Origin of the sequence: Escherichia sp. KTE31, from assembly GCF_000407925.1 — a bacterium.
GTDB classification, from domain to species: domain Bacteria; phylum Pseudomonadota; class Gammaproteobacteria; order Enterobacterales; family Enterobacteriaceae; genus Escherichia; species Escherichia ruysiae.
Map to the genome: position 1 here is coordinate 856,034 of NZ_KE136723.1, position 230,686 is coordinate 1,086,719.

General features: G+C 49.1%; 227 protein-coding genes, 12 tRNA genes, 1 other RNA gene, 5 pseudogenes, 1 riboswitch and 1 other annotated feature (2 of these 247 cut by a window edge). Of the genes and pseudogenes, 112 read left to right on the forward strand and 133 right to left on the reverse strand.

The window, feature by feature from the left end; translation table 11 throughout:
• The 6 genes from oppF to ychE all read right to left on the reverse strand — a co-directional run.
• Window positions 1-655, reverse strand: the 5' portion of a protein-coding gene (oppF, locus tag WES_RS09320; protein WP_000994883.1) for a murein tripeptide/oligopeptide ABC transporter ATP-binding protein OppF. Its footprint begins 350 nt before the window's first position; the window shows 655 of its 1,005 coding nt (coding positions 1-655); it begins with the start codon at window positions 653-655; its stop codon lies beyond the left edge, outside the window.
• Window positions 652-1,665: a murein tripeptide/oligopeptide ABC transporter ATP-binding protein OppD gene (oppD, locus tag WES_RS09315; RefSeq protein WP_000110935.1), complete on the reverse strand. Its 1,014-nt coding sequence runs from the start codon at window positions 1,663-1,665 to the stop codon at window positions 652-654. The genes oppF and oppD overlap by 4 nt, the downstream gene beginning before the upstream one ends.
• Window positions 1,666-1,676: 11 nt before the next feature.
• On the reverse strand, window positions 1,677-2,585 hold the full coding sequence (gene oppC / locus WES_RS09310) for an oligopeptide ABC transporter permease OppC (protein ID WP_000979659.1): 909 nt from the start codon (window positions 2,583-2,585) through the stop codon (window positions 1,677-1,679).
• 14 nt (window positions 2,586-2,599) lie between these two features.
• Window positions 2,600-3,520, reverse strand: coding sequence for an oligopeptide ABC transporter permease OppB (oppB, locus tag WES_RS09305; RefSeq protein WP_000911117.1), 921 nt, complete (start codon window positions 3,518-3,520; stop codon window positions 2,600-2,602).
• An 84-nt stretch (window positions 3,521-3,604) separates the two neighbouring features.
• Window positions 3,605-5,236, reverse strand: a complete 1,632-nt coding sequence (gene oppA / locus WES_RS09300; protein ID WP_024195133.1) for an oligopeptide ABC transporter substrate-binding protein OppA — start codon at window positions 5,234-5,236, stop codon at window positions 3,605-3,607.
• 737 nt (window positions 5,237-5,973) lie between these two features.
• Window positions 5,974-6,621 (reverse strand): NAAT family transporter YchE, encoded by a 648-nt coding sequence (gene ychE / locus WES_RS09295; protein WP_000616769.1) that lies wholly within the window; start codon window positions 6,619-6,621, stop codon window positions 5,974-5,976.
• 479 nt (window positions 6,622-7,100) lie between these two features.
• On the opposite strand from ychE, the gene adhE reads away from it, so the two are divergent.
• A complete protein-coding gene (adhE, locus tag WES_RS09290; protein ID WP_016158402.1) occupies window positions 7,101-9,776 on the forward strand; it encodes a bifunctional acetaldehyde-CoA/alcohol dehydrogenase in 2,676 nt (891 codons plus the stop codon).
• A 305-nt stretch (window positions 9,777-10,081) separates the two neighbouring features.
• Here adhE and tdk read toward each other — a convergent pair whose 3' ends face one another.
• Window positions 10,082-10,699 (reverse strand): thymidine kinase, encoded by a 618-nt coding sequence (tdk, locus tag WES_RS09285; protein ID WP_016158403.1) that lies wholly within the window; start codon window positions 10,697-10,699, stop codon window positions 10,082-10,084.
• 603 nt (window positions 10,700-11,302) lie between these two features.
• Here tdk and hns point away from each other — a divergent pair.
• On the forward strand, window positions 11,303-11,713 hold the full coding sequence (gene hns / locus WES_RS09280) for a histone-like nucleoid-structuring protein H-NS (RefSeq protein ID WP_001287384.1): 411 nt from the start codon (window positions 11,303-11,305) through the stop codon (window positions 11,711-11,713).
• Between the two features lie 146 nt (window positions 11,714-11,859).
• Here the strand turns inward: hns and galU are convergent, their stop codons facing one another.
• The 3 genes from galU to rssA all read right to left on the reverse strand — a co-directional run bounded on the left by galU (window position 11,860) and on the right by rssA (window position 14,981).
• Window positions 11,860-12,768 carry a UTP--glucose-1-phosphate uridylyltransferase GalU gene (gene galU, locus WES_RS09275; RefSeq protein ID WP_000718987.1) on the reverse strand — a complete coding sequence of 303 codons (909 nt, stop codon included), beginning with the start codon at window positions 12,766-12,768 and terminating at the stop codon, window positions 11,860-11,862.
• A gap of 201 nt (window positions 12,769-12,969) precedes the next feature.
• Window positions 12,970-13,983 carry a two-component system response regulator RssB gene (rssB, locus tag WES_RS09270; protein ID WP_000193438.1) on the reverse strand — a complete coding sequence of 338 codons (1,014 nt, stop codon included), beginning with the start codon at window positions 13,981-13,983 and terminating at the stop codon, window positions 12,970-12,972.
• Between the two features lie 86 nt (window positions 13,984-14,069).
• Complete coding sequence (rssA, locus tag WES_RS09265; RefSeq protein ID WP_010350469.1) at window positions 14,070-14,981, reverse strand: patatin-like phospholipase RssA; 912 nt, start codon at window positions 14,979-14,981, stop codon at window positions 14,070-14,072.
• A gap of 112 nt (window positions 14,982-15,093) precedes the next feature.
• Between rssA and WES_RS09260 the strand changes: the two genes are divergently transcribed.
• The 7 genes from WES_RS09260 (at window position 15,094) to WES_RS22750 (ending at window position 17,223) form a co-directional block, all read left to right on the forward strand.
• Window positions 15,094-15,552 (forward strand): YchJ family protein, encoded by a 459-nt coding sequence (locus tag WES_RS09260; RefSeq protein ID WP_016158404.1) that lies wholly within the window; start codon window positions 15,094-15,096, stop codon window positions 15,550-15,552.
• Between the two features lie 49 nt (window positions 15,553-15,601).
• Window positions 15,602-16,444 carry a formyltetrahydrofolate deformylase gene (gene purU, locus WES_RS09255; protein ID WP_000555850.1) on the forward strand — a complete coding sequence of 281 codons (843 nt, stop codon included), beginning with the start codon at window positions 15,602-15,604 and terminating at the stop codon, window positions 16,442-16,444.
• A gap of 159 nt (window positions 16,445-16,603) precedes the next feature.
• Window positions 16,604-16,688 (forward strand) — tRNA-Tyr (locus tag WES_RS09250).
• 33 nt (window positions 16,689-16,721) lie between these two features.
• Window positions 16,722-16,806 (forward strand) — tRNA-Tyr (locus WES_RS09245).
• Window positions 16,807-16,839: 33 nt separating this feature from the next.
• A tRNA-Tyr gene (locus WES_RS09240) sits at window positions 16,840-16,924 on the forward strand.
• Between the two features lie 33 nt (window positions 16,925-16,957).
• Window positions 16,958-17,042 (forward strand) — tRNA-Tyr (locus WES_RS09235).
• Between the two features lie 48 nt (window positions 17,043-17,090).
• Window positions 17,091-17,223, forward strand: a non-coding RNA gene (locus tag WES_RS22750) — RtT sRNA.
• A gap of 16 nt (window positions 17,224-17,239) precedes the next feature.
• On the opposite strand, the gene WES_RS09230 is transcribed toward WES_RS22750, so the two are convergent.
• The 8 genes and pseudogenes from WES_RS09230 to narK form a co-directional block, all read right to left on the reverse strand.
• Window positions 17,240-18,331: a fatty acid desaturase family protein gene (locus WES_RS09230; protein WP_016158405.1), complete on the reverse strand. Its 1,092-nt coding sequence runs from the start codon at window positions 18,329-18,331 to the stop codon at window positions 17,240-17,242.
• Window positions 18,318-19,197, reverse strand: a pseudogene (locus WES_RS24675) (sterol desaturase family protein); the annotation flags it as partial. The gene WES_RS09230 and the pseudogene WES_RS24675, both read right to left, overlap by 14 nt.
• Window positions 19,192-19,884, reverse strand: a pseudogene (locus WES_RS24545) (hypothetical protein); the annotation flags it as partial. The pseudogenes WES_RS24545 and WES_RS24675, both read right to left, overlap by 6 nt.
• 262 nt (window positions 19,885-20,146) lie before the next feature.
• A complete protein-coding gene (narI, locus tag WES_RS09220; protein ID WP_001160110.1) occupies window positions 20,147-20,824 on the reverse strand; it encodes a respiratory nitrate reductase subunit gamma in 678 nt (225 codons plus the stop codon).
• Complete coding sequence (narJ, locus tag WES_RS09215) at window positions 20,824-21,534, reverse strand: nitrate reductase molybdenum cofactor assembly chaperone (protein ID WP_000571678.1); 711 nt, start codon at window positions 21,532-21,534, stop codon at window positions 20,824-20,826. Before narJ ends, narI begins: the two co-directional genes overlap by 1 nt.
• On the reverse strand, window positions 21,531-23,069 hold the full coding sequence (narH, locus tag WES_RS09210) for a nitrate reductase subunit beta (protein WP_000702663.1): 1,539 nt from the start codon (window positions 23,067-23,069) through the stop codon (window positions 21,531-21,533). The genes narJ and narH overlap by 4 nt, the downstream gene beginning before the upstream one ends.
• Entirely contained in the window at window positions 23,066-26,809 is a 3,744-nt protein-coding gene (locus WES_RS09205; RefSeq protein ID WP_000032863.1) for a nitrate reductase subunit alpha, read from the reverse strand. The genes narH and WES_RS09205 overlap by 4 nt, the downstream gene beginning before the upstream one ends.
• A gap of 391 nt (window positions 26,810-27,200) precedes the next feature.
• On the reverse strand, window positions 27,201-28,592 hold the full coding sequence (narK, locus tag WES_RS09200) for a nitrate transporter NarK (protein ID WP_016158408.1): 1,392 nt from the start codon (window positions 28,590-28,592) through the stop codon (window positions 27,201-27,203).
• Between the two features lie 338 nt (window positions 28,593-28,930).
• On the opposite strand from narK, the gene narX reads away from it, so the two are divergent.
• Together narX and narL are read left to right on the forward strand one after the other, a co-directional pair.
• On the forward strand, window positions 28,931-30,727 hold the full coding sequence (gene narX, locus WES_RS09190) for a nitrate/nitrite two-component system sensor histidine kinase NarX (RefSeq protein WP_000918093.1): 1,797 nt from the start codon (window positions 28,931-28,933) through the stop codon (window positions 30,725-30,727).
• Window positions 30,720-31,370 carry a two-component system response regulator NarL gene (gene narL, locus WES_RS09185; protein ID WP_000070495.1) on the forward strand — a complete coding sequence of 217 codons (651 nt, stop codon included), beginning with the start codon at window positions 30,720-30,722 and terminating at the stop codon, window positions 31,368-31,370. The genes narX and narL overlap by 8 nt, the downstream gene beginning before the upstream one ends.
• Here narL and WES_RS09180 read toward each other — a convergent pair whose 3' ends face one another.
• The gene (locus tag WES_RS09180; RefSeq protein ID WP_024195134.1) at window positions 31,371-32,765 is read right to left on the reverse strand and encodes a YchO/YchP family invasin; all 1,395 of its coding nucleotides are present in this window, start codon (window positions 32,763-32,765) and stop codon (window positions 31,371-31,373) included.
• Between the two features lie 183 nt (window positions 32,766-32,948).
• On the opposite strand from WES_RS09180, the gene ychN reads away from it, so the two are divergent.
• The gene (ychN, locus tag WES_RS09175) at window positions 32,949-33,302 is read left to right on the forward strand and encodes a DsrE/F sulfur relay family protein YchN (protein WP_016158410.1); all 354 of its coding nucleotides are present in this window, start codon (window positions 32,949-32,951) and stop codon (window positions 33,300-33,302) included.
• Between the two features lie 55 nt (window positions 33,303-33,357).
• Here ychN and chaC read toward each other — a convergent pair whose 3' ends face one another.
• Both chaC and chaB read right to left on the reverse strand, forming a co-directional pair.
• The gene (gene chaC, locus WES_RS09170; RefSeq protein WP_010351803.1) at window positions 33,358-34,053 is read right to left on the reverse strand and encodes a glutathione-specific gamma-glutamylcyclotransferase; all 696 of its coding nucleotides are present in this window, start codon (window positions 34,051-34,053) and stop codon (window positions 33,358-33,360) included.
• 157 nt (window positions 34,054-34,210) lie between these two features.
• Complete coding sequence (gene chaB / locus WES_RS09165) at window positions 34,211-34,441, reverse strand: putative cation transport regulator ChaB (RefSeq protein WP_001146436.1); 231 nt, start codon at window positions 34,439-34,441, stop codon at window positions 34,211-34,213.
• A 268-nt stretch (window positions 34,442-34,709) separates the two neighbouring features.
• Between chaB and chaA the strand changes: the two genes are divergently transcribed.
• From chaA to WES_RS0121515, 3 genes are all read left to right on the forward strand, one after another.
• Window positions 34,710-35,810, forward strand: coding sequence for a sodium-potassium/proton antiporter ChaA (gene chaA, locus WES_RS09160; RefSeq protein ID WP_000180147.1), 1,101 nt, complete (start codon window positions 34,710-34,712; stop codon window positions 35,808-35,810).
• A 405-nt stretch (window positions 35,811-36,215) separates the two neighbouring features.
• On the forward strand, window positions 36,216-36,323 hold the full coding sequence (locus WES_RS0121510; protein ID WP_001441942.1) for a type I toxin-antitoxin system toxin Ldr family protein: 108 nt from the start codon (window positions 36,216-36,218) through the stop codon (window positions 36,321-36,323).
• Between the two features lie 427 nt (window positions 36,324-36,750).
• Window positions 36,751-36,858, forward strand: a complete 108-nt coding sequence (locus WES_RS0121515) for a type I toxin-antitoxin system toxin Ldr family protein (protein WP_001441942.1) — start codon at window positions 36,751-36,753, stop codon at window positions 36,856-36,858.
• Window positions 36,859-37,004: 146 nt separating this feature from the next.
• Here WES_RS0121515 and kdsA read toward each other — a convergent pair whose 3' ends face one another.
• From kdsA to hemA, 6 genes are read right to left on the reverse strand one after another with little or no spacing between them, the layout of a single operon-like run.
• A complete protein-coding gene (kdsA, locus tag WES_RS09155) occupies window positions 37,005-37,859 on the reverse strand; it encodes a 3-deoxy-8-phosphooctulonate synthase (RefSeq protein WP_000811058.1) in 855 nt (284 codons plus the stop codon).
• Window positions 37,860-37,894: 35 nt separating this feature from the next.
• On the reverse strand, window positions 37,895-38,704 hold the full coding sequence (gene sirB1 / locus WES_RS09150; RefSeq protein WP_001257033.1) for an invasion regulator SirB1: 810 nt from the start codon (window positions 38,702-38,704) through the stop codon (window positions 37,895-37,897).
• Between the two features lie 3 nt (window positions 38,705-38,707).
• Window positions 38,708-39,100 (reverse strand): invasion regulator SirB2, encoded by a 393-nt coding sequence (gene sirB2, locus WES_RS09145; RefSeq protein WP_016158414.1) that lies wholly within the window; start codon window positions 39,098-39,100, stop codon window positions 38,708-38,710.
• Window positions 39,097-39,930, reverse strand: coding sequence for a peptide chain release factor N(5)-glutamine methyltransferase (gene prmC / locus WES_RS09140; RefSeq protein WP_000456437.1), 834 nt, complete (start codon window positions 39,928-39,930; stop codon window positions 39,097-39,099). The genes sirB2 and prmC overlap by 4 nt, the downstream gene beginning before the upstream one ends.
• A complete protein-coding gene (gene prfA, locus WES_RS09135) occupies window positions 39,930-41,012 on the reverse strand; it encodes a peptide chain release factor 1 (protein ID WP_016158415.1) in 1,083 nt (360 codons plus the stop codon). The genes prmC and prfA overlap by 1 nt, the downstream gene beginning before the upstream one ends.
• A 40-nt stretch (window positions 41,013-41,052) precedes the next feature.
• Window positions 41,053-42,309, reverse strand: coding sequence for a glutamyl-tRNA reductase (gene hemA / locus WES_RS09130; protein WP_010352454.1), 1,257 nt, complete (start codon window positions 42,307-42,309; stop codon window positions 41,053-41,055).
• 213 nt (window positions 42,310-42,522) lie between these two features.
• Here hemA and lolB point away from each other — a divergent pair, with 213 nt between their 5' ends.
• The 4 genes from lolB to dauA all read left to right on the forward strand — a co-directional run bounded on the left by lolB (window position 42,523) and on the right by dauA (window position 46,899).
• Window positions 42,523-43,146: a lipoprotein insertase outer membrane protein LolB gene (lolB, locus tag WES_RS09125; RefSeq protein ID WP_001130678.1), complete on the forward strand. Its 624-nt coding sequence runs from the start codon at window positions 42,523-42,525 to the stop codon at window positions 43,144-43,146.
• The gene (gene ispE, locus WES_RS09120) at window positions 43,146-43,997 is read left to right on the forward strand and encodes a 4-(cytidine 5'-diphospho)-2-C-methyl-D-erythritol kinase (protein WP_001260349.1); all 852 of its coding nucleotides are present in this window, start codon (window positions 43,146-43,148) and stop codon (window positions 43,995-43,997) included. The genes lolB and ispE overlap by 1 nt, the downstream gene beginning before the upstream one ends.
• A gap of 150 nt (window positions 43,998-44,147) precedes the next feature.
• Window positions 44,148-45,095: a ribose-phosphate diphosphokinase gene (gene prs / locus WES_RS09115; RefSeq protein ID WP_001298109.1), complete on the forward strand. Its 948-nt coding sequence runs from the start codon at window positions 44,148-44,150 to the stop codon at window positions 45,093-45,095.
• A 124-nt stretch (window positions 45,096-45,219) separates the two neighbouring features.
• A complete protein-coding gene (gene dauA / locus WES_RS09110) occupies window positions 45,220-46,899 on the forward strand; it encodes a C4-dicarboxylic acid transporter DauA (RefSeq protein WP_001033163.1) in 1,680 nt (559 codons plus the stop codon).
• Window positions 46,900-46,958: 59 nt separating this feature from the next.
• Here dauA and ychH read toward each other — a convergent pair whose 3' ends face one another.
• Window positions 46,959-47,237: a stress-induced protein YchH gene (gene ychH, locus WES_RS09105; RefSeq protein ID WP_000823884.1), complete on the reverse strand. Its 279-nt coding sequence runs from the start codon at window positions 47,235-47,237 to the stop codon at window positions 46,959-46,961.
• Window positions 47,238-47,513: 276 nt separating this feature from the next.
• On the opposite strand from ychH, the gene pth reads away from it, so the two are divergent.
• The 3 genes from pth to WES_RS09090 all read left to right on the forward strand — a co-directional run bounded on the left by pth (window position 47,514) and on the right by WES_RS09090 (window position 49,672).
• Complete coding sequence (pth, locus tag WES_RS09100; RefSeq protein ID WP_000152950.1) at window positions 47,514-48,098, forward strand: aminoacyl-tRNA hydrolase; 585 nt, start codon at window positions 47,514-47,516, stop codon at window positions 48,096-48,098.
• 116 nt (window positions 48,099-48,214) lie between these two features.
• Complete coding sequence (ychF, locus tag WES_RS09095; protein ID WP_000505865.1) at window positions 48,215-49,306, forward strand: redox-regulated ATPase YchF; 1,092 nt, start codon at window positions 48,215-48,217, stop codon at window positions 49,304-49,306.
• A gap of 189 nt (window positions 49,307-49,495) precedes the next feature.
• Window positions 49,496-49,672, forward strand: a complete 177-nt coding sequence (locus WES_RS09090; RefSeq protein ID WP_016158417.1) for a hypothetical protein — start codon at window positions 49,496-49,498, stop codon at window positions 49,670-49,672.
• Window positions 49,673-49,707: 35 nt separating this feature from the next.
• Here WES_RS09090 and dhaR read toward each other — a convergent pair whose 3' ends face one another.
• Entirely contained in the window at window positions 49,708-51,627 is a 1,920-nt protein-coding gene (gene dhaR / locus WES_RS09085) for a dihydroxyacetone kinase operon transcriptional regulator DhaR (protein WP_016158418.1), read from the reverse strand.
• A gap of 226 nt (window positions 51,628-51,853) precedes the next feature.
• Between dhaR and dhaK the strand changes: the two genes are divergently transcribed.
• The 3 genes from dhaK to dhaM are packed head-to-tail and all read left to right on the forward strand — an operon-like array spanning window position 51,854 to window position 54,996.
• Window positions 51,854-52,924 (forward strand): dihydroxyacetone kinase subunit DhaK, encoded by a 1,071-nt coding sequence (gene dhaK, locus WES_RS09080; protein ID WP_016158419.1) that lies wholly within the window; start codon window positions 51,854-51,856, stop codon window positions 52,922-52,924.
• Between the two features lie 10 nt (window positions 52,925-52,934).
• The gene (dhaL, locus tag WES_RS09075) at window positions 52,935-53,567 is read left to right on the forward strand and encodes a dihydroxyacetone kinase subunit DhaL (protein ID WP_000059414.1); all 633 of its coding nucleotides are present in this window, start codon (window positions 52,935-52,937) and stop codon (window positions 53,565-53,567) included.
• A 10-nt stretch (window positions 53,568-53,577) separates the two neighbouring features.
• Entirely contained in the window at window positions 53,578-54,996 is a 1,419-nt protein-coding gene (gene dhaM, locus WES_RS09070; protein WP_016158420.1) for a dihydroxyacetone kinase phosphoryl donor subunit DhaM, read from the forward strand.
• Window positions 54,997-55,048: 52 nt separating this feature from the next.
• Here dhaM and WES_RS09065 read toward each other — a convergent pair whose 3' ends face one another.
• Window positions 55,049-56,404, reverse strand: a complete 1,356-nt coding sequence (locus WES_RS09065) for a glycoside-pentoside-hexuronide (GPH):cation symporter (RefSeq protein ID WP_000072948.1) — start codon at window positions 56,402-56,404, stop codon at window positions 55,049-55,051.
• A gap of 329 nt (window positions 56,405-56,733) precedes the next feature.
• On the opposite strand from WES_RS09065, the gene WES_RS09060 reads away from it, so the two are divergent.
• Window positions 56,734-58,425, forward strand: a complete 1,692-nt coding sequence (locus WES_RS09060; protein WP_000804566.1) for an alpha,alpha-trehalase — start codon at window positions 56,734-56,736, stop codon at window positions 58,423-58,425.
• A gap of 139 nt (window positions 58,426-58,564) precedes the next feature.
• Here WES_RS09060 and WES_RS09055 read toward each other — a convergent pair whose 3' ends face one another.
• On the reverse strand, window positions 58,565-58,819 hold the full coding sequence (locus WES_RS09055; protein ID WP_000511315.1) for a GlsB/YeaQ/YmgE family stress response membrane protein: 255 nt from the start codon (window positions 58,817-58,819) through the stop codon (window positions 58,565-58,567).
• 200 nt (window positions 58,820-59,019) lie between these two features.
• On the opposite strand from WES_RS09055, the gene WES_RS09050 reads away from it, so the two are divergent.
• Window positions 59,020-59,754 carry a flagellar brake protein YcgR gene (locus WES_RS09050; RefSeq protein ID WP_000020171.1) on the forward strand — a complete coding sequence of 245 codons (735 nt, stop codon included), beginning with the start codon at window positions 59,020-59,022 and terminating at the stop codon, window positions 59,752-59,754.
• Window position 59,755: 1 nt separating this feature from the next.
• Here the strand turns inward: WES_RS09050 and emtA are convergent, their stop codons facing one another.
• On the reverse strand, window positions 59,756-60,367 hold the full coding sequence (gene emtA / locus WES_RS09045; RefSeq protein WP_001295616.1) for a membrane-bound lytic murein transglycosylase EmtA: 612 nt from the start codon (window positions 60,365-60,367) through the stop codon (window positions 59,756-59,758).
• A 99-nt stretch (window positions 60,368-60,466) separates the two neighbouring features.
• Between emtA and ldcA the strand changes: the two genes are divergently transcribed.
• Window positions 60,467-61,381, forward strand: coding sequence for a muramoyltetrapeptide carboxypeptidase (gene ldcA, locus WES_RS09040; RefSeq protein ID WP_000051594.1), 915 nt, complete (start codon window positions 60,467-60,469; stop codon window positions 61,379-61,381).
• 94 nt (window positions 61,382-61,475) lie between these two features.
• Window positions 61,476-63,212 (forward strand): potassium/proton antiporter, encoded by a 1,737-nt coding sequence (locus tag WES_RS09035; protein WP_000338389.1) that lies wholly within the window; start codon window positions 61,476-61,478, stop codon window positions 63,210-63,212.
• Window positions 63,213-63,273: 61 nt separating this feature from the next.
• On the opposite strand, the gene dadX is transcribed toward WES_RS09035, so the two are convergent.
• Together dadX and dadA are read right to left on the reverse strand one after the other, a co-directional pair.
• Window positions 63,274-64,344, reverse strand: coding sequence for a catabolic alanine racemase DadX (dadX, locus tag WES_RS09030; protein WP_016158421.1), 1,071 nt, complete (start codon window positions 64,342-64,344; stop codon window positions 63,274-63,276).
• 9 nt (window positions 64,345-64,353) lie between these two features.
• A complete protein-coding gene (dadA, locus tag WES_RS09025) occupies window positions 64,354-65,652 on the reverse strand; it encodes a D-amino acid dehydrogenase (RefSeq protein ID WP_001266888.1) in 1,299 nt (432 codons plus the stop codon).
• Window positions 65,653-65,981: 329 nt separating this feature from the next.
• Between dadA and WES_RS09020 the strand changes: the two genes are divergently transcribed.
• Complete coding sequence (locus WES_RS09020; RefSeq protein WP_000190825.1) at window positions 65,982-67,514, forward strand: SpoVR family protein; 1,533 nt, start codon at window positions 65,982-65,984, stop codon at window positions 67,512-67,514.
• Window positions 67,515-67,663: 149 nt separating this feature from the next.
• Here the strand turns inward: WES_RS09020 and fadR are convergent, their stop codons facing one another.
• A complete protein-coding gene (gene fadR, locus WES_RS09015) occupies window positions 67,664-68,383 on the reverse strand; it encodes a fatty acid metabolism transcriptional regulator FadR (RefSeq protein ID WP_010350948.1) in 720 nt (239 codons plus the stop codon).
• Between the two features lie 221 nt (window positions 68,384-68,604).
• Between fadR and nhaB the strand changes: the two genes are divergently transcribed.
• Together nhaB and dsbB are read left to right on the forward strand one after the other, a co-directional pair.
• Window positions 68,605-70,146, forward strand: a complete 1,542-nt coding sequence (nhaB, locus tag WES_RS09010) for a Na(+)/H(+) antiporter NhaB (protein ID WP_000406399.1) — start codon at window positions 68,605-68,607, stop codon at window positions 70,144-70,146.
• A gap of 145 nt (window positions 70,147-70,291) precedes the next feature.
• Window positions 70,292-70,822: a disulfide bond formation protein DsbB gene (dsbB, locus tag WES_RS09005; protein ID WP_000943445.1), complete on the forward strand. Its 531-nt coding sequence runs from the start codon at window positions 70,292-70,294 to the stop codon at window positions 70,820-70,822.
• A gap of 87 nt (window positions 70,823-70,909) precedes the next feature.
• Here dsbB and ruvB read toward each other — a convergent pair whose 3' ends face one another.
• Both ruvB and ruvA read right to left on the reverse strand, forming a co-directional pair.
• Window positions 70,910-71,920 (reverse strand): Holliday junction branch migration DNA helicase RuvB, encoded by a 1,011-nt coding sequence (gene ruvB / locus WES_RS09000; protein ID WP_000568522.1) that lies wholly within the window; start codon window positions 71,918-71,920, stop codon window positions 70,910-70,912.
• Between the two features lie 8 nt (window positions 71,921-71,928).
• The gene (gene ruvA, locus WES_RS08995) at window positions 71,929-72,540 is read right to left on the reverse strand and encodes a Holliday junction branch migration protein RuvA (protein ID WP_000580341.1); all 612 of its coding nucleotides are present in this window, start codon (window positions 72,538-72,540) and stop codon (window positions 71,929-71,931) included.
• Window positions 72,541-72,788: 248 nt separating this feature from the next.
• Between ruvA and WES_RS08990 the strand changes: the two genes are divergently transcribed.
• Entirely contained in the window at window positions 72,789-73,391 is a 603-nt protein-coding gene (locus tag WES_RS08990; RefSeq protein WP_016158422.1) for a YebB family permuted papain-like enzyme, read from the forward strand.
• 1 nt (window position 73,392) lies between these two features.
• Here WES_RS08990 and ruvC read toward each other — a convergent pair whose 3' ends face one another.
• The 4 genes from ruvC to aspS are packed head-to-tail and all read right to left on the reverse strand — an operon-like array spanning window position 73,393 to window position 76,936.
• Entirely contained in the window at window positions 73,393-73,914 is a 522-nt protein-coding gene (gene ruvC, locus WES_RS08985) for a crossover junction endodeoxyribonuclease RuvC (RefSeq protein ID WP_010350951.1), read from the reverse strand.
• A 34-nt stretch (window positions 73,915-73,948) separates the two neighbouring features.
• Window positions 73,949-74,689 (reverse strand): YebC/PmpR family DNA-binding transcriptional regulator, encoded by a 741-nt coding sequence (locus WES_RS08980; RefSeq protein ID WP_000907234.1) that lies wholly within the window; start codon window positions 74,687-74,689, stop codon window positions 73,949-73,951.
• A 29-nt stretch (window positions 74,690-74,718) separates the two neighbouring features.
• A complete protein-coding gene (gene nudB, locus WES_RS08975) occupies window positions 74,719-75,171 on the reverse strand; it encodes a dihydroneopterin triphosphate diphosphatase (protein WP_077637336.1) in 453 nt (150 codons plus the stop codon).
• Entirely contained in the window at window positions 75,164-76,936 is a 1,773-nt protein-coding gene (gene aspS, locus WES_RS08970) for an aspartate--tRNA ligase (RefSeq protein WP_016158424.1), read from the reverse strand. Before aspS ends, nudB begins: the two co-directional genes overlap by 8 nt.
• Before the next feature lie 310 nt (window positions 76,937-77,246).
• On the opposite strand from aspS, the gene WES_RS08965 reads away from it, so the two are divergent.
• The 5 genes from WES_RS08965 to cmoB are packed head-to-tail and all read left to right on the forward strand — an operon-like array spanning window position 77,247 to window position 80,828.
• Entirely contained in the window at window positions 77,247-77,813 is a 567-nt protein-coding gene (locus WES_RS08965) for a hydrolase (RefSeq protein WP_000891643.1), read from the forward strand.
• Window positions 77,810-78,628: a DUF72 domain-containing protein gene (locus WES_RS08960; RefSeq protein WP_016158425.1), complete on the forward strand. Its 819-nt coding sequence runs from the start codon at window positions 77,810-77,812 to the stop codon at window positions 78,626-78,628. The genes WES_RS08965 and WES_RS08960 overlap by 4 nt, the downstream gene beginning before the upstream one ends.
• Before the next feature lie 52 nt (window positions 78,629-78,680).
• The gene (locus WES_RS08955; protein WP_002462319.1) at window positions 78,681-79,076 is read left to right on the forward strand and encodes an MAPEG family protein; all 396 of its coding nucleotides are present in this window, start codon (window positions 78,681-78,683) and stop codon (window positions 79,074-79,076) included.
• Between the two features lie 40 nt (window positions 79,077-79,116).
• Window positions 79,117-79,860 (forward strand): carboxy-S-adenosyl-L-methionine synthase CmoA, encoded by a 744-nt coding sequence (gene cmoA, locus WES_RS08950; protein ID WP_000019621.1) that lies wholly within the window; start codon window positions 79,117-79,119, stop codon window positions 79,858-79,860.
• Window positions 79,857-80,828 (forward strand): tRNA 5-methoxyuridine(34)/uridine 5-oxyacetic acid(34) synthase CmoB, encoded by a 972-nt coding sequence (cmoB, locus tag WES_RS08945; RefSeq protein WP_016158426.1) that lies wholly within the window; start codon window positions 79,857-79,859, stop codon window positions 80,826-80,828. The genes cmoA and cmoB overlap by 4 nt, the downstream gene beginning before the upstream one ends.
• A 35-nt stretch (window positions 80,829-80,863) precedes the next feature.
• Here the strand turns inward: cmoB and torZ are convergent, their stop codons facing one another.
• From torZ to WES_RS08925, 4 genes are all read right to left on the reverse strand, one after another.
• Window positions 80,864-83,293: a trimethylamine N-oxide reductase TorZ gene (gene torZ / locus WES_RS08940; protein WP_016158427.1), complete on the reverse strand. Its 2,430-nt coding sequence runs from the start codon at window positions 83,291-83,293 to the stop codon at window positions 80,864-80,866.
• A gap of 24 nt (window positions 83,294-83,317) precedes the next feature.
• A complete protein-coding gene (locus WES_RS08935) occupies window positions 83,318-84,418 on the reverse strand; it encodes a NapC/NirT family cytochrome c (RefSeq protein ID WP_016158428.1) in 1,101 nt (366 codons plus the stop codon).
• Window positions 84,419-84,791: 373 nt separating this feature from the next.
• Complete coding sequence (gene cutC, locus WES_RS08930) at window positions 84,792-85,538, reverse strand: copper homeostasis protein CutC (RefSeq protein ID WP_001185708.1); 747 nt, start codon at window positions 85,536-85,538, stop codon at window positions 84,792-84,794.
• A gap of 13 nt (window positions 85,539-85,551) precedes the next feature.
• The gene (locus tag WES_RS08925) at window positions 85,552-86,118 is read right to left on the reverse strand and encodes a VOC family protein (protein WP_016158429.1); all 567 of its coding nucleotides are present in this window, start codon (window positions 86,116-86,118) and stop codon (window positions 85,552-85,554) included.
• A 215-nt stretch (window positions 86,119-86,333) separates the two neighbouring features.
• On the opposite strand from WES_RS08925, the gene argS reads away from it, so the two are divergent.
• The gene (argS, locus tag WES_RS08920; RefSeq protein ID WP_016235222.1) at window positions 86,334-88,067 is read left to right on the forward strand and encodes an arginine--tRNA ligase; all 1,734 of its coding nucleotides are present in this window, start codon (window positions 86,334-86,336) and stop codon (window positions 88,065-88,067) included.
• A 41-nt stretch (window positions 88,068-88,108) separates the two neighbouring features.
• Here argS and yecV read toward each other — a convergent pair whose 3' ends face one another.
• A complete protein-coding gene (gene yecV / locus WES_RS24400) occupies window positions 88,109-88,153 on the reverse strand; it encodes a protein YecV (protein WP_211180499.1) in 45 nt (14 codons plus the stop codon).
• Between the two features lie 90 nt (window positions 88,154-88,243).
• Between yecV and WES_RS08915 the strand changes: the two genes are divergently transcribed.
• The gene (locus WES_RS08915) at window positions 88,244-88,732 is read left to right on the forward strand and encodes a lysozyme inhibitor LprI family protein (RefSeq protein ID WP_016158432.1); all 489 of its coding nucleotides are present in this window, start codon (window positions 88,244-88,246) and stop codon (window positions 88,730-88,732) included.
• Between the two features lie 121 nt (window positions 88,733-88,853).
• Here WES_RS08915 and flhe read toward each other — a convergent pair whose 3' ends face one another.
• From flhe to flhD, 14 genes are all read right to left on the reverse strand, one after another.
• Window positions 88,854-89,246, reverse strand: coding sequence for a flagellar protein FlhE (gene flhe / locus WES_RS08910; protein ID WP_001221460.1), 393 nt, complete (start codon window positions 89,244-89,246; stop codon window positions 88,854-88,856).
• Entirely contained in the window at window positions 89,246-91,324 is a 2,079-nt protein-coding gene (gene flhA / locus WES_RS08905) for a flagellar biosynthesis protein FlhA (RefSeq protein ID WP_016158433.1), read from the reverse strand. The genes flhe and flhA overlap by 1 nt, the downstream gene beginning before the upstream one ends.
• Window positions 91,317-92,465 (reverse strand): flagellar biosynthesis protein FlhB, encoded by a 1,149-nt coding sequence (gene flhB, locus WES_RS08900; RefSeq protein WP_001278915.1) that lies wholly within the window; start codon window positions 92,463-92,465, stop codon window positions 91,317-91,319. The genes flhA and flhB overlap by 8 nt, the downstream gene beginning before the upstream one ends.
• Before the next feature lie 201 nt (window positions 92,466-92,666).
• The gene (cheZ, locus tag WES_RS08895; protein ID WP_000983594.1) at window positions 92,667-93,311 is read right to left on the reverse strand and encodes a protein phosphatase CheZ; all 645 of its coding nucleotides are present in this window, start codon (window positions 93,309-93,311) and stop codon (window positions 92,667-92,669) included.
• A gap of 10 nt (window positions 93,312-93,321) precedes the next feature.
• The gene (gene cheY, locus WES_RS08890; RefSeq protein WP_000763857.1) at window positions 93,322-93,711 is read right to left on the reverse strand and encodes a chemotaxis response regulator CheY; all 390 of its coding nucleotides are present in this window, start codon (window positions 93,709-93,711) and stop codon (window positions 93,322-93,324) included.
• A gap of 14 nt (window positions 93,712-93,725) precedes the next feature.
• A complete protein-coding gene (gene cheB / locus WES_RS08885) occupies window positions 93,726-94,775 on the reverse strand; it encodes a protein-glutamate methylesterase/protein glutamine deamidase (RefSeq protein ID WP_000036400.1) in 1,050 nt (349 codons plus the stop codon).
• Window positions 94,776-94,777: 2 nt separating this feature from the next.
• Complete coding sequence (gene cheR / locus WES_RS08880; protein WP_000204527.1) at window positions 94,778-95,638, reverse strand: protein-glutamate O-methyltransferase CheR; 861 nt, start codon at window positions 95,636-95,638, stop codon at window positions 94,778-94,780.
• A 148-nt stretch (window positions 95,639-95,786) separates the two neighbouring features.
• Window positions 95,787-97,448 (reverse strand): methyl-accepting chemotaxis protein II, encoded by a 1,662-nt coding sequence (tar, locus tag WES_RS08875; protein ID WP_016158434.1) that lies wholly within the window; start codon window positions 97,446-97,448, stop codon window positions 95,787-95,789.
• Between the two features lie 140 nt (window positions 97,449-97,588).
• The gene (gene cheW / locus WES_RS08870; protein ID WP_000147309.1) at window positions 97,589-98,092 is read right to left on the reverse strand and encodes a chemotaxis protein CheW; all 504 of its coding nucleotides are present in this window, start codon (window positions 98,090-98,092) and stop codon (window positions 97,589-97,591) included.
• A 21-nt stretch (window positions 98,093-98,113) separates the two neighbouring features.
• Window positions 98,114-100,078 carry a chemotaxis protein CheA gene (gene cheA / locus WES_RS08865; RefSeq protein ID WP_016158435.1) on the reverse strand — a complete coding sequence of 655 codons (1,965 nt, stop codon included), beginning with the start codon at window positions 100,076-100,078 and terminating at the stop codon, window positions 98,114-98,116.
• Window positions 100,079-100,082: 4 nt separating this feature from the next.
• Window positions 100,083-101,009: a flagellar motor protein MotB gene (gene motB / locus WES_RS08860; protein ID WP_016158436.1), complete on the reverse strand. Its 927-nt coding sequence runs from the start codon at window positions 101,007-101,009 to the stop codon at window positions 100,083-100,085.
• A complete protein-coding gene (gene motA / locus WES_RS08855) occupies window positions 101,006-101,893 on the reverse strand; it encodes a flagellar motor stator protein MotA (protein WP_000906346.1) in 888 nt (295 codons plus the stop codon). The genes motB and motA overlap by 4 nt, the downstream gene beginning before the upstream one ends.
• A gap of 124 nt (window positions 101,894-102,017) precedes the next feature.
• Complete coding sequence (gene flhC, locus WES_RS08850; RefSeq protein ID WP_001291598.1) at window positions 102,018-102,596, reverse strand: flagellar transcriptional regulator FlhC; 579 nt, start codon at window positions 102,594-102,596, stop codon at window positions 102,018-102,020.
• A 2-nt stretch (window positions 102,597-102,598) separates the two neighbouring features.
• Window positions 102,599-102,949, reverse strand: a complete 351-nt coding sequence (gene flhD / locus WES_RS08845) for a flagellar transcriptional regulator FlhD (protein ID WP_001516558.1) — start codon at window positions 102,947-102,949, stop codon at window positions 102,599-102,601.
• A 776-nt stretch (window positions 102,950-103,725) separates the two neighbouring features.
• Between flhD and uspC the strand changes: the two genes are divergently transcribed.
• Complete coding sequence (uspC, locus tag WES_RS08840; protein WP_000122664.1) at window positions 103,726-104,154, forward strand: universal stress protein UspC; 429 nt, start codon at window positions 103,726-103,728, stop codon at window positions 104,152-104,154.
• 6 nt (window positions 104,155-104,160) lie between these two features.
• On the opposite strand, the gene otsA is transcribed toward uspC, so the two are convergent.
• The 5 genes from otsA to araF form a co-directional block, all read right to left on the reverse strand.
• Window positions 104,161-105,585, reverse strand: coding sequence for an alpha,alpha-trehalose-phosphate synthase (gene otsA / locus WES_RS08835; protein WP_016158439.1), 1,425 nt, complete (start codon window positions 105,583-105,585; stop codon window positions 104,161-104,163).
• Window positions 105,560-106,363, reverse strand: coding sequence for a trehalose-phosphatase (otsB, locus tag WES_RS08830; protein ID WP_000138761.1), 804 nt, complete (start codon window positions 106,361-106,363; stop codon window positions 105,560-105,562). Before otsB ends, otsA begins: the two co-directional genes overlap by 26 nt.
• 163 nt (window positions 106,364-106,526) lie before the next feature.
• A complete protein-coding gene (gene araH, locus WES_RS08825; RefSeq protein WP_010356944.1) occupies window positions 106,527-107,513 on the reverse strand; it encodes an arabinose ABC transporter permease AraH in 987 nt (328 codons plus the stop codon).
• 14 nt (window positions 107,514-107,527) lie between these two features.
• A complete protein-coding gene (gene araG / locus WES_RS08820; protein ID WP_016158440.1) occupies window positions 107,528-109,042 on the reverse strand; it encodes an arabinose ABC transporter ATP-binding protein AraG in 1,515 nt (504 codons plus the stop codon).
• A gap of 73 nt (window positions 109,043-109,115) precedes the next feature.
• Complete coding sequence (gene araF / locus WES_RS08815) at window positions 109,116-110,105, reverse strand: arabinose ABC transporter substrate-binding protein AraF (protein ID WP_000548667.1); 990 nt, start codon at window positions 110,103-110,105, stop codon at window positions 109,116-109,118.
• A 789-nt stretch (window positions 110,106-110,894) separates the two neighbouring features.
• On the opposite strand from araF, the gene WES_RS08810 reads away from it, so the two are divergent.
• On the forward strand, window positions 110,895-111,398 hold the full coding sequence (locus tag WES_RS08810; protein WP_000246122.1) for a non-heme ferritin-like protein: 504 nt from the start codon (window positions 110,895-110,897) through the stop codon (window positions 111,396-111,398).
• 83 nt (window positions 111,399-111,481) lie between these two features.
• On the opposite strand, the gene yecJ is transcribed toward WES_RS08810, so the two are convergent.
• Window positions 111,482-111,733 (reverse strand): DUF2766 family protein YecJ, encoded by a 252-nt coding sequence (gene yecJ / locus WES_RS08805; protein WP_000082114.1) that lies wholly within the window; start codon window positions 111,731-111,733, stop codon window positions 111,482-111,484.
• A gap of 114 nt (window positions 111,734-111,847) precedes the next feature.
• Window positions 111,848-111,934, reverse strand: coding sequence for a stress response protein AzuC (gene azuC / locus WES_RS23690; protein WP_077629254.1), 87 nt, complete (start codon window positions 111,932-111,934; stop codon window positions 111,848-111,850).
• Between the two features lie 264 nt (window positions 111,935-112,198).
• On the opposite strand from azuC, the gene yecR reads away from it, so the two are divergent.
• Both yecR and ftnA read left to right on the forward strand, forming a co-directional pair.
• Window positions 112,199-112,522, forward strand: coding sequence for a YecR family lipoprotein (yecR, locus tag WES_RS08800; RefSeq protein ID WP_000681530.1), 324 nt, complete (start codon window positions 112,199-112,201; stop codon window positions 112,520-112,522).
• 177 nt (window positions 112,523-112,699) lie between these two features.
• Window positions 112,700-113,197: a non-heme ferritin gene (gene ftnA / locus WES_RS08795; RefSeq protein ID WP_000917207.1), complete on the forward strand. Its 498-nt coding sequence runs from the start codon at window positions 112,700-112,702 to the stop codon at window positions 113,195-113,197.
• A gap of 37 nt (window positions 113,198-113,234) precedes the next feature.
• Here the strand turns inward: ftnA and WES_RS08790 are convergent, their stop codons facing one another.
• Window positions 113,235-113,474, reverse strand: a complete 240-nt coding sequence (locus tag WES_RS08790; protein ID WP_016158441.1) for a YecH family metal-binding protein — start codon at window positions 113,472-113,474, stop codon at window positions 113,235-113,237.
• Window positions 113,475-113,664: 190 nt separating this feature from the next.
• On the opposite strand from WES_RS08790, the gene tyrP reads away from it, so the two are divergent.
• Entirely contained in the window at window positions 113,665-114,876 is a 1,212-nt protein-coding gene (tyrP, locus tag WES_RS08785) for a tyrosine transporter TyrP (protein ID WP_000797589.1), read from the forward strand.
• 62 nt (window positions 114,877-114,938) lie between these two features.
• Here tyrP and yecA read toward each other — a convergent pair whose 3' ends face one another.
• The 7 genes from yecA to uvrY form a co-directional block, all read right to left on the reverse strand.
• Complete coding sequence (gene yecA, locus WES_RS08780; protein ID WP_000847897.1) at window positions 114,939-115,604, reverse strand: UPF0149 family protein YecA; 666 nt, start codon at window positions 115,602-115,604, stop codon at window positions 114,939-114,941.
• 194 nt (window positions 115,605-115,798) lie between these two features.
• A tRNA-Leu gene (locus tag WES_RS08775) sits at window positions 115,799-115,885 on the reverse strand.
• A 12-nt stretch (window positions 115,886-115,897) separates the two neighbouring features.
• A tRNA-Cys gene (locus tag WES_RS08770) sits at window positions 115,898-115,971 on the reverse strand.
• Window positions 115,972-116,023: 52 nt separating this feature from the next.
• Window positions 116,024-116,099: transfer RNA gene (locus WES_RS08765), tRNA-Gly, on the reverse strand.
• A 151-nt stretch (window positions 116,100-116,250) separates the two neighbouring features.
• Window positions 116,251-116,799: a CDP-diacylglycerol--glycerol-3-phosphate 3-phosphatidyltransferase gene (gene pgsA, locus WES_RS08760; protein WP_001160187.1), complete on the reverse strand. Its 549-nt coding sequence runs from the start codon at window positions 116,797-116,799 to the stop codon at window positions 116,251-116,253.
• Between the two features lie 56 nt (window positions 116,800-116,855).
• Window positions 116,856-118,688, reverse strand: coding sequence for an excinuclease ABC subunit UvrC (uvrC, locus tag WES_RS08755; protein ID WP_000116021.1), 1,833 nt, complete (start codon window positions 118,686-118,688; stop codon window positions 116,856-116,858).
• Entirely contained in the window at window positions 118,685-119,341 is a 657-nt protein-coding gene (gene uvrY / locus WES_RS08750) for a UvrY/SirA/GacA family response regulator transcription factor (RefSeq protein WP_000611331.1), read from the reverse strand. The genes uvrC and uvrY overlap by 4 nt, the downstream gene beginning before the upstream one ends.
• 296 nt (window positions 119,342-119,637) lie before the next feature.
• Here uvrY and WES_RS24095 point away from each other — a divergent pair, with 296 nt between their 5' ends.
• Window positions 119,638-119,814, forward strand: coding sequence for a hypothetical protein (locus tag WES_RS24095; RefSeq protein ID WP_032147866.1), 177 nt, complete (start codon window positions 119,638-119,640; stop codon window positions 119,812-119,814).
• Window positions 119,801-120,025 carry a DUF2594 family protein YecF gene (yecF, locus tag WES_RS08745; RefSeq protein WP_000106474.1) on the forward strand — a complete coding sequence of 75 codons (225 nt, stop codon included), beginning with the start codon at window positions 119,801-119,803 and terminating at the stop codon, window positions 120,023-120,025. The genes WES_RS24095 and yecF overlap by 14 nt, the downstream gene beginning before the upstream one ends.
• Before the next feature lie 66 nt (window positions 120,026-120,091).
• On the opposite strand, the gene sdiA is transcribed toward yecF, so the two are convergent.
• From sdiA to dcyD, 4 genes are all read right to left on the reverse strand, one after another.
• Window positions 120,092-120,814, reverse strand: coding sequence for a quorum-sensing transcriptional regulator SdiA (sdiA, locus tag WES_RS08740; RefSeq protein ID WP_001154263.1), 723 nt, complete (start codon window positions 120,812-120,814; stop codon window positions 120,092-120,094).
• Between the two features lie 230 nt (window positions 120,815-121,044).
• A complete protein-coding gene (gene tcyN, locus WES_RS08735) occupies window positions 121,045-121,797 on the reverse strand; it encodes an L-cystine ABC transporter ATP-binding protein TcyN (RefSeq protein ID WP_016158442.1) in 753 nt (250 codons plus the stop codon).
• Window positions 121,794-122,462, reverse strand: coding sequence for a cystine ABC transporter permease (gene tcyL / locus WES_RS08730; RefSeq protein WP_001158229.1), 669 nt, complete (start codon window positions 122,460-122,462; stop codon window positions 121,794-121,796). The genes tcyN and tcyL overlap by 4 nt, the downstream gene beginning before the upstream one ends.
• A 14-nt stretch (window positions 122,463-122,476) precedes the next feature.
• Window positions 122,477-123,463 (reverse strand): D-cysteine desulfhydrase, encoded by a 987-nt coding sequence (gene dcyD / locus WES_RS08725; RefSeq protein ID WP_016158443.1) that lies wholly within the window; start codon window positions 123,461-123,463, stop codon window positions 122,477-122,479.
• A gap of 239 nt (window positions 123,464-123,702) precedes the next feature.
• Between dcyD and WES_RS24550 the strand changes: the two are divergent.
• The 3 genes and pseudogenes from WES_RS24550 to WES_RS24100 form a co-directional block, all read left to right on the forward strand.
• Window positions 123,703-123,837: pseudogene (locus WES_RS24550) on the forward strand (integrase); the annotation flags it as partial.
• 436 nt (window positions 123,838-124,273) lie between these two features.
• The gene (locus WES_RS22790) at window positions 124,274-128,245 is read left to right on the forward strand and encodes an autotransporter outer membrane beta-barrel domain-containing protein (RefSeq protein WP_016158446.1); all 3,972 of its coding nucleotides are present in this window, start codon (window positions 124,274-124,276) and stop codon (window positions 128,243-128,245) included.
• 23 nt (window positions 128,246-128,268) lie between these two features.
• Window positions 128,269-128,510, forward strand: a pseudogene (locus WES_RS24100) (integrase core domain-containing protein); the annotation flags it as partial.
• 34 nt (window positions 128,511-128,544) lie between these two features.
• On the opposite strand, the gene tcyJ reads toward WES_RS24100, so the two are convergent.
• The 4 genes from tcyJ to WES_RS08705 form a co-directional block, all read right to left on the reverse strand.
• Window positions 128,545-129,345 (reverse strand): cystine ABC transporter substrate-binding protein, encoded by an 801-nt coding sequence (gene tcyJ, locus WES_RS08720; protein ID WP_000779810.1) that lies wholly within the window; start codon window positions 129,343-129,345, stop codon window positions 128,545-128,547.
• An 87-nt stretch (window positions 129,346-129,432) separates the two neighbouring features.
• Entirely contained in the window at window positions 129,433-129,984 is a 552-nt protein-coding gene (gene fliZ / locus WES_RS08715) for a flagella biosynthesis regulatory protein FliZ (RefSeq protein ID WP_024195136.1), read from the reverse strand.
• 45 nt (window positions 129,985-130,029) lie between these two features.
• Window positions 130,030-130,749 (reverse strand): RNA polymerase sigma factor FliA, encoded by a 720-nt coding sequence (gene fliA, locus WES_RS08710; RefSeq protein ID WP_000839543.1) that lies wholly within the window; start codon window positions 130,747-130,749, stop codon window positions 130,030-130,032.
• A 303-nt stretch (window positions 130,750-131,052) separates the two neighbouring features.
• Window positions 131,053-132,363 (reverse strand): FliC/FljB family flagellin, encoded by a 1,311-nt coding sequence (locus tag WES_RS08705; protein ID WP_016158449.1) that lies wholly within the window; start codon window positions 132,361-132,363, stop codon window positions 131,053-131,055.
• Between the two features lie 246 nt (window positions 132,364-132,609).
• On the opposite strand from WES_RS08705, the gene fliD reads away from it, so the two are divergent.
• From fliD to amyA, 4 genes are all read left to right on the forward strand, one after another.
• Window positions 132,610-134,025, forward strand: coding sequence for a flagellar filament capping protein FliD (gene fliD / locus WES_RS08700; RefSeq protein ID WP_016158450.1), 1,416 nt, complete (start codon window positions 132,610-132,612; stop codon window positions 134,023-134,025).
• A gap of 15 nt (window positions 134,026-134,040) precedes the next feature.
• The gene (fliS, locus tag WES_RS08695) at window positions 134,041-134,451 is read left to right on the forward strand and encodes a flagellar export chaperone FliS (protein WP_000286600.1); all 411 of its coding nucleotides are present in this window, start codon (window positions 134,041-134,043) and stop codon (window positions 134,449-134,451) included.
• Window positions 134,451-134,816: a flagella biosynthesis regulatory protein FliT gene (fliT, locus tag WES_RS08690; RefSeq protein WP_001015043.1), complete on the forward strand. Its 366-nt coding sequence runs from the start codon at window positions 134,451-134,453 to the stop codon at window positions 134,814-134,816. Before fliS ends, fliT begins: the two co-directional genes overlap by 1 nt.
• 87 nt (window positions 134,817-134,903) lie before the next feature.
• Complete coding sequence (amyA, locus tag WES_RS08685; protein WP_016158451.1) at window positions 134,904-136,391, forward strand: alpha-amylase; 1,488 nt, start codon at window positions 134,904-134,906, stop codon at window positions 136,389-136,391.
• A gap of 33 nt (window positions 136,392-136,424) precedes the next feature.
• On the opposite strand, the gene yedD is transcribed toward amyA, so the two are convergent.
• Window positions 136,425-136,838, reverse strand: coding sequence for a lipoprotein YedD (gene yedD / locus WES_RS08680; protein ID WP_016158452.1), 414 nt, complete (start codon window positions 136,836-136,838; stop codon window positions 136,425-136,427).
• A 185-nt stretch (window positions 136,839-137,023) separates the two neighbouring features.
• Between yedD and yedE the strand changes: the two genes are divergently transcribed.
• Together yedE and yedF are read left to right on the forward strand one after the other, a co-directional pair.
• Window positions 137,024-138,229 carry a selenium metabolism membrane protein YedE/FdhT gene (gene yedE, locus WES_RS08675; RefSeq protein WP_016158453.1) on the forward strand — a complete coding sequence of 402 codons (1,206 nt, stop codon included), beginning with the start codon at window positions 137,024-137,026 and terminating at the stop codon, window positions 138,227-138,229.
• Window positions 138,226-138,459, forward strand: coding sequence for a sulfurtransferase-like selenium metabolism protein YedF (gene yedF / locus WES_RS08670; protein WP_000790504.1), 234 nt, complete (start codon window positions 138,226-138,228; stop codon window positions 138,457-138,459). Before yedE ends, yedF begins: the two co-directional genes overlap by 4 nt.
• Window positions 138,460-138,553: 94 nt before the next feature.
• On the opposite strand, the gene zinT is transcribed toward yedF, so the two are convergent.
• On the reverse strand, window positions 138,554-139,201 hold the full coding sequence (gene zinT / locus WES_RS08665) for a metal-binding protein ZinT (protein ID WP_016158454.1): 648 nt from the start codon (window positions 139,199-139,201) through the stop codon (window positions 138,554-138,556).
• A gap of 223 nt (window positions 139,202-139,424) precedes the next feature.
• On the opposite strand from zinT, the gene WES_RS08660 reads away from it, so the two are divergent.
• Both WES_RS08660 and pliG read left to right on the forward strand, forming a co-directional pair.
• Window positions 139,425-139,829 carry a DUF1398 family protein gene (locus WES_RS08660; RefSeq protein WP_000373062.1) on the forward strand — a complete coding sequence of 135 codons (405 nt, stop codon included), beginning with the start codon at window positions 139,425-139,427 and terminating at the stop codon, window positions 139,827-139,829.
• Between the two features lie 184 nt (window positions 139,830-140,013).
• Window positions 140,014-140,415 (forward strand): g-type lysoyme inhibitor PliG, encoded by a 402-nt coding sequence (gene pliG, locus WES_RS08655; protein WP_000700155.1) that lies wholly within the window; start codon window positions 140,014-140,016, stop codon window positions 140,413-140,415.
• 591 nt (window positions 140,416-141,006) lie between these two features.
• On the opposite strand, the gene fliE is transcribed toward pliG, so the two are convergent.
• Window positions 141,007-141,321 carry a flagellar hook-basal body complex protein FliE gene (gene fliE / locus WES_RS08650; protein ID WP_016158456.1) on the reverse strand — a complete coding sequence of 105 codons (315 nt, stop codon included), beginning with the start codon at window positions 141,319-141,321 and terminating at the stop codon, window positions 141,007-141,009.
• Between the two features lie 214 nt (window positions 141,322-141,535).
• Here fliE and fliF point away from each other — a divergent pair, with 214 nt between their 5' ends.
• The 14 genes from fliF (at window position 141,536) to rcsA (ending at window position 152,893) form a co-directional block, all read left to right on the forward strand.
• Window positions 141,536-143,194, forward strand: coding sequence for a flagellar basal-body MS-ring/collar protein FliF (gene fliF / locus WES_RS08645; protein WP_016158457.1), 1,659 nt, complete (start codon window positions 141,536-141,538; stop codon window positions 143,192-143,194).
• Window positions 143,187-144,182, forward strand: coding sequence for a flagellar motor switch protein FliG (gene fliG / locus WES_RS08640; protein WP_000067965.1), 996 nt, complete (start codon window positions 143,187-143,189; stop codon window positions 144,180-144,182). Before fliF ends, fliG begins: the two co-directional genes overlap by 8 nt.
• A complete protein-coding gene (fliH, locus tag WES_RS08635) occupies window positions 144,175-144,861 on the forward strand; it encodes a flagellar assembly protein FliH (RefSeq protein WP_016158458.1) in 687 nt (228 codons plus the stop codon). Before fliG ends, fliH begins: the two co-directional genes overlap by 8 nt.
• Window positions 144,861-146,231, forward strand: a complete 1,371-nt coding sequence (gene fliI, locus WES_RS08630) for a flagellar protein export ATPase FliI (RefSeq protein ID WP_016158459.1) — start codon at window positions 144,861-144,863, stop codon at window positions 146,229-146,231. Before fliH ends, fliI begins: the two co-directional genes overlap by 1 nt.
• A gap of 21 nt (window positions 146,232-146,252) precedes the next feature.
• Window positions 146,253-146,696: a flagellar export protein FliJ gene (gene fliJ / locus WES_RS08625; RefSeq protein WP_016158460.1), complete on the forward strand. Its 444-nt coding sequence runs from the start codon at window positions 146,253-146,255 to the stop codon at window positions 146,694-146,696.
• Window positions 146,693-147,820 (forward strand): flagellar hook-length control protein FliK, encoded by a 1,128-nt coding sequence (locus WES_RS08620; protein ID WP_016158461.1) that lies wholly within the window; start codon window positions 146,693-146,695, stop codon window positions 147,818-147,820. The genes fliJ and WES_RS08620 overlap by 4 nt, the downstream gene beginning before the upstream one ends.
• A gap of 104 nt (window positions 147,821-147,924) precedes the next feature.
• Window positions 147,925-148,389 (forward strand): flagellar basal body-associated protein FliL, encoded by a 465-nt coding sequence (fliL, locus tag WES_RS08615; RefSeq protein ID WP_000133128.1) that lies wholly within the window; start codon window positions 147,925-147,927, stop codon window positions 148,387-148,389.
• Window positions 148,390-148,393: 4 nt separating this feature from the next.
• On the forward strand, window positions 148,394-149,398 hold the full coding sequence (gene fliM, locus WES_RS08610) for a flagellar motor switch protein FliM (protein WP_010346990.1): 1,005 nt from the start codon (window positions 148,394-148,396) through the stop codon (window positions 149,396-149,398).
• Window positions 149,395-149,808: a flagellar motor switch protein FliN gene (fliN, locus tag WES_RS08605; protein WP_001281689.1), complete on the forward strand. Its 414-nt coding sequence runs from the start codon at window positions 149,395-149,397 to the stop codon at window positions 149,806-149,808. Before fliM ends, fliN begins: the two co-directional genes overlap by 4 nt.
• A gap of 2 nt (window positions 149,809-149,810) precedes the next feature.
• Window positions 149,811-150,176: a flagellar biosynthetic protein FliO gene (gene fliO, locus WES_RS08600; RefSeq protein WP_016158462.1), complete on the forward strand. Its 366-nt coding sequence runs from the start codon at window positions 149,811-149,813 to the stop codon at window positions 150,174-150,176.
• A complete protein-coding gene (gene fliP, locus WES_RS08595) occupies window positions 150,176-150,913 on the forward strand; it encodes a flagellar type III secretion system pore protein FliP (RefSeq protein WP_016158463.1) in 738 nt (245 codons plus the stop codon). The genes fliO and fliP overlap by 1 nt, the downstream gene beginning before the upstream one ends.
• Window positions 150,914-150,922: 9 nt before the next feature.
• Window positions 150,923-151,192, forward strand: coding sequence for a flagellar biosynthesis protein FliQ (gene fliQ, locus WES_RS08590; protein ID WP_000187358.1), 270 nt, complete (start codon window positions 150,923-150,925; stop codon window positions 151,190-151,192).
• A gap of 7 nt (window positions 151,193-151,199) precedes the next feature.
• On the forward strand, window positions 151,200-151,985 hold the full coding sequence (fliR, locus tag WES_RS08585) for a flagellar biosynthetic protein FliR (protein ID WP_000942310.1): 786 nt from the start codon (window positions 151,200-151,202) through the stop codon (window positions 151,983-151,985).
• A 284-nt stretch (window positions 151,986-152,269) separates the two neighbouring features.
• Window positions 152,270-152,893: a transcriptional regulator RcsA gene (gene rcsA / locus WES_RS08580; protein WP_016158464.1), complete on the forward strand. Its 624-nt coding sequence runs from the start codon at window positions 152,270-152,272 to the stop codon at window positions 152,891-152,893.
• A gap of 43 nt (window positions 152,894-152,936) precedes the next feature.
• On the opposite strand, the gene dsrB is transcribed toward rcsA, so the two are convergent.
• A complete protein-coding gene (gene dsrB / locus WES_RS08575; RefSeq protein ID WP_000867217.1) occupies window positions 152,937-153,125 on the reverse strand; it encodes a protein DsrB in 189 nt (62 codons plus the stop codon).
• Between the two features lie 162 nt (window positions 153,126-153,287).
• On the opposite strand from dsrB, the gene yodD reads away from it, so the two are divergent.
• Entirely contained in the window at window positions 153,288-153,515 is a 228-nt protein-coding gene (yodD, locus tag WES_RS08570) for a peroxide/acid resistance protein YodD (RefSeq protein ID WP_010346997.1), read from the forward strand.
• Window positions 153,516-153,811: 296 nt separating this feature from the next.
• On the forward strand, window positions 153,812-154,627 hold the full coding sequence (locus WES_RS08565) for a mannosyl-3-phosphoglycerate phosphatase-related protein (protein ID WP_016158465.1): 816 nt from the start codon (window positions 153,812-153,814) through the stop codon (window positions 154,625-154,627).
• Here WES_RS08565 and dgcQ read toward each other — a convergent pair.
• The 3 genes from dgcQ to WES_RS08550 all read right to left on the reverse strand — a co-directional run bounded on the left by dgcQ (window position 154,624) and on the right by WES_RS08550 (window position 157,678).
• Window positions 154,624-156,318 (reverse strand): cellulose biosynthesis regulator diguanylate cyclase DgcQ, encoded by a 1,695-nt coding sequence (dgcQ, locus tag WES_RS08560; protein ID WP_010356097.1) that lies wholly within the window; start codon window positions 156,316-156,318, stop codon window positions 154,624-154,626. The two genes, WES_RS08565 and dgcQ, sit on opposite strands and share 4 nt — an antisense overlap.
• A gap of 181 nt (window positions 156,319-156,499) precedes the next feature.
• A complete protein-coding gene (locus WES_RS08555) occupies window positions 156,500-156,682 on the reverse strand; it encodes a YodC family protein (protein WP_000011631.1) in 183 nt (60 codons plus the stop codon).
• Window positions 156,683-156,760: 78 nt separating this feature from the next.
• Window positions 156,761-157,678 (reverse strand): DUF808 domain-containing protein, encoded by a 918-nt coding sequence (locus WES_RS08550; protein ID WP_000922669.1) that lies wholly within the window; start codon window positions 157,676-157,678, stop codon window positions 156,761-156,763.
• Between the two features lie 171 nt (window positions 157,679-157,849).
• Between WES_RS08550 and yedA the strand changes: the two genes are divergently transcribed.
• The gene (gene yedA / locus WES_RS08545; RefSeq protein WP_001212254.1) at window positions 157,850-158,770 is read left to right on the forward strand and encodes a drug/metabolite exporter YedA; all 921 of its coding nucleotides are present in this window, start codon (window positions 157,850-157,852) and stop codon (window positions 158,768-158,770) included.
• On the opposite strand, the gene WES_RS08540 is transcribed toward yedA, so the two are convergent.
• The 4 genes from WES_RS08540 to drpB all read right to left on the reverse strand — a co-directional run bounded on the left by WES_RS08540 (window position 158,759) and on the right by drpB (window position 161,711).
• On the reverse strand, window positions 158,759-159,229 hold the full coding sequence (locus WES_RS08540; RefSeq protein WP_000132886.1) for a very short patch repair endonuclease: 471 nt from the start codon (window positions 159,227-159,229) through the stop codon (window positions 158,759-158,761). The genes yedA and WES_RS08540 overlap by 12 nt on opposite strands.
• The gene (dcm, locus tag WES_RS08535) at window positions 159,210-160,628 is read right to left on the reverse strand and encodes a DNA-cytosine methyltransferase (protein ID WP_001157278.1); all 1,419 of its coding nucleotides are present in this window, start codon (window positions 160,626-160,628) and stop codon (window positions 159,210-159,212) included. Before dcm ends, WES_RS08540 begins: the two co-directional genes overlap by 20 nt.
• Window positions 160,629-160,694: 66 nt before the next feature.
• Window positions 160,695-161,390, reverse strand: a complete 696-nt coding sequence (locus tag WES_RS08530) for a phosphohydrolase (RefSeq protein WP_016158466.1) — start codon at window positions 161,388-161,390, stop codon at window positions 160,695-160,697.
• A gap of 39 nt (window positions 161,391-161,429) precedes the next feature.
• A complete protein-coding gene (gene drpB / locus WES_RS08525; RefSeq protein WP_016158467.1) occupies window positions 161,430-161,711 on the reverse strand; it encodes a cell division protein DrpB in 282 nt (93 codons plus the stop codon).
• Between the two features lie 650 nt (window positions 161,712-162,361).
• Between drpB and WES_RS08520 the strand changes: the two genes are divergently transcribed.
• Window positions 162,362-163,477 (forward strand): porin, encoded by a 1,116-nt coding sequence (locus tag WES_RS08520; protein WP_016158468.1) that lies wholly within the window; start codon window positions 162,362-162,364, stop codon window positions 163,475-163,477.
• 86 nt (window positions 163,478-163,563) lie between these two features.
• Here WES_RS08520 and WES_RS08515 read toward each other — a convergent pair whose 3' ends face one another.
• Window positions 163,564-163,968 carry a universal stress protein gene (locus tag WES_RS08515; RefSeq protein ID WP_016158469.1) on the reverse strand — a complete coding sequence of 135 codons (405 nt, stop codon included), beginning with the start codon at window positions 163,966-163,968 and terminating at the stop codon, window positions 163,564-163,566.
• A gap of 572 nt (window positions 163,969-164,540) precedes the next feature.
• On the opposite strand from WES_RS08515, the gene hchA reads away from it, so the two are divergent.
• Both hchA and WES_RS08505 read left to right on the forward strand, forming a co-directional pair.
• Window positions 164,541-165,392, forward strand: a complete 852-nt coding sequence (gene hchA, locus WES_RS08510) for a glyoxalase III HchA (protein ID WP_016158470.1) — start codon at window positions 164,541-164,543, stop codon at window positions 165,390-165,392.
• 298 nt (window positions 165,393-165,690) lie between these two features.
• Window positions 165,691-166,749, forward strand: a complete 1,059-nt coding sequence (locus tag WES_RS08505) for a glycosyltransferase family 9 protein (RefSeq protein WP_016158471.1) — start codon at window positions 165,691-165,693, stop codon at window positions 166,747-166,749.
• 95 nt (window positions 166,750-166,844) lie between these two features.
• On the opposite strand, the gene WES_RS08500 is transcribed toward WES_RS08505, so the two are convergent.
• Window positions 166,845-166,920: transfer RNA gene (locus WES_RS08500), tRNA-Asn, on the reverse strand.
• Between the two features lie 100 nt (window positions 166,921-167,020).
• On the reverse strand, window positions 167,021-167,818 hold the full coding sequence (gene mtfA / locus WES_RS08495; RefSeq protein ID WP_016158472.1) for a DgsA anti-repressor MtfA: 798 nt from the start codon (window positions 167,816-167,818) through the stop codon (window positions 167,021-167,023).
• 93 nt (window positions 167,819-167,911) lie between these two features.
• On the opposite strand from mtfA, the gene WES_RS08490 reads away from it, so the two are divergent.
• The 3 genes from WES_RS08490 to amn all read left to right on the forward strand — a co-directional run bounded on the left by WES_RS08490 (window position 167,912) and on the right by amn (window position 171,216).
• A tRNA-Ser gene (locus WES_RS08490) sits at window positions 167,912-168,001 on the forward strand.
• A 342-nt stretch (window positions 168,002-168,343) separates the two neighbouring features.
• Window positions 168,344-169,660 carry a shikimate transporter gene (gene shiA / locus WES_RS08485; protein WP_016158473.1) on the forward strand — a complete coding sequence of 439 codons (1,317 nt, stop codon included), beginning with the start codon at window positions 168,344-168,346 and terminating at the stop codon, window positions 169,658-169,660.
• 101 nt (window positions 169,661-169,761) lie between these two features.
• The gene (amn, locus tag WES_RS08480; RefSeq protein ID WP_001060211.1) at window positions 169,762-171,216 is read left to right on the forward strand and encodes an AMP nucleosidase; all 1,455 of its coding nucleotides are present in this window, start codon (window positions 169,762-169,764) and stop codon (window positions 171,214-171,216) included.
• Window positions 171,217-171,300: 84 nt separating this feature from the next.
• Here the strand turns inward: amn and WES_RS08475 are convergent.
• Both WES_RS08475 and yeeO read right to left on the reverse strand, forming a co-directional pair.
• Window positions 171,301-171,376: transfer RNA gene (locus tag WES_RS08475), tRNA-Asn, on the reverse strand.
• A gap of 100 nt (window positions 171,377-171,476) precedes the next feature.
• Window positions 171,477-172,964 carry a toxic metabolite efflux MATE transporter YeeO gene (yeeO, locus tag WES_RS08470; RefSeq protein WP_077630371.1) on the reverse strand — a complete coding sequence of 496 codons (1,488 nt, stop codon included), beginning with the start codon at window positions 172,962-172,964 and terminating at the stop codon, window positions 171,477-171,479.
• Window positions 172,965-173,124: 160 nt separating this feature from the next.
• On the opposite strand from yeeO, the gene WES_RS08465 reads away from it, so the two are divergent.
• Window positions 173,125-173,200: transfer RNA gene (locus WES_RS08465), tRNA-Asn, on the forward strand.
• A gap of 36 nt (window positions 173,201-173,236) precedes the next feature.
• Here the strand turns inward: WES_RS08465 and cbl are convergent.
• Window positions 173,237-174,187, reverse strand: coding sequence for an HTH-type transcriptional regulator Cbl (cbl, locus tag WES_RS08460; protein ID WP_016158475.1), 951 nt, complete (start codon window positions 174,185-174,187; stop codon window positions 173,237-173,239).
• 100 nt (window positions 174,188-174,287) lie between these two features.
• Window positions 174,288-175,205 carry a nitrogen assimilation transcriptional regulator NAC gene (gene nac / locus WES_RS08455; RefSeq protein WP_016158476.1) on the reverse strand — a complete coding sequence of 306 codons (918 nt, stop codon included), beginning with the start codon at window positions 175,203-175,205 and terminating at the stop codon, window positions 174,288-174,290.
• A 326-nt stretch (window positions 175,206-175,531) separates the two neighbouring features.
• Between nac and WES_RS08450 the strand changes: the two genes are divergently transcribed.
• A tRNA-Asn gene (locus WES_RS08450) sits at window positions 175,532-175,607 on the forward strand.
• Window positions 175,608-175,662: 55 nt separating this feature from the next.
• Here WES_RS08450 and ldtA read toward each other — a convergent pair.
• The 7 genes from ldtA to pduF form a co-directional block, all read right to left on the reverse strand.
• A complete protein-coding gene (gene ldtA, locus WES_RS08445; RefSeq protein WP_000986311.1) occupies window positions 175,663-176,598 on the reverse strand; it encodes a L,D-transpeptidase in 936 nt (311 codons plus the stop codon).
• A 61-nt stretch (window positions 176,599-176,659) separates the two neighbouring features.
• Window positions 176,660-177,739 carry a nicotinate-nucleotide--dimethylbenzimidazole phosphoribosyltransferase gene (gene cobT / locus WES_RS08440; protein ID WP_016158477.1) on the reverse strand — a complete coding sequence of 360 codons (1,080 nt, stop codon included), beginning with the start codon at window positions 177,737-177,739 and terminating at the stop codon, window positions 176,660-176,662.
• 11 nt (window positions 177,740-177,750) lie between these two features.
• The gene (gene cobS / locus WES_RS08435; RefSeq protein ID WP_016158478.1) at window positions 177,751-178,494 is read right to left on the reverse strand and encodes an adenosylcobinamide-GDP ribazoletransferase; all 744 of its coding nucleotides are present in this window, start codon (window positions 178,492-178,494) and stop codon (window positions 177,751-177,753) included.
• Window positions 178,491-179,036 (reverse strand): bifunctional adenosylcobinamide kinase/adenosylcobinamide-phosphate guanylyltransferase, encoded by a 546-nt coding sequence (gene cobU / locus WES_RS08430; protein ID WP_000973187.1) that lies wholly within the window; start codon window positions 179,034-179,036, stop codon window positions 178,491-178,493. The genes cobS and cobU overlap by 4 nt, the downstream gene beginning before the upstream one ends.
• A 134-nt stretch (window positions 179,037-179,170) precedes the next feature.
• A complete protein-coding gene (locus WES_RS08425; RefSeq protein WP_016235223.1) occupies window positions 179,171-179,605 on the reverse strand; it encodes a hypothetical protein in 435 nt (144 codons plus the stop codon).
• 217 nt (window positions 179,606-179,822) lie between these two features.
• A riboswitch (cobalamin riboswitch) is annotated at window positions 179,823-179,998 on the reverse strand.
• A gap of 88 nt (window positions 179,999-180,086) precedes the next feature.
• Window positions 180,087-181,001 (reverse strand): transcriptional regulator PocR, encoded by a 915-nt coding sequence (gene pocR, locus WES_RS08420; RefSeq protein WP_016158480.1) that lies wholly within the window; start codon window positions 180,999-181,001, stop codon window positions 180,087-180,089.
• 202 nt (window positions 181,002-181,203) lie between these two features.
• Window positions 181,204-182,013 carry a propanediol diffusion facilitator PduF gene (gene pduF / locus WES_RS08415; protein ID WP_016158481.1) on the reverse strand — a complete coding sequence of 270 codons (810 nt, stop codon included), beginning with the start codon at window positions 182,011-182,013 and terminating at the stop codon, window positions 181,204-181,206.
• 510 nt (window positions 182,014-182,523) lie between these two features.
• Here pduF and pduA point away from each other — a divergent pair.
• From pduA to WES_RS08320, 19 genes are read left to right on the forward strand one after another with little or no spacing between them, the layout of a single operon-like run.
• Window positions 182,524-182,808, forward strand: coding sequence for a propanediol utilization microcompartment protein PduA (pduA, locus tag WES_RS08410; protein WP_001183614.1), 285 nt, complete (start codon window positions 182,524-182,526; stop codon window positions 182,806-182,808).
• Window positions 182,805-183,617: a propanediol utilization microcompartment protein PduB gene (pduB, locus tag WES_RS08405; protein WP_016158482.1), complete on the forward strand. Its 813-nt coding sequence runs from the start codon at window positions 182,805-182,807 to the stop codon at window positions 183,615-183,617. The genes pduA and pduB overlap by 4 nt, the downstream gene beginning before the upstream one ends.
• Window positions 183,618-183,635: 18 nt before the next feature.
• Window positions 183,636-185,300 (forward strand): propanediol dehydratase large subunit PduC, encoded by a 1,665-nt coding sequence (gene pduC / locus WES_RS08400; protein ID WP_016158483.1) that lies wholly within the window; start codon window positions 183,636-183,638, stop codon window positions 185,298-185,300.
• Window positions 185,301-185,309: 9 nt separating this feature from the next.
• Window positions 185,310-185,966, forward strand: a complete 657-nt coding sequence (locus tag WES_RS08395) for a propanediol/glycerol family dehydratase medium subunit (RefSeq protein WP_000405043.1) — start codon at window positions 185,310-185,312, stop codon at window positions 185,964-185,966.
• A gap of 14 nt (window positions 185,967-185,980) precedes the next feature.
• On the forward strand, window positions 185,981-186,499 hold the full coding sequence (gene pduE / locus WES_RS08390; protein WP_001090589.1) for a propanediol dehydratase small subunit PduE: 519 nt from the start codon (window positions 185,981-185,983) through the stop codon (window positions 186,497-186,499).
• A 9-nt stretch (window positions 186,500-186,508) separates the two neighbouring features.
• The gene (locus WES_RS08385; protein ID WP_016158484.1) at window positions 186,509-188,341 is read left to right on the forward strand and encodes a diol dehydratase reactivase subunit alpha; all 1,833 of its coding nucleotides are present in this window, start codon (window positions 186,509-186,511) and stop codon (window positions 188,339-188,341) included.
• Complete coding sequence (locus tag WES_RS08380) at window positions 188,331-188,681, forward strand: glycerol dehydratase reactivase beta/small subunit family protein (protein WP_000444011.1); 351 nt, start codon at window positions 188,331-188,333, stop codon at window positions 188,679-188,681. Before WES_RS08385 ends, WES_RS08380 begins: the two co-directional genes overlap by 11 nt.
• 19 nt (window positions 188,682-188,700) lie before the next feature.
• Window positions 188,701-188,976 (forward strand): propanediol utilization microcompartment protein PduJ, encoded by a 276-nt coding sequence (gene pduJ / locus WES_RS08375; protein WP_001057752.1) that lies wholly within the window; start codon window positions 188,701-188,703, stop codon window positions 188,974-188,976.
• Complete coding sequence (locus WES_RS08370; protein WP_123058223.1) at window positions 188,973-189,422, forward strand: BMC domain-containing protein; 450 nt, start codon at window positions 188,973-188,975, stop codon at window positions 189,420-189,422. The genes pduJ and WES_RS08370 overlap by 4 nt, the downstream gene beginning before the upstream one ends.
• A gap of 2 nt (window positions 189,423-189,424) precedes the next feature.
• A complete protein-coding gene (locus tag WES_RS08365) occupies window positions 189,425-190,057 on the forward strand; it encodes a phosphate propanoyltransferase (RefSeq protein WP_000361048.1) in 633 nt (210 codons plus the stop codon).
• On the forward strand, window positions 190,054-190,545 hold the full coding sequence (gene pduM, locus WES_RS08360; protein WP_016158485.1) for a microcompartment protein PduM: 492 nt from the start codon (window positions 190,054-190,056) through the stop codon (window positions 190,543-190,545). The genes WES_RS08365 and pduM overlap by 4 nt, the downstream gene beginning before the upstream one ends.
• Before the next feature lie 3 nt (window positions 190,546-190,548).
• Window positions 190,549-190,824: a EutN/CcmL family microcompartment protein gene (locus WES_RS08355; protein WP_000549832.1), complete on the forward strand. Its 276-nt coding sequence runs from the start codon at window positions 190,549-190,551 to the stop codon at window positions 190,822-190,824.
• An 11-nt stretch (window positions 190,825-190,835) separates the two neighbouring features.
• Window positions 190,836-191,843: a two-domain cob(I)yrinic acid a,c-diamide adenosyltransferase PduO gene (pduO, locus tag WES_RS08350; protein ID WP_016158486.1), complete on the forward strand. Its 1,008-nt coding sequence runs from the start codon at window positions 190,836-190,838 to the stop codon at window positions 191,841-191,843.
• Window positions 191,840-193,225, forward strand: a complete 1,386-nt coding sequence (gene pduP, locus WES_RS08345) for a CoA-acylating propionaldehyde dehydrogenase PduP (RefSeq protein WP_001098299.1) — start codon at window positions 191,840-191,842, stop codon at window positions 193,223-193,225. Before pduO ends, pduP begins: the two co-directional genes overlap by 4 nt.
• A gap of 10 nt (window positions 193,226-193,235) precedes the next feature.
• The gene (locus WES_RS08340) at window positions 193,236-194,348 is read left to right on the forward strand and encodes a 1-propanol dehydrogenase PduQ (protein WP_016158487.1); all 1,113 of its coding nucleotides are present in this window, start codon (window positions 193,236-193,238) and stop codon (window positions 194,346-194,348) included.
• Window positions 194,345-195,688, forward strand: coding sequence for a 4Fe-4S dicluster domain-containing protein (locus WES_RS08335; protein WP_016158488.1), 1,344 nt, complete (start codon window positions 194,345-194,347; stop codon window positions 195,686-195,688). Before WES_RS08340 ends, WES_RS08335 begins: the two co-directional genes overlap by 4 nt.
• A 2-nt stretch (window positions 195,689-195,690) precedes the next feature.
• Window positions 195,691-196,245: a propanediol utilization microcompartment protein PduT gene (gene pduT / locus WES_RS08330; protein WP_016158489.1), complete on the forward strand. Its 555-nt coding sequence runs from the start codon at window positions 195,691-195,693 to the stop codon at window positions 196,243-196,245.
• Window positions 196,245-196,595, forward strand: a complete 351-nt coding sequence (gene pduU / locus WES_RS08325) for a propanediol utilization microcompartment protein PduU (RefSeq protein WP_000209216.1) — start codon at window positions 196,245-196,247, stop codon at window positions 196,593-196,595. Before pduT ends, pduU begins: the two co-directional genes overlap by 1 nt.
• Window positions 196,596-196,599: 4 nt before the next feature.
• Complete coding sequence (locus WES_RS08320) at window positions 196,600-197,043, forward strand: EutP/PduV family microcompartment system protein (protein WP_001189425.1); 444 nt, start codon at window positions 196,600-196,602, stop codon at window positions 197,041-197,043.
• 101 nt (window positions 197,044-197,144) lie between these two features.
• Here WES_RS08320 and WES_RS08315 read toward each other — a convergent pair whose 3' ends face one another.
• From WES_RS08315 to dacD, 4 genes are all read right to left on the reverse strand, one after another.
• Window positions 197,145-197,474: a DUF496 family protein gene (locus WES_RS08315; RefSeq protein WP_000450409.1), complete on the reverse strand. Its 330-nt coding sequence runs from the start codon at window positions 197,472-197,474 to the stop codon at window positions 197,145-197,147.
• A 171-nt stretch (window positions 197,475-197,645) separates the two neighbouring features.
• Window positions 197,646-198,704 (reverse strand): FUSC family protein, encoded by a 1,059-nt coding sequence (locus WES_RS08310; protein ID WP_016158490.1) that lies wholly within the window; start codon window positions 198,702-198,704, stop codon window positions 197,646-197,648.
• Window positions 198,705-198,911: 207 nt separating this feature from the next.
• Window positions 198,912-199,385, reverse strand: coding sequence for a DNA gyrase inhibitor SbmC (gene sbmC / locus WES_RS08305; protein ID WP_001105400.1), 474 nt, complete (start codon window positions 199,383-199,385; stop codon window positions 198,912-198,914).
• A gap of 119 nt (window positions 199,386-199,504) precedes the next feature.
• Window positions 199,505-200,671, reverse strand: a complete 1,167-nt coding sequence (gene dacD, locus WES_RS08300; RefSeq protein ID WP_016158491.1) for a serine-type D-Ala-D-Ala carboxypeptidase DacD — start codon at window positions 200,669-200,671, stop codon at window positions 199,505-199,507.
• Between the two features lie 209 nt (window positions 200,672-200,880).
• Between dacD and sbcB the strand changes: the two genes are divergently transcribed.
• Window positions 200,881-202,308, forward strand: coding sequence for an exodeoxyribonuclease I (gene sbcB / locus WES_RS08295; RefSeq protein WP_016158492.1), 1,428 nt, complete (start codon window positions 200,881-200,883; stop codon window positions 202,306-202,308).
• Window positions 202,309-202,382: 74 nt separating this feature from the next.
• On the opposite strand, the gene plaP is transcribed toward sbcB, so the two are convergent.
• The 6 genes from plaP to yefM form a co-directional block, all read right to left on the reverse strand.
• A complete protein-coding gene (plaP, locus tag WES_RS08290; protein WP_000019197.1) occupies window positions 202,383-203,741 on the reverse strand; it encodes a putrescine/proton symporter PlaP in 1,359 nt (452 codons plus the stop codon).
• Window positions 203,731-203,793 (reverse strand): membrane protein YoeI, encoded by a 63-nt coding sequence (gene yoeI / locus WES_RS24105; RefSeq protein WP_105279388.1) that lies wholly within the window; start codon window positions 203,791-203,793, stop codon window positions 203,731-203,733. Before yoeI ends, plaP begins: the two co-directional genes overlap by 11 nt.
• 214 nt (window positions 203,794-204,007) lie before the next feature.
• Window positions 204,008-204,937, reverse strand: a complete 930-nt coding sequence (locus WES_RS08285; RefSeq protein WP_016158493.1) for a LysR substrate-binding domain-containing protein — start codon at window positions 204,935-204,937, stop codon at window positions 204,008-204,010.
• Between the two features lie 45 nt (window positions 204,938-204,982).
• The gene (locus WES_RS08280) at window positions 204,983-205,807 is read right to left on the reverse strand and encodes an SDR family oxidoreductase (RefSeq protein WP_000754742.1); all 825 of its coding nucleotides are present in this window, start codon (window positions 205,805-205,807) and stop codon (window positions 204,983-204,985) included.
• 82 nt (window positions 205,808-205,889) lie between these two features.
• Window positions 205,890-206,144 (reverse strand): type II toxin-antitoxin system mRNA interferase toxin YoeB, encoded by a 255-nt coding sequence (yoeB, locus tag WES_RS08275; protein ID WP_016158494.1) that lies wholly within the window; start codon window positions 206,142-206,144, stop codon window positions 205,890-205,892.
• Complete coding sequence (yefM, locus tag WES_RS08270) at window positions 206,141-206,392, reverse strand: YoeB-YefM toxin-antitoxin system antitoxin YefM (protein ID WP_001259255.1); 252 nt, start codon at window positions 206,390-206,392, stop codon at window positions 206,141-206,143. The genes yoeB and yefM overlap by 4 nt, the downstream gene beginning before the upstream one ends.
• A gap of 285 nt (window positions 206,393-206,677) precedes the next feature.
• On the opposite strand from yefM, the gene hisL reads away from it, so the two are divergent.
• The 9 genes from hisL (at window position 206,678) to hisIE (ending at window position 213,907) form a co-directional block, all read left to right on the forward strand.
• Window positions 206,678-206,728 carry a his operon leader peptide gene (gene hisL / locus WES_RS22820; RefSeq protein WP_001364200.1) on the forward strand — a complete coding sequence of 17 codons (51 nt, stop codon included), beginning with the start codon at window positions 206,678-206,680 and terminating at the stop codon, window positions 206,726-206,728.
• Window positions 206,704-206,827 (forward strand) — a sequence feature (His leader region). It overlaps the preceding gene by 25 nt.
• 46 nt (window positions 206,828-206,873) lie before the next feature.
• On the forward strand, window positions 206,874-207,773 hold the full coding sequence (hisG, locus tag WES_RS08265; RefSeq protein ID WP_000131781.1) for an ATP phosphoribosyltransferase: 900 nt from the start codon (window positions 206,874-206,876) through the stop codon (window positions 207,771-207,773).
• Between the two features lie 5 nt (window positions 207,774-207,778).
• Window positions 207,779-209,083, forward strand: a complete 1,305-nt coding sequence (hisD, locus tag WES_RS08260; RefSeq protein ID WP_016158495.1) for a histidinol dehydrogenase — start codon at window positions 207,779-207,781, stop codon at window positions 209,081-209,083.
• Window positions 209,080-210,150: a histidinol-phosphate transaminase gene (gene hisC, locus WES_RS08255; protein WP_016158496.1), complete on the forward strand. Its 1,071-nt coding sequence runs from the start codon at window positions 209,080-209,082 to the stop codon at window positions 210,148-210,150. Before hisD ends, hisC begins: the two co-directional genes overlap by 4 nt.
• Complete coding sequence (hisB, locus tag WES_RS08250) at window positions 210,150-211,217, forward strand: bifunctional histidinol-phosphatase/imidazoleglycerol-phosphate dehydratase HisB (protein ID WP_000080096.1); 1,068 nt, start codon at window positions 210,150-210,152, stop codon at window positions 211,215-211,217. Before hisC ends, hisB begins: the two co-directional genes overlap by 1 nt.
• Window positions 211,217-211,807, forward strand: coding sequence for an imidazole glycerol phosphate synthase subunit HisH (gene hisH / locus WES_RS08245; protein ID WP_001103560.1), 591 nt, complete (start codon window positions 211,217-211,219; stop codon window positions 211,805-211,807). Before hisB ends, hisH begins: the two co-directional genes overlap by 1 nt.
• Window positions 211,807-212,544 (forward strand): 1-(5-phosphoribosyl)-5-[(5-phosphoribosylamino)methylideneamino]imidazole-4-carboxamide isomerase, encoded by a 738-nt coding sequence (gene hisA / locus WES_RS08240; RefSeq protein ID WP_000586434.1) that lies wholly within the window; start codon window positions 211,807-211,809, stop codon window positions 212,542-212,544. Before hisH ends, hisA begins: the two co-directional genes overlap by 1 nt.
• A complete protein-coding gene (gene hisF / locus WES_RS08235; RefSeq protein ID WP_016158497.1) occupies window positions 212,526-213,302 on the forward strand; it encodes an imidazole glycerol phosphate synthase subunit HisF in 777 nt (258 codons plus the stop codon). Before hisA ends, hisF begins: the two co-directional genes overlap by 19 nt.
• Window positions 213,296-213,907 (forward strand): bifunctional phosphoribosyl-AMP cyclohydrolase/phosphoribosyl-ATP diphosphatase HisIE, encoded by a 612-nt coding sequence (hisIE, locus tag WES_RS08230; protein WP_016158498.1) that lies wholly within the window; start codon window positions 213,296-213,298, stop codon window positions 213,905-213,907. The genes hisF and hisIE overlap by 7 nt, the downstream gene beginning before the upstream one ends.
• Before the next feature lie 96 nt (window positions 213,908-214,003).
• On the opposite strand, the gene wzzB is transcribed toward hisIE, so the two are convergent.
• From wzzB to wcaM, 15 genes and pseudogenes are all read right to left on the reverse strand, one after another.
• The gene (gene wzzB, locus WES_RS08225) at window positions 214,004-214,981 is read right to left on the reverse strand and encodes an LPS O-antigen chain length determinant protein WzzB (RefSeq protein ID WP_016158499.1); all 978 of its coding nucleotides are present in this window, start codon (window positions 214,979-214,981) and stop codon (window positions 214,004-214,006) included.
• A gap of 145 nt (window positions 214,982-215,126) precedes the next feature.
• Window positions 215,127-216,293 carry a UDP-glucose 6-dehydrogenase gene (gene ugd / locus WES_RS08220; RefSeq protein ID WP_000704899.1) on the reverse strand — a complete coding sequence of 389 codons (1,167 nt, stop codon included), beginning with the start codon at window positions 216,291-216,293 and terminating at the stop codon, window positions 215,127-215,129.
• A gap of 244 nt (window positions 216,294-216,537) precedes the next feature.
• Complete coding sequence (gndA, locus tag WES_RS08215; protein WP_000043468.1) at window positions 216,538-217,944, reverse strand: NADP-dependent phosphogluconate dehydrogenase; 1,407 nt, start codon at window positions 217,942-217,944, stop codon at window positions 216,538-216,540.
• 134 nt (window positions 217,945-218,078) lie between these two features.
• Complete coding sequence (locus tag WES_RS08210; protein ID WP_258286480.1) at window positions 218,079-219,698, reverse strand: LTA synthase family protein; 1,620 nt, start codon at window positions 219,696-219,698, stop codon at window positions 218,079-218,081.
• Between the two features lie 77 nt (window positions 219,699-219,775).
• A pseudogene (locus tag WES_RS23705) lies at window positions 219,776-220,908 on the reverse strand (ISAs1 family transposase).
• Between the two features lie 271 nt (window positions 220,909-221,179).
• Entirely contained in the window at window positions 221,180-222,328 is a 1,149-nt protein-coding gene (locus WES_RS08200) for an O-antigen polymerase (protein ID WP_016158504.1), read from the reverse strand.
• 19 nt (window positions 222,329-222,347) lie between these two features.
• A complete protein-coding gene (gene rfbG / locus WES_RS08195) occupies window positions 222,348-223,253 on the reverse strand; it encodes a dTDP-rhamnosyl transferase RfbG (RefSeq protein WP_064732603.1) in 906 nt (301 codons plus the stop codon).
• On the reverse strand, window positions 223,246-224,136 hold the full coding sequence (locus WES_RS08190; protein WP_016158506.1) for a rhamnosyltransferase: 891 nt from the start codon (window positions 224,134-224,136) through the stop codon (window positions 223,246-223,248). Before WES_RS08190 ends, rfbG begins: the two co-directional genes overlap by 8 nt.
• Before the next feature lie 29 nt (window positions 224,137-224,165).
• Window positions 224,166-225,422: an O13/O129/O135 family O-antigen flippase gene (gene wzx / locus WES_RS08185; protein ID WP_016158507.1), complete on the reverse strand. Its 1,257-nt coding sequence runs from the start codon at window positions 225,420-225,422 to the stop codon at window positions 224,166-224,168.
• Between the two features lie 15 nt (window positions 225,423-225,437).
• On the reverse strand, window positions 225,438-225,983 hold the full coding sequence (rfbC, locus tag WES_RS08180; protein ID WP_016158508.1) for a dTDP-4-dehydrorhamnose 3,5-epimerase: 546 nt from the start codon (window positions 225,981-225,983) through the stop codon (window positions 225,438-225,440).
• A gap of 4 nt (window positions 225,984-225,987) precedes the next feature.
• Window positions 225,988-226,866, reverse strand: coding sequence for a glucose-1-phosphate thymidylyltransferase RfbA (gene rfbA / locus WES_RS08175; RefSeq protein WP_016158509.1), 879 nt, complete (start codon window positions 226,864-226,866; stop codon window positions 225,988-225,990).
• A gap of 58 nt (window positions 226,867-226,924) precedes the next feature.
• Entirely contained in the window at window positions 226,925-227,824 is a 900-nt protein-coding gene (gene rfbD, locus WES_RS08170; protein WP_001023613.1) for a dTDP-4-dehydrorhamnose reductase, read from the reverse strand.
• Window positions 227,824-228,909, reverse strand: coding sequence for a dTDP-glucose 4,6-dehydratase (gene rfbB / locus WES_RS08165; RefSeq protein ID WP_016158510.1), 1,086 nt, complete (start codon window positions 228,907-228,909; stop codon window positions 227,824-227,826). Before rfbB ends, rfbD begins: the two co-directional genes overlap by 1 nt.
• A 371-nt stretch (window positions 228,910-229,280) precedes the next feature.
• Entirely contained in the window at window positions 229,281-230,174 is an 894-nt protein-coding gene (gene galF, locus WES_RS08160) for a UTP--glucose-1-phosphate uridylyltransferase GalF (RefSeq protein ID WP_000183032.1), read from the reverse strand.
• Window positions 230,175-230,348: 174 nt separating this feature from the next.
• A protein-coding gene (gene wcaM, locus WES_RS08155; protein WP_016158511.1) for a colanic acid biosynthesis protein WcaM crosses the window boundary here: on the reverse strand, window positions 230,349-230,686 show its end. It continues 1,057 nt past the right edge of the window; only the last 338 of its 1,395 coding nucleotides appear in the window; its start codon lies beyond the right edge, outside the window; it ends in the stop codon at window positions 230,349-230,351.

A 230,686-nucleotide genomic window follows, 5' to 3' on the forward strand; every position in this document is an offset into this window, starting at 1 on the left:
TTAATGACAATCCCATCTCACGTTGCAACTGCTGGAGCAGGTTGACTACCTGCGCCTGAATTGACACATCCAGCGCCGACACCGGCTCATCGCAGATAATCAGCTTCGGTTCAAGAATAAGTGCACGAGCAATCCCGATACGCTGACACTGCCCGCCGGAGAACTCATGCGGATAGCGGTTAATCAGATTGGGTAGCAAGCCAACTTTCATCATCATCGCCTTCACGCGCTCACGAACTTCCTGACGTGACATTTTCGGATGATAGGTGCGCAGCGGTTCTGCGATGATCTCGCCGATGGTCATACGTGGATTCAGCGACGCCAGCGGATCCTGAAAAATCATCTGGATATCACTACGAACGGCACGCCATTCATCGGGCTTCATCCCCAACAACTCTTTGCCTAACCAGGCAACACGACCGTCAGTAGCCTTGACCAAACCGATGATGGCACGAGCAAAGGTGGACTTACCGCATCCCGATTCCCCTACCACACCTAATGTTTCCCCTTCATACAGGCGAAGCGTGACACCATCGACCGCTTTCAGCGTTTTTGCCGGTTGCCAGAACCACTGTTTGCCATCTTTGATCTCAAAGTGCACTTTCAGGTCAGCGATTTCGAGGAGGACTTTTCTTCCTTCGGTTACAGCATTCATAACAGCTCCTCCACCGGTTTAAAGCAGGCACGCAGGCGACCAGGCGTAAACTCTTCCAGCGGCGGCGCACTACTACAAATCTCCATCGCATACGGACAACGTGGCTGGAACGGGCAACCTTTCGGTAAACGTAGCAGGTTTGGCGGATTACCCGGGATGGTCAACATGGTTTCACCTTCCGCATCAAGGCGCGGCACCGCATTCAGCAAACCGATAGAATAAGGATGAACGGGTTGATAAAAGACATCGCGCGCATTGCCATATTCCATCGTGCGCCCGGCGTACATCACCAGCACTTTGTCACAGATCCCCGCCACGACACCAAGATCGTGAGTGATCATAATGATGGCGGTATTAAATTCCCGCTTCAGTTCATTCAATAGCGTCATGATCTGCGCCTGTACGGTCACGTCCAGCGCGGTTGTCGGCTCATCGGCAATCAGCAGTTTAGGCCGACACAGCAACGCCATCGCAATCATGACGCGCTGACGCATCCCACCAGAAAATTCATGCGGGAACATCTTCATGCGCTTACGCGCTTCTGGCATTTTTACTGCATCAAGCATCCGCACCGACTCTTCAAACGCTTCAGCCTTGCTCATGCTTTTATGTAGCATCAGCACTTCCATCAACTGTTCACCGACGCGCATATAAGGATTTAATGAGGTCATCGGATCCTGAAAAATCATCGAGATTTGTTCAGCGCGCAGTTTGTTGAGTTCTCGCTCTGGAAGATTGAGGATTTCTCGCCCATTGAACGTTGCCGAGCCGCCAATATGTCCGTTGGCAGCCAGCAGCCCCATTAAGGCAAACGCAGTTTGCGATTTACCCGAGCCAGATTCACCAACGATACCCAGAGTTTCCCCGGCACGCAGGGAAAAATTCAAATCATTGACCGCCGTGACGTCGCCATCCGGGGTACTAAAGGTGACACGCAAATCTTTCACGTTCAGCAGTGCGTCAGCCTGTTGTTGTGCGAGCGGCACAGTTGCAGTTTCAATTACGCTCATGGCTGCACTCCTTAACGATCTTTCGGGTCGAGGGCATCACGCAAGCCATCGCCGATAAAGTTGAAACAAAACAGCGTCACCACGAGGAATCCCGCAGGGAACAGCAGTAACCACGGAGAGACTTCCATTGAGTTCGCGCCATCGCTCAGTAATGCGCCCCAGCTGCTTAACGGCTCTTGTGTACCCAGCCCCAGGAAGCTTAAAAAGGATTCAAAGAGGATCATGCTTGGCACCAGTAGCGATGCGTAGACCACCACCACGCCGAGCACGTTGGGCACAATATGGCGAATTACAATGCCGGGCGTAGATACACCGCCAACTTGTGCCGCCTCAATAAACTCTTTGCGCTTCAGACTCAGGGTTTGCCCACGCACAATACGCGCCATATCCAGCCAGGAAACCATGCCAATCGCTACAAAAATCAGCAGAATGTTTTGACCGAAAAAGGTCACCAGCAAAATGACGAAGAACATGAATGGGAAGGAGTTGAGGATTTCCAGCAGACGCATCATTACCGAATCCACTTTGCCGCCAAGATAACCGGAAAGGGAACCATAAAGTGTACCGACAACCACTGCCACCAGCGCCGCAGCGACACCGACCATGAGTGAGATTCGTCCGCCAATCGCGACGCGCACCAGCAGGTCGCGACCAGATGAGTCAGTACCAAAGTAATGACCAGATTCCATATCCGGGGCGCTGGACATCATTGCCCAGTCGGTATCATCATAGGCAAATTGCGAAAGCATCGGTGCCAGGATAACAAACAGCGCAATCAGCACCAGTACAATCAGACTGGCGACCGCCGCACGGTTATGCATAAAACGTCGGCGTGCGTCCTGCCACAAGCTGCGCCCTTCGACCTCCAGCTTTTCACTGAAATTTTCCAGCGTCTCGCTGTTTTTCTTACTTAACATCATCGCGAGCTCCAGTATCAGTAACGGATTTTCGGGTCGATAACCGCATATAGCACATCGACAATGGCATTAAACAAAATGGTTAATGCACCAACCAGAATGGTCAGGCTTAATACCAATGAATAGTCACGGTTCAACGCACCATTCACAAACAATTGCCCGATCCCAGGTAAACCATAAATGGTTTCGATAACCATAGAACCGGTAATAATGCCGACAAATGCGGGACCCATATATGAGAGTACGGGTAACAGAGCAGGTTTTAATGCGTGGCGAAGGATGATCCTGCGCATAGGTAAACCTTTCGCGCGGGCAGTACGAATAAAGTTGGAATGTAAAACTTCAATCATCGAACCACGGGTAATACGCGCAATACTGGCGATATAGGCAAGAGACAACGCCACCATCGGCAGTATCATGAATTTCAGCGCCCCGCCATTCCAGCCACCGCCTGGTAGCCAATGCAATATGATCGCAAATATCATGACTAATAACGGCGCAACCACAAAACTGGGGATAACTACCCCGGTCATTGCCAGCCCCATCACGGTATAGTCCCATTTGGTGTTTTGTTTTAATGCGGCAATAACGCCAGCACTAACACCCAGCACTACCGCAAGTATAAACGCGGCTGCCCCCAATTTTGCAGAAACAGGGAAGCTGGATGCGACCAGGTCATTGACCGAATAATCTTTATATTTAAAAGACGGACCGAAATCACCATGCGCCAGTTGTTTCAGGTAGCTGAAATACTGTGTCATGATCGGATCATTAAGATGATATTTCGCTTCGATATTGGCCATCACTTCTGGCGGTAATGTACGTTCGCCGGTAAAAGGACTTCCCGGCGCAAGGCGCATCATAAAGAACGAAATAGTAATAAGAATAAATAGCGTCGGAATCGCTTCCAGACAGCGACGTAGAATAAATTTTAACATTGCCCTACCTTCTGGCCAGTGCCTTCTGTAATGCGATAAAAATCAGACACCGTGGAGCAAGTTCCCCTGCCCCACGTATTGCCATTAGTGCTTCACAATGTACATATTTCTGGTGTAGGTATTATCCAGCGGATCTTTGCCGGTATAACCCCCAACCCACGGTTTCACCAGACGCGCGTTCACGTAGTAATAAACCGGAACAATGGCCGAATCTTTATCCAGCTGCTGTTCTGCTTTGGTGTACAGTGCAGTGCGTTGCGCCTCGTCAGTCGCTTTCAGCGTTTCCGCCATAATACTGTCAAAGGCCGGGCTCTTATAATGCGCGGTATTCATCGAGCTGTTCGACAGCATGGTGTTCAGGAAGGAAGTTGGTTCGTTGTAGTCAGCACACCAGCCTGCACGAGCCACATCAAAAGTTCCCTGGTGACGGGTATCGAGGAAGGTTTTCCACTCCTGGTTAACCAGTTTGACGTTTACACCAATGTTTTTCTTCCACAGTGAAGAGGCGGCAATCGCCAGCTTTTTATGCAGATCGGACGTGTTATATAGCAGGTTAATGGTCAACGGTTTGTCTGCGGTATAGCCCGCTTCAGCCAGCAATTTTTTCGCTTCTTCGTTACGTTTTTCCTGGCTCCAGCCAAACCATTCCGGCTGAGTTAATTTTGCACCATCTGTGTAAGGAGGAGTGTAACCATAGGCTGGCATATCGCCCTGTGCTTTCACTTTATTAACAATAATATCGCGATCCATACCCAGTTTCAGTGCGGTACGCACACGCACGTCGTTGAATGGCGGTTTCTGGTTGTTAATTTCGTAATAGTAGGTGCACAGATACGGATCGACGTGAACTTCGTTCGGGATCTCTTTCTTCAGCTTCTGGAACAGTTCGATCGGCATGTTGTTATAGGTCATATCAATTTCGCCGCTACGATAGCGGTTAACATCGGTGACTTCAGAAGCAATAGGCAAATAGGTGACCTGGTTAATGACGGTTTTCGCGTTGTTCCAGTAGGTCGGGCTGCGTTCAAGAACGATACGTTCGTTAACGACCCAATCTTTTAAGGTATAGGCACCATTAGTGACAATATTTCCTGGCTGGGTCCATTTCTCGCCGAATTTCTCAATAGCGGCTTTTGGCACCGGAGAAGTCGATGGGTGAACCAGTAATTTATAGAAATACGGAACAGGCTCACTTAATGTGACTTCTAAAGTGTGGTCATCGACGGCCTTCACGCCGAGATCGGTAATCGGTTTTTTTCCTTCGAGAATTTCATCAATACCGACGATATGCCCATATTGTAGATAACTGGCATAGGGAGAAGCGGTGTTCGGATCAACAGAACGTTGCCAGCTGTATACAAAGTCCTGCGCAGTGACTGGCGTGCCGTCGGACCATTTCGCATCTTTACGCAGATGGAATGTCCAGACTTTGGCATCTTTATTATCCCAGGACTCCGCAACGCCAGGCGCCGGATGACCATCGAGATCGCTGACCAGCAAGCCTTCAAACAGGTCGCGACTGATATTAGACTCCGGAACCCCTTCAATTTTGTGCGGATCTAATGACTGAACTTCAGAACCATTGTTACGCACCAGCGTTTGTTTTTCTGCAAGCTGAACACCAGCGGGTACATCAGCCGCCAGCGCAACATTCCCTGCCATAAGCGCAGCCAGAACGCCTGCTGCTACTAAACTTCTCTTGGTGATGTTGGTCATTGTTTTTTGGACTCCCTCATTATAATTACTGGCTTTAACCAGCATGTGTAATCCCGGGTTGGGACCCTGGACAGATTCGGAGACTTTCTGCTGCCAGGTTGATATATCGTTACGCTTTGCTATCACCGACTTTATTTATTCTGGTGATTCGAACGACCACCTTACGTCGGTTCCTACTGTGTCTCCCCTGTCGAGACACATTTATTCTTTAATGCAGCAATTTTTATTGTTAATTATTCTCATTACCAAAAAAAATCGCCTGACAGTTGGCCGGAAAGTATCAAATGCGCTTCTTGCCCGCCAATACATTTTGCAAAATTGTTAAGTAATTCTCTTTTGCTGACCGCGCCAATATCTAAAGACCTCATCAGACTGCCAATAAAATCATTTAAAAACAATGATATAAAACCGCAGAAAGCAAGTCTGTTTTTCCTTGTTGCCGTCACGACAGAGAAATACACAATAATTTAACAACAGACCATTATTTAGCACATTCCTCTGCCAAACGCAGTGGAATTACTAATATCATTTCAATTATTCTTCAGCAAGACCCAAGATTATGATGTCGCGAAAATAACATGATGAGGAGGATGGCGGGGTAAGGATATTCTTATAACTAGCTGTAATATGAGGAAAAATATTTATCTATTTCGTTTGCTTTTGATAACTGCGCTGGGCAAAAGTAAAAATAATGACGAAAAAACGGAGCACCATGGCTCCGTTTCGTATGAAAGGAATTAATTGAGCAGACCAGGGAAAATCCCTTTGATTCCATTAACGATAAATTCAATCCCTAATGCCATCAGCAGCAACCCCATAATACGAGTAATCACGTTTATACCGGTCTGGCGCAGAACTCGCACCAGCCAGGGCGCCATGCGGAATAAGCCCCAGCAACATAAAGCAAACAATGCAATTGCCACAAAAAAGCCGAACAGATAACCAATGCTGTGATAACGCGTTCCCCAAACGATAGTTGAACTGATCGCCCCTGGCCCCGCCATCAAAGGCAATGCTAGCGGTACAACGCCGATGCTTTCTCGAATTGCGGTTTCTGATTTCTCTTGTTTGTTCTGTTTATCCTCACCAAGCTTACCGCTGATCATCGACATCGCAATTGTAACCACCAGTATGCCGCCCGCGATGCGGAACGAATCAATCGATATTCCAAAAAGTTGCAGAATCGTGTCGCCGAGAAAAAGCGAGATCCACAAGATAATCGCTACCGACAGGTTGGCAGTCAGATTTGTTTTGTTTCTCGCTGCCGCAGTCTGATAGCTGGTCATACTGATAAACACGGGGATAATCCCAACCGGGTTAACCAGCGCAAATAACCCGATGAAAAATTTAAAGTAAACGGGAAAATCAAAGAGTGTCTGAATCACGGTTAGCTCCGAAGCAAAAGCCGGATAATGTTAGCCATAAACAAAGGTAAAAAAATACGCGCTGACAATACGCCTTTTGGCAGCATTTTTCACCTCCTAACCGCTTAAAATTACTATCATTCATTATTGTTATCTAGTCGTGCAAAACATGCTAATGTAGCCAACAATAAATACTACAATTTATTAACTATTAGCTTTTATAGCTAAAAGCGGAGCTGAAAGGTGTCAGCTTTGCGGAATTTTGATCTAGATCACGTAATCAGTACCCAGAAGTGAGTAATCTTGCTTACGCCACCTGGAAGTGACGCATTAGAGATTAGTCTCTCTAATGTTTAAACTCTTTTAGTAAATCACAGTGAGTGTGAGCGCGAGTAAGCTTTTGATTTTCATAGGTTAAGCAAATCATCACCACACTGACTATACTCTCGTATTCGAGCAGATGATTTACTAAAAAAGTTTAACATTATCAGGAGAGCATTATGGCTGTTACTAATGTCGCTGAACTTAACGCACTCGTAGAGCGTGTAAAAAAAGCCCAGCGTGAATATGCCAGTTTCACTCAAGAGCAAGTTGATAAAATCTTCCGCGCCGCCGCTCTGGCTGCCGCAGATGCTCGAATCCCACTCGCGAAAATGGCCGTTGCCGAATCCGGCATGGGTATCGTCGAAGATAAAGTAATTAAAAACCACTTTGCTTCTGAATATATCTACAACGCCTATAAAGATGAAAAAACCTGCGGTGTTCTGTCTGAAGACGACACTTTCGGTACTATCACTATCGCTGAACCAATCGGTATTATCTGCGGTATCGTTCCAACGACTAACCCGACTTCAACTGCAATCTTCAAATCGCTGATCAGCCTGAAGACCCGCAACGCCATCATCTTCTCTCCGCATCCGCGTGCAAAAGATGCAACCAACAAAGCTGCTGATATCGTTCTGCAGGCTGCTATCGCTGCTGGTGCACCGAAAGATCTGATTGGCTGGATCGATCAACCTTCTGTTGAACTGTCCAACGCGCTGATGCACCACCCTGACATTAACCTGATTCTCGCGACCGGTGGTCCGGGCATGGTTAAAGCAGCATACAGCTCCGGTAAACCGGCAATCGGTGTAGGTGCTGGTAACACTCCGGTTGTTATCGATGAAACCGCAGATATCAAACGTGCTGTTGCATCCGTACTGATGTCCAAAACCTTCGACAACGGCGTAATCTGTGCTTCTGAACAGTCTGTTGTTGTTGTTGACTCTGTTTATGACGCTGTACGTGAACGTTTCGCTACCCACGGCGGTTACATGCTGCAGGGTAAAGAGCTGAAAGCCGTTCAGGACGTTATCCTGAAAAACGGCGCACTGAACGCAGCTATCGTTGGTCAACCGGCTTATAAAATTGCTGAACTGGCGGGCTTCTCTGTACCAGAAAACACTAAGATTCTGATCGGTGAAGTGACCGTTGTTGATGAAAGCGAACCGTTCGCACATGAAAAACTGTCCCCGACTCTGGCAATGTACCGTGCAAAAGATTTCGAAGACGCGGTAGAGAAAGCAGAGAAACTGGTTGCCATGGGCGGTATCGGTCATACCTCTTGCCTGTACACCGACCAGGATAACCAACCGGCACGCGTTTCCTACTTCGGTCAGAAAATGAAAACTGCCCGTATCCTGATCAACACCCCGGCTTCTCAGGGTGGTATCGGTGACCTGTATAACTTCAAACTCGCACCTTCCCTGACTCTGGGTTGTGGTTCCTGGGGTGGTAACTCCATCTCTGAAAACGTTGGTCCAAAACACTTGATCAACAAGAAAACCGTTGCTAAGCGAGCTGAAAACATGTTGTGGCACAAACTTCCGAAATCTATCTACTTCCGCCGTGGCTCACTGCCAATCGCGCTGGATGAAGTGATTACTGATGGCCACAAACGTGCGCTCATCGTGACTGACCGCTTCCTGTTCAACAACGGTTATGCTGACCAGATTACTTCTGTACTGAAAGCTGCCGGCGTTGAAACTGAAGTCTTCTTTGAAGTTGAAGCTGACCCGACACTGAGCATCGTTCGTAAAGGTGCCGAACTGGCGAACTCCTTCAAGCCAGACGTGATCATCGCGCTGGGTGGTGGTTCCCCGATGGACGCCGCGAAAATCATGTGGGTTATGTACGAACATCCAGAAACTCACTTCGAAGAACTGGCGCTGCGCTTTATGGATATCCGTAAACGCATCTACAAGTTCCCGAAAATGGGCGTGAAAGCGAAAATGATCGCCGTCACCACCACTTCCGGTACAGGTTCTGAAGTGACTCCGTTTGCGGTTGTAACCGACGACGCAACAGGTCAGAAATATCCGCTGGCAGACTATGCACTGACCCCGGATATGGCGATTGTTGACGCCAACCTGGTTATGGATATGCCGAAGTCTCTGTGTGCTTTCGGTGGTCTGGACGCAGTCACTCACGCCATGGAAGCTTATGTTTCTGTACTGGCATCTGAGTTCTCTGACGGTCAGGCTCTGCAGGCACTGAAACTGCTGAAAGAATATCTGCCAGCGTCCTACCACGAAGGGTCTAAAAATCCGGTAGCGCGTGAACGTGTTCACAGTGCGGCAACTATAGCGGGTATCGCGTTTGCGAACGCCTTCCTGGGTGTATGTCACTCAATGGCGCACAAACTGGGTTCCCAGTTCCATATTCCGCACGGTCTGGCCAACGCCCTGCTGATTTGTAACGTTATCCGCTACAACGCGAATGACAACCCGACCAAGCAGACTGCATTCAGCCAGTACGATCGTCCGCAGGCTCGTCGTCGTTATGCTGAAATCGCAGACCATCTGGGTCTGAGCGCACCGGGTGACCGTACTGCTGCGAAGATCGAGAAACTGCTGGCATGGCTGGAAACGCTGAAAGCAGAACTGGGTATTCCGAAATCTATCCGTGAGGCTGGCGTTCAGGAAGCCGACTTCCTGGCGAACGTAGATAAACTGTCTGAAGACGCATTCGATGACCAGTGCACCGGCGCTAACCCGCGTTACCCGCTGATCTCCGAGCTGAAACAGATTCTGCTGGATACCTACTATGGTCGTGATTACGTAGAAGGAGCACCGGCGGCAGCAAAGGAAGCAGCTCCAGCTAAAGCAGAGAAAAAAGCGAAGAAATCCGCTTAATCAGTAACTCTGTACATCCTCATAAACGGTCCCTTTTGGGGCCGTTTTTTTGTTTTCGCCACACGCTATGCAAAGTCAAATAACCCAACAGCATTAGTATTCTCATATATATACTGTTATCTAATGCGCACAAACCGCGATAACCTGAAAATGACTCAACATCGTAGATGACGAAGCACTAAATCGTTCTGTTACGTTTTTAGCGATGGTTAGGAGTAGAGAAAGGATTATGACTCGGAAGAAGTTAGTAAAACGAACTGACAGGATAAAAGCCTCGATTCATCCTGTCAGTAAAGAAAATCTTATTAATCGTGTTGATGTCTTTCTTGAATAGCCGTCAAAGAACCGACTTCTAACGCTTCTTTATAGTGTTTACGACAAACCGAGACATAACGCTCATTACCACCAATAACTACCTGCTCGCCTTCGTTATAAGGCCTACCCTCTTGATCAAGACGTAGCACCATGCTTGCTTTACGACCACAAAAGCAGATAGTTTTTAATTCGACCAGTTTGTCTGACCATGCCAGTAAGTATTGACTGCCGGTAAATAATTCACCGCGAAAATCTGTACGTAAACCATAACAAAGAACGGGTATATCGAGTTGATCGACAACCTCCGATAATTCATATACTTGTTGTCTGGTTAAAAACTGGCATTCATCAACCAGTACACAATGAATTGCCTGTTGTTCATGTTCCGCACGAATCTCATCAAATAATGATGAATTTTGGTTAAATAATTTTGCCGGTGATGACAAACCTATACGCGAGCTGACTTTCCCTGCCCCGAAACGATCGTCAATTTCCGCCGTATATACGACGGTCCGCATACCGCGTTCCTGGTAATTGTATGAAGATTGCAACAATGCCGTAGACTTACCCGCGTTCATTGCGGAATAGTAGAAATATAGCTGTGCCATCAGCCACAGGCCCTCAATGATATGAAATAAAGTTGGCTGAAGTTTATCATAATTCGCCAGTTTTACAGCCCAACAGTACACGCAGAAGAGCGTATATACATCATTCCTTAAGAAGGATGACATAATCCTTCAGAGCTATCATTGCGTCTGTTTTTGCTTGTTATAACTGCGTAAATGACTCCTGGTAACTATTCACAATCTTTAACTTGTTGCACAAGTAATAACCCTCTGTTGACCTCCAGGATACGGCAATACGAAGTCCCTGCACTTATTGCGACTGTTCTTCTTTTCATCATTCTCTTAATAGAGGATTTTTCGTAAACATGACTAATACCGAAGAGTAAAAGACGTCAGCGCGTGTTAATCCCTACATAAAATGTGACATGAATCAGGAAGTTTTAACCTTAGGTGATGCGAAATCATCGGTGCAAATAGGGCTATATGCCGCATCTTTTCTGGCTAATTTTATGAAAAGATATTTATTGGCGGCACAAAATAAAGAACAATTTTGAATTCCTTACATTCCTGGCTATTGCACAACTGAATTTAAGGCTCTATTATTACCTCAACAAACCACCCCAATATAAGTTTGAGATTACTACAATGAGCGAAGCACTTAAAATTCTGAACAACATCCGTACTCTTCGTGCGCAAGCAAGAGAATGTACACTTGAAACGCTGGAAGAAATGCTGGAAAAATTAGAAGTAGTTGTTAACGAGCGTCGCGAAGAAGAAAGTGCGGCTGCTGCTGAAGTTGAAGAACGCACTCGTAAACTGCAACAATATCGTGAAATGCTGATCGCTGACGGTATTGACCCGAACGAACTGCTGAATAGCATGGCGGCAGTTAAATCCGGCACCAAAGCTAAACGCGCACAGCGTCCAGCTAAATATAGCTACGTTGACGAGAACGGCGAAACCAAAACCTGGACTGGCCAGGGTCGTACTCCGGCTGTAATCAAAAAAGCAATGGATGAGCAAGGTAAATCCCTCGACGATTTCCTGATCAAGTAATAATCTTTTTTAGATTACGCTCGCTTAAAATCCCGCCATTGGCGGGATTTTTTATTGTCCGTTTTAAGACTATCCAATAAGAATAAGCTATAAAAAAACGGCATTGATAACTCAATGCCGTTTCGTAGAAAACACCGCTATTGGTGTTACTTCTTAATGCCCATCTCTTCTTCAAGCCAGGCTTTAAATTCAGCACCCAGCGAGTTGTGACGAATACCGTATTCAACGAAAGCCTGCATGTAACCTAATTTATTACCGCAGTCATGGCTCTTCCCTTTCATGTGATAGGCTTCAACCGTTTCTTTTTCGATCAGCATATCAATAGCATCGGTAAGTTGAATTTCATCGCCTGCTCCCGGAGGAGTTTTTGCCAGCAGCGGCCAAATATCGGCGCTAAGTACGTAACGACCAACAATAGCGAGATTGGACGGTGCAACATCTGCTTTCGGTTTTTCTACTACACCGACCATAGGTACACTTTCACCCGGCGCTAAATCCACGCCTTTGCAATCCACAACACCATATGCAGTCACATCAGCAACAGGCTCAACCATGATCTGGCTATGGCCAGTTTCATCAAAGCGGCGGATCATCTCTGCGAGGTTATCCTGCGACAAATCAGATTCATATTCATCCAGAATAACGTCAGGCAGAATAACAGCCACAGGTTCATCACCAACTACCGGGTGAGCACACAATACTGCGTGCCCTAAACCTTTCGCCAGCCCCTGACGAACTTGCATAATAGTTACGTGCGGAGGGCAAATAGACTGCACTTCATCAAGCAGCTGGCGTTTTACACGTTTTTCCAGCATTGCTTCCAGTTCAAAACTGGTATCAAAGTGGTTTTCAATAGAGTTTTTCGATGAGTGAGTAACCAGCACAATTTCAGTAATACCAGCCGCAATACATTCATTCACGACGTATTGAATTAATGGCTTATCGACAAGCGGTAGCATCTCTTTCGGGATAGCTTTCGTCGCCGGCAACATCCTGGTTCCTAATCCCGCTACGGGGATAACGGCTTTTTTGACTTTCGTGTTAATGGCAGCCATTTAAATTCTCCTGGACTGTTCGTGTATTGAACGTGTTCATATTTCTGTATCACATCCCAGTATATCAGTACCCTGGCGACGCCTGGTTCCGAAAAGGAAGCGAGTTAACATAATTAAGACAATTACTTATACGAATGGCGACGATAGTACCACCAGCCGACATTAGCGGGTAATGCAATTTTATCCCAAATTATCGTTTGCTCAATTCGCAGACAACATCAAGCGTAGCCTTCCACCAGCGCCCCAAATTTGGCATTGCCAGGCATCACATCTCTGACTCAATTGATTCAAATAAGTGTTGCCTAATGTTCCTAACGGAACGCCATTACTGATTTGAATCTGGTGTTCACCCGCATTCAACGTCGCATTCAAGCCTGCGGATACCAGAATGAGATTTTTTAATTCACGATGATAATAGCCGACTAATAGAGGAAATTGACCGGGCAGATTGGCCTGGCGTAGTAAATGGTTTACCTGCTTCAATAACGCGCCTAACTCAGGCAAAGGTTGATTCTGGTGCGCAAGCTGTTCTTGTAATAAGCCATTAAACAACGCACGTAATAACAAGGCGGCAAGGACGCCATTATGTCCAGCACGGGTTACATCAAGGCAATAAAAAGCCAGATCGTTTTCCGAAAGTGCTGCAATATCAAGTACCAGACCAGGTTTATCAACAGCAACGAGTTGGCGATAATTAACCCGGCAATGGGAAATCTCCTGCTGAACCGGTGGTTGTAATTCTTGCAATAATTTCGCGGCAGCTGTCGGATTATCGACCATTGCATCCCAATCGCGAAAAAGCCTTTCTTCTTCCTCAACCCTGGAGTTAAACATGCTGGGATACAGGCAAGCAAAAACCATCTCACGTAAGCGATTAAGGTCTTTAACTGGTTTCAGCAAAACATCTTCCACACCCAGCCGTAATGCTTTCGCAATATCTGCCATATTTTCCGTAGCAGAAATCACCAGAACCGGGGTTTGGTCTCCCCGGTTGCGTATATGTTCCAGCAGTTTTAAGCCATTCATTCTTGGCATTGCAATATCACATATCATCAGATCGGGTGTAAAACCGCCCAGTAGCTCAAGGGCATCCACCCCATCAGCCGCCAGTACTGTCGTTGCTCCCAATGAGGAAAACCATGAATCCAGAAGCGAGCGAAAGACTGGCTCATCTTCAACTATGAGAATCTGTTTTCCGACCAATGGCTGCGTCATGTTCTCTCCCCTGACTGGCTTTATTCAATAGTGACATGCTATTGCCATCAGTGCCTGTCAGAATTAACTTAAGTGTAGATAAAAAATCAGGTCAAAACGTTGGTTCGAACCAGCGGTAAAAGTTCATCCATTTTCTTCTCTACCGCTAATTGTCCTGCCGCAATGGCAGCATTTGCACGATGAAAATCCAGAGTGGATATCTGCGGGCATAAAGGTTGAATCAGAATATCAGGCGGATCCCCAGCCATACGGTTTCGTTTAAGACGGTTTTCCAGCACCTGGATAGACGTGGTCATAATCTCTGTTGCGGTTGGCGCAGTCACTGCCCGACGTGCCGTTATACTGCTTAATCGTTCTTTCAAACGCGCATGCCACGGGAGAGGATCGTCGTTCTCGCCATTATCTTCACTGACATTAAATGAAAGGAGATCTTGTTGCATTAAATGAGCATCGTGCTGCAGATCGACCGCAATCACAATATCAGCGCCCATCGCACGCGTGAGGGAAATAGGAATCGGATTAACAACTGCGCCATCAACCAGCCAATAGCCGTTATGAGCGACCGGCGCCATTAGGCCGGGGATGCTGCATGATGCACGAATAGCAAGATGGAGGTCGCCTTCGGTAAACCAGAGTTCTCGCCCCGTGCTTAAATTAGTGGCAACCGCAGCGAAACGGCGTGAACAATTTTCGATCTCTGTTTCCGGCATTATTTCGCGGTACTGGTTGAACACACGCTCACCGCGCAACAATCCACCACGCTGCCAGGAAAGATCCATCAGCCGTAAAACATCCCAATAGCTAAAAGAGGTAACCCACTGTTCAAGCGCGGTCAGGCGATCGCATGCAAAAGCAGCGCCCACCAGCGAACCGATTGAACATCCAGCGACGATATCTATTTCAATGCCCATTTTTTTAAGCGCGTTAATGACGCCAATATGCGACCATCCTCGCGCCGCGCCAGATCCTAGCGCCAGCCCTATTTTTATCTTTCTCATTGTTCCTGAAGGCTTCCCCTGGAATGCAGCCGTAGCCACATCGCTACTGCTCGGTTAACATAGTGCTACGCAGGCGATTAATACGCCGTTATTGTTTCCAGGGAGATTATTTGTGTCTGAGCTTTGTCCCTGTGGTAGTGCTGTCGAGTATAGCCTATGTTGCCACCGTTATGTGTCTGGTGAAAAGGTCGCACCTGATCCAGAACATCTCATGCGTTCGCGTTACTGCGCTTTTGTGATGCAGGACGCAGATTATTTAATTAAGACCTGGCATCCGTCCTGTGGCGCAGCGGCGTTACGTGCCGAATTGATTGCCGGATTTGCGCATACCGAATGGTTAGGGCTGACCGTATTTGAACGTTCATATCACGAAGGAGATAACGTAGGTTATGTTAGCTTCGTCGCCCGATTTGCCGAACAGGGTAAAACAGGAGCGATAATTGAACGTTCGCGATTTTTGAAAGAAAACGGTCAGTGGTACTATATTGACGGTACACGTCCACAGTTTGGCCGCAACGATCCCTGCCCTTGTGGTTCAGGTAAAAAATTTAAAAAGTGCTGCGGCCAATAATGGTTGACGGTACGGTTTAGCAAACACTCTCAACAAGGTTTTTCCAGCAATGCACTCACTCCAACGAAAAGTTCTGCGTACTATTTGTCCGGATCAAAAAGGTCTGATCGCGCGCATTACTAATATTTGCTACAAGCACGAGTTAAATATCGTGCAGAACAATGAATTTGTTGATCATCGTACCGGACGCTTTTTTATGCGCACGGAACTGGAAGGCATTTTTAATGATTCGACCCTGCTGGCGGATCTCGATAGCGCATTGCCGGAAGGCTCTGTGCGCGAACTAAATCCCGCCGGTCGTCGCCGGATAGTCATTCTGGTCACTAAAGAAGCGCATTGCCTTGGCGATCTGCTGATGAAAGCCAATTACGGTGGACTGGATGTGGAAATCGCGGCAGTCATCGGCAACCACGATACCTTGCGTTCGCTGGTTGAACGTTTTGATATTCCATTTGAACTGGTCAGCCATGAAGGATTAAGTCGCAACGAGCACGATCAAAAGATGGCAGATGCCATTGATGCTTATCAGCCTGATTACGTTGTGCTGGCGAAGTATATGCGCGTATTAACGCCGGAATTTGTGGCGCGCTTCCCGAATAAAATTATCAATATTCACCACTCATTCCTGCCGGCGTTTATTGGGGCACGTCCGTATCATCAGGCCTATGAACGCGGCGTGAAGATAATTGGCGCAACGGCACACTATGTAAATGACAATCTGGATGAAGGTCCAATCATTATGCAGGACGTTATTCATGTGGATCACACTTATACAGCCGAAGATATGATGCGTGCAGGTCGTGACGTCGAGAAAAACGTATTAAGCCGCGCCCTTTACCAGGTTTTGGCGCAACGTGTGTTTGTTTACGGTAACCGGACGATTATTCTTTAATCGCCAGCAAAAAGAACTGGTTGCCTTTAATCCGTTACGGATGAAAATTACGCAACCAGTTCATTTTTCTCAACGTAACGCTTTACAGCGGCGTGTCATTTGGTATGATGCGCCCCGCTTCCCAATGAGGGAGCAGGCCAGTAAAAAGCATTACCCCGTGGTGGGGTTCCCGAGCGGCCAAAGGGAGCAGACTGTAAATCTGCCGTCATCGACTTCGAAGGTTCGAATCCTTCCCCCACCACCATCTTCAGCATTACCTACAATTTGATTTTCCCCTGGTGGGGTTCCCGAGCGGCCAAAGGGAGCAGACTGTAAATCTGCCGTCATCGACTTCGAAGGTTCGAATCCTTCCCCCACCACCATCTTCAGCATTACCTACAATTTGATTTTCCCGTGGTGGGGTTCCCGAGCGGCCAAAGGGAGCAGACTGTAAATCTGCCGTCATCGACTTCGAAGGTTCGAATCCTTCCCCCACCACCATCTTCAGCATTACCTACAATTTGATTTTCCCCTGGTGGGGTTCCCGAGCGGCCAAAGGGAGCAGACTGTAAATCTGCCGTCATCGACTTCGAAGGTTCGAATCCTTCCCCCACCACCATTACTTCCTGAATAACACCTGAATTACCTAACGACTCCGTCAGTAAATCATTCTGCCTATAGGGGAAGGATGAGAAGCTTCGACTAAGGTTCGACTCGAGCGTCAGCGAGAGAGCGTTGCCGCAGGCAACGACCCGAAGGGTGAGGAGCTTTAGCTCCGAATAATCCTTCCCCCACCACCATCTCTTAATTCGTTTCTCACTCTATCGGTTTCTCCCCCATTTTCCGCAAAAACTGCTGCTGTAGCCTCAACAAATCCGCTAACGTTAACAACTGATAATCCAGCCCTTGCTGTGTGGCGATTTGCGCAATAATGCGGCTTAACGCTGGATAATGACGATGGTGCCAGTGAGGAAACAAATGATGGGTAAGATGCAAATTAATCCCGCCCAGCCAGTAGCCCAGCCATGCAGGTTGTGGCGTCCAGTCAAAGGTGGTGGCGAAAGTATGCGCCAGCCTGCCTCTTACCATTTTGCCCTCTTCCGGCGGTAACTGCGTATGCCCCTTCGCCCAGTGCGTGCCGATAATCAACATCACAAAGATCAGTGACGCCAGAAACTGGCTAAGCAGATACGTTAGCAGGATGGTCATAAAACCAAATTCAGACAGAAGCCAGGGAAGTATCAGGCACAGCGCACAATGCGCCAGTTTTCCGGCTAAGAAATACCCCCAGCCAGCAAGGCCACGCTCAGCCAGATGACGCGTTACCGGCGTATACCCGGCGCGATCGAGCCAGTCTACCACCCAGATATACCAGGGAAAGGTGAGCGCAGCGACCAGCGGCCAGTAGCGATGTTGCTGGCGCATAAAAGGTCGCCACCGCTGCCACGGCGTCTGGCGAAGAATGCCATTTTCTGCGGTGTCAGGATCGTAAAATTCAATATTGGTAAAGCCGTGATGAAAGCGAACGTGGCGCCCCCGCCAGCAATCCGGATCAAGCCCCATCGGGAACGCAACCCACCGGTTAAGCCAGGCATTGGCCTTTTTACCGCGCATAAACGCATCGTGCGAAGCGTCATGCACCACATTGACCGCTAATAGCATGGCGCAAAACATCATCGCCAGATACCACAATAAGTACAGTCCCCACTGACTTTGAGACAACGCCAGCGAATAACAGGATAGACCAGCAAAAATCAACACCGCCATTTTGGTGAATGCCCATCCGTCGGCATACCGATGATCGCCTGATTTCGCCAGATAAACTTTCGTACCGTTTTGCAGTTGTTTCACCAGTTGCGGATCATCGGCAGGAAAAGTAATCAACCTGTCGGGATTAAACAGGTTCATAGTGTTTCCTGAGCGATTTACGTCCCACCCCGATTACGAATAACACGCAATGAGCCAGCAAAATGCCCGCTAATCCCTTCCAGAGCAAAGTGCTCCATGAACACATATAAAGAATAAAATAGAGCAGTGACAACGTCACAGAACACCAAAGAATCATTCCCCAAAGCTGCCCGTCGCTCATCCCCCCTAAGGCTACTGAACCTGCCACCAGCAACACAAATAATACAGCCTGCTCACTGGTAATAAACTCAATGCCATAGCCATATTGCTGGATGTAGCCAAGTACCAGCATAAACAGCAGGATCACCCCTGCCCCCACCGCCCACGGAGAACTGTTCAATCGCTTTGCCAAATGAGCGAAAGCCCATTAAGCGTAAAAACGGCAGGTTACTTTCACGCATCGGGTTGCAGGACAATCGACTATTTTTTACGCCATAGGCCACGTCATGATCCGGCCCTGCACTCCAGGAACCGAAAAGTTTATCCCATAACAAAAAGGTGCCGCCGTAATTGGTATCGGCATATTGCTTTTCATTCAGATGATGGACGCGATGATGCGAAGGCGTGATCAGCACTTTTTCCAGCCAGCCCAGTTTCGGCGTGAGCGCGTTATGGTTAAAAAACTGCCAACTGTAGTGAATAATAGAAACTGCCAAAAAGACCTGCAATGGCACACCAAGCATCGCCAGTAGCATAAAAAACGGGATTGAGGTTAACGAGGTGTACCACGAGTTCCGCACGCCTAATGACAGGTTGTAATGTTCCCCCTGATGATGCACCACATGTACCGCCCACAGCGGGCGCATCTCATGATGCCAGCGATGTAGCCAGTAAAAGCCGAAATCCCACGCCAGCAAAGTAAACAGCGGTTTCCCCTGCATATGAAAAAGGAAGTCGCTATCACTGATGCCTGAACGAGGATTACGCCGCGTGCCGCCAGCACGAATTTCACACAGCTCGTTACCTTCAGGATACATTTCGATCAGGCTGGCGATAATCCCGCTGCAACCATCGCCCCGCTCAACAATCGCGCACGCCGCGCCGTCACCAAAAATTAAAGACGACTCTTCATGATCCCAGTCAATACCGCGTGAAGCGATATCTGCCGAGACGATGGCAATCCGTCGGTATGCCCCACAGTTTAATAATCCGGCAGCGACTTCCAGAGCGGAAATAAAGCTGACGCAGCTGCTGTTGATATCAAACCCGGCAACGCCTGCGGGCATGGCAGCGGCTTTAAGAATATGAATTGCGCTACAGGGTAATGCCTGTACGGCAATGGCTGACGCACAAATTAGCAGATCGATATCAGAAGGTTTTAAGGCAGCCGCTGTTAACGCATTATGCAAAGCTTCTGCCGCCAGTTCGGCCTGGCTGGCGTCGTTGCTGGCAAAATAACGCCAGCAAATGCCGGAACGTCGCTCAACGTAGCCCGCAGGTTTATTTAACTGAACATCCAGTTGTTGAGAGGTGATTTTATCAGGGGGTAAGGCGATCCCCGTGGCGATTATTTTTAACGCCGCAGAGAGCGTCGGATGATTAGGTAGATCCACGGTCAGTGCTCCTTCACTGCTCCAGGGGGACCTATCATATAGATGAGCTATGTTTGCCTACAATCTGAAAAAATCGACAGAGTGTAACTGGCGATTTCAGCAGACTGACAACGTGCGTTACGTTATGCCGGATGCGGCGTGAACGACTTATCCGGCCTACAAAAATCTGCAAATTCAATACATTGCAGAATTTTCGCAGGCCTGATAAGCGCAGCGCATCAGGCATTTTGCCGTTTCGCGCCAGACGACTTATTTTCCTGACTTAGTGGCGAGCACGCACCAGCTGATATTTCCGTGTCAGATACTCCACCGGTACGCTCCAGATGTGCACCAGACGCGAGAACGGGAACAGCAGGAATAACGTCATCCCCAGCACCAGGTGCAAACGGAAGATAAACGCCACGCCATCAAGGTGCTGAGATGCGCCACCGTGGAAGGTCACCACCGACTGCGCCCAGCCAACCAGTTTCATCATCTCGCTACCGTCCATATGCTGAGCGGAGAACGGAATGGTCAGCAGGCCCAGCGCGCACTGGATAACGAGCAGCGACAGGATCAGGATATCCGCTCCGGTAGTCGTTGCACGCACGCGCGGGCTGAACAGGCGGCGTTTCAGCAACAGTACACCGCCAATCAGACACAGCACACCGCTGGCGCCACCAGCAAACATCGCCATTTTCTGTTTCACTTCAATTGGCAGCCAGGCTTCATACATCCAGTGCGGCGTCAGCATACCGAAGAAGTGACCGACAAAAATCCCCAGAATCCCGATATGGAACAGGTTAGACGCCAGGTTCATCCCTTTGCGATCCAGCATCTGGCTGGACGCCGCGCGCCAGGTGTACTGCCCGTAGTCATAGCGCAGCCAGCTACCAATCAGGAAGACCGCCCCGGCAATGTACGGGTAGATATCAAAGAAGAACATATTCAGGAATTGCATTAGTGCTGTCCTCCAGTGGTAATATTCAGATATTGCGGCGCGACGGCACCGGCAAAGCGACGCTGATGAGCAGTGATTGCCGAATCACCGCAGCCTTTGTCAGCAAAGAATTTAACCTGCTCTTCTTCCCAGACAGCATCCAGCGCCTGCGGCGTATCATCGCGCGCTTCATCGGCAATTTTTTCCGCCACTTTGTCGCTGTCTATAGCGGTATTCGCCAGTTTCAGCAGCAGATCAAACAGCACTGCATAACGGCTTTCACGCTGTTGCAGACGAGCACTTAGCAACGCCAGAATCGGCGCGATATCTTTCAAACCTTCTACGGCTTCGCTTTGCGGCAGCTGCGCCAGGTACTCCAGATACAGCGGCAGATGATCCGGCAGTTCACGACTGTTTAACTGCAAGCCGTGCTGTTCGTACTGCGCCAGCAAATCCACCATCGCCTGACCACGATCGCGGGATTCGCCGTGCACATGTTCAAACAGTAACAGCGACGTGGCGCGACCACGGTCGAACAGTTCGCTGTACTGTGCCTGAGCGTCCAGCGGATCCATCGCGGTTAAATCGCGCAGGAAAATGCCCAGCGCATGGGCATCCTCTTTTGACAGATTTTCCGACGCAGCAATCGCCTCAAACATCTCTTGTTGATGCTGCCATAAGGCAGCATCAGGATATTCAAGGAGACGCGATACAATCACGAGTTCGATCATGGATGCGGCTCCGTTTTGCTGGTCACATCGATGGCATCAATACGACGGCTGTTGAACAGATTGAATTTGGTATCTGAACCGTGGCAGCCGTCACCAAAGGTAAAGCCGCAACCATTTTTCTCCGGGAAGGCTTCCCGCGCCAGTTCACGATGGCTGCTCGGCACCACAAAGCGATCTTCGTAGTTTGCAATCGCCAGATAACGGTACATCTCCTGTGCCTGGGCTTCGGTCAGGCCGACCTCTTCCAGCGCACGGGTATCAACTTTACCGTCAACGGTTTCAGCTCGTTTGTAATGACGCATTGCCAGCATACGTTTCAACGCGAGCAGTACCGGTTGGGTATCACCGGCGGTCAGCAGATTCGCCAGGTACTGAACCGGGATACGCAGGCTTTCTACGTCTGGCAGAATGCCGTTGCTACCCAGCTCGCCCGCGTCTGCCGCAGACTGAATCGGTGACAGAGGCGGCACGTACCAGACCATCGGCAATGTGCGATATTCCGGGTGCAGCGGCAGCGCCAGTTTCCATTCCATCGCCATTTTATAAACCGGCGACTGTTGTGCGGCTTCAATAACGCTCAGCGGAATACCGTCTTTAATTGCCTGCTCGATGACTTTCGGATCGTTCGGATCGAGGAACACTTCCAACTGACGCTGGTAGAGATCTTTCTCGTTCTCGGTGCTGGCCGCACGTTCAATGGCGTCAGCATCGTACAACAGCACGCCAAGATAACGGATACGACCAACACAGGTTTCTGAGCACACCGTCGGCTGACCGGCTTCAATACGCGGATAGCAGAAGATGCACTTCTCAGATTTACCGCTCTTCCAGTTGAAGTAGATTTTTTTGTACGGACATCCGGTGATGCACATACGCCAGCCACGGCATTTATCCTGATCGATCAGTACGATGCCATCTTCTTCACGTTTGTAGATAGCCCCGCTCGGACAGGTCGCCACACATGCCGGGTTGAGGCAGTGTTCACACAGACGCGGCAAATACATCATGAAGGTGTTTTCGAACTGGCTATACATCGCCTTCTGGATGTTGTCGAAGTTCTTGTCTTTCGCCAGTTTGTCAAACTCGCCGCCCAGGTCATCTTCCCAGTTCGGCCCTTTTTCGATTTTCGCCATCCGTTCGCCAGTAATCAGCGAACGTGGACGGGCAATCGGCTGCGATTTGCTACCTTCTGGCGCGGTATGCAGATTCTGATAATCAAAATCGAACGGCTCGTAATAATCGTCGATCCCCGGCAAATGCGGGTTGGCGAAGATTTTACCCAGCAGCATCGCGCGGTTACCCATACGCGGTTGCAGTTTGCCGTTGATTTTACGGATCCAACCGCCTTTGTATTTTTCCTGGTTTTCCCAGTCGGTAGGGAAACCCTGACCCGGTTTGGTTTCAACGTTGTTGAACCACGCGTACTCAACGCCTTCGCGGCTGGTCCAGACGTTTTTACAGGTAACTGAACAGGTGTGGCAGCCGATGCACTTATCGAGATTCAGCACCATGCCGACTTGTGAACGAATTTTCATTTTACGCTCTCCTGTACCTGGTCATTGCCTTCGCCATCTAACCAGTCAATGTTCTTCATCTTACGCACTACAACAAACTCATCGCGGTTAGAACCTACGGTGCCGTAGTAGTTAAAGCCGTATGCCAGATGGGCATAGCCACCGATCATATGCGTCGGTTTCGGCGTGATACGGGTGACCGAGTTATGAATACCCCCACGCTGCTGCGTGATTTCCGAACCCGGCAGGTTAACGATACGTTCCTGCGCGTGGTACATCATGGTCATCCCTGCCGGAACACGCTGGCTGACAACCGCACGGGCAGTCAGCGCACCATTGCTGTTGAAGACTTCAATCCAGTCGTTGTCGGCAATTCCCAAATCTTTGGCATCGGCTTCGCTCAGCCAGACCACCGGCCCACCGCGACCTAAAGTCAGCATCAGCAGGTTGTCGCTGTAAGTGGAATGAATACCCCACTTCTGGTGTGGCGTCAGGAAGTTCAGGGCTTTTTCCGGGTTACCGTTGGATTTCTGTCCCATCACTTCTTTCACCGAACGGGTATCGATCGGCGGACGATAAACCAGCAGGCTTTCACCAAAATCACGCATCCACTGATGATCCTGATACAGCTGCTGACGACCAGAGAGCGTACGCCACGGGATCAGCTCGTGAACGTTGGTGTAACCGGCGTTGTAAGAAACGTGTTCATCTTCCAGACCAGACCAGGTCGGGCTGGAGATAATTTTGCGCGGCTGTGCCTGAATATCGCGGAAGCGGATTTTCTCGTCTTCTTTATTCAGCGCCAGATGCGTATGGTCGCGACCGGTAAACTCGCTCAGTGCCGCCCAGGCTTTCACGGCTACCTGACCGTTGGTTTCCGGTGCCAGCGTCAGGATCATCTCTGCCGCATCAATTGCGGTGTTGAGCATCGGCTGGCCTTTCGCCGGACCTTCAGCCTTGGTGTAGTTGAGCTTACGCAGCAGATCCATCTCGCTCTGGGTGTTCCAGGCAATCCCTTTACCGCCGTTACCGATTTTCTCCATCAGTGGGCCGATAGAGGTAAAGCGTTCGTAAGTGGCCGGATAATCGCGCTCAACCACCATAATGTGCGGTGCGGTTTTACCTGGGATCAGGTCGCATTCGCCTTTTTTCCAGTCTTTCACATCCAGCGGCTGCGCCAGTTCGGCGGCGGAGTCGTGCTGAATTGGCAGCGTAACGATGTCGGTTTCTTTACCCAGATGACCAACGCACACTTCGGAGAATTTCTTCGCGATGGCTTTGTAGATTTCCCAGTCGCTTTTCGCTTCCCAGGCCGGATCGACCGCCGCAGACAGCGGGTGAATAAACGGATGCATATCCGAAGTATTCATGTCGTCTTTTTCGTACCAGGTCGCCGTCGGCAAAATGATGTCGGAATAGAGACAAGTGCTCGACAGACGGAAGTCCAGCGTCACCACCAGATCCAGCTTGCCTTCCAGACCGTTATCCTGCCAGTCCACTTCTTCCGGCTTCACGCCGCCCTGCTGCCCCAGATCTTTACCCTGGATACCGTGTTCCGTCCCCAGCAGATACTTGAGCATAAACTCATGACCTTTACCGGAAGAGCCCAGCAGGTTAGAACGCCAGATGAACAGGTTACGCGGATGGTTCTTGCCGTTTTCCGGTTGTTCCGCAGCAAAACGGATTGAACCCTCTTTCAGGGATTTCACCGTATAGTCCACCGGATTCATGCCCGCTTTTTCTGCTTCGCGAGCAATAGTCAGCGGGTTAGTGCCTAGCTGCGGCGCAGACGGCAGCCAGCCCATACGTTCCGCACGCACGTTGAAGTCGATCAAGTGTCCGGTATAGCGGGATTTATCCGCCATCGGCGACAGCAACTCTTCTGCGGTCACGGTTTCATAACGCCACTGGCTGGAGTGGTTATAAAAGTAAGAGGTGCTGTTCATGTGACGCGCCGGACGCTGCCAGTCAAGGGCAAACGCCAGCGGCTGCCAGCCGGTTTGCGGACGCAGTTTTTCCTGACCCACGTAGTGTGCCCAGCCACCGCCGCTCTGACCGACACAGCCGCAGAAAATCAGCATGTTGATCAGACCGCGATAGTTCATATCGAGGTGATACCAGTGGTTCAGACCGGCACCGACGATAATCATCGAGCGACCATGCGTTTTATCAGCGTTATCGGCAAATTCACGGGCAATGCGGATAATCTGGCTACGAGAAACACCGGTGATCTGCTCAGCCCACGCCGGGGTGTAGGCTTTCACGTCGTCATAGCTGGTCGCGCAGTTAACGTCGTTCAGACCACGCTCCAGGCCGTAGTTTGCCAGCGTCAAATCATAAACGGTGGTCACCAGTGCAGTGCTGCCATCAGCCAGTTGCAGGCGTTTTACCGGCAGCTTGTGCAGCAGAATGTTTTCCAGCTCCACTTTATTGAAGTGTTCCGTGCCGTCGCCGCCAAAGTACGGGAAGCCCACTTCAGCGATCTCATCCTGACTACCCAGCAGACTCAGTTGCAGTTCGGTTTCTTCACCAGTTTTGCCATCGCGCTGTTCAAGATTCCATTTGCCCTTCTCGCCCCAACGGAAACCGATCGAACCGTTCGGCGCAACCATTTCACCTTGCGTATTAAAAGCTACGGTTTTCCATTCCGGGTTGTTTTCCTGACCCAGCGCATCAACCAGATCGGCGGCGCGCAGCATACGACCTGCAGCGTAATAACCGTCGCGCTCTTCCAGCATTACCAGCATCGGCATGTCGGTGTAGCGGCGCACATAATCGGTGAAATACTGGCTTGGGTTATCAAGATGGAATTCACGCAGCATCACGTGACCCATTGCCAGCGCCATTGCTGCGTCGGTGCCCTGTTTCGGTGCCAGCCACAGATCGCACAGTTTGGCGATTTCAGCGTAGTCCGGCGTGACGGCAACAGTTTTGGTGCCTTTGTAACGCACTTCAGTAAAGAAGTGAGCATCCGGGGTACGCGTCTGCGGGACGTTTGAACCCCAAGCGATGATGTAGCTGGAGTTGTACCAGTCAGCTGATTCCGGTACGTCAGTTTGCTCGCCCCAGGTTTGCGGAGACGCAGGAGGCAGGTCGCAGTACCAGTCGTAGAAGCTTAAGCAAGTACCGCCAAGCAGCGAGAGATAGCGAGCACCTGATGCGTAAGAAACCATCGACATTGCCGGAATTGGCGAGAAGCCGGCGACACGGTCCGGGCCGTAGTTTTTGATGGTGTAAACGTTAGATGCGGCGATCAGTTCATTCACTTCCTGCCAGGAAGAACGAACAAAACCACCGCGTCCACGCGCCTGTTTAAAGCTTTTCGCTTTATCGGCGTCTTCGATAATAGAAGCCCATGCCTCAACCGGATCGCTATGCTGCGCCTTCGCTTCACGCCACATTTTCATCAGGCGTTTACGCATCATTGGGTATTTCAGGCGATTGGCGCTATAGAGATACCAGGAGTAGCTGGCACCGCGCGGACAGCCGCGAGGTTCATGGTTTGGCAGATCCGGACGAGTACGCGGATAGTCAGTCTGCTGGGTTTCCCAGGTCACCAGACCGTTTTTAACGTAGATTTTCCAGCTGCAGGAGCCGGTGCAGTTTACCCCGTGGGTAGAGCGGACGATTTTGTCATGCTGCCAACGCTGGCGATATCCATCCTCCCAGTCACGGTTGGTATTGAGAAGCTGGCCATGCCCATCGGCAAAGGTATCACCCTTCTGTTTGAAGTAGCGAAACCGGTCCAGGAATTTACTCATCGGTTTTCTCCTGTGGGAGCCTGTCGGCTCTCTGATAAATCGACATTGCTAATGTTTAAAACGAAGGTAACGCTCTGAAACGTCGTGGGAATTGATAACGATCAAGAGTGGTGGGGATGAAAAATAAAGTAAATTCCTAATATACCCCTTTGGGATAATTAATATTTATTACACAACTTATTGTAAATTAATGGTTTTTACATTCATCACCATTTAAACACTTCGGATTTTTATACAGATGGGTATTAAGGAGTATCCCCCATGGATGACATATTAATGGCGCTTAATTGACACCGTTGAAATAATTATCCCCTTAAAGTATGTTGTAACTAAATGAGAAATAAAAAAAGCGCGACATTACGCCGCGCAAAGGATAATCAAATATTACGATTTATTTTTTAGAATGCCGACCGTATACCGCCCAGGTAATTACCACGCAGGCGATATAGAAAATCAAAAATACTTTCATTGCACCGACTGGCGACCCTGTTAATGCCAGTGAGCTACCGAACGCTTTCGGGATAAAGAAGCCACCGATAGCGCCAATCGCGGAGATGAAGCCCAGCGCCGCCGCAGTGTCGGTTGCCGCTTCACGCATGGCACGTTCGTCAGAACCGCCTTCTGCTTTCACGCGATCCATCGTCAGTTTACGGAAGATCACGGAAATCATCTGGAAGGTGGAACCACTACCCAGCCCCGCCGTCAGGAACAGCGCCAGGAAGACCGCAAAGAACGCCATGAAGTTTCCGCCTTGCCCGTCAGTCGGTAAGGTGAGGAACAGCAGACCACTGAAAATCGCCATCAGCACGAAGTTCACCAGCGTTACACGAGTACCGCCGAGACGGTCAGATAATGCTCCCCCCGCAGAACGCGCCAGTGCGCCAATAAACGGTCCGAAGAAGGCGTAGTGCAGGATCTGTACATCCGGAAACTGCGTTTTAGACAGCATGGCAAAACCCGCAGAGAAGCCGATGAAGGAACCGAAGGTTGCCAGATACAGCAGGCTCATAATCCACAGATGACCCCGTTTGAGTACCGGCAACTGCTCCTTGATAGAGGCTTTCGAGGTAGCAAGGTCGTTCATGCCAAACCACGCTGCAATGGTGAAGATGGCGAGGAACGGCACCCATACCCAGGACGCGTTAGCCAGATACAATTCGGTGCCATCCGGCTGTGTTACGCCCTGGCTGCCAAATGCAGCAAAAATTGACAGTGATACCACCAGCGGAGCAACCAGCTGCATGACGCTAACGCCCATGTTGCCCAGACCACCGTTCAGCCCCAGCGCGCCACCCTGCTTCTGCTTCGGAAAAAAGAAGCTGATGTTTGCCATACTGGAGGCGAAGTTCGCGCCAGCAAAGCCGCACAGCAGAGAAATGATGATGAATACGCTGTATGGCGTAGTGGTATCCTGCACGGCAAAACCCAGCCAGACGCAAGGAATAATCAGAATACCGGTGCTGAACGCCGTCCAGCGACGACCGCCGAAGATTGGAACCATAAAGGAGTATGGCACACGCAATAATGCGCCAGAAACCGAAGGTAGTGCAGTCAAAAGAAACAGCTGATCGGTCGTAAAATTAAAGCCGACTTTCGGCAAATTCACCGCGACGGCACTGAATAACATCCATACACAAAACGCCAGTAGCAGACAGGGAACGGAAATCCACAGATTGCGGCTGGCTATACGCTGGCCGCGCTGTTGCCAGAACGCAGGATCTTCCGGTCGCCAATCAGTAATGACAGCTCCAGTAGCCCTTTCGGGGGCGGATGAGTGACTCATAGACACCTCTGATACTCGTTTCGATGTCTGCCACCTTAGTGTCTGTAGCCAAAGGTAATTTGATGTAAATCAAACGATAAGATAACTTTATCTATCATTGATATTTATCATTACCCATAGTGAGTACAGAGATTTCATAAAAATTATGAGATTTTTCACAGTACTGTAAAATCCCTACTCTTACTGATGTAAATCGACTAACCACACGGCAAATAAGGAGTAACTCTTTCCGGGTATGGGTATACTTCAGCCAATAGCCGAGAATAACGCCATCCCAGAATGTATCGTCACATTCATTAAGGTTATTGCTCATTCAAAGCCTGAAGGAAGAGGTTTACATGCTTAAACGTTGTCTCTCTCCGCTCACCCTGGTTAATCAGGTTGCGCTTATTGTTTTGCTTTCTACCGCTATTGGACTGGCGGGGATGGCGGTTTCTGGCTGGCTGGTACAAGGCGTTCAGGGCAGCGCCCATGCTATTAACAAAGCGGGATCGCTGCGTATGCAAACTTATCGGCTACTGGCGGCAGTGCCATTAAGCGAGAAAGACAAGCCCTTAATCAAGGAGATGGAACAAACGGCATTTAGCACCGAATTAACTCGAGCAGCAGAACGAGACGGGCAACTGGCGCAATTGCAGGGTTTGCAGGATTACTGGCGCCATGAGCTGATTCCTGCGCTGCTACACGCACAAAGCCGCGAAACGGTGTCGGCTGACGTCAGCCAGTTTGTTGCCGGGCTTGATCAGTTGGTATCTGGTTTTGACCGCACCACGGAAATGCGTATTGAGACGGTCGTACTGGTCCATCGGGTGATGGCTGTGTTTATGGCACTTCTACTGGTATTTACCATCATATGGCTGCGGGCACGGCTGCTACAGCCGTGGCGGCAATTGCTGGCGATGGCGAGTGCCGTCAGCCATCGCGATTTTACCCAGCGGGCGAATATCAGCGGGCGCAACGAAATGGCGATGCTCGGAACAGCACTGAACAATATGTCTGCGGAACTGGCGGAGAGTTATGCCGTACTTGAGCATCGGGTACAGGAGAAAACTGCCGGGCTGGAACATAAAAATCAGATACTCTCGTTTTTGTGGCAGGCTAACCGTCGTTTGCATTCTCGCGCCCCGCTGTGTGAACGCCTGTCACCTGTACTCAACGGCTTGCAAAATTTAACCCTGCTGCGTGATATCGAACTGCGGGTATATGACACTGAAGATGAAGAGAATCATCAGGAGTTCACCTGCCAGCCGGATATGACCTGCGACGACAAAGGTTGCCAGCTCTGCCCGCGCGGGGTATTACCCGTCGGCGATCGCGGCACGACCCTGAAATGGCGACTGGCGGATTCTCATATGCAGTACGGCATTTTGCTGGCGACCCTGCCTCAGGGCCGTCATCTGAGCCATGATCAACAGCAACTGGTGGATACACTGGTTGAGCAATTAACCGCCACTCTGGCGCTGGATCGCCATCAGGAACGCCAGCAGCAGTTGATCGTGATGGAAGAGCGTGCCACCATTGCGCGCGAACTACATGATTCTATTGCCCAATCTCTCTCTTGTATGAAGATGCAGGTGAGTTGTTTACAGATGCAAGGCGACGCACTGCCAGAAAGCAGCCGCGAACTGTTAAGCCAGATCCGTAACGAACTGAATGCGTCATGGGCGCAGTTGCGTGAGTTGCTCACCACATTCCGTTTGCAGCTCACCGAACCGGGATTACGCCCGGCACTGGAGGCGAGTTGTGAAGAGTACAGCGCCAAATTTGGCTTCCCGGTGAAGCTGGATTACCAGTTGCCACCGCGTCTGGTGCCCTCGCATCAGGCAATCCATCTATTGCAAATTGCCCGTGAGGCATTAAGTAACGCCCTCAAACATTCGCAAGCGAGCGAGGTCGTTGTAACGGTGGCGCAAAACGATAATCAGGTCAAACTGACCGTCCAGGATAACGGCTGCGGGGTGCCTGAAAATGCCATCCGCAGCAATCACTACGGCATGATAATTATGCGTGACCGTGCGCAAAGTCTGCGTGGCGACTGCCGCGTCCGCCGTCGTGAATCAGGTGGCACCGAAGTGGTGGTCACCTTTATTCCCGAAAAAACTTTCACAGACGTCCAAGGAGATACCCATGAGTAATCAGGAACCGGCTACTATCCTGCTGATCGACGATCACCCGATGCTGCGAACTGGCGTAAAACAGCTTATCAGCATGGCCCCCGATATCACTGTGGTTGGCGAAGCGAGCAATGGCGAGCAGGGTATTTTACTTGCGGAATCTCTCGATCCTGATCTGATTCTGCTTGATCTGAATATGCCCGGTATGAACGGTCTGGAAACGCTGGATAAACTGCGCGAAAAATCTTTATCCGGCCGCATTGTGGTATTCAGCGTCTCGAACCATGAAGAGGACGTCGTCACCGCGCTGAAACGCGGCGCAGATGGCTATCTGTTAAAAGATATGGAGCCGGAAGATCTGTTGAAAGCGTTACACCAGGCTGCTGCTGGCGAAATGGTATTAAGCGAGGCTTTAACCCCTGTTCTGGCCGCCAGCCTGCGTGCTAACCGCGCCACGACTGAACGCGACGTCAACCAGTTAACGCCGCGCGAGCGCGATATTCTGAAACTGATTGCTCAGGGCTTACCGAATAAGATGATCGCCCGCCGCCTGGACATCACTGAAAGCACGGTCAAAGTGCACGTGAAGCACATGCTGAAAAAAATGAAGCTAAAATCTCGTGTGGAAGCCGCAGTATGGGTGCATCAGGAACGTATTTTCTGATTATGGTTCCCAGCGCAGTTCGTCCTTTGCCATTGCATCGAAAGGTTCGGCAAGCGTTAGCGTGATCTCATTGGAGGAGACACGCTGTCCCTGGTTATCTTCCACCACCACCGACAAGCGCCATCGATTGGTCGCCTCTTCTCCACTTTGCCAGTCCGGCACGATCAGCGTCCAGCCATCCGCACTGTTGGCAGTTGCTCCCGATGTCAGACTTAACATCTGCGTATCGCCCTGCCAGATCAATTGTCGAATACCGTAACGACTGTGAATTTGTAATTTCAGCGGCACCGTTTCACCAGGTTTAAGATCCCAGGGGGGCGTCGCCAGAAATACCGTTAAGGTTTTACGCTGATGATACTCAATGACCGGCAGATTATTCCGCTGCGGATTGTCATAGCGACTGCCGCGCAACGACTGACTCTCAGCAACTTCGCCAGCAGAAAGTTGTTTGTTTAGTGGCACCCCAAAGCGGTAGTTAATATTCAGCCCGAGATTATTTTGGCTTTCTCCACTTTCGCCTTGTTTATGCTGGGCGGTCATAGTAACGAGTGGGACAGGGGTGTAATTAAGCCCCAGACTCATGGCGACAGGATTATGATAGCCCGTACCAGAATTAAACAGATCGACACGCTGACCAAAATATTGTTCGAGGCTGACACTGGTGTTGAGATGCTGGTAAAACGGCATTCGCATCCGGGCAGTCAAATCATAACCACGCGCCATACGCTGCTCGAGCGAGGCAGTCTGTTCATGCCATGAGGCAAAAGGCTGATAATAATTTGCCGACAGACGAAGATATTCTCCCCAGGCTTCAGCGCCAAACCCTGCCCGCTGAAGATTTTCATCTAACAAGTTGTCATAAAACGTGTTGTATCCCATCAACCATGTGCCATGCCTCCAGCGTTGACCAACGCCAAGGTTACTTACGAGTCCATCGTCCTGCTGGGTGAGTCCAAGTTGGCTCCATGTGAGATAACGCTCGTTATCCTGCAACGGTACAAACCAGCTCCCCCGGCTGCCGGTGAAATGCCCTTCGTTATCCACTTTGACGTCAACACTGGCGTTCCCCCACGGCGAAAGCCACGATTCCACATGCTGATTAACCTGCTGACTGAGCGCATCACGAACTTTTCCCAGCGCAAAGGCTTTTGCCTGCTCACCTGTATCCTGACCGTTATCGGTCATACTGGTTTCACCAAAATCTTTCACGATTTCGGCGAAGTGTTTTTCACCGTCATGATTTTCCGGTGCCATTCCTAAGTCCGGCAGACCATCCTTATCGTTATCAAAAGGATTTGCCGATCGCTGCTCAACGGATGGCTGTGCGCTGGCTATACCGCCTGCCAGCAGCAAGAGTAAATAAAGTGGGGTAACACGAGAGACGATACGGCTCAAAACGTCAGTAATTTCCGGTAAAAATGAACACCCATTACTTTATAGAATAACGATTACTGGTAACTTTTCTCGTACTTTCTCATGCTTTATGGAAAATCCTAAAAATGTGGCAAATTGGTCAGACAGCGTAAAAGCAGTAAGATAGAAGTCGGAAATCTAATTATCTGAATACAGGAGTGAGTAATGCAAAAAATCGTGATCGTTGCCAATGGCGCGCCCTACGGGAGCGAATCCTTATTTAACAGCCTGCGGCTGGCCATTGCGCTACGGGAGCAGGAGAGCAACCTGGATCTACGTCTGTTCCTGATGTCTGATGCGGTAACTGCCGGATTACGCGGACAAAAACCGGGGGAAGGCTACAATATTCAGCAAATGCTCGAGATCCTCACTACGCAAAATGTGCCTGTGAAATTGTGCAAAACCTGCACCGATGGTCGCGGTATCAGCCCACTTCCGCTGATTGATGGAGTTGAAATTGGCACACTGGTCGAGCTGGCGCAATGGACGCTGGTTGCCGATAAAGTGCTCACATTTTAATTACAGTATGGGGCGCTTAAGGCTACAGAAACGCCCCGCTGTGATGACTGTTTCATCAGGCAAAACCGGGCCGCAAGACACCATCCGGGAAATTCTCCGCCAGCAGTTTTTTCACCGACACCAGTAGATCATTCAGCCCGTCATCCTGCATCCCCAGTTTGTTGAGCTCTTGTTCCAGAGAAAATAAATACTGTGCATTGGTTCCAAGTGGACCACTCGCCGCAGCAATCAACGGAGCAATCACCTGAGCTCGGGTATCAGATTCATATTCAGGATGGCGCGGATCCATAATAAACACCAGCGCATTGACTGTGCGCCCGTCGTCAAGATCAAGCTGGCACCAGGTTGGCAGATAGCAGCCGGTAATCATCTCCCGTTTCCACAGCAGGGTCAGTTCCTGCTCCAGCGTCTCTTCCGGCAAGCGATACGCCACTCCCGTGGTGCGACCGCCCTCTTTCAGGGCAAGCATCCTTCCCGGCTGGTGTGCAGTCCCCCTTCCGGCGGTCAGGCGCAGACAGAATGCCCGATGCCAGCCAACCAGCGTACCGGTACAGGACTCGATAAACTCCAGCGCCGGATTCCACATCAACGATCCATAACCGAAGATCCACACCGCCCCCTCATCAGGACGACAAGCCAGCGTAGCTGCCAGCGAGGCTGCCCGCTGTTCTGCCGACCATAAGAGTGATTCTTCAATAGTGCCAAATGCCGTTTTACAATCGGCATTCATCAAGAAATCCCGAGTTATCACCTTATACCTCCGCCACTGCATACTTCCCTGCGACAACTTTTTGGTGTCTTCCGGACATTTTTACTGCTCATTTTGGAACCATTACCGGGACAATATGCAATCTGCAGACCACTTGCAAGGCGGCGCCGCACGAATAGCTTTAACTCATCACCGGGAGTTATAACTTTTTATGCCATTTATCATCACTCCCTTTGGCATATTCATGTTTCACTGCTGCCCAGGCCACTTTATGCGCTGTCTCCTCCCGACTGGCATCATCACGCCGATCTTCTTTATCTTTATATTGATCCCAGGCGCTGTTGAATGCCTCTTTATAGATATCCTGGGCATGGGACGGTAGAACGTGTTTTACATTTTCCGGCAGATCGCTTTTTGTTTTATACGGCATTGTTGACTCCTTTTTTAAAGGTGAACTTTAAGTGTGGTCAACAATATCCACGCTTGCCAGCATATAAGACTTTTCACATCAGACTCTTCTTAAGAGGTGCTAATACAAACGTTGTCTAAACACGTTGATTATTTTTATAACCCAAAGAGTAAAAAAGCGACAGCGGGGTAAAATTTCGTAAAATGTTACCGATATCCAGACACTTTCTGTTATTTTTTCTGCCTATTTATTACATTTTCGACAAATTCATCTGCAAAGGATAACCATAATGACAAATGCTCACGAGGCGGTAAAAACCCGCCACAAGGAGACCTCACTTATTTTCCCGGTTCTGGCGCTGGTAGTGCTGTTCCTTTGGGGAAGCAGTCAAACACTACCAGTGGTCATAGGCATCAATCTTCTTGCGCTTATTGGTATTTTAAGCAGCGCCTTTAGTGTTGTCCGTCATGCGGACGTATTAGCCCATCGACTGGGAGAACCTTATGGTTCTCTTATTCTTAGCCTTTCCGTGGTTATTCTTGAAGTCAGCCTGATATCAGCCTTAATGGCGACCGGCGATGCGGCGCCGACGTTAATGCGAGATACGCTCTATTCAATCATTATGATTGTTACTGGTGGACTGGTTGGTTTTTCATTACTGTTGGGCGGGCGCAAATTTGCCACCCAATATATGAATCTGTTTGGTATTAAACAGTATTTAATCGCCCTGTTTCCATTGGCAATTATTGTGCTGGTATTCCCGATGGCCCTGCCTGCGGCGAATTTTTCAACCGGTCAGGCGTTGCTGGTGGCATTAATTTCCGCAGCAATGTACGGCGTATTTTTGCTAATTCAGACCAAAACGCATCAAAGTCTGTTTGTCTATGAACATGAAGATGACAGTGATGATGACGATCCGCACCATGGCAAACCCTCTGCCCATAGCAGCCTGTGGCATGCCGTCTGGTTGATTATCCATTTAATTGCAGTGATAGCGGTTACCAAAATGAACGCAAGTCCGCTGGAAACACTGCTCACCAGCATGAATGCCCCGGTGGCCTTTACCGGTTTCCTGGTGGCGCTATTGATTCTTTCGCCGGAAGGTTTAGGGGCGTTAAAAGCGGTATTAAACAACCAGGTCCAGCGCGCGATGAATCTGTTCTTTGGTTCGGTTTTAGCGACAATTTCGCTTACCGTACCTGTCGTCACGCTGATCGCCTTTATGACAGGCAATGAATTGCAGTTTGCGCTTGGTGCGCCAGAAATGGTGGTGATGGTAGCCTCTTTGGTGCTGTGCCATATCTCCTTCTCCACCGGACGTACTAACGTGCTCAACGGCGCTGCACATCTGGCACTCTTTGCCGCCTATTTGATGACAATATTTGCCTGACATTAATATCTCCCCTGGCGACGGAAGCTGGGGGAGATAATAAAAATACCTGCCCGGTTCCTTTCTTCAGTTATTCTGAACAATTCGTCAGACATGATTGCGAGCCTGTACCACAACATGCAAGAAAGCACTGCAACAGTTGATGAAAAGCTGGAATGAACTCTTCATTACGAACGTTTCAGTGGTGAAGTAAAGAAGACTTGAGACGTAGTATCCACACCAAGCCGGGATTATCCGGTGAGGCGCAATGTTGTGGGGGCTTTATCCCTGGCGGCATTGGTTGCTGGAAAGAGAAAACCCCCGCACGTTGAGAGGTAAAACCTGACAACAGAACGGGGGCTAATCTTGAACCATCAACAATTCAAGAATAGCCGCAAAATGTTGTCATTACAACAAGGCGGTTATATGACGCTCGCACAGTTTGCCGTGATTTTCTGGCACGACCTGGCAGCGCCGATCCTGGCGGGAATTATTACCGCAGCGATTGTCGGCTGGTGGCGTAACCGGAAGTAAGGTGAAAACGGGCGTCAGGCTGCCGTGATGGCAATATGCGCCCGAAACCGGCCGCAGGGGTAACAGCCTGCGGCCTTTTTTGTCTTTATCTCTTTCAGAAGTAGACACCGTCAACCCAACCTGGAAGCATCAACCAGAGCATTCATGAAACAACTGCAACGGCTGATAAAAAGCCGGAATGCATACTGCATTACGAACATTCCTGGGGTGAAGTGAAGAACACTTGAGATATAGAATCCACACCAAGCCGGCGTTATCCGGTGAGGCGCAATGTTGTGGGGGTTTTATCCCTGGCGGCATTGGTTGCTGGAAAGAGAAAACCCCCGCACGTTGAGAGGTAAAACCTGACAACAGAACGGGGGCTAATCTTGAAACCAGACACTTCAAGAATAGCCGCAAAATGTTGTCATTACAACAAGGCGGTTATATGACGCTCGCACAGTTTGCCGTGATTTTCTGGCACGACCTGGCAGCGCCGATCCTGGCGGGAATTATTACCGCAGCGATTGTCGGCTGGTGGCGTAACCGGAAGTAAGGTGAAAACGGGCGTCAGGCTGCCGTGATGGCAATATGCGCCCGAAACCGGCCGCAGGGGTAACAGCCTGCGGCCTTTTTTGTCTCCGTCAACCATGAAAAAAGCCTTACCGCAGAACGATAAGGCTTTTGTTTTCAAGCAAAAAATTACTTGCTGGTATCCAGTTCTTCGAAACCTTTCACCAGATCATCAATCGCTTTCATCTGCTTGAGGAACGGTTCCAGTTTAGCCAGCGGCAGCGCAGATGGGCCATCGCATTTTGCGTGTTCCGGGTCCGGATGCGCTTCAATAAACAGCCCCGCCAGACCTACCGCCATACCAGCACGTGCCAGCTCAGCCACCTGAGCACGACGACCACCAGAAGCTGCACCAAACGGATCGCGGCATTGCAGTGCGTGGGTCACGTCGAAAATCACCGGCGAGTTGCCAGAAACTTTCTTCATAATGCTGAAGCCCAGCATATCGACAACCAGGTTGTCATAGCCAAAGTTAGCGCCGCGATCGCAAAGAATCACTTTATCGTTGCCGCCTTCTTTGAATTTATCAACGATGTTACCCATCTGACCCGGGCTGACAAACTGCGGTTTCTTGACGTTAATTACCGCACCGGTTTTCGCCATAGCTTCCACCAGGTCAGTCTGGCGAGCAAGAAACGCCGGTAACTGAATCACATCCACAACATCAGCGACAGGTTGTGCCTGGCTTGGCTCGTGAACGTCGGTGATAATTTTCACGCCAAAAGTTTGCTTCAATTCCTGGAAGATTTTCATCCCTTCTTCCAGGCCCGGTCCACGATAAGAGTGGATAGAGGAGCGGTTGGCTTTGTCAAAAGAGGCTTTGAACACGTAAGGGATACCCAGTTTCTGGGTCACGGTTACGTAGTGTTCGCAAATGCGCATCGCCAGATCGCGAGATTCCAGCACGTTCATACCGCCAAACAGCACGAACGGCAGGTCATTTGCTACGTTGATGTCGCCAATGCTAACCACTTTTTGTTTCATAGGATCGCCTTAATCTTAAGTAAAATGTCGATTAATTAATGCAGCACAATATGTTTATGCGCGATGTTATTAATTTGCGCACGGATCATTTCGCTGATCGGGTCTTCCGGACACTGTTCAACGAAATAACTTAAATCATTTAACGCAACGTGTTCGCAATCCAGTTGCGCGTAAATCAACCCACGATCGCGAATTTCATACGGATCTTCCGGGTTGAACTGTAATAAGGCCTCGCTGGTGCGTAATGCCAGTTCCATCTGATTTTCTTCCATCAGCGACGCTTTCAGCGTATCCAATAGTTTGCGGATAACCTCAATGTTATCGGCTTCATCCAGGTCTTCATAAAACAGTTCCGCTGACGGGCTGATATTTCCCTTTAACCATACATCCAGCATATGTTCGCTTAACGATTCACCGTTAAAAGGGTTAATCAACCAAATTTCGCCATCCGGACATTCAATGCGCAATATAAGCTGCGTCGGGAATATCACCGGCATCAGCGGCAAATCAAGACGATTAGCGACCCACACCAAAACGGCGCCTAATGATACCGCACTGCCCTGCCGATTTTTTAACACCTGATCCAACCATAATGCATCGGAAAGACGATAAACACCGCGTGAGGCTTTAAATCCCCATTCGCCGTAAAACAACGCGATCAATTTTTCCAGCTGCTCTTCTAAAGGCAGAAGCTGGCTAATTTCTTCCTTCGCCAGATTAACGAGACGCTCCAGTTCGTCGTATACATCTTGCGAGGGAAAATCGCGGCGGATTGCTTCGCAAGCCAGGATCATGCCTTCGCACAGCGGCGCTTTATTAAATTCGAAATCAGCTAACGATCTCATGACTTACCCCAGTAACGGTACTTTTGTGGTGGCGAGTTTAATGATGATGTACAGCACCACCAGCGCCAGCGGGAAGGCAATAATGCGCACCTGCTGACTGTGCACCCGACGATAATCGAGAGCAATAAAACCCAAAACGATATAAATGATAACTCCAAACAGCTTTTCAGTCAGCCATTGTGCCTGCCCGGAAAATGGCAGGATGTGCGCTTTAGCCATTAGCGCAACGCCGCTTAACAATAACACCGTGTCGATAACCGTCGGCGTAATGCGCGTCCAGCGAGCAAATGCCTGAGGATGCTCCTGATAACGTAGCCAGAAACGTAAGGTTAGTAGCCCAACAGAAAGCGCGACACTGATGAGATGAACGCTAAGCAGCGTAGTAAAACTTGTCATCGATAATAGCGACCAAGCGTCACGCGCTCGTTATCACCGTAGTCCCGGCAGGTTTCGACATTACGATAACCCGCCTGCATAAATGCCTGTCGAACCACTTCGCCCTGCTGCCAGCCATGCTCCAGAAGCAGAAATCCGCCAGATGTCAGTGCGTTACGAGACTTTTCGATGATGTGAACGATATCCGCCATACCGCTGTCTGCCGCAACCAACGCCGACAGCGGCTCAAAGCGGACATCGCCTTGTTGAAGATGGGGGTCCTGCTCGTCGATATATGGCGGATTGCTGACAATCATCGCAAACTGCTGCTCGCCAAGCGCACTAAACCAGTCGCTTTGCAGGATATGGATATTTTTAATCGCCAGATGCTGCGCATTACGCTTCGCAAGGGCAACAGCATCCGGCATTCGGTCAACGGCGGTTACCTCACAATCTGGACGCTCGCTGGCCAGCGCCAGCGCAATTGCCCCGGTGCCCGTACCGAGATCGAGAATACGACAAGACTGTTCAGGCAACCGCGCCAGAGCCTGTTCCACCAGACATTCGGTGTCAGGACGGGGAATTAAGGTCGCTGGCGAAACAAATAACGGCAACGACCAAAATTCACGCACACCGGTTAAATGAGCAATAGGTTCACCCGCACGACGACGCGCCAGCAGTACGTCGAGTTGCTCACACTGCGCATCAGTCAGCAGTGTTTCGCCAAAAGCGAGAATGAAGGTGCGTCCCTTGCCGGTAACATGCTCCAGCAAGATTTCAGCATCGCGACGCGGACTTTCGCTCGCCTGAAGTTGGGTTATTGCGTCACGCAACCAGTGTTGATATTCCATTATTCTTGCTCGGACAACGCCGCCAGTTGGTCAGCCTGATGTTCCTGGACGATCGGCTCAATCAGCATATCCAGCTTCCCTTCCATCACTTCATCCAGACGGTAGAGCGTCAGGTTGATACGGTGGTCGGTGACGCGCCCCTGCGGGAAATTGTAGGTACGGTTACGGTCGCTGCGATCGCCACTGCCCAGCAGGTTACGACGGGTAGACGCCTCCGCCTGCTGGCGTTTTGCCATTTCTGCTGCGTGGATGCGAGCACCAAGTACAGAAAGAGCTTTAGCTTTGTTTTTATGTTGTGAACGTTCATCCTGACATTCAACAACAATACCGGTTGATAAGTGAGTAATACGGATTGCCGAATCGGTGGTGTTAACGTGCTGCCCGCCTGCCCCTGAAGAGCGGAAAGTATCAATGCGCAAATCTGCCGGGTTGATATCCGGCAGTTCCGCGTCAGGCAGTTCTGGCATTACAGCAACGGTACAAGCAGAAGTATGAATACGCCCCTGGGATTCAGTGGCCGGAACACGCTGCACGCGATGACCGCCGGATTCAAATTTCAGGCGCCCATACACGCCGTCACCGCTGATTTTGGCGATGATCTCTTTATAGCCACCATGCTCGCCCTCGCTGGCGCTCATGATTTCCACGCGCCAGCGACGGGCTTCTGCGTAACGGCTGTACATACGGAACAGATCGCCGGCAAATAATGCGGCTTCATCACCACCGGTTCCGGCACGCACTTCGAGGAAGGCGTTGCGTTCGTCATCAGGATCTTTTGGCAGCAAGAGAACCTGAAGTTGTTGTTCCAGTTGCTCGCTTTTTTCTTTAGCTTCGCGCAGTTCATCCTGCGCCATTTCACGCATTTCAGGATCGTCGAGCATCATCTGTGCGGTTTCGATATCTTCCTGAACCTGTTGCCAGTCGGTGAAACAGCGCGAAACATCACTTAACTGCGCATATTCACGAGATAATGCGCGAAAACGTTCCTGGTCAGCGATGGTTTGCGCATCACCCAGCAGCGCCTGAACTTCTTCATGGCGTTCATGCAGGGCTTCCAGTTTGGCAACGATAGAAGGCTTCATAGGCGTAAATGCACCCTGTAAAAAAGAAAATGATGTACTGCTACTCCAGCCCGAGGCTGTCGCGCAGAATATTCAGGCGTTCGTTATCCCCGTCACGGGCGGCCTGTTGAAGTGATTTCGTTGGCGCATGGATCAGGCGGTTAGTCAGTTTCCATGCCAGATCCTGCATAATGGCTTGCGCGTCTCCGCCCTGCTCAAGGGCGGCTAACGCTTTGGCGGTTAACTCATCGCGAACCTGCTCTGCCTGACTGCGATACTCGCGAATGGTTTCGCTGGCGCTTTGTGCGCGCAGCCACGCCATAAATTCGCTGGTTTCCTGAGCGACGATAGTTTCCGCCTCAACTGCTGCAGCTTTACGCTGCGCCAGGTTATGCGAAATAATACTTTGCAGATCGTCAACGCTATAAAGATAAGCATTCGCCAGTTTGCCGACTTCCGGCTCAACATCGCGCGGAACGGCAATATCCACCAACAGCATCGGTTGGTTGCGACGGCTTTTTAATGCGCGCTCCACCATACCTTTACCGATGATCGGTAACGGGCTTGCAGTGGAACTAATGATGATATCGGCTTCACGCAGACGTTCGTCGATATCGCTCAATGCAATCACTTCCGCACCGACTTCATCTGCCAGAATTTGGGCACGTTCACGAGTACGGTTGGCGATAATCATCTTCTGAACTTTGTGTTCGCGCAGGTGACGCGCCACCAGCTCGATGGTTTCACCCGCGCCAACCAGCAAAACCGTTACCGTTGAGAGCGATTCAAAGATCTGCCGCGCCAGCGTACAAGCCGCAAAAGCGACAGATACGGCACTGGCGCCAATATCCGTTTCAGTGCGGACGCGTTTTGCTACAGAGAAAGATTTCTGGAACATGCGTTCCAGCTCGCTCGCCTTCATATGGCCTTTTTGCGAATCAGCAAATGCTTTTTTCACCTGACCAAGGATTTGCGGCTCACCAAGGACGAGTGAATCAAGCCCGCTGGCAACACGCATCAGATGGCTGACCGCGTCGTTATCCTGATGCCAGTAGAGGCTATTACGCAGATCTTCTTCGTTGAGATTGTGGTAATCGCACAACCAGCGAATGAGCGCCTCTTGCAGGTTATCCTGCTCTTCAACGCTAAGATAAAGTTCCGTGCGGTTACACGTCGACAGCACCACGCCGCCCTGCACCATCGGCTGCGCGAGCAGGCTGTCAAGCGCCTGATCGAGCTTGTCCGGCGAAAACGATACACGTTCTCGTAGCGATACAGGTGCCGTTTTATGGTTAATACCGAGTGCTAAAAGGGTCATGTCTGCGGGAAATAATACCAACGTTGATATGGTTAGTCTGCTCGCATCATACAGGATGCGTGGGATCAATAAAAGAGAGCGCCCCCTTTTGGAGTAATTGCCAAAAGCCGTTAGATTCTGGCAATTAAGACAACTTGAACATAGACGATAGCGGACGGTAACGCTAGCATTAAGGGTTATAACTGCAACGTATCTCAAGGACTTGTCATCACTATGCCCCTGCCCGATTTTCGCTTTATCCGCCTGCTACCGCTGGCTGCCCTCGTGCTCACTGCCTGTTCCGTTACCACGCCAAAAGGCCCCGGCAAAAGCCCAGATTCCCCGCAGTGGCGTCAGCATCAGCAAGACGTTCGTAACCTCAATCAATATCAGACACGCGGTGCATTTGCGTATATTTCCGACCAGCAGAAAGTGTATGCCCGCTTCTTCTGGCAGCAAACTGGCCAGGATCGCTACCGTCTGCTGCTGACTAACCCATTGGGAAGCACCGAACTGGAGCTGAATGCTCAGCCGGGTAACGTGCAGCTGGTAGATAACAAAGGTCAACGTTACACCGCCGATGACGCCGAAGAGATGATTGGCAAATTGACAGGAATGCCGATTCCGCTCAACAGCTTGCGTCAGTGGATTTTAGGTTTGCCTGGTGATGCGACCGACTACAAACTGGACGATCAGTACCGCCTGAGCGAAATCACCTACAGCCAGAACGGCAAAAACTGGAAAGTCGTATACGGTGGTTATGACACCAAAACGCAACCTGCGATGCCAGCCAATATGGAACTCACCGACGGTGGTCAGCGCATCAAGTTAAAAATGGATAACTGGATAGTGAAATAATGCGGACACAGTGGCCCTCTCCGGCAAAACTTAATCTGTTCTTATACATTACCGGTCAGCGTGCGGACGGTTACCACACGCTGCAAACGCTGTTTCAGTTTCTTGATTACGGCGACACCATCAGCATTGAACTTCGTGACGATGGGGATATTCGCCTGTTAACACCCGTTGAAGGCGTGGAACACGAAGATAATCTGATCGTTCGCGCAGCACGGTTGTTGATGAAAACAGCAGCAAACAGCGGGCGTCTTCCGGCGGGAAGCGGTGCAGATATCAGCATTGACAAACAATTACCGATGGGCGGCGGTCTGGGCGGTGGTTCATCGAATGCCGCGACTGTTCTGGTGGCGCTGAATCATCTCTGGCAATGCGGCCTGAGCATCGATGAGCTAGCGGAAATGGGTCTGACGCTGGGCGCAGATGTTCCTGTATTTGTCCGTGGTCATGCCGCTTTTGCTGAGGGAGTGGGTGAAATATTAACGCCAGTGAATCCGCCAGAGAAATGGTATCTGGTGGCGCACCCTGGTGTAAGTATTCCGACACCGGTGATTTTTAAAGATCCCGAACTCCCACGCAATACGCCAAAAAGGTCAATTGATACGTTGCTAAAATGTGAATTCGGCAATGATTGCGAGGTTATCGCAAGAAAACGTTTTCGCGAGGTTGATGCGGTGCTTTCCTGGCTGTTAGAATACGCCCCGTCGCGCCTGACTGGGACAGGGGCCTGTGTCTTTGCTGAATTTGATACAGAGTCTGAAGCCCGCCAGGTGCTAGAGCAAGCCCCGGAATGGCTCAATGGCTTTGTGGCGAAAGGCGTCAACCTTTCCCCATTGCACAGAGCCATGCTTTAAGCCGGGCAAGCTGAGTTTCGGTGACAACGTCACCTTGTTCCAGACGTTGCATCGCGCTCTTTAATACACCGCCTGGAAAGAATATTGCCTGGCCCGCACAGTTTTCGGCAAATTCTTTCCACCAATGGACGCATGCCTGAGGTTCTTCTCGTGCCTGATATGAAGCTTTTTGCTGGTAACGCCACCCCGGAACTAGCACAACGTATTGCCAACCGCCTGTACACTTCACTCGGCGACGCCGCTGTAGGTCGCTTTAGCGACGGCGAAGTCAGCGTACAAATCAATGAAAATGTACGCGGTGGTGATATTTTCATCATCCAGTCCACTTGTGCCCCTACTAACGACAACCTGATGGAATTAGTCGTTATGGTTGATGCCCTGCGTCGTGCTTCCGCAGGTCGTATCACCGCTGTTATCCCCTACTTTGGCTATGCGCGCCAGGACCGTCGCGTCCGTTCCGCTCGTGTACCAATCACTGCGAAAGTGGTTGCAGACTTCCTCTCCAGCGTCGGTGTTGACCGTGTGCTGACAGTGGATCTGCACGCTGAACAGATTCAGGGTTTCTTCGACGTTCCGGTTGATAACGTATTTGGTAGCCCGATCCTGCTGGAAGACATGCTGCAGCTGAATCTGGATAACCCGATTGTGGTTTCCCCGGACATCGGCGGCGTTGTGCGTGCCCGCGCTATCGCTAAGCTGCTGAACGATACCGATATGGCAATCATCGATAAACGTCGTCCGCGTGCGAACGTTTCCCAGGTGATGCATATCATCGGTGACGTTGCTGGTCGTGACTGCGTACTGGTCGATGATATGATCGACACTGGCGGTACGCTGTGTAAAGCTGCTGAAGCTCTGAAAGAACGTGGTGCTAAACGTGTATTTGCGTACGCGACTCACCCGATCTTCTCTGGCAACGCGGCGAACAACCTGCGTAACTCTGTAATTGATGAAGTCGTTGTCTGCGATACCATTCCGCTGAGCGATGAAATCAAATCACTGCCGAACGTGCGTACTCTGACTCTGTCAGGTATGCTGGCCGAAGCGATTCGTCGTATCAGCAACGAAGAATCGATCTCTGCTATGTTCGAACATTAATCGAACCCGGCTCAAAGACCCGCTGCGGCGGGTTTTTTTGTCTGTAATATCCATTTGTATGACCTATGCCTCCTTCACCTGCCATTTAGTTGACAGATGATGCGCTCACGGATGAAACATTATTGTGAACAAAATATTCTTCTCACATGTGATGCCTTTCCGCGCTCTGATCGACGCTTGCTGGAAAGAAAAATACACTGCCGCACGGTTTACCCGTGACCTGATTGCCGGGATTACCGTCGGGATTATCGCTATTCCGCTGGCGATGGCGTTGGCAATTGGTAGTGGCGTAGCTCCGCAGTACGGTTTATATACCGCTGCTGTTGCAGGGATTGTCATTGCTCTGACGGGTGGGTCGCGTTTTAGCGTTTCCGGTCCGACTGCGGCATTTGTGGTAATTCTCTATCCTGTTTCGCAACAGTTTGGACTGGCAGGCCTGCTGGTTGCGACGTTGTTGTCGGGGATCTTTTTGATCCTGATGGGGCTGGCGCGCTTCGGTCGCCTGATTGAGTATATTCCGGTTTCCGTTACCTTAGGCTTCACTTCGGGTATCGGGATCACCATCGGTACGATGCAGATTAAAGATTTTCTCGGTCTGCAAATGGCACATGTCCCGGAACATTATCTGCAAAAAGTTGGCGCATTATTTATGGCGCTACCGACCATTAACGTGGGCGATGCCGCAATTGGTATTGTAACGCTTGGGATACTGATTTTCTGGCCGCGTCTGGGCATTCGTTTACCTGGTCATCTTCCGGCCTTGCTGGCTGGTTGTGCGGTGATGGGTATTGTTAACCTGCTCGGTGGACACGTTGCTACCATCGGATCGCAATTCCACTACGTCCTCGCCGATGGATCTCAGGGTAATGGTATTCCGCAACTGCTGCCGCAACTGGTACTGCCGTGGGATCTACCTAATTCAGAATTCACGCTGACCTGGGACTCCATACGCACACTGCTGCCTGCGGCATTCTCAATGGCAATGCTCGGCGCAATCGAATCTCTGCTCTGCGCTGTGGTACTGGATGGTATGACCGGGACTAAACACAAAGCGAACAGCGAGCTGGTCGGTCAGGGTCTGGGGAATATCATTGCCCCGTTCTTTGGTGGTATTACCGCTACAGCCGCGATCGCGCGTTCTGCCGCTAACGTCCGTGCCGGTGCAACCTCGCCCATCTCGGCGGTGATCCACTCGATTCTGGTTATTCTCGCCCTGCTGGTACTGGCACCGCTGCTCTCCTGGCTGCCGCTTTCCGCCATGGCTGCCCTGCTGTTAATGGTGGCATGGAACATGAGTGAAGCACACAAAGTGGTCGACTTGCTGCGCCATGCGCCGAAAGATGACATCATCGTCATGCTGCTTTGCATGTCGCTGACCGTGCTGTTTGATATGGTTATTGCCATCAGTGTGGGTATCGTACTGGCATCGCTGCTGTTTATGCGTCGCATCGCCCGTATGACTCGTCTGGCACCTGTGGCGGTAGATGTTCCTGACGATGTACTGGTTCTGAGAGTTATTGGTCCGCTGTTTTTCGCTGCGGCTGAAGGCTTATTCACCGATCTTGAATCGCGTCTGGAAGGCAAAAGAATTGTTATTCTGAAGTGGGATGCAGTTCCGGTGCTTGATGCCGGTGGCCTTGATGCGTTCCAGCGTTTTGTGAAGCGCCTGCCTGAAGGGTGTGAACTGCGGGTGTGTAACGTGGAATTCCAGCCACTGCGCACCATGGCTCGTTCTGGTATTCAACCGATCCCTGGACGCCTGGCGTTCTTCCCGAATCGCAGCGCAGCAATGGCTGATCTGTAAGAAAGGCATTAAATTGACCAGTCAGCGCAAACTGACTGGTCAGCAAACTACATTATGCGTTAGCTATGACGACGATTATCGTTACGGCGGCAACGTTTGTCATAGTGGCGAACCCACCAGTAACGGTCACACACCTGTTCATGCCCGCCAACACGGGCACCCGCCAGCCAGAGAATGGCACCGACGAAAATACTCAGCACTGCACCATGTGCGAAATACTGGGGCATATTAAACTGTGGTAACTGGTTGAGGATTGAATACCCCACGCCGACCACCATGACCACCAGACCCAACCCCATGAGCACGTTACCGAGTAACGAAGCGTTTTTGCGTTTCATATGTCACCTCCGGAACTTTCTGGGTTGTAACAGGGAATCCCCCTCTTCCTTATGTGTAAAGTATAGACAACACCCTGTAGGTTATGTGCGGGCGTGATCACAATTACAACCCTTATTTCAACAAAACTTTACAAATAACCGCCTGAACCCCCTGACTTTCTAATAGTTCGCAGAGGCAATTATTGTGTTGTCTGCGTATAAGGTGCTGTTTTTTGTCAAGCGAGGCCACAACCAGTAAACTACGCGCCAGTTATGCACTCACTCAGGACAAAAAACGTGACGATTAAATTGATTGTCGGCCTGGCGAATCCCGGCGCTGAATACGCCGCAACGCGACACAATGCTGGCGCCTGGTTCGTTGACTTACTGGCGGAGCGTTTGCGCGCCCCCCTGCGCGAAGAAGCTAAATTCTTTGGTTATACCTCGCGAGTTACCGTTGGAGGCGAAGATGTCCGCCTGTTAGTCCCGACCACATTTATGAATCTCAGCGGCAAAGCCGTCGCGGCGATGGCCAGTTTTTTCCGCATTAACCCGGACGAAATTCTGGTCGCCCACGACGAACTGGATCTGCCCCCTGGCGTCGCCAAATTTAAGTTGGGCGGCGGCCATGGTGGTCACAATGGACTGAAAGATATCATCAGTAAATTGGGTAATAACCCTAACTTTCACCGTTTACGCATTGGAATCGGTCATCCGGGCGATAAAAACAAAGTTGTCGGGTTTGTGTTAGGCAAACCTCCTGTTAGTGAACAGAAGTTAATTGATGAAGCCATCGACGAAGCGGCACGTTGTACTGAAATGTGGTTTACAGATGGCTTGACCAAAGCAACGAACCGATTGCACGCCTTTAAAGCGCAATAAGTCGTTGTCTGCGGCATTTTTGCCGCGTGCCGTGTATAATAGGCAGAGTTATTTCCATTTCTACAATCTGTTTACGATAACAGGTTGATTATTAAGATATTAAGGTGATTTAAATCATGGGATTCAAATGCGGTATCGTCGGTTTGCCCAACGTCGGGAAATCTACCCTGTTCAACGCGCTGACCAAAGCCGGTATTGAAGCGGCCAACTTTCCATTCTGCACCATCGAGCCGAACACAGGCGTTGTGCCAATGCCCGATCCGCGTCTGGATCAACTGGCTGAAATCGTAAAACCGCAGCGTACGCTTCCCACGACCATGGAGTTTGTCGATATCGCTGGCCTGGTAAAAGGCGCATCGAAAGGCGAAGGTCTGGGTAACCAGTTCCTGACCAACATCCGTGAAACCGAAGCGATCGGTCACGTTGTTCGCTGCTTTGAAAATGACAACATCATTCACGTTTCCGGCAAAGTTAATCCGGCAGACGATATTGAAGTTATCAATACCGAGCTGGCTCTGGCGGATCTCGACACCTGTGAACGTGCGATTCACCGCGTACAGAAAAAAGCCAAAGGTGGCGATAAAGACGCGAAAGCCGAGCTGGCGGTACTGGAAAAATGCCTGCCACAACTGGAAAACGCAGGTATGCTGCGCGCGCTGGATTTAAGCGCAGAAGAAAAAGCAGCTATTCGTTACCTGAGCTTCCTGACGTTGAAACCGACGATGTACATCGCTAACGTCAACGAAGACGGTTTTGAAAACAACCCGTATCTGGACCAGGTGCGTGAAATCGCGGCGAAAGAAGGTTCTGTTGTCGTTCCGGTTTGTGCTGCTGTTGAAGCCGACATTGCCGAACTGGACGACGAAGAACGTGACGAATTTATGCAGGAGCTGGGACTGGAAGAGCCGGGTCTGAACCGTGTGATCCGTGCCGGTTATAAACTGCTGAACCTGCAAACTTACTTCACCGCCGGGGTGAAAGAAGTGCGCGCATGGACCATTCCGGTTGGTGCAACCGCGCCGCAGGCTGCTGGCAAAATCCACACCGATTTTGAAAAAGGCTTTATCCGTGCACAAACCATCGCGTTTGAAGATTTCATCACTTACAAAGGTGAACAAGGCGCGAAAGAAGCAGGCAAAATGCGTGCAGAAGGTAAAGATTACATCGTTAAAGATGGCGATGTGATGAACTTCCTGTTCAACGTTTAATTCCGCGTCATCTCCTGACGGTTAATAATGAGCCATTATGTGAATCGCACATAATGGCTTTTTTACGCCTGCTACGCTGCTTCTTTCAATTCTGAGCTACCAAAACTCATAATCAGACTTCTGGCAATATTAACAATGCGGTCTTTATGTGATAACAATCACAGTGCATTAACTGTTCAAGAGTTTGTCATGAAAAAAACATTTACCTTCAGCCTGTTAGCAATTGTCTTTGCGAGCCTGTTAAGTGCTTGTGTTCCTCACCATCATCACCGCCACAGCGATGGCCCGCGTGGTCCTGCGGCTTCCGGTAAGCCAATGCCACCTTCAAATGGTGGGCCAAATCATGGCAGTCATGGTCGCTATTAATTAGCAAGTCATACGCGGGAGAATGCATACTCCCGCTATCCCCGGCGCTTAAACTGCCCCGCATCAATGCCATGTTGTTTCATTTTTCGCCACAGCGTGGTGCGACCAATTCCAAGTAACGCCGACATTTCCAGAATACGTCCGTCAGTCACCTGGGCGGCGTTAATAATCGCTTCTTTTTCGACTTCCGCAAATGACAGACTGGTGGAAAGACGCGTGGCGCTGATATCTTCTGTCGCCTGTTCGGTAAACAGATGCTCAGGCAAATTACTGACGCGAATACGCCCGTTGTCGCTGCTCAGGGCAAGGTTCTCAATGACGCTATACAGTTCAAAATCATTACCGGGCCATGCGCAGGAGACCAAACGAGCAAGCGCATCATCATCAATCTTCAAACGGGTTGAGAAGCGTTTTTCGAGATTACGCAATTTATTATTCACCAGCGCCGGAATACTGCCGCGCCGCATACGCAGAGGCGGGATGGTAATTTCAAATGCATGGAGCGCGTAATAAAGCTGCCGACTAAAGCGATTTTGTTCCACCAGCATTGCCAGATCTGCGGTCGTTGTGGCAATCACTTTGACATCAATCGGGATTAAACGCCGCGCATCCAACCGCGTGATAACGCCCTGCTTGATGACCTGAAGCAATGCTGACTGTAACTCCACCGCCAGATACTCAATCTTTTCGAGAAACAGCGTGCCGCCGTGTGCCAGTTCCAGACGACTCAGACGGCCATTTTTATTCTCCGTGCGATCGCCGCCAATAAATTCTTCCACCAGCGTCGCATCACCATATAACTCGCAATTGACGGCGATATAGGGACCTGCGGCGCGTTCGCTTTCATTATGAATCGCCTGGCTTAACAGGGCTTTACCAACGCCTTCTTCTCCACAAAGTAACACCGGAAAACTGCTGCGCGCCGCCTGACGACCAAAATGAATCAAGCGGCGGGTTTGCGGATCATCCTGTGGCATATGAGCAAAAGTATGACTAACTTTGCCTAATTGACTGGTCATCAATTGCCGCATCTGTTCCACCGGATGCAGCAGCAGAATAAAGCTGGTTCCCTGGGCTTCAATTATCGGTTTAAGGGTAATGACCGTATCAATAAACTGGTGCTGACTTTCAAAGGTCGCTTCCACATGTTTGAGCGGATGTGCCTGTTTTATTGCCTGTTGCAACACGGCGGGTAACGTTAACAGTTCCGTGATTGCTCTTCCCTGACTTGCCGTCACATCCAGACGTAAAACACGCGCCGCCTGAGCATTGATAAATTGCAGATTACCCTGCTCATCCCAGCTAATCACGCCATCGTCCATACTTTCTAACAGGGCGTTAAGCTGATTTAAATGCCGATTAGTTTCAGCCAGCAAACTGTCCGTTAGCAGTAAGTTTCCCACCTCGCGAGCAATTGCCAGCGTCAACGGCAAATCGGCTGCTGTCGATTGTTCCGCCGGACATGCCAGGGCTATCGTCCCCGTCAATCGCCCCTTGCTGTCAAACAGCGGCGTTGCACAAAATGCCCATTTCCAGAGCGCCTGTTTAAAATGTTGATCGGCTATCGTTTTCACCGCCTGACCAGAGATAGCCGCTAACGATAACGCACAAGTACCGATGATTCCTTCGGCACAATAAGTGCCGTCATAAAATCCCAACGCACTAAGCTGCTCCATAGTCTGCGGATCACCATAACGGCTAAGGATGCAGGCAGTTTCATCGAGAATAAGCAAAACGCACGCTCGTGGCGCCATATATTCCAGGGCATCTTCCAGCGCCGCCTGACCAAGTGTCAGCATCGCCTTTTTACGCCGACAGATAGTAGCAAATGTCACGCCCTGGGCCTGGTGCGGTACGCTCCACGACTCCCGTTTCATCAGTTTGCGGCATCGCTCCCAGGATGCTGCAACCCAGGGAGAGTTAGCCTGGTCATCGTTGTGAAAACCGCCTCTCATATTCCACTCGCTTCTGGCAAAAGGTGTTCTGACTCGCAATTTTAAGTATCAGGACATTCTTATGTTCCATAATGGAACATTTATTAAAACATATGTTTCACCATGAAACATAATTTGTATGAATTTTCTTTTCCTAAGTCTGATGCACAATGGATTCATCGGCAGTCAGTGGTCGCCGTGTCGTTGAACATCATCCATGCCCTACGATAATTGCTGGAGCAAAATAATGAAAAAATTGATCAATGATGTGCAAGACGTACTGAACGAACAACTGGCAGGGCTGGCGAAAGCGCATCCTTCGCTGACATTGCATCAGGATCCGCTGTACGTCACACGAGCTGATGCACCGGTTGCCGGAAAAGTCGCCCTGGTGTCAGGCGGCGGCAGCGGACACGAACCGATGCACTGCGGTTATATCGGTCAGGGGATGCTTTCGGGAGCCTGTCCGGGCGAAATTTTCACTTCACCGACCCCCGATAAAATCTTTGAATGCGCCATGCAGATTGATGGCGGCGAAGGCGTACTGCTGATCATCAAAAATTACACCGGCGATATTCTTAACTTCGAAACAGCAACCGAATTACTCCACGACAGTGGCGTAAAAGTGACCACGGTGGTCATTGATGACGACGTCGCGGTGAAAGACAGTCTTTATACCGCCGGGCGGCGCGGTGTTGCCAACACGGTATTAATAGAAAAACTTGTGGGTGCGGCGGCGGAACGTGGCGACTCACTGGACGCCTGTGCGGAACTGGGGCGTAAGCTGAATAATCAGGGTCACTCAATTGGTATCGCTCTCGGTGCCTGTACCGTTCCAGCCGCTGGCAAACCCTCATTTACGCTGGCAGATAATGAGATGGAGTTTGGCGTCGGTATTCATGGCGAGCCGGGTATCGATCGTCGCCCCTTCTCTTCTCTTGATCAAACCGTCGATGAAATGTTCGACACACTGCTGGAAAATGGCACATACCATCGCACACTGCGCTTCTGGAATTATCAACAAGGAAACTGGCAGGAAGAGATACAAACCAAACAGCCGCTACAATCTGGCGATCGGGTGATTGCGCTGGTCAACAATCTCGGCGCCACGCCACTTTCTGAGCTTTACGGCGTCTATAACCGTCTGACTACGCGTTGTCAGCAAGCGGGGCTGACTATCGAACGTAATTTAATCGGCGCGTATTGCACTTCACTGGATATGACCGGTTTTTCCATCACCTTACTGAAGGTTGATGACGAAACGTTGGCGTTATGGGATGCCCCAGTCCACACCCCGGCGCTGAACTGGGGTAAATAAGGAGATAACGATGTCACTGAGCAGAACTCAAATTGTTAACTGGCTTACTCGCTGTGGGGAAATCTTCAGCAAAGAGAGCGATTATCTTACCGGACTGGATCGTGAAATTGGCGACGCTGACCACGGGCTAAATATGAATCGAGGATTTAGCAAAGTGGTGGAAAAACTACCCGCCATTGAGGACAAGGATATTGGTTTCATCCTCAAAAATACCGGTATGACGCTGCTTTCCAGCGTCGGTGGTGCCAGTGGTCCGCTATTCGGTACATTCTTTATTCGCGCCGCGCAGGCGACTCAGGCGCGCCAAAGCCTGACGCTGGAAGAGCTTTATCAGATGTTCCGCGATGGTGTGGACGGCGTAATCAGCCGGGGGAAAGCCGAACCTGGCGATAAAACCATGTGCGATGTCTGGAAACCAGTGGTTGAGTCGTTACGCCAGTCCAGCGAGCAAAATCTCTCTGTTCCGGCGGCGCTCGACGCAGCCAGCGGAGTGGCTGAATCCGCTGCACAAAGCACGATTACGATGCAAGCTCGCAAAGGCCGTGCCAGTTATCTCGGTGAACGCAGTATTGGTCACCAGGATCCTGGCGCGACCTCAGTGATGTTTATGATGCAAATGCTGGCGTTAGCCGCGAAAGAGTAAGGAATTGGTGATGGTAAACCTGGTCATAGTTTCACATAGCGCCCGGCTGGGTGAAGGTGTCGGTGAATTAGCCCGTCAGATGTTAATGAGCGATAGTTGTAAAATCGCCATTGCCGCAGGGATTGATGACCCGCAAAATCCCATTGGTACTGATGCCGTCAAAGTGATGGAAGCCATCGAATCCGTTGCTGATGCCGACCATGTGCTGGTTATGATGGACATGGGAAGCGCGTTATTGAGTGCAGAAACCGCTCTGGAATTGCTGGCGCCAGAGATCGCCGCAAAAGTACGTTTGTGTGCAGCGCCATTGGTCGAAGGAACTCTGGCGGCAACGGTTAGCGCGGCATCGGGTGCAGGTATCGACAAAGTTATTCATGATGCTATGTCTGCGCTGGAAGCCAAACGCGAACAACTGGGTTTACCGTCATCCGCCACTGAGATATCTGACACATGCCCGCCGCACGATGAAGAAGCCCGTTCCCTCGCTGTGGTGATTAAAAACCGTAACGGCCTCCACGTACGCCCGGCCTCTCGACTGGTCTATACCTTATCGGTATTTAATGCAGATATGTTGCTGGAGAAAAACGGCAAATGCGTCACGCCGGAAAGTATTAACCAAATTGCGCTATTACAAGTCCGCTATAACGATACTCTGCGCCTGATCGTGAAAGGGCCAGAAGCTGAAGAGGCGCTGGCTGCTTTCCGCCAGTTGGCTGAAGATAACTTTGGTGAAACAGAAGATATTGCGCCACAAACTCTGCGCCAGGTTAATTCTGTCACTGGTAAAGCCTTTTATTATCAACCGGTTTTATGCACAGTACAGGCGAAATCAATCCTGACAGTGGAACACGAACAGGAACGATTACGCCAGGCAATTGACTTTACGTTGTTAGACCTGATGACGTTAACGGCAAAGGCAGAAGCAAGCGGGCTTGACGATATCGCCGCGATCTTTTCCGGTCACCATACTCTGTTAGACGATCCTGAACTGCTGGCGGCAGCAAGCGAACTTCTTCAGCATGAACATTGCACCGCAGAGTATGCCTGGCAGCAGGTTCTTAAAGAACTTAGCCAGCAATATCAGCAGATTGATGATGAATATCTGCAGGCGCGCTATATCGATGTGGATGATCTTCTGCATCGCACCCTACTCCATCTGACACAGACGAAAGAAGAACTACCGCAATTTAGTGCACCGACCATTTTGTTGGCAGAGAACATTTATCCCTCCACCGTGCTGCAACTGGACCCGACGGTCGTTAAAGGCATCTGCCTTAGTGCCGGAAGTCCGGTATCCCACAGCGCCTTAATTGCCCGTGAACTGGGTATTGGCTGGGTTTGCCTGCAGGGGGAAAAACTGTACGCGGTACAACCTGAAGAGACATTAACTCTGGACGTAAAAACCCAACGTTTTAGCCATGATGGCTAAAACAGTGTTCGGATGGCATCGCTACGATGCCATCCGAAAAAGCCGTACGCTATTAGCCAGCGTACTGACCATGTTGTAAATCCTGTACTACTTTGTTCATTTTCGCTTCATTCAACAGATAAAACTTAATAGAAATTGCAGTCAGGAAGTAGAAGAATGCCGGCAGGAGGGTAAACAGTAACACTACGCCCTGTACTGAATTAGCGGATTGAGTTGTGCTACTGGTTGCATAACCATAATAAGCCAGTACCCAACCAATCACCGCCCCACCTACTGCAACGCCCAGTTTGATGACAAAAATATTCGCAGCAACGTTCATCCCCGTAATACGACGACGCGTTTTCCATTCACCATAGTTATTCGCATCGGTAATCATTGACCACTGGAGCGCACCATTTCCGCCCTGAATAATCTGAATTGCCAGATGAGCCAGTAATGGAATAATCCAGTATTCCACCGGCAGGAAATAACAGAGCACGCCCAACGCTGCGTTAATAATATTAACCCAGAATGAAAGTTTAATTTTACAAAAGCGAGTACCAAATGGTTTCGCCAGTACAGAACCTAACATAGAAGCAAACATTCCGCCGAGCATAAACCACGTAAGAATATCTGAACCTTTATTTAAAACGGTATTAACATAATAAACAACAGCACCGCCACGGATAACCACCGCCACCAGCATCATAAAATTATAAACAGAGAGAATGCGCCACTGATCATTCTTAAAAAGAATCTTCAAATCGCGCGCGATATTCAGATTTTCTTCCTGAATAGGTTGTACACGCTCTTTGGTGGTCAGGAAACAAATTAAGAACATAATGCAGCCAATAACGCCAAAAACCGCCATCGCAATCTGGATACCAGTAGCCCGGTCCCCAGGAGAGAGGAAGTCAGCGACAGGCAGGATAAATGCAGTACCTAACGCACCACCAATAGGCGTGATGGCAAAACGCCAGGATTGCAGTGACAGGTTTTCACGCGGATCGGACGTCAACGCCGCGCCCAATGAGCAGTAAGGGATATTAATGGCCGTATACATTAATGTCATAAATATATAGGCGGCAACCGCATAGACAACCTTACCGCTGTCAGAGAAATCAGGAATGGAGTAAACCAGCACGCAACTGACCGCAAACGGTACACAGATGGCCAACAGCCACGGACGGAAACGCCCCCAACGAGATGAGGTTGCATCGGCGATTGCCCCCATAATCGGATCGGTAATTGCATCCAGTAGACGCACCAGTAAAAACATGGTTCCCATTACGGCTGGCGGCAGACCATAAATATCGGTATAGAAATAAGCGAGGATGGCAACAGAAGAATCAAAGACGATATGGCTGGCGGCATCACCCAAGCTATAGCCTATTTTTTCTTTTATTGGCAATTTTTCCACATTAGACATGTTTTATCCTTATCTATAAATTTACTTCACGAAATACCTTTCACTGGCGCAATTCTTCACGGAAGTTTTTGGTCGGTCTATTATGTTTTTTCATTAAATTCTTATGATTTTTTTCTTCTGTGATCGCACAGCAAAAGTCACTGCCCATTTAATAAACAACATATATTTTGTGAATATATTGCAACACTATTTATGCCTTTAATTACACCATCCATATGCCTGACACTTCGCAGAATGAGATTTCAATCATGCAGTTGCCGCGATCCTGAACTAAGGTTTTCTGATACTTGATTACCGTTTTGTTCGGTATCGCCAAAGGAGAATGATTGATGAAACCACGTGTCCCTCGTCACCTGCAAAGAATGGCGTTAATTCCCACCACCGTTTTATTGTGTTTTGCCACGCTATCGGCACAAGCGGAAGAAATCGCTGTCACACCACAATCACCTGATATTTTGTTGGGACCGTTGTTTGACGATGTGCAAAACGCCAAACTTTTTCCTGATCAAAAAACCTTTGCCGACGCCGTGCCCAACAGCGACCCGCTAATGATCCTCGCTGATTACCGGATGCAGCAGAACCAGAGCGGGTTTGATTTACGGCACTTTGTGAAAGTTAATTTCACTCTGCCAAAAGAAGGCGAGAAGCATGTCCCACCGAAGGGACAGTCGCTGCGTGAACATATTGATGGACTTTGGCCGGTATTAACCCGCACAACGGAAAGCACCGAAAAATGGGACTCTCTGTTGCCATTGCCGAAACCCTATGTCGTGCCAGGAGGCCGTTTTCGGGAAGTGTATTACTGGGACAGTTACTTCACCATGCTGGGGCTTGGCGAAAGCGGTCACTGGGATAAAGTGGCGGATATGGTGGCGAATTTTGGTTATGAAATAGATACTTATGGACACATTCCCAACGGGAACCGCAGCTACTATTTAAGCCGTTCGCAGCCGCCTTTCTTTGCGTTGATGGTGGAGTTACTGGCGCAACATGAAGGCGACGCCGCGTTGAAACAGTATCTGCCGCAACTACAAAAAGAATATGCTTACTGGATGGACGGCGTTGAAAATCTGCAAGCCGGGCAACAGGAAAAGCGCGTTGTAAAGCTCAAGGATGGCACTATTCTTAACCGCTACTGGGACGACCGCGATACACCTCGTCCGGAATCATGGGTAGAAGATATCGCCACCGCTAAAAGCAATCCAAATCGCCCTGCCACTGAAATTTACCGTGACCTGCGTTCTGCCGCCGCATCTGGCTGGGATTTCAGCTCGCGCTGGATGGACAATCCACAGCAGTTAAGTACATTACGCACCACCAGCATCGTACCGGTCGATCTCAATAGCCTGATGTATAAAATGGAAAAAATCCTTGCCAGCGCCAGTAAAGCCGCCGGGGATAATGCGATGGCCAGCCAATACGAAACGCTGGCGAATGCCCGTCAGAAAGGGATCGAAAAATACTTGTGGAATGATCAACACGGCTGGTATGCCGATTACGATCTGAAGAGTCATAAAGTACGTAATCAGTTAACTGCCGCCGCCCTGTTCCCGTTGTACGTTAATGCAGCAGCGAAAGATCGCGCCAGTAAAATGGCAACGGCGACCAGAACGCATCTGCTGCAACCTGGCGGACTGAACACCACCTCGGTGAAAAGTGGGCAGCAATGGGATGCGCCAAATGGCTGGGCACCGTTACAATGGGTCGCTACTGAGGGATTGCAAAACTACGGACAGGAAGATGTGGCGATGGACATTAGCTGGCACTTTCTGACCAATGTTCAGCACACCTATGACCGGGAGAAAAAGCTGGTGGAGAAATATGATGTCAGCACCACCGGAACAGGTGGCGGTGGTGGCGAATATCCGTTGCAGGATGGTTTTGGTTGGACCAACGGCGTAACGCTGAAAATGTTGGATTTGATCTGCCCGAAAGAAAAACCGTGTGACAACGTTCCGGCAACGCGCCCGACCAGTGCTTCCGCAACGCAGCCAACAAAAGTCACAGAACCCACACCTTAATCTTTTCTTCTCCCGACAGCGTCATTCTGCTTATCTGGATGACGTTGCCGTTTTATCTGGTTTTCAAACACCGTGAGATTTACACATAATTTGAAAGCGGATAGTGATGCCTGCACCGCTATCCGCCAGAAAGATTACGTTATTCTCTTCGCAGGAGGCGGAATACCCCCAGCACCAGGATAGCGCCGACCACCGCCACCAGGAAGCTATGTAAATTAAAACCACTGATGGAGCCGCCAATGCCAAACATGGTCGCCAGCCAGCCGCCGACAACCGCACCGACTATCCCGAGAATGCAGGTCAGGAAAAATCCACCACCATCACGCCCTGGCATGATCAGCTTGGCGATAATGCCGGCTATCAGGCCAAAAATAATCCAGGCAATAATTCCCATGTTCAGGCCCTCGTTTCGATGAATCGGACGCAAGAAATGCCTACGTCAACGCTCTAAGTATAGGCAAGCACAGGATCAATGGTGGGAGGCTGTCGGTTGAATTAGTCGTAAGTTGTAAAAAAAATTCACGCATTTGTATTAAGTTTTGTTAGTCCCTACCGATAAACCAAAGACAGTTTGTCGGTCAGGAGTTTTTCCGCGTGAGTCATTACCATGAGCAGTTCCTGAAACAAAATCCGTTAGCAGTCCTGGGCGTTTTACGCGATTTACATAAAGCCGCAGTACCACTGCGTATTAGTTGGTCAGATGGTCAGTTGATCAGCAATATACTGGCGATAAGCCCTGATAAACTGGTGCTGGATTTTGGTAGTCAGCAAGAAGACAACAATGCCGTGCTTAAAGCGCGACAAATCACTATTACCGCCGAAACGCAAGGCGCCAAAATCGAATTTACCCTTGCTCAATTACAGCAAAGTGAATATTTGCAGCTTCCGGCGTTTATCGCCACTCCCCCTCCCGCATTATGGTTTGTGCAACGACGCAGATATTTCCGCATCTCCGCCCCACTTCATCCGCCTTATTATTGTCAGACCAAACTGGCGGATAACAGTACGTTACGTTTTCGCCTGAGTGATTTATCACTAGGTGGCATGGGTGCATTACTGGAAACGGAAAAACCGGCCGGATTGCACGAAGGTATGCGCTTCGCACAGATTGAAGTCAACATGGGACAATGGGGCGTTTTTCACTTTGACGCCCAGTTACTGACCATCAGCGAGCGCAAAGTGATTGATAGCAGAAATGAAACTATCTCCACTCCCCGCCTGAGCTTTCGTTTTCTTAACGTCAGCCCGACGGTGGAGCGGCAATTACAGCGGATTATATTCTCACTCGAACGGGAAGCCCGGGAGAAAGCGGACAAAGTGCGCGACTGAGTTACATCGCGTCCAGCGCCTGCTCAAGTTTGTAGATATAGCGTGGAGCCTGCGGTGCAGGGTGATTTCTTGCTACGTGATCGAGGAACTCATCAGCATCCAGATCATTAATTTTGCTGATCGCTTTTTTCCGATCTGATGAGAAAGTCCGCAGCAACGCACCAGCCCCGTTAGCGTATGACACCACCAGCGCATATTGCAGTACCTTCGGATCTTCAATGCCTGCCAGCGGGCCGGTTTCCAGAATATTCAGGTAAGCCGCCCCCATTGAGATATTACGCTCCGGGTTTTTCAGCTCGCTGGTCGTCGGCTCGCCACTCCAGCCCATACGGCGATAAACATCACGTCCGGAGGTTGAGGCTTTTAACTGCATTAAACCAATAGCATTCGATTTACTTACCGCGTTCGGGTTACCACCCGATTCGATAGCGATAATTGCCGTGATCAATTGCGGATCGACGCCCCAGGCCGCTCCGGCTTTCTGACTTATTGGCATCCACTGCATCGCACGTTGTACCGGGACTTTCGCATTCCACGGCGGGTTCGTATAGTCATGTTTTGAAGAACAACCCGCTAATAACACAATCAAAAAGGCAAACCATCTCAATTTCACTTCATCAATCCTTATAGCCTGGAATCGCCGTTGAGGTGACAACGGCACACCTAAGCGGCATGATATACATTTCGTTTCTGTTGTCAGCAAGGAATTGCCATGTCTCTGTTTCACTTAATTGCCCCGTCGGGTTACTGCATTAATCAGCACGCCGCACAGCGCGGCGTTCAGCGCCTTACCGATGCGGGGCATCAGGTCAATAACGTCGGGGTTATCACCCGTCGCTGTGAACGTTTTGCTGGTACGGAAACGGAGCGTCTGGAAGATCTCAATTCCCTTGCCAGACTGACCTCACCCAACACCATCGTGCTGGCAGTACGCGGCGGTTACGGTGCCAGTCGCTTACTGGCGGATATTGACTGGCAGGCTCTGGTGGCTCGCCAACAACATGATCCGTTGCTTATCTGCGGGCATAGCGATTTTACGGCCATTCAGTGCGGTCTTCTGGCACAAGGCAATGTCATCACCTTTAGCGGCCCGATGCTGGTGGCAAATTTTGGCGCGGATGAGCTGAATGCCTTTACCGAGCACCACTTCTGGCTGGCGTTACGCAATGAAACGTTCAGCATTGAATGGCAAGGGGAAGGCCCGGCGTGTCAAACAGAAGGAACATTGTGGGGAGGCAACCTCGCGATGTTGATTTCGCTTATCGGTACGCCGTGGATGCCACAAATTGAGAACGGTATTCTGGTACTGGAAGACATCAACGAACATCCGTTCCGTGTCGAACGCATGTTGTTACAGCTTTATCATGCTGGAATTTTACAGCGCCAGAAGGCGATTATTCTCGGTAGCTTCAGTGGTAGCACGCCCAATGATTATGATGCGGGTTACAACCTGGCGTCGGTGTACACGTTCTTGCGTTCCCGCCTGTCGATTCCGCTGATTACCGGCCTCGACTTTGGTCATGAACAACGCACAGTGACGCTGCCGCTGGGTGCACATGCTATTCTCAAAAACGACAAAAACGGCACACAATTGACGATTAGCGGTCATCCTGTTCTGAAAGCGTAAAAAAATCACGCTTCCGGGCTAACTAAAACGCTGTTTCTGCCGTGAATATGGTAGGTTTATAGCACGAGACAGCGTAATCAGGAGTAACCGACCGTTGGATGCCGCAACAATTATTAGCCTTTTTATCTTAGGCTCCATCCTTGTCACCAGCAGTATTTTACTTAGTTCATTTTCTTCCCGCCTTGGCATTCCGATTCTGGTTATTTTCCTGGCGATCGGTATGCTGGCTGGAGTCGATGGTGTCGGCGGCATTCCGTTTGATAATTATCCTTTTGCCTACATGGTAAGTAACCTGGCACTGGCGATTATTTTGCTCGATGGCGGAATGCGCACCCAGGCCAGTTCATTTCGCGTGGCGTTAGGACCTGCACTTTCACTGGCGACGCTGGGCGTGCTTATCACCTCCGGTTTAACCGGCATGATGGCGGCATGGCTGTTTAATCTTGATTTGATTGAAGGCTTATTGATTGGCGCAATTGTCGGCTCCACCGACGCCGCAGCGGTCTTTTCTCTGCTGGGCGGCAAAGGGCTTAACGAACGTGTTGGCTCGACGCTGGAAATAGAGTCCGGCAGCAATGATCCGATGGCGGTCTTTCTGACAATAACCCTGATTGCGATGATCCAGCAGCATGAAAGCACTATTAGCTGGATGTTCGTTGTCGACATCCTGCAACAATTTGGCCTGGGGATCGTAATCGGTCTTGGCGGGGGTTATTTACTGCTGCAGATGATTAACCGCATCGCCCTGCCTGCGGGCTTGTATCCATTGCTGGCATTAAGCGGCGGTATTTTAATTTTTGCTTTAACCACGGCGCTGGAAGGCAGCGGCATTCTGGCAGTTTATCTGTGCGGTTTTCTGCTGGGTAATCGTCCGATTCGCAACCGCTACGGCATTCTGCAAAATTTCGACGGCCTCGCCTGGCTGGCACAAATCGCTATGTTCCTGGTGCTGGGGCTGTTGGTTAACCCGAGCGACCTGTTGCCTATTGCCATTCCGGCGCTCATTTTGTCTGCATGGATGATTTTCTTCGCCCGCCCCCTTTCGGTATTTGCTGGATTGCTACCGTTCCGTGGCTTCAATCTGCGCGAGCGCGTGTTTATTAGTTGGGTTGGATTACGCGGCGCAGTGCCGATCATCCTGGCGGTGTTCCCGATGATGGCGGGGCTGGAGAATGCGCGTCTGTTCTTTAATGTCGCCTTCTTCGTAGTTCTGGTTTCACTGCTATTGCAGGGAACATCGCTGTCGTGGGCAGCGAAAAAAGCCAAAGTGGTGGTTCCGCCAGTGGGACGTCCGGTATCACGCGTTGGGCTGGATATTCATCCGGAAAATCCGTGGGAGCAGTTTGTTTACCAATTGAGTGCCGATAAATGGTGCGTGGGCGCGGCGCTGCGCGATCTGCATATGCCAAAAGAGACGCGCATTGCGGCACTGTTTCGTGATAACCAGTTGCTTCACCCCACCGGCAGCACCCGACTGCGCGAAGGCGACGTGTTATGCGTGATTGGTCGGGAACGCGATCTTCCGGCACTCGGAAAACTGTTTAGCCAGTCGCCGCCGGTCGCGCTTGATCAACGCTTCTTTGGTGACTTCATTCTCGAAGCCAGCGCGAAATATGCCGATGTGGCGCTGATCTATGGTCTGGAAGACGGTCGGGAGTATCGCGATAAACAGCAAACGCTGGGTGAAATTGTTCAGCAATTGTTAGGTGCGGCTCCGGTTGTCGGCGACCAGGTGGAGTTTGCCGGGATGATCTGGACGGTGGCTGAGAAAGAAGATAACGAAGTGTTGAAGATTGGCGTTCGGGTGGCGGAGGAAGAAGCCGAATCTTAAGTTTGATGCGGCTGATATCGCCGGATGCGATGCTTACGCATTTTATCCGGCTTGCCACAAGTTACACCGTCACAACAGGTACACGTAGCGCCAGCGCGCACATCAACTCATAGCCCACCGTTCCGGCAGCGGCGGCGACATCATCAATTTTGATCTCCTTGCCCCACAGCTCAACTGGCGTACCAATACCCGCCTGCGGGCAAGGCGTCAAATCGACCGCCAGCATATCCATCGAGACTGTCCCCACCGTCATGGTGCGCACGCCGTCCACTAAAACAGGTGTTCCGGTTGGTGCATGACGCGGATAGCCGTCGGCGTATCCGGCGGCGACAATGCCGATTCGCTGCTCATCGAGCGCAGTATAGCGACCGCCATAGCCCACACGTTCGCCCGCTTTTAGCGTCTGAACACCAATAATCTCACTGCTTAACGTCATGACCGGGCGTAATCCGGTATTGGCGATATCGCGCCACTGACCGGACGGCGAAGCACCATATAAAATAATGCCAGGTCGAACCCAGTCAAAATGCGCTTCCGGATGCCACAGGGTTGCCGCCGAATTAGACAACGAGCGCCGACACTCCAGCCCTTCCGCTGCCTGCTCAATACGCGCCATCGCGCCGGAAATCCCATCAGGATGCTCCGCATCGGCAAAATGCGACATCAGCGTCATTTCGCCAACGTTCGCCATCGCCCGCAGCTGCTGCCAGACGGTGAGCACGCGATCGGGCTGGAACCCCAACCGATTCATCCCACTATTCACCTTAAGGTAAATATCCAGCGGCGCTTTTAGCCGCGCATTTTGCAGTGCTTTAAGCTGCCAGTTACTGTGCACGCAGGTGGTCAGGCGGTACTGGTCATAAATTTCCAGATCCTGAGCGTGAAAAAAACCCTCCAGCATCAGGATTGGCCCTTTCCAGCCGCGCTCGCGCAGGATAATAGCCTCTTCAAGATTAAGTAACGCAAAACCATCGGTCGCCCCGAGCGCGCTCCAGATACGCTCGATACCGTGCCCGTAAGCGTTCGCTTTTACCACCGACCAGACGCGCGCGCGCGGCGCGGCCTGGCGGACAATGGTCAGATTTTGTTTTAATGCCTGCAGATCGAGGCTGGCCTGTATCGGACGAGTCATCTCGATTCCTTAACTGTGCGCGCCATGTAAATGGCCTGGACGTGATGGCGTAAATCCACGACTGTAGCGCGCTACACTTAGATCCTCATACGGGATCGCCGGCGTGCGCCCTGACAGCAGATCGCTTAACAACTGACCGGAACCGCAAGCCATCGTCCAGCCAAGCGTGCCGTGACCGGTATTCAGCCACAAATTTTTAAAGCGTGTACGCCCCACAACCGGCGTGCCGTCTGGTGTCATCGGGCGCAGACCGGTCCAGAAAGTAGCCTGCTCAACATGGCCGCCGCGCGGATAAAGGTCGCGAACCACCATCTCCAGCGTTTCACGACGCGGTTGCAACAGCTCGGTGTTAAAGCCAACAATTTCCGCCATCCCGCCGACGCGGATACGGTTATCGAAACGGGTAATAGCGATTTTGTAGGTTTCATCAAGAATGGTGGACACCGGCGCACCGTCTTCATGCGCAATCGGAATGGTCAAAGAATAACCTTTCAGCGGATAAACCGGGATATCGACAATGCCCTTGAGCATCGCCGTCGAGTAAGAGCCAAATGCCATAACATACGCATCGGCCTTAATCACCTCATCACCACACTTCACGCCATAGATCTGCTCGCCGTCACAAAGCAGTTGATCGACTGGTGTATTAAAGCGGAATTTAACCCCCGCCTGTTCCGCCATTCGCGCCAGATTCTGGGTAAAGAGCTGACAGTCACCGGTTTCGTCATTGGGTAGTTGCAGGCCGCCAGTCAGTTTGTGCGCAACTTCCGCCAGCGCAGGTTCCACTTCCGCCAGGCGACTGGATTCCAGCAATTTATATGGCACGCCTGCATCTTCCAGTACGGCGATATCGCGAGTGGCGTTTTCATACTGTTGTTCAGTGCGGAACAGTTGCAGCGTCCCGCCCTGCCGGCCTTCATACTGGATATTGGTTTCGGCGCGCAATGCTTTCAGGCAATCACGGCTGTATTCTGCCAGGCGCACCATCCGCCCTTTGTTTTCCATATAGTGGCTGGTGTCACAGTTACGTAACATTTGCCACATCCATTTCAACTGGAATTGCGAACCATCGAGACGAACCGCCAGCGGCGCATGGCGCTGGAACATCCATTTAATTGCTTTTAAAGGCACGCCTGGCGCCGCCCACGGCGCGGCATATCCGGGAGAAATTTGCCCGGCATTTGCTGCGCTGGTTTCCAGTGCTGCGCCCGGCTCCCGATCAATGACGGTGACCTCATGTCCTGCCTGATTTAAATACCAGGCGCTGGCAACGCCTACCACACCACTTCCCAGTATGACAACTCGCATAGCCACTCCGATAACGGTAGATACAGTAAAAGAACAATAATCTAATTACATCTTGATAACCCGGATGAAAATATTATTCAACATATGGCTTTTTTATGGTGAGCTGGCTCACATCTCCCTGACTGTGCGGGAATATGGCGTCTTTGGTATCTCCTGCTGGTCGAGCTTTATATCCAGCAGAAAATTCCGTTCAGAAGCTAATTATTGGCACTCCGATAATAAGAAATCGCAAAGAAAAAAATTCTCCAGCGACGCGGTTTTTAACTGGTGTTCTATGCTTGAAATGAGGTGCTCCACACAGAGAGCGCCGACAACAATGAGGTGCGCGTATGGCGACGATCGATTCTATGAATAAGGACTCCACACGTTTGAGCGATGGACCTGACTGGACGTTCGACCTGCTGGATATTTATCTGGCAGAGATAGACCGGGTGGCGAAACTCTACCGGCTGGATACCTACCCGCACCAGATTGAAGTGATAACCTCAGAACAGATGATGGATGCCTACTCCAGCGTCGGGATGCCAATTAACTATCCGCACTGGTCATTCGGTAAAAAGTTTATCGAGACTGAACGGCTGTATAAGCACGGTCAGCAAGGGCTGGCCTATGAAATCGTTATTAACTCTAATCCGTGCATCGCTTACCTGATGGAAGAGAACACCATTACCATGCAGGCGCTGGTGATGGCTCACGCCTGTTATGGCCATAACTCTTTCTTCAAAAACAATTACTTATTCCGTAGCTGGACCGATGCCAGTTCGATTGTCGATTACCTGATTTTCGCCCGCAAATACATTACCGAGTGCGAAGAACGCTATGGCGTTGATGAGGTAGAAAAGCTGTTGGACTCGTGCCATGCGCTGATGAACTACGGTGTGGATCGTTATAAACGCCCACAAAAAATCTCGCTGCAAGAGGAGAAAGCCCGGCAGAAAAGTCGCGAAGAGTATCTGCAAAGCCAGGTCAATATGCTCTGGAGAACGCTGCCTAAGCGCGAGGAAGAGAAAACCGTTGCCGAAGCGCGCCGCTATCCATCCGAGCCACAAGAAAACCTGCTCTATTTTATGGAGAAAAATGCGCCGCTGCTGGAATCATGGCAGCGTGAAATCCTGCGCATTGTACGTAAAGTGAGCCAGTATTTTTATCCGCAAAAACAGACTCAGGTGATGAACGAAGGCTGGGCGACCTTCTGGCACTACACCATCCTTAACCATCTGTATGATGAAGGGAAAGTGACCGAACGTTTTATGCTGGAGTTCTTGCATAGCCACACCAATGTGGTCTTCCAGCCGCCCTATAACAGCCCGTGGTACAGCGGAATTAACCCGTATGCCCTCGGATTCGCTATGTTTCAGGATATTAAACGGATTTGTCAGTCGCCAACGGAAGAAGACAAATACTGGTTCCCGGATATCGCCGGTTCCGACTGGCTGGAAACGCTGCATTTCGCGATGCGTGACTTCAAAGATGAGAGCTTTATCAGCCAGTTCTTGTCACCGAAAGTAATGCGTGATTTCCGCTTCTTCACAGTGCTGGATGACGATCGGCATAATTATCTGGAGATTTCCGCCATTCATAATGAGGAAGGTTATCGGGAGATCCGTAACCGTTTATCGTCGCAATATAACTTAAGTAATCTGGAGCCGAATATTCAGATCTGGAACGTAGATTTACGCGGCGACCGCTCGCTGACGCTACGTTACATTCCACATAACCGCGCACCACTGGATCGGGGGCGTAAAGAAGTGCTGAAGCATGTACATCGCCTGTGGGGGTTTGATGTGATGCTCGAACAGCAAAACGAAGACGGCAGCGTTGAGTTACTGGAACGTTGCCCGCCAAGAATGGGAAATCTGTAAATATCCCTCCTCGTTTGAGGAGGGTTTATTTTGCCGGATGCGGCGTAAACGTCTTATCCGGCTTATAAAATATAGCAAATTCAATATATTGAAGGCCTGATAAGCATAGCGCATCAGGTAACTATGCGTTGGTCATCAGTATGGATGGATTATCGCCCCTGAATGGCTAAATCACCCGGCAGGTTTTTCTGCATCCGGTGCCAAATCTCGCCACTCTCATGCCCATAGCGGCGTACTGTTTCGTAAACCTGGTCGTGGGCGCCTTCACTGCACAACGCAGACAGCTTGTGGTAGAAGCCCAGCGCCAGACTACGCGCTTCCGGATTGGCGAAATAGTGACGACCAATGCGCGTATACAACCCTTTCATTCCGTTAAGGATCAGACCATAAATCGGGTTACCAGAGGCAAACGCCAGACCGCGAAAAATGTTGTAATCCAGATCAGCAAAAGCGTCTGCGTGATCGGCCACTTCATTAGCCGTTGCCAGCACTTCCTGCGCTTTATCAGGATGCTGGCGAAACGCGGTACGAATAAAAATGGTCGAAATATTGGTACGCACTGACAGCAAATTATCTATGAGTTGCGGCACACTTTCGTGATCCAGCCGCGCCAGCGTCTCAAGGATATTCAACCCGGAGGTTTCCCAGAAATTATTCACCTTCGTCGGTTTGCCGTGTTGAATGGTCAGCCAGCCGTCTCGCGCCAGGCGCTGTAACACTTCGCGTAACGTCGTTCTCGTTACACCAATTAATTCTGAAAGTTCACGTTCTGCGGGCAAAATAGTCCCGGGTGGGAAGCGGTTATTCCAGATACTTTCAATAATGTACTCTTCCGCGAAACCCGCCGGGCTTTGCGCCTTAATGACCATAGTGAGATTTCCATAACACAGCAAAACAAAGTTGGACTCATCATACCAGAGGGCTAACAACGCTGATAGCAGACAAAAAGAAGAAAAAAGGGATCAAGGCTTCATTTTCTGTATCTCTTTCCCCTTGACTATCAAGACTTGCCTCGATCCCCCCTGACCGTTAAGCTTTGCGTTCTAACATAAAAACATCATTTATTATTTGTAAGGTAAGGGAAACCATCATGGAGATCTCCTGGGGCCGCGCGTTATGGCGCAATTTTTTGGGTCAGTCACCTGACTGGTACAAACTTGCCCTTATTATTTTCTTAATTGTTAACCCGTTAATTTTCCTCATCAGCCCTTTTGTTGCTGGCTGGCTGCTTGTCGCGGAATTTATTTTCACTCTGGCGATGGCTCTGAAATGCTATCCGCTGCTCCCCGGCGGTCTATTGGCTATCGAAGCTGTCTTCATCGGCATGACCAGTGCGGAACACGTCCGTGAAGAGGTGGCGGCAAATCTTGAAGTCTTACTGTTACTGATGTTTATGGTGGCGGGCATCTATTTTATGAAACAGCTTCTGCTGTTCATATTTACCCGTTTACTGTTAAGCATTCGCTCCAAAATGCTGCTGTCACTCTCTTTTTGCGTGGCGGCGGCGTTTCTCTCTGCGTTCCTCGATGCCTTAACCGTAGTTGCTGTGGTGATCAGCGTTGCTGTTGGTTTTTATGGTATTTATCACCGCGTAGCTTCTTCCCGCACCGAAGATACCGACCTGCAAGACGACAGCCATATCGACAAGCATTACAAAGTGGTTCTGGAGCAGTTCCGTGGCTTTCTGCGTAGCCTGATGATGCATGCGGGTGTCGGCACTGCATTAGGCGGCGTGATGACCATGGTAGGCGAACCACAGAACCTGATCATTGCCAAAGCTGCTGGCTGGCATTTTGGCGATTTCTTCCTGCGCATGTCACCGGTGACCGTCCCTGTCCTGATTTGCGGTCTGTTAACCTGCCTGCTGGTGGAGAAGCTGCGTTGGTTTGGCTACGGCGAAACGCTGCCGGAAAAAGTCCGCGAAGTGCTGCAACAGTTTGACGATCAAAGCCGCCTCCAGCGTACACGTCAGGATAAAATTCGTCTGATTGTCCAGGCGATTATCGGCGTCTGGCTGGTCACCGCGCTGGCTTTGCATCTGGCAGAGGTCGGCTTGATTGGTTTGTCTGTCATTATTCTGGCGACATCACTGACCGGTGTAACTGATGAACATGCAATCGGCAAAGCCTTCACCGAATCTCTGCCATTCACCGCACTTTTGACGGTCTTTTTCTCGGTAGTGGCGGTGATTATCGACCAACAACTGTTCTCCCCAATTATCCAGTTTGTATTGCAGGCATCAGAACACGCTCAGCTATCGCTGTTTTATATCTTCAACGGTTTGCTGTCTTCAATTTCGGATAACGTCTTTGTAGGGACGATTTATATCAATGAAGCAAAAGCGGCAATGGAGAGCGGTGCTATTAGTATGAAGCAATATGAACTGCTTGCAGTCGCCATCAACACCGGGACCAACCTGCCCTCCGTCGCCACGCCGAACGGACAGGCTGCGTTCTTATTCCTGTTGACCTCAGCACTCGCGCCATTAATACGTCTTTCTTATGGCCGCATGGTGTGGATGGCTCTGCCCTACACTCTCGTACTGACCCTCGTCGGATTACTCTGCGTAGAGTTTACTCTTGCCCCTGTAACTGAATGGTTTATGCAAATGGGGTGGATTGCAACGCTTTGATAACAACTTACCGGGCATATTTATGCCCGGTTTGCCTTTCCGCCCGATAATTGTTCAATTACATCCTATTTTTACTCCCTCCTGGTGGCGCAACGAATGAATTGGTTTAAACTGCGCATTCGATGCATATTGCAGGGAAATTATTATGTTGCGATTTTTGAACCAATGTTCACAAGGCCGGGGGGCGTGGCTGTTAATGGCGTTTACCGCTCTGGCACTGGAACTGACGGCGCTGTGGTTCCAGCATGTGATGTTACTTAAACCTTGCGTGCTCTGTATTTATGAACGCTGTGCGTTATTCGGCATTCTGGGCGCCGCGCTGATTGGCGCTATCGCCCCGAAAACTCCGCTGCGTTATGTGGCGATGATCATCTGGCTGTATAGTGCTTTTCGTGGCGTGCAATTAACTTACGAGCACACCATGCTCCAGCTCTATCCTTCACCGTTTATGACCTGTGATTTCATGGTCCGATTCCCGGACTGGCTGCCGCTGGATAAATGGGTACCACAAGTGTTTGTCGCCTCTGGTGATTGCGCTGAGCGTCAGTGGGATTTTTTAGGTCTGGATATGCCGCAGTGGCTGCTCGGTATTTTTGTTGCTTACCTGATTGTCGCAGTGCTGGTGGTAATCTCTCAGCCGTTTAAAGCGAAAAAACGTGACCTGTTTGGTCGCTAATCAATTCGGCGCTCCTGCGGGAGCGCCTGTCTGGCTTCATCTTGTCGATAGCTTAATGTTGGATGCGGCGTGGACGCCTTGCCCGACCTACGGCATTTCTGGCGGCGTAATCCCGAAGTGGTTCCACGCCCGCACTGTCGCCATACGCCCGCGCGGCGTGCGCTGCAAAAAGCCCTGCTGAATCAAATAAGGTTCCAGCACATCTTCAATGGTTTCACGTTCTTCGCCAATGGCCGCTGCCAGGTTATCCAGGCCTACCGGCCCACCGAAGAATTTATCAATTACCGCCAGCAATAACTTGCGGTCCATATAATCGAAACCTTCCGCATCAACGTTCAGCATATCCAGCGCCTGAGCAGCGATATCTGCCGAGATGGTGCCATCATGCTTCACTTCGGCGAAATCTCGCACACGACGCAGCAGGCGGTTGGCGATACGTGGCGTACCTCGCGCCCGGCGAGCCACTTCCAGCGCGCCATCGTCACTCATCTCAAGCCCCATAAACCGTGCGCTACGACTGACGATATATTGCAAATCAGGCACCTGGTAAAACTCCAGGCGCTGCACAATACCGAAACGGTCACGCAATGGCGATGTCAATGAGCCAGCACGCGTTGTCGCGCCAATCAGGGTGAACGGGGGGAGATCGATTTTAATTGAACGTGCTGCCGGGCCTTCACCAATCATAATATCCAACTGGTAGTCTTCCATGGCCGGATACAGCACTTCTTCCACCACAGGCGAAAGACGGTGGATCTCATCAATAAACAACACATCATGTGGTTCAAGGTTGGTGAGCATCGCCGCCAGATCGCCCGCCTTTTCCAGCACCGGGCCGGACGTGGTGCGTAAATTGACGCCCATTTCATTGGCGACGATGTTGGCAAGTGTGGTTTTACCCAGCCCCGGAGGACCAAAAATCAATAGATGATCAAGGGCATCGCCGCGCAGTTTCGCCGCTTTGATGAAAATTTCCATCTGTGAACGAACCTGCGGCTGACCAACATACTCTTCCAGTAGTTTGGGGCGAATGGCGCGATCTGCCACATCTTCCGGCAAAGTCGTACCGGCAGAAATCAGACGGTCTGCTTCAATCATCCGTTACCTCATAACGCGGCGCGCAGGGCTTCGCGAATTAATGTTTCACTGCTGGCATCAGGGCGAGCGATTTTGCTCACCATGCGGCTGGCTTCTTGTGGTTTATAGCCCAGCGCCACCAGCGCAGCAACAGCTTCCTGTTCGGCATCGTCGGTTGCCGGGCTTGCCGGTGAGGTCAATACCAGATCGGCAGCCGGTGTGAACAGATCGCCATGCAGACCTTTAAAGCGATCTTTCATTTCAACGATCAGGCGTTCAGCAGTTTTCTTACCAATGCCAGGTAATTTCACCAGTGCACCCAGTTCTTCACGCTCAACGGCATTCACAAACTGCTGCGCTGACATACCCGAGAGGATCGCCAGTGCCAGTTTCGGTCCCACGCCGTTAGTTTTGATCAACTCTTTAAACAACGTGCGCTCTTGTTTATTGTTAAAACCATACAGTAGCTGCGCATCTTCACGCACCACAAAGTGAGTGAAAACAATCGCTTCCTGGCCCGCTTCAGGGAGTTCATAAAAACAGGTCATCGGCATATGCACTTCATAGCCTACGCCGCCCACTTCAAGTAACACCAGCGGGGGTTGTTTTTCCAGAATGATGCCTCTCAGCCTGCCTATCACATGACGCTCCTGCGTAATGAATCAAAGATAATGTTGTATGATAAAAAAATGCTGGATAGATATCCAGCGAAGGATGAAGAAAAATTGCGAGGCGTCTCGATGAACTGAAAAATGACGCAGTATAATTGATCCGCTAAGTCATCTTTAAAATAAATATTGTAATGTTAAATATTTAGAGGATAAATCCACTAAAAAAATATTTTTTATGGTATTACGTATATTCATATTTATTTCAATGGAATGACAAAGTGAAAATTAATTACCCTTCTGAATATGAAATTGGCGATATTGTATTTACATGTATAGGTGCTGCCTTATTTGGTCAAATATCTGCCGCATCAAATTGCTGGAGTAATCACGTCGGGATCATTATCGGTCATGACGGCGATGATTTTCTGGTCGCAGAAAGTCGTGTTCCCCTCTCCACAATCACCACACTGTCCCGCTTTATTAAACGCTCTGCTAACCAACTCTATGCAGTAAAGCGATTAGGTACCGGGCTAACAGAACAGCAAAAACAACGGCTGGTAGAACAGGTTCCCTCCCGGCTGCGCAAGCTCTACCATACCGGTTTTAAATACGAATCTTCCCGCCAGTTCTGTTCAAAATTCGTTTTTGATATTTATAAAGAGGCGCTATGTATCCCGGTGGGTGAAATAGAGACATTTGGAGAACTGTTAAACAGCAATCCGAATGCAAAGCTTACTTTCTGGAAATTCTGGTTTTTAGGTTCGATTCCGTGGGCGCGTAAAACCGTCACGCCAGCGAGTTTGTGGCATCATCCGGGTCTGGCGTTGATATATGCAGAAGGAATAGAAACACCTCAGCCAGAATTGACTGAGGCGGTATAACTTAACGCAGTCGCCCGCGAGCCAGGTTCAGCCTCGATTCGCTCATCTGCATCGCATTCTGGCTGACATGGCAGTGGGTGATGGCAATCGCCAGCGCATCGGCGGCGTCCGCCTGTGGGTTAGCGGGTAGTTTTAGCAAGGTGCGCACCATATGTTGCACCTGACTTTTTTCAGCACTACCAATACCTACCACCGTTTGTTTGACCTGACGGGCAGCATATTCAAACACCGGCAATTCCTGATTAACCGCTGCCACAATCGCCACGCCGCGTGCCTGCCCCAGTTTCAGGGCAGAGTCGGCATTCTTCGCCATAAAGACTTGTTCGATTGCGAAATAATCGGGCTGGAACTGGGTGATGATTTCCGTCACGCCCGCATAGATGAGCTTCAGACGAGACGGTAAGTCATCCACTTTGGTGCGTATGCATCCACTGCCCAGGTAGGACAGTTGCCTGCCCACCTGACGGATAACGCCGTAGCCGGTAACGCGCGAACCCGGGTCAATACCGAGAATAATAGACATCACGCGTCTCCGTTTTGTTGGTTAGCCGGCCTCATCAGAGGGTCGCTGCAACCTCATCAGAGATCTCACCGTTATGGTAAACTTCCTGCACGTCGTCACAGTCTTCCAGCATATCGATCAGACGCATTAGTTTCGGTGCAGTTTCTGCATCCATATCGGCTTTGGTTGACGGGATCATGGAAACTTCTGCGCTGTCTGCTTTCAGACCAGCCGCTTCCAGAGCATCACGTACTTTACCCATCTCTTCCCACGCAGTGTAGACGTCGATTGCGCCGTCATCATAGGTCACAACGTCTTCTGCACCTGCTTCCAGCGCCGCTTCCATGATGGTGTCTTCATCACCTTTCTCAAAGGAAATCACACCTTTTTTGCTGAAAAGATAGGCTACGGAACCGTCAGTACCAAGGTTGCCGCCACATTTGCTGAATGCGTGACGCACTTCAGCAACAGTACGGTTACGGTTGTCAGACAGACATTCAATCATGATTGCAGTGCCGCCAGGACCGTAACCTTCGTAGATGATGGTTTCCATGTTCGCATCATCATCACCGCCTACACCACGTGCAATTGCGCGGTTCAGGGTGTCACGAGTCATGTTGTTAGACAGTGCTTTATCAATGGCTGCACGCAGACGCGGGTTAGCATCCGGATCGCCACCGCCCAGTTTAGCTGCGGTCACCAGCTCACGAATGATTTTAGTGAAGATTTTACCGCGCTTAGCATCCTGCGCAGCTTTACGATGTCTGGTGTTGGCCCATTTACTATGACCTGCCATAAAAAATATCTCCAGATAGCCCTGCCTGTTCAGGCAGCGTTAATTACAAACTGTTCAATCGCCTGCCGGTTGCTCCATGACTTAGTGAGCGCCGCCGCAGCAGGCGCATCAAGCCACTTGTAGGCCAGATGTTCAGTAAAAATAATCTGACGTTCGTGCGGGAGCGCAAGGCAGAACCATGATTCTGTATTGCGCGTCACGCCCGGCGCATAGCGATGACGTAAATGTGAAAAAATTTCAAACTCTACCGTGCGCTGACAGTCAATTAAGGTCAGTTGTTCAGCCACAACATCAATGGTGACCTCTTCCTTTACTTCGCGCATGGCAGCTTGCGGCGCGGTTTCACCCTCTTCCACGCTGCCGGTTACCGACTGCCAGAAATCGGGATCGTCACGCCGCTGCAACATCAGCACCCGTTTCGTATCTTGTGCATAGATGACCACTAAGATCGAAACGGGACGCTTATAAGTCATATCAATTATTCTCAGCCTTCTTTACAACCTGAATGCTCAGCTCAGCCAGAGCAGTCGGGTTGGCAAAGCTCGGAGCTTCAGTCATCAGACACGCTGCCGCCGTGGTTTTCGGGAAGGCGATAACGTCACGGATGTTGTCGGTGCCAGTCAGCAGCATGGTCAGACGGTCAAGGCCAAATGCCAGACCTGCGTGCGGCGGAGTACCGTATTTCAGGGCGTCGAGCAGGAAGCCGAATTTCTCGCGCTGTTCCTCTTCGTTGATACCCAGAATACCAAACACCGTCTGCTGCATATCACCATTATGGATACGCACAGAACCACCGCCCACTTCGTAACCATTGATGACCATATCATAAGCGTTCGCCACCGCATTTTCCGGTGCTGCTTTCAGCTCGGCAGCAGTCATGTCTTTCGGTGCGGTGAACGGATGGTGCATCGCGGTCAGGCCGCCTTCGCCGTCGTCTTCAAACATCGGGAAGTCGATAACCCACAGCGGCGCCCATTTGCTTTCGTCGGTCAGACCAAGGTCTTTACCCACTTTCAGACGCAGTGCGCCCATCGCGTCGGCAACAATTTTCTTGTTGTCGGCACCGAAGAAAATCATATCGCCATCTTGCGTGGCAGTACGATCCAGGATGGCTTCGATGATTTCAGCGTTGAGGAACTTCGCTACCGGGCTGTTGATACCTTCCAGACCTTTCGCGCGTTCGTTGACTTTGATGTAAGCCAGACCTTTCGCGCCATAGATTTTGACGAAGTTACCGTATTCATCGATCTGCTTACGGGTCAGCGATGCACCGCCCGGAACACGCAGAGCAGCGACGCGGCCTTTCGGATCGTTCGCCGGACCCGCGAATACCGCAAATTCAACAGATTTCAGCAGGTCTGCAACGTCGGTCAGTTCCATCGGGTTACGCAGATCCGGTTTATCGGAACCGTAACGGCGTTCGGCTTCCGCAAAGGTCATTACCGGGAAATCGCCCAAATCCACGCCCTTCACTTCCAGCCACAGATGACGCACCAGGGCTTCCATCACTTCACGCACTTGCGGTGCGGTCATGAAAGAGGTTTCCACATCGATCTGGGTAAATTCTGGCTGACGGTCAGCACGCAGGTCTTCGTCACGGAAGCATTTTACAATCTGATAATAACGGTCGAAACCGGACATCATCAGCAGCTGTTTGAACAACTGCGGCGATTGCGGCAGCGCATAGAATTTACCTTTATGCACACGAGAAGGCACCAGGTAGTCACGCGCACCTTCCGGCGTCGCTTTGGTCAGCATCGGGGTTTCGATGTCGAGGAAGCCATGGTCATCCATAAAACGGCGCACCAGGCTGGTGATTTTTGCGCGGGTTTTCAGGCGCTGAGCCATTTCCGGGCGACGCAGATCAAGATAGCGGTATTTCAGACGCGCTTCTTCGGTGTTGACGTGGTTAGAGTCCAGCGGCAGAACGTCTGCGCGGTTGATGATGGTCAGCGAGGACGCCAGCACTTCGATTTCGCCGGTCGCCATATCGCGATTGATATTTTTTTCGTCACGCGCACGTACGGTGCCCGTTACCTGAATGCAGAACTCATTACGCAGTTCAGAGGCCAGCTTTAACGCGTCCGCACGATCCGGATCGAAAAATACCTGCACGATACCCTCGCGGTCGCGCATATCGATGAAGATCAGGCTACCAAGATCACGACGACGGTTGACCCAACCACACAGAGTCACCTGCTGCCCCACGTGGGACAAACGGAGCTGTCCACAATATTCTGTACGCATGAGATATCCCTTAACTTAGCTGCCGGCGGACGTCCCCTGCTGCGCAGGTGACCTAAGTCGCAGCGTTAGCTGTATGTCACAACTGAATGAAAAAAGGCGGCTATTATACTGGAAATTCTGCCGCACCGTAAGAGTCTGGCCCGCTCTGGAACGACTCGTTACCACTTTATATCAGGCCTGAAATCAGACTCTACCCTTGTTTGCTATAAAGGTGTTGCCTGAGCACATAAAAATTAACAAAATTTGTCGTTCTGCCATCGGCTAATCGCATTAAGGTGAGAGGCTCGATTTTGTTTTATCTGGAGTCATCATGCTTGAACTGAATGCTAAAACCACTGCGCTGGTGGTGATTGATTTACAAGAAGGTATCTTACCTTTTGCCGGTGGACCGCATACTGCTGAAGATGTCGTTAATCGCGCCGGGAAACTGGCGGCGAAATTTCGAACTAACGGTCAGCCTGTGTTTCTGGTGCGCGTCGGCTGGTCTGCCGATTACGCCGAAGCATTAAAACAGCCAGTTGATGCCCCCTCACCTGCCAGAACGTTGCCGGAAAACTGGTGGCAACATCCTGCGGCGTTAGGTGCAATCGACAGCGATATCGAAATCATCAAGCGTCAATGGGGTGCGTTTTACGGTACGGATCTGGAGTTACAATTACGCCGTCGTGGCATTGACACCATCGTCTTATGTGGGATCTCAACCAATATTGGCGTCGAATCAACCGCCCGCAATGCCTGGGAACTCGGCTTTAATCTGGTGATAGCCGAAGACGCCTGCAGTGCAGCCAGCACCGAACAGCACAATAACAGCATCAACCATATCTACCCGCGCATTGCCCGCGTGCGTCGCGTGGAAGAGATCCTCAACGCATTATGATTTACATCGGTCTGCCGCAATGGTCGCATCCCAAATGGGTGCGGTTGGGGATCTCCAGCCTGGAAGAGTACGCCCGCCATTTTAACTGCGTGGAGGGCAACACCACACTTTATGCTCTGCCAAAGCCGGAAGTTGTTCTGCGCTGGCGCGAGCAGACCACCGATGATTTTCGTTTTTGCTTTAAGTTTCCGGCGACTATTTCGCATCAGGCAGCATTGCGGCATTGCGATGATTTAGTGACTGAATTTTTGACCCGCATGTCACCGTTAGCGCCGCGCATTGGGCAATACTGGCTGCAACTGCCCGCCACGTTTGGTCCACGGGAGCTGCCAGCTCTTTGGCACTTTCTTGATTCTCTTCCTGACGAATTTACCTATGGTGTGGAAGTCCGCCATCCGCAGTTTTTCACCAAAGGCGAGGAAGAACAAACGCTTAATCGCGGTTTGCATCAGCGTGGCGTTAATCGGGTGATTTTAGACAGCCGTCCGGTTCATGCAGCACGTCCACATAGTGAAGCCATTCGCGACGCGCAGCGGAAAAAACCGAAAGCTCCGGTACATGCCGTGTTGACGGCGACGAATCCGCTGATCCGTTTTATCGGTAGCGATGATATGACACAAAACCAGGAATTATTTCAGGTCTGGTTACAAAAATTAGCGCAATGGCAACAGACCACCACGCCTTATCTTTTCCTGCATACACCAGATATCGCCCAGGCACCGGAACTGGTACATACTCTGTGGGAAGACTTGCGTAAAACACTCCCAGAGATCGGAGCAGTTCCGGCTATTCCACAGCAATCTTCTCTTTTCTGAAATTGCCACCTATCATAGACAAGTGCCATCGGCCATTTTAAAGGGAGTTTGTATGGTAAGCGCGCTGTATGCCGTTTTAGGTGCGTTGTTATTAATGAAGTTCTCTTTTGATGTTGTTCGCCTGCGAATGCAATATCGCGTTGCCTATGGCGACGGCGGTTTTAGCGAACTGCAAAGCGCCATTCGCATTCACGGTAACGCGGTGGAATATATTCCCATCGCGATTGTGTTGATGCTGTTTATGGAAATGAATGGCGCAGAAACCTGGATGGTGCATATTTGCGGCATCATTCTACTTGCTGGTCGTCTGATGCATTATTACGGTTTTCATCACCGGCTGTTTCGCTGGCGACGTTCCGGCATGAGCGCCACCTGGTGTGCGCTGTTGCTGATGGTGCTGGCGAATCTTTGGTATATGCCCTGGGAGTTGGTTTTCTCCCTGCGTTAGCGCACAATACGCCACTTTCTTTTTCCCGGATTTTTACGTTATGTCTCACCGCGACACGCTATTTTCTGCCCCTATCGCCAGTCTGGGTGACTGGACCTTTGATGAACGGGTAGCCGAAGTCTTCCCGGATATGATCCAGCGTTCCGTTCCTGGCTATTCCAATATTATTTCAATGATTGGGATGCTGGCTGAACGCTTTGTACAACCAGGTACGCAGGTCTACGATTTGGGCTGTTCTTTGGGCGCCGCGACGCTCTCGGTGCGTCGCAACATTCATCATGATAATTGCAAAATTATTGCCATCGACAACTCTCCAGCGATGATCGAACGCTGCCGTCGCCATATCGATGCATACAAAGCGCCGACACCTGTAGACGTGATCGAGGGTGACATTCGCGATATCGCTATTGAAAACGCGTCAATGGTGGTACTGAATTTTACCCTGCAATTCCTGGAACCTTCTGAACGTCAGGCATTACTGGATAAAATTTATCAGGGGCTGAATCCTGGCGGCGCGCTGGTGCTTTCGGAAAAATTCAGTTTCGAAGATGCCAAAGTTGGTGAACTGCTGTTCAACATGCACCACGACTTTAAACGAGCCAACGGTTACAGCGAGCTGGAAATCAGCCAGAAGCGCAGCATGTTAGAAAACGTAATGTTGACTGATTCCGTTGAAACCCACAAAGCGCGTCTGCATCAAGCCGGGTTTGAACATAGCGAGCTATGGTTCCAGTGCTTTAACTTTGGTTCGCTGGTGGCATTAAAAGCAGAGGACGCTGCATGATCGACTTTGGTAACTTTTATTCTCTGATTGCCAAAAATCACCTTTCGCACTGGCTGGAAACACTGCCCGCGCAGATTGCCAACTGGCAGCGTGAACAGCAGCACGGTCTGTTTAAACAGTGGTCCAATGCGGTGGAATTTCTGCCTGAAATTAAACCGTATCGTCTTGATTTACTGCATAGCGTGACGGCAGAAAGCGAAGAGTCACTGAGTGCCGGGCAGATTAAACGCATTGAAACCCTGATGCGCAATCTGATGCCGTGGCGCAAAGGGCCGTTCTCGCTGTATGGCGTTAACATTGATACCGAATGGCGTTCCGACTGGAAGTGGGATCGTGTTCTGCCCCATCTCTCTGATTTGACCGGGCGCACGATCCTCGATGTCGGCTGCGGCAGCGGTTATCACATGTGGCGCATGATTGGCGCGGGTGCACATCTGGCGGTGGGTATCGACCCGACCCAACTCTTCCTCTGCCAGTTCGAGGCGGTACGCAAACTGCTGGGTAACGATCAGCGCGCACATCTGTTGCCTTTAGGCATTGAACAACTTCCGGCGCTGAAAGCCTTTGATACCGTCTTTTCGATGGGCGTGCTTTACCATCGCCGTTCGCCGCTGGAGCATCTCTGGCAGTTGAAAGATCAGCTGGTGAATGAAGGTGAACTGGTACTGGAAACACTGGTTATTGATGGCGACGAAAACACCGTGCTGGTGCCGGGCGATCGTTACGCGCAAATGCGTAATGTCTATTTCATCCCTTCCGCGCTGGCGCTGAAAAACTGGCTGAAAAAGTGTGGTTTTGTTGATATCCGCATTGTGGACGTGAGCGTTACCACAACAGAAGAGCAGCGTCGCACTGAATGGATGGTTACCGAGTCTCTGTCCGATTTCCTCGACCCGCATGATCCGAGTAAAACAGTAGAAGGCTATCCTGCGCCTAAACGCGCGGTGCTGATTGCGCGTAAGCCGTAAAAATTTAGCGCCCATTTCCGGGCGCTATTTATTTCTTACGCCTGAATGGCTGGCTGATCAAACGCCGTTAACTTCGGCGCATTGCCCGTGTATTTTTCGATATACACCAGCGAGGTGTTACCGGCACAGGCATTCGCCAGCTGCGAGCTTGGAATATCCGCCGTTAACACGTTTGCGCAGCCGTTTTTACACAAGCCATTTTCCAGATCTGGCCATGCGCCTTCATGCACGCATACCACGCCTTTTTTGATCCCGTCAGTCACCACGGCTCCAGTCAGGATCTGACCGCGTTTGTTCCAGACGCGTACCAGATCGCCGTTCGCAATGCCAAAACGAGCAGCATCTTCGGTGTGAATGGTGATCGGCTCACGATCGGCAACCGCATATTTTTTACGCAACTCCGCATAGTTAAGCTGACTGTGTAAACGGTGTGCCGGATGCGCGGTCAGAAGCTGCAACTGCTTCTCGTCGGCGGTGCCTTTCCACTCATCAGGTGCAAGCCAGGTTGGGTGCGCCGGGCAATCCTTATAAGCAAATTTTTCCAGCGTTTTGGAATAGATCTCAATTTTGCCGCTTGGCGTACCCAGCGCGTTTTTCACCGGATCGGCGCGGAAATCGCCATAGCGAACATATTGCTCGTTCTTCTCGCTGCGGCGCATTTCGAGCAGTTTATTTTGCAACCAGAAGGTATTAAACACTGGCATGGTGACACGCTGCGCACGGGCGCTTTTCTGAGCGGCATCATAAAAGAATTTCAGCCACGCCATTTCATCTTTACCTTCGGTATAGATCTCTTTTCCGCCAGGTTTCAGTAATTCAGCAAGGTCGGCAAACACGTCAAAATCGTTACGTGCTTCAAACTGCGGCGCAACCACTTGCTTCATCGGTACGATGTGCTGGTTGCTGTAGTCGCCGGTCATCGTCAGGTCATTGCGCTCAAACGATGTGGTGATCGGTAATACGATATCCGCGTGTTTAGCTGCTGCCGTCCAGTAGCATTCAGAAACGACGATCAGCTCTGGTTTCTGCCAGGCTTTTATCAGACGATTGGTATCCTGGTGATGGGTGAAATTACCGCCGCCAGCCCACCAGATCATTTTGATATTGGGGTAAGTTTGTTCTTTACCGTTGTGCTGATATTTGCCGCCAGGATTTTCCAGCGCATCGACAATACGGGCGACAGGGATCGCCGTCATTCCGCCATCATCAGCAGCCTCACTGGCCTGTCCGGCAATCGCCGCAGACATTTCCGGCAGTACGCCGCCAACGCGTGTTGGGTTGCCACCGTTGGAGTAATGATAAGAGAAACCAAAGCCGCCGCCCGGCGTACCAATCTGTCCTAACATCGCCGCCAGGGTCACCAGCATCCAGTGTTTCTGTTCACCATATTGCTGGCGCTGAATTCCCCAACCTGCCATCAGCATCGTGCGATTCGCCGCCATCAGTTCGGCAAGTTTGACTATCTGCGCCTCCGGCACACCGGTAATTTCCGCCGCCCAGGCCGCGCTCTTCGGCGTATTATCTTTCTTGCCGGTCAGATACTCTTCAAATTGCGGATAGCCGGTGGTGTATTTTTCAAGGAACGCTTTATCGTGTTTGCCTTGTGTCATCAGGGTGTGCGCAACCCCTAACATCAGCGCCACGTCGGTGCCCATATTCGGCGCGATCCAGGTGGCGTTATCGCCAAAGAACTCGATCGTTTCGGAACGGATAGGATCAATGGCAATCACCGGTTTGCCAGATTTCTTCAGTTGATGGAAGTACTCCAGCCCCTCCTCATCGGTACTGCTCCAGGCAATTTTTAAGGTATTCAGCGGGTTCATCCCCCACAACACCACCACCTGGCTGTTTTCCAGAATCAGCGGCCAGGAGGTCTGCTGTTCATAAACCTCTACGGAACCGACAACGTGCGGCATGATCACCTGCGCAGCCCCGGTCGAGTAATCGCCACTATGTCCTGAATAACCGCCCGCCAGATTCATATAACGTTGCAGTAAAGTTTGCGCTTTATGCAACACGCCAGAAGAACGCCAGCCGTAAGATCCGGCAAAAATGGCCGATGGTCCATTGGCCTTGCGGATGCGATCGTGTTGTTCATGAATCAGTTTTAATGCTTGTTCCCAGCTCACCTGAACGTAACTGTCGTCGCCGCGACCTTTCGCCGGTTGCAGTGGATTGTCGAGATAGCTTTTTCGCACCATCGGATGCTGAATACGCGCCGTGGTATGCACCTGATCCGCCGCCGTAGATTGCAAAGAGTTCGGGATGGTCTTCGCCAGCGCGCCTGTAGAAGAAACAATTTTACCGTCCTTCACTTCTACGTTCATCGCTCCCCAACGGCCTGCGGTAAGAATTTTACCGCCCTTCTCTTCTGCCCAGGCAGGTAACGGTACAGCCGATGTCACCACCAGCGCCCCTGCCGCAATACCGCTATGTTTAATAAACTCACGTCTTGTTAATGTCATAACTTCCTCCCTGATCAACGAAGATCACTGTTTCTCGGTAATATCCTTAGCGTTGTACTGGAAGTACCGCGTCAAAATATCCAGTTCGTTTTCGCTCATGCTGGTTCGCGCCCCCATCCCTTTGGCAATGGACGGCCAGGCATTGACGGTGTAATGGTCGGCGGCAATAGGCGCATGGCAACCAGCGCAATAGGTGCCGTCGAGTTTTTCAGCGTATTGCCATAGCGGTTTACGGTCCGCTAATGCGGGATCGGTAAGCGTCCCCTGTAATGACGCCTGACGCCATTGATTACCGTATTCGTCAGCTTTCCATTCCCCGTTTATCGTTAGCGCCTTGATACCTTCTTCGCTTAGTGTGGCTAACGCCAGCCGTTGACCTGCCGCCAGGTAGAGCGTGTTTTCACTGCCCTGCATCTGATATCCCTGCAACAGGACGAGCGGCTGTTTGCCACTGGCATCAACAACCGTGAGATCGGTGCCAGGATTCACAGTAGCCAGTTCACCTATGCGGGAAGGTTTGAAAGGATAAATATGCGCGCCATTAGTCACTGATGTGGCGGCCTGACTTTCCAGTTCATGCTCCGCCTTGTCATCCATTTTTATTTCAGGCGGAAAATGGGCAATGCCTTTATGACAATCGATACAGGTTTCGCCATCCTTTTGCGCTTTGTTATGCATTTTCTGCGCAGCTTCACTTTGCGAAGCAATATCCATGGCATCAAAAGAATGGCAACTACGGCACGTTGCAGAGTCTGAGGCCTTTAATTCTTTCCACACTGTTTCGGCCATTTCCTGACGATGGGATTCGAACTTATCGTCGCTGTCTATTTTGCCGCTAACAAATTCATGATAAATATCTTTAGATGCTTTTAATTTAGCAAATAAATAATCCATTCCTGACTTTGGAATATGGCAATCGGCACATTCAGCACGAATACCTTTTTGATTAGAAAAATGGACAGTCCCCTGATATTCCTCAAACGGTTTGCTCATTGAGTGGCAGGAAAGGCAAAATGCGGTATCCGACGTTTTATGTAAGACTTTTTGCGCCAGCAATAACCCACCGCCACCCACCACTACTGCCATGAGCAGAAAAAATAACCAAATGCGTTTTTTCCCTCGCATAGATTCCTCTAATTAAATTTCAGTACACCGAACTAGTTGTATAAATAAATACACAACGAATTAATAACTCACTAAATTCGGCACAACACTGCCTGAAATAATCGACAAAGAATATGATTTATTGCAATTTAACCATTAATTATTAAAGAAGAAAGCAGTCGTTATTTTTAATATATATTTGGTGGTTTTAATAATTTAAATCACATAGTTAATATGAATATATATAACATTTTAGCAGCATGAATTTGCACACTATCACACGATGACTGTTCATTTTTTATACTACTCAAGAATAAAAAAAGGCCCCTGTTGAATGGGCAGGGGCCTGGTACGAGCAAGCATCATATTGGGCGACATGATGCAACGGTAAAAATCATTTGGCCTGATGGCGCTCAATGATTCCTTTCATTTCAGCAACCGCCGTCCCGTCTACGACATAACGCGAATACTCGTCCGCGCGTGCATCTGATGACATGGACAATCCCTGATTACGATAACGCATCGGTGAGGCTTGCCACGCTCCTGCAGAGCTATGGACTTCCAGCACTCCGGCATCGAGGAAATGGTGCAGGTTTTCTGCACGGACTCCTGCTCCGGCCATGATGATTGGAGCATCACCATAGGCAATAAGTTCCATAATTTTTGATAAACCTTGCAATGCATCTGATTTTTGCCCCGATGTCAGCACCCTGGCAACGCCTAATTCAGCAAGGTTATTCAGTGTATTTAAAGGGTTAGCGCACATATCGAAGGCGCGATGAAAAGTGACTGCCAGCGGACCGGCAGCCGCCATTATTTTTTCCATTCGTGGCATATCGACATTACCGTCAACATCCAGAACGCCCGTCACCAGCCCAGGAAATCCTAATTCGCGTACTGTGCGGATATCTTCAAGAATGGCGGCAAACTCACCGTCGCTGTAGCAAAAATCGCCACCGCGTGGGCGGATGATCGGATGTACGGGGATCGTAACATGCTGGCGCACGGACTTAAGAACGCCCAGCGACGGCGTTAGCCCCCCTTCTTTCGGTGCCGCACACAATTCTATTCTGTCGGCACCGTTTTGCTGCGCCGTCAGCGCGCACTCCATGCTGTAACAGCAAATTTCCAGTAATGCCATTTTTGCTCCTTAATCACGCCGACTGCTCACTGGCGACAATCTCTTCGATAGACCACGGATGAAACTTAATCGTCGTTTTGCCATCGGTGACCGCCAGCGTCGGATTTGGTAATCGCTCATGTTCACCTTTTGGCGAGCTGGTTTTAACCGAGATCCCCGGCTGGCGGAGTCCTTCATCAGAAAGCAACGCCAGCGCACGAGCATTCAACGTTTCCGGCTCTCCTGGCAGAACAATTTCGATATGTTCCCAGCCTTCGTGCGGGTAGCGTTTTTCCCCAGGCCACGGTAGCTCCACAATGGAAAACTGCCAGTGAGCAACCTGTACCGGTTCACGCAATTTAAACAGGCAAATCGGTCTGCCATTGATAATATTTTCTGACAGGAGTTCGCCGCACTGTTCAAACCCGCGACGCCAGCGTTCAGCCGTGGCGTTTTGATGGCAACGCAAAGAAATGTGATCGGCAGTCAGCGGGGTAATATCCAGCCCCAGGCGGTGTGAAAGTTGGTCTAATGCGTGGATAAATCGCGGTAAATCCGAAGCAATATCCTGCAGCTCGTCGATAGATTGCCAGTTCGCCATAATCACTCTTCGTCTTTCAGTAAAAGCGTTAATTTACCCTGTTGCCCTACGCCAACCAACTGCTGATTTCACGCCGCTTCTGATGCAATAGTGAAAACGGCAATACGCCACGCGCACGTTGCTGACGAAAACAGCCATTTGCAGTATACTCCCGCCCTAATTTCTTTAACTGGTGCGGGCAATTTTTGCTCGCTTCATCAATGTAAGGTATTCCGGTGAATATTCAGGCTCTTCTCTCAGAAAAAGTCCGTCAGGCCATGATTGCGGCAGGCGCGCCTGCGGATTGCGAACCGCAGGTTCGTCAGTCAGCAAAAGTTCAGTTCGGCGACTATCAGGCTAACGGCATGATGGCAGTTGCTAAAAAACTGGGTATGGCACCGCGACAATTAGCAGAGCAGGTGCTGACTCATCTGGATCTTAACGGTATCGCCAGCAAAGTTGAGATCGCCGGTCCTGGCTTTATCAACATTTTCCTTGATCCGGCATTCCTGGCTGAACATGTTCAGCAGGCGCTGGCATCCGAGCGTCTCGGTGTTGCTACGCCAGAAAAACAGACCATTGTGGTTGACTACTCCGCGCCAAACGTAGCGAAAGAGATGCACGTCGGTCATCTGCGTTCCACCATTATTGGTGACGCGGCAGTACGTACTCTGGAGTTCCTCGGTCACAAAGTGATTCGCGCTAACCACGTTGGCGACTGGGGCACTCAGTTCGGTATGCTGATTGCGTGGCTGGAAAAGCAGCAGCAGGAAAACGCCGGTGAAATGGAACTGGCTGACCTTGAAGGTTTCTACCGCGATGCGAAAAAGCATTACGACGAAGATGAAGAGTTCGCCGAACGCGCACGTAACTACGTGGTAAAACTGCAAAGCGGTGACGAATATTTCCGCGAGATGTGGCGCAAGCTGGTCGACATCACCATGACGCAGAACCAGATCACCTACGATCGTCTGAATGTGACGCTGACCCGCGATGACGTGATGGGCGAAAGCCTTTATAACCCGATGCTGCCGGGTATCGTGGCAGATCTGAAAGCCAAAGGTCTGGCAGTAGAAAGTGAAGGCGCGACCGTCGTATTCCTTGATGAGTTCAAAAACAAGGAAGGCGAACCGATGGGCGTCATCATTCAGAAAAAAGATGGCGGCTATCTCTACACCACCACCGATATCGCCTGTGCGAAGTACCGTTACGAGACGCTACATGCCGATCGCGTGCTGTATTACATCGACTCCCGTCAGCATCAACACCTGATGCAGGCGTGGGCGATCGTCCGTAAAGCAGGCTACGTGCCGGAATCCGTACCGCTGGAACACCACATGTTTGGCATGATGCTGGGTAAAGACGGCAAACCGTTTAAAACCCGTGCTGGTGGTACGGTGAAACTGGCCGATCTGCTGGATGAAGCACTGGAACGTGCACGTCGTCTGGTGGCAGAGAAGAACCCGGATATGCCAGCTGACGAGCTGGAAAAACTGGCTAACGCGGTTGGTATTGGTGCGGTGAAATACGCGGATCTCTCCAAAAACCGCACCACCGACTACATCTTCGACTGGGACAACATGCTGGCGTTTGAGGGTAATACCGCGCCGTACATGCAGTATGCCTACACCCGCGTATTGTCCGTGTTCCGTAAAGCAGAAATTAACGAAGAGCAACTGGCTGCCGCTCCGGTGATCATTCGTGAAGATCGCGAAGCACAACTGGCTGCTCGCCTGCTGCAGTTTGAAGAAACCCTCACTGTGGTTGCTCGTGAAGGCACGCCGCATGTGATGTGTGCTTACCTGTACGATCTGGCCGGTCTGTTCTCTGGCTTCTACGAGCACTGCCCGATCCTCAGCGCAGAAAACGAAGAAGTGCGTAACAGCCGCCTGAAACTGGCACAACTGACGGCGAAGACGCTGAAGCTGGGTCTGGATACGCTGGGTATTGAGACAGTAGAGCGTATGTAATCCATTTTTCGTGAGAATGAAGCCTGATCAGGGTTACCCGATCAGGCTTTTTTATTGCCATCTAAATGTATTCTGAAAATGGACATACCATCGTTTTCTCACTGTTGGGTAAGAGGCCAGAAGCGTAATATCCAGCCCCTGGGAAACGGTAACGGTTGATTTTAAGGAATACCGCAGTGTTTAAATTTCTTGTATTAACATTAGGCATTATTTCTTGCCAGGCTTACGCAGAAGATACGGTTATAGTAAATGACCATGACATTTCAGCCATCAAAGATTGTTGGCAAAAAAATTCAGATGATGATACTGACATTAACGTGATCAAATCATGCCTGCGACAAGAATACAATCTCGTCGATGCGCAATTAAATAAAGCCTATGGTGAAGCTTATCGTTATATAGAACAGGTGCCACGCACAGGTGCAAAAAAACCTGATACCGAACAACTTAACTTGCTTAAAAAATCACAACGAGCCTGGCTGGACTTTAGGGACAAAGAATGTGAATTAATCCTTTCAAATGAGGACGTTCAGGATTTAAGTAACCCTTATTCTGAATCAGAATGGCTATCATGTATGATCATCCAGACCAATACGCGAACTCGCCAGTTGCAGCTATACCGTAACTCTGAAGATTTTTATCCAAGCCCTTTGACAAGAGGGTAATTCACATATTTTTGGCATGTTTTGTTGCAAGCTATTCCTGATAAATAATTGCAACAAAACATGGAGCCTTTATCACTGAGTTATTAAACATGCTCGCGAGCGCGTATTTTTTATTTGTACTTCAGCGATAATTCACAATCACTTCATTACGTTGTACCTTCAGCGGCGGAATTAACCGCCCACCGCCAGGCACTTCCCAGATAAAGCGCAACGGTTCTGCTGCCGGGATGCCGGAAAAGGCCACAGTGTTCCCGCTCTGCCCGTCTAATTCGACACAACGAGATTGCGAGCACAAGCGAACCCGCAGCCCCGATGGTGTCGGGCCGATAAGCTGATAACGCCACGCCACCAGCGTCATCAATCCTGAAACAGGTTGTCGCGAAGAAAGAGGTGCTGACGACATCGACTCACCGCGATGATTTAGCGTAACGCCCACACTACTTGTCTGCCACATCCCCTCCCCGGCGGCTTGTACAACCAGCGGAAACAACAATATCGCCAGTAAGATCCTCATTATTTACCACCAATAGTCGCCGTCATCCGAATCTGCCGGTTATCAGAGAGTTCGAGATTCGACAGCACCACCAGTTGCTGCAGGCTACGGCGCAGAAAGCGAGACAATAGCGGGCGCAGCGCGTGGTTCACCAACAGTACTGGCGGCGCACCCAGCATCTCCTGACGGGATAATGCTTCTTGGGTTTGCGCCAGCAAACGATCCGCCAGCCCCGGTTCCAGTCCGCCACCGCCCTGCAACGCCTGTAACAGTAACCGCTCCAGTGGCGTATCCAGACCAATAACGTGAACTTCATCTTTACCGGGGAACCACTGCTGAGTAATTGCCCGCCCCAGCGCCACGCGGACGACGGCGGTTAATTCATGCGGATCGCTCTGGATGGGCGCGTGTTCCGCCAGCGTTTCGAGAATGGTGCGCATATCGCGGATCGGTACTTTTTCATCAAGCAGGTTTTGTAGCACTTTATGCAGCGTAGTGAGCGTGACAACGCCAGGAACCAGATCCTCCGTCAGTTTTGGCATCTCCTGCGCCACGCGATCCAGCAACTGCTGCGCCTCCTGGCGACCAAACAGTTCTGCGGCATGTTGACTAATGAGGTGGTTAAGATGCGTTGCCACCACTGTACTGGCTTCAACTACCGTATATCCCTGAATCTGCGCTTGTTCTTTAAGCGCACTTTCGATCCAGATAGCATTAAGACCAAATGCCGGATCGACAGTCACTTCACCGGGTAGCGTCCCGGCGGCTGTTCCTGGGTTAATGGCCAGCCAGCGCCCCGGATAAGCATCACCACTGCCAATCTCAACGCCTTTCATCAAGATACGATAGCGGGCAGGTTGTAGATCCATATTGTCGCGGATGTGCACCACTGGTGGCAGAAAGCCCATCTCCTGAGCAAATTTCTTGCGAATACTGCGAATACGACCAAGCAACTCGCCATCCTGCTGAAAATCGACCATCGGGATCAGCCGATAACCCACTTCCATTCCCAGAGAATCTTCCAGTTGCACATCGTTCCAGGTCGCTTCGACAACGGCATTATTTTCCGCCATCTTCACTGGTTTCGGTTCAGCAGGCGCGTTTTGTTCGCGTCCACGTATCCACCACGCCAGCCCCAGCAATCCCGCTGTGAACAGTAAAAATACCAGGTTTGGCATTCCTGGCACCAGACCAAGTAAACCCAACACAGCGGCACTTAACAGCATGACTCTGGGGTTACTGAAAAGCTGATTCACCATCTGCTCGCCAACATCCTGATCGGTGCTGACTCGCGTAACGATAACCCCCGCAGCGGTAGAAATAACCAGTGCTGGTATTTGCGCGACCAGGCCATCACCGATGGTCAACAGCGTATAACTTTCCGCTGCATGACCCATGCTCATGCCATGTTGCAACACACCAACCAGCAATCCGCCAACAACGTTAATGACCATGATGAGGATCCCGGCGATGGCGTCACCACGGACAAACTTACTCGCCCCGTCCATTGAGCCGTAAAAATCAGCTTCCTGGGTCACTTCTGAACGTCGCTTTTTTGCTTCATCTTCGCCAATCAGGCCAGCATTGAGGTCGGCATCAATCGCCATCTGTTTACCTGGCATTCCGTCGAGAACAAAACGCGCGCCCACTTCCGCAATACGCCCGGCACCTTTGGTGATAACCATAAAGTTGATGATCACAAGAATGACAAACACCACAATGCCGATGGCAAAGTTACCGCCCACGAGAAAATGACCGAACGCTTCGACGACCTTCCCTGCCGCCGCCGCGCCGGTATGGCCTTCCATCAAAATGATACGCGTGGAAGCCACATTAAGCGCCAGACGCAGCAGCGTGGTAAACAACAGAATGGTCGGAAACGCGGCAAACTCAAGCGTGCGCTGGGTAAACATCGCCACCAGCAACACCATAATCGACAAGGCAATATTGAAGGTAAACAGCAGATCGAGAATGAATGCAGGCAATGGCAGCACCATCATCGACAAAATCAGCAAGATCAAAATAGGCCCGGCAAGGATCTGCCATTGTGTCGATTTCAGGTTTGCGGGCAGGCGCAGCATCGCGGCCAGATTACTCATGGGACGGTTTCTCGTTGATAAAATCCAGGGCTTCCGGCACCGGAAGATAAGTGGGTTGTACGGGGCGTTGTCCACCGGCCAGACGCCAGCGTTTCAGTTGCCAGACCCAGGCCAGCACTTCCGCCACGGCGGCATACAGTTGACCGGGAATTTGCTGGCCGATTTCTGCGTGTCGATACAGCGCGCGCGCCAGCGGCGGTGCTTCAAGAGTCGGGACGTTATTTTCAGCGGCAATTTCACGAATGCGTAACGCCACCAGCCCCGCGCCTTTAGCAACGACTTTCGGCGCGCTCATTTTGTTTTCGTCATATTGCAATGCCACTGAGTAGTGAGTTGGGTTATTAACAATGACGTCCGCTTTCGGCACATCGGCCATCATCCGCCGCCGCGCGGCAGCACGCTGCATCTGACGAATTCGCCCTTTGACATGCGGATCGCCTTCGCTTTGTTTGAACTCATCACGAATATCCTGTCGTGACATACGCAGCTTTTTCAGGTGGCTGAAAATTTGAAAAAAGACGTCAAATCCCACCATCGGAATGACACCAAGCACCACTAAAAGCGCGCATAACCCCACAACATCCATCGCGTTAGCCATTGCAGTAATGGGTGACTGCGCCATTAAGCGCATCATCTGCGGCCAGTGATGCCAGAGATAAAAGCCAGTAACACAGCCAACCAGTGTAGATTTCAGGATAGCTTTCAGCAGCTCCGCGCCAGTTTGCGCCGAGAACATACGTTTAATGCCCGGTAGCGGGTTGAGTTTAGAAAACTTCGGTTGCAATGATTTACCACTGAATACCAGCCCCCCCAGCATGACCGGCGAAATAAGCGCCACCAGCACCACCCCGCTAATCAGCGGCAACAGTGCCAGCATGGCTTCTCTGATCAGCAAAATAATCTGTCCGAGGATCAGGTTGGGATCATTGATGATGCTGTGATCAAAATGCAGCCCGGCGGAGAGCATCCCCGACAACCGCCGTGCCAGAGACGCGCCACCAAACCAGATAACACACACGCCAACCAGCAAAATCAGCAGTGAAGTCAGCTCACGGGAGCGTGGGATCTGCCCCTCTTCCCGCGCTTTTTCAAGTCGGTGAGGTGTGGGGGCTTCTGTTTTGTCGTCGCTCTCGTCAGACACGTCGCCAATCCTGGAAATGGTGATAAGCATGAATAATGCCAGAGCGGAAAGCGTTCAATGCCTGGAGTAAGAGGCAAAACAGGTGGGATTTGGGGCTTTTGCCGCAGTACATCAGGCATAGTGCATATTTGTCGGATGTGGTGTAAACGCCTTATCCGACCGCCTGATATGACGCGGTCACGCCACATCAGGCAATACAAATCAAAATCCAAGACTATCCAGTAAATCGTCCACCTGATCCTGACTGGCAACCACACCGGCTTTGCTGGTATCGACCTGTGGTCCGTTAAGCAAACTCTGGTTTTCACGTTTCGGGCGCGCATCCTGCTCCGGGATGTTTTCCAGCAGCACCATCAACAGCTGGCGTTCAATTTCCTGAATCACATCCATCATCCGTTTAATCACCTGCCCGGTGAGATCCTGAAAATCCTGCGCCATCATAATTTCCAGTAACTGCGCGTTAGTGAAGCTGGTATGAGCGGGCACATCCGCCAGAAATTGCCGCGTATCCGTCACCAGTTCCCGGGCATCGGCAAGGTCAATCGGATCGGCAAACCAGTCATCCCAACGTTGGGTTAATGCTTTTGCCGATTTCTCCATTTGATCCTGATGCGGTTGCGACGCCTCAACGCTGTTCAGCGCCCGCTCTGCGGCCTGCGCAGTCATCTGTACAACGTAGAACAGGCGATCGCGGGCATCAGGGATGGCTTCCGCTGCTTCGGCTATCGCCTGATCCAGCCCCAGCTCACGCAGGCTGTCACGCAGCATACGCGTCAGGCTGCCGATGCGCGCTATGATATCGCCGGCTGCATGTTCATCAGCAGGTTTGATTGATGGTTGCATCATAGTCGCATCCTCACATGCCCAGTTTCTCAAAGATTTTGTTGAGTTTTTCCTCCAGCGTCGCGGCGGTAAATGGCTTAACCACATAGCCACTGGCCCCCGCTTGTGCTGCCGCGATAATGTTCTCTTTCTTCGCCTCTGCGGTCACCATCAGCACTGGCAGCGCCGACATCACCCCATCGGCACGAATGGTTTTCAGCAACTCCAGACCATCCATATTCGGCATATTCCAGTCGGAGATCACAAAACCATAACCACCCGCCTGTAACTTGTTGAGAGCATCAGCGCCATCTTCTGCTTCCTCAACATTGTTGAAACCCAACTCTTTCAGTAGGTTACGCACAATGCGTCGCATGGTGGAAAAGTCATCCACAACCAAAAATTTAAGTTCTTTATCCGCCATTTCACACTCCTGATTTAAATACGTATCGCCTGTCCGGCACTGATTTTCGCCAGCATTTGCTGGCTTACCTGGCTAAGATCGACCACTTCGCAGACGCCCCCCAGATTGATAGCCTCGCGCGGCATACCGAACACCACACAGCTTGCTTCGTTTTGCGCAAGGGTCCATGCCCCCGCCTGACGCATCGACAACATTCCCGCCGCACCGTCGTTGCCCATACCGGTGAGGATCACCCCAACCGCGTTGCGCCCCGCCTGTCTGGCGACAGAATGAAACAACACATCCACTGACGGTCGATGACGGTTAACCGCCGGGCCATCGTGAATTTTGATTTGATAGTTCGCGCCGCTGCGCGCCAGTTCCATATGTCGATCGCCAGGGGCGATATAGGCATGTCCCGGTAAGACGCGTTCACCGTCTTCCGCCTCTTTCACGCCGATTTGACACAGCTTATTCAGGCGGTCGGCAAAAGAACGGGTAAAGCCAGGCGGCATATGCTGGGTGATTAACAGTGCCGGGCTGGAAAGCGGCAGCGGCTGCAATACGTGCCGAATTGCCTCAGTTCCCCCCGTCGAAGCGCCAATCGCAATCAGTTTTTCAGAACTCAACAACGGCCCCGCCTTCAGTGTTGCCGGAGCCGATAACGGTTTATGCGCCGCGAGGCTCGCCCTTGACGCCGTACGCACCTTTTCAGCGATCATTTCGCTGTACGCCAGCATCCCTTCTCGAATACCCAGTTGCGGTTTAGTGACAAAATCTATCGCTCCCAACTCCAGCGCGCGCAGCGTCACTTCAGAACCTTTGCCGGTCAGAGAAGAAACCATCACAACGGGCATTGGACGCAAACGCATTAACTTTTCGAGGAAATCCAGTCCGTCCATCCGTGGCATTTCAACATCCAGCGTCAGCACATCGGGGTTGAATTTCTTAATCAAATCTCGTGCGACCAGCGGATCGGGCGCCGTTGCCACCATTTCCATATCGCTATGGCTGTTGATGATTTCCGTCATGATCTGGCGCATCAGTGCCGAATCATCGACAGACAACACCCTGATTTTGCTCATGGTTAATCCTTACTTAGCGCATACACCGTCTGCCCACGCAGCGTGAAGCTGCGCTCAAGGTGGCTGAAATTTTCAGAGTGCCCCGCAAACAGCAATCCGTCAGGTTTAAGTAGTGGTACGAAGCGGCGCAAAATCTCCTGTTGGGTCGTTTGATCAAAGTAGATCATGACGTTACGACAGAAGATCGCATCAAACGGCCCCGGTACGGTGTACTGTTTCGCCAACAAATTCAGCGGGGAAAAATCGACATAGCTCGCCAGTTCCTGGCGCACGCGCACCAGCCCTTCATGCGGCCCCGTGCCGCGCATGAAGTAACGCTGGAGTTGTTGTGGCGTCAGGTTTTTCAGTTCTTCATGGCGATAAATACCGCTTCTGGCTTTTTCCAGCACTTCGGTGTCGATATCACTGGCGAACACTTTCCAGCGTCCGGGCGCGGTGCCTAATGTGTCCGCCAGTGTCATGGCAATACTGTACGGCTCTTCACCTGTCGACGCCGCCGCGCTCCATACACGATATTCTCCGGAACGACGGCGAGCGTGAGCCGCGATCAGTGGGAAATGATGCCCTTCACGAAAAAATGCCGTCAGGTTGGTGGTCAGCGAGTTAATAAATGCCTGCCACTCGCCGCTGTGCTGATTAGATTCCAGCATGTTCAGATAATGACCAAAATCGACCAGTCCCAGCGAACGCAAACGGCGTATCAACCGGTTGTAGACCATGTCACGCTTGTGATCGGCCAGAACGATCCCCGCCCGTTGATAGATCAATTGACTTATCCGCCGAAAATGAACGTCGGAAAGCACCAGGCGCTCGGTCATCTGTAACAATAAAGACGTTTGCCCACAGGGCTGAGATGATGTCATAGCGCCTTCTCAATCACTTCAGGAAACCACTGACACAGCCTGTAACTGCGCCGATTGTGTTGTAATAGCGCCATCAGAGACGATAAGCGCGACGTTCTGTTGCATCATCGGCCTCATCTGGCGGCAATGACGCTTGAGTAAATACCCATCAAAATGTTTCCCAGTTTGGCTCTTGTTCCGCGATACGCCGCCGCGACTGTGCTGGTGATTGCTCACTGGCAGGCCGGGATTTTAGTGGTGGTTTGTGGTTTAGCTGACTTGCAGCCAGACGAAATGCGGATACAGCCTGAGTTAAACGGCTGGCCTGCTCTTCCAGTGCGGCAGCAGCGGCGGCTGACTCCTGCACCAACGAGGCATTCTGTTGAGTGACGCGATCCATTTCCGACACAGCCAGCGCAACTTGATCAATGCCACGGCTCTGCTCATCGGAGGCTGAAGCAATTTCCCCCATAATGTCGGTGACGCGCGTAACCGCATTAACGATACTCGTCATCGTTTCCCCGGCGCTTTCGACCAGCACCGAACCGGTATCAACGCGGGAAACTGAGTCTTCTATCAGAGCTTTGATCTCTTTTGCTGCCTGGGCGCTGCGACTGGCAAGATTACGCACTTCGCCCGCCACCACAGCAAAACCACGCCCCTGTTCCCCGGCACGCGCGGCTTCAACAGCGGCATTCAGCGCGAGGATATTGGTCTGGAATGCGATGCCGTCGATTACGCTAATAATGTCGGCAATTTTCTTCGAACTGTCGGCGATTTCATGCATGGTTTTCACCACGCCATCCACCACTTTGCCGCCGTGCTGCGCGGTGTCGGAGGCACTTTGTGCCAGTTGCGAGGCCTGACGGGCGTTATCGGCGTTCTGTTTTACCGTCGCGGTGAGCTGTTCCATGCTGGCGGCAGTTTCTTCCAGCGCGGATGCCTGCTGTTCAGTACGGGAGGAAAGATCGGTATTGCCCGCAGCAATTTCACGTGTGCCGGCATAGATGGCGTCCGACCCCTGCCGCACGTGAGTAACTGTGTCGGTCAAGGAACGCTGCATATGCGAAACGCTCTGTGCCAGCTCGCCCATTTCACTGCGTCCATCAATGATGAGGCTATTCGCCAGGTTACCGCCGGCAATTTCGCGAATGTGAGCAATGATTTTCGCCAGCGGGTTAAGCAACATGCGGCGGATGCCGAACCACGCCACCAGCAAAATTAATACCACCACCAGCGCGATAATCGCCAGTTGCCACTGGGAAAAGCGGTAATCTTCTGCATTGTTAGTGACGATATTGCGGTAAAGTTTTTCACTACTAAGGGCGTACTGAGCAAATGCTTCGCCCATCGCATTTTGCATTCCCTGGGTTGGTTGAGCGAAGTAGGCGCCAGTATTGCCATAATCAAGATAATCAATCAGTTCTGTTAATGCTGTGTGATAGTCTTTGTATTTTTCATCAATATTACGACTGGTGGCGACCATTTCAGGTAACGGCGCCATGCTTTTGAATTTTTTATAATGGGTAGACGCCTGGGCCAATGTTTTCCTGGCGCTATCGAGCAATTCAACTTTTGCACTGCTTTGTTGATTGGATGAATCCATCATCATCCGCACCGCTGAACGACTCAGGTTAATGCGCGTTTGTAGCATTAAATCCCAGGTTGAGGTTAGCTCACTCTGTTGTTCCCGTAGTTCATTGGAAACGACAAAGCTTTTCTGGCTATGGTGAAGCGAAGAAAAAAACAGACTGCCGGAAATAAGCTGTAACAGTGCAAATACCCCCAGCACCATCATCAGCAGCGTGACTACGCGGATACGGTTAATCATAAGGCACCTTCCTGAAAACAAGTTGTTTTCGTTATCGGCAGGAAGAAGGGAAACTTTATTGCTGATGCCAGTCATGGCGAAATGAAGTAAAAAAACCCGATGCGCAGGTCATCGGGTTCATTTCAGTACAGCAGGATAAATTACGCCACCTCTGACGCTGCGCTATCTAACAGCGCCATCTCTTCACTATTGAGCAGTTTTTCGATATTCACCAGAATTAACATGCGGTCACCCAGCGCCCCCAGCCCGGTGAGATATTCAGTAGAAAGCGTCACAGCAAATTCCGGTGCCGGACGAATTTGCTCCGCCGTCAATGAAAGAACGTCTGACACGCCATCAACCACAATGCCGACCACACGCTGCCCCAGATTCAGGACGATGACCACCGTGTTGTCGTTATATTCCACATCCACCTGGCTGAATTTAATGCGTAAGTCGACAATCGGCACAATAACGCCGCGCAGGTTAGTGACACCTTTGATAAATGCAGGCGTGTTCGCAATCCGCGTAACCTGATCATAGCCACGGATCTCCTGCACTTTCAGAATATCAATACCGTACTCTTCGTCACCAAGGGTAAATACCAGAAATTCCTGGCCTGACGGTTCGCTGGCCAGTTTTGTTACATTTGTCATACCGGTCATATTTATTACCTTTTTACTCAATCAGGCGGCGGTGTTCGCCATACATTGTTCGCGGTTTATCGTCTGCAAGGCAGATACATCAACAATCAGTGCCACGCTGCCGTCGCCGAGAATCGTTGCGGCGGATATTCCCGGGATTTTTCGATAGTTACTTTCCAGGTTTTTCACTACCACCTGGTGTTGACCAATTAATTGATCCACCAGCAAGGCGTAGCGGCGACCGCCACTTTGCAGGATCACCACAATGCCCTGAGTGGCTTCAGTTTTCGCGCCCGCAACGTTGAACACTTTCCACAGTTCGACGATGGGCAGATATTCACCTCGTACTTCCAGTACCCGCTCGCCACCCGCCAGTGGATGCATATCAGCTTCACGAGGTTGCAATGATTCCATGACGGCATTCAGCGGCAGAATGAAAACTTCATCTGCAACACGCACAGACATGCCATCAAGGATCGCCAGCGTCAGCGGCAGTAAAATACGGATTGTGGTTCCTGCGCCCGGCTTCGATTTGATTTCGACATGACCGCCCATCTCCTGGATATTACGTTTGACGACATCCATACCAACGCCGCGTCCAGAGACATCGGTAACCTGCTCTGCTGTAGAAAAACCAGGAGCAAATATCAGCATTGCCACTTCGTCATCCGTCATGTTGTCGCTGACGGTCAGACCCTGTGAAACAGCTTTTGCCAGAATCCGTTCACGGTTCAGCCCCGCGCCATCGTCGGTTACTTCGATGCAGATGTTGCCGCCCTGATGTTCAGCAGACAGAACCAAATTTCCGACGCTATTTTTGCCTGCGGCGAGGCGTTTTTCCGGCAGTTCAATTCCGTGGTCGAGACTGTTGCGTACCAGGTGGGTCAGCGGATCGATAATGCGTTCTATCAGACTCTTGTCGAGTTCGGTGGAACTGCCCACCAGCGTCAGTTCCACCTGCTTGCCGAGTTTTCCCGCCAGATCACGCACCAGCCGGGGATAGCGACTAAAGACATATTCCATCGGCATCATGCGGATCGACATCACCGATTCCTGCAAATCACGAGCGTTACGTTGTAACTGCCCCATGCTGGTAATCAAATCACCATGATTAACCGGGTCCAGTTCGCTGGAACGCTGGGCCAGCATTGACTGGGTGATAACCAGTTCGCCGACAAGGTTAATCAGTTGATCAACCTTCTCCACCGCCACACGGATACTGGTGGATTCGCTGCCGCGCGGCGGTTTTTCCCGTTCTGCCCGTACGGCTGGCGCTTCTGCTGCGGCAAGTTTAAGCACCGGTGGCGCAGATACTTTCGCCGTAGACTCAACGCTTTCAAAGGCAATCTGATCGGCCTCAATGACAAAGCAAAGCACCGCAGTAATGTCGTCTTCCGCAATATCTCCCGCTAATGTCGCCGATAGCGAATCGGCTCCTTTCACCACGTCAGCCAACGTTGTCAGATGTCCCAGCTCTTCTTCCAGCAGATCGATTTCTCCCGCTTTCAGGCGCGAAAGGATAATTCGTCTCGGCGATTGACTACTATTCTGACCATCTTGCGGTTCACTTTTGGCAACCACACTTAATCGGGTCACTGCGGATACCGTTTCGCCTTTCGCTTCTAATGCCAGTTGACGCAAGGCCTGGCAGATATAATCGAAGTTGGCGGTATCCGGCTCTTGCGACTGTTTATAAGCGTCGAGCTGTTCTTGCATGATGTCCTTCGTTTCCAAAAACAGATTGATAATGTCGGTATTAAGCTGCATCTCACCGCGTCTGGCTTCATCGAGCAGATTTTCCATCAGATGCGTGGTTTCCTGTAACACAGTAAAACCAAACGTTCCTGCCCCTCCTTTGATGGAATGGGCTGCACGGAAGATGGCATTCAACTGTTCGGCATCTGGCGCTTCAGGTTGCAAATTAAGCAGATGCTGCTCCATATCGGCTAACAGTTCGTCCGCTTCATCAAAAAATGTCTGATAAAAATCGCTTATATCCATGCTCACGCTGTCACCTCGGTTCGGCTGATGGCATTGTGGGAACACTGACCTGCGGTGCGCTCCCTGTTTTTTCCAGAACACTTACCGGCTCATTCTGGCTTTCAGCGTTTTCATGCAAAATAGCTTGTTCGGCTTGTCTGTTCAGAACCAGCAGGCTGATTCGACGGTTGACGGCATCATCAGGTCCACGATCGCTTAAACGCATGGTGGCTGCCATGCCGACAACGCGCAGAATTTTGCCATCAGCCAGACCGCCCACCATTAGCTCACGGCGCGACGCATTAGCGCGTTCGGCAGAAAGCTCCCAGTTGCTATAGCCTTGCTCACCCTTGGCGTAAGGGAAATCATCGGTATGACCGGAGAGACTGATACGGTTAGGAATACCGTTCAGCACAGGCGCAATACTCCGCAGAATGTCACGCATATAGGGTTCGACGTCAGCACTGCCGGTTTTAAACATCGGGCGATTCTGGCTGTCGATAATCTGAATGCGTAAACCTTCCTGCACCAGATCGATTTTGAGATGTGGACGCAGCGCCCGTAGTTTCGGGTCTGATTCAATAAGCTGGTCGAGATCGCCCCGCAATTTCCGCAGCCGACTTTGCTCCATGCGTTTTTTCAGTTCTTCAATGTCTGGCTGCTTATTCACTTCTCCCTGGCTTTGGGTGTAATCATCACCCCCGCCAGGAATTGGGCTTTCACTATTCGAAATGCGATCGCCGCCCGTTACTGCCGTCGCCAGCGGCGTGCGGAAATATTCCGCAATCTGAATCAGCTCTTTTGGGCTGGAGATGGAGATCAGCCACATCACCAGAAAAAAAGCCATCATCGCAGTCATAAAGTCAGCATAAGCAATCTTCCACGATCCATGCGCCGAGCCGTGACTTTTCGCTTTGCGTCGCTTGACGACAATAATTGGATGCGCGTGATTCTTCATGCTTCCTCGGTTGTCGTCTGCTGTTGCGGATTTTTCACTGCACGAACGTGCTCTTCCAGTTCGACGAACGACGGGCGCTCGCTGGAGTAGAGCGTTTTGCGACCAAATTCAACCGCAATTGGCGGTGCATAACCGTTGAGATTAGAAAGCAGTATGACTTTGACGCACTGCATCATTTTGCTGGTCTCTGCGCTTTTCTGGCGCAAAACACTTGCCAGCGGGGAAATAAATCCGTAAGCCAATAAGATACCGAGGAAAGTCCCCACCATCGCATGAGCAATCAGCGCCCCCAGTTCGGCGGCAGGACGATCGGCTGAACCTAACGCGTGAACCACCCCCATCACTGCGGCGACAATACCAAATGCCGGGAGCGAGTCACCGACCAGCGCCAGACTGTTTGCCGGGACTTCCGCCTCGCTTTCGTGAGTCTCGATCTCTTCATCCATCAAAGCTTCGATTTCGAAGGTATTCATGTGACCACTAATAATCAGGCGCAGATAATCGACAATAAAATCAAGCATGACGGCATCTGCCATAATGCGAGGATAACTGGCGAAGATCTCGCTCTCGCGAGGATTTTCAATATCGCGCTCCAGCGAAAACATGCCCATCTGGCGTGATTTCGCCATTAGCCGGTAAAGCAGTGCCAGCAGATCCATATACATCGCTTTGGTGTATTTGGAGCGGCGAAACAGTAACGGCAGCGCCTTAAGCGTGCCTTTGATGGCTTTACCGTTGTTGCCGACAATAAACGACCCAATGCCTGCACCGGCAATAATCACCAGTTCAGCGGGTTGATAGAGTGCTCCAAGGCTTCCGCCGGTCATCAAATAACCGCCGAAAACTGTACCGAGAACAACCAGGTAACCTAATAAGATAAGCACGACATCATCCTTTCACTGTTGACCATGACAGGATGTTCAGTCGTCGGGCGTTAACTTACGGTCGGGGAAAAAAAGCAGCGACAATCACTTGCCGCTGCTGGAATGTTTCGCCATATCGCGTGAGTTAAACAGCCTGTACTCTCTGTTCATCCAGCAGTTGAGGGATAATATCGGCAGGGTCTTGAGAAAGTTTACGTCTTTTTACCGCTCGTGATGGCGGCTGACATAAGCTGCAGGCAAAGCTGCCAACAGGCTGATGGGCATGGGTGATAAAATTACCGCCGCAGCACTTGCAACTGGAAAGTTGTAGTAAACCACTTTCAACAAATCGCACCAGTGTCCAGGCGCGTGTCAACGCCAGCAGAGGGCCTTCTTCGGCTTGCGGACACTGTTCGAGGTATAAACGATAGGCTTTGATCACGGCATCGACGCCGTTACATAACCCGGTTTTCAGCAAAAACTGCCATGCATTACAAAACATCGACGCATGAACATTTTGTTCCCAGGTCATAAACCAGTCGGTGGAGAATGGCAGCATACCTTTCGGCGGCGGACTTCCGCGCAGTTCTTTATAGAGTTTGATCAGGCGTCCGCGACTTAATTGTGTTTCACTTTCCAGCATCTGCAAACGAGCGCCGAGGGTGATCAATTCCATTGCCAGCTGAATATCCCGGGCTTCCTGAACAATGCTTTTTTCGCTCATTATCAGGCCCTTTTTTTACGCAGCACTTCTTCGGGCTGATTAACATCATTCAACAAACGTGTAGAGAGCATGATACCGGTATGAACTTGCTGGAGATCGTCAACGCGGGAATCCTGCGTCAACTGATTAATAGTCTGGTGGCTGTCAAAGCGGAAATGACAAATCAGTTGATTGGTTTCTGCCAGTTTAACCATTTGCGGAAGCGTCAGCGTCGCTAACGTTGTTGCCATTTCTTCATTAATACCGAGACGAAACATGGCGGACGCTTTGTCCTGAACGATCAGACGTTGTGCAAGAAGTAAATATGACAAATTGATGTCATAAATATGTTTCAGCAACTCGGAGGTATGCATTATTCCCATCCAGAATAACTAACTTTATTTTTATGCGGTATCACCGCACCCCGTGATGTCGCCGGGAAATCCCGGTAAAAAGTAAATAACCATGGAATAGTTGCGATCAACGAAAAAACACAGGCATCGTAAGAGATGAAACAATCCCTTACAGAGAGTAGTGTTTTTTACACTTATCTAAGATTTTTCCTAATTCGACGCAACTGTACTCGTCACCACTCACACATACAACGGAGCGACGCTGCGATTTTCGATAATGTGTGACTCAGATCACACAAAACACTCAATTACTTAACATTAATGTATAAGTCATACTTTTGTTTTGGTGATATTTCATTCTGTTAAAAAGTTTTTCAGCACCCCTGACTTCAAAAATGAAGTGGATGCATAAAATTATTATGTTGCGCACTGTTAATATAAATCACCGTAAATAACCATATGTTATGTATGAAATAAATTTATTTATCCTCTATAAATTATTTTCAAACAGAGAGTTACATAACATGAGCCTGTTCAAGTGAAAATAAAGCCGGGAACCCCTCAAATGTTAAGTAAATGTTTTACAAATATTATCCATTTGTTTTATAAGGAAAATAGTTAATTTCACTTCTTATAACCACACTGGTGATCGCATGATAACATTGCGGTACTAATTAATTATTCTTACTAGTAACCAGCCTAATATTTACCTTTTTGACTGAGTTGTTATTGCATCAGTGCCTCATTCAGAGTAAAGCTGTAATAACACCTGAAGTTCACAGAATAAGGAGCAGGTTATGAGCTATACCAATGTTCTTGTTGCCGTAGCTGTCTCGCCAGAAAGCCAGCAACTGTTAACAAAAGCGGTATCTATCGCCCGTCCGGTTAATGGACGCATAAGTTTGATCACTCTCGCTTCCGACCCGGAAATATTCAATCAATTAGCCGCACCGATGCTTGAAGATTTACGCAGCGTGATGCATGAAGAAACACAAAACTTTCTTGATAAATTAATTAAGGATGCGGGATATCCGGTAGAAGAGACGTTTATTGCTTGCGGAGAGTTAAGCGAACATATTCTGGCAGTGTGCCGTAAACATAAATTCGATTTGGTGATTTGCGGCAATCATAACCACAGTTTCTTTTCGCGAGCATCCTGCTCAGCGAAAAGTGTGATTGCCTCAAGCGAGGTCGATGTACTACTGGTTCCGCTTAAGGGAGATTAACCGCGATTACGCCAGTTTCGGAAAGGTGGCAACTTTATCGCGCTGCTGACTTTCCGCGCTTCGCGGAACTATCTGCTTTAGGTCGCGAATAAAATACTCCTGCCAGTGATTAATGTCGTTTTTCACAATAACTTCCAGCATTTCTGCATGGCGGGAAATACGTTCCGCCAGCGACATCGTCAACGCCCGATTGAGCGCCGCCGCAACTTCATCACGATCGTATGGGTTTACAATTAACGCCGACGTCAGTTCGTTTGCCGCCCCGGCAAATTGCGAAAGTACCAGTACGCCCGGATTGGCAGGATCTTGTGCGGCAACATACTCTTTCGCGACCAGGTTCATTCCGTCGCGCAGCGGCGTCACTAATCCAACATCGGAATAGCGGAAGATTTTCATCAGTAATTTACGATCAAAATGCTGATTCAGATAATAAAGCGGCGTCCAGCCTAATTGACCATATTTGCCGTTAATTCTCCCGGCTTCATTTTCCAACTGATGACGAATATCCTGATACGCTTGCACATCACCACGCGACGTTGGCGCAATCTGGGTATAGCGAATTTTACCGTGATGTTGCGGATATTTTTCCAGCAACGCTTCATAGGCGAGAAAACGCTCCGGCAAACCTTTGGAATAATCCAGTCGTTCGACAGAAAAGATATTCTGTACGTTTTTCAGTTCCGCTTTTAGTTGCGCCAGTTTTGCCGGCAGTGGTCCGGCAGCCTGTTTGGCAATCTCATCTGGTTCAATGCCAATGGGGTAAACTTCGGTTCGAAACGTTTTGCCCCAGGCCGTATGGCTTTTTGAGCTACGCGTCGTAACACGGGTCAGGTTAGAAAGGCAATCCAGGAACGCCAGACGATCGTTCTCTGTCTGGAAACCCAGCAAATCATAATCACAAAGCTGTTCAAGCAAGGTGTCATACGTCGGTAGCGCATTGAAGATTTCCGGCGTCGGGAAAGGAATATGCAGGAAGAAACCAATGCGATTATTCACCCCACGTTTGCGTAATTCATGCGCAAATGGCAACAGGTGATAATCGTGAACCCAGATAATGTCATCGTCTTCCAGCAGCGGCAGTAATTTATCTGCCAGTAACGCATTTACGCGTAGATAGCCGTCCCAGGCAGGACGCTGAAATTGTACCAGATCGAGTCGATAATGAAATGCAGGCCAGAGAACGGCATTAGAGAATTGGTTGTAGTATTCGTCGAGATCCTGTTCGCTGAGGTTAAAAGAGGCCCAGGTAATATTTCCTTTTTTCACCTTTTTTAGCGGCTGATCCTCATTCCCTGTTTCGCCACTCCAACCAAACCACAGTCCACCTGCGGCTTTCAGTGCCCCCAGTATGCCGATAGCAAGGCCACCGGCACTGGCGGCGTGCTCGTCTGGTGGTGCAATCCGGTTAGATACTACGACTAAACGACTCATAGTCATCACTCCTGTTATTTTCTCTTTTTTGTTGTTGTAATGCGTTGGTTATCATTTCAAGCCAGCTCCAGACATCCGGCACGCCCGCCAGCCGCCATGATGCCTGAGTCGCTCCGGTGCCAATTTTCACTGACATTCCACCCAGTCGGTTAACGACCGCGAAGCCAGATTCATCGGTTAAATCATCGCCCAGAAAAACGGGCTTACGGCCGACAAAGGGAGCTTCCTGCATAAAGGCTGCAATCGCCTCCCCTTTACTGGTGTTTCCTGGTTTAATCTCGACGACACACTTTCCCTGCTGTAATGCCATTTGCGGCCAAATCTGGGTAATGCGTTGCGCTAATGTCAATAAGGCGTCTTCGTGCTGCGGCGCCTGACGATAATGCAGCGCAAACGCCATCCCTTTGGCCTCAAGTTCCGCACCGGGATAGTGGCTGATTGCCGTATGCAGTTGAACGCTAATATCGCGGGCAATCGCATCCGGCAGGTGAACGATATGCGTTTTACCATTGATGTCACGGCGCTCCGCCCCATGCACGCCCGCTAACGGGAAGCGATAAGGTTTTGCCAGTGCGTCAAGCTCGACCATTGAGCGCCCTGATATCAATGCCAATGCACCATCACTTGCGGTTGCCAGTAGCTGAAGTCCTTGCAGAATATTGTCAGGCACGACGACCTGATCGGGATGCGGTTTAATTTCCGCCAGCGTTCCATCGAGATCAAAAAACCAGGCATATTTCGCGGATAGTTCAGGGGGTTCGGTTAACGGTTCTGTCACCCGGTACTCCTCCTTATCTTTTTATAGTTCGCGCAGAACGCGCTTTACAGACATGTAAGTATAGACAGTGTGACGTAGCTCGCCATTTGCAAAAAAGAACAGCCAGCCGTTGTGGCGGCTGGCTGTGATGGAAAAAAGAGCTAAATTGTTGCGAAAAAAAGCATCAGACAGTGCGTTTCGCTTTTTGCTTGTAACGGTCGAAGATCACCGCCGCCAGCAGGATTAAGCCACGAACCACGTACTGCGCGAAAGGAGAAATATTGAGCAGGTTCATAGCATTTTCTACAGTACCTAAAATTAAGATACCCGCCACCACATATGAGATTTTTCCGATGCCACCTTTCAGAGAAACGCCACCTAAAACGCAGGCTGAGATAACAATCAACTCATAGCCAATCGAGGTCATCGGCTGACCGCTGGTCATGCGCGAAGCCAGAACAATCCCGGCAATCGCCGATACCAGACCAGAGAGAACGAAGATAATGATTTTGGTGCGGACAACAGGTACACCCGCCAGACGCGCGGCCTCTTCGTTACCGCCAATCGCCAGCGTATTACGACCAAAGGTAGTTTTGTTCAGCAGCAAGCCAAAGATTATCAGGCAAGCGACAGTGAGCCAGATTGGCGCAGGCAGGCCGAACCAGTTGGCATAACCGAGAGCAAAGAAACTTTCATCTTCGATACCGACCGCTTTACCGTCAGAGATGATATACGCCAGACCACGGACAATCTGCATCGTCGCCAGCGTGGTAATCAAGGCGTTAATTTTAAGTTTAGCGATAACAAAGCCATTCACCAGACCGCAGAGGACGCCCAGCAGCAAACCTGCCGCCACGCCTATCCACAGGCTTTCGGTCAGATTGATAACCACCGCCGTAGTGACACCTGCACAGGCAATGACCGAAGCAACAGAAAGGTCAAAGTCACCCGACGCGAGACAGAACAACATACCGCACGCCACCATCCCCGACATGGAGATTGCCAGCCCCAGCCCTTTCATATTAATGAAGGTGGCAAAGTTCGGGACAAAAATGGCACAGGCAATAAACAGCACCGCAAACACCACCAGCATACCGTACTGATCCCAGATACGGCCGAAGCTGAATGACGACTTAGGTGCGCCAGAACCCGATGTAGAAACAGAAGACATCATACTCTCCTTACTCAGGCAACTGCCTGACTGACTTTAGGCATAGCAAGGCTTAGTGCCTGACGCTCATCTGCCTGCTCGTGTAGCAATTCACCAGCGATTTCACCTTCACGCATGACGACAATACGGTCGGCGACGCCGAGGACTTCGGGCAGATCGCTGGAGGCAAACAGCACCGCCACCCCCTGCGCCGCCAGCGCATAAATCACGTTATATATTTCGTGCTTGGCTCCCACATCAATACCGCGCGTAGGTTCATCCAGCAAAATGACTTTCATATCTTCCGATAACCAGCGTCCCAGAATGGCTTTTTGCTGATTACCACCGGAGAGATTCATGATTAATTGCTCTGCTCCTGGCGTTTTGATATTGAGCGAACGAATATGGTGATCAGCATTATTTGCTTCCCAGCCGTTATTGATCACGCAACCGCCGAGAACATGCTTGCGACGGGCGCTGATGTTGATATTGTCACGGACGGAATGCACCGGAATAATGCCTTCCGCTTTACGATCTTCTGGACAGAGCATCATGCCAGCCGCAATGGCGTGGCCTGGTTTACGGATATCGATTGGCTTTTGGTCGATATAAACCTGACCGGCGGTGATTTGCGTCCCACCAAACATGCCTTTCATTAATTCGCTGCGTCCTGCCCCCACCAGACCAAACAGACCAACGATTTCACCACTGCGAACGGTCAGGCTTATTGGAGTACGTACACCAGGCGCCTTCACGGCATCCAGACGCAATCGCTCCTCACCATAACTACGCGGTTGCCAGCCGTAGATATCGCCGATATCACGACCAACCATCGCCTGTACCAGTGCGTCGTGGTCAACCTGCTGCATATCGGTAAAGGTTTTGACATAACGCCCATCTTTAAAGACGGTGATGGCATCGCTGAGGGCAAATATTTCTTCCATACGGTGAGAAACGTATAAGATCACCCGCCCCTCTTTTCGCAGTTCACGAATAACGCGGAAAAGATTGTCGATTTCACGGGCAGACAGGGAGCTGGTTGGCTCATCAAAGGCGATAATTTTGGCGTTACGCGCCAGAGCTTTGGCAATTTCAACCATCTGCCACTGACCAATGGAGAGATATTTCAGCGGCGTAGCCGGGTCAATATCCATACCCAGATGTTTGAGTTGTAAACCTGCTTCATAATTCAGCAGTGAACGATTCACAATGCCGCCTTTATGGGGAAGCTGGCCGAGATAAATATTTTCCGCGACGGTCATTTCCGGCACGAGATGCAGTTCCTGGTAAATAATCGCCACACCCGCGTTAAGCGCAGCGGTCGTGTCGGAAAAGGACATTTCTTGTCCATTAATCACTACAGAACCCGTGCTTGGCGCATAGTTTCCACTAAGGATTTTTAAGAGTGTTGATTTTCCTGCGCCATTTTCACCCATCAACGCATGAACCTGACCGGCATAGCAGTCAAAACTGATATCCGTCAACGCCTTAACGCCGGGGAAAGTTTTACCAATGCCGCGAAATGAGAGATACGGGGTAGACTGTTGCATAACGTCTCCGTGAATCACTGGTCTTTCACACCCCCTCTGCACAATAAAGGCAGAGGGGAATTTTTACGGCAGATTACTTACCGCCTAAACCCTTTTTCTCCAGTTCTTCTTTAAAGTTGTCGCGCGTAATCAGAACTACATCGGTAACTTCAGTGAATTTTGGTGGTTCTACGTCTTTCGCTACCCAGTTGTAGAGCATTTCGCTGGATTTATAGCCATGTACGTCCGGGCTTGGCAGGAGTGAACCGTAGAAACCGGTAGCCTGCGCTTTTGACAGCTCGCTCACCGCATCCACCCCATTGATACCAATACCAATGATGTCCGCCGCTTTAAAGCCCTGACCTTCCGTTGCACGTACACCGCCCAGCACGGTGCTGTCATTCATCCCGACAATCAACCAGTGTTTAACTTCAGGATGCTGAACCAGCATGGAGTTGGCGGCGTCAAATGCCCCTGGGATGTCGTTAGATTTGGTGGGAACCTGATAAATTTGTTTTTCCGGGAATCCGGCGGCTTTCAGCGCGTCCATAGACCCCGTGGTACGGCGACGAGCGGTATCCAGTTCGTTGGCAGTAATCGCCATTACGGCACTTTCTTTTACGTCCCAACCACGTTTCTGCATCTCTTTATACAGTTCCTGGCCCTGACGCTCACCAATTTTGGTCGCCGCCATCATCACCAGCGGCACGGTATCCATCGGCTTACCTTTGGCATTTACAAACTGGTCATCCACGGCAATCACTTTCATACCATAGCCACGTGCTTTCGCCACAATTGCGGAACCCAGTTTCGGGTCTGGCGTACAAATGACAAACCCTTTCGCACCGCTGGCAGCCAGACTGTCGATGGCGTTCAACGTCTTTTCGCCATCCGGCACGGCAATCTTAATAACGTCAAACCCTAAATCTTTCCCGGCTTTATCGGCAAACTTCCATTCGGTCTGGAACCACGGCTCTTCTGGTTGCTTTACCAGGAAACCGAGTTTCAGGTTTTCCGCCATAGCGGATTGTGACATAACGGCAGCCAGACCAATGGCTGCAAGAGCTTTAGTAAATTTGTGCATGGTTATCTCCAGCTTTAGCGTCATTTTGTGTAGGGCAAAAACTAAGAACTTTTGTTAATTCAATCGGAAAACAAAGCATTACCTTTATCGAAAAGATAATTGACTGTGTTGGCATAGTTTTAGCGAGAAATTAATTCTCCATAGGAGAGCAATATCACATAGCAGAATTACAGTGAGAACGTGCATAAATTCAGCGAGAAATGACATACTGGAATCGGTAATTGTCTGACAAATCAAAAAAGCATTAGCAGAATAATCCATGACATTAGCCTGGAAATCCTTGTGGTGTGCTTTGAGAGGCAGGGAGTGTCTTTTTTAATCTAATTATTACCGGGCAAGAGGTTGTTCATTTGCGCTGAATAGTGAAAGGAGAAAGAAGTCTCTAAACCTTGCACCAATCAATTTCCATATTAATTATCACCTCATTTATTAATTAAAGGTAACGCTATAACGAGAGCATTATCGCATAATCGAAAAAACACCTTAAAATATCAAAACATCATCATGTTATTAATAATTTATTTTAATATCAATGAAATACATCGATATGACGCATTAGGAATTATTGCAAACTAATTGATCTCACCAATGAAATGTAAAAAAATATAAATCCGGTGATTTAAGGATTTTCTTATATCAGTTCAGACGTTATGCTTATTTCAGATCATCGTCAGAATTGACTCCACGATCACATTTTGGACATGCAGAAAGGAATTATTCTGCAAGCAGTAATTACGGTGTTTTGATTCATCTTGCACCTCACGTCTTCTGGATATAAGGATATTAGGTATGGCAACCACTGGAATGCTTCTCAAACTCAACACCCAAATGAACCGCGAGTTTTACGCATCCAATCTCTACCTTCACCTGAGCAAATGGTGTTCTGAACAAAGTCTGAATGGCACCGCTACTTTCCTTCGCGCCCAGGCACAAAGTAACGTGACGCAAATGATGCGCATGTTTAATTTTATGAAAAGTATCGGAGCAACTCCCATCGTTAAAGCTATCGATGTACCAGGAGAAAAGCTTAACTCTCTGGAAGAACTCTTCCAAAAAACGATGGAAGAATATGAACAGCGTTCAAGCAAGCTGTCACAATTAGCCGATGAAGCTAAAGAATTGAATGATGATTCTACCGTCGATTTCCTGCGCGATCTGGAAAAAGAACAGCAGCACGATGGCCTGTTGTTGCAAACCATTCTTGATGAAGTGCGCAGCGCGAAACTTGCCGGTATGTGCCCTGTCCAGACCGACCAGCATGTGCTTAATGTCGTGTCGCATCAGATACATTAATCATGTTCGGCGCTTTAAAACATGCGCCGGATACAAATAATTTTGAGAAAACCGCTGCTTCATACTTTGAAGCAGCGGTTTTTTTAATGGGATTCACCTTGCGGAGTAAATTTCAGTTCAATCAGCGCGATGGCTTTTTGGATAGCGCGCATCGTTACCGGATCGGCTGCGGCGGGATGGTTAGTAAAATCGATATTCTTCAACTGGCTGGACATTTTTTCACGCAACTCAACAGGTGCGATCACATCGAGTACGTCGAGAATTTGTTTGATTACCAACTGGCAAGCGACAACATCAGAGACCAGTTCCTGATCGGCATTCAGCGGCTGGGACATTGTAAACTCCTGATAGCATTTTGAAAGCCGCTATAGTAGCGGCTTCCCCTCCACAGCGATAGTCACATCCGCCATCACCAGGGCACAAAAAAACCTGCCGAAGCAGGTTTTTTGTTATCTGAACATATTGCCTGGCGGTACGTCTTTGAACGTCTTGCAATAGTTATCGAACATGCTTTTCAGGATTTTGCGCAGTTTCATTGAGGTACTCCGACCATTTGTTATGCAGGTGTTATCGTCTTTACGCTTATAATATGACATCCATCACAAAAATCAATCTTTATGTGATTTACATCACACAAATATCCCTTTAATGTTATGAAATTGATAACCCACAAAGTCACCATAAAGCATCTGACTTCTGGGAAAAGCAAGGAATAGCGCCGATCCGTCGTCTTTTCTGTCCATAACCTGATCCTGCACGCAGGTACAATACCTGTTTCTTCTCCCTTTTCAGGCCGTGACATGAAACATCTGATAATTGTTTTTTCGCTTTTAACATTAGCGGGCTGCACCGTAACTCGTCAGGCTCAATTGAGCGAGGTTAATGTCACGAGCGGTATTGTACGCCTCGTTTATGACCAGGCGTTTTTACAACACGCCCGTACTGACAGCTATCTTAATCAAAGAATAGCGGAACGCGCATGTCAGCACGCAGGGTTTACCCGCGCCATTGCGTTTGGGCAACCTGTAAGTAACTGTAGTCTGTTTGCGGGGGCGTTATGTCTGAATACGGAATTTACGTTGTCGTATCAGTGCCAAAATTTAATGCCCTCGACTTATCAATAAAGCCTTAATCAGCGAGGGATGCTTCGCTGGTTAATTAATTCCACGAATAGCGTTAATGCGTTTTATTGCCATTCGTATTTTTAATAATTGAATTTAATATTTTACCTTTTGCAAATAATAAAATAACAAATTATAGTGGCGCCACAGCAACAAAAATAACCTTTATGGAGCACTATCATGCTGAAACCAGAAATGATTGAAAAACTCAATGAGCAGATGAACCTGGAACTGTACTCTTCACTGCTTTATCAGCAAATGAGCGCCTGGTGCAGCTATCATACCTTTGAAGGTGCGGCTGCATTTCTGCGCCGCCACGCCCAGGAAGAGATGACGCATATGCAGCGTCTGTTTGATTATCTGACCGATACCGGAAACTTACCGCGTATTAATACCGTTGAATCCCCGTTTGCTGAATATTCTTCACTTGATGAATTATTCCAGGAAACCTATAAGCATGAACAATTAATCACGCAGAAAATTAATGAACTGGCTCACGCCGCCATGACCAACCAGGATTACCCAACGTTTAATTTCCTGCAATGGTATGTTTCTGAGCAGCATGAAGAAGAGAAATTGTTCAAATCGATTATTGATAAATTAAGTCTGGCTGGTAAAAGCGGCGAAGGTCTTTATTTCATCGATAAAGAACTTTCTACCCTCGACGCGCAAAACTAATCTACTCTGGCGGCAGATTTACTGCCGCCGTTTCATATCAGTGGCGACAAATTTTACTTGTATCGGTTGAGACCCCTTCTTCGCCGGGAATAAATTTACCTTTCGCCGCCAGAAACGCCACCAGCTCTCCCGCTGTCATCCCTTCTGCCGAGCAGGTATGAAAACGCGCCTGTTCACCAAAACGCGCTTTGATCGCCGCTTCCAGACTGGCGTGCGTATATTGCTCGCCTGATTCAATCATCATATTTAACACTTCATGACCGTGAATAGAGTCCATCGTTCCTCCTCAAAAAGGGCATAGCGTAGCGATATCCGCTCATCAAGGCTTTGCGCCAGCGCAGTTCCGAATGCATTTTATTGTACATTTTTGTTTACAGTAAATGTAACGTCGATTTGACGAGAAATGTAGAATGCCTTAACCTGCGCCGCAGATATCTCTCATAAAGATCGTCAGGACAGAAGAAAGCGTGAAAAACAGAACTCTGGGAAGTGTTTTTATCGTGGCAGGAACCACAATTGGCGCGGGTATGTTGGCAATGCCACTGGCGGCAGCAGGCGTCGGTTTTAGTGTCACATTGACATTGTTAGTTGGTCTGTGGGCATTGATGTGTTACACCGCACTGCTATTGCTGGAGGTGTATCAGCATGTCCCCGCAGATACCGGTCTGGGCACGCTGGCAAAACGCTATCTGGGGCGTTATGGGCAGTGGCTCACTGGCTTCAGTATGATGTTTTTAATGTACGCCCTGACAGCGGCGTACATTAGCGGTGCCGGTGAATTACTTGCCTCCAGCATCAGTGACTGGACCGGTATTCCAGTGTCGGCAACCGCTGGCGTGTTGTTGTTCACTTTTGTTGCCGGTGGTGTGGTTTGTGTCGGGACGTCGCTGGTCGATTTATTTAACCGCTTTCTGTTTAGCGCCAAAATTATTTTTCTGGTGGTGATGCTGGTACTGCTGCTACCGCATATTCATAAAGTGAATCTTTTAACTCTACCGCTGCAACAAGGACTCGCGTTGTCTGCGATCCCGGTAATTTTTACGTCATTTGGCTTCCACGGTAGTGTACCGAGCATCGTCAGTTATATGGATGGCAACATTCGCAAGCTGCGCTGGGTATTTATTACAGGTAGTGCGATCCCTCTGGTGGCGTATATCTTCTGGCAACTGGCGACGCTGGGCAGCATTGATTCAACAACTTTTATGGGACTGCTGGCTAATCATGCCGGGCTCAACGGGCTGTTACAGGCATTACGCGAAGTGGTGGCCTCACCGCATGTCGAACTGGCGGTGCATTTATTTGCGGACTTAGCCCTCGCAACGTCCTTCCTCGGCGTAGCATTAGGCTTATTTGATTATCTTGCGGATCTGTTTCAGCGTTCAAATAGCGTTGGCGGGAGAATGCAAACCGGGGCAATTACTTTTCTGCCACCGCTGGCATTTGCTCTGTTTTACCCACGTGGCTTTGTGATGGCGCTGGGTTACGCCGGTGTGGCGCTTGCTGTACTGGCATTGATTATCCCTTCCCTGCTGACCTGGCAAAGCAGAAAGCATAATCCACAAGCAGGTTATCGGGTTAAAGGCGGCCGTCCGGCGCTGGTACTGGTGTTTCTCTGTGGTATTGGCGTGATTGGAGTGCAATTTTTGATTGCAGCAGGATGGTTACCAGAAGTGGGGTGATTAAATAGCCTCACATATCCTTGTTGGGTGCCAGAATTAACTCTGGCACCCAATGTGACCTCTTAATGCAGGCAGCACTGCTTAAATTTCTTACCACTACCGCACGGACAAGGATCGTTACGACCCGGTTTTTCTTCTGCTTTTATCGGTTGCTGAACAGGCTTTTCCTGCTGATGAGCCATCCAGTAAGCGTGCAAATCAAGTGCCGCCAGTCGAATGGCATCCACACTCTCATCAAACGCTTCCGGTGACAGCTTCTCTACCCGCTCGAAGTTTTCTTCCGTACCGTGCAGCGCAATCGCCTCAAGCGCCGGTTTTAAGGATTCCGGCAATGCCGACCAGTCAGAGAGGGCAACGCCACGCATATAGCCAAAGCACCACTCCTCAACGATCGTCAGCTCACGACCATCAACCTCTCGCAGACCAAATAACGGCTCAAACTGTTCAGGAAATTCGTTCAGACGCTCTGCGGTATCGGCCATATGTTGAAAAGCCAGGTTCATAAAGCGCGTCATCTCTTTTTCTGACGCCCAGCGCGGTACATAGTCCGCCCCACCCCAGACGGCCACCAACCACTGTTCTGGTTCAATTTCTTGCGGAGAACTCAACACCGCCGTCAATAAACCGTCCAGCTCAGCTACATCAAGGATGGCGTGGTCTGTGTTGTATTTGGTCAGGATATCATCCAGCCATTCCAACTCACTTTCGTTCAACGGTCCCGTTTTCATACGCTTTTCCTTGTGGATCTCGACTCGCCAGCGTCTATCTTACATGTCGCTCTGGCATAGAGATACTTTTTGAGTGGATTACCTGGTGATTAAAAATAAGAGGGGTATAACGATAAGTGGCAGACACAAAAAAACCACCCGAAGGTGGTTTCACGACACTGCTTATTGCTTTGATTTTATTCTTATCTTTCCCATGGTACCCGGAGCGGGACTTGAACCCGCACAGCGCGAACGCCGAGGGATTTTAAATCCCTTGTGTCTACCGATTCCACCATCCGGGCTCGGGAAAAAATTGGAGGCGCGTTCCGGAGTCGAACCGGACTAGACGGATTTGCAATCCGCTACATAACCGCTTTGTTAACGCGCCAAATTCTTCAGGCTTTTCAGCCAGACACCCGCTTAAGCCGATGTCTTTTAACTGGAGCGGGAAACGAGACTCGAACTCGCGACCCCGACCTTGGCAAGGTCGTGCTCTACCAACTGAGCTATTCCCGCATTCATCAAGCAATCATCTAATCACTTGATTTTATTATCGTCTGGCAATCAGTGCCGCCGTTCGATGCGTTGCATTCTACTTACCTGACGCGATGAGTCAACGATATTTTTCACCACTTTTGATCGTTTGCTGAATTTTGCGCCGAAACGATCACTGATCAAGCAAATCTGCGCGAGCTGCGCTCAAATATTGCAACATAGACCACAGAGTCAGTACCGCAGCCACAAAGAAAAGTGCAATACCAGCATACTCAACCCAAATGTTCGGACGCCATAACAGCCAGGCCAGCGCCACCATTTGGGCGGTCGTTTTTACTTTACCAATCCAGGAGACAGCCACACTGCTGCGTTTACCGAGTTCAGCCATCCACTCACGTAGAGCAGAAATGATAATTTCACGGGCGATCATCGTTGCCGCTGGCAAAGTGACCCACCAGCTATGGTAATGCTCAGTTACCAACACCATGGCAATGGCAACCAGCACTTTATCAGCTACTGGATCAAGGAAAGCGCCAAAACGGGTACTCTGATTCCAGCGACGCGCCAGAAAACCATCGAACCAGTCAGTCACCGCCGCAACGCAGAAAATGAGTGCGGCAGCAAACGGCGACCAGGTGACAGGCAGATAAAAGACCAATACAAAGAATGGGATAAGGATGACACGGAACAGTGTGAGCAACGTAGGGATATTAAATTGCATAATGACGGGTAACTATCTGTTGTCAGTAAGATTACCCCTATGTTGCTACAGAGACATCAATGTTTCAACGACCAGAAGATCTTTTCTGCCAGACCTTGCGAAATACCCGGCACTTTTGCAATTTCCTCAACGCTGGCGTTACGTAAACCTTGCAATCCGCCCATATATTTCAACAACATTTGTCGACGCTTTGGTCCAACGCCTTCGATGGTTTCCAGCGTGCTGGTATTTTTGACTTTTGCGCGTTTTTTGCGATGCCCACCAATCGCGTGATCGTGTGATTCATCTCGGATATGCTGAATGACATGCAGCGCCGGTGAATCTGGCGGCAGACTGAAGCCCTCACCTTCAGGTTCGAAGAACAACGTTTCCAGCCCAGCCTTACGATCGGCTCCTTTTGCCACGCCAAGCAACAGCGGATGGTTTTTATCCCATGAGACATCCAGCTCGGCGAAGACATTTTTCGCCTGCGCAAGCTGGCCTTTGCCGCCATCAATCAGGATCACGTCCGGAATCTTACTGTCGTCGATGGCTTTACCGTAACGCCGACGCAGCACCTGATTCATTGCCGCATAATCATCACCAGGCGTAATGCCGGTAATGTTATAGCGCCGATACTCTGCACGCAGCGGGCCGTTAGCATCGAACACCACACACGAAGCGACCGTTTGTTCACCCATGGTATGGCTGATGTCAAAACACTCCATCCGCTTCACTTCCGGCAATTTCAACACGCTGGCAAGCGCGGTCAGACGCTGGTGAACGGTAGATTGTTGCGAAAGTTTGGTGGTTAACGCTGTCGCCGCATTGGTGCGCGCCAGCTTCAGGTAACGTGCCCGATCGCCACGCGGTTTAGTCTGAACGTTAATCTTGCGCCCTGCCAGTTCTGAAAGGGAATCGGCGAGCAGCGTTTTATCGCTAAGATTAAAGTCGAGCAGGATCTCACCCGGCAAGGTGCGCATCTGGCTGCCCTGTAAATAGAACTGACCGACAAAGGTTTCCACCACTTCGCCCAGCTCCGTACCGCCAGGTACTTTAGGGAAATAACTACGGCTACCAAGCACCTTGCCCTGACGAATAAACAAGACGTGGACACAAGCCATGCCCGCATCGAAAGCGACGCCAATAACGTCAAGGTCATCACCTGTATTGGAGACAAACTGTTTTTCGGTTACGCGTCGCACCGCCTGGATTTGGTCGCGAATACGTGCCGCTTCTTCAAACTCCAGATTCTGGCTGGCTGTTTCCATGCGACTAATCAGTTGAGTAAGTACCTGATCGTCCTTGCCGGATAAAAACAGGCGCACATACTCTACCTGCTGGGCGTACTCTTCTTCACTCACCAGTCCTTCAACGCACGGACCCAGACAGCGCCCTATCTGATATTGCAGACACGGACGCGAGCGGTTGCGATAAACGCTATTTTCACACTGGCGAATCGGGAAAATCTTTTGTAGCAGCGCCAGGGTTTCACGCACCGCATAGCCATTTGGGAACGGGCCGAAATATTCACCTTTGGCGTGCTTTGCACCACGATGCATAGCCAGACGCGGATGGGTATCGCCGCTAAGAAAAATAAAAGGATAAGATTTATCATCGCGTAACAGAACGTTGTAACGCGGCTGATAAAGTTTGATGTAGTTGTGTTCCAGCAACAGAGCTTCGGTTTCGGTATGGGTAACCGTCACATCAATTTGCTGGATCTGGGCAACCAACGCTTCGGTTTTGCGCGAAGCGAGGTTGCTACGGAAATAGCTGGAAAGCCGTTTTTTCAGGTCTTTCGCTTTGCCGACATAGATAACCGTACCACCAGCATCATACATGCGATAGACGCCCGGCTGGCTGGTTACGGTTTTTAAAAACGCTTTTGCGTCAAACTGAACACTCACTGACTTGTTAATGTCTCCGCATTACACAGACCATGGCGAATTGCCAGGTGAGTCAGCTCAACATCGCCATGAATGTTTAATTTACTGAACATACGGTAGCGATAGCTGTTCACCGTTTTCGGGCTGAGATTAAGCTGTTCTGAGATCTCATTGACCTTTTGGCCTTTGGTAATCATCAGCATAATCTGCAATTCACGTTCAGACAAACTGGCAAATGGGCTTTCTGTTTTTTCTGGTTCGATCTGGCTTAATGCCATTTGTTGAGCAATGTCAGAAGCAATATAACGCTGCCCTGAATAGACAGAGCGAATCGCACTCACAACTTCCTGCGGAGCCGCACCTTTGCTGAGGTAGCCCGCAGCACCGGCCTGCATTACTTTCGCTGGTAAAGGGTTTTCAGTATGAACCGTAAGCATGATGATTTTGACATCTGCTGTTGAGCGAGCGATTTTACGCGTCGCCTCAAGACCGCCAATGCCAGGCATACTCATGTCCATTAGCACGACGTCAACGGTGTTTGCCCGGCACCACTTAACGGCGTCTTCACCGCAGGATGCCTCACCGACGACTTTAATACCCTTTATATCTTCCAGAATGCGTCGTATCCCTGCGCGCACCAGTTCGTGGTCATCAACAAGTAGAACGTTGATCAAAGGAATATCTCCAGAAATAGGGATAACGCTACTGATAGTTAGTCATTCGTATATTAGCGGGTTTTATTGCAACTTTGAAACGTTAAAAATGGTGGGTATTCGATTTTTCTCTCGTTTTTGTAAATTCGATTGTCCAGAGTTATCGTCACGTCCGTCATCAAAGGTTTGCCAGCTCGTTTCGCAGTAAGGCTAACGCCGAAATGTGACAAAAATTGACTTTATTCAGCATAAATGAAAAATCAGCGGCATGAATATGTAACATGAATTAACCCGAACAATACGTGCGAAAAACATTCATGATAAAAATATTTATTACGCGTTATATTCCCTGTTTTATTACTATTGCTGATATCGTGAGCAAAAAACAACCACTGCTATTTTTAGCAAAGCTTATGGTATACTCCGCCGCCTTAACATTTTTCACCGCAAATTTTCATTGCAACATGACGAGGAAAATAAATGAGTACGCCTGATTTTTCTACTGCCGAGAATAATCAAGAACTGGCAAATGAAGTCTCCTGCCTGAAAGCGATGCTGACGCTGATGCTGCAGGCGATGGGACAAGCTGACGCGGGCCGCGTGATGTTAAAGATGGAAAAACAGCTTGCGCTGATCGAAGACGAAACCCAGGCTGCGGTATTTTCCAAAACGGTTAAGCAAATTAAACAAGCCTACCGTCAGTAATATAAAACCGGCTGAAAGCTCACCTTTCAGCCGGTTTGGCATCTTGCACGCCCAATGTAATAGATATCATATTAAGCCAGTTGCGGCTGCGTAGCAGGCAACCTGCGTCTTATTCGGTGCATTGATTTTTTTCTGCATATTTTTCTGATGGAAATTGACAGTATTCTCAGAGATTGACAGGATCATCGCTATCTCTGCTGACGTTTTACCTTCTGCGGTCCATTTCAGTATTTCTTTTTCCCGCTTGCTGAAATTCATCTCTGGCGTCATCACTATTTCATCATTTAAACGTATCAACGCCATCAGACTTTCACGCACCAATAGCTGCATTTTTAATTGCAGTTCATCACTAAGAATGGGTATTTCACGCGTACTGCTACGGGAAAAAGACAAAAACCCCAGCGCACGATTCGGCAGCATTAAATACTGAGTGACGCCACGGCGTAAACCATGCGCACGTGCGGCTTCCCATAGCGGCTGTGCTTCGTTGAATAAATCATCATTCCACAATAAATGCCCCTGACTGAAGTTTTCAGGGTTAAGTACCGGATCAATCGCGAGAAAGTTGTTGGTTTGATAATAACTGACCCATGACTCCGGATAATTGGTGTAGAAAGCCACTTTCGGTCGCGTGAATGGCACCGGGTGACGCACACATAATGAATAAAAATCGTACTCCAGTTGGTAAGTCTGATGCTCTATTTCATGGTAGACCTCTTCTGCGGCCTCCATCCTCTGAAAACGCAACAACATTGTGCGACGCCAGCTGAAAAAATCCGTATCCTGCATAGTTAACCGCTACGCCCCTGAGAGTGAGTATCATTTATACTGATAACTCAAACTATCACATAAATAAGATTTATATATAATTTATATTATTCAGACAATGAATTACTTTTGCAAGACATAGCATTCTCTTATGTTATTAATAAGTTATGCTGATTTATTAAGCGATTTATGCAGTCAGAAATACATTTTCGCCCCGATTAAAAAGCTGCCGGGGCTGATTTTTTCTTATTTTATTGCAACAGAAACTTCTCAAGGAACTGGCGTGTGCGGGGATGCTGAGGATCGGCAAATAAGGTTTTTGCAGGGCCCTGCTCCACTATCCGCCCTTGATCCATAAAGATCGCGCGGTCAGCAACGTCACGAGCAAAGCTCATTTCGTGCGTCACAATCACCATGGTACGCTTTTCCTGTGCCAACTGGCGTATGGTATTCAGGACTTCACCCACCAGCTCCGGGTCCAGCGCCGAAGTAGGTTCGTCAAACAGAATGACTTCAGGTCGCATCGCCAGCGCACGCGCAATCGCCACACGTTGCTGTTGACCGCCGGACAAACGACGCGGATAGCTGGTCTCTTTCCCTTCCAGTCCAACTTTTGCCAGCAGCTCGCGAGCGCGCGCCGTGGCCTCTTCCTTCGGCTCGCCTTTAACGATCACCGGCCCTTCAATAATGTTTTCCAGCACTGTGCGATGCGGAAACAGATTAAAATTCTGAAAGACAAATCCGACATGCTGGCGCAACTGGCGAATCAGCGATTTTTGCTGGCTTAACGAACGCGCAGTATCAATAGTGATATCGCCAACGGTGATGCTCCCCGCCTCCGGTTGTTCCAGCAAATTTATGCTGCGTAGCAACGTGGTTTTGCCGGAGCCACTTGGGCCGATAATCGCCACCACTTCGCCGATTTTGACCTCCAGATCGATACCGTGCAGTACCGTCTGACCGTGGAATTTTTTCACCAGGTTTTTAACTTCTATGGCACTCATTTTGGCTCTCTCTCCTGGCGGTTTAGTTGATTCTCAAAATGGTTCTGTAGCGTCGATAACACTGTCGCCATAATCCAGTAGATGAGCGAAGCCGCCAGATACATGGTGAAAACTTCCAGCGTGCGCGAGGTAATCAACTGCGCCTGACGAAACAGCTCCGGCACCTGAATCGTCGCTGCCAGCGAGGTATCTTTTACCAGGCTGATAAAGCTGTTCGACAGTGGCGGCAGTGCCACCCGAGCCGCCTGCGGCAAAATTGCGCGACGCATAGTTTGCCACGGCGTCATGCCAATACTGGCGGCTGCTTCCCACTGACCTTTATCAATAGATGAAATGGCGGCGCGCAGCGTTTCGGCAGCATAGGCAGCGGTGTTCAGTGACAGACCAATCATCGCCGACGGAATCGGATCTAATTCAATGCCAAACTGCGGTAGGCCGTAGTAGATCATAAACAGTTGCGCGATGAGCGGCGTACCGCGAAAAATGGAAATGTAAAAACGCGCCAGCCAGCGCACGGGCCAGAGCGGCGACAGGCGCATCAGCGCGAGAATAAATCCCAGCAGTAAGCCAAAAAACATGCCGCCGATACTGAGTTGCAGCGTATACCCAGCCCCTTTAAGCAGGAACGGCAAAGAATCAATAACCAGTTGTATACTTTCTTGCATGAGCGTTTCCGGGGCTAGACGTGAGGATGATAGGCGAACAGCGCAGGCGCGCCGCCAGTATGAATAAACAGAATCGGCCCTTCGTCTTTGAAGCGTTTCTGACTGATGCCATCAATCAGCCCCGCCATCGCTTTTCCGGTATACACAGGATCAAGCAGAATGCCTTCCAGCCGCGCCAACAGTTTCACCGCTTCCATGCCTTCGTCGTTCGGCACGCCGTAGCCAGGCGCAAAATAGTCATCCCAGAGTAAAATTTCCGCTGATGCGCTCAGTTCCAGTTCTTTCGCGATTGACTGTTGTAGGTTAACCACTTTTGGCAACTGGTCAGCAACGGAACGTGACACGGTCACGCCAATCAGTTCGCTTTCTGGCATCAGTTGTTCCAGTCCTACTGCCAGTCCAGCGTGAGTTCCGGCGCTGCCCGACGCCACCACCACCGAAGAAATATTAACCGCCCCTTCACACTGTTGCGCGATTTCCAGCGCGCTCTCCACATAGCCCAGCGCGCCTAAAGCATTAGAACCTCCAACTGGAATGACGTACGGACGGAACCCTTGCGCTTCGACTCGCGTTGCCAGCTCTTCCAGTTGGGCATTGGGATCGGTCAGCGCATCGCACATTTCAATCTGGGTATTGAAGAGATCCAACAACAAGCGATTGCCGTTGGTTAAATAGTTTTCTGCGGCTGTTCCGATAGGATTTTCCAGCAGCGCCACACAGTGCAGCCCAAGTTTTGCGGCGACGGCGGCAGTCTGGCGCACGTGGTTAGACTGAATCGCTCCGGCAGTAATCAGAGTGTCGGCACCTTCACGCAGGGCGTCTGCCGCGAGAAACTCCAGTTTGCGTAATTTATTGCCACCCATCGCCATTGGTGTGACGTCATCCCGTTTAATGAAAATTTCCCGCCCAAGATAATCAGAAAGACGCGGCAGATATTCGAGCGGCGTTGGTGCGCCGATAAACTCCAGCCGTGGGAAACGAGTTAAATTATGCAGTGGCATAAAAGCCTCCGGTGTGTGTTGTTGTGATATTGTTATTATGCACGCAAAAAACGCTTAAATAAAAAAGGCGCTAATTAAAGTACCTTTTTTGTCATTATGCCCCGTCCAGAACAGCGTTGACACGTTTCTGGCTGTGATTTCACCCGATGGATGCAACACACTGGTTGAACCGCTCTGCGGGTGATTCATACTCTGGCGTTTTATCGGTCTTTCGTTGAGCGTCTGGCAACTGTAGTAGTCACGGATTCCGGGTGATGGCATGTAGTGCATTAATAGAATCAGGTTTGTGGTCCCGTGATACTGTTGAATGTCCGATGGATCATCAGGAACGTAACGGTGTAAAGGCTGCTTATATCCATAAAGCAGAACATCTGATGTCCCCTGGTTACGGGGATAACTTCTCCTGGCATTTTCGGTTGTTCAAGTCTGGTTATCCCCCCATTCATTAATATGAAAATCATTATCTCTGCATTAATTATTATTTATACCTAAGTCTATTTTTAGGAAAAGAATATTATATTCTCCGAGAATATTTTTAGACACTTTTCCTATAAAAGAAGCAGAGAAACACTCACTATCTAAAATTACACTAATCAATAAACAAACTAACATCCAGAAAACATTACAATTTCAAATTACTCATCAAAAAAAATCAACCTGATTGCTTGAGATAGATTTTTTCTGTTTATTTGCAATAATGCTCGCATCGAGCATTTGTATGATGATTAGATAATACATATTATTTCCCAATGACATTTACACAGTCAAAAAATTTAACCCACCATTCTTAAAGAAAAAATTGGAGCTTTTGTGAAAATCAAAATTAATAAAAAAGAAAAGTTTAATGTATATATAAACAACAGAAAAACATTCGGCATAACGCAAGAGGGAATGAAGACAACGTTACTATGCAGCCTTATATCTGCCACTCTGGCCATTCAGCCTGCTTTGGGAGCTAAAAAGGAAGTTACTCTTTCTGAAGGAAACCCTGCTGAAATATCTGAAAATATCATTGGTGCTGATGCCTCGCAGGACAGGCCGGATAATGATGATGGGGAGGCCGGTGAAGATGCTCTCATTGTTAATGTTGTACCCGGTTCGTTACAGAATGAAAATATCCTGACAATTAACAGCGGTACTAGCATTAGTGGCGGTGAAGGCGGATGGGCTGGTGATGATGATGTTACTAAAATGGGCTCTGCAGGGGGCCAGGGCGGTACAGCCATTACTGGAAATAATTTTACTCTTGTTAATTCTGGTTATATTTCCGGTGGTAAGGGTGGTTGGGGAGGTTATGGTAATGGCGGAGGCGATGGAGGTGAAGCGGGCACCGCTATTTCCGGAGATGATCTTACCATTACAAACAACGGAAGCATTACGGGTGGCAATGGCGGAATGCCTGGAGCCAGTGGTTATGGCGATGAAAGCGGTGGTTTAACTGGGACTCCTGCTGTTGGTGGAACTGCCATATCTGGCAATAATCTTCAAATAAGCAATAACGGAAATATCACTGCCGGGCAAGGTAGTAGTGGTGCCTGGTGGGCGGTATGGGGGTCTTCTGCCGGCAACGGAGGGAATGGAGGCACGGCCATATCCGGAAATAATATGGAGATAACAAATAATAATCACATTACAGGTGGCCAGGGGGGGGATGGTGCTCGCGGTGGCGAAGGTAGTGTCGAATTTACTACCGATCAGAATATTAATGGAAGTAGCGGTGGTAATGGTGGTATTGGGGGGACTGCTATATATGGTAATAATATTAAGATAAATAATACGGGAGATATAACTGGCGGACAGGGGGGCACTGGTGGTGAAGGTGGTAGAGGTGGTACAGATGAATATGAACACGCTGGTTCAACTACCCCTGGTACTGGTGGTACTGGTGGAATTGGAGGTACCGGTGGGATTGCCATATCTGGAAATAATATTGAAATAAATAATTATGGAAATATTATTGGCGGAAATGGCGGTACTGGTGGTGATGGAGGTAGTCCCGGTGAAAGTTATGATACTGGAAATACTGGTGACGGAGGTGATGGTGGCAACGGAGGTAATGGTGGCACCGCTATATCCGGGAGTAATATTACGATAAATAATCATGGCGGAATTTTTCCTGGTAATGGAGGACAGGAAGGTAACGCTAACTTCTCCGGGGCTGGAGGGATATCTGGTAACAGAGGGCAAGATTGTGACACCGCAATATCTTTGAATGGTGGAACTAACTCGTTGAATCTCTACGCCGGTTCGACCATTCAAGGTGATATTGTTTTGAATAGTGCTGTAAATAATGCTGATGGTAATTTTCTGTCCATTACAAATAAAGACTCCGCCAGCTCTGAAATAAAAGGCAATCTGAGTGCGGGTACAGGTACACATGTTTCCGTTTCGGGAGCTGATGTCACTTTTAGCGGAAGTTCGGTATTTGACAAAGATTCATCGCTGAATATGGGTACAGGTTCCAGTCATTTAACTGCCAACAGTATACAGTTCAATAACGGTGCAGTGCTTAATGTTGATACTGCCATGACAATATGGAAGCAAAATGAGTACGGCTTGTTGACGACCTCCAACGGCATAACAGGGCTCTCTGAAAATAATATTTATCAGCATAATAATCTACTGAGTGATGGTGCCGAAGACTATGTTTTAACATCACTTAGTGGTAACGGGCAGACAGTAAAAGAGGTTAGTTCTTCCCTGAAGTGGAATGACCCCTCAGGAAATGGATATGGCACGTTTGATCTGAGGAAAGGCGCGGTGTTAGAGCTGAAGGTACGACTTGCAGATAACAATGCTGTTCAGTTATCTCATGGCTGGGATGGAAAAACGCTAACCAAAGCCGGCGAAGGAACACTGATTCTGTCTTCCAAAAACACTTACACGGGTGTAACAGACATCCGTGGCGGCAATGTTCGCATGAACAGCAACAGTGCTCTGGGACAGACCAGCGAGATTCGTCTGGCAGACGACACCATGCTGGACATGAACGGTCACAGCCAGACCGCAGGTAAACTGAACAGCGCAGCAGGTTCCATACTGAACATTAATGGCGGTAATCTGACCCTCGCAGGTGGAGGCCTGTCTGCAGGTACCCTCATCGGCTCTGGCTCCCTGAACATCAGCGGTGGCGTGTTCGCTATTACTGGTGCCACCCGCGCCCTGAATGCCACCACCACTATCGCAGAAAAGGCAATGGTGAAGGTGCTTAATACTGACGGACTGGGAGCTGGCTCGGTTAACACTGCCGGCACACTGATTCTGGGCAAGGCTGATGCACCTGTCATGCTTGCCAACAGCCAGGTCACCATCTCTCAGCAGGGGACACTCTCCGGCTCTGGTGGTGTCGCCGGGAACGTAACCAACAGCGGTACTCTTGACCTGAGAGCCGATGCCCCGGGTAATGTACTGACGATCGGGGGTAACTATACCGGTAACAATGGCATACTGCTCATGAACACCGCTCTGGGAAATGACAGCTCCGCAACAGACAAACTTGTAATCAGAGGCGATGCCTCCAGTCAGACACGTGTGATTGTTATAAATGCAGGTGGTACCGGAGCACAGACACTAAACGGTATTGAGTTGATTCATGTCGACGGAAATGCTGATAGTGCTGAATTTATTCAGGCCGGGCGTATCGCTGCCGGGGCTTATGACTACACGCTGGGACGTGGTCAGGGAAGCAACCGTGATAACTGGTATCTGACCAGTGGTAAAAACACTCCGTTCCTGCTGCGCGCTCTGAAAGCAATGCAACCCCCTGCCCCTGAACCTGCTCCGGGTGGTCATGACAACGACCTGCGTCCGGAAGCTGGCTCCTACACAGCGAACATTGCTGCAGCAAACACCATGTTCGTATCCCGTCTTTATGAACGCCAGGGGCCGATGCATTACACTGATGTGATTACCGGTGAGCAGAAAGAAACCAGCATGTGGATGCACCATGAAGGGGGACACAACCGCTGGCGTGACGGTACAGGCCAACTGAAAACACAGGGTAACCGTTACGTCCTGCAGATGGGCGGTGACCTGGCTCAGTGGAGCCGGAACAGCTCTGACCGCTGGCATCTGGGGGTTATGGCTGGTTACGGTAATGACCATAACAATACAGATTCTGTACGTACCGGATACAGTTCAAAAGGCAGTTTGAAAGGATACAACACAGGTCTGTATGCCACCTGGTATGCTAATGATGAGACACATAGCGGGGCTTATCTGGATAGCTGGGCACAGTACAGTTGGTTCGATAACGATGTGAAAGGTGACGGCCTGCCGGGGGAATCCTGGAAATCAAAAGGTCTGACAGCCTCACTGGAAACCGGTTATGCCTGGAAAGCCGGTGAGTTTACCGGCAGCCATGGCAGTCTGAACGAATGGTATGTCCAGCCTCAGGCTCAGGTTATCTGGATGGGCGTAAAAGCTGATGAGCACCGCGAACGCAATGGTACCCATGTTGAAAGCACCGGTGATGGCAACGTCCGTACCCGTCTGGGCGTGAAAACCTGGATTAAGGGGCACAACAGAATGAACGGCGGCAAATCCCATGAGTTCCGTCCGTTCGTTGAGGTGAACTGGCTGCACAACACCCGTGATTTTGGCACCTGCATGAACGGTGTGACGGTACATCAGGACGGCGCCAGCAATATCGGAGAAGTAAAAACCGGTGTTGAGGGACAGATAAATGACCATCTGAACCTGTGGGGCAATGTGGGTGTACAGATCGGTGACGAGGGATACAGCGACGCCTCTGCCATGCTGGGTGTGAAGTATACATTCTGAACCGGGTAGTTTAGTGGCCAGTTCTTTATCAGTCAGTGCATGAGAGAAACGGGATAACCTGTTCAATGACCGTTGGTTATGACTGCGACCAGAATGCGCTGGCTGAACGAATAAATGAGATCCTGAAAAATGAGTTTTACTCTCGAGTCCTACAAACCTGACGTAGCCCCAGGAAATGGTAAAAAAATCCGTGGCAATTTATAACCATGAGCGACCACACCTGGCACTGAAATACAAAACGCCCGATGGAGTTCATCAGGCGTTTTACAGACAGAAAACTGTCAACTTAAAGCAGGTGATTATTTGGTCACATCAGCACCAAACCATTTTTCGGAAAGGGCTTGTAGGGTGCCGTCTTTTTGCATTTCTGCAATGGCATCGTTAACCGCTTTCAGCAGGTCTTCGTTACCTTTGCGCAGCGCCACACCTGACTCCTGGCGGGAGAAGGCTTCGCCGGTTACTGCCAGCGTATCATTGGTTTTTTTCACCAGATCCAGCGCAGCCAGACGATCAACCAGGATGGCATCAATACGACCTACACGCAGATCCTGATATTTGGTCGGATCATCATCATAGGTACGCACATCAACACCCTGAACATTCTGCCGCAGCCACTCTTCGTAGTTAGTCCCCAGACCAACGCCAACTTTTTTACCTTTCAAATCGTCGGCGGTTTTAATGGTTCCTTCATTGCCTTTTTTCACCAGCGCCTGAATACCGGAAATGGTGTACGGGGTAGAGAAATCGTATTTTTTCTTACGTTCATCAGAGATGGTGACCTGATTAATCACCACATCGATGCGCTTAGAATCCAGTGACGCCAGCATACCGTCCCACTTTGTCGGTTTTAATGCGGCTTCCACGCCCAGATGTTTTGCCAGTTGTTGCGCAAATTCCACTTCAAAACCGGTCAATTTACCGTCATCGCCCTGAAAGCTAAACGGCGGGTAAGTCCCTTCCAGTCCCACCAGCAAAGTACCCCGCTCTTTCACTTTATTGAGCAGACCTTCGTCGGCAAAACTTTTCACGCTCATACCCGCAACCAGCGCCACAGCCATAACCCCCATCAGCGCCTGACGTCCCAGATGTACTAATTTCATATTCACCCCGAATGTTGTTATGTTGGTTTGCAGTGTAGAGCCATTGTTCGAAGACACAAAAACAACTCTGCTACATCTTATTCTTATTTAATATATATCAGAAGCTGACAGGCTGGGGGATTTCTGCGTAAGGTCACCACGGGTTTGCATCTGGTAGCACTGGTACTTACGTAATGCGATGCGATAATTATTGGTGCTGGTGGTGGGCAGCCAGGGAGCCAGGTTTTCATCAAGAAAACCATCCTGCAGCAGGTCGGAGGAAATATCGTGTTCGCTTAAATAATTTCCCAAACGACGCAGGCGTACCACATATTCGCGCACGGTGCCGGGGCTCATTTCAGTATGATCAAAGAGAAACTGTTTAAAGCCGATAATATCAAAAAAATCACTCTGGGTTTTGCAATGTAAATCGCCGCAGAAACGGCATAATGCCGCCCATGATTTTTGTTCTTCATACCAGCCATTTTCATCAAGCAGTGTATCAAGGCGAGATATCGCGATTTTATTCACTATCTTGCCATCGCGAACGAGAGTAATGCGATCGAGTAATTTACGGCAATATGCACAATGAGTCTGGCTATGTTTAAAGTCTTTAAGATAGCGACTCAATGGCCGCCTTTTCTGGTGCTGCGCCATTATTAAGAACTCCTGGTATTCAAAATTAATGTGCGGCATTTACCTAAGTTATAACTTACCCAGTTTGGTGCGTAACCGTTTAATAGCCTGACTATGTAACTGGCTGACCCGAGATTCACCGACTTCCAGCACTGCGCCAATCTCTTTGAGATTAAGCTCTTCCTGGTAATAGAGCGTTAATACCAACTGTTCGCGCTCCGGTAACATTTCGATGGCTTCCATCACCCGCTGACGCAAATTACCGTCCAGTAATTGCTGTAATGGGTTATCCCGCTGATGATCGTCAGTAACCAGTTCAATGCTATCACCGTGCTCTTCGCGCCACTCATCATAAGAGAAAAGTTGGCTGTTATTCGTATCAAGCAACATTTGTCGATAGTCGGCTATTTCAATCCCTAAACGTTCTGCCACTTCAGTTTCTGTGGCATTGCGGCCAAGTTCCTGCTCCAGTTGCCCTATTGCCTGTGCCACTTCACGTGCATTGCGTCGCACGCTGCGCGGCACCCAGTCACGGCTGCGAAGTTCATCCAGCATAGCACCACGGATACGCTGCACTGCGTAAGTTGTAAATGCCGTTCCTTGCAGGGCATCATAACGTTCAACAGCATTAAGTAATCCAATGCCGCCTGCCTGTAGCAGATCGTCAAGTTCTACACTCGCGGGCAGTCGAACCTGCAGGCGCAATGCTTCGTGACGCACCAGCGGGATATAACGCTGCCACAGCGAATGTTTATCCATTACACCTTCAGCGGTATAGAGTGATTTCACGATAAACAGCCCTGCGTTATATAAATAATCGGCATAATTATCCGTTTCTGCAGGTTTTTTAATCGGACGATTAATGGGTGAAATAAGGGGTTATTTGGGGTAATCGGTAAATAACGAGCAGAATAACCCCGCCGGAGCGGGGTTAAGATAGCTGACAAGGTCCGCCTCATCTTGCCGGATGCGGCGTGAACGCCTTATTCGGCCTACGCGAATATGCAAATTTATTAATTGCGATTCACCTTGTAGGCAGATAAGCGCAGCGCATCAGGCAATTTGGCGTTTGCTGTCATTATATTACGACGATTAGCCCTGCAGCAGAGACAGAACTTGTTGCGGCACCTGGTTAGCTTTAGACAACACGGAGTTACCCGCCTGTTGGATGATCTGCGCTTTCGACATGTTAGACACTTCGGTCGCATAGTCGGCGTCCTGAATACGGGACTGCGCTTCAGACAGGTTGGTGGTGGTGTTGTTCAGGTTAGTAACCGCAGAATCCAGACGGTTTTGAACGGCACCGAGGGAGGAGCGGAATTTGTCGACAGAAGCAATCGCTTTGTCCAGCAGCGCCAGCGGATCAGCAGAAGAAGCCCCTGAGAACTGTGCGGTCGGAGTTGCTGTAGATAATTCAACAACAACCTTGTTCCCTGTGGCTGTTGCTGCAGTGTCGTCATCAAGCGCTGTTGCAACCGTTGTAGCGTAGTTTTTACCCTGGAATGTTACATATCCCGCAGCCGCGCCTTCAGAGTCAGCGGCAACTTTAATCAGTTGATCTTTCTGAGTAGCAGCAGTCGTTAGTCCATTATCGGTGTCTTTGTATTCGACATCGGCTTTATTCAACGTGACTTTACCGTCTGCATGATTAATCGACGCGGAGTAGAAATCACTGCCGGATTGAACGACGAACTGTGCAGTGGCAGCCCCTTTCGCATCCAGTGTATTGTGTAACGTCAGGCTAGAAACATCGACTGTTTTACCTGTCGCAGTAGTCAGATCTTTCGCAACAGCAGTGAAATCAACACCAACGGGTTCCGTTCCTGCATCACCCGTAATTTGAGTAATAGAACTGCTAACATTCAGCGACTGACCCGAAACGGAGAAACCATTCAATCCCAGCGTTGAAGAATCAATTTTCTGCAAATCGATAGAGATGGTCTGCCCATCATTGGCGCCAACCTGAATCTTCATCGAACCGTCTTTCGCCAGCACGTTCACGCCGTTGAACTGGGTCTGACCGGAAACGCGGTCAATCTCATCCAGACGGGATTTGATTTCGTCCTGAATAGAAGACAGGTCAGAATCAGAGTTAGTGCCGGTCGTCGCCTGAACGGTCAACTCACGCACACGTTGCAAGTTGTTGTTGATTTCAGACAGTGCGCCTTCTGCGGTCTGCGCCAGAGAAATACCATCGTTGGCGTTACGCGCGGCCTGAGTCAGACCTTTAATGTTAGAGGTGAAGCGGTTAGCAATCGCCTGACCTGCGGCGTCATCTTTCGCGCTGTTAATACGCAGACCAGAAGAGAGGCGCTCGATAGAAGTCGACAACGCAGACTGATTTTTGTTGATGTTGTTCTGAGTGATCAGCGAGAGGCTGTTGGTGTTAATGACTTGTGCCATAATTTTTATTCCTGTTTTTTAGCTCTACGGTTTAAGTATCGGGCTTCCACCCTTCGGCTTCGTCGCCGTCAACCCTGTTATCGTCTGGTCTCTCACAACCTTTAGAATTTTTTTCTAGCGGTCGAAATACTCCCCTTCCTCGTTGCTGTTCGTGTCATTAAGCCAAAAAATAAATCGTAAACTTTGCCCCGCTTACGCCGATAACCCCGGTATTCGTTCTACATGTCGCATGATTAAGGAATCAATATGGCTAGTATTTCAACGCTTGGGGTTGGGTCGGGGCTGGACTTAAGCAGCATCCTCGACAGTCTGGAGGCGGCAGAAAAATCTACCCTGACGCCGATATCAAAACAGCAAAGCTCTTACACCGCGAAACTGAGCGCCTACGGGACGCTGAAAAGCGCACTGGAGAGTTTCCAGACCGCCAACACAGCACTGAATAAAGCCGATTTATTTACCGCCACCTCAACCACCAGCAGTTCATCGGCTTTCAGCGCCACTACCACGGGTAGCGCGATTGCCGGGAAATACACCATTAGCGTCAGCCAACTGGCGCAGGCTCAGACGCTGACCACCAAAAATAGTCAAAAAGACAGTAAAGCCGCCATCGCCACCAGCGATAGCGTACTGACCATCCAGCAAGGCGGCGGTAAAGATCCGGTCACGATTGATATCAGCGCGGCCAACTCGTCACTTTCCGGTATTCGCGATGCCATTAACAACGCCAAAGCTGGCGTCAGCGCCAGTATCATCAATGTGGGTAACGGCGAGTATCGTCTGTCCATCACCGCTAACGATACGGGCAGCGATAACGCGATGAAACTTAGCGTCAGCGGCGACAGCGCCCTGGAAAGTTTTATGGGTTACAACGGAACTTCGGGTGATAGCAGCAATGGCATGATTGAAAGCGTCACCGCGCAAAACGCCAAACTGACGGTCAATAACGTTGAGATTGAAAACAGCAGTAACACTATCAGTGACGCGCTGGAAGATATCACCCTCAACCTGAATGACGTCACCACCGGTAATCAGACACTGACCATCAGTAAAGACACATCCAAAGCTGAAAATGCGATTAAAGCGTGGGTGGATGCCTATAACACATTGCAGGATACGTTCAGCAGCTTAACCAAATACACCGCAGTCGATGCCGGCGCAGAAAGTCAGGACTCCAGCAATGGCGCATTACTCGGCGACTCCACACTGCGTACCATCCAGACGCAGCTTAAAACCTTGCTCGCCAATACCCACAGCAGTTCAAACTATAAAACGCTGGCACAGATTGGCATTACCAGCGATGCCAGTACCGGCAAGCTGGAAATCGCGACCGACAAGCTGCAAACGGCGCTGAAGAAAGATGCCGCTGGCGTCGGTGAAATGTTTATTGGTGACGGTAAAAGTACTGGAGTAACCACCGGCATTAGCAGCAACCTGACCAGTTGGCTCTCCTCCTCCGGGATAATCCAGGCCGCAAAAGATGGCGTCAGCAAAACGCTGAACAATTTGACTGATCAGTACAACGCAGCCAGTGAACGTATCGATACCTTAATGGCGCGCTATAAAGCCCAGTTCACCCAATTAGATGTGTTAATGAACTCGCTGAACTCCACCAGTAGCTATCTGACACAGCAGTTCGACACCTCAAATAGCAGCTCGAAATAATCTTCAGGAGAAACTATGTACAGCGCAAAAGGCACCCAGGCCTATGCCCAAATTGGCGTCGAAAGCGCCGTAATGAGCGCCAGCCAACAACAACTGGTCACCATGCTGTTTGACGGCGTGTTGAGCGCACTGGTAAGAGCACGCCTGTTTATGCAGGACAACAATCAGGAAGGAAAAGGCGTCTCTTTGTCGAAAGCGATCAGCATTATTGATAACGGGCTGAGGATCGGTCTTGACGAAGAAAGCCAGGACGAATTAACCCAGAATTTGATAGCCCTGTATAGCTATATGATCAGGCGTTTGCTGCAAGCCAATTTACGCAACGATGTCTCCGCAGTTGAAGAAGTGGAAACGTTGATGCGTAACCTTGCCGATGCCTGGAAAGAGTCTTTACTCTCCCCTTCTTTGATTCAGGATCCTGTCTGATGAACCACGCACCGCACTTGTATTTTGCCTGGCAACAACTCGTCGAAAAAAGCCAACTCATGTTACGCCTGGCGACAGAAGGACGATGGGATGAACTCATCGCCAGCGAAATGGAATATGTCAATGCGGTGCAAAAGATCGCACACCTAACGGAAGAAACGGAACCCTCTGCCATGATACAGGAGCAACTCAGACCGCTGCTGCGCCTCGTTCTGGAAAACGAAAACAAAGTAAAACAGTTATTGCAGATTCGGATGGATGAACTGGCGAAACTGGTCGGTCAGTCATCAATGCAAAAATCTGTGTTAAGCGCCTACGGTGATCAGGGGGGCTACGTGCTGGCACCGCAGGAAAACCTCTTTTGAGTTCAGGCAACGCTTAAAGAGATGGTGGCTCGCGAATAATCCGATTACGGCTACGCTTCTAATGTTCCCCTTGAGTGGAGTCGAAGAATGCGTAATCCCACGCTGTTGCAATGTTTTCACTGGTATTACCCGGAAGGCGGCAAGCTCTGGCCTGAACTGGCCGAGCGCGCCGACGGTTTTAATGATATTGGTATTAATATGATCTGGCTGCCACCAGCCTATAAAGGCGCATCGGGCGGGTATTCGGTCGGCTACGACTCTTACGATTTATTTGATTTAGGCGAGTTTGATCAAAAAGGCAGCATCCCCACCAAATATGGCGATAAAGCACAACTACTGGCCGCCATTGACGAACTCAAACGCAATGACATTGCGGTACTGCTGGACGTGGTTGTCAACCACAAAATGGGCGCAGATGAAAAAGAAGCCATTCGCGTACAGCGCGTCAATGCTGACGATCGCACGCAAATTGATGATGAAATCATTGAGTGCGAAGGCTGGACGCGTTACACCTTTCCTGCTCGCGCCGGGCAATACTCGCAGTTTATCTGGGATTTCAAATGTTTTAGCGGTATCGACCATATCGAAAACCCAAACGAAGACGGTATATTTAAAATCGTCAACGACTACACCGGCGAAGGCTGGAACGACCAGGTTGATGATGAGCTTGGTAATTTTGACTATCTGATGGGCGAAAATATCGACTTTCGCAACCATGCCGTTACGGAAGAGCTCAAATACTGGGCGCGCTGGGTGATGGAGCAAACGCAATGCGATGGTTTTCGTCTCGACGCAGTAAAACATATTCCGGCCTGGTTTTATAAAGAGTGGATCGAACACGTGCAGGAAGTCGCACCAAAGCCGCTATTTATTGTGGCGGAATACTGGTCGCGCGAAGTTGACAAGCTGCAAACGTATATTGATCAAGTCGAAGGCAAAACCATGCTGTTTGATGCGCCGCTACAGATGAAATTCCACGAAGCATCACGCATGGGGCGCGACTACGACATGACGCAGATATTCACCGGTACGCTGGTGGAAACCGATCCTTTCCATGCTGTTACGCTGGTCGCCAATCACGACACCCAACCGTTACAAGCCCTCGAAGCGCCGGTTGAACCTTGGTTTAAACCGCTGGCTTATGCCCTTATTTTGCTGCGGGAAAATGGAGTCCCTTCCGTGTTCTACCCTGATTTGTACGGTGCCCATTACGAAGATGTCGGCGGTGACGGGCAAACTTATCCCATAGATATGCCGATAATCGAACAGCTTGATGAGTTGATTCTCGCCCGCCAGCGTTTCGCCCACGGTGTACAGACGTTATTTTTCGACCATCCGAACTGTATTGCGTTTAGTCGCAGCGGTACTGACGAATATCCTGGCTGCGTGGTGGTCATGTCAAACGGCGACGATGGCGAAAAAACCATTAATCTGGAAGAGAATTACGGCAATAAAACCTGGCGCGACTTTCTGGGTAATCGACAAGAGAGCGTAGTAACCGATGAAAATGGCGAAGCGACCTTCTTTTGCAACGGCGGTAGCGTCAGTGTGTGGGTTATCGAAGAGGTGATTTAAATTCATCCCCGGTGGCAAGCCGGGGAGATTTCATTACGGCAGTGGCGTCGGTAACGGCGCTTTATCCAGCGCGGCGGCACACTCTTCCGTCGGGCGATCCACACGCTCCATCGTCATACCATCGTACTCAATGGTGTTACCGTCACGCTCAACTTCGTACAGCTCACGTTTCACGGTAACGTTAGTGAGATCATCCGATATCAGCGTCAACTTACCCGGTAAAGCAATCACCCGCTGCCACTGACGACAATCCAGCGTATCACCCTCTTTAGTAACAATCAGGCTACCTATCGCTTCAGGGCTGACCAGAGCACGCTGCGGCCCTTTGGTCTGCCAGTAACCCGCCAGCCAGTCTGGCGCGGGCGCTTTCACAACATTGTTATAATTTTCAACTTCGGCACAGCCAGCCAGCAGCATAAGTGCGCCTGCAATTGCGAGTTTTTTCATCATTCATCCTGCATGAGAAGAAAAGAGGATTGTGGCATTAATGCCTTGATGCTGCCAGCCTTTCCAGGCCTAAGGTGAAATTTGATCTAACCATTATTTTTGTGAATTATTGCCACGCAAATAAATTCTCCTGGTGTATGATTCGCGACTCTTGTTTAAACCTTCTGAGTTCAGAGGCTACATACATGTCATGGCAGCAATTCAAGCAAGCCTGGTTGATTAAATTCTGGGCCCCCATCCCCGCAGTCATCGCGGCGGGTATTCTCTCCACTTATTATTTTGGCATCACCGGCACCTTTTGGGCAGTGACGGGTGAATTTACCCGCTGGGGCGGTCAGCTCCTGCAACTGTTTGGCGTCCATGCTGAAGAGTGGGGTTATTTTAAAATAATTCATCTGGAAGGATCGCCATTAACCCGCATCGACGGGATGATGATTTTGGGTATGTTTGGCGGCTGTTTTGCCGCTGCTCTGTGGGCCAACAACGTTAAATTACGTATGCCGCGCAGCCGTATCCGCATTATGCAGGCCATTATTGGCGGCATTATCGCCGGTTTCGGCGCGCGTCTGGCGATGGGCTGTAACCTGGCCGCGTTCTTCACCGGTATTCCGCAATTCTCGCTGCACGCCTGGTTCTTTGCCATCGCCACCGCCATCGGTTCATGGTTTGGTGCGCGCTTTACCCTACTGCCGATGTTCCGCATCCCGGTAAAAATGCAGAAAGTCTCTGCCGCATCACCGCTAACACAAAAACCGGATCAGGCACGGCGTCGCTTCCGCCTCGGTATGCTGGTATTTTTCGGTATGCTGGGCTGGGCGCTGCTGACAGCAATGAACCAACCGAAGCTGGGGCTGGCGATGCTGTTTGGCGTCGGCTTTGGCTTACTGATTGAACGCGCGCAAATCTGTTTTACCTCGGCGTTCCGCGATATGTGGATCACCGGACGAACCCATATGGCGAAAGCGATCATTATCGGTATGGCGGTGAGTGCCATCGGTATTTTCAGTTATGTACAGTTAGGCGTAGAACCGAAAATCATGTGGGCGGGTCCGAACGCTGTCATTGGTGGGTTACTGTTTGGTTTTGGTATTGTTCTGGCAGGCGGCTGTGAAACTGGCTGGATGTACCGCGCGGTGGAAGGCCAGGTGCACTACTGGTGGGTTGGACTGGGCAACGTTATCGGCTCGACGATTCTGGCTTATTACTGGGATGATTTCGCCCCGGCGCTGGCAACCGACTGGGACAAAATCAACCTGCTGAAAACCTTTGGCTCAATGGGCGGCCTGCTGGTGACATATTTACTGCTGTTCGCTGCGTTAATGTTGGTTATCGGCTGGGAGAAACGCTTCTTCCGCCGTGCGGCGCCGCAAACTGCTAAGGAGATCGCATGAAAAATATCGTTCCTGATTACCGTCTTGATATGGTGGGCGAACCCTGCCCTTATCCAGCGGTCGCTACTCTTGAGGCGATGCCGCAGTTAAAGAAAGGTGAGATCCTCGAAGTGGTCAGCGATTGCCCGCAGTCAATTAACAATATTCCGCTGGATGCACGTAATCACGGCTATACCGTACTGGATATCCAGCAAGATGGGCCGACCATTCGTTATTTGATTCAAAAGTAATCTTTTCTCCCGCTGTTTCAGGCAGCGGGAGTGTCTATAGTACGCGATATATCAGATAAATATTCTCAAGGATTTATGGCAATCCTGAAATGAATTAGTGATGAAGCATCTCATCCACAATTTCTTTCGTCTGTAACTGATAAGGATAATAAGTTGGCCAGTTGTCCATCTCTTCAAGTAATTGCTGTTGTGACGTATTCCCCATAAATATATGGAAATGAGAGGATTTTCGGGGGGCAATTATATGATCGCTAAACTGCACAAACTTAGGTGCTTTACTGGCTGGTTCCTGGCACTCAAACAGATAACGAACCCCTTTCTTTCCTGATTTATATGTCAATATCTTAAATCCACTATAATTATATTTACAGGAAGTCACCTCCTCTCCTCTGTGGAACTCCATAACACCATTTTCGATACCGATTGTGTCAATATCCGTCGCATATCCTTGCTGATAGTAGGACTTAATATCCGCAAATGATTTACCCGGATCTTTTTCTGCTTTCATTTTAAAAACAGGATCAAGGTCACCACTTTGAAGCAAGGGATATATCGATTGCCAAACACCATCCCAGTCAGTAAGTTTTCTATCTTTCACGTTATTATCATCAAAAATACCCTCTGCTGCTTTTTGTTCTATTTCTGTCAGTGGTGCCCCATGTGAATGATGCCCATGAGCAAGTGCATAGTTGCCAGTCAATAGTAACCCCAGCGCAAAAGCCAATTTATTAACAACCATCATCCAGTTTATCCTCACGCTTCAACATTCGCAAAATGTTATAACATAACATTTGGCGAATGCAATACTGAAGAACGAATAGCAAAACCTAACCAGACACACGCATCATAACCCTATATTTAGTACGTCTTTATCACCAGCATTAAGTCATCGGATCTGATTGAAGGAATAACACCAATCATGCAAACTACAAACTCTCACAACTAACAAGAGATTATTCCCCCTGATGGATCAGGTTGCTATTTTCCAAAAGATGTTTGAGCAAGTGAGAACGGAGCTAAACTTTTCCTGGTTTTACACAGAGTTAAAACGTCATCATATTGCGCATTACATTTACTATCTTGCTACAGATAACATTAGGATCGTCACACACGATGACAAGGTGTTGTTAATAAGAGGAAGCAGAAACCTATTAAAAGTCAGTGCCACTAAGAACCCTGAGCAAGTAATAAAAGCAGCCCGGACTCACATTTCCAGAAAGTCTACTTTTCGGGAATATTGTATAACGCTCGCGAATGCGGGTGTCTTCCGGTGGGTTACTGACGTTAATGATAATAAACGTCGTTACTATTCTATCGATAATACACTCTTATATATTGAAGATGTTGAGAACAATAAACCCTTAATTTAGATGTATTAACTCATCGCAGATCTGACAGTTATCCGTTATTTGTACAGGTATCTGTCAGATTATCTCTTCCCTGACACCACTCACGCTCCATAGCAACGTTCAGGCGGGAGGCTCATGGAAAACACCTGGCAAAAATTGTTATATTATAACAACAATAGTTTTACCATGACTGAGGAGAACACACATGAAAATCAATGGTGTAAGTAAAGCCATTTTTCTTTTTGCACTGCTAACCTCAACGGCCTCTGCCGCTGGCAAGGACGTTAATGTTGAGTTCAGGAAGGGTCATAGTAGTGCGCAGTACTCAGGAGAGATAAAGGGATACGATTACGACACATATAACTTCTATGCCAAAAAAGGCCAGAAGGTGCACGTCAGTATCTCCAATGAGGGTGCTGATATTGTCCTCTTTGGGCCCGGAATCAGCGATTCGGTTGATCTCTCCAGATACTCTCCCGAACTTGATGACAATGGTCAGTACATCCTTCCCGCTTCCGGTAAATATGAGCTAAGAGTGCTTCAAACCCGCAATGACGCTCGTAAAAACAAGGCTAAAAAATACAGCGTCAACATACAGATTAAGTAAACAGAGACCGACGGGGCTATCCCCGTCATTACTTTCCTGTACCTGAAAATGACTGTCAGTAACAGACAGGAGCTGGCTGTGACACGGTTTCCCCTACATCACACCTACTGGCGCGAGCGACAAACCCACGCCCTGTTTACGCGTTAAATACTTGCTGCTTTAACCGTCTGAATGGCGTGGGGATATATCGGTAAGTGTTACCTGAAAATACGATTAATTTTATGGTTTAAACCTTTTTTAGTTATTAGTAAGATACATGCGCTTCCAAAAAAGCTGGGAAATTCAACAACTCTTGGAAAATTTTTGGCCTTGTCCCGCGGCTCCAATCCGACAGCCGCGTTTCTTTTCACTGTTTAATCCATCGCTAACTTACAAACTTTACCTTCAGGCTTTCAAACGCGGAATACAAAAGATCGGCTGCACGGGAGAAAAGAGTCTGGATTGTATCCAGTGCAAAGCGTTGTGGATGGCAGAAAACAATCAGGAGCAGGTATCTATTTTAAATAAGAAAGTGAGTGAGTTTGCCCCATCCATGCCCCACGCTGTGGGATCGGATGTCATTAAACATGCATAGTCAACAGGTTATAAAACCTACACCTGCATGGACATCACTTCCTGGTACGCTGCCACCAGCTTATTACGCACCTGAATCCCCATTTGCATCGAAACCGACGCTTTTTGCATATCGGCCATCACATCGTTTAGCGCCACGCCGGGTTCGCCGAGGGTGAATTTTTCTGCCTGCGTGCGGGCGGCGGTTTGCGTATCGCTTATGCGATCGAGAGCGGCATGAAGCTGTCCGGCAAAACTGATAGTGGGTTGCGACAGCGGCTCCTGGGCACGCGCACTCATTGCCGTGGCCTGTAACTGGCTGATAACCCCTTCGAGCCCTTGTATAGCTGACATACTCATCTCCCAAATAGTTTCTGGTAGCAGAGCCTATCAGCAAGTCAATAAGATAAAGGCGTTAAATAACGATAAAAAAACGGGTTAATTGGCGCATAGAAAAAAATAAAACCACAAATAATGAGGCCGTTAATTTTTCGAGTGTGCTGACCCGGGAGTGCGTCTTGTTCCACTTTGCCAATACCGCCGTCTATCATCTGCCGCGAGGTGCGCGATGAATACGACCGCAGCCCAGACAAAATCTCTTGAGTGGCTCAATCGCCTACGCGCGAATCCGAGAATCCCCCTGATTGTTGCTGGTTCCGCTGCGGTGGCAGTGATAGTCGCGTTAATTCTGTGGGCAAAAGCCCCTGATTACCGCACGTTATTCAGCAATCTTTCCGATCAGGATGGCGGCGCAATCGTCAGCCAACTGACGCAAATGAACATTCCTTACCGCTTCAGCGAAGCCAGCGGCGCGATTGAAGTTCCGGCCGATAAAGTTCACGAGTTGCGTCTGCGTCTGGCGCAGCAAGGCTTGCCTAAAGGCGGTGCTGTTGGGTTTGAGCTGCTCGATCAGGAAAAATTTGGCATCAGCCAGTTCAGCGAACAGGTGAATTATCAGCGGGCGCTGGAAGGCGAGCTTTCCCGTACCATCGAAACTATCGGCCCGGTAAAAGGAGCGCGCGTGCATCTGGCGATGCCAAAGCCCTCTTTATTTGTTCGTGAACAAAAATCTCCTTCGGCATCAGTGACGGTAAATTTGTTGCCAGGCCGCGCGCTGGATGAAGGGCAAATTAGCGCCATTGTACATCTGGTTTCCAGCGCGGTTGCTGGTCTGCCTCCGGGAAATGTCACGTTGGTGGATCAGAGTGGACATCTGTTAACCCAGTCCAACACCAGCGGGCGCGATCTTAATGACGCCCAGTTGAAATATGCCAGCGATGTCGAAGGACGCATTCAGCGGCGTATTGAAGCGATTCTGTCGCCTGTTGTCGGCAACGGTAATATTCACGCCCAGGTGACGGCACAGCTGGACTTCGCCAGTAAAGAGCAAACAGAAGAACAGTATCGCCCTAACGGCAACCAATCACAGGCGGCGCTCCGCTCACGCCAGCTTAATGAGAGCGAGCAAAGCGGTTCCGGTTATCCGGGCGGCATACCGGGCGCGTTGTCGAATCAACCAGCGCCTGCGAATAACGCACCAATCAGTACGCCTCCTGCAAATCAAAATAATCGCCAGCAGCAGGCGAGCACCACCAGCAATAGTGGACCGCGCAGCACGCAGCGTAATGAAACCAGTAACTACGAAGTCGATCGCACCATTCGTCATACCAAGATGAACGTGGGCGATGTGCAGCGTCTGTCTGTCGCGGTAGTGGTGAATTACAAAACGTTGCCAGATGGCAAACCGTTGCCTCTCAGCACCGAACAGATGAAGCAGATTGAAGATCTGACCCGCGAAGCGATGGGCTTTTCAGAAAAACGTGGCGACTCGCTCAATGTCGTCAACTCGCCATTCAATAGCACTGACGAAAGCGGTGGAGAACTGCCGTTCTGGCAACAGCAAGCGTTTATCGATCAGTTGCTGGCTGCCGGGCGCTGGTTGCTGGTGCTGCTGGTGGCGTGGCTGCTGTGGCGTAAAGTGGTACGCCCGCAGCTAACACGTCGCGCCGAGGCGGTGAAAGCTGTGCAGCAACAGGCACAGACCCGCGAGGAAGTGGAAGATGCGGTGGAAGTTCGCCTGAGCAAAGATGAACAACTGCAGCAACGCCGGGCTAACCAACGTCTGGGGGCAGAGGTAATGAGCCAGCGTATCCGTGACATGTCTGATAACGATCCGCGCGTGGTGGCGCTGGTCATTCGCCAGTGGATAAATAACGACCATGAGTAACCTGACAGGCACCGAAAAGAGCGTCATCCTGCTAATGACCATTGGCGAAGACCGGGCGGCTGAGGTATTCAAACACCTCTCCCAGCGCGAAGTGCAAACCCTGAGTGCGGCGATGGCGAACATCACGCAGATCTCCAACAAGCAGTTAACTGAAGTGCTGGCAGAGTTTGAGCAAGAAGCTGAACAGTTTGCGGCACTGAATATCAACGCCAACGATTATCTGCGTTCGGTGCTGGTCAAAGCCCTTGGTGAAGAGCGTGCCGCCAGCCTGCTGGAAGATATTCTCGAAACCCGCGATACCGCCAGCGGCATCGAAACTCTCAACTTTATGGAACCGCAGAGCGCCGCCGATCTGATTCGCGATGAGCATCCGCAGATTATCGCCACCATTCTGGTGCATCTGAAACGCGCGCAGGCCGCCGATATTCTGGCGTTGTTCGATGAACGCCTGCGCCACGACGTGATGTTGCGTATCGCCACCTTTGGCGGCGTACAACCTGCCGCGCTGGCGGAACTGACCGAAGTTCTCAATGGCCTTCTCGATGGTCAGAATCTCAAACGCAGCAAAATGGGCGGCGTGAGAACAGCGGCCGAAATTATCAACCTGATGAAAACCCAGCAGGAAGAAGCCGTTATTACCGCCGTGCGTGAATTTGACGGTGAGCTGGCGCAGAAAATCATCGACGAGATGTTCCTGTTCGAAAATCTGGTGGATGTCGACGATCGCAGCATCCAGCGCCTGTTGCAGGAAGTGGATTCCGAATCGCTGCTGATCGCCCTGAAAGGTGCCGAGCAGCCACTGCGCGAGAAATTCCTGCGCAATATGTCGCAGCGTGCCGCCGATATTCTGCGCGACGATCTCGCCAACCGTGGTCCGGTGCGTCTGTCGCAGGTCGAGAACGAGCAGAAGGCGATTCTGCTGATTGTGCGCCGTCTTGCCGAAACCGGCGAGATGGTGATTGGCAGCGGCGAAGATACCTATGTCTGATAATCTGCCGTGGAAAACCTGGACACCGGACGATCTCGCGCCGCCGCAGGCGGTGTTTGTGCCAATGGTCGAGCCAGAAGATAGCATTCCTGAAGAGGCCGAACCCAATCTTGAGCAACAACTGGCGCAACTGCAAATGCAGGCCCATGAGCAAGGTTATCAGGCGGGAATTACCGAAGGTCGCCAGCAAGGGCACGAACAAGGCTATCAGGAAGGAATCGCTCAGGGGCTGGAACAAGGACTGGCGCAAGCAAAATCCCAGCAAGCGCCGATTCATGCCCGGATGCAGCAACTGGTCAGCGAATTTCAAACCACGCTTGATGCGCTTGATAGTGTGATTGCTTCGCGCCTGATGCAGATGGCGCTGGAAGCGGCGCGTCAGGTGATCGGCCAGACGCCAACGGTGGACAATGCGGCGTTGATTAAGCAGATCCAGCAATTGTTACAGCAAGAACCGTTATTCAGCGGCAAACCGCAGCTGCGCGTACACCCGGACGATCTGCAACGTATTGATGAAATGCTCGGCGCAACCTTAAGTTTGCATGGCTGGCGGTTGCGGGGCGATCCGACACTCCATCCCGGCGGCTGTAAAGTCTCCGCCGATGAAGGCGATCTCGACGCCAGTGTCGCCACTCGCTGGCAAGAACTCTGCCGTCTGGCAGCGCCGGGAGTAGTGTAATGACCACGCGCCTGACACGCTGGCTAACCACACTGGACAACTTTGAAGCCAAAATGGCGCAGTTGCCTGCGGTGCGTCGCTACGGGCGATTAACCCGCGCCACCGGGCTGGTACTGGAAGCTACCGGATTGCAATTGCCGCTCGGCGCAACCTGTGTAATTGAGCGCCAGAACGGTACTGAAACTCACGAAGTAGAAAGCGAAGTGGTTGGCTTTAACGGTCAACGACTGTTTTTAATGCCTCTGGAGGAAGTGGAAGGCGTACTACCTGGCGCGCGCGTTTATGCCAAAAATATCTCCGGCGACGGCCTGCAAAGCGGCAAGCAGTTACCGCTCGGTCCGGCGTTGTTAGGTCGGGTTCTGGACGGCAGCGGTAAACCGCTCGATGGCCTGCCCTCCCCCGATACGACCGAAACCGGTGCGCTGATTACCCCGCCATTTAACCCATTGCAACGCACGCCGATTGAACATGTGCTGGACACGGGCGTGCGTCCAATCAATGCCCTGCTTACCGTCGGGCGTGGGCAGCGTATGGGACTGTTTGCCGGTTCCGGCGTCGGTAAAAGTGTGCTGCTGGGAATGATGGCGCGTTACACCCGCGCCGATGTGATTGTCGTGGGTTTGATTGGCGAGCGTGGGCGCGAAGTAAAAGATTTTATTGAGAACATCCTCGGTGCTGACGGACGTGCACGTTCGGTGGTGATCGCCGCACCGGCAGATGTTTCTCCGCTCCTGCGAATGCAGGGTGCCGCCTATGCCACGCGCATTGCCGAGGATTTTCGCGATCGTGGTCAGCATGTGTTGCTGATTATGGATTCCCTCACCCGCTACGCGATGGCTCAGCGTGAGATTGCGCTGGCGATTGGCGAACCGCCAGCCACCAAAGGTTATCCACCGTCGGTGTTTGCCAAATTGCCGGCACTGGTCGAGCGTGCCGGAAACGGCATTAGCGGCGGCGGTTCGATTACCGCGTTTTATACCGTACTCACCGAAGGCGATGACCAGCAGGACCCGATTGCTGACTCCGCGCGGGCAATCCTCGACGGTCACATTGTTCTGTCTCGCCGTCTGGCGGAAGCCGGGCACTATCCGGCTATCGATATTGAAGCGTCGATCAGCCGTGCAATGACGGCGTTGATCAGCGAGCAACATTACGCGCGAGTGCGCACATTCAAACAGTTGTTGTCGAGTTTTCAGCGTAATCGCGATCTGGTCAGTGTCGGCGCTTACGCCAAAGGCAGCGATCCAATGCTCGATAAAGCCATCGCCCTGTGGCCGCAGCTGGAGGGCTATTTGCAACAAGGCATTTTTGAACGCGCGGACTGGGAAGACTCTCTCCAGGGGCTGGAACATATTTTTCCGACAGTGTGACTAAGCAGGAGATAACAGCAGATGGCAGAACATGGCGCATTGGCGACCCTGAAAGGTCTGGCAGAAAAAGAGGTGGATAACGCCGCACGTCTGTTGGGTGAAATGCGTCGCGGATGTCAGCAGGCAGAAGAACAACTCAAAATGCTGATCGATTATCAGAATGAATATCGAAACAACCTGAATAGCGATATGAGTGCCGGGATGACCAGCAACCGCTGGATCAACTATCAGCAGTTTATTCAGACGCTGGAAAAAGCCATTACCCAGCATCACCAGCAACTCACGCAGTGGACACAAAAAGTTGATGTTGCCCTGAATAACTGGCGGGAGAAAAAACAACGTTTGCAGGCCTGGCAGACACTGCAGGAACGACAATCCACGGCGGCGCTGCTGGCAGAAAACCGCCTCGATCAGAAAAAGATGGATGAGTTCGCCCAGCGCGCCGCCATGAGGAAACCAGAATGATTCGCTTAGCGCCCTTGATTACCGCTGACGTTGACACCTCCACACTGCCCGGCGGCAAAGCCAGTGATGCCGCACAAGATTTTCTCGCGTTGTTGAGCGGGGCGTTAGCAGACGCTACAACAACCGACAAAGCTGCGATCCGGTTGCAGGTGGCGACAGATAAGCCCGCGACAAAAGGCGAGTCGCTGGTGAGTGATATTCTTTCCGATGCGCAACAACCGGATTTACTGATCCCTGCGAATGAAACACTGCCAGTCATCAACGACGAACAATCCACATCAACACCGTTAACCACCGCTCAGACCATTACGCTGGCAGCGGTGTCAGACAAAAACGCAGTAAAAGACGAAAAAGCGGATGATCTGAATGAAGATGTTACCGCCAGCCTGAGTGCCCTTTTTGCGATGTTGCCTGGTTTTGACAATACGCCCAAAGTGACTGATACGCCGTCAACCGTGTTACCGACAGAGAAGCCAACTCTCTTCACAAAACTGACTTCTGCGCAACTCACCACAGCGCAGCCTGACGACGCCCCTGACGCCCCAGCTCAGCCATTAACACCGCTGATTGCTGAAGCCCAGAGTAAAGCGGAAGTCATCAGCACGCCTTCGTCGGTGACCGCTGCCGTCAGTCCGCTAATCACTTCGCACCAGACGCAGCCACAGCCCACCGTCGCAGCGCCTGTTTTGAGTGCACCGCTGGGTTCTCACGAATGGCAACAATCCTTAAGTCAGCATATTTCGCTGTTTACCCGTCAGGGGCAACAAAGTGCCGAACTGCGTTTGCATCCGCAGGATTTAGGCGAAGTGCAAATCTCCCTTAAGGTGGATGACAACCAGGCGCAAATCCAGATGGTTTCGCCGCATCAGCACGTTCGCGCCGCACTGGAAGCGGCTCTGCCAGCACTGCGCACACAACTGGCAGAAAGCGGTATTCAGTTGGGGCAGAGCAATATCAGCGGCGAGAGTTTTAACGGTCAGCAGCAGGCCGCCTCCCAGCAACAGCAAAACCCGCGCACAGCAAACCATGAACACCTGGCTGTCGAAGATGACGATGCCCTGCCGGTTCCCGCCTCTTTACAAGGGCGTGCAACAGGCAATAGCGGCGTTGATATTTTCGCCTAACGTCAGAGGTGGCACCGTAATCCACGTCTTTTCCCCGCTTTGCCGCGCTTAAGACACAGGATAATTAGCCGATAAGCAGTAGCGACACAGGAAGACCGCAACACATGACTGATTACGCGATAAGCAAGAAAAGCAAGCGATCGCTTTGGCTCCCGATCCTGGTATTCATTACTCTCGCGGCCTGTGCCAGCGCGGGTTACAGCTACTGGCATTCACGTCAGGCTGCTACTGACGACAAAGCACAGCAACGCGTCGTGCTCTCACCTGTCTTCTATGCGCTGGACACTTTTACGGTCAATCTTGGCGATGCGGATCGCGTGCTTTATATCGGCATAACGCTGCGGCTGAAAGATGAAGCCACCCGTTCGCGCCTGAGCGAGTATTTGCCGGAAGTCCGCAGTCGCTTGCTGTTACTGTTTTCGCGCCAGGATGCCGCCGTGCTGGCAACTGAAGAAGGCAAGCAAAAGTTGATTGCCGCAATTAAAGCCACACTCTCCACCCCGCTTGTTGCCGGGCAACCGAAACAGGATGTCACCGACGTGCTGTATACCGCTTTTATTCTGCGATAACGACATGGGCGATAGTATTCTTTCTCAAGCTGAAATTGATGCGCTGTTGAATGGTGACAGCGAGGTCAAAGACGAACCGACAACCAGTGCTGGCGGCGAAAGTGACATTCGTCCGTACGACCCCAATACCCAACGTCGGGTTGTGCGCGAACGTTTGCAGGCTCTGGAAATCATTAATGAACGTTTTGCCCGCCATTTCCGCATGGGGCTGTTCAACCTGCTGCGCCGTAGCCCGGACATTACCGTCGGGGCGATCCGCATACAGCCGTATCATGAATTTGCCCGCAATCTGCCGGTGCCAACCAACCTGAACCTTATCCACCTGAAACCGCTGCGCGGCACCGGGCTGGTGGTGTTCTCGCCAAGTCTGGTGTTTATCGCCGTGGATAACCTGTTTGGCGGTGATGGTCGCTTCCCGACCAAAGTAGAAGGTCGTGAGTTTACGCATACCGAACAGCGCGTCATCAATCGCATGTTGAAGCTGGCACTTGAAGGCTATAGCGACGCCTGGAAGGCGATTAATCCGCTGGAAGTGGAGTACGTGCGTTCGGAAATGCAGGTGAAATTTACCAATATCACCACCTCGCCGAACGACATTGTGGTTAACACGCCTTTTCATGTCGAAATTGGCAACCTGACCGGCGAATTTAATATCTGCCTGCCATTCAGCATGATCGAGCCGCTACGGGAATTGTTGGTTAACCCGCCGCTGGAAAACTCGCGTAATGAAGATCAGAACTGGCGCGATAACCTGGTGCGTCAGGTGCAGCACTCACAGCTGGAACTGGTCGCCAACTTTGCCGATATATCGCTGCGCCTGTCGCAGATTTTGAAACTGAAACCCGGCGATGTCCTGCCGATAGAAAAACCTGATCGCATCATCGCCCATGTTGACGGCGTTCCGGTACTGACCAGCCAGTACGGCACCATCAACGGTCAGTATGCGTTACGGATAGAACATTTGATTAACCCGATTTTGAATTCTCTGAACGAGGAACAGCCCAAATGAGTGACTTGAATAATCCGGCCGATGACAACAACGGCGCAATGGACGATCTGTGGGCTGAAGCGTTGAGCGAACAAAAATCAACAAGCGGCAAAAGCGCGGCTGAAGCCGTGTTCCAGCAGCTTGGCGGCGGCGACGTCAGTGGAACATTGCAGGATATCGACCTGATTATGGATATTCCGGTTAAGCTGACCGTCGAGCTGGGTCGCACACGTATGACCATCAAAGAGCTGTTGCGCCTGACGCAAGGATCAGTCGTGGCGCTGGACGGTCTGGCGGGCGAACCGTTGGATATTCTGATCAACGGCTATTTAATCGCCCAGGGCGAAGTGGTGGTGGTTGCCGATAAATATGGCGTGCGGATCACCGATATCATTACCCCGTCTGAGCGAATGCGCCGCCTGAGCCGTTAGTGATGAATAACCACGCCACTGTGCAATCTTCCGCGCCGGTTTCCACCGCACCGCTACTTCAGGTGAGCGGCGCACTTATTGCCATTATTGTCCTGATCCTCGCCGCTGCCTGGCTGGTAAAACGGCTGGGATTTGCCCCTAAACGCACTGGCATTAACGGCCTGAAAATTAGCGCCAGCGCCTCGCTGGGCGCGCGTGAACGGGTCGTAGTGGTCGATGTGGAAGATGCGCGGCTGGTACTCGGCGTTACCGCAGGGCAAATCAATTTGCTGCATAAACTTCCCCCTTCTGCGCCAACGGAAGAGATACCACAGGCCGATTTTCAGTCGGTCATGAAAAACTTGCTCAAGCGTAGCGGGAGATCCTGATGCGTCATTTGTTGTCTGTCGCACCGGTCCTTCTCTGGCTGGTTACGCCCCTCACGTTCGCGCAACTGCCTGGTATCACCAGCCAGCCGCTACCTGGTGGAGGACAAAGCTGGTCGCTCCCGGTGCAGACGCTGGTGTTCATCACCTCGTTGACGTTTATTCCGGCGATTTTACTGATGATGACCAGCTTCACCCGCATCATCATTGTTTTTGGTTTATTGCGTAACGCGCTGGGAACGCCCTCCGCACCGCCCAACCAGGTATTGCTGGGGCTGGCGCTGTTTTTGACCTTTTTTATTATGTCTCCGGTGATCGACAAAATTTATGTCGATGCATACCAGCCATTCAGCGAAGAAAAAATCTCCATGCAGGAGGCGCTGGAAAAAGGAGCGCAGCCGCTGCGTGAATTTATGCTACGTCAGACCCGCGAAGCAGATTTAGGGTTGTTTGCCAGACTGGCGAATACTGGCCCGTTGCAGGGACCGGAAGCTGTGCCGATGCGCATTTTGCTCCCGGCCTACGTGACCAGCGAGCTGAAAACCGCATTCCAGATAGGCTTCACGATTTTCATTCCTTTTTTGATTATCGACCTGGTGATTGCCAGCGTTTTGATGGCGTTGGGGATGATGATGGTGCCTCCAGCCACCATTGCGCTGCCCTTTAAACTTATGCTGTTTGTGCTGGTGGATGGCTGGCAATTACTTGTCGGTTCGCTGGCGCAAAGCTTTTACAGCTAGAGAGGCGAAATGACACCCGAATCGGTCATGATGATGGGGACAGAAGCGATGAAAGTCGCGCTGGCGCTGGCTGCCCCGCTGCTGCTGGTGGCGCTGGTCACTGGCCTTATCATTAGCATTTTGCAGGCTGCCACGCAGATTAACGAAATGACGTTGTCGTTTATTCCGAAAATCATCGCCGTATTTATCGCCATTATTATTGCCGGACCGTGGATGCTCAATCTGTTGCTGGATTACGTCCGCACCTTGTTCACTAACCTGCCGTATATCATCGGGTAGCCGTGCTATGTTGCAGGTGACGAGCGATCAATGGCTTTCCTGGTTAAGTCTGTATTTCTGGCCGTTACTGCGCGTGCTGGCGCTCATTTCTACCGCGCCCATTTTGAGTGAACGCAGCGTGCCGAAACGGGTGAAACTGGGTCTCGCAATGATGATCACGTTCGCCATAGCTCCGGCATTACCTGCCAACGATGTTCCCATTTTTTCGTTTTATGCCCTGTGGCTGGCAATGCAGCAGATCCTGATTGGCATTGCGCTTGGCTTTACCATGCAATTTGCCTTTGCCGCTGTACGAACCGCAGGCGAAATTATCGGTCTGCAAATGGGGCTGTCATTTGCGACGTTTGTGGATCCTGGTAGCCATCTCAATATGCCCGTCTTAGCACGCATCATGGATATGCTGGCGCTACTGCTGTTCCTGACATTTAACGGTCATTTATGGTTGATTTCGCTGCTGGTCGATACCTTTCACACCCTGCCGATTGGCGGTGAACCGCTTAACAGCAATGCGTTTCTGGCACTCACCAAAGCGGGAAGTTTGATTTTCCTCAACGGATTTATGCTGGCATTACCGCTTATTACCCTGCTGCTGACGCTGAATCTGGCGCTGGGATTACTTAATCGTATGGCTCCGCAATTATCAATATTCGTTATCGGTTTTCCATTAACTCTGACAGTCGGCATTTCATTAATGGCAGCATTAATGCCGCTAATTGCTCCATTTTGCGAACATTTATTTAGTGAAATTTTTAATTTACTGGCAGATATTATTAGCGAATTTCCAGCAATATGATTCCGTAATGTTTATCGTGTTATCCTAAGGATTATCTGAAAAATAAAATCAGACAACATCTTCCAGGATACTCCTGTAGCGAAATATTTGTTTTAAGCTCACTCACATATCGCAACATTTACTTTAAGACAATTCCAGGCAAATTATACAACACTTTACGGGATAGTAAGTCCGCCTGAAAAATCGCGAGAGTGGCGCATTAGGTGACCCATGTTGTTCCGTTTAGTCATGATGAAATATTCAGGTAAGGGGAATTATCGTTACGCATTGAGTGAGGGTATGCCATGTCAACGATTATTATGGATTTATGTAGTTACACCCGACTAGGTTTAACCGGGTATCTGTTGAGCAGAGGGGTTAAAAAAAGAGAAATCAACGACATCGAAACCGTTGATGACCTTGCCATCGCTTGTGATTCACAGCGCCCTTCAGTGGTGTTTATTAATGAGGACTGTTTTATCCACGATACTTCTAACAGTCAGCGCATCAAGCACATCATTAATCAACATCCCAATACGTTATTTATCGTTTTTATGGCGATTGCCAACGTTCATTTTGATGAATATCTGTTGGTCAGAAAAAATTTATTGATCAGTTCCAAATCGATTAAACCGGAATCTCTCGATGAGATCCTTGGCGATATTCTGAAGAAAGAGACAACGATAACCTCGTTTTTAAATATGCCGACGTTATCATTGAGCCGAACCGAATCGAGTATGTTGCGAATGTGGATGGCAGGTCAGGGAACCATTCAAATCTCCGACCAAATGAATATCAAAGCCAAGACTGTTTCATCGCATAAAGGCAATATTAAACGTAAGATCAAAACGCATAATAAACAGGTTATCTATCATGTCGTCCGACTGACGGATAATGTGACTAATGGTATTTTTGTCAACATGCGCTAACACATTCTGACTGGTGGTTTCCCACCAGTCAGGCTGAATGAAATTACTCTGCTTTCTCCACAAAGATACCGTCCTGATGCCCTGCCTCATTAAAGAACCAGATGCCGAGCGGGTAGTCTTCCAGCGAAACCAGGTACATTGTGCCTTCACTAAACTCCTCAACTGCCAGTACCACGCCAGGACGACGCGGACCGCCATCCGTTTTGACTGTTACCCGATCATTCACCTTCATCGTTTTCCTCCTGTGGCTTTGTGCCAGTGTAGAACAATTTCGTTTTTCTGGCAGCGTCGGGCGCGCACGAGTGCTGATTTTCTCGACGGTCTATACTTAAGAGATGCCTGGCTGACATAACGGTCGGCAGCAACAAATGAGTAACGGTTGCGAGGAAAGATGATGAAGACCGCAAAAGAGTACAGCGATACCGCAAAACGAGAGGTCAGCGTCGATGTCGATGCCCTGCTGGCGGCGATCAATGAAATTAGCGAAAGCGAAGTTCATCGCAGCCAGAGCGATTCAGAACACGTCAGCGTTGATGGGCGTGAATATCATACATGGCGTGAATTAGCAGATGCCTTTGAGCTGGATATCCATGACTTTAGCGTCTCGGAAGTGAACCGCTAAATGTAACATAAAAAAATCCCGACCCTTGTGGGGGTCGGGATGAAACTTGCTTAAGCAAGAAGCACTTAAAAAATTCGTTACACCAGGAAATCTGATGTGTTCATCACCTTATCTGCAATTTTTTTCGCTGACAAGGAAATATTCTCTGCATGAATGATTAATGTCATTAATGAATGGAACTGTGACTTTCGTCACCCCTTACGGGCTCTGCTACGAGCGGGATCGCTCCCGAAAAATGATCAAATACAAATCGTGCTATTTTGAGAAACATCCTGGTAAAGGGAGTGTGCGCTACCATGCTTTCAATTCAACAACCACTGCTGATTTTCACCGATCTCGATGGCACCCTGTTAGATAGTCACAGTTATGACTGGCAGCCTGCCGCTCCCTGGTTAAACCGTTTACGGGAAGCAGGCGTGCCTGTGATTCTCTGTAGCAGTAAAACGTCGGCGGAAATGCTGTACCTGCAAAAAAACGTAGGGCTACAAGGTTTGCCGCTGATTGCCGAAAACGGCGCGGTGATCCAACTGGATCATCAATGGCAAGATATCGACGGTTTTCCCCGGATCATCTCGGGCATTGCCCATAGTGAAATCAGTCTGGTGTTGAATACGCTGCGCGAGAAAGAACATTTCAAATTCACCACCTTTGATGATGTCGATGATACAACCATTGCGGAATGGACGGGATTAAGCCGCAGCCAGGCGGCGCTGACGCAGTTGCATGAAGCCTCAGTCACGCTCATCTGGCGCGACAGTGACGAGCGGATGGCGCAATTTACCGCTCGTCTGAACGAGCTAGGATTACAGTTTGTACAAGGTGCGCGCTTCTGGCATGTGCTGGATGCCTCTGCCGGAAAAGATCAGGCGGCTAACTGGATCATCGCGATATATCAACAATCAGGTGGAAAACGTCCAACGACGCTCGGCTTAGGCGATGGTCCAAATGATGCCCCCTTACTGGAGGTGATGGATTACGCAGTCATTGTGAAAGGGCTAAACCGGGAAGGTGTTCATCTGCAAAATGAGAACCCTGCCCGGGTCTGGCGAACGCAGCGAGAAGGACCGGAAGGCTGGCGCGAAGGACTGGATCACTTTTTCACCGCTCGTTAAGCGTTATCGCTCGCAAAGACCCGATTACGCCCTGCCTGTTTAGCGAGATAAAGCCGACGGTCGGCCAGCGACTGCAATTGTTCAAAATCATAATCGCCGGTTTCCTCGCTGCTGCTCACCCCCAACGAAGCACTAATGCGAATGGTTTTGCTCTTGGCAATCAACATCTCTTTTTCATTCAGCTTCAGACGAATGCGTTCGGCAACTTCTTTTGCCTGCTCCAGGTTAGCGCCCGGCAGAATCACACAAAACTCCTCGCCGCCAACTCGTCCGGCAACATCCTGGGCTCGCAATGAACGGCTAATTAATCCGGCGGCATGTGACAACACACGATCGCCCGCCTGGTGACCAAAACGGTCATTAATCGCTTTAAAATGGTCAAGGTCGACCTGAATAACAGAAAAAGGATGCTTATGTGTCTGGCACAATTTAGCAAGCGGGCGCGCTTTTTCGAACAGTGCTCCACGGTTATACATGCGGGTTAAGGTGTCGTGCCACGCCTGCCATTGCAGCGAACTTTGCAGGACAAACATATTGCTTACCATCTGGCGGATCACATACCAGGAGATAAGTAGCATAGTGGTGAAAAGCGCCCACAACAGGGTTAATGCAATGCTTATGCTGCCGAAATCTCCACGTACGCCTTCACTAAGCGTATGGATACGCACTAATACGCCATCGAAATGATCCAGCCGTTCCCAGCTAACATAGCGGCTGTTCATCCGAATACCACCGCGCGTATCGTGTTCAATGTCCTGCGCAAGTGATGCCAGTTCACGAGGGTCAAAGAGATCTTCGCCAGGATGGTCCGGGTTGGACGAGGTCAATAATTTCAGTTTGCTGTCATAGAGTTGATATTCGCCATCGAGATTTTTATCGATAGCATTCTGTAAAAATTGCTGCATTGAACGCACGGGAATACTCATCCCCAATACGCCATACCAGTAATTATTATTATCGACCGGCACGCTTACAGTGACCTGTGGCTCTGTAGCATTGTTATGCTCATGCTGAGAGGTAAACCAACGCACCGCGCGTTGACGGTTTTCTCGTTGTGAATGACCGATAAACCAAGGTTGGGTGACAAATTCGTAGTAACGCCCAGGCACATTGCGAATAAATAGCGTCGGCTGCGTTGAAACGTAAAATCCGGCGCGCGAGACATACATCGCCTGTTCAACCATTGATGAGGAGTTGTGCGCCAGGCGTAGTAAGTAACCGACTTCCAGCGCGGCGGTAATTTCATTATCCAGGGATTCATTTTCGCGGGAAAGCAGACTCCCCTCGCTGACTAATGCATCCGAAACGCCGTTTACTGGCAAGGTGCGCCGTCTGTTGAGTTCTATCTGCCAGGCATGTTCATCGCGACGTTGTTCAAACTCGGTAACGGCATTGCGCAGAGAAGTGAAATCGAGCGGCGCAACGAGAGCTTCACGCATCCCGTTACGTAAAAACAATAATTTATCAACGTTATATTGCAGTTGTTTATCAAGCGCGTTGGCAACATTTTCCAGATGGTTACGCTGGCTTGAAATATAGGCATCTTCCAGAACCACCACTTCACGCCAGGTGAGTAACGTTGAGAAGATCAACACCACAATAAAGCAGAGATTAACGACATGACCAGGCCCCAGGCGGCGCGCGAGTTTTTTCAGCCAGCTCTGGTTTTCCATTTCTGTCTCGTGCTGCACCCTGACGACTCCCAACCTGCTTTCTTATGATTCTGGCATAACCTGGCGATAACGTACCGCCAAACAGCAATAATTTTATAATGTTGCCATGATAAGACGCATCAGACATTCAATGCAGACGCTGCACAACAGCCGGATGCGGCATGAAAGCCTTATCCGGACTGGTGTTAATTATACGCTTTCAGGCTTCTTCCGGCGAACGACGCATCTCCCCCGGAACAAGCTCAGTTTCATGAAAGGCTTCCCGTTTGACACCGTAACCGTCATACCAGCGACACTCAACCATGCCGCTGGAATACCCAGTAACAATCATCTTCGGGCCGCCCTCTTTGACCGTCACTTCCTCACTAACCACAAAGCTCATACTCGCCTCCTTTTTTCGAGTGAAACTTGTTCACCTTAGTCGAGAATGGCGAATTTTGCATAATAGCCAATGAGAATATTAATGTGCCTGACCGCGCAATTTTGCTATCGTTTTCACTCCCAACACGACGATACCACCGATGATAAAACCAAGAATCAGATTTAAAACAGTCGGTAATATCATTGCGACCAGTGCACTCTGCTGCCCGGCGAAATGTTCAATCGCATGATGCAGTGGCGCGATACCATGTATCACAATGCCGCCGCCAACCAGGAACATCGCCAGTGTGCCGACGATCGATAACGCTTTCATCAGCCAGGGGGCGATAATCAATAGCCCCTTACCCAATGCTTGCATAACCGTACTGGATTTTTCCGCCAGCCAGTAGCCCAGATCATCAATCTTAACGATGATACCCACCAGACCATAAACCCCCACGGTAACCACCAGTGCGATCCCTGAAAGTACCAGCACCTGATTAAGCAGCGGCGCTTCCGCCACAATCCCCAGCGTGATAGCGACGATTTCCGCAGACAAAATAAAATCGGTACGAATCGCCCCTTTTATTTTGTCCTTTTCAAACTTCAGCGGATCTTGCGCCGCCAGCGCCTCCAGACGCTGCTGACTCTGCGCCGGATCATCTTTGTGCTTACGCGCCTCCAGCATATGCAGCACCTTCTCTACCCCTTCAAAGCAGAGAAATGCGCCGCCAATCATCAGCAGTGGCGTAATCGCCCACGGGATAAAAGCACTGATGATCAGCGCCAGCGGCACCAGAATCACTTTGTTGATAAGCGATCCCTTCGCTACGCCCCAGACCACGGGCAACTCCCGATTGGCACGCACACCTGAAACTTGCTGCGCATTGAGCGACAAGTCATCCCCTAATACACCAGCGGTTTTCTTCGCCGCCAGCTTGCCCATCACGGAGATATCGTCCAGCAAAGTGGCGATATCATCGAGCAATGTCAGTAAACTACTCCCGGCCAAAAGCATTCCCTCTCATTTTTATCGTTGACGCGCTAAGTATGAAGCAAAATCAGCCCGGCTGATACTTGCTTCACAGGTCAACATTTTTTTAACAATCAAACGCAATTATATCTCTCGCCAGCGAAATGATTTTCACGTTTACTATGAACCGGCTTTTTATTTCCATCGTGAGGGATTATGCGTTTCCGCCAGTTGTTACCGCTTTTTGGCGCGCTGTTTGCGTTGTATATCATTTGGGGCTCAACCTATTTTGTCATTCGGATTGGGGTTGAAAGCTGGCCACCGTTAATGATGGCGGGCGTGCGGTTTCTGGCTGCCGGTATTTTATTAATGGCCTTTTTACTGCTGCGTGGGCACAAACTGCCGCCACTGCGTCCTCTGCTTAATGCCGCGTTGATTGGTTTATTACTGCTTGCTGTCGGTAACGGTATGGTAACGGTGGCTGAGCATCAAAATGTTCCCTCCGGCATTGCCGCCGTAGTGGTGGCAACAGTACCTCTCTTTACTCTCTGTTTCAGCCGCCTGTTTGGCATTAAAACGCGCAAGCTGGAATGGGTGGGTATCGCCATTGGGCTTGCCGGAATCATCATGCTCAATAGCGGCGGTAATTTAAGCGGCAATCCGTGGGGCGCGATTCTGATTTTGATCGGTTCTGTGAGTTGGGCGTTTGGTTCGGTTTATGGCTCGCGCATTACCCTACCAGTAGGGATGATGGCGGGCGCCATTGAGATGCTGGCTGCGGGTGTGGTGTTAATGATCGCGTCGATGATAGCAGGTGAAAAACTGACGGCGCTCCCTTCTCTTTCGGGCTTCCTTGCGGTCGGATATCTGGCGCTGTTCGGCTCGATCATCGCCATCAATGCTTATATGTATTTAATCCGCAATGTCAGCCCGGCTCTGGCTACCAGCTACGCATACGTTAATCCGGTTGTAGCGGTCTTGCTGGGTACAGGGCTGGGTGGCGAAACGCTATCGCGGATTGAATGGCTGGCGCTGGGCGTAATTGTCTTCGCTGTGGTGCTGGTCACGTTGGGAAAATATCTCTTCCCTGCAAAACCCGTTGTCGCGCCAGTCATTCAGGACGCATCACGCGAGTAGATGAATCCCCAGAGTATCGATCTGCGCGCTGGCGCCCTCGCCGCAGATCCACTCTTCCAGACGCTCGGCAAGCGCCGCATCCGTCAACTTCTCCCGTCCGCGTAACGCACACTCCCAGATAATCAATACACGCCAACCCGATTCCTGTAAGCGGCTAATGTCCCGCTTGTCACGCGTTACATTCTTGCCAATCTTCTCCAGCCAGAACTCAGTGCGTGTAGCAGGCACTTTAAACAGATAGCAGTGATGATGATGCCAGAAACAGCCATGCGTAAATATCACACAGCGATACTCATCGAGGACAAAATCCGGGCGTCCTGGCAGACTGGCATCCTGAACACGAAACGCCAGCCCCTGCTCGGTTAATAAGCTGGCGAGACGTTTCTCGATTGCCGTATCGCGCGTGGCAATCGCGCGCATATTTTTGCTACGCGTGGCCTTATCGTGAACGTCGGTCATGTTGTGCCTCTTGCTGACGCAACGCCACCGCCTGTTTGATTTTTGGCTCAAGCAATTTTGCCACTGCAGCAAATACCGGAACTACCACCGAGTTGCCGAACTGGCGATAGGCCTGAGTGTCAGAAACCGGAATGCGAAATTTTGCTTCATGGGGTGCTTCAAAGCCCATCAAACGTGCGCATTCTCGAGGCGTTAACCGACGTGGACGATGTTGCTGATTCTGCGGATCGTCAAAGTCTTTCTCACCTGTCGCCATATCCCAGCCGCGATCGATTAAAATTTCCGCACCATCTTTGTAATAACGGGCAGAAAGCGTACGCGTAACACTCTGTGGGTTGTTCGGATAAACCATTCCGTAACCGAAGCCGTTACCGCGCGCCTGATGCTTTTTCGCATAACGATAGAGGTACTTCCACAGTACCGGTGTCAGGATATATTTCGCTTCGACAACCGGGTCCAGTAACTGCGCCAGCGTAATACGTTGTGCCGGATAGCAGTCACTGATATCCCGCAAGGTGAAATCTGCTTTCAAATTCAGATCGCGACGAAAGCCCACCAGCACGATGCGTTCACGGTGCTGCGGCAGAAAATGTTTGCCATCGATGATTTTCGGATCGTCCGGGCCATTATCTTCGGCATCGGCTACGTCATAGCCCAGTTCATCCAGCGTCTGCATGATGATACGGAATGTTTTGCCCTGGTCGTGGCTTTTCAGGTTTTTGACGTTTTCAAGCACAAATATCGCCGGACGACGGGCATTGATGATACGCACTACATCAAAGAACAGCGTACCCTGGGTATCGCAAGCAAAACCGTGCGCACGACCAAGTGAGTTCTTTTTCGATACGCCAGCCAGTGAAAACGGCTGGCAAGGAAAACCGGCCAATAAAACATCATGTTCAGGAATGTGCTGACGAATATGTTCTGCCGCTGCTTTATCGCTGACGCCCTCTTTATGGCTCAGAGTGATGTCGCGGATATCTTCATTAAAGTGATGCGTCGCCGGGTCGCAATAATGGTTAGCTTTGTAGGTGCGCACCGCATGTTTATTCCACTCGCTGGTAAACACGCACTGACCGCCTATCGATTCAAAACCGCGACGGATGCCACCAATACCGGCAAAGAGATCGATAAAGCGAAACGCATAATGCGGATGATGTGCTGGCGGTTTGGGTAACAACGTTTGCAAATGGGCGAACTCTTTTTCACTCAAACGATGCCACACCGAGTCGTTAGCCAGCGCACGTTTTAAAATCGCCGGACTCCAGTGGTTTTCTCCCACGCCATTAAGTTGCGCTACCAGCGTTTTTACATCATAAATTTGCAGCAGTTTCTCCAGCATTGCCTGTGCGGCATTCCCGGTGCTGTATGAATCGGTTACTGATATATTTTCCTGCATAGATTTAACCGGCCATCTGAGATGGTCGACAGGTTAACATAATTACTTCTGTTTAGGACTACGCGGTCAGTCAGCCGGCGAAAACGCATCAATCACCGCATGATCCACACCTTCATTCTCACCCGCCAGTTCGGCACTGAGCTTAGCCATAAACTCCACCAGAAAACGGGCATTATGTTGTGCCAGCAGTTTACCTTTTGCCGTTTGCATAGTTTGCGGTAGTTTCAGCAACTTCGTCTGGAAATGATCCAGCGCGTAGCGTTTATCATCGAGCGAGCGACGTTGCGCAAACGGATCTTCACCGTCAAACAGCGCCACCCCCAATGAACCTGAAACTGCAAACACGCGCGCCAGACCTATCGCACCTAATGCTTCCAGCCGGTCTGCATCCTGCACGATTTTGGCTTCCACCGTTAAAGGCGTAATTTGCGCGCTGAAACTGTGTGCCGCGATGGCATGGCAAATGGCGTCTATTTTCTCTGGCGGAAAATCAGCAAATTCCGCACTTAAAATGCGACGCGTCTCTTCTGCTGCCAGTAATGAGGAACGCTGCCGTTGCGGATGATTTTTCGCCAGACTCACGACATCATGAAAATAACAGGCGGTTAAAATGACCAGCATATCGACGTCTTCATCTGCCGCCAGTTTCTGCGCTGTCGCCCAGACGCGACGAAAATGACACAGGTCATGAGCCGCGTCCTGGTGTGTATGATGGTTTTTCAACCAACGTTCAAATTGTGCCTGCCAGTGTTGTAAGTTCATACGCGCTCCGCTGCCAAAGGATCGCAACCTTAGCAGTTTTTACTCATAGCGTCTGCTTCGCGCAGGCCGTGGTCGGGTGTACCAGGCAATACCACCTAACAATGCCCCGACCATGGCCATAAATAAAAATCCCACTAACGCACCTAACCACTTTCCCGCAGTTGAACCTAAATCACTTTCAAATCCTGACACGGGAGCATCGGGGATCCGACTCATTACCCAGATGTAACGCGCCATCACCCAGACAAAATAGCCACACCATGTATAGAAAGCCCATAAAGCCAGTTTGCCGCCAGGGCTGCGAGAGAGTCTTTCTTCCATTGTTGTCGAACCATGCTCCATATTAAGTTAAACCGGAAAATTCAGACTTCGTGTTGTTATGTGATAAAGGTCACATTTTTCCACATTAGATGAGCCAGTCAAGACTCACTCATTTTTTGAACAAATAGATGATTTTTGTTCAATGGCAATAATTACTGGAAAAACAGTCATAAAAATTTTTATTTAACTTTGATCGTGGTTTTATTAATTCACTAATTCAATATATTAGCGAGGAATACAATTATACCTTTTTTGTTTTCTGTGTCATGATAACTCCGTTATTAGCCTTTTATCGTCTTGTTTATATTTTTGAGCCGGCATGAAGCCGGCTTTTTTTTATGCCGTTTTATAATGTGCGCAAGATCACACTCGAGTTTTAGCGAAACAATCATTGACTCAATCCATTCTTATAAAAAACCAATAACTATTTGATATAAATCCATAAATCTTATGAATACTTGTATTTGCAATTCATAATTTTGAATTATATTAAATAGATTAGAAACATTTTGAAATCTTTTAAATACATTTGTTACATGTAATCTTTAAAATAAAATGAACTTCATAGAATAGTATCCAAATGTGCTTTTTTTTGGATAACGGCACTTATTGTTATATTCATGAAGATTATAATCACAAGGGAATACATAATGAAAAGAAAAGTTCTGGCAATGCTGGTCCCGGCGTTATTAGTTGCTGGCGCAGCAAATGCGGCTGAAATTTATAATAAAAATGGCAATAAAGTTGATTTCTACGGCAAGATGGTCGGCGAGCGCATCTGGTCGAACACTGATGATAATAACAGCGAAAACGAAGATACTTCCTATGCTCGTTTCGGTGTTAAAGGTGAAACTCAAATCACCAGCGAACTGACTGGTTTTGGTCAGTTTGAATACAACCTCGACGCCAGCAAACCTGAAGGTTCTAACCAGGAAAAAACCCGTTTAACCTTCGCTGGTTTGAAATATAACGAACTCGGATCTTTCGACTATGGTCGTAACTACGGTGTCGCCTACGACGCTGCAGCTTATACCGATATGTTAGTTGAATGGGGTGGTGATTCCTGGGCTTCCGCTGATAACTTTATGAACGGTCGTACCAACGGTGTTGCAACCTATCGTAACTCCGATTTCTTTGGTCTGGTCGATGGTCTGAATTTTGCAGTTCAGTATCAAGGGAAGAACAGCAACCGTAGCGTTACAAAACAAAACGGTGATGGCTATGCGTTGTCTGTAGACTACAACATCGAAGGTTTTGGTTTTGTAGGTGCATATAGCAAATCTGACCGTACTAATGAGCAAGTTGCTGATGGAAACGGTTCTAATGCAGAATTATGGTCTCTGGCAGCAAAATATGATGCTAACAATGTCTACGCTGCTGTGATGTATGGTGAAACTCGTAATATGACACCGACATCAGTTAATACAGGTGGCTTCGACAACGACGGCAACTCGATAATGCATGATCAACTGATCAACGAAACTCAGAACTTTGAAGCCGTTGTTCAGTATCAGTTCGACTTTGGTCTGCGTCCTTCCTTGGGTTATGTTTACTCCAAAGGTAAGGATATCAAAGGTGTCCCAGGCCATAGATATGTTGACGCCGACCGCGTGAACTACATCGAAGTAGGCACCTGGTACTTCTTTAATAAGAATATGAACGTTTATACAGCGTACAAATTCAATATGCTGGATAAAGATGACGCGGCAATTACTGGCGCAGCAACTGATGACCAGTTTGCAGTTGGTATCGTTTACCAGTTCTAATCAGCCAACGCGCCTCGGCGTGTTACTGTAAAACCTAATACCCGCCTGAGTTCGTCACTCATCGAACTCAGGCTTTTTTATCGTCATCAAATCAGCAACAGCGGCACGCTAAACTGCCGTAGCATATCGACAAAACCCAATTCCTGAGTAGCTCCCAGCACAATAACATCTTCCAGTTGCTGTTCAGCCAGCTCTTTCACTCCTTCCGGAAGAGTACCAAAATAAACATAGGTATGGATAAACCCTTCAGGCAAAACCAACTGTTCTGCCAGTGTAGCTAAACGGCGCAAAGCCTGATCACGTAGCACATATTCCAGACGATGCATGTCAGAAACATATCCCCGCTCCAGTATCCTTACATACTCCGGTATAAAGCCAAGCAAATGAACATGCCCTGATGAAACATTGGCGAAAAATTGCGCATGATAAAATGCTTGCTCTCTATCATCCCGGGAAAAGACATTCACCGGAATAACAATATTTCGGTACATAGAAAATCCCTGAAAACATCTGAATATAAAAAGAATTTACATTATTATTAATTTATCTGTTAAATTTTATACTTACGCCATAAATACAGAATCATTGGGCACATTAAATCAGCTGCGCCTTAACCACTCCTGGCAGAGCAGCTCCAGGCAGCTCCTGTAATTATCACATCTGATGACATGTAATTAATCATATCTGTCATCAGTTAAACCTTAATCTGGATCATCATTTTTTCGCGACTAACGGCCTTACAGGGCAGTTTCATCATTATTTTTTTGCTAAAAATCTTATCGACGAATCTTGCAATCCCCTACTATGACGAGGGTATGCAATCTCATCTTTTCTGAAAAATGAACTAAAATACATTGCTACACTTTGAGTTTTTTATTGCAAATAAGGTGGAATCGGTGAGATCACTATTCGATAATAGCTGTGTGTTTCCCCAACCGTATTTAACATCCTCCCCTACCGCTTTCGGTATATTGACTCATTTTACGCTCCTGGTTAAATATAGCACCCAGCTCAGTCGCGAATATAGTGACTAACCTACCTAAGTAACAATAAGGAATACACTATGACTGTTCAAACAAGTAAGAATCCGCAGATCGATATTGCTGAAGATAATGCGTTCTTCCCTTCAGAATTTTCGCTTAGCCAATATACCAGTCCGGTATCTGACCTTGATGGTGTGGACTATCCAAAACCGTATAGCGGCAAGCACAAAATTCTGGTGATCGCCGCTGACGAACGCTATTTGCCGACCGATAACGGTAAACAGTTCTCAACGGGCAACCATCCGATTGAAACGTTGCTGCCGCTGTATCACCTGTATGCAGCAGGTTTCGAGTTTGAAGTTGCGACCATTTCCGGCCTGATGACGAAGTTTGAATACTGGGCTATGCCGCACAAAGATGAAAAAGTGATGCCATTCTTTGAGCAACATAAATCTTTGTTCCGCAATCCGAAGAAATTAGCAGATGTTGTCGCCAGCTTGAACGCAGACAGCGAGTACGCAGCAATTTTTGTTCCCGGCGGTCATGGCGCTCTCATTGGCTTACCGGAAAGCAAAGAAGTTGCAACCGCTTTAAAATGGGCAGTTGAAAATGACCGTTTTGTTATCTCCCTCTGCCATGGCCCGGCTGCGTTTCTGGCACTTCGTCATGGCGATAACCCACTAAACGGTTATTCCATTTGTGCGTTCCCTGACGCCGCAGATAAACAAACGCCAGATATTGGCTATATGCCTGGTCATCTGACCTGGTACTTTGGTGAAGAACTGAAAAAAATGGGAATGAATATCATCAATGATGATATTACTGGCCGGGTACATAAGGATCGTAAACTTCTCACCGGAGACAGTCCTTTTGCGGCAAATGCACTGGGTAAACTCGCAGCACAGGAAATGTTGGCTGCGTACCAGGGTTAATCGGACATCACTTACGGTATAGTAAAAAAGTGGGGGTATTTCCCCCACTTAGATAATCACTCTGATTGCTGACGTTTTATCTCTTCTCTTACCTTCACTTAGCATCGACTTCAGATTGAAATGTACATTGAAGCTATGCAATACAAGTATTTTTGCGATACAAACATAATTTAATTGAATAATTAAAAATTAATAATAGAAATAAATTATGTATTATCTCGCTATTTAGCGATTTTAGAAAACGACTATCTCTGATAAACTCCATCACGTTTTAACCAGTAGGGAAGCGAGGTTGGAAATGTCGTTAGTGTCAATTTTTAGACGCATTGCATTCAGTTATTATGATTATTCATGTAAAAATATCAATATTGCAAATACTGAATTTGTGGTCATTCACATCCCCGACCAAATTGGTGATGCAATGGCTATTTACCCCATAATTAGATCGCTGGAATCACATAAAATAAAACATTTATTAATTGTCACATCTACAATTAATAAAGCCGTTTTTGATTCGCTTTGTCTTAAGGAGACTAAATTAACATTAGTCAGTATGACAATGCAGGATCATGCCAGCTTTAGCGAAATAAAAATTCTGGCGCAAAGTATAAGAGAGCAATACGGTACACCGGATCTCTGCATTGAAGCTATGCGCAAGAAAAACCTGAAGACAATGCTGTTCATAAGTCATTTAAAAGCCAAAACCAATTTACAAGTTGTGGGTTTAACAATGAAATGTTATTCCTCCTTATGTAAATCGGCGTCGAAAATGGACCAGTCTCTTCGGGCGCCAGTACCAATGACATGGGCATTCATGATGCGAGAAGCTGGTTTTCCGCCTGTCCGCCCCTTATTTGAACTGCCTATCAGTGAAGAGGTAAGAAACGAAGTGCGTTATGAACTTACCTCATTGGGTGCATATATTGCTCTTAATCTTGATGGTAGTGTTCAGGAGCGAACTTTTTCAGGCTCAATGGCTAAAAAGCTAATAACCATGATTAAAAATGAAATAAATATGCCAATTGTCATTGTTCATGGCCCGAATGGTACTGAAAAAGCAGTAGAACTAGCGCAGTGTTTTGACAATGTCTATAATTTATCATTACCGCCTTCAATACCACGTTCTGCCGCCGTCATAAAAGATGCTTTTCTCGCAATAACACCTGATACTTCTATTTTACATATGACAAGTGCTTATAATATTCCTGTCATCGCAGTATATGCCGATTATAAAACACGCTGGCCTGCTATGGCAGATATTTCAGAGACGATTGTGGTAGGGAAAAATATTGATCACATCAATCTGGATGAATTCAGAAATACGATAAAAAGAATTATCGCAAAAATTCAGCCCTGATGTAGTTATCAGATTTAAGGGAGGTTAGATACGAACCCGGTTATGGCTAACGTTGAAAAGCAAAAAGCCTGCTCGAAAGCAGGCTTTTCAAAATCTGGCTCCTCTGACTGGACTCGAACCAGTGACATACGGATTAACAGTCCGCCGTTCTACCGACTGAACTACAGAGGAATCGTGAGAACGAGGCGAATATTACTGAGTGGCACTGCGAGTGTCAACACTAAAATTCACACGTTATTTCAATCGGTTAATTAAGCAACAAAATTGATATTTAATGAGCATCTGGTGCTGAATATGTGCCTCGTTCATTCGCATTTCGCAGTCTTTGCAGCGGTTCCTGCTGATAAAATTGGCAGAAACGTTGCCACAGCGAGGGGAAGCGAGGAGCAAAAAGCTCCGGGGCGCTAAAAAAGTATTCGGAAAGCACGGCAAAACATTCTGCAGGGTCACTGGCGGCATAAGCATCGATGCTGGAGGCATTTTCGCCCACTAATTCAATTTCGTCCTGAATGTTATTCATCGCCGCGTGAAGATCGTGTTCCCAGCCCGCGACTTCACGTAAAGGAATAAAGGGGACACCACTGGCGCGATCGCCGTTCCGGGTGTCCAGTTTATGTGCAACTTCGTGGATAATCAGATTAAACCCAGAGGCATCGAAAGAATCCTGTATATCGAGCCAATTCAATATGATGGGGCCTTGCTGCCAGCTTTGACCTGACTGAACGATGCGTTGATTATGTACCAGTCCTATATCGTCTTCCCATTCATCATCTACCACAAATGGCGCTGGGTAAATTAACACTTCATGGAAACCATCCAGCCATTCCAGCCCCAGCTCCATAACAGGTAAACAAAACAGCAAGGCGATACGACCGCTTTTCAAAGCGTCAAGTTCAACCCCTTGTAAAGGAACCAACCGTTTTTGTTGCAAAAAACGTCCAGCAAGAGTGACTAATTTGTTTTGCTCCTGCTCAGTCAAACTTGTCAAAAGAGGTATCGACAAAGCTTCCTTCCACGGAATTGCATCATCATGAACGGTTTCTTGTACTTTCCAGGGCCACTTAATCATCGTTTTGCTCGCAAACTCGTCACTTGAACAAAATTGCACGGACAGGGACTGTTAAAATGCCAAATTTCCTGGCATCATTGCAACAATCTGAACGGAGAGATGCCGGAGCGGCTGAACGGACCGGTCTCGAAAACCGGAGTAGGGGCAACTCTACCGGGGGTTCAAATCCCCCTCTCTCCGCCAATCATTCAAGCAATTAGCCCATCCCGTGTCAGTGACACAAATCTCATTGAGAAAATTCGAAAAATTCATCTGCGAAAATAACGCCAGCAAGTAGCCAGTGCTACCTTAGCGATCACATTTTTCTGTCTTTTGATTTCTAATACGCACCTGAATCTACAATTTTCTTCGTTTCCAGCACATTACAGTAGCCCCTATCCGTCCTCCATGCTCATTTTCGGGTATAAAAATATTTGCAGATGCTCTCTGTCGCGGTAGTCTCATAAGGTTCGTTTATAGATCGACGGCAATGTGAGTTACCTTTTTCCATACTAATTATAAAAAGACAGTACAGACAGGAACACTATGGACTCCACGCTCATCTCCACGCGTCCCGATGAAGGAACGCTTTCGTTAAGTCGCGCCCGACGAGCTGCGCTAGGCAGTTTTGCCGGTGCCGTCGTCGACTGGTACGATTTTTTACTCTATGGCATTACTGCCGCACTGGTATTTAATCGAGAGTTTTTCCCGCAAGTGAGTCCGGCAATGGGAACTCTCGCAGCGTTTGCCACTTTTGGTGTCGGATTCCTTTTCCGTCCGCTTGGAGGTGTCATTTTCGGTCATTTTGGCGACCGCCTGGGGCGTAAACGCATGTTGATGCTGACTGTCTGGATGATGGGGATCGCAACAGCATTGATTGGTATTCTTCCTTCATTCTCGACTATTGGCTGGTGGGCACCAATTTTACTGGTGACGCTGCGTGCTATTCAGGGATTTGCCGTCGGCGGCGAATGGGGAGGCGCAGCATTGCTGTCCGTTGAAAGCGCGCCGAAAAATAAAAAAGCCTTTTACAGTAGCGGTGTACAAGTTGGCTACGGTGTAGGGTTGCTGCTTTCAACTGGACTGGTTTCGCTGATTAGTATGATGACCACTGACGAGCAGTTTTTGAGCTGGGGCTGGCGCATTCCTTTCCTGTTTAGCACCGTACTGGTGCTGGGGGCATTGTGGGTGCGTAATGGCATGGAGGAATCCGCTGAATTTGAGCAACAGCAACATAATCAAGCGGCAGTGAAAAAGCGAATCCCTGTTATCCAGGCACTGTTACTACATCCAGGGGCTTTTCTGAAGATTATTGCGCTGCGACTGTGCGAGTTGCTGACGATGTATATCGTTACCGCCTTTGCGCTTAACTACTCAACCCAGAATATGGGGCTGCCACGCGAATTATTCCTGAATATTGGTTTGCTTGTGGGAGGGTTAAGCTGCCTGACAATTCCCTGTTTTGCCTGGCTTGCCGATCGTTTTGGTCGCCGCAGGGTTTATATCACTGGCGCAGTTATCGGAACCTTAAGCACGTTTCCTTTTTTTATGGCGCTCGAGGCTCAATCCATTTTCTGGATAGTCTTCTTCTCCATTATGCTGGCGAATATTGCGCATGACATGGTGGTTTGTGTGCAACAACCGATGTTCACAGAGATGTTTGGTGCCAGTTATCGCTACAGCGGCGCTGGGGTCGGATATCAAGTTGCCAGTGTGGTTGGTGGTGGGTTTACCCCTTTTATTGCCGCCGCCCTCATTACTTATTTTTCCGGGGACTGGCATAGCGTCGCCATTTATTTGCTGGCAGGATGCCTGATTTCTGCAATGACCGCTTTGTTGATGAAAGACAATCAACGCATCTGATGGTCTGGCGAAGATCATTCGATCTTCGCCTTACACTTTTGTTTCACATTCCTGTGACATACTATCGGATGTGCGGTAATTGTATGGAACAGGAGACACACATGAATAATAAGGGCTCCGGTCTGACCCCAGCTCAGGCACTGGATAAACTTGACGCGCTGTATGAGCAATCTGTAGTCGCTTTACGCAATGCCATTGGAAAATATATTAAAAGTGGCGAATTGCCTGATGAAAACGCCCGCAAGCAAGGTCTTTTTGTCTATCCATCATTGACCGTGACCTGGGACGGCTGCGCCACAAACCCTCCCAAAACACGCGCATTTGGACGTTTTACTCACGCTGGCAGCTATACCACCACTATCACCCGCCCTGCTCTCTTTCGTTCGTATCTCAATGAACAACTAACGTTGCTGTATCAAGATTATGGTGCGCACATCTCCGTGCAACCCTCGCAGCATGAAATCCCCTATCCCTATGTCATTGATGGCTCTGAACTGACACTTGATCGATCGATGAGCGCCGGGTTAACACGTTACTTCCCGACAACAGAACTGGCGCAAATTGGCGATGAAACTGCAGACGGCATTTATCATCCAACGGAATTTTCTCCGCTATCGCATTTTGATGCGCGCCGGGTAGATTTTTCCCTCGCGCGGTTACGCCATTATACCGGCACGCCCGTCGAACATTTTCAGCCATTCGTTTTGTTTACCAACTACACACGTTATGTGGATGAATTCGTTCGTTGGGGGTGCAGCCAGATCCTCGATCCTGATAGTCCCTACATTGCTCTTTCCTGTGCTGGAGGGATATGGATCACCGCCGAAACAGAAGCCCCTGAAGAGGCGATTTCTGACCTCGCATGGAAAAAACACCAGATGCCAGCATGGCATTTAATCACTGCCGATGGTCAGGGTATTACTCTGGTGAATATTGGCGTGGGTCCGTCAAATGCTAAAACCATCTGCGATCATCTGGCGGTGCTACGCCCGGATGTCTGGCTGATGATTGGTCACTGCGGTGGATTACGTGAAAGCCAGTCCATTGGTGATTATGTACTTGCACATGCTTATTTACGTGATGACCACGTTCTTGATGCAGTTTTGCCGCCCGATATCCCTATTCCCAGCATTGCTGAAGTGCAACGCGCGCTTTATGACGCCACCAAATTGGTCAGTGGCAGGCCGGGTGAGGAAGTTAAACAGCGGCTACGTACTGGCACTGTGGTAACTACTGATGACAGGAACTGGGAATTGCGTTACTCGGCTTCTGCGCTTCGTTTTAACTTAAGTCGGGCCGTAGCGATTGACATGGAAAGTGCAACCATTGCAGCACAAGGATACCGTTTCCGCGTGCCATACGGGACGCTACTGTGTGTTTCAGATAAACCATTGCATGGTGAGATTAAACTTCCCGGCCAGGCTAACCGTTTTTATGAAGGTGCAATTTCCGAACACTTGCAGATTGGCATCCGGGCAATTGATTTACTGCGCGCTGAAGGCGATCGACTGCATTCCCGTAAACTACGAACCTTTAATGAGCCGCCGTTCCGATAATGGGCTCAGATCCTTTGCGTCAGGAAAAGATGTGAAGGATTTTAAAAGCAAAAAGCCCGCTATCAAAGCGGGCTTTTCAAAATCTGGCTCCTCTGACTGGACTCGAACCAGTGACATACGGATTAACAGTCCGCCGTTCTACCGACTGAACTACAGAGGAATCGTGAGAACGGGGCGAATATTAACGATGCCTATCCGCATTGTCAAAGCCTGTTTTTTAATTTTGAAATCGTTTGCTGAAATATTCTGCGTTTTGTCGTTTATTCCGACACGGCTGGCTTTTTTTCACACTTTTCATGTTCAGTGCGAGGATATTTCCATAGCCAGCGCCCGGTCACCATCCGCCAGTAAAACAACACAGCACGCACGGCCCAATCGGCAAACATCCCCATCCAAACGCCAACCACGCCCCAGCCAAGCATAATTCCCAGCGCATAACCTACTACCACTCGGCATCCCCACATGCTCAACATAGAAACCCACATGGCATAGCGGGCATCACGAGCACCTTTAAAACCCGCAGGTAATACCCATGAGGCGGACCAAATAGGCATAAACAACGCGTTTAGCCAAATAAGAATCACAACCACGTGTTTAACCTGGGGATCCTGGGTATAAAACGACGCCATAACCCCCGCAAAAGGAGCCGTTAACCAGGCTATCGCTGTTAACCCAAGGGTGGACAACCAGAAAACATGCCTCAACTGTATTTCTGCTTGCGCTATCTGCCCTACTCCCAGCCTTCGACCAGTAATTATCGTAGAAGCAGAACCGAGCGCACTCCCAGGTAAATTGATAAGAGCCGCAATCGAAAAAGCGATAAAATTCCCGGCAATAACGCTGGTTCCCATACCGGCAACAAACATTTGTGTTAATAACCGGCCACTGGTAAATAATACTGATTCAACACTCGCTGGAATACCAATTCCCATAACTTCCCAGATAATGCTGAAATTCAATGGCTTAAAATAGCTCTTTAACGAGATTCGTAGCGCAGGATTAAAGCCAATCGCCAGTACCCACAAAATTGCAATTGCGCCAATATAACGGGAAATAGTTAATCCCAGCCCAGCCCCAACAAACCCCAACCCCTGCCAGGAGAAAAGCCCGTAAATCAATATACCGCTAATAATAATATTAAAAATATTCATGCTACCGTTTATAAGTAACGGTATTTTCGTATTCCCGGCACCACGAAGTGCCCCACTGCCAATCAAAGTGATGGCAGCGGCTGGATAACTGAGAACTGTCAGTTCCAGATAAGTCAACGCCAGTGCTTTAACCTCTGTCGTGGCATCACCTGCAACAAAATCGATAATTTGTTCACCAAAATGATGAATGAGAATTGCCAACAGCACGGCAAATAACGTCATGATCACCAGTGATTGCCGTGTTGCTACTCTGGCTCGCCGTCGATCACGTTTACCGAGACTAAATGCCACAACGACAGTAGTACCAAGATCGATAGCAGCGAAAAAGGCCATAATGACCATATTGAAGCTGTCCGCCAACCCAACGCCCGCCATCGCATCTTTTCCCAGCCAACTGACCAGAAAAGTGCTCAGCACGCCCATCAACAGGACACAGGCATTCTCCATAAAGATAGGAACAGCAAGCGGAGTTATTTCGCGCCAGAACAACACTTTGTAACTCTTACGTTTTGAGTGCCAGCGAGTGTGGCGAACAACCTGGCGTAAAGCTGAGGGGATATTCAAAGCCGACCTTAATTGCAGAAAGTGAAACCACATTTCAAATAATGAGGGAGAATCAGAAAAGCTGCAAAGATTTTCGCCGACAAATTGTCTGCAAATGCAACAAACTGTTGATAGAAACGGCAAACGGTTGAGGAATATAAAAAACAGGTTTGACAAAATATTTTTCGCCGTTAAGATGTGCCTCAACAGCGATTCCTCTGTAGTTCAGTCGGTAGAACGGCGGACTGTTAATCCGTATGTCACTGGTTCGAGTCCAGTCAGAGGAGCCAAATTTTGAAAAGCCCGCTTTGATAGCGGGCTTTTTGCTATATCTGATAATCAATTTCCTCTTCATTATTTTCCATCACCTGCCGCTTAATATCCTCAACCGACAATCCAGCATTGCACAGTTCCAGAAAACGCCAGACGTAGTTACGCTGCAGTTGTCCTCGTTTCAGACCCAACCAGACGGTACTGGCATCGAAAAGATGGCGAGTATCCAGACGAATTAAATTCTCTTCCTCTTGCTCACCGCTGGATTGTTCGGCAACTAATCCGATCCCCAAACCGAGGGCGACATAGGTTTTGATGACATCAGAATCCTGAGCACTCAATACAATATCTGCCAGTAAACCTTTGCGGACAAATGCATCATCAATACGCGAGCGGCCTGTAATTCCCTGTCGGTAAGTGATCAACGGCCACTTCGCTATTGATTCCAGCGTCAATGGCGTAATTTGTGTTAAAGGATGATCGACAGGAACGAGCAAACTATGATGCCAACGAAACCAGGGGAAAGCGACGAGTTGGGGATCATTGCTCAAACGCTCACTGGCTATGCCAATATCTGCTCCACCGTTTTGTAGCAGGCTAGCAATTTCCTGCGGCGTCCCCTGGATAAGCTCGAGTCGCACTTCGGGGAAAAGTTCGCGGAAGGCTTTAATGACCCCAGGCAAGCTGTAACGAGCCTGAGTGTGCGTCGTTGCAATAGTGAGTACGCCCGATGTGTCGTTGGTAAACAGGTCTGCAAGCCGACGAACATTACTGGCTTCATTCAGAATACGTTCTGCAATGACCAGTAATGCTTTGCCCGGTTCAGTCATACCAAGCAGCCGCTTGCCACGACGAACGAATATTTCGATACCAAGTTCATCCTCCAGCTCTCGAATATGACGACTGACACCTGACTGTGAGGTAAAGAGCATATTCGCGACCTCTGTCAGATTGTAATCCTGACGGGCAGCTTCGCGGACTATCTTTAGTTGTTGGAAATTCACGGTAAACTCCGGGCATATAAGACATCCATTATTGTTAGAGTCTAATGCCCGGCATAACAAATAATAAAAACCCGCATCTTATTCCATCCAGGTATAACGTTTAGCTCACCAATTGCCATTGTCTTTTTTCCATGGCTGGAGAACTAATCACTGACAATAACAGCTCTTTCACTGCCTGCGCCTGTGGCGATAAACCTGATCTGGCGGGTAAGTTTAATGACAACGAGAGACTCATTGAAGGTGTGGTAATACGTGACATCCAACCGTTAACTGCGGCACATAACGAACGTGCGGCCGATTCAGGTAATACTGCAACGCCCATACCGCTGGCAATCGCAGCGGTAAGCGTGGCGATAGACTCAATTTCACCGATGACTTTCGCTGTAAGCCGGCGTAGGGAAAAAGCTTCATCAACACGAAGTCTTACTACACTGTAATCGCTGGGAAGGAAGAGGTTCATTTGCGCTATCGCATTAACATCAACGCTTTGCCCTGGGCAATCCTGAGTTCCGACAAGAAACAGATCTTCCTTTAACAAAGTCTGACTGGATACACCTGACACAGGGGAATGCTCATAAATCACCGCCATATCAAGCTGGTTGTTTATAAGTTTTTCGTTAAGCACAGCACCGCTATTTTCATGGAGATAGATAACGACCTCTGGAAATTCAGCGCGTACCGCCTGTAATAAAGGCATGGTGATAGATGACGCGGCGGTTCCAGGCGCAAAGCCAATCGAGACTTGACCTGACAATGTCTGACCTACATTATGCACCGCCAGTTGGGCCTGTTCACACTGACGTAAAATTGCCCGCGCATGGGTATAGAGAATTTTTCCGGCGTCTGTCGGCGTAACGCCACGTTTTGTGCGAATCAAAAGTTGCTGATTTAGCTCACCTTCCAGCGTGGCAACCTGCTGACTGAGCGCAGGCTGTGCTATATGCAATACTTCAGCAGCCTGAGTCAGGCTACCAATATCTACAATTTTGACGAAGTATTTCAGGCGTCTAAAGTTCATGGTGCCTCCGGTTTTTTTAAGCGTCAGCCCGAGTGCCGACATTACTAACAACCAGATTGCAAGATACTTGCCAGTTTCGTTTTGGCGTTGATACGAAAGCTAATCGCCCGTCAAATAAGAGATTATGATTGTTTCGTCATTGGCTCTTTAAGCCAGGAGAAGCATTTCCTGCCCCATGAAAGGATGTCATGCACCACGATGGAACATGATTAAAAAGATTGAAAGTTCATCGTTTTGTTGAAATTGGCAGCAAACGAACAAAAAAATGCATTTCCCCCTTTGACATCGCCATGTACTGCCATTAATATGCGCCCCGTTCTCACGATTCCTCTGTAGTTCAGTCGGTAGAACGGCGGACTGTTAATCCGTATGTCACTGGTTCGAGTCCAGTCAGAGGAGCCAAATTCAAAAAAGCCTGCTTTCGAGCAGGCTTTTTGTTTTTTATACAACAGCTATTTTAAAACATCTGCTTTGAACCAGAGCTAATTTGCACTGGCATTCCCGATCGACGTTGCAACGCAGCATTCGCGCGATTCACATCGACCTCTTGTCCGTTGATAAACGCCCGCAAGGAAGGCGTCACCGGCAATGGCACTTTTCGGTCGGACTCATATTCTGCACGATTGCGCGACAGCGGCTCATGAACTTCCAGCCACTTTGAACCATCCGGCTCCGTTGTGTATTTCACTGGCTGATCAATAATTTGCACGCGCGTCCCTACCGGAACATTATCAAACAGATATTTGATATCGTCATTGCGCAGACGAATACAGCCCTGACTTACCCGTAGGCCAATCCCAAAATTGGCATTAGTACCGTGAATGGCATATAACCTGCCGATATAAATAGCGTACAGCCCCATAGGATTATCGGGGCCGGCTGGGACAAATGCAGGCAGGCTCTCCCCACGCTTTGCATATTCACGACGAGTGTTAGGGGTTGGCGTCCAGGTTGGTGCATCTTGTTTGCGTTCAACAGCAGTCACCCAATTACGCGGGGTTTCTCGTCCAGCCTGACCAATACCAATAGGAAACACTTCCACAGTATTACTGTCTGGTGGGTAGTAATACAGACGCATCTCGGCGACGTTAACCACAATCCCTTTTCGCACAGTGGCGGGTAAAATCAGTTGCTGCGGAATGGTGAGTTGCGAACCAGACTTCGGCAAGAAAACATCAGCCCCCGGATTCGCTTCCAGCATATTGCTCAGCCCTTGTCCGTACTGCGCGGCAAAAGTTTCCAGCGGCTGGGTATTGTGATCGGGAACCGTTACTGTAAGTGGCTGCCCCACTAAACGACTCCCCTCTGGGGGTAATGGATAAGTTACCGCCAGGCTATTATGGCTGGCAAAAAGCAGAGCAAATGAACAAAGAATATTTACACGACGCATCATATCCCTTTCCTAAGTCGCGAAAGCCATCCGATAAGTATAGCTTTTATCAGACTTTTCGTTTTTAACTGTTCAATTCTGAAGTTGTATTCCCCGGTAGAATAATATTACTGGCAGCAAGTTCGCCCATGTTGTTGTATATCGTGCAAGCAGCTTCGATGATGGGCATCGCCAGAGCTGCGCCACTCCCCTCACCTAAACGCATTTCCATATTGAGATAAGGCTCCAACTCCAAATGTGCCAGCGCAATACGCGCCCCTTTTTCTGCCGACAAATGGGAAGGAATAAGATACGGTTTGATTGCAGGTGACATCTGACACGCAGCAAGCGCGGCGGCATAAGAAAGAAAGCCATCCAGCAACACGGGTAAACCACAGGAAGCGGCTCCTGAGATCACGCCAGCCATTCCGACCAGATCAAATCCACCGACTTTTGCCAGTACATCAACACCATCCAGCGGATTCGGTTGATTCAACATAATTGCCCGACGAACAACATCAACTTTGTTTGCCAGTTTATCTGTCGGCAGGTTTGCGCCAATACCAACCACCTCTTCGGGATCGCGTCCCGCAATTGTGCTGACTATCGCCGCAGCCGGCGTCGTGTTTGCCATTCCCAGCTCACCCACGCCAAACAGCGTGACGCCATTTTTCGCCAGTTCACGCGTATAACGAATGACTTCCAGAAGCAACTCTTCAGCCTGACAGCGGCTCATTGCAGAACCTGAAGCTATATTGCCGCTACCTCGAGCGACACGCATATTGATAAGTCCGGGTATTGGCTCCGCAGTATCTATCCCTACATCAATTACATGAACTTTAGCCCCCGCATGTGCTGCCAGAACACACACGCCGGTTGTTCCGCGTAGCATATTTTCGGCCTGAATGGCTGTCACCGCTTTCGGGGAAATAGTGACACCTTCATCCCAGACGCCGTGATCGGCGCACATAACCACTACCGCTTTTTTGCCCACATGAGGAACACCATTCAACCCCGGCATTCCTGCCAGTTGTACGGCAAGCGCCTCCAGCCTTCCCAGACTACCAACGGGTTTGAGTAAGCCGTCAATATGCCGTTGTGCGAGTGACATAGCAGCATGATCGATGGCCGGGATCGTATTCAGCAAATCGGCAAGTGTTTGCATGTTGCTTCTCTTTATAGCAGCGCCAGCAGAAAGACCAGCTCACCAAGCTCTATGGCAGCTCCCAGCGTATCGCCGGTTTGCCCGCCCAGAGTACGTTTGAGAAGCTGACCGAGGACGAAAATTGCCACCATCGTCACCACCATAGCAGCCACACCATGCATACCTGGCAGTAATACAGCAGCAAAAATCACGGCTAAGCCGAGGGTTACACAGGTTTGTCGCCCATCAATTTTGCCAATGAACACATTGCCAAGCCCTTCTTCCCGGGCATAACGATGACGATACATCAATAATGCGGCAGTCCCACGGCTGACAGCACATGCTGCTGCCAGCGATGCCAGGATAGGCTCACCACGCAGAGCCAGCTCGCTCAAAATCAAAATCTTTCCCAGCACAACAAAAACCAATGCCAGACCGCCGTGGGTGCCTAAACGGCTATCACGCATGATTTCCAACATACGATCTCGGCTACGTGCAGAAAATACACCATCACAGGTATCTGCAAGACCATCCAGATGGAATCCTCCGGTCATCAGCGCCAGAACCAGCACGCTAAACAGTGCCGCCAGCGGTACGCCACACCATGCCTGCAACACCATGAAGACCAGCCCGCTAATCGCGCCAAGCAATAAACCAATTAAAGGAAAAGTAATGATACCGCGAGAATAATGTTCAAAATCCAGCCCCTGGGACCAACGACGCGGTACAGGCAGACGCGTAATGAAAGAGAGCATCGCCCAAAATAATTTACTCATTTGATTTTTACTCCAATACCCGAAACCACCAGCCATACTTCATCTGCCGCAGCGGCCAGTTGCTGATTCACTCGCCCGGCAATATCACGAAAATATCGCGCCAGACGATTCTCCGGCACAATACCCATTCCCACTTCATTGGTCACTAATACGACCTTTGCAGGGCAACGTTGACAGGCAGCAATCAGCGACTGAATCTCGCCATTTATCGCTTGCTCCATCGCCACATAATCCCATTCTTCAGGGGCTTTATCGCCGCCATAATCAAACAACAGATTAGTCACCATTGTCGTAATGCATTCCAGCAACACAGCGTTCTGCGGATTAATGTCGGCATTAATTAACTCATCAAGCTGTTGCCAGCGTTCCACCGTGCGCCAATGCGCCGGACGCCCCTGCCGATGATGCTCAATCCGTGCTGCCATCTCATCATCAAGGATTTGCGAAGTGGCGATATACAGAACCTGTGGTGTATCCCCGATAAGCCTCTCGGCGTGCCGACTCTTCCCACTCCGTGCACCACCCGTCACCAAAATCATCATACGGACTCCTGGCTCAATTGTATGATGGTATTCATTGACCAGAACCATGGTTGCGCCATCGTTGCTGATCGTAATAACATTTCCGCAATTAATACTGCGCGTAATGAAAATAAAAATCCAGCGTTCTCAATCCATTACGAATGAAGGCGGTGTTGTGAAATAGTCCGCTTTCCCTGTGTAAACGTCTGACAGAATGCCTCATTGGCAACATTTTCTCTGTGTTGACACATTTCATTCAGATAATGGATTAATGCTACTGCCCCACCAGCCGGACCAGCCAGCAAACGGGCATTATGCTGTGTGATTAAAATTACCGTCGCGCCATTAGGATGAGAGAAGCTTTCTGGTATGGATGCCCCGTTTTCAGCAATCAATAACAGCACTGAATAATCTGTATACGCGTCTGATAACGATTGAACTGCTCCACCTTTAAAAGGTAAGAACCCTTGCTGCCAGTCCTCACCAACAAAACAGGTCATTGGCACCATTTCGGCCAGATATTTCGCCAGATTAATATCGCCAGAGTAGAGGCAAAAAAGGGCTATCGATTCGGGTTTTATCGTTTTCATATCCCCCGTCCTCCGCTTCGTTTCCTGTAATGACGGTCAGGCTGATATACCATGAAAAACGATTGCCGCGCATTGAGAGCAGCCCAGGTGCCTGCCGGCACTACAATGAATGAACTAAATGATGCCGCCATACCCTGATCCTCTCAGGGTGGTAGGGGTATAAAGACGCGCCAGTACTCAACCGGGCGCTTCCGGACAACCCACTTCCCACCGAAGTTGTTGGTATTGACTGACAGGCTGGTCTTCTGGCTTCGCATCATCCTTCCCCGGCCTTCCCAATCTCGCGATCAGTGGTATTTTCGGGGTTGTCAGCATTACAGCAGCGGGGGCTGCGAGGGATTTTCACCCTCTTCCCAGGCACAAATGTGCCGAACCTGTCAGCGTATGTTATGAGCTGATCTCACTTATCCCATAACACGCAAATAACGTTAATTAATATTGCCAGAGTCTATTTAATCATCCCTCATTTTCCACATTAAATTTATGCTGTTTCCGCTGCTACATTTTCACTAATTTGCTGACGATATACCTGCGGAGTCACCTGATACGTCTGGCGAAAAACTTTGCAGAAATAGCTGGTTTGTGAGAAGCCTAAATTACGCGCGATACTGGCGATACTCCAGTCACTATGGCACAGCAGCTCACGGGCGCTGGCCATTCGTTGTTGGTTTACCCACGCATTAAAACCAATCCCATGATATTTCTTAAACAACTTACTGAAGTAATAAGGGCTTAGATAAACATGCGAGGCAACATCTTCCAGACGCAAATCGTCTGATAAATGCGCATCGATATAGCGCAATGCTTTTTTTATTTTATTATCATGGGGATTAGGCGCACGGGTCTGACGAACTGACCCCGAATGAGGTTTATTCTCTTTAATAACGACAAAATTGAGTTGCTTTTTGAGGCAATTTTCCACAATCAACTTCAACAAATCAGCAGAGGCCATAACCCGCGAGTAATCCATTTCAGGAACTTTGCGAAACTCATTAAGTAATTCTGGGTCGGCTTGCCAACAATCATCGACATTCAGAATATCGATCAAGTCAACATCATCATTACGCAGGCGAACTTGTCCACACAACACAAAGCCGACTAAATGCCCGGCAATCACCAGAGGAATAGAGAAATCGGTTAACCCTGCATGACAGCGGTAAATACAAGGCTGATCGGATTTAGAGGCTTCCAGACCACCACAACGATCGCTCATGCGACAGCGAGTGCTAAGCTGAGGGTGTTGGCGCATCATCTGACAAAATGGGGTGAAGTTAAACAGCTCGGAGATTTCATCACCGTGGATATTGACCACGACAACCGCAAGACTAGTCGCCTGCGCAAAATCCTGTGCGATTTTATTAATGAGTTCTGAATTAAGTGTCGCCGCAGAAATCATGATAAAACCTCCCAGTTAATTTATTGTTATAGCAAAACAATTGTTTTACATTTAATCTTCACATCATCCTTAATGATTTACTGACGAGAAGCACAACGGACAATAACAAAAGCCTCCATGAAGCGGGAGACTTTTTAATAAGTTCGGAAAGCAGATCACAAACACTAAAAAAATAAACGTTTATAACCGCCAGGTTATTTCACTATTCGCTGATATCTTTAAGCGTAACACTATTGACAGGTAAATTTTGTGCAATAAGAAAGCGATAAATCGCCGCCCCCACACAGGCTCCAATGACCGGAGCAATAATGGGTACAATAAAATAAGGAATATTGCGTCCGCCAGTCATTGCAATTTCCCCCCAACCAGCAAGCCAGGTGAAAATTTTTGGCCCAAAATCACGCGCTGGATTCATGGCAAAACCGGTTAATGGTCCGGTTGAAGCACCAATAACAGCAACCAGAATACCAATAAGTAAAGGCGCAAGCGGTCCTTTTGGTACGCCATTACCGTCATCGGTCAACGCCATAATCAACCCCATTAACATGGACGTTATGACCACTTCAACCAATGCAGCCTGCCATACATTTATCGCCGCTGCCGGGTAAGTACTGAAGATACTGGCGAGTTGTAAACTTTCTGCACTACCACGAACCATATTGTGAGCAGATTCAAAATCGGCAAACAAATTGCTGTATAAAAAATAGGCCAGAACCGCACCACCAAAGGCTCCAGCTAATTGTGCCGTACAAAATGGCAGCACTTTACGACCAGGAAAAGCGGCAAACAACCACAGAGCAATAGTAACCGCCGGGTTAAGATGAGCGCCGGAAATGCCAGCCGTAAGGTAAACAGCAAGTGAAATACCTAACCCCCAAATAATACAAATTTCCCACAGTCCCAGACTTGCACCGGCAAGTTTTAGGGCGCACAAACAACCAATGCCAAAAAAGAGGAACAGTCCGGTGCCCAAAAACTCGGCAACGCATTGCGCCTTGAGTGAATCATTCATAGTGACACCTTTTTCACAGAGTTTTTTCTTTATCAGCCAACAATGCGCTGATTGTTGTGTATATCGAACGCAACTATAAAAATTGCGCTGAAAAAAATATTGCCAACATGCATACCAGATTCATGGAAAAATCGTGTTGCTATAGCAAATTATTGTCATCGCCATAGCATTCACCACAGCAATCATCACTATTGTAGTTATGAATATCGCCAAACTGACACAATAAAAAATTGCCATACCTGCATAATAAAATTTAAACAAATATCACAGTTAATTTTAGCAAACCAAACTCGACGAAATATTATTTCAAATTAAAAGCGCCGTCTCAATGCAATTAATTCACATCAAACCACGCCAAAAACAACCAATAAATGAATAACATATATTCTCTGAAAGCAATTTTATAACATTTGCCCTCTATTAATTTTTCTCATTAGCGATTAAGTCAGCCATTCTTTTTCCTCGCTTTTTTTTATAGTCATATCGTCAAAAAATCCAGGCGAGGTCTTTATGCAACAAGAAGCGTTAGGAATGGTAGAAACCAAAGGATTAACTGCCGCCATAGAGGCCGCAGACGCCATGGTGAAGTCGGCAAATGTATTGCTGGTCGGCTACGAAAAAATTGGTTCCGGGCTGGTGACCGTCATCGTTCGTGGTGATGTCGGGGCGGTTAAAGCGGCAACAGATGCAGGTGCCGCCGCTGCGCGTAATGTCGGCGAAGTGAAAGCCGTACACGTTATCCCCCGCCCACATACCGATGTCGAGAAAATCTTACCAAAGGGAATTAACCCATGAGCAGCAATGAACTGGTCGAACAGATCATGGCGCAGGTCATCGCACGCGTAGCGACACCGGAGCATGAGGTTCTCCCGAAAACCAATCATCAAACACGAGAGACGGCTATGGCAGAAAAAAGCTGCACATTAACGGAATTTGTTGGCACCGCTATTGGCGACACGGTAGGTCTGGTCATTGCGAACGTTGATAGCGCCCTATTGGACGCGATGAAACTTGAAAAACGCTATCGCTCCATTGGCATTCTGGGCGCACGTATTGGTGCAGGGCCACACATTATGGCCGCTGATGAAGCAGTAAAAGCCACCAACACCGAAGTTATTAGCATTGAACTTCCTCGCGATACCAAAGGCGGTGCCGGACACGGCTCATTAATCCTCTTAGGTGGCAATGATGTTTCCGACGTGAAACGCGGTATTGAAGTTGCCCTGAAAGAACTCGACCGAACCTTTGGTGATGTCTATGCCAACGAAGCCGGGCATCTTGAACTGCAATATACCGCCCGCGCCAGCTATGCACTGGAAAAAGCGTTTGGCGCTCCACTGGGACGGGCTTGCGGCGTTATTGTCGGCGCTCCGGCTGCTGTGGGTGTTCTGATGGCCGACACCGCGCTGAAGTCCGCCAATGTGGATGTCGTGGCATACAGCTCCCCAGCTCAAGGCACCAGCTACAGCAATGAAGTCATTCTGATTATCTCGGGTGACTCCGGCGCAGTCCGTCAGGCGGTCATCTCCGCACGCGAAATCGGTAAAACCGTACTTTCGACTCTCGGCGATACACCGAAAAACGATCGCCCTTCCTACATCTGAATTCCCTGAGGCAGATTCATGAGATCGAAAAGATTTGAAGCACTGGCAAAACGCCCGGTCAACCAGGACGGTTTCGTTAAAGAGTGGATTGAAGAAGGCTTCATTGCGATGGAAAGCCCGAACGATCCTAAACCGTCAATCAAAATTGTTAACGGCGTCGTGACCGAACTAGATGGAAAACCCGCCAGCCAGTTTGACCTGATCGACCACTTTATCGCTCGCTACGGTATCAATCTCGCGTGCGCTGAAGAAGTCATCGCGATGGATTCGGTCAAACTTGCCAATATGTTGTGCGATCCAAATGTCAAACGTAGCGATATTGTTCCCCTGACCACCGCGATGACGCCCGCCAAAATCGTCGAAGTGGTTTCACAGATGAACGTGGTAGAGATGATGATGGCGATGCAGAAAATGCGCGCCCGTCGAACACCATCGCAACAGGCTCACGTCACCAACATCAAAGATAATCCGGTACAAATTGCTGCCGATGCGGCTGAAGGCGCATGGCGCGGATTTGACGAACAGGAAACCACCGTTGCCGTTGCTCGCTATGCACCGTTCAACGCCATCGCTCTGCTGGTCGGTTCACAGGTGGGACGCCCAGGCGTGTTGACCCAGTGTTCACTGGAGGAAGCCACCGAACTGAAACTCGGTATGTTAGGCCATACCTGCTACGCCGAAACGATTTCTGTCTACGGCACGGAACCTGTTTTCACCGACGGCGACGATACACCGTGGTCAAAAGGATTTCTCGCGTCATCTTATGCTTCTCGCGGCTTAAAAATGCGCTTTACTTCCGGCTCCGGCTCTGAAGTGCAGATGGGCTACGCTGAAGGCAAATCAATGCTTTATCTCGAGGCTCGTTGCATTTACATCACCAAAGCTGCTGGCGTTCAGGGATTGCAGAATGGTTCCGTAAGCTGCATCGGCGTTCCATCGGCAGTGCCGTCAGGCATCCGCGCAGTACTGGCGGAAAACTTAATTTGTTCATCGCTGGATCTGGAATGCGCCTCCAGTAATGACCAGACCTTTACCCACTCAGATATGCGCCGTACCGCACGTTTCCTGATGCAGTTTCTGCCGGGCACCGACTTTATCTCTTCCGGTTTTTCCGCTGTGCCGAACTACGACAACATGTTTGCCGGTTCAAACGAAGATGCCGAAGACTTCGATGATTACAACGTCATTCAACGTGACCTGAAGGTTGATGGCGGCCTGCGACCGGTGCGCGAAGAAGATGTTATCGCTATCCGCAATAAAGCCGCACGTGCTTTACAGGCCGTCTTTGCCGGTATGGGATTACCACCTATCACCGATGAAGAGGTCGAAGCGGCAACCTATGCCCACGGTTCGAAAGATATGCCAGAGCGCAACATCGTGGAAGACATCAAGTTCGCCCAGGAAATTATCAATAAAAACCGTAACAGCCTGGAAGTGGTGAAAGCCCTGGCACAAGGCGGTTTCACCGATGTCGCCCAGGACATGCTCAACATGCAAAAAGCGAAACTGACCGGCGACTATCTCCATACCTCAGCCATTATCGTCGATGACGGACAAGTGCTCTCTGCGGTCAATGACGTCAATGATTACGCCGGACCGGCTACGGGTTATCGCCTGCAAGGGGAACGCTGGGAAGAGATCAAAAATATTCCCGGTGCACTTGATCCCAACGAAATTGACTAAGGGTGAGAAATGGAAATTAACGAAAAATTACTACGTCAGATAATCGAAGACGTGCTGGCAGAAATGCAAACCAGCGATAAGTCCGTTTCATTTCGCGCACCGGTCTCTTCCGCGCCGGATAGCGAAAGTTTTCTGACCGAAATTGGCGAAGCCCAACAAGGCACTCAGCAAGATGAAGTCATTATCGCTGTAGGTCCGGCGTTTGGTCTGGCGCAGACCGTCAATATTATCGGCATTCCGCATAAAAACATATTGCGCGAGGTGATTGCCGGTATCGAAGAAGAAGGTATTAAAGCCCGTGTGATTCGCTGCTTTAAATCGTCTGATGTCGCCTTCGTGGCGGTTGAAGGCGATCGTCTTAGCGGTTCCGGCATTGCTATTGGTATTCAGTCGAAAGGCACCACGGTTATCCACCAGCAAGGTCTTCCTCCTTTGTCTAACCTGGAGCTTTTCCCACAAGCACCTTTGTTGACGCTGGAAACGTATCGCCAGATTGGCAAAAACGCCGCGCGTTATGCGAAGCGCGAGTCTCCACAACCTGTTCCGACCCTCAATGATCAAATGGCACGACCGAAATACCAGGCCAAGTCCGCCATCTTACATATCAAAGAGACTAAGTACGTGGTCACTGGCAAAAAACCGCAAGAACTGCGCGTGACGTTTTAACAAAGGAAACCTTCATGAATACCGATGCAATTGAGTCGATGGTCAGGGACGTGTTGAACCGAATGAACAGTCTCCAGGATACAGCCCCTGTCTCTGCGCCATCCCACTCATCAACACTGAACGCCAAAGTGAGTGATTACCCGCTGGCAAATAAACATCCAGAATGGGTCAAAACGGCGACGAATAAAACGCTCGACGATTTTACTCTGGAAAATGTACTCAGCGATAAAGTCACCGCCCAGGACATGCGCATAACCCCGGAAACGTTGCGTATTCAGGCCGCGATTGCCAGAGATGCTGGACGCGATCGCCTGGCGATGAATTTTGAACGCGCCGCCGAGCTTACCTCAGTGCCGGATGATCGCATCCTCGAAATCTACAATGCGTTACGCCCTTATCGTTCGACTAAGCAAGAACTCATTGCCATTGCCGACGATCTTGAACGTCGTTATCAGGCCAAAATTTGTGCCGCATTTGTCCGTGAAGCTGCGGAACTCTATGTCGAGCGTAAAAAACTGAAAGGCAACGATTAAGGACGAACTATGCGATATATAGCAGGCATTGATATCGGCAACTCATCCACAGAGGTTGCGCTGGCAACGCTCAATGCGTCTGGCGAAATGTCGTTCGTGAGCAGCGCCCTGGCAGAAACCACCGGGATCAAAGGTACGTTGCGTAACGTACACGGCATTCAGGAGGCGCTCGCACAGGCAACGAAAAAAGTCGGCATCAATGTCAGCGATATTTCGCTTATTCGTATCAACGAAGCAACCCCGGTCATTGGCGATGTGGCGATGGAAACCATTACGGAAACCATTATCACTGAATCAACCATGATCGGTCACAACCCGAAAACTCCAGGCGGAGTGGGGCTGGGTGTGGGACTCACTATCACTCCGCAAGAGTTGTTAACACGCCCGGCGGACACACCGTACATTCTGGTCGTGTCATCGGCTTTTGATTTTGCCGATATCGCAACCATGATAAATGCCTCCGTACGTGCCGGATATCAGCTAACGGGCGTTATTCTGCAACGCGACGATGGCGTGCTGGTCAGTAACCGACTGGAAAACCCTTTACCCATTGTTGATGAAGTCCTCTACATCGATCGTATTCCGCTCGGCATGTTAGCTGCTATTGAAGTCGCCGTTCCCGGGAAAGTTATCGAAACCCTGTCTAACCCATATGGGATAGCCACCGTTTTCGCCCTCAATGCTGAAGAGACTAAAAATATCGTTCCTGTCGCACGGGCGCTAATCGGCAACCGTTCAGCAGTGGTCGTGAAAACACCTTCTGGCGACGTTAAAGCCCGTTCGATACCCGCCGGAAATATCGAATTGCTTTCTGCCGGGCGCACAACTCGGGTTAATGTTGCCGCTGGTGCCGATGCAATAATGAAAGCAGTCGGTGAATGCCCAAAACTGGAAAATGTGACGGGCGAACCGGGCACCAACATCGGCGGAATGCTGGAACATGTTCGCCAGACCATGGCGGAGCTGACCAATAAACCCAGCAACGAAATTTTTATTCAGGATTTATTAGCGATAGATACATCAGTTCCCGTCAGCGTAACCGGTGGTCTGGCAGGCGAATTTTCACTGGAACAGGCAGTGGGTATCGCCTCTATGGTGAAATCCGACCGTCTGCAAATGGCGATGATCGCCAGTGAAATTAAGCAAAAACTGCACGTTGATGTTCAGGTCGGAGGCGCAGAAGCAGAGGCAGCCATTCAGGGAGCCTTAACTACCCCAGGAACCATGCGTCCCTTAGCCATTCTGGACTTAGGCGCAGGTTCTACCGATGCCGCCATCATCAATCAAAAAGGGGAAATGATTGCCACTCACCTTGCGGGAGCGGGCGACATGGTGACGATGATTATTGCCAGGGAACTGGGCTTAAATGATCGCTATCTGGCAGAAGAGATCAAAAAATACCCACTGGCAAAAGTTGAAAGCCTGTTCCACTTACGCCATGAAGACGGCAACGTTCAGTTCTTCCCTACCCCACTATCCCCCCAGGTATTTGCCCGTGTTTGTGTGGTGAAACCAGACGAACTGGTGCCCATTCCCGGTGATATAACGCTGGAAAAAGTGCGAACCATTCGTCGCAGTGCAAAAGAGCGGGTCTTCGTAACAAATGCCCTGCGCGCACTACGTCAGGTAAGTCCTGGTGGAAATATTCGCGACATTCCGTTCGTCGTACTGGTGGGCGGCTCTTCACTGGATTTCGAAGTCCCGCAGTTAGTCACCGATGCGTTGGCACATTATAGACTGGTCGCCGGGCGGGGGAATATCCGTGGTAGCGAGGGGCCGCGCAATGCGGTAGCTACCGGGCTACTCATCTCCTGGCACAAGGAGTCGGTTCATGGAAAGTAAAGAACGTGCACCAGCCATTGTCGTCATAGTAATCGGTGACTGTATCAGTACATGGAATGAGGTGCTTCTTGGCATTGAAGAGGAAGGTATTCCCTTTCGCATTCAACACATTCCATCAGGTGAAATCATCGATAGCGCCTGGCAGGCTGCTCGCCAGTCTCCCCTGTTGGTTGGCATAGCCTGTGACCGGGAAAAACTGATTGTGCATTACAAAAACTTACCGGCATCAGCGCCACTGTTTACGCTGATGCATCAACAAGATAACCATACCCGGCGCAGCACCGGCAATAACGCAGCCCGGCTGGTCAAAGGGATTCCCTTCAAGGAATACCACTCATAATCCACAGGAGAAACACCGTATGAATAACGCACTGGGACTGGTTGAAACAAAAGGGTTAGTCGGCGCGATTGAAGCCGCAGACGCCATGGTTAAATCCGCCAACGTACAACTGGTCGGCTATGAAAAGATTGGTTCAGGTCTGATCACAGTGATGGTGCGCGGCGATGTTGGCGCAGTAAAAGCCGCCGTTGACGCGGGGAGCGCCGCCGCAAGCGCCGTTGGCGAAGTGAAGTCCTGCCATGTCATCCCTCGGCCGCACAGCGATGTTGAGGCCATTTTACCAAAATCTGCATAACCCCATTCGCTAAGGAGCACAGCGTGAAGCAATCACTGGGATTACTTGAAGTCAGTGGTCTGGCACTCGCCATCAGTTGCGCGGATGTTATGGCAAAAGCCGCGTCCATCACGCTGGTTGGCCTTGAGAAGACCAATGGCTCAGGCTGGACGGTTATCAAAATCACCGGTGACGTCGCCTCGGTTAATGCAGCGATCGAGACGGGTGCCAGTTTCGCCGGGCAGAGAAATGGTCTTGTCGCGCACAAAGTGATTGCCCGTCCAGGCGAGGGAATACTGTCCCGCACAACAGAAGCACTGAATGTAAGGGTTGAAGCAAGCGAAACACCAGCAGCAACAGTCACCTCAGAAAGTATCAGTTGTAATTTGTGTCTTGATCCGGCGTGTCAACGGCAAAAAGGTGAGCCACGTTCACTTTGCCTCCACTCCGATAAGCGAGAGGAGTAACAATGGACAAACAAACCTTGCAAGAAACAGTGAGCCAGGTTCTGGATGAGATGCGCGAACGCCCTATCCCTCTGGGCGTCTCCAGTCGTCATATTCACCTTTCAACTGCGGATTATGTACGCCTTTTTCCTGAACAACCGATCAGCGAGAAAAAGCCGTTATTGCAACCAGGTCAGTTCGCTGCTGAACAAGTTGTTACGCTGGTGGGACCAAAAGGCAAATTGCACAACGTTCGTTTGTTGGGACCACTACGCAATGCAAGCCAGGTGGAAATTTCCCGGACTGATGCCAGAACGTTGGGGATCACCGCTCCGCTACGCATGTCAGGCGATCTCAACGGCACACCGGGGATTCGTCTGATAAGTCCGTTTGCAGAGCTGGAAATCGCTTCTGGCGTTATTGTCGCGCAACGGCATATTCATATGTCTCCGCTCGATGCCCTGATTTATGGCGTTACGCAAGGCGATAAAGTGGCGGTCGCCATTGAAGGTGATGAGCGACGACTGATATTTGATAACGTCGCTGTTCGCGTCTCACCGGATATGCGTCTTGAAATGCATATTGATACCGACGAAGCCAACGCTGCAGGCGCTGATAATCCTGACGTTTTTGCCATGCTGGTGTCGCTGCCATGAATCATGTGCTGATGCAACGCATTGTTGACGAAGTGATTTTTCGCCTGAAACAACGTGCGGAAAAGACACTCACGCTCACCGTTTCGCAACTGCGAGAAGCCAGCGTTCACAAGATAGTTCATCAGTATGCATCGTTACAAATTCGATATGTCGATCTGCCGTTGTTGCGACAGCTTGCGGAGAACAATACGTCAGACGAGGCAGTAATCCACCTTCACGAGGCGTTAGCATGGGGAATGCACATTCAATTATCGTTGCAGCATCATTTCCTGAACGCCATCAAGTTGAAAACTCTCGCCCGTGTACCGCTAACCTGGTGCGACGAACAAGGAAAACCAATCCACCTTCATCGTGGTCGACTTTTAAGTTATGCCGACGTAGCACCGTTATGCGCGGGGATACTGGTACTACAGCGGAAATGTTGTGTGACCGCACTTGCGCGTGACGCGGCAATTACCCGAAACATTCAGTTAATCAGGCAGGAGTAACTCATGCATCTGGCTCGAGTCACCGGCACGGTGGTATCCACGCAAAAATCACCTTCTCTTATCGGGAAAAAACTGCTGTTGGTTCGCCGGGTCAGTGCTGACGGCGAATTGCCTCTCACACCGTTAACCGGCGACGAAGTTGCCGTTGATTCAGTCGGCGCAGGCGTTGGTGAACTGGTACTCCTCAGCAGCGGCTCCAGCGCCAGACATGTTTTTTCCGGCCCCAACGAAGCCATTGATCTGGCAGTGGTCGGCATTGTCGATACGCTTTCACGCTAAGGACTTTAACGATGGCGATTTATACCCGAACAGGTGATTCAGGAAGTACATCTCTATTTACCGGACAGCGTGTCAGTAAAACTCATCGACGTGTCGAAGCCTATGGCACGCTGGATGAACTGAACGCGACGCTCAGTCTGTGTTATTGCGCCACCTCCATCGAAAGCCATCGCATCTTCCTGGAAGCCATTCAGCAACAAATATTTTGGTTTAGCGCCGAACTCGCCAGTGAAAGCGAACAGCCGTCAGCGCAGCAGCGTTACATCGGAACAGAAGAAATTGCCGCGCTGGAAAAAGCGATCGACAGCGCAATGAACGCTGTCCCTCCAGTTCACAGCTTCATTCTGCCTGGTCGTTGTGAAGCCGCGAGCCGTATGCATGTCGCCCGCACGGTAGCCCGGCGGGCTGAAAGACGTCTGGTTGAACTGACAACGGAAGCCACCGTCCGCCATGTTTTGTTGCACTATATCAACCGACTTTCCGATTGCCTGTATGCCCTCGCCCGCGTGGAAGACAACGTTGCTCATCAAAACCTGATGATTCAGGAAATAACAAAACGTTATCACGAAGCCAACCACACTCCAGCATTAAAGGAACGCACGATGTCGCTCACTTTTCAGGATCTTCACCAGCTCATTCGTAGTGCGGCAATACGCGCGGATGAACTACATATTCCCGTTGTCATCAGCATTGTTGATGCCAACGGGACAGAAAGTGTTAACTGGCGGATGCCCGATGCCCTGCTGGTCAGCAGTGAACTGGCACCGAAAAAAGCCTGGACCGCCGTGGCGATGAAAACGGCAACACACAAACTTGCTGACGCCGTACAACCCGGAGCGCCGCTTTACGGACTCGAAAGCCATATGCAAGGCAAAGTCGTCACTTTTGGTGGCGGTTTTCCCCTCTGGCGTGACGGAATATTGCTTGGGGGACTCGGCATCAGCGGTGGTAGCGTTGAACAAGATATGGATATTGCACAAGCCGCAATGGCAGCAATTAACGCAGGAGCAAACCTATGAATACGACTGAATTAGAAATGATTATCCGCAACATCCTGCGCGAACAACTGATGCCCAGTGCGTCACAAGTGCAAAGAAATGGTATTTTTCAGACTGTCGATGAGGCCGTCTGCGCGGCACACCAAGCCTTTTTGCGCTTTCAACAGTGTCCGCTTAAAACCCGCAGCGCCATTATCAGCGCCATTCGCGAAGAATTAATGCCCCGCCTTACCGAACTGGCAGAAGAAAGCGCCAGCGAAACGGGAATGGGAAATAAAGAAGATAAGTATCTGAAAAACAAAGCGGCACTTGATAACACGCCAGGAATTGAAGATTTAACCACCACTGCACTAACCGGTGATGGAGGCATGGTTTTATTTGAATACTCTCCATTTGGTGTTATTGGCTCGGTCACGCCGAGTACCAATCCCACGGAAACCGTCATTAATAACAGCATCAGCATGTTAGCAGCAGGCAATAGCGTCTACTTCAGTCCTCATCCGGGAGCCAAAAACGTATCGCTGAAACTCATTGCCATAATCGAAGACATCGCGTTTCGCTGTAGTGGCATTCATAACCTGATCGTTACCGTATCTGAACCGACCTTTACAGCCACCGAACAGATGATGGCGCACCCTAAAATCAGCGTTCTGGCGATTACCGGCGGTCCGGGTATCGTCGCAATGGGGATGAAAAGTGGCAAGAAAGTGATTGGTGCCGGTGCGGGTAACCCGCCGTGTATTGTCGATGAAACGGCGGATATTGTGAAAGCCGCCGAAGACATCATCAACGGCGCTTCTTTTGATTACAACCTACCGTGCATCGCTGAAAAAAGCCTGATTGTCGTGGCGTCAGTGGCAGAGTATTTAATTCAACAGATGCAAAGTTTTGGCGCCCTTCTTCTTAACCATGAGCAAACTGAAAAATTGCGCGCCGTTTGTCTGCCCGACGGCGTCGCCAATAAAAAACTGGTTGGCAAAAGTCCATGCCATCTTCTGGAAGCGGCTGGAATTCCTCTACCGCAGAAAACGCCACGATTACTGATTGCCGTTGTTGACGCCGATGATAACTGGGTTACCTGTGAACAACTGATGCCTATGCTACCCATTGTGAAAGTCAGCGATTTTGACAGCGCCCTCACCCTGGCGCTGAAAGTCGAAGACGGTTTGCACCACACGGCAATTATGCACTCGCAGAACGTCTCACGACTCAACCTTGCTGCACGCGTGATGCAAACCTCAATCTTTGTCAAAAACGGTCCCTCCTGGGCTGGTATTGGCGTCGGCGGCGAAGGCTTTACGACCTTCACCATTGCTACACCGACCGGAGAAGGAACAACGTCAGCACGGACTTTTGCCCGCTCACGACGCTGCGTGTTAACCAGTGGCTTTTCCATTCGCTAGAGAAACGGAAATGAATACTTTTTCACTGCAGACGCGTTTATACAGCGGTTTGGGAAGTCTCAAAGTCCTTAGCCGTTTCACCAATAAGCACATCTGGATTATTTGCGATGCCTTCCTGGCAAGTTCGCCATTGATTGACACGTTGCGTCAGTCGCTGCCTGATAGCAACCGCATCAGTATTTTTAGCGAAATAACGCCCGATCCAACGATCCAGACCGTGGTAAAAGGCATTGCACAAATGCAGACTTTACGCCCGGATGTAGTTATCGGTTTTGGCGGCGGCTCTGCACTGGACGCCGCAAAAGCGATTGTCTGGTTTAGTCGCCAGTGTGCTATTGAGATTGAAACCTGCGTTGCTATTCCCACCACCAGCGGCACCGGTTCGGAAGTGACCAGCGCCTGTGTCATCAGCGATCCCGATAAAGGGATTAAATATCCTCTTTTCGATAATGCGCTTTATCCGGATATAGCGGTTCTTGATCCCTCGCTGGTCGTCAGTGTGCCAGCCGCGATAACTGCCAATACCGGAATGGATGTTTTAACCCATGCCCTTGAAGCTTATGTTTCTCCCCGTGCCAGTGACTTCACGGATGCACTGGCCGAAAAAGCCGTGCAAATTGTTTTTCACTACCTGCCCACAGCAGTGAATAAAGGAGATTGTCTTGCTACTCGCGGCAAAATGCATAATGCATCTACTCTTGCAGGAATGGCCTTTAGTCAGGCTGGGCTTGGGTTAAATCATGCAATTGCCCATCAACTCGGCGGGCAGTTTCATCTGCCACACGGCCTGGCGAATGCACTCCTTCTCACGACGGTTATTCGTTTTAATGCTGGCGATCCGCGCGCTGCCAAACGCTATGCCCGGCTGGCGAAAACGTGCCATTTATGCCCTGACGATGCCAATGACACCGCAAGCCTGAATGCACTCATTCAACATATTGAACAGCTAAAAAAAGCCTGTTCAATGCCGACTCTCGCCAATGCACTGAAAGAAAAAAAAGCAGAATGGTCATCACGTATTCCAGATATGGTTCGGGCTACGCTGGCGGATGCCACACTGCGTACCAATCCACGAGCGGCTGATGCCATCGCTATAGCAGAACTGCTTGAGGAGTTGTTATGAACGGCGAGTTAATGTCCTTTGACGAACAGACGATCCGCGAGCGAGTACAGGCAGCAGGCGTCGTGGGTGCTGGTGGCGCAGGCTTTCCAACACATATTAAGCTGCAGGCGCGGGTTGACACTTTCCTGGTGAATGCGGCGGAATGTGAACCAATGTTGAAAGTAGATCAACAGTTAATGGCACAGCAAGCCAGCCGCCTGCTTCGCGGTGTTCACTATGCGATGAAAGCCACCGGAGCCAGTAGCGGAATTATCGCGCTGAAAGAGAAGTATCAACCAGCAATAAACGCACTCACATCATTGCTTCCGACGGATATCCGCCTGCATATTTTGCCCGACGTTTACCCCGCAGGAGACGAAGTGCTGACCATCTGGATGGCAACAGGTCGCCGCGTTCCTCCCGCTGCGTTACCCGTTAGCGTCGGAGTGGTGGTCAATAATGTGCAAACCGTACTGAATATTGCCAGAGCCGTTGAACAACAGTATCCGGTGACGCGACGCACGCTTACTGTTAATGGTGCAGTGGCTAAACCAATAACAGTGACCGTGCCCATCGGGATGTCTTTACGCGAAGTACTGGCGCTGGCGGGCGGCGCAACAGTGGATAATCCTGGTTTTATCAATGGCGGTCCGATGATGGGTAGTTTGATCACATCGCTCGACACGCCAGTCAGCAAAACCACTGGCGGCTTGCTGGTTTTACCCAATTCTCATTCACTCATCCAACGTCGAATGCAGGATGACCGTAGCGTACTTGCCGTCGCGAAAACCGTTTGTGAGCAATGCCGCTTATGTACCGATCTCTGCCCACGTCATTTAATTGGTCACGAACTGTCGCCACATTTGTTAGTACGTGCGGTTAACTATCAACAGCTCGCTACGCCGCAACTGTTACTGACAGCTCTCACCTGTTCGGAGTGCAACGTCTGTGCCAGCGTCGCCTGTCCGGTAGGTATTTCGCCGATGCGCATAAACCGCCTGCTTAAGCAGGAATTACGCGCCAAAAATCTCCGCTACGAAGGCGCCTTAAATCCTGAGGATGTCATGGCAAATTATCGGCTGATCCCAGTAAAACGGCTGGTAACCAGACTGGGATTAACCCCGTGGTATCAGGATGCGCCATTGTCTGAACAGGTGCCTCAGCCTGAAAAAGTGACACTATTGTTACGCCAGCATATCGGTGCCAGCGCAATTGCGTGTGTACAAAAAGGCGATCGCGTCGTTCGTGGGCAATGTGTAGGCCAAATACCACATGGCACATTAGGTGCCCCCATTCATGCCAGTATTGATGGCACGATCAGTGATGTGACAGAAAACGCTATTACGGTTGTGAGAGGTTAACCATGTCGAAAGCGGTAGGTATTTTAGAACTTAGCAGTATCGCAAAAGGGATGGAAACCGGCGATGCCATGCTGAAAAGCGCCAATGTTGAGTTACTGGTCAGCAAAACGCTATGCCCCGGAAAATTTCTGCTGATGCTTGGTGGCGATGTCGGTGCGGTGCAGCAGGCCATCAACAGCGGCGCTTCCCTTGCAGGTGAAATGCTGGTCGACAGTCTGATCCTCCCTAATATTCATCCCAGTATTCTTCCCGCAATCAGCGGACTGAACCATGTTGAACAGCGTCAGGCTATCGGTGTGGTCGAAACCTGGAGTGTGGCAGCCTGCATTGACGCTGCCGATTGCGCTGTTAAAGCTGCGAATGTCACCCTCGTTCGCGTGCATATGGCTTTTGGCATTGGGGGGAAATGCTACATGGTGGTTGCTGGCGATATTTCAGATGTTAATAACGCGGTCTCTGTCGCCAGCGAGCGCGCAGGTGAAAAAGGGTTGCTGGTCTATCGCTCGGTGATTGCCCGTCCACATGAAGCCATGTGGCGTCAGATGGTGGAGGGATAATGACAACTCTGCACACGACTGAACGGATGATTCAGGAATATGTCCCTGGTAAGCAGGTCACGCTGGCTCATGTCATTGCTAATCCAGGGAAGGATCTGTTTAAGAAATTAGGTTTACCAGATACCGTTTCCGCCATTGGCATTCTGACGATTACCCCCAGCGAAGCGTCTATTATCGCGTGCGATATCGCTACAAAGTCAGGAGCAGTAGAAATTGGTTTTCTTGATCGTTTCACTGGTGCCGTAGTACTGACTGGTGATGTTTCAGCTATCGAATATGCACTTAATCAGGTTACCCGCACGCTGGGTGAAATGATGCACTTTACCGCCTGCCCCATTACACGGACCTGACGTAATGCAACGTATGATGCTTATCGGTCCCAGTCAGTGCGGAAAAACGTCACTCACGCAATGTCTGCGCGGAGAAGATCTTCAGTATCAGAAAACGCAGGCAATCGTCTGGTCACCGGCCACTATTGACACACCAGGCGAATACCTCGAAAACCGCAGCCTTTACAGCGCACTGCTGGTCAGTGCCTGCGAAGCGGACATTATCGCGCTGGTGCTAAATGCGGACGCACCGTGGTCACCTTTTTCGCCAGGTTTTACCATGTCAATGAATCGCCCGGTCATTGGGATAGTAACCAAAGCGGATTTAGCCAGCGTGGCACAACTATCTTTGGTGAAATGTTGGTTACGGGAAGCTGGAGCGCGCAACGTGTTAGTGACCAGTGCGATTAATAACATCGGAGTTGCAGAACTTTTTGCCTTGCTGCATACAAAAGAAGGCTGTCGCTAATTTCGATATGTTATCAGATGGGAATGATGACTTTTGATACACAGAAAAGAGCCAATGAATAATGAGGGTTGCCGGGCAACCCTCATCAAATAAAGCAGAAATTACTTTGCTTCGCCGTTTTTCATTTCACCCATAGCTTTCAGCTTTTTAGAGATATCGCGGCGTTCTTTGGAAAGCTCTGCATTTTTGATGATGTAATCGTCAACGCGATCTTCATAGTCACCTTTCATGCTGGCGATGATGCCCTGGATTGCTTCTACGCTCATACCAGGCTTAATGTAATCGCTCAGGTTGTCCAGCAGCAGGACACGCTTCTGGTTGTCACGGATCTTTTTCTCAACGTCCTGGATTTCACGTTGCAGTTTGTTCTTACGGCGGAACAGACGAACAAATTCCAGTACGTCCTGGAATGAAGGCTTGGTAGTTTCCATTTTTATACCCCTGATAATGTGAGAGTCGGATTCGTTTAAGCAACCGCTATTCGTTAGGGCCAACATTACTCATAGCTGCCGCAGATGACAATGCTTTTATCCCTTTTCACTATCATACCCTTTATCCTTGCTGAATCGAAGCAGCTGCAAGATGATTCTGAAGTTCAGGAATTATTTGCGCAAGGCCCGGCAAATCAGATTCGATAGCAACTCAAGTTGATGTGCCGTTTCCATGTTCAGCCACACATAGCCATAAATCGGTGTTTCCACGACCTTCAGCTCATGGTGGTTATCGAGCAACTGGCGCAACTCTTCCACAGCATCGTTCAATTTTTCCGTATTGGCAAAAACCGGCTGAGGATTACCTTCGTACAGCGCATGAACAAGGCTCAGCACTATTTGCTGCATCATATGCTGTGTATCACGCAGTTTTTGCGCGTTCAATAACACGAAATGGCTGGGGCGCGTGGCCCAGTAAGCATTGATTTGCAGCTCCAGCATACAAACCAGATTACGGTTAATAGTCTGGATACCTTCATATATCGATTTTGGAATACGGGTTTCTTTGCTGGCAGGCGCAATCAGCCCACGCATTTTCACGGCATCGGTCAGGAGTTTTTGCAGATGGCTTTCCAGACGTGGGCGTTCAAGTAAGTTCGGTGAGAATGCAGATTGATAGACCCGATTATACTCGGTCAGACTTTTCGCCAGTTGAATGCGCCAGTGGATGAACGCCCGTTGCGGCCAGATACCGGTAAACAGCATTGCCAGTAAAGAGCCGAGGATCACATCGCCACTTCGCCATAACGCCGTATCAATTTCACCTGTTGGGGAACCAACAACAATTGCCAGCGTCACACCAATCAATAAGCCTTGATACGGTTTCTTGCCGAGTGCCAGCCAGCCACAAAGAAACATGGCAGCCGCGCACCAGACTAACATCAGCGGTAAAGAGATTAACTCCAGTTGCAGAGCAATAAGACCTAAAATCGAGCCAAACACCGTACCGCCAATACGTTCAAACGCACGAGGGACGACGTTACCCCAGAACGAAATTGGTCCCATGATCACTACCATAGTGACCAACGGCCAGGTGCTTTCCGGGATAGTAAACAGGCGAATGATGAGAAAGGTGAGCAAGAACGCCAGCGCAACCCGAGTACCATGAACAATGCGGTAATGACGGTAGACTCGAATTTCGAACGGGCTTAAGGACTTATCGGCACGCACGCGGGCACTCCGTGTAAGAGGGAAAAAACGATCATAATGCAATCTGACAAACCAGGGGCAATAACGCTATGTAACAACTCTGTCCGGCAAACCGGGAATAGCGGACGTTCCCGGTTTGGTTGTCAGAAAACTGAAGACGGATCTTACTCTTTTACATAACGAAAAACAGCGTGGCAATCAGGTTAACCTCTGACCCGACGTCATTTATCAGCGCCGTTTTGGCTGCACCGCGACATACATTTCGATATCCCAATAACCATCTTGCGCGCCATTGTTCAGATAAACCTCAAAGCAGGGCTTTGGTAACATTTCGTAAGCACTGTCCTGCAAGAGGCTGTTAAAGAACTGATACCAGGGTTTCGCAAAATCATCACCCACTACGCGAGCTACCGCCACCGCATACTGACCACCCGAAATTTCTGTCAGGATGACGCCCTCACTGTTTTCGGGAAGTGTGAAATTATCTGCCACCGAAACTACGGTGTCACAACGTAACTTTTCGGCAGGTGTTTCATCTGGATTATCGTAATAGACCGCCACCCACTCCTTCGGAACAATATTTTTGTTATCAACCCACATCATCAACTGCTCAAAACCTTGCTTTACCGTTTGTTCCCACGGGCCAACGAGATGGAAACCTGCAACGGTACGTTTATCTTCCTGCTTAATCTCGTAGTTCATGACGCCTCCACTTATACTGGTTTTATATACAGTATGCTTTGTAATATAAAAACCACAAGGAATGAGTGTTGATTATGCGAGCAGACTCGCACTCCTGCCAGTCTGCGGCGTAAGAAAGGTCAGGCTTTATGCTCGAAATAATCACTCAGCCGGGAAAACACACCGCCTTTCCCGACAGATTCCAGGGTGACCAACGGCCAGTGCGCCACCTGTTTATCGCGGTCATAAAGTTCAATTTCCCCTACCCGCTTATGGGCGCTAATTGGCGCGGTCAGTTCTTTACCATCAAGGGTATATTTTGCTTTGATATTAGGAATCTCCGCTTTTGGCAGCACCATCCAGAACTCTTGTTCCGTTCCCAGAGCGATGTTTTCTTTATCGCCATACCAGATTCGTTCTGTGCCAACCTTTTTCCCCCGGTGCAAAATTTGCACCGTAGTAAAGTTCTGTTGCCCCCAACGCAGCAGCTTCCTTGCTTCTTCTTCGCGACCTTTTGCACTGTCAGCCCCCATCACCACCGCAATGAGACGACGCTGACCATCCACCGCCGAAGCAATGAGATTAAACCCGGCACCGGAAGTATGTCCGGTTTTCAGGCCGTCAACATTCATGGTTTTATCCCACAATAATCCGTTACGGTTTTGCTGGGTGATACCGTTCCAGGTGAGGCTTTTTTCGCTGTACATATGATAAAAATCAGGCTCGCCGTGGATGATAGCGCGAGAAAGCACGGCTAAATCATAGGCCGAACTGTGCTGACCGGGTGCATCCAGACCATGCACTGTTTCAAAATGCGTATCCTGAAGATGCAACTTCTCAGCATAATTGTTCATCATATCGACAAACTGCCGTTGCCCACCGGCAATATAATCAGCCAGTGCAACACAAGCGTCATTTCCGGAGTCCACAATTAAACCACGGCTTAAATCACGTACCGATACGCGATCGCCCTCTTTCAAAAACATCAGTGAAGACCCGACAAATACCGGATTATCTTTCGCCCACGCATCGCGTCCTACAGTGACAATATCGTCTGGCGTAATGCGATGGCTATCGATTGCACGATCAACAACATAGCCAGTCATCAGCTTAGTCAGGCTGGCAGGATTGCGTTGTTGATGCTCATTACCCGCCGTGAGGATCTGACCGGTTGTGTAATCCATCAAGACCCATGACCCTGCATGAATCTCTGGAGGCTGGGGTGAAAAGGGAATATTTTCCGCCGCAAAACCAGACGATAAATTAAAAACGAACAAAGAAGCAGCAATAATAAGACGGCGTTTCAACAGCAAATCCTCAGGAGTTTCAAATAGCAGTTCTTTTTACGGAAATCCTGATGAACTGGCTGGAATAAAGTGCAAGAAAATGTGACAGTTATCTCATTTTTAATCTGACATTATCAGTTGCCACTCTCTGCCAAATTGTCGCTCTAAAGCTGATTAGCACGGTGATATTTGATACTCTGACACACAGCAGAAATAACGGATTTAACCTAATGATGAATGACGGTAAGCAACAATCTACCTTTTTGTTTCACGATTATGAAACCTTTGGCACGCACCCTGCGTTAGATCGCCCTGCGCAGTTCGCTGCCATTCGCACCGATAGCGAATTCAATATCATCGGCGAACCAGAGGTTTTTTATTGCAAGCCTGCGGATGATTATTTACCCCAGCCAGGAGCAGTATTAATCACTGGTATTACCCCGCAGGAAGCGCGGGCGAAAGGAGAAAACGAAGCCGCGTTTGCCGCTCGCATTCATTCGCTTTTTACCGTCCCGAAGACCTGTATTCTGGGCTACAACAATGTACGTTTTGATGACGAAGTCACACGCAACGTTTTTTATCGTAATTTCTACGATCCCTACGCCTGGAGTTGGCAGCATGATAACTCTCGCTGGGATCTGCTGGACGTCATGCGTGCCTGTTATGCCCTGCGTCCAGAGGGGATTAACTGGCCTGAAAATGATGACGGTCTACCGAGTTTTCGCCTTGAACATTTAACCAAAGCGAATGGTATTGAACATAGCAACGCCCACGATGCGATGGCTGATGTGTACGCCACTATTGCGATGGCAAAACTGGTAAAAACGCGTCAGCCACGCCTGTTTGATTATCTCTACAGCCATCGCAACAAGCACAAATTGATGGCGTTGATTGATGTGCCACAGATGAAACCACTGGTACACGTTTCCGGTATGTTTGGTGCATGGCGCGGCAATACCAGTTGGGTTGCGCCGCTGGCATGGCATCCTGAAAATCGTAATGCCGTGATTATGGTGGATTTAGCAGGAGATATTTCGCCATTACTGGAACTGGATAGCGACACGCTGCGCGAGCGCCTGTATACCGCGAAAGCCGATCTGGGCGATAACGCCGCCGTTCCGGTTAAGCTGGTGCATATTAATAAATGTCCGGTATTAGCACAGGCGAATACGCTTCGCCCGGAAGACGCCGATCGGCTGGGCATTAATCGCCAGCATTGTCTCGATAACCTGAAAATTCTGCGTGAAAATCCGCAAGTGCGTGAAAAAGTGGTGGCGATCTTTGCTGAAGCCGAACCATTTACGCCTTCAGATAACGTGGATGCCCAGCTTTATAACGGCTTTTTCAGCGACGCCGATCGTGCAGCAATGAAAATTGTACTGGAAACCGAGCCGCGTAATTTACCAGCACTGGATATCACCTTTGTCGATAAACGCATTGAGAAACTGTTGTTCAATTATCGTGCGCGTAACTTCCCAGGAACGCTGGACTACGCCGAACAGCAACGCTGGCTGGAGCACCGTCGCCAGGTCTTCACGCCAGAGTTTTTGCAAGATTATGCTGATGAATTGCAAATGCTGGCACAACAATATGCCGATGATAAAGAGAAAGTGTCGCTGTTAAAGGCGCTTTGGCAGTACGCGGAAGAGATCATCTGAAAAGAAAAAACCGGAGCGATAAACTCCGGTTTTTAGTGAATTACCGGATGGTTATGCCATCCGGCTTGATAGGATTATGCAACGTCTTCGTACTGCGGAACCGGGTTGCGGAAGCTCTTCGTCACGCAAGCCAGGTAAATCAGACCGATTGCCGCCCAGATCAGACCCAGAACCATTGAGCTTTCTTCCAGGTTAACCCACAGCGCACCTACAGTCAGAGCACCACACATCGGCAGGAAAAGATACTGGAAGTGATCTTTCAGCGTTTTGTTACGCTTCTCACGGATCCAGAACTGCGAAATGACCGACAGGTTAACGAAGGTAAATGCTACCAGCGCACCAAAGTTAATCAGCGCCGTTGCCATTACCAGGTCAAAGTTGATTGCCAGCAGAGCAATCGCGCCAACCAGGATAATGTTCATTGCCGGGGTACGCCATTTCGGGTGTACATAACCGAAGAAGCTTTTCGGGAATACGCCGTCACGCCCCATTACGTACATCAGACGCGCTACGCCTGCGTGCGCCGCCATACCGGACGCCAGTACGGTAATGGTGGAGAAGATCAGCGCGCCAACCTGGAACGCTTTACCCGCAACGTACAGCATGATTTCAGGCTGTGACGCATCCGGATCTTTAAAGCGAGAGATATCCGGGAAGTACAGCTGCAGGAAGTAAGTTGCAAAGATGAAGATCATGCCGCCGATCAGCGCGGTCAGGAAAATCGCACGCGGGATCACGCGCTCTGCATCTTTGGTTTCTTCCGACAGGTTGCTGATGCCGTCAAAACCTGTAAAGGAGAAGCACAGGATCGTCGCACCGGTAATCATTGGGATAACATGCGCATCGCCAGACCAGAACGGACGGGTGCTCGCCAGCGTACCAGCGCCTTCACCTTCAAATACGCCGTAAACTACCATGCCCAGAATCACCGCGATCAGCACAACCTGCAACACTACGATTACCGTGTTGAAGTTCGCTACGGATTTCAGACTACGCAGGTTAAAGGCGGTCATAAAGGCCACCAGCGCCACCACAAACATCCACGATGGGATGGAAGGCACCAGGGCTTCAAAATAGATTTTCGCCAACAGAATGTTGATCATCGGCGCGAACAGATAGTCGAGCAGAGAAGACCAACCCACCATAAAGCCGACAGTCGGGCTAATGGATTTCTGGGCGTAAGTGTATGCAGAGCCAGCAGAAGGATAGCGGCGAACCAGCTTCCCGTAGCTCAGAGCCGTAAACAGGATCGCAATTAATGCGAACGCATAGGCTGTCGGCACATGACCATCCGTGAGGCCTGAAACGATACCAAAAGTATCAAACAGCGTCATCGGCTGCATATAGGCAAGACCCATCATTACAACCGGAACTAACGTAAGCGTTTTACGCAATTCCACGCGAGAGGTGTTTGGAGTAACGTTATGCGACATGGTCATTCTCCTTTACGGTGAAAACCGTCGCGTAAGCAAAAAATTGCCCCATTTTTTTGGATTCCTCAGCGACAACAACTGTCGATTTTTAGTAAATATCTATCCGGTACGAAGCCCGGCCTCTTGGTATGAATGATTGGTTTGAAGCAAAAAATAACCGACGCGGATAAAACGTCGGTTTTTAGTCATTTTTTGACAGCGGCGCATTGTGCCTAAATGGGGGGTAAATGACAAGAGAATGAGAGGCTTGTCATAAAATTTTTTATTTAAATGGCTGATTTTCCGTCATCAGATTTTGCATAAACTCCAGCAATCGCACTATTTGCTAAAATCTCATCCCGCCACCATGCGCTGGCAAGCCCTGCGGTCTGTTCGTTCCAGCCAATCCAGACCGGTTCAAAAAGAGTCTGGGCGACCACTTTCTTCTCAATTAACGCGCCACTATCGAGAAAGCATTGCGCCAGATAGCGAGGTAAATAGCCACAACCAAGACCGCTGATTTGCAGCTCCAGCTTGGTTTTAAAATCAAATACGGTTATGGCTTCTTGTTCGTCGAGTATTTGCGAGGCTGTGGACGCGGCTGCCTGTGCCGTGTCGCCTACCACTATTGCCCGGTATCGTTTAATAATTCGTCGATTTAACGGTTCTTCTTCCAGTGCTAATGGATGATGGGGTGCCACAGCAAAAACTTGCTCCAGATCCCCCAGACGAGAAAAGCCAAACTCACTGGAAGACGGTGGTTCATGCATCGCGCCGACAATAATATCCGCCCTCCCCTGGGTCAGCGCCTCCCAGGAACCACCGAGCACGCCATTGATAAACTTCAGGCGCGTCACGCTGTGATGTTGATAAAAGATTTCAATGAGCGGCGCAAGCAGAGAAAAAGGAAACGTATCATCTACTCCAATCACCAGCTCGTTTTCCCAGCCTTCATGAAGTTTGATCGCCTGTTTTTCCAGTTCATGAACAGTGTGGAGTATTTCCCGCCCTTTCTCTAATAGCATTTTTCCGGTACGGGTGAATTTAGCGCGGTGTCCGCTACGATCGAGTAATTGAATATTAAGGTCGCTTTCCAGCTTGTGAACGGTATAACTCAGAGCGGACGGCGTCTTGTAGAGTTTGGCCGACGCCGCCGCAAAACTGCCTTCCTTTTCTAAGGCATCGAGGATCATCAACACATCCAGCAGTGGTTTCATACACGCCCCCTTGCAGTGTATGCGGCGTCCTGCTGGCGTGATCGTTTACTCCAGCGGCATTACCAGCGGATCGGGATACTGGTATTCAAATCCCAGTTCATTGCAAATCCGACTGCCATCAATAATTTTACCCTTACCGCTGTCCAGACTGTTTCTGAACTGCGGGGGTTCCAGCCCCAATAAACGAGCCATCTGTGGATAGAAAACATTGCGCGCAGGGTGAGCTGGCGCACATATATTATAGATGTGTCCGCCTTTAGGTGCCTGTAACAACAGGGTGATAGCGCCAATAACATCTTCCTGGTGGACTAAATTAACACCGTGCTCACCGTCAGGCGCGGTTTTTCCGGCAAAGAAGCGTCCGGGATGGCGCCCTGGTCCGACCAGGCCCGCAAGACGCAGAATATCGACCGAAGTACCGGGTAAATTGTGCAGCCAGTCTTCGAGTTCTTCTAATACTCGTCCACTGTTGGTCACTGGATTACGCGGGGTAGTTTCTTTCACAGTGCCTTGTGCATCACCATAGACGGACGTTGAGCTGGTAAAAATAATGCGGGGAATACGATGAGCCAGCGCGCTATCCACCAGCTCTTGCACAGCTTGTAAATAGAACTCATCGCCGGGGCCACTGCGACGTGCAGGAAGCGTAATGACCAGCGCATCGGCATCCATCAGGGCATCCAGATCGTCAGAATCACAAACTAACTCAGGCTCCATGCGAAGCAGATAGCTATCAATCCCGCTCATTCGGGCCGCTTCGACGCCATCTTGTGTGGTTTTACTCCCGGTGACCTGCCAGCCGCGCGCTGAAAGTGACATCGCCAGCGGCATACCTAACCACCCTAACCCGACAATTGCGACCTTTTTCATCCGTTTTCTCCTGATACACCTTAGATCTATAAGGCTACGCCAGCGTATCAAAACTGACAATTCATTCTATGAATGAATCTCTTCAATAATGATAACGACAGGCAGCAATGAGCAGTGAATCGTCAGTAACCGCGTATACCAGACGATGCTCCTCTGTAATGCGTCGGGACCAGAAGCCTGACAAATTAGGTTTCAGGGGTTCTGGCTTCCCCTTACCTTCAAATGGCGTTCTGCGGGTATCTTTGATAAGTTCATTGATCTTTTTAACAATTCGCTTATCTGTTTCCTGCCAGTACAGATAATCATCCCATGATTCCTCAGACCAGATGAGTTTCACTCAATAATGTCCTTTTCCGTTCCTTTGCCTGATTTCAGGCTATCGATTGAGTCCATCAATCTCCGGGCGTTAGCGGGGGAGCGCAGTAGATAAGCCGTCTCTTCCAGGGAGTTGTATTCTTCGAGTGACATCAGAACACAAGCCTCGCCATTCTGACGAGTAATAAGGATCGGGGCATGATCTTCAACGGCTTTCATCATTGTTGCCGACAAATTCTGACGTGCTTCGCTGTAGCTAATTGTACGCATATCAACCTCCTCTTTTGTACAGTTCAATGTACAATGATGAGTGGCAATTAACTATTTATTAATTAGCCTGCAGATCAAGGCATTGGTCAGTGAAAAGAAAACTCCCAGGCTTCGCTATTTTTGGTGCCGTCAGGTTAGAGGACAGCCCTCTTAGCCCCCTCCTTTCCCCGCTCATTCATTAAACAAATCTATCGTCACAAAATATATAAAAAAGCCCTTGCTTTCTAAGGTGAAAGTGGTTTAGGTTAAAAGGCATCAGTTGAATAAACATTCACAGAGAATTTTATGACACGCGTTCAATTTAAACACCACCATCATCACCATCATCCTGACTAGTCTTTCAGGCGATGTGTGCTGGAAGACATTCAGATCTTCCAGTGGTGCATGAACGCATGAGAAAGCCCCCGGAAGATCATCTTCCGGGGGCTTTTTTATTGCGCGGTTGATAACGATTCAGACAGGTTTAAAGAGGAAGAAGAAAATGACAGACAACACTCGTTTACGCATAGCTATGCAGAAATCAGGTCGTTTAAGTGATGATTCACGCGAATTGCTGGCGCGCTGTGGCATTAAAATTAATCTTCACACCCAGCGCCTGATCGCAATGGCTGAAAACATGCCGATTGATATTCTGCGCGTACGTGACGACGACATTCCCGGTCTGGTGATGGACGGCGTAGTTGACCTCGGGATTATTGGCGAAAACGTGCTGGAAGAAGAACTGCTTAACCGCCGCGCCCAGGGTGAAGATCCACGCTACTTTACCCTGCGTCGTCTCGATTTCGGCGGCTGCCGCCTTTCGCTGGCAACGCCGGTTGATGAAGCCTGGGACGGCCCGCTCTCCTTAAACGGTAAACGTATTGCCACCTCTTATCCTCACCTGCTCAAACGTTATCTCGACCAGAAAGGTATCTCTTTTAAATCCTGCTTACTGAACGGTTCTGTCGAAGTCGCCCCGCGCGCCGGACTGGCGGATGCGATTTGCGATCTGGTTTCCACCGGTGCCACGCTGGAAGCTAACGGCCTGCGCGAAGTCGAAGTTATCTACCGCTCGAAAGCCTGCCTGATCCAGCGCGATGGCGAAATGGAAGAATCCAAACAGCAACTGATCGACAAACTGCTGACCCGTATTCAGGGAGTGATCCAGGCGCGCGAATCAAAATACATCATGATGCACGCACCGACCGAACGTCTGGATGATGTCATCGCCCTGCTGCCAGGCGCTGAACGCCCAACTATTTTACCGCTGGCGGGTGACCAACAGCGCGTAGCAATGCACATGGTCAGCAGCGAAACCCTGTTCTGGGAAACCATGGAAAAATTGAAGGAGCTGGGCGCCAGCTCGATTCTGGTTCTGCCAATTGAGAAAATGATGGAGTAATAGCCATGAGCTTTAACACAATCATTAACTGGAATAGCTGTACTGCGGAACAACAACGCCAGCTATTAATGCGCCCGGCGATCTCCGCCTCTGAAAGCATCACCCGTACCGTCCGTGAAATTTTAGATAACGTGAAAGCACGCGGCGATGATGCCCTGCGGGAATACAGCGCGAAGTTTGATAAAACCACGGTTACCGCACTGAAAGTAACTGCTAAGGAAATTGCCGACGCCTGCGAACGCCTGAGCGACGAGCTGAAACAGGCAATGGCGGTGGCAGTAAAGAATATTGAAACCTTCCACACTGCGCAAAAACTGCCTCCGGTAGATGTCGAAACTCAACCAGGCGTGCGTTGCCAGCAGGTCACGCGCCCGGTGGCTTCGGTTGGTTTGTATATTCCTGGCGGCTCCGCCCCGCTCTTCTCAACCGTATTAATGCTGGCGACTCCGGCGCGTATTGCAGGCTGTAATAAAGTTGTGCTGTGCTCACCGCCGCCGATTGCCGATGAGATCCTTTACGCGGCGCAACTGTGTGGCGTGCAGGACGTGTTTAACGTCGGCGGCGCTCAGGCCATTGCCGCGCTGGCGTTCGGTACGGAATCTGTACCGAAAGTGGACAAAATTTTCGGGCCAGGTAACGCCTTTGTCACCGAGGCAAAACGTCAGGTGAGCCAGCGTCTGGACGGTGCGGCGATCGATATGCCTGCGGGTCCGTCGGAAGTGCTGGTGATTGCTGACAGCGGCGCAACACCGGATTTTGTCGCCTCTGATTTGCTCTCCCAGGCAGAACACGGCCCGGACTCGCAGGTGATTTTACTGACGCCCGATGTTGATATGGCGCGTCGCGTTGCCGAAGCCGTCGAACGCCAGTTGGCAGAACTGCCGCGTGCCGAAACCGCCCGCCAGGCACTGAGCGCCAGTCGCCTGATCGTGACCAACGATTTAGCGCAGTGCGTAGAGATCTCCAACCAGTACGGCCCGGAGCACCTGATCATTCAGACCCGCAACGCCCGTGAACTGGTCGATAGCATCACCAGTGCCGGCTCGGTATTTCTTGGTGACTGGTCACCGGAATCGGCGGGCGACTACGCCTCCGGCACCAATCACGTGCTGCCGACTTACGGTTACACCGCCACCTGTTCCAGTCTCGGCCTGGCGGATTTCCAGAAGCGCATGACCGTGCAAGAACTGTCAAAAGAAGGGTTTTCCGCGCTGGCTTCAACCATTGAAACACTGGCCGCCGCCGAGCGCCTGACCGCCCACAAAAATGCCGTTACTTTGCGTGTTAACGCCCTTAAGGAGCAAGCATGAGCACTGTGACTATTACCGATTTAGCGCGTGAAAACGTCCGCAACCTGACGCCGTATCAGTCGGCGCGTCGTCTGGGCGGTAACGGCGACGTCTGGCTGAACGCCAACGAATATCCTACAGCCGTGGAGTTTCAGCTTACGCAACAAACGCTCAACCGTTACCCGGAATGTCAGCCGAAAGCGGTCATTGAAAATTATGCACAGTATGCAGGCGTGAAACCGGAACAGGTGCTGGTTAGCCGTGGCGCGGACGAAGGTATTGAACTGCTGATTCGCGCTTTTTGCGAACCGGGCAAAGACGCCATCCTCTACTGCCCGCCAACGTACGGCATGTACAGCGTCAGCGCCGAAACCATTGGCGTCGAGTGCCGCACGGTGCCGACGCTGGAAAACTGGCAACTGGACTTGCAGGGGATTTCCGACAAGCTGGACGGCGTAAAAGTGGTCTACGTTTGCAGCCCCAACAACCCAACCGGGCAACTGATCAACCCGCAGGATTTTCGCACGTTGCTGGAGTTAACTCGCGGTAAGGCAATTGTGGTTGCTGATGAAGCCTATATTGAATTTTGTCCGCAGGCATCGCTGGCGGGCTGGCTGGCGGAATATCCACATCTGGCTATTTTGCGTACCCTTTCGAAAGCTTTCGCTCTGGCGGGGCTTCGTTGCGGGTTTACGCTGGCAAATGAAGAAGTCATCAACCTGTTAATGAAAGTGATCGCCCCCTACCCGCTCTCGACGCCGGTTGCCGACATTGCCGCACAGGCGTTAAGCACGCAGGGAATCGTCGCCATGCGCGAACGGGTGGCACAAATTATTGCAGAACGCGAATATCTGATTGCCGCTCTGAAAGAAATCCCCTGCGTGGAGCAAGTTTTCGACTCCGAAACCAACTACATTCTGGCGCGCTTTAAAGCCTCCAGTGCGGTGTTTAAATCTTTGTGGGATCAGGGCATTATCTTACGTGATCAGAATAAACAACCCTCTTTAAGCGGCTGCCTGCGAATTACCGTCGGAACCCGTGAAGAAAGCCAGCGCGTCATTGACGCCTTACGTGCGGAGCAAGTTTGATGAGTCAGAAGTATCTTTTTATCGATCGCGATGGAACCCTGATTAGCGAGCCGCCGAGTGATTTTCAGGTGGATCGTTTTGACAAACTCGCCTTTGAACCAGGCGTGATCCCGGAACTGCTGAAGCTGCAAAAAGCGGGCTATAAACTGGTGATGATCACTAATCAGGATGGTCTTGGGACACAAAGCTTCCCGCAGGCAGATTTCGATGGTCCGCACAACCTGATGATGCAGATCTTCACCTCGCAAGGCGTACAGTTTGATGAAGTGCTGATTTGCCCGCACCTGCCCGCCGATGAATGCGACTGCCGCAAGCCGAAAGTAAAACTGGTGGAGCGTTACCTGGCTGAACAAGCAATGGATCGTGCCAACAGTTATGTGATTGGCGATCGCGCGACCGATATTCAACTCGCAGAAAACATGGGTATTAATGGCTTACGCTACGATCGCGAAACCCTGAACTGGCCGATGATTGGCGAACAACTCACCAGACGTGATCGTTACGCTCACGTGGTACGCAACACCAAAGAGACGCAGATTGACGTTCAGGTGTGGCTGGATCGCGAAGGTGGCAGCAAGATTAACACCGGCGTTGGCTTCTTTGATCACATGCTGGATCAGATTGCCACCCACGGCGGCTTCCGTATGGAAATCAACGTTAAAGGCGACCTCTATATCGACGATCACCACACCGTCGAAGATACCGGTCTGGCGCTGGGCGAAGCGTTAAAAATTGCCCTTGGTGACAAACGCGGTATTTGCCGCTTTGGTTTTGTCCTGCCGATGGATGAATGCCTTGCGCGCTGCGCGCTGGATATCTCAGGTCGCCCGCACCTGGAATATAAAGCCGAGTTTACCTACCAGCGCGTGGGCGATCTCAGCACTGAAATGATCGAACACTTCTTCCGTTCGCTCTCATACACCATGGGCGTGACGCTGCACCTGAAAACCAAAGGTAAAAACGATCACCACCGTGTAGAGAGTCTCTTTAAAGCCTTTGGTCGTACCCTGCGCCAGGCCATACGCGTGGAAGGCGACACCCTGCCCTCGTCGAAAGGAGTGCTGTGATGAACGTGGTGATCCTTGATACCGGCTGCGCCAATCTGAACTCAGTGAAGTCAGCCATTGCGCGTCACGGCTATGAACCGAAAGTCAGCCGTGACCCGGACGTAGTGTTGCTGGCCGATAAACTTTTTTTACCCGGCGTCGGCACTGCACAAGCGGCGATGGATCAGGTGCGTGAGCGCGAACTGTTTGATCTCATCAAGGCCTGTACCCAACCGGTGCTGGGAATCTGCTTAGGAATGCAACTACTGGGACGACGCAGCGAAGAGAGCAACGGCGTCGATTTGCTGGGCATCATCGACGAAGATGTACCGAAAATGACCGACTTTGGTCTGCCGCTGCCGCATATGGGCTGGAATCGCGTTTACCCGCAGGCGGGCAACCGTCTTTTTCAGGGAATTGAAGACGGCGCGTACTTTTACTTTGTTCACAGCTACGCAATGCCGGTCAATCCGTGGACCATCGCCCAGTGTAACTACGGCGAACCGTTCACCGCTGCGGTACAAAAAGATAACTTCTACGGCGTGCAGTTCCACCCGGAGCGTTCTGGTGCCGCTGGCGCTAAGTTGCTGAAAAACTTCCTGGAGATGTAATGATTATTCCAGCATTAGATTTAATCGACGGCACCGTGGTGCGTCTCCATCAGGGCGATTACGGCAAACAGCGTGATTACGGTAACGACCCGCTGCCGCGCTTACAGGATTACGCCGCGCAGGGTGCCGAAGTGCTGCACCTGGTGGATCTGACCGGGGCAAAAGATCCGGCTAAACGCCAAATCCCCCTGATTAAAACGCTGGTCGCAGGCGTTAACGTTCCTGTGCAGGTTGGCGGCGGCGTGCGTAGCGAAGAAGACGTGGCAGCATTACTGGAAGCAGGCGTTGCGCGCGTCGTAGTCGGCTCCACCGCAGTGAAATCACCCGACATGGTGAAAGGCTGGTTTGAACGCTTCGGTGCCGATGCGCTGGTGCTGGCGCTGGATGTACGCATTGACGAGCAAGGCAACAAACAGGTGGCAGTGAGCGGCTGGCAAGAGAACTCGGGCGTTTCACTGGAACAACTGGTGGAAACCTATCTGCCCGTCGGCCTAAAACATGTGCTGTGTACCGATATCTCGCGCGACGGCACGCTGGCCGGCTCAAACGTCTCTTTATATGAAGAAGTATGCGCCAGATATCCGCAGGTGGCATTTCAGTCCTCCGGCGGCATTGGCGACATTGATGATGTCGCGGCTCTGCGTGGTACTGGTGTGCGCGGCGTAATAGTTGGCCGGGCATTACTGGAAGGTAAATTCACCGTGAAGGAGGCCATCTCATGCTGGCAAAACGCATAATCCCGTGTCTCGACGTTCGTGATGGTCAGGTGGTGAAAGGCGTACAGTTTCGCAACCATGAAATCATTGGCGATATCGTGCCGCTGGCAAAACGCTACGCCGAAGAAGGCGCTGACGAGCTGGTGTTCTACGATATCACCGCTTCCAGCGATGGACGTGTGGTAGATAAAAGCTGGGTATCTCGCGTGGCGGAAGTGATCGATATTCCCTTCTGCGTAGCTGGCGGGATTAAGTCCCTGGATGACGCTGCCAAAATTCTTTCTTTTGGTGCGGATAAAATATCCATCAACTCCCCTGCGCTGGCAGATCCGACATTGATCACCCGTCTGGCAGATCGTTTTGGCGTGCAGTGTATTGTGGTAGGCATTGATACCTGGTACGACGCAGAAACCGGCAAGTATCACGTTAATCAATATACCGGCGATGAAAACCGCACCCGCGTCACTCAATGGGAAACGCTCGACTGGGTACAGGAAGTTCAAAAACGCGGTGCCGGAGAAATCGTTCTTAATATGATGAATCAGGACGGCGTGCGTAACGGTTACGACCTCGAACAACTGAAAAAAGTGCGTGAAGTTTGCCACGTCCCGCTAATTGCCTCCGGTGGCGCGGGCACTATGGAACACTTCCTCGAAGCCTTCCGCGATGCCGACGTTGACGGCGCGCTGGCAGCGTCCGTATTCCACAAACAAATAATCAATATTGGTGAATTAAAAGCGTACCTGGCAACACAGGGCGTGGAGATCAGGATATGTTAACAGAACAACAACGTCGCGAACTGGACTGGGAAAAAAACGACGGGATGATGCCAGTGATTGTGCAACACGCGGTATCCGGCGAAGTGTTAATGCTGGGCTACATGAACCCGGAAGCCTTAGACAAAACCATCGAAAGCGGCAAAGTCACTTTCTTCTCGCGCACTAAGCAGCGACTGTGGACCAAAGGCGAAACGTCGGGCAATTTCCTCAACGTAGTGAGCATTGCGCCGGACTGCGACAACGACACACTACTGGTGCTGGCGAATCCCATCGGCCCAACCTGCCACAAAGGCACAAGTAGTTGCTTCGGCAACACCGCTCACCAGTGGCTGTTCCTGTATCAACTGGAACAACTGCTCGCCGAGCGCAAATCTGCCGATCCGGAAACCTCCTACACCGCCAAACTGTATGCCAGCGGCACCAAGCGCATTGCGCAGAAAGTGGGCGAAGAAGGCGTGGAAACCGCACTGGCCGCGACGGTACATGACCGCTTTGAACTGACCAACGAAGCATCTGATTTGATGTATCATCTGCTGGTATTGTTGCAGGATCAGGATCTGGATTTAACGACAGTGATTGAGAACTTACGCAAGCGGCATCAGTGAATTGGGGCTGACTGGATGTGATGTTTTTGTCACATCCAGCAACAAAAAACGGGCACGGTGTCACCACTCTGCCCGTTTTCTTTAAAGCTAAAAAGATTATTTCGCGTTGTAATTGCGCAGCGCATTACGCCCCAGCACAATCCCCGCGCCAACCATACCGCCCAGCAGCACAGCCAGAATCAGTGTGATGGCCTTTTTCGGGCTATCGCGACGAATTGGCAGTGTGGGTTTCATAACGTAACGGTAGGCATTTATATCAAGATCATCAACCTTCAGGCTTTCGATATCCAAAAGGTTTTGACGAGTCTGGTAGTAGCCAGGAGAGAAAACCAGCGGACGGGTCGCTTCATGCTTGATCATCGATTCCAGTGCATCACTCCCCAGAAGGAACAACGTATCCTGCGTTACGTCTTCGGTCTGTTGAATCTGTGGCTTTGCCAACTGCGCCTGATTCGCATATTGCAACGCTTCCTGAATCTGGCGGATACGCAGATCTTTTTGCTCCTGTGCCACCACTTCTTGCGTTTTCAAAGAGTCTTTCAGGTTTTTCATACCCAAAGCAATATTATCTTTCAGGTCCTTTTCCAGCTCTTTATTCACCTGGTCATCAACCTGTTGAATATATTCAGCCAGCTTCTTCTGTGCGTCCGCCGCAGTTTGCCCGACATAAGAAACAGCTAACGGTAACGGCTGGTTTTTAACAGAAGGCTCAATGGTCAGTTTTTCTGGTTCTTCCTGATTATCCAGCGTTTCAGCTAATGCAGAGAAGGCAGAACTGAAGCGACCAATTAACGCCTCCTGTAAATCCGACACTTTCGGTGCTGCCTGACCATAGATAACATTCATGGCATTGTTATAGCCAGCAATTTGCCCCACATCTGGCTGAGTAACAATGGCTGTCGACGTCCATTTCTCTTTCGCGACCGCCAGATATCCGATAGCCAGAGCGATTGCCACAATAACAGTGATGAAGATTGTCACCTTCCCACGCCACAACTGCATCAGTAAATCAATTAAATCAATCTGTTCCGGGTCATGGTTATGCCCAGGAATATTATTATTTTCAACTCTCATCATTACCCTAACAGACGGAAAATTTCAGGTCGCCATAGTTTAGCGATAATCTGTATGAATGCCATAGGAGTAACAATAAAAATACTGAATTACTCCACGAGCATTAAATGACGTGTGTACAGAAAACCATCATGGCAACAATAGGTTAGTCACTACCGAAAAGATCACGGGTATAGACCTTATTTGCTACATCCTTAAGCTCTTCAGACATACGATTAGAAATGATGACATCAGCCTGTTGCTTAAACGTTGTGAGGTCACGTTCCAGTCGCGAGTTGAAGAACGATTCTTCCTTCATCACTGGTTCATAAATGATAACTTCAACACCCTTAGCTTTGATCCGTTTCATAATCCCCTGAATGGACGAAGCGCGGAAGTTATCCGAACCACTCTTCATTATCAGACGATATATTCCAACTACTTTAGGTTTGCGCGACAAGATAGCATCGGCGATGAAGTCTTTCCGGGTACGATTAGCCTCAACGATGGCAGAGATAATATTATTGGGAACAGACTGATAGTTTGCCAACAGCTGCTTAGTATCTTTCGGTAGACAGTAGCCACCGTAACCAAATGATGGATTGTTGTAGTGGTTGCCGATGCGTGGATCAAGACAAACGCCTTCAATAATTTGACGGGTGTTCAATCCTAAACTTTCTGCATAGCTATCCAGTTCATTAAAGTACGCCACACGCATCGCGAGATAGGTATTAGCAAAAAGTTTAATTGCTTCAGCTTCTGTTGAATCAGTAAACAGGGTTGGAATATTTTGTTTGATTGCCCCTTCCTGTAATAACGCGGCAAAACGCTCTGCACGTTCAGAACGTTCGCCGATCACGATACGAGAAGGATGAAGATTATCGTAAAGGGCTTTACCTTCGCGAAGGAATTCGGGGGAGAAAATAATATTTTCGGTGTGGTATTTCTTATGCATAGCGGCGGTAAAACCTACCGGAACCGTGGATTTGATAACCATTACCGCCTGGGGATTTATCTCTGTTACATCTTTAATTACTGATTCTACGCTGGATGTATTGAAATAATTAGTTTTAGGATCATAGTCAGTCGGAGTTGCGATAATCACATAATCTGTATTCCGGTAAGCTTCATTTTTATCTAAAGTGGCATTAAAGCATATTTTATCTGATTGCAAATACTGCTGAATCTCTTTGTCAACAATAGGAGATATCCTATCATTCAGCATTGCGACTCGTGACGGTAAAATATCTAATGCGACAACTTCATGATTTTGTGCGATTAAAAGCCCATTTGAAAGGCCTACATAGCCGGTACCGGAAATGGTGATTTTCATTTCATGCTCTCAGAATTAACTTAACTATGAATCATGATGTTTTTAGCATCCTGATAAGAGTTAAAAGTTTTAACGCTACGGTGATGAGTGGTCAACGCAACGAAAAACAATTCAGATTTTCTTTATAAGAATAGCTAATATTTATTAAGTTAATATTAAGCAATGAAATTTAGTCTATAAGATTTATGGCAAAAAAAGCCCAGCGATAAATGCCGGGCCTTAGTTTATTACTGATTAAATCAGATTAATCCAACCATTCGGTGTGGAATACACCTTCTTTATCAATGCGTTTATAAGTATGCGCACCGAAATAGTCACGCTGTGCCTGGATCAGATTCGCAGGCAATACTGCGGCACGGTAGCTGTCGTAATAGGCAACCGCAGCGGCGAAGGTCGGAACCGGGATACCGTTCTGTACCGCATAGGCTACTACATCACGCAATGCCTGCTGGTAGTCGTCGGCAATTTGTTTGAAGTACGGAGCCAGCAGCAGGTTAGCGATCTTCGGATTTTCAGCGTAAGCATCAGTGATTTTCTGCAGGAACTGAGCGCGGATGATACAGCCAGCACGGAAGATCTTCGCGATTTCACCATAGTTCAGATCCCAGTTGTACTCTTCAGATGCGGCACGTAGCTGTGAGAAGCCCTGAGCGTAAGAAACAATCTTACCCAGATAAAGCGCACGACGAACTTTCTCAATGAATTCAGCTTTGTCGCCTGCAGGTTGTGCTTGCGGACCGGACAGTACTTTAGACGCCGCAACACGCTGCTCTTTGAGAGAAGAGATGTAACGTGCAAACACTGATTCAGTGATCAGTGACAGAGGCTCACCGAGATCCAGCGCACTCTGGCTGGTCCACTTACCAGTACCTTTGTTAGCTGCCTCATCCAGAATCACATCGACCAGGTAGTTACCGTCTTCATCTTTTTTGGTGAAGATATCTTTAGTGATGTCGATCAGATAGCTGCTCAGCTCACCGTTATTCCACTCGGTGAAAGTCTGTGCCAGTTCTTCGTTGGAAAGGTTCAGCCCACCTTTCAGCAGAGAATAGGCTTCCGCGATCAGCTGCATATCGCCGTATTCAATACCGTTGTGAACCATTTTTACGTAGTGACCTGCACCGTCGGCACCAATATAGGTAACACACGGTTCACCATCTTCAGCTACGGCAGCAATTTTGGTGAGGATTGGCGCAACCAGTTCATAGGCTTCTTTCTGACCACCAGGCATGATGGAAGGCCCTTTCAGCGCGCCCTCTTCACCACCGGAAACACCAGTACCGATGAAATTAAAACCTTCTGCGGAAAGCTCACGGTTGCGACGAATGGTGTCCTGGAAGAAAGTATTACCACCATCAATGATGATGTCGCCTTTATCGAGGTATGGTTTCAGGGAATCAATAGCAGCATCCGTGCCTGCACCTGCTTTCACCATTAACAGGATGCGACGAGGCGTTTCAAGAGATTCAACAAACTCTTTCACCGTATAGTAAGGAACCAGTTTTTTGCCTGGATTTTCAGCAATAACTTCTTCCGTCTTTTCACGGGAACGGTTGAAAATAGAGACGGTATAACCACGGCTTTCGATGTTGAGCGCAAGGTTGCGCCCCATCACAGCCATACCGACGACGCCAATCTGTTGCTTTGACATTGTTTACTCCTGTCAGGGGTGGTCACCGCGGGGTTGCGGCTTATTTAAGATAAAGAATAGCTTAATTTATATCTTATTTTACAGTCATATTTTTCATAACTAGGGCATCGATTGTTTCTTACCCAATTATCTACTTATCCACTGATATTATAAAAACGTTCAGCAAATTTTATTAATTCACTATCACTATTATTTGGTATTAGTTCAACATGATTTTCTTTGCTTGTAATGAAATAGTCACTACCAATAGCAGAAAGATGTGAAAATGGCGATGTGCATTCCTTATCAAAAAGAGAACATCCCAAAAAATAGTTCATTGAATACTGAATCCCTAACATGTGCAATATTGTTGGCGCAAAGCTTAATGAATTTTTACCGTCTGCATCCAAAATTTCAGGAGTGATATCTCCTCCAATAACCAGAAATGGTATTTCGCCTACAAAGTAACGAGAATCGCTATTAAATGCTTTTTTATATTCTGTCGAAGGAAATGTTGAATGATCTGACGTTATTATTAATAATGTGTTATTATAAAATGAACTACGCCGAAAGAAGTCAACAAATTTCCCTAAGTGAAAATCATAGTTATAGAATTTATTGTAGAGCGGGTTCTTACCATCAAAATATTTTTCATTTGGACTATCTTGACCATGATGAGTACCAGATGGATAGACACCAATAAAGAAGTGTTCTTTTTTATTTTCCTGAGAACGTAAAAAATATTGCAGTGCATTAAATGTTTGCTTATCCGTCATTCTGTCTCGTTGATAACCAATAAAATCACCCATACCAAGAACTTTATCAAAATTAAGTGTTTTCAACATTGTGTTGAGTGGGTTGTTTTTTTCGGTGGATGCTATAAAATAACTTCTATAACCATACTCTTTCAATATATCCGGTAAAGAGGTTTGACGGTGAAGATAAATATTATCAATTTCTGAGTTAGATAATTGTCCAATACCTGTACCAGTATCAGTAAAACCATCCCGAAATTGATAACCAGAAGTTAACTGACCTCTTAACCCTCGAAAGGTTGCAGCTGTATGGTTATAATAGTTTTTAAAGCTTAGTGCTTCAGTAGATAACTTATTTAAATTAGGCGTAACTGAAAATGCTCCAGGTTTGGAGCTGCCCATAATTTCAGATGAAAACCCCTCAGTAAATATTACAATAACATTACGGCCTTTGAAACTGTAGTTATTTCCTATAGGGTTAATAAAAACACTTGTCTTTAAAAAAGATTTTCCTGCATCTCCGATCTTATTACTAGGCTTAAAGGTTTGCTGTAAATAGAACAATTTTGCCGTTTCATAAAAAGCATATACTGGCCCCGCACTTATAAAAGAACATACAAGCAATAACCCTATACAGAGAATATTAGATTTATAATATTTAATACGCTCGATTAGAGCACCTGAAGGCATCGTAATGAATGAAACTATAACAAATAAAATAAAAACAAAAAAAACTTTAATTACCTCGCCAATGCCCAAGGATTCAATTTCTGCAGCATTCGACAAAGCAAGAGGCATCAAATATTGTCCTGAACTAAATAGCGACGCTGCCTGCACACCTAAAATGGAGAGATAAATCCCCCACAAAGCATTGCTTACAAACTTTCTCTTTATTAGAAAGATTGCCACGCTTGTAAGTGTGTATTCAATAGTAAATAAAAAAACACAATCCGCCCTTCCAGAGTAAAGTAAAACGCCAAAAAAAATACAGAAAGGTAAAATTATTCTAATAATACTCATAAAGTTCATATTGGGTTAAACCATTTTATTTGAAATTTTTAATGTTATTTATTCAGCATTGTATCACCAGAGCAAGATTACGAAAGCCGGCTCCCCGCAAAGACTGACGCGAGGTAGTCTCTGTTCATAGCTGCTTTTCTCATCTTACGTCTTAACCCAGCCTTGAATACTTTATCTGTCGTCAAAATATTAATGGCGATATGCCTTATCCCTGAAAATAATTCTGCTGCATTTCCCCTTCTTATTTTGCAGTCGTCTTCATTCATTACCACGTCCAGACGCCAGTGCAGCTTATTCTCTACGTGCCAGTGATTTCGAACCGCTGTCGCAAACTTCTCTGCTGTTAAATCAGCAGAACTGATATAATATCTGACCGTCATTTCTGGCTCATTCTTTTGCTCTGCTATTATTGACCGAAAGGAGACTACACGCATCATTTTGCAGTCCTTTCCATTCAAACGTGAAATCAATAAGTTCATCAGGGACATCGCAAACAATATGCAGACGGATTTTCTCTCTGCCTTGACTCTTTTCACTAATTGCGTAGCTGTCATGCTTTGGATTATTTAATTCTTTCTGAGGGAATTTTCCTCAAAGGATTTATTAAGCCGCCCCTTATTTTCTTTTAAAGCGAATAAATAATCACCTTCCTGTTGTTATACTTCTCTGCAATATCTTTCTGACAACCCATCGCATCAGTTGTGATAATTTTTCCTTTAATATCCATCATGTTAAGACGATTCAGGAATCGCTGTAATCTCATTGAATTTCTCATCCGTCTTGATCTGGATGAGAACCAGACTGTGCATTGTCTAGAACGCACTAATAACCTGAATCACTCCCCTGCAACGACTTTTATCATAACAGTACCGCAGTGTTTTTCCATCAATAACAATGATGTCTATGTCATCTGAAGAATGACATGCACACATCCTGTTAATAAAACATTCATGAAATTTTGCAGGACTGATACAGGATAAAGATCCGGAAGGGTATCGTGAACAGGAATACCATTTTCAAAATCACCATATTGCTTCAAAATATCGAGGTGAGTCTCACCGAAATCCGCCATATATTCCCATCCTTCAGCCACGGAAATGACGAAAAAAATAGTCAGCACCAGGATACCTGATAATTCATGTTCTACTTTACAGACTTGTCTATAATCAAGAATAATAGAAATATGTTCCATCAGTTTTTCAAGTTCCATTTTATTCTCCTTATTTATATAAGGAGTACTTGATCATATATAAGCAGTGATAAATAGTTTTTGCTACTGAGCAATATCACAATTACTGAACATAAAATGCTAATTGTTTAGTGCAAAAAAAATTATTTCTGATTATTTTTCCTGTATATAAATGCAGTTGGAATATGTATTTTAAAATGCATTTATAAATTTAGAGATTGCCTCCTGCTCATTATAACAATGAATAATTACAGCAATATTAAAAGAGCGATAAAAAAGCCCCTTATATAAACTATTTAGCTCCAGAGGTGAGGTTGTTACTAATTTTGACATTTTCTATAGAAAATATCCATAAAACTACAACTCCTATAATAAAAATCCCCATGGGTGTAAAAAGAAATGGATTAGTTATAGAAACGGTAATACTGAAAAAAAGTATTAACGACATCATTAAGGATGTTTTTGTAGTATTTAAAAAATAACCTTTCACAAAGATAAGCAACATAGGAATTATTGATGTAAATACACCAATAACACCTGTTTTCTGAAGAATCTCAAGAGGTACTATTTCTATCCTTAATCGATCTAATATAAATGAACCAAATCCTCCTCCAAACAAGAACGCCGCTAAATCAACATTTTTATAATAAAAATATAAATCATTAAATCTAACAGAGTCAGAATCTTCACTGCGTGATCCGACCATGTAAAGCATTATTATAAATAGAACGCACCCCAATATTATTATAATCGTATTTAAATATAGTTTATGTAATTTAAAACTGGCCAATAGCAGTGATAATGTCGTAAAAAGTAATACACCTCTTGATTCCGTCAATAATATCGCTAGCACTATTATGAGACATTTTAAATATTTTTTGTCAACAAAACTGATAATCGCACCGACACCAAAAAAGTAGAAGGATTTGGAAAAAAAAGCCCCATCGGGACGAAAAAAAAACTCGCTAGTCAATGATAAGTGTTTATAAATTAAATTAAAATTTAACAAGCCCAAATTCAGCAAAATTATGTATGAAATGTATAACAGTGCTCCATATAATGCAAATACATTAACTGTTTTAATGAAAATTTCACATAAAAACACTTTTAAAGTATATCTTAGTGTAAATAAATATATAAGTGACAGCATAAAAAGGTATGGTTGCACGTCAAATAGTATATCATTTACTTTATTACCAGTTAATAAGCCAACAAAGAAACCATATAGTGGGAATAAAAGCAACCATATAAAAAGACTAACACATTTTTGGTTAATTGAAAAATTCAATGTAACTAAATTTAAAGTTAAGAGTATAAAACTACATACAAATAATAAATATCGCAAAGGGAATATCCCCAATGGTTCCAGTAATCTTCCACCACCACCAACAATCAGTTCAACACATAAAAATGTTATAAAAATTTTATTTATATTATTCATATTCGTAAGGTGATATTTTTTAAAAAATATTTAAAATCAACATTAATAAAATATAAATTTTATCAGCCTTTTTCCGCCTTAACTTCCAAAAACTTAAAGCCAAGATCAAATTGCCTATATAACCTTTATCCAATTGATTTTTCACAAAGCTATCATCAGCTAATATACTAGCTATTTTAGTTACTTCTTTTCGATACCACTTGTTTCTTACCAAACCAAGTCGCTTGTATTTTGCTTTAAAATTAATATTTGCTCCCACTTGGTTGTTTTCATGTTGTCTGTACAACATTGTTGGTTTTTTATCAATATACCACGAATAATTTCTCGTCCGAGCAAATGAATATAAAAACCAATCATGCAGACAGATATCTTGTGCAGCATTTTTATTATTTATTATGAAATTCTTAAATTCAATCAGTGTTTCTTTTTTTATAACATATGTACACCCTGGACCTGCTGCTTCAAAAAAATAATCGAATTGAGTTTGCGACTGAGCTTTATCAACTAAATTTTTTTTCCCTGATGGATAGTATGCAATTACATTGCTGGAATAACAATCCGCATTATTTAATGCCAAGCAGTCAATTGCATTTTCTATTTTGCCTTTATACCAAATATCATCCTGATCACTAAAACAGATATAATCATAATTTTCAAAATCGACATCTTTAATTAATCTATAAAAATTCTTACCTGCCCCCCCAAACTTATCGGCGCTAGGAAGTATATTTATAATTGACGGATATAATGCTTTAAATTCTTCACAAATGTTTAATGTATTATCAGTTGATAAATCATCTGATATAAATATTGAGAGGTCTACACCCTTTTGTCCTATAATACTTTTTAATTGCTCCTCAATCCAGCATTCGCCATTATACGTAGCCATGAGTACAGCAACTCTTTTTTGATCATAACTATGCATTGTAACGACCGCCCCCAGTAATTCCTTTTATTCCATCAAGCGTAGCCAAAATATGTTTTTTCATATATTCAATTTTATTTTTTTGAGTTGCAATAATTAAAGTCGTATGAATTAAAGAAAAAACAACTTCCCTAATAGAGAGTAAAAGAGGCACATGATTTTTTCTAAGCAAAAGAAATGCATTTCTTACTCGATAATAACGACGTACTGGCGAGTGAATTGGTATGTTAATCCCACAGATTTTTACTGACTTATCCCCAATAGCATGAACCATTTCTATATCAGGAATGATATGAACTAATAGGCCATAGTTTAAGCATCTAAGACACCATTCTGTATCGACATAATCAATAAAAAGTTCCTCATCCATCATTCCAACAATCTCAAAAACTTCTTTTGAAACCATGGTTCCGGATGAGATTGTTACTGAACTTTTAAACGGTGCCTGTCCTTCAGTGACATGAATTTTCTCTCGAAGACCATTTTTTTTGATATTACAAATAGGATAATAATGTGACTTATCTCTATCAATAAAAACTGGGCCAGCTATTTTTGCATTTTCATTATCCATATAGCAGGAAAGTTTTTTGATAAACTCATTGCGAATACGGCTATCTTGATCAAAAAAAATTATCTTCTCTGCCCCTTTTTCAAGAGAATATCGAATCCCAATATTTTGTGCTTTTGCTATACCTTCATTCCTACCAAGACAAATTAAATGAACTTTTTCGATGTCTGCTAATTTATCTTTCAAGGTGAAATTAGTACTATTATCGACTACTACAACGTAACAATTTTGCTCCTTTAGTTCAGTGATCAATGCATTCAGATTTTTAAGTTCGGGATTATATGTCACAATGACAGCGTAAATATTACTATTCATTATCCAAGTGACTCAGTAATTGGTTGATTTTAGTCTTCATATACAGAACACATTCTAGTATAAAGCCATTGTAATAACAGAGCATCTAAAATTACACGTATGCTCCAGGATATTGCGGCACCTAGCAACCCATATTTTTCGACCATAAAATACAAAAGGGCTAAATAAGGAACCAATTCAGCACAATGAATCAAAGCAGTAATTTTGGATTTTCCTAATGCCTGGATTGCAGAGAACGGTATCATTGCCAACGCATTGAAGAAAAAACCGATCAATAATACATTTAATATATTAAAGGAATTAATTTGGTAATCTTCACCAAACCATATTTTCAATACAAGCCCTGAATACAACAAGCCTATGATTATCACCGGCAAACAGATTAGAAACATTAAAAGCAATGATTTATTTACATTACGTTTAAATTCTTTAAAGTCTTTGATGTTACTTAACCTTGGAAACACTGCTCTCCCGATTGCTGCAGGTATTATTCCTAATTTTAGAATAACCTCTGCTGGTGCAGAATAAAATGCAACTTTATCTGCCCCCATAATATTTGACACTATAAATCGATCAAAATACACCATGACCGGACTTATGATATTACTTACTGTCATCCAACCGCCAAAGAAAAAGAGTCGTTTAAAGGTTTTATAACAAAAATGAACCCCCGAAATTTTAATATCATTCCTGACATAATAGGCAGAGACTAAAATCGAAATAACTCTTGCAAATATTAAACCAGCAACCGCTGCCGACAATGTAGCACTATAAAAAACAAATATGGCCGGAATTCCCGCGATGCAAGAACTTGATATAGATTTTTGAATATTTACAATGCCAAATTTTTCATCCCCCTCAAGAATGGCTGACCATAATTGATTTAGAATAAATAATGGAATGCAAATAGCCAACAGTTTAAATGCTAGTTGTATATCACTATGTTCAACACCAGAAATTTTTAGATAATTAACTATTCCATCAGAGAAAATCAATAATAAAAAAGCACCAAAACATGAAAATAGCACCAAAAAAGATGTGCTTGTTGAAATTACCTTGGTTCTTTCATGATGATTATCACGATGAATTGCAATTTCTCTAATAACAGAGCGAGTCAGGCCTACATCAAAAATTCCAGCATACCCAACAAGTGCAATTGCAATTGTATAAACCCCGAAACCTTCAGGCCCCAAACCTCGAGCAAGAAATCCTAGCGAGGGGATAGCAATTAAAGTTGGTATTGCATAGCCAAAAAGGTTCCAGACACTATTTTTTATTATGCTCATTATTACATTTCTTTATCATATAAAATAATCAGCATCTACAAATTTTTGACCATTAATATCTTTATCAGAAAGCAATGGATTTTGAACCGGCCATTCTATATTTATACTTTTGTCGCTCCATAAAATCCCACGTTCTTGCATTTTTGAATAGAAATTATTTGTTTTGTAGACAAATTCTGCTTCATCACTAAGAACGCAAAACCCATGAGCGAATCCTTCCGGTATCCATAATTGACGCTTATTCTCCGCCGACAAATTTACACCAACCCACTTGCCAAATGTTGGTGATGATTTCCGAATATCAACCGCAACATCAAAAACTTCACCGACAACACAGCGTACCAGTTTTCCTTGTGCATAGGGTTCTAACTGGTAATGAAGCCCACGTAATACGCCTTTACTGGATTTAGAATGGTTATCCTGAACAAATTCAACCTTCCGTCCCACCACTTCTTCGAAAACTTTCTGATTGAAGCTTTCCATAAAAAAGCCCCGCTCATCACCAAATACTTTTGGTTCAAAAATTAGCACATCAGGAATTTCAGTTTCAATTACGTTCATTTTATTAATAACCCTTAATCATTTTTAGCAGATACTGACCATAAGCATTTTTCTTTAGCGGCTCGGCCAATATCTTCACCTGCTCTGCATCAATAAATCCTTTACGATAAGCAATCTCTTCCGGGCAAGAAACTTTCAACCCTTGACGCTCTTCAATTGTTGCAATGAAGTTACTTGCTTCAATAAGGCTTTGATGAGTTCCTGTATCCAGCCATGCATAACCACGCCCCATCATAGCGACAGACAAACGTCCTTGTTCCATATAAATACGGTTAATATCGGTAATTTCCAGTTCACCACGCGCAGAAGGCTTAAGGTTTTTCGCCATTTCCACAACATCATTGTCATAGAAATAAAGCCCAGTAACCGCATAGTTACTTTTTGGTTCCAGAGGTTTTTCTTCCAGACTAATTGCCGTACCGTTATTATCAAACTCCACGACACCATAACGTTCAGGATCATTAACGTGATAAGCAAATACCGTTGCACCGCTTTCTTTGTTAACAGCCGCTTCCATTAATTTCGGCAAGTCGTGTCCATAGAAGATATTATCGCCAAGCACGAGTGCACAATCATCACCGCCAATAAAGTCTTCACCAATGATAAACGCTTGCGCCAGGCCATCCGGGCTCGGTTGTACTTTATACTGTAAATTAAGCCCCCACTGGCTCCCGTCCCCCAACAATTGTTGGAAACGCGGCGTATCCTGTGGCGTACTGATAATAAGAATATCGCGAATACCCGCCAACATAAGCGTTGAAAGCGGATAATAAATCATCGGCTTATCATAAATCGGCAGCAGTTGCTTACTTACTGCCATCGTCACAGGATAAAGACGAGTACCAGACCCACCCGCCAAAATAATACCTTTACGCGTTTTCATTTCACCATTCCTTTTAATTCATCCCGCTCTGGCATCATGAGCGAGATGCAAAAATTTGTTAAATTGCCGTAGTCGTAAATAATTCGTTGAGCATACGTTTCACGCCCACCTGCCAGTCAGGTAAGACAAGCGCAAAGTTCTGCTGAAACTTTTCTGTATTGAGACGAGAGTTATGGGGACGACGGGCTGGTGTGGGATAGGCCGTTGTTGGCACGGCGTTGAGTTTGTTAAGAGCAAGGTTGATCCCCGCTTTGCGCGCTTCTTCAAATACCAGAGCGGCATAATCGTGCCAGGTTGTTGTGCCACCAGCAACCAGATGGTACAAACCAGCAACTTCGGGTTTGTTTACTGCCACGCGAATGGCATGAGCGGTGCAATCAGCCAGCAATTCAGCACCTGTTGGTGCGCCAAATTGATCGTTTATTACAGCCAACTCTTCGCGTTCTTTTGCCAGACGCAACATCGTTTTGGCAAAGTTATTTCCTTTACCAGCGTATACCCAGCTGGTACGGAAAATAAGATGCTTTGCGCAATGTTCTTGTAACGCTTTTTCCCCAGCTAGCTTGGTTTCACCGTAGACATTTAGCGGTGCTGTTGCATCCGTTTCCAGCCATGGCGTGTCACCGCTGCCTGGGAAAACATAATCAGTGGAGTAGTGTATAACCCAGGCTCCGACTTCATTAGCTGCTTTTGCAATCGCTTCGACGCTTGTCGCGTTAAGTAATTGTGCGAAATCCGGTTCTGATTCCGCTTTGTCTACTGCAGTGTGAGCAGCCGCATTAACAATAACATCAGGGCGAATTTTTTTGACAGTTTCAGCCACACCTTCGGGGTTGCTGAAATCGCCACAATAATCAGTGGAGTGAACATCAAGAGCAATCAGATTACCTAGCGGTGCCAGAGCACGTTGCAGTTCCCAACCCACCTGCCCTGTTTTGCCGAAAAGCAGGATATTCATTACTGACGGCCCTCATAGTTTTGTTCAATCCACGACTGATAAGCACCGCTTTTCACATTCTCAACCCAATTTGTATTAGCCAGATACCATTCCACCGTTTTACGAATACCGCTCTCAAACGTTTCTTGCGGTTTCCAGCCCAATTCGCGGCTAATCTTATCGGCATCAATTGCATAACGGCGATCATGCCCTGGGCGATCGGCAACATAAGTAATTTGCTCACGATAAGATTTCTCTTTCGGTACAATCTCATCCAACAAATCACAAATAGTGAACACTACGTCGATGTTTTTCTTTTCGTTGTGTCCACCAATGTTATATGTTTCGCCCGCTTTACCTTCGGTTACGACGGTATATAACGCACGAGCATGATCCTCTACATACAACCAGTCGCGAATTTGATCCCCTTTGCCATAAATAGGTAATGGCTTATCTTCCAGAGCATTCAGAATAACCAATGGAATAAGTTTTTCCGGGAAGTGATAAGGACCATAATTGTTAGAGCAATTAGTCACAATGGTCGGTAAACCATAAGTCCGCTTCCATGCACGTACCAAATGATCGCTGGAAGCTTTAGAAGCAGAATATGGGCTACTTGGCGCGTAAGCTGTCGTTTCCGTAAATAGCGGTAACGCTTCGTTATTATTTACTTCATCCGGATGGGGTAAATCGCCATACACTTCATCAGTAGAAATATGATGAAAGCGGAAACCTTTTTTCTTTTCATCATTCAGAGCAGACCAGTAATTGCGCGCCGCTTCTAATAGAACATAAGTACCCACAATATTGGTTTCAATAAATGCCGCAGGGCCAGTTATTGAACGGTCAACATGGCTCTCTGCCGCCAGGTGCATCACCGCGTCTGGCTGGTGCTGTGCGAAAATACGCGCCATAGCTACGGCATCGCAGATATCTGCATGCTCAAATGAATAACGTTCAGAATCAGAAACTTCAGCGAGTGATTCCAGGTTTCCGGCGTAAGTCAATTTATCGACATTAACAACACTGTCCTGCGTATTATTTATAATGTGACGAACTACAGCAGAGCCAATAAACCCTGCGCCACCAGTTACAAGTATCTTCACTTTTTTATTCCATATAGCTATAGAGCATGCTGTGAAATAGACTGCTCCAGAATTGATTAATAGAGGCATTAATGCACGCTACCGCCCCTGGCTTAACAGCTACCAGAGCACTGCGTGCATGACTACGATGTGACGAGCGTTACTCACTCGCGCAAAATCCGAAAAATTCAAACGCTAATTGTCTTACCAAACAGCCGTAGAAACAAGGAAAATCCTGGAAAAATTTGAATAATATGAAGCAAGTAACTCCTTGTTTTTATACGCTTTATAAAAAAACAACGGCAGGAAAATTCAATGCGCAAAACTTATGCTATGAATCTTCACTGCCGTTTTTAATTTCTTACTGACCGACACTTCCTGTTAGATTTTCGTTATTCGCTTAACAACTTCTCAATGCCTTTGCGGAACTTTGCCCCTTCTTTCAGGTTGCGCAGCCCATATTTTACAAACGCCTGCATATAGCCCATTTTCTTACCACAGTCGTAACTGTCACCAGTCATCAGCATTGCGTCAACGGACTGTTTTTTCGCCAGTTCAGCAATGGCATCTGTGAGCTGAATTCGCCCCCATGCACCAGGCTGAGTGCGCTCCAGTTCAGGCCAAATATCGGCAGAAAGCACATAACGACCTACGGCCATAATGTCTGAATCCAGCGTCTGCGGCTGATCCGGTTTTTCGATAAATTCAACAATGCGGCTGACTTTACCTTCGCGATCCAGCGGCTCTTTAGTCTGGATGACGGAGTATTCAGAGAGGTCTCCCGGCATACGTTTTGCCAATACCTGACTGCGGCCAGTTTCATTGAAGCGCGCAATCATTGCTGCAAGGTTGTAACGCAACGGATCGGCGCTGGCATCATCAATAACGACATCGGGCAGCACGACGACAAATGGATTATCACCAATAGCCGGTCGGGCACACAAAATAGAGTGGCCTAAACCTAATGGTTCACCCTGACGCACGTTCATAATGGTCACGCCCGGCGGGCAGATGGACTGTACTTCTGCCAGCAGCTGTCGCTTCACGCGCAGCTCAAGGAGAGATTCTAATTCATAAGAGGTGTCGAAGTGGTTTTCGACCGCGTTTTTGGACGCATGAGTTACCAGGAGGATTTCTTTGATTCCTGCAGCCACAATCTCGTCAACAATGTACTGAATCATTGGCTTATCGACGATGGGTAGCATCTCTTTAGGAATCGCCTTAGTTGCAGGCAACATATGCATCCCAAGACCCGCTACAGGAATAACTGCTTTTAAATTCGTCATTATTTCATCCACCTGTAAAATGGTTGCTGAATTATAGCTTGTTCGATTTTTTTCGCCAGCATCAATTACCCTGAATTGATTACTGATTTCCTTCCGATGTTACGCCGCTTTGTCCAGGATTGCAGTAGCGTTATTCTTAAGTATGGTGCCATTTTTCCAGGAATGGTCGCAAATCTATCGTTCCCGTTTCGGTAGCCTGAAGTTTATCTTTTCCACATTAACGATATGGTGATTAATCCTGTCGATATCGACCGAGCTTTGTCCTTTTTCATTCACCGCATGAACATTTACCAGTGACAGTAGCGTCTCGTTCTTTGCCATAAATGTCCCACGGACATCCTTACGCAAGTCGAAGTTCATGGTCAATGCCGGGCCAATCGAAGATTCTTGCATCACATTGATATTACGCATAAAAAGGTGCTGCGGCTTGTTGTGTAGCTCCAGAGAAGCACGTTTCATCGCAATATTGGTCAGCGCAACAAAGGAGATAGCATTCCCTGCGGAGATTTGGA

Bases quoted from the DNA above. Each gene is read 5' to 3' on its own strand.
- fliM (WP_010346990.1), top strand. From the start codon at position 148,394: ATGGGCGATAGTATTCTTTCTCAAGCTGAAATTGATGCGCTGTTGAAT.
- WES_RS08540 (WP_000132886.1), bottom strand. From the start codon at position 159,229: ATGACCGACGTTCACGATAAGGCCACGCGTAGCAAAAATATGCGCGCG.
- pgsA (WP_001160187.1), bottom strand. From the start codon at position 116,799: ATGCAATTTAATATCCCTACGTTGCTCACACTGTTCCGTGTCATCCTT.
- araH (WP_010356944.1), bottom strand. From the start codon at position 107,513: ATGTCTTCTGTTTCTACATCGGGTTCTGGCGCACCTAAGTCGTCATTC.
- ychF (WP_000505865.1), top strand. From the start codon at position 48,215: ATGGGATTCAAATGCGGTATCGTCGGTTTGCCCAACGTCGGGAAATCT.
- amyA (WP_016158451.1), top strand. From the start codon at position 134,904: ATGCGTAATCCCACGCTGTTGCAATGTTTTCACTGGTATTACCCGGAA.
- chaA (WP_000180147.1), top strand. From the start codon at position 34,710: ATGACAAATGCTCACGAGGCGGTAAAAACCCGCCACAAGGAGACCTCA.
- WES_RS24095 (WP_032147866.1), top strand. From the start codon at position 119,638: ATGATAAAAATATTTATTACGCGTTATATTCCCTGTTTTATTACTATT.
- pduU (WP_000209216.1), top strand. From the start codon at position 196,245: ATGACAACTCTGCACACGACTGAACGGATGATTCAGGAATATGTCCCT.
- flhD (WP_001516558.1), bottom strand. From the start codon at position 102,949: ATGCATACCTCCGAGTTGCTGAAACATATTTATGACATCAATTTGTCA.
- araF (WP_000548667.1), bottom strand. From the start codon at position 110,105: ATGCACAAATTTACTAAAGCTCTTGCAGCCATTGGTCTGGCTGCCGTT.
- yecF (WP_000106474.1), top strand. From the start codon at position 119,801: ATGAGTACGCCTGATTTTTCTACTGCCGAGAATAATCAAGAACTGGCA.
- dcyD (WP_016158443.1), bottom strand. From the start codon at position 123,463: ATGCCACTGCATAATTTAACTCGTTTCCCACGGCTGGAGTTTATCGGC.
- azuC (WP_077629254.1), bottom strand. From the start codon at position 111,934: ATGAAACTGCGCAAAATCCTGAAAAGCATGTTCGATAACTATTGCAAG.
- pduP (WP_001098299.1), top strand. From the start codon at position 191,840: ATGAATACGACTGAATTAGAAATGATTATCCGCAACATCCTGCGCGAA.
- pduT (WP_016158489.1), top strand. From the start codon at position 195,691: ATGTCGAAAGCGGTAGGTATTTTAGAACTTAGCAGTATCGCAAAAGGG.
- narX (WP_000918093.1), top strand. From the start codon at position 28,931: ATGCTTAAACGTTGTCTCTCTCCGCTCACCCTGGTTAATCAGGTTGCG.
- cheR (WP_000204527.1), bottom strand. From the start codon at position 95,638: ATGACATCATCTCAGCCCTGTGGGCAAACGTCTTTATTGTTACAGATG.
- prfA (WP_016158415.1), bottom strand. From the start codon at position 41,012: ATGAAGCCTTCTATCGTTGCCAAACTGGAAGCCCTGCATGAACGCCAT.
- dhaR (WP_016158418.1), bottom strand. From the start codon at position 51,627: ATGAGAGGCGGTTTTCACAACGATGACCAGGCTAACTCTCCCTGGGTT.
- narK (WP_016158408.1), bottom strand. From the start codon at position 28,592: ATGAGTCACTCATCCGCCCCCGAAAGGGCTACTGGAGCTGTCATTACT.
- ychN (WP_016158410.1), top strand. From the start codon at position 32,949: ATGCAAAAAATCGTGATCGTTGCCAATGGCGCGCCCTACGGGAGCGAA.
- cobT (WP_016158477.1), bottom strand. From the start codon at position 177,739: ATGCAAACACTTGCCGATTTGCTGAATACGATCCCGGCCATCGATCAT.
- WES_RS09020 (WP_000190825.1), top strand. From the start codon at position 65,982: ATGGCGACGATCGATTCTATGAATAAGGACTCCACACGTTTGAGCGAT.
- araG (WP_016158440.1), bottom strand. From the start codon at position 109,042: ATGCAACAGTCTACCCCGTATCTCTCATTTCGCGGCATTGGTAAAACT.
- WES_RS08705 (WP_016158449.1), bottom strand. From the start codon at position 132,363: ATGGCACAAGTCATTAACACCAACAGCCTCTCGCTGATCACTCAGAAC.
- WES_RS08790 (WP_016158441.1), bottom strand. From the start codon at position 113,474: ATGGACTCTATTCACGGTCATGAAGTGTTAAATATGATGATTGAATCA.
- hisA (WP_000586434.1), top strand. From the start codon at position 211,807: ATGATTATTCCAGCATTAGATTTAATCGACGGCACCGTGGTGCGTCTC.
- ruvC (WP_010350951.1), bottom strand. From the start codon at position 73,914: ATGTCTATTATTCTCGGTATTGACCCGGGTTCGCGCGTTACCGGCTAC.
- dadA (WP_001266888.1), bottom strand. From the start codon at position 65,652: ATGCGAGTTGTCATACTGGGAAGTGGTGTGGTAGGCGTTGCCAGCGCC.
- pduB (WP_016158482.1), top strand. From the start codon at position 182,805: ATGAGCAGCAATGAACTGGTCGAACAGATCATGGCGCAGGTCATCGCA.
- ldtA (WP_000986311.1), bottom strand. From the start codon at position 176,598: ATGATGCGTCGTGTAAATATTCTTTGTTCATTTGCTCTGCTTTTTGCC.
- dhaK (WP_016158419.1), top strand. From the start codon at position 51,854: ATGAAAAAATTGATCAATGATGTGCAAGACGTACTGAACGAACAACTG.
- cheB (WP_000036400.1), bottom strand. From the start codon at position 94,775: ATGAGCAAAATCAGGGTGTTGTCTGTCGATGATTCGGCACTGATGCGC.
- pduA (WP_001183614.1), top strand. From the start codon at position 182,524: ATGCAACAAGAAGCGTTAGGAATGGTAGAAACCAAAGGATTAACTGCC.
- fliQ (WP_000187358.1), top strand. From the start codon at position 150,923: ATGACACCCGAATCGGTCATGATGATGGGGACAGAAGCGATGAAAGTC.
- WES_RS08380 (WP_000444011.1), top strand. From the start codon at position 188,331: ATGGAAAGTAAAGAACGTGCACCAGCCATTGTCGTCATAGTAATCGGT.
- hisG (WP_000131781.1), top strand. From the start codon at position 206,874: ATGACAGACAACACTCGTTTACGCATAGCTATGCAGAAATCAGGTCGT.
- pocR (WP_016158480.1), bottom strand. From the start codon at position 181,001: ATGATTTCTGCGGCGACACTTAATTCAGAACTCATTAATAAAATCGCA.
- WES_RS0121510 (WP_001441942.1), top strand. From the start codon at position 36,216: ATGACGCTCGCACAGTTTGCCGTGATTTTCTGGCACGACCTGGCAGCG.
- sdiA (WP_001154263.1), bottom strand. From the start codon at position 120,814: ATGCAGGATACGGATTTTTTCAGCTGGCGTCGCACAATGTTGTTGCGT.
- WES_RS08515 (WP_016158469.1), bottom strand. From the start codon at position 163,968: ATGTACCGAAATATTGTTATTCCGGTGAATGTCTTTTCCCGGGATGAT.
- fadR (WP_010350948.1), bottom strand. From the start codon at position 68,383: ATGGTCATTAAGGCGCAAAGCCCGGCGGGTTTCGCGGAAGAGTACATT.
- dsbB (WP_000943445.1), top strand. From the start codon at position 70,292: ATGTTGCGATTTTTGAACCAATGTTCACAAGGCCGGGGGGCGTGGCTG.
- mtfA (WP_016158472.1), bottom strand. From the start codon at position 167,818: ATGATTAAGTGGCCCTGGAAAGTACAAGAAACCGTTCATGATGATGCA.
- fliO (WP_016158462.1), top strand. From the start codon at position 149,811: ATGAATAACCACGCCACTGTGCAATCTTCCGCGCCGGTTTCCACCGCA.
- sirB1 (WP_001257033.1), bottom strand. From the start codon at position 38,704: ATGAGATCGTTAGCTGATTTCGAATTTAATAAAGCGCCGCTGTGCGAA.
- tcyN (WP_016158442.1), bottom strand. From the start codon at position 121,797: ATGAGTGCCATAGAAGTTAAAAACCTGGTGAAAAAATTCCACGGTCAG.
- tcyJ (WP_000779810.1), bottom strand. From the start codon at position 129,345: ATGAAATTAGTACATCTGGGACGTCAGGCGCTGATGGGGGTTATGGCT.
- WES_RS08955 (WP_002462319.1), top strand. From the start codon at position 78,681: ATGGTAAGCGCGCTGTATGCCGTTTTAGGTGCGTTGTTATTAATGAAG.
- WES_RS09205 (WP_000032863.1), bottom strand. From the start codon at position 26,809: ATGAGTAAATTCCTGGACCGGTTTCGCTACTTCAAACAGAAGGGTGAT.
- WES_RS08550 (WP_000922669.1), bottom strand. From the start codon at position 157,678: ATGCTTTTGGCCGGGAGTAGTTTACTGACATTGCTCGATGATATCGCC.
- WES_RS08965 (WP_000891643.1), top strand. From the start codon at position 77,247: ATGCTTGAACTGAATGCTAAAACCACTGCGCTGGTGGTGATTGATTTA.
- WES_RS09065 (WP_000072948.1), bottom strand. From the start codon at position 56,404: ATGTCTAATGTGGAAAAATTGCCAATAAAAGAAAAAATAGGCTATAGC.
- hns (WP_001287384.1), top strand. From the start codon at position 11,303: ATGAGCGAAGCACTTAAAATTCTGAACAACATCCGTACTCTTCGTGCG.
- fliP (WP_016158463.1), top strand. From the start codon at position 150,176: ATGCGTCATTTGTTGTCTGTCGCACCGGTCCTTCTCTGGCTGGTTACG.
- hchA (WP_016158470.1), top strand. From the start codon at position 164,541: ATGACTGTTCAAACAAGTAAGAATCCGCAGATCGATATTGCTGAAGAT.
- WES_RS08980 (WP_000907234.1), bottom strand. From the start codon at position 74,689: ATGGCAGGTCATAGTAAATGGGCCAACACCAGACATCGTAAAGCTGCG.
- zinT (WP_016158454.1), bottom strand. From the start codon at position 139,201: ATGATGGTTGTTAATAAATTGGCTTTTGCGCTGGGGTTACTATTGACT.
- WES_RS08285 (WP_016158493.1), bottom strand. From the start codon at position 204,937: ATGAAACCACTGCTGGATGTGTTGATGATCCTCGATGCCTTAGAAAAG.
- drpB (WP_016158467.1), bottom strand. From the start codon at position 161,711: ATGGAAGAAAGACTCTCTCGCAGCCCTGGCGGCAAACTGGCTTTATGG.
- WES_RS08320 (WP_001189425.1), top strand. From the start codon at position 196,600: ATGCAACGTATGATGCTTATCGGTCCCAGTCAGTGCGGAAAAACGTCA.
- hisH (WP_001103560.1), top strand. From the start codon at position 211,217: ATGAACGTGGTGATCCTTGATACCGGCTGCGCCAATCTGAACTCAGTG.
- WES_RS08520 (WP_016158468.1), top strand. From the start codon at position 162,362: ATGAAAAGAAAAGTTCTGGCAATGCTGGTCCCGGCGTTATTAGTTGCT.
- yecR (WP_000681530.1), top strand. From the start codon at position 112,199: ATGAAACATCTGATAATTGTTTTTTCGCTTTTAACATTAGCGGGCTGC.
- WES_RS09055 (WP_000511315.1), bottom strand. From the start codon at position 58,819: ATGGGAATTATTGCCTGGATTATTTTTGGCCTGATAGCCGGCATTATC.
- hisD (WP_016158495.1), top strand. From the start codon at position 207,779: ATGAGCTTTAACACAATCATTAACTGGAATAGCTGTACTGCGGAACAA.
- fliH (WP_016158458.1), top strand. From the start codon at position 144,175: ATGTCTGATAATCTGCCGTGGAAAACCTGGACACCGGACGATCTCGCG.
- narI (WP_001160110.1), bottom strand. From the start codon at position 20,824: ATGCAATTCCTGAATATGTTCTTCTTTGATATCTACCCGTACATTGCC.
- WES_RS08555 (WP_000011631.1), bottom strand. From the start codon at position 156,682: ATGAGCTTTGTGGTTAGTGAGGAAGTGACGGTCAAAGAGGGCGGCCCG.
- WES_RS09090 (WP_016158417.1), top strand. From the start codon at position 49,496: ATGAAAAAAACATTTACCTTCAGCCTGTTAGCAATTGTCTTTGCGAGC.
- fliJ (WP_016158460.1), top strand. From the start codon at position 146,253: ATGGCAGAACATGGCGCATTGGCGACCCTGAAAGGTCTGGCAGAAAAA.
- sbcB (WP_016158492.1), top strand. From the start codon at position 200,881: ATGATGAATGACGGTAAGCAACAATCTACCTTTTTGTTTCACGATTAT.
- narJ (WP_000571678.1), bottom strand. From the start codon at position 21,534: ATGATCGAACTCGTGATTGTATCGCGTCTCCTTGAATATCCTGATGCT.
- WES_RS08810 (WP_000246122.1), top strand. From the start codon at position 110,895: ATGGCAACCACTGGAATGCTTCTCAAACTCAACACCCAAATGAACCGC.
- WES_RS08425 (WP_016235223.1), bottom strand. From the start codon at position 179,605: ATGAAAACGATAAAACCCGAATCGATAGCCCTTTTTTGCCTCTACTCT.
- nac (WP_016158476.1), bottom strand. From the start codon at position 175,205: ATGAACTTTAGACGCCTGAAATACTTCGTCAAAATTGTAGATATTGGT.
- rssA (WP_010350469.1), bottom strand. From the start codon at position 14,981: ATGAGAAAGATAAAAATAGGGCTGGCGCTAGGATCTGGCGCGGCGCGA.
- WES_RS08505 (WP_016158471.1), top strand. From the start codon at position 165,691: ATGTCGTTAGTGTCAATTTTTAGACGCATTGCATTCAGTTATTATGAT.
- cmoB (WP_016158426.1), top strand. From the start codon at position 79,857: ATGATCGACTTTGGTAACTTTTATTCTCTGATTGCCAAAAATCACCTT.
- dadX (WP_016158421.1), bottom strand. From the start codon at position 64,344: ATGACTCGTCCGATACAGGCCAGCCTCGATCTGCAGGCATTAAAACAA.
- cutC (WP_001185708.1), bottom strand. From the start codon at position 85,538: ATGGCATTACTGGAAATTTGCTGTTACAGCATGGAGTGCGCGCTGACG.
- tcyL (WP_001158229.1), bottom strand. From the start codon at position 122,462: ATGCAAGAAAGTATACAACTGGTTATTGATTCTTTGCCGTTCCTGCTT.
- yedE (WP_016158453.1), top strand. From the start codon at position 137,024: ATGTCATGGCAGCAATTCAAGCAAGCCTGGTTGATTAAATTCTGGGCC.
- kdsA (WP_000811058.1), bottom strand. From the start codon at position 37,859: ATGAAACAAAAAGTGGTTAGCATTGGCGACATCAACGTAGCAAATGAC.
- WES_RS09230 (WP_016158405.1), bottom strand. From the start codon at position 18,331: ATGAACCTGTTTAATCCCGACAGGTTGATTACTTTTCCTGCCGATGAT.
- otsA (WP_016158439.1), bottom strand. From the start codon at position 105,585: ATGAGTCGTTTAGTCGTAGTATCTAACCGGATTGCACCACCAGACGAG.
- WES_RS08960 (WP_016158425.1), top strand. From the start codon at position 77,810: ATGATTTACATCGGTCTGCCGCAATGGTCGCATCCCAAATGGGTGCGG.
- shiA (WP_016158473.1), top strand. From the start codon at position 168,344: ATGGACTCCACGCTCATCTCCACGCGTCCCGATGAAGGAACGCTTTCG.
- WES_RS08530 (WP_016158466.1), bottom strand. From the start codon at position 161,390: ATGAACTTACAACACTGGCAGGCACAATTTGAACGTTGGTTGAAAAAC.
- flhe (WP_001221460.1), bottom strand. From the start codon at position 89,246: ATGAGGATCTTACTGGCGATATTGTTGTTTCCGCTGGTTGTACAAGCC.
- aspS (WP_016158424.1), bottom strand. From the start codon at position 76,936: ATGCGTACAGAATATTGTGGACAGCTCCGTTTGTCCCACGTGGGGCAG.
- hisF (WP_016158497.1), top strand. From the start codon at position 212,526: ATGCTGGCAAAACGCATAATCCCGTGTCTCGACGTTCGTGATGGTCAG.
- rfbD (WP_001023613.1), bottom strand. From the start codon at position 227,824: ATGAATATCCTGCTTTTCGGCAAAACAGGGCAGGTGGGTTGGGAACTG.
- WES_RS08340 (WP_016158487.1), top strand. From the start codon at position 193,236: ATGAATACTTTTTCACTGCAGACGCGTTTATACAGCGGTTTGGGAAGT.
- WES_RS08315 (WP_000450409.1), bottom strand. From the start codon at position 197,474: ATGGAAACTACCAAGCCTTCATTCCAGGACGTACTGGAATTTGTTCGT.
- yedD (WP_016158452.1), bottom strand. From the start codon at position 136,838: ATGAAAAAACTCGCAATTGCAGGCGCACTTATGCTGCTGGCTGGCTGT.
- fliR (WP_000942310.1), top strand. From the start codon at position 151,200: ATGTTGCAGGTGACGAGCGATCAATGGCTTTCCTGGTTAAGTCTGTAT.
- wzx (WP_016158507.1), bottom strand. From the start codon at position 225,422: ATGAGCATAATAAAAAATAGTGTCTGGAACCTTTTTGGCTATGCAATA.
- yodD (WP_010346997.1), top strand. From the start codon at position 153,288: ATGAAGACCGCAAAAGAGTACAGCGATACCGCAAAACGAGAGGTCAGC.
- lolB (WP_001130678.1), top strand. From the start codon at position 42,523: ATGCCCCTGCCCGATTTTCGCTTTATCCGCCTGCTACCGCTGGCTGCC.
- sirB2 (WP_016158414.1), bottom strand. From the start codon at position 39,100: ATGACAAGTTTTACTACGCTGCTTAGCGTTCATCTCATCAGTGTCGCG.
- rssB (WP_000193438.1), bottom strand. From the start codon at position 13,983: ATGACGCAGCCATTGGTCGGAAAACAGATTCTCATAGTTGAAGATGAG.
- oppB (WP_000911117.1), bottom strand. From the start codon at position 3,520: ATGTTAAAATTTATTCTACGTCGCTGTCTGGAAGCGATTCCGACGCTA.
- rfbC (WP_016158508.1), bottom strand. From the start codon at position 225,983: ATGAACGTAATTGAAACTGAAATTCCTGATGTGCTAATTTTTGAACCA.
- fliI (WP_016158459.1), top strand. From the start codon at position 144,861: ATGACCACGCGCCTGACACGCTGGCTAACCACACTGGACAACTTTGAA.
- chaB (WP_001146436.1), bottom strand. From the start codon at position 34,441: ATGCCGTATAAAACAAAAAGCGATCTGCCGGAAAATGTAAAACACGTT.
- fliN (WP_001281689.1), top strand. From the start codon at position 149,395: ATGAGTGACTTGAATAATCCGGCCGATGACAACAACGGCGCAATGGAC.
- prmC (WP_000456437.1), bottom strand. From the start codon at position 39,930: ATGGAATATCAACACTGGTTGCGTGACGCAATAACCCAACTTCAGGCG.
- WES_RS08355 (WP_000549832.1), top strand. From the start codon at position 190,549: ATGCATCTGGCTCGAGTCACCGGCACGGTGGTATCCACGCAAAAATCA.
- hisIE (WP_016158498.1), top strand. From the start codon at position 213,296: ATGTTAACAGAACAACAACGTCGCGAACTGGACTGGGAAAAAAACGAC.
- WES_RS08335 (WP_016158488.1), top strand. From the start codon at position 194,345: ATGAACGGCGAGTTAATGTCCTTTGACGAACAGACGATCCGCGAGCGA.
- pduJ (WP_001057752.1), top strand. From the start codon at position 188,701: ATGAATAACGCACTGGGACTGGTTGAAACAAAAGGGTTAGTCGGCGCG.
- WES_RS08395 (WP_000405043.1), top strand. From the start codon at position 185,310: ATGGAAATTAACGAAAAATTACTACGTCAGATAATCGAAGACGTGCTG.
- narL (WP_000070495.1), top strand. From the start codon at position 30,720: ATGAGTAATCAGGAACCGGCTACTATCCTGCTGATCGACGATCACCCG.
- pduE (WP_001090589.1), top strand. From the start codon at position 185,981: ATGAATACCGATGCAATTGAGTCGATGGTCAGGGACGTGTTGAACCGA.
- flhA (WP_016158433.1), bottom strand. From the start codon at position 91,324: ATGAGTAATCTGGCCGCGATGCTGCGCCTGCCCGCAAACCTGAAATCG.
- dhaM (WP_016158420.1), top strand. From the start codon at position 53,578: ATGGTAAACCTGGTCATAGTTTCACATAGCGCCCGGCTGGGTGAAGGT.
- WES_RS0121515 (WP_001441942.1), top strand. From the start codon at position 36,751: ATGACGCTCGCACAGTTTGCCGTGATTTTCTGGCACGACCTGGCAGCG.
- cheW (WP_000147309.1), bottom strand. From the start codon at position 98,092: ATGACCGGTATGACAAATGTAACAAAACTGGCCAGCGAACCGTCAGGC.
- pduC (WP_016158483.1), top strand. From the start codon at position 183,636: ATGAGATCGAAAAGATTTGAAGCACTGGCAAAACGCCCGGTCAACCAG.
- motB (WP_016158436.1), bottom strand. From the start codon at position 101,009: ATGAAGAATCACGCGCATCCAATTATTGTCGTCAAGCGACGCAAAGCG.
- rfbG (WP_064732603.1), bottom strand. From the start codon at position 223,253: ATGCATAGTTATGATCAAAAAAGAGTTGCTGTACTCATGGCTACGTAT.
- yedF (WP_000790504.1), top strand. From the start codon at position 138,226: ATGAAAAATATCGTTCCTGATTACCGTCTTGATATGGTGGGCGAACCC.
- cmoA (WP_000019621.1), top strand. From the start codon at position 79,117: ATGTCTCACCGCGACACGCTATTTTCTGCCCCTATCGCCAGTCTGGGT.
- tdk (WP_016158403.1), bottom strand. From the start codon at position 10,699: ATGGCACAGCTATATTTCTACTATTCCGCAATGAACGCGGGTAAGTCT.
- cheZ (WP_000983594.1), bottom strand. From the start codon at position 93,311: ATGATGCAACCATCAATCAAACCTGCTGATGAACATGCAGCCGGCGAT.
- cobS (WP_016158478.1), bottom strand. From the start codon at position 178,494: ATGAGTAAATTATTTTGGGCGATGCTCTCTTTCATTACGCGTCTGCCT.
- WES_RS08190 (WP_016158506.1), bottom strand. From the start codon at position 224,136: ATGAATAGTAATATTTACGCTGTCATTGTGACATATAATCCCGAACTT.
- narH (WP_000702663.1), bottom strand. From the start codon at position 23,069: ATGAAAATTCGTTCACAAGTCGGCATGGTGCTGAATCTCGATAAGTGC.
- ugd (WP_000704899.1), bottom strand. From the start codon at position 216,293: ATGAAAATCACCATTTCCGGTACCGGCTATGTAGGCCTTTCAAATGGG.
- fliF (WP_016158457.1), top strand. From the start codon at position 141,536: ATGAATACGACCGCAGCCCAGACAAAATCTCTTGAGTGGCTCAATCGC.
- dsrB (WP_000867217.1), bottom strand. From the start codon at position 153,125: ATGAAGGTGAATGATCGGGTAACAGTCAAAACGGATGGCGGTCCGCGT.
- yefM (WP_001259255.1), bottom strand. From the start codon at position 206,392: ATGCGTACAATTAGCTACAGCGAAGCACGTCAGAATTTGTCGGCAACA.
- WES_RS08385 (WP_016158484.1), top strand. From the start codon at position 186,509: ATGCGATATATAGCAGGCATTGATATCGGCAACTCATCCACAGAGGTT.
- tar (WP_016158434.1), bottom strand. From the start codon at position 97,448: ATGATTAACCGTATCCGCGTAGTCACGCTGCTGATGATGGTGCTGGGG.
- fliT (WP_001015043.1), top strand. From the start codon at position 134,451: ATGAACCACGCACCGCACTTGTATTTTGCCTGGCAACAACTCGTCGAA.
- ruvB (WP_000568522.1), bottom strand. From the start codon at position 71,920: ATGATTGAAGCAGACCGTCTGATTTCTGCCGGTACGACTTTGCCGGAA.
- fliE (WP_016158456.1), bottom strand. From the start codon at position 141,321: ATGTCAGCTATACAAGGGCTCGAAGGGGTTATCAGCCAGTTACAGGCC.
- WES_RS08565 (WP_016158465.1), top strand. From the start codon at position 153,812: ATGCTTTCAATTCAACAACCACTGCTGATTTTCACCGATCTCGATGGC.
- WES_RS08660 (WP_000373062.1), top strand. From the start codon at position 139,425: ATGGATCAGGTTGCTATTTTCCAAAAGATGTTTGAGCAAGTGAGAACG.
- ftnA (WP_000917207.1), top strand. From the start codon at position 112,700: ATGCTGAAACCAGAAATGATTGAAAAACTCAATGAGCAGATGAACCTG.
- yeeO (WP_077630371.1), bottom strand. From the start codon at position 172,964: ATGTGGTTTCACTTTCTGCAATTAAGGTCGGCTTTGAATATCCCCTCA.
- dhaL (WP_000059414.1), top strand. From the start codon at position 52,935: ATGTCACTGAGCAGAACTCAAATTGTTAACTGGCTTACTCGCTGTGGG.
- torZ (WP_016158427.1), bottom strand. From the start codon at position 83,293: ATGACATTAACAAGACGTGAGTTTATTAAACATAGCGGTATTGCGGCA.
- WES_RS08935 (WP_016158428.1), bottom strand. From the start codon at position 84,418: ATGCGAGGGAAAAAACGCATTTGGTTATTTTTTCTGCTCATGGCAGTA.
- oppD (WP_000110935.1), bottom strand. From the start codon at position 1,665: ATGAGCGTAATTGAAACTGCAACTGTGCCGCTCGCACAACAACAGGCT.
- wzzB (WP_016158499.1), bottom strand. From the start codon at position 214,981: ATGAGAGTTGAAAATAATAATATTCCTGGGCATAACCATGACCCGGAA.
- ispE (WP_001260349.1), top strand. From the start codon at position 43,146: ATGCGGACACAGTGGCCCTCTCCGGCAAAACTTAATCTGTTCTTATAC.
- WES_RS08200 (WP_016158504.1), bottom strand. From the start codon at position 222,328: ATGAATAATATAAATAAAATTTTTATAACATTTTTATGTGTTGAACTG.
- fliG (WP_000067965.1), top strand. From the start codon at position 143,187: ATGAGTAACCTGACAGGCACCGAAAAGAGCGTCATCCTGCTAATGACC.
- pduO (WP_016158486.1), top strand. From the start codon at position 190,836: ATGGCGATTTATACCCGAACAGGTGATTCAGGAAGTACATCTCTATTT.
- dcm (WP_001157278.1), bottom strand. From the start codon at position 160,628: ATGCAGGAAAATATATCAGTAACCGATTCATACAGCACCGGGAATGCC.
- pduF (WP_016158481.1), bottom strand. From the start codon at position 182,013: ATGAATGATTCACTCAAGGCGCAATGCGTTGCCGAGTTTTTGGGCACC.
- ychH (WP_000823884.1), bottom strand. From the start codon at position 47,237: ATGAAACGCAAAAACGCTTCGTTACTCGGTAACGTGCTCATGGGGTTG.
- fliD (WP_016158450.1), top strand. From the start codon at position 132,610: ATGGCTAGTATTTCAACGCTTGGGGTTGGGTCGGGGCTGGACTTAAGC.
- nhaB (WP_000406399.1), top strand. From the start codon at position 68,605: ATGGAGATCTCCTGGGGCCGCGCGTTATGGCGCAATTTTTTGGGTCAG.
- hemA (WP_010352454.1), bottom strand. From the start codon at position 42,309: ATGACCCTTTTAGCACTCGGTATTAACCATAAAACGGCACCTGTATCG.
- WES_RS08210 (WP_258286480.1), bottom strand. From the start codon at position 219,698: ATGAGTATTATTAGAATAATTTTACCTTTCTGTATTTTTTTTGGCGTT.
- gndA (WP_000043468.1), bottom strand. From the start codon at position 217,944: ATGTCAAAGCAACAGATTGGCGTCGTCGGTATGGCTGTGATGGGGCGC.
- oppC (WP_000979659.1), bottom strand. From the start codon at position 2,585: ATGATGTTAAGTAAGAAAAACAGCGAGACGCTGGAAAATTTCAGTGAA.
- uspC (WP_000122664.1), top strand. From the start codon at position 103,726: ATGAGCTATACCAATGTTCTTGTTGCCGTAGCTGTCTCGCCAGAAAGC.
- hisC (WP_016158496.1), top strand. From the start codon at position 209,080: ATGAGCACTGTGACTATTACCGATTTAGCGCGTGAAAACGTCCGCAAC.
- pliG (WP_000700155.1), top strand. From the start codon at position 140,014: ATGAAAATCAATGGTGTAAGTAAAGCCATTTTTCTTTTTGCACTGCTA.
- cheY (WP_000763857.1), bottom strand. From the start codon at position 93,711: ATGGCGGATAAAGAACTTAAATTTTTGGTTGTGGATGACTTTTCCACC.
- rfbA (WP_016158509.1), bottom strand. From the start codon at position 226,866: ATGAAAACGCGTAAAGGTATTATTTTGGCGGGTGGGTCTGGTACTCGT.
- yedA (WP_001212254.1), top strand. From the start codon at position 157,850: ATGCGTTTCCGCCAGTTGTTACCGCTTTTTGGCGCGCTGTTTGCGTTG.
- yecJ (WP_000082114.1), bottom strand. From the start codon at position 111,733: ATGTCCCAGCCGCTGAATGCCGATCAGGAACTGGTCTCTGATGTTGTC.
- flhC (WP_001291598.1), bottom strand. From the start codon at position 102,596: ATGAGCGAAAAAAGCATTGTTCAGGAAGCCCGGGATATTCAGCTGGCA.
- fliL (WP_000133128.1), top strand. From the start codon at position 147,925: ATGACTGATTACGCGATAAGCAAGAAAAGCAAGCGATCGCTTTGGCTC.
- rcsA (WP_016158464.1), top strand. From the start codon at position 152,270: ATGTCAACGATTATTATGGATTTATGTAGTTACACCCGACTAGGTTTA.
- plaP (WP_000019197.1), bottom strand. From the start codon at position 203,741: ATGTCGCATAACGTTACTCCAAACACCTCTCGCGTGGAATTGCGTAAA.
- amn (WP_001060211.1), top strand. From the start codon at position 169,762: ATGAATAATAAGGGCTCCGGTCTGACCCCAGCTCAGGCACTGGATAAA.
- purU (WP_000555850.1), top strand. From the start codon at position 15,602: ATGCACTCACTCCAACGAAAAGTTCTGCGTACTATTTGTCCGGATCAA.
- WES_RS08620 (WP_016158461.1), top strand. From the start codon at position 146,693: ATGATTCGCTTAGCGCCCTTGATTACCGCTGACGTTGACACCTCCACA.
- pduM (WP_016158485.1), top strand. From the start codon at position 190,054: ATGAATCATGTGCTGATGCAACGCATTGTTGACGAAGTGATTTTTCGC.
- ldcA (WP_000051594.1), top strand. From the start codon at position 60,467: ATGTCTCTGTTTCACTTAATTGCCCCGTCGGGTTACTGCATTAATCAG.
- galU (WP_000718987.1), bottom strand. From the start codon at position 12,768: ATGGCTGCCATTAACACGAAAGTCAAAAAAGCCGTTATCCCCGTAGCG.
- WES_RS08365 (WP_000361048.1), top strand. From the start codon at position 189,425: ATGGACAAACAAACCTTGCAAGAAACAGTGAGCCAGGTTCTGGATGAG.
- sbmC (WP_001105400.1), bottom strand. From the start codon at position 199,385: ATGAACTACGAGATTAAGCAGGAAGATAAACGTACCGTTGCAGGTTTC.
- fliS (WP_000286600.1), top strand. From the start codon at position 134,041: ATGTACAGCGCAAAAGGCACCCAGGCCTATGCCCAAATTGGCGTCGAA.
- adhE (WP_016158402.1), top strand. From the start codon at position 7,101: ATGGCTGTTACTAATGTCGCTGAACTTAACGCACTCGTAGAGCGTGTA.
- yecA (WP_000847897.1), bottom strand. From the start codon at position 115,604: ATGAAAACGGGACCGTTGAACGAAAGTGAGTTGGAATGGCTGGATGAT.
- galF (WP_000183032.1), bottom strand. From the start codon at position 230,174: ATGACGAATTTAAAAGCAGTTATTCCTGTAGCGGGTCTTGGGATGCAT.
- WES_RS08280 (WP_000754742.1), bottom strand. From the start codon at position 205,807: ATGAAAAAGGTCGCAATTGTCGGGTTAGGGTGGTTAGGTATGCCGCTG.
- hisB (WP_000080096.1), top strand. From the start codon at position 210,150: ATGAGTCAGAAGTATCTTTTTATCGATCGCGATGGAACCCTGATTAGC.
- WES_RS08925 (WP_016158429.1), bottom strand. From the start codon at position 86,118: ATGGCGAACTGGCAATCTATCGACGAGCTGCAGGATATTGCTTCGGAT.
- WES_RS09060 (WP_000804566.1), top strand. From the start codon at position 56,734: ATGAAACCACGTGTCCCTCGTCACCTGCAAAGAATGGCGTTAATTCCC.
- cobU (WP_000973187.1), bottom strand. From the start codon at position 179,036: ATGATGATTTTGGTGACGGGTGGTGCACGGAGTGGGAAGAGTCGGCAC.
- oppA (WP_024195133.1), bottom strand. From the start codon at position 5,236: ATGACCAACATCACCAAGAGAAGTTTAGTAGCAGCAGGCGTTCTGGCT.